The organism is Ruegeria sp. E8 (genome assembly GCF_056533985.1).
In genome coordinates, this window is record NZ_JBQFOY010000005.1 from 1 (window position 1) to 230,686 (window position 230,686).

Below are 230,686 nucleotides of genomic sequence, written 5' to 3' on the forward strand. Positions count from 1 at the left end.
TTCGGAACGCCCCTCCCTGCCCCTCCTTCTTTTGGGAAATCCTCGGGGGAGCGCGGGGGGCTGCCCCCTCGCACCCCAGCCACTCATCTGTTCATCGCCGCCCAGACGCGCGACGGGCTCACGGGCATGTCGATGTGATCGACAGCCTTGCCACCCGAATTCAGCGCATCCAGAACCGCGTTGACCACCGCAGGTGGCGAGCCAATCGCACCAGCCTCGCCGCAGCCTTTCACACCCAGCGGGTTGTGCGTGCACGGAGTCTGGCTGGAATGATCGACCCCATAAAAGGGCACATCATCTGCACGCGGCATCGCGTAATCCATGAAGGACGCGCTCAGCAACTGGCCATTCTCGTCATAGGCACAGTTCTCAAGCAGCGCCTGCCCGATACCCTGACCAATGCCGCCGTGGACCTGACCATCCACGATCATCGGATTGACGATGTTGCCAAAGTCATCGGCGGCGGTGAAGGCCTCGATGGTGACCTGACCGGTCTCCGGGTCGACCTCGACCTCACAGGCGTAAGCTCCGGATGGGAAGGTGAAATTGGCCGGATCGTAGAACGCGGTCTCTTCCAGCCCGGGCTCCACCTCCAGCGGATAGTTGTGCGGGACATAAGCCGTCAGGGTCACATCGCCCCAAGCCACCGACTTGTCGGTGCCTGCGACGCTGAATTGACCGTCCTTCAGCTCAATATCGGCCTCGGACGCTTCCAGCAGGTGAGCGGCGATCTTTTTGGCCTTCTCGATCACTTTCTCGGTCGCCTTGACCATGGCCGAGCCACAGACCGCCAGCGAACGCGAGCCATAGGTGCCCATGCCAAACGGGATCTTCGAGGTGTCACCATGCACGATCTCGACCATCGACTCGTCGATACCGATCATGTCGGCCACAACCTGCGGGAAGGCAGTCTCATGCCCTTGCCCATGGCTGTGCGCACCGACCATGACGCTGATCGAACCGGTGGCGTTCACCCGAACGGTCGCGGCATCATAGAGACCCGCCCGAGCCCCCAACATGCCCACGATGTTCGAGGGCGCTATGCCGCAGGCCTCGATATAGCAGTTGATGCCCAGACCGCGTAGCTTGCCTTTGGCCTCACTCGCCGACCGACGCGCAGCAAAGCCTGCCAGATCGGCAGCGGCCTCGAGCTTGTCCATCGTCCCATTATAGTTTCCGGTGTCATAAGTCAGCGCCACCGGCGTGTCATATGGGAACTGGGTGATAAAGTTCTGACGCCGCAGGGCAATCGGATCGACCCCCAGTTCACGCGCAGCCTTGTCCACCACTCGCTCCAACTGGAACGTTGCCTCGGGGCGGCCTGCACCACGATAGGCGTCAACCGGCACCGTATTGGTAAACATCGCCTTCACATTCACCTGAATGACCGGAGTCTTGTAGTTGCCCGCCATCAGCGTGCCGTGCAACCAGGTTGGAACCGAGCTGGAGAAGGTCGACAGATACGCGCCCAGGTTGGCATAGGTGTTGGTGCGCAGGCCGATGAAGTTGTTATCCGCATCCAGCGCCAGTTCGATCTTGCTGACATGGTCGCGACCGTGGGCATCCGACATGAATGCCTCGGACCGGCTGGACGTCCATTTGACCGGACGGCCACAGGCCTTGGCGGCAAAGGTACAAAACGCCTCTTCCGCATAGTGGAAGATCTTGGTGCCAAAGCCGCCGCCCACATCCGGGGCCACCACGCGGACCTTGTGCTCAGGCAGGCCCAGAACAAAGGCGCACATCAGCAGGCGGATCACATGCGGGTTTTGTGAGGTGGTATAGAGAGTATACTCATCCGTCCCGCGCTTGTACTCGCCCACCGCCACGCGAGGCTCCATCGGGTTGGCGACCAGGCGGTTGTTCACCAGATCCAGCGTCGTCACATGGGCTGCATTGGCGAAGACCTCGTTGACCTTTGCGTCGTCAGCCTCGCCCAACTGCCAGTCATAGCAGATGTTGTTCTTCAGATCGTCATGGACCAGCGTCGCGCCATCCTGCGCTGCGGCTTTCATGTCGATTACGGCGGGCAGTTCCTCGATGTCGACGTCAATCGCCTCGGCCGCGTCGCGCGCCTGTTCGAGGCTGTCGGCCACAACGGCGGCAATCGGATCACCTACATGGCGCACTTTGCCTTGCGCCAGAATGGGGTGCGGGGGCTCCTGCATCGGCGCGCCGTGCTTGTCGGTTACTTCCCAGCCGCAGGGCATCCCGCCCACGCCTTCGAAATCCTTGCCGGTGAATACCTTGACCACCCCTGGCATACCCTCGGCTGCCGATGTATCGACGGATTTGATCCGGCCATGCGCGATGTCAGACCGCAGAAAATGGACATAGGCTTGTCCATGTACATTAATATCGTCGGTGTAATTGCCTGCTCCGGTCAGAAAGCGTACGTCCTCGCGCCGCTTGGAACTGGCTCCGATGCCACTGTCTTTGGGCATTGCTTGTTCTCCTCCCATAAACGGATGCTGGTGCATCCTTCACTCATCCCACGGGCGTATTCACGACGCCCGCAGCGGCATCATTCTGCAGCGATGCTGCCCACGTCCTGACCGGATGCGGCCATGATCGCTTTGACGATGTTGTGATACCCGGTGCAGCGGCACAGGTTGCCTTCCAGATACTTCCGGATTTCGGCCTCGGTCGGGCGCGGGTTCTCTTTCAGCAAGGCTGCCGCACTCATCACCATCCCCGGAGTGCAAAACCCGCATTGAAGGCCATGGTGATCCTGAAACGCCTGCTGGATCACGTTCAGTGAACCATCCGCAGTCGCCTGGCCCTCGATTGTACCAACGTCGGCCCCGTCGGCTTCGGCGGCCAACATGTTGCAGGACTTCACGGCTTCACCGTTCACGTGCACCACACATGCCCCACACTGGGCTGTGTCACAGCCCACATGCGTCCCCGTCAACGACAGATGATCACGCAGAAAACCGGACAGCAATGTCCGGCCCTCGACGTCTCCGCTCACAGCTTTGCCGTTCACGGTCATGGAAATTTTCATGACTTTCTCCTCCCTTAATTCCAAAGGTTCAACCGCCTAAAACGCGCTTGAACCAACCTTTCTTTTCTTCCCCGGCCTCGCCATCGTCCGAGGTTTCGGGCTCGGGTGTGTCCTGAGGTTCGACAGCGTTCTGAAAGTTCTCAAAGAACTGGTCGGCCATTTTTCTGGCAACCCCATCAATGACTCGCCCCCCCAATTGAGCCAGTTTGCCGCCGACTCGTGCATCGACCTTGTAGGTCAGCATCGTACCTTCTGGAGCATCCGACAAAGTAACGTCTGCCGCGCCCTTGGCAAAACCAGCAGCCCCGCCCTTACCTTCACCCGATAACTTCACGCTTTCAAGCGTCACGATATTTGAAAGAGTTACGGCACCTTTGAAGGTTGCTTTTACGGGGCCGACTTTTTGTACCACAGTGGCTTCGAACCCGTCTTCGACCGAGCCGGTCATCTCCTGACATCCCGGCACGCATTCTTTCAGAACCTCTGCCGACAAAAGCGAATCCCAGACCTTGGATCGCGGCGCGGCGATAACGCGGCTGTCACTGAGTTCCATTTCACTTCTCCAAGATTTTTCGTTACGCTACGCGGTGTTCGCCGACCTGACTATAAGACCTTGGGTGTAGTCATCGCAAAGCAGGCGGTGAATGTGTAAGGCCATGGCGGTCAAAGATTGCCGCTATGCGCCCGTCTTGCAGCGCGGCAAAAATGGCGTCATCGACGGCGTAGCTTAGGCCGCGATATGCAAAATGCACTGCAACGCCACTGGTCCATGAGCTCACGGCAAAACCGGGCAGGGGCGGGGTATGGATGTCAAGCTCGGGCGTCAGCCCGGCCTCAAGCTGAGCACGCGGACCCATGGCCGCCATCGTCTCGCCATCGGCCAGTGCTTGCATCGCCTCCGCAGCCGTAGGATAGCGGCGCATGTTTCCGGCCAGTTGCCCGCCCGGAAAAGCCGACAGATAGAAATCGGCAATCGAATCATTTTCGACCGCGACGGTATCGAAGCGGAAATAGGCAGGGACCGGCGGATCATCGGGGTAGGAATCGCGCCGAAAAGCGATGGCAATTTCCTCATCATGGTATTGCCCGGTGAAAACGACCTGCTCGACCCGGCAGGCAAACTCGCTGTCATAAGGAACGTGCAACATGACATTGGCGACCCGGCCATTGATCAGAGGGCCTTTCCAGATCCAGTTCCGCAGATCGGCCTCAAGATTTTCTCCGGCAGCAACCAGATTGAAACGCGCCTCGACGCCCAGTTCCTTGGCGATCAGCTTTCCAATGTCGATATCGACGCCCTGTATCTTGCCGTCTTTCTCATAGGACCAGGGTTCGAAATCCTCATAGGCTGCGAATTCGATGTAACCCCGCTCGACAATGGTATCGAGATCGGCGCCCACAATATCCCGGCTGGCGTTTTGTGGTTTGGGTTGAGGCACATGATCTTCGCATCTGGCCATCGCCATTCCGGTTGAAAAGGTGGCAGCCAACAGGGAGAAAAAAAATGAGCGTCCGATCATGTGCCCCAGTCTGCCGCCCTATTGCGCGGCAGACAATCCAATTGTCAGTTGTTCGGCCGCTTCCGCGAAATTCGGATTATCGCCCGAGATCAGGACGGCCGCACGCAAGGCCACACTGTCAGCGACGGGCGCACCGGATCCTGTCTCGATTGTTCCGGCTATTTCGCTCAGCTCAGATTGCAGGGCTGCAGTGTCGCCTTCACCACCTTCGGCCATGGCGGTCAGCTGGTCCCGAACTTCTTTCAATCGATCCGTGTGATCGTCCAGCGCCCCATCATCGGGACGGGTTTCAATATAAGTGCGAATGGCCCAGGCCGCCTTCTGGCCCAGCAACTCTCCGAAAGCTGGCATCTTGGTGATACCGTTCTGAGTATAGCCTTCGCGGAACCGTTCCATGTACCACTCGTCGCCATATTCTTCGGCCTCGAGATAGCGCAGATCAGGTGCCAGGCCGCCCGAAACCACACCCAGACCATGACAGCGTGCGCAGTTCTGATTGTAGCCTGAGTCGCCGATTTCAATGGCAGTTTTCCAAACCTCTTCGCCCTGATCGCGATAGGGGTTCTCGATCAACCATTCCTCGCCTACATCCGGCAGGGCATCTGTATTCACAGGCTGCGGGGCGACATCTCCGTGCGCAAGTGCCATGCTACCTGCAGTCAGGGCTGCCAGCGCTGTGCCATAAAAACCAAGACGCATCGTCTCCTCCTTCTGATGCTTGCCTTGGTCATAACTCAGGCAGAATCGCTGTGAAATTCGACCTTGGTTGCAAATATGTTCATGCGTGCGACTAAGGTCGGATGGTTTTGCCGAAATCCGCGCGTTTTACTTTAAATGCCTGGGAGGAGGCGTGCACATGACGATGTTATTAAGCGCCTTGGCAGCATTTATCCTGATACCAGCAGTGGCATTGGCTGAGGTTGTCATACCCGTCACCTACCTTCAGCTACAGGTGGACCGACCACCAGTATTGTCAAACCTCGATCCAGAACCAGAAGATCTGGGCATTGCCGGAGCCGAGCTTGGGCTGGCGGACAATCTGACTACGGCCAAGTTCCTGGGGCACCGGTATGACCTGACGGTGAGAACCGTACCTGAAGACGGTGATTGGCTGGCCGCGGCCCAACAAGCGCTGACCGAAACCCCATTCCTGATCCTTGACGCCCCGGCGCAAGCGCAACTGCAAGTCGCCGATCTGCCCGAGGCCGCAGGGGCCATTCTGTTCAATGCATCCGCGCCCGATCTGGAAATCCGGGACGAAGCCTGCCGAGCCAACCTGCTGCACACCTTGCCATCGGACGCGATGCGCACCGACGCTCTGGCGCAGTTTCTCGTCAAACGACGTTGGGATGATCTGGTGCTGATTTCCGGAGAACACACCGGAGATCTGGCCTTCGCCGACGCGATAAAACGGTCACTGACCAAGTTTGGATTGAATCTGCAGGCGGAAAAGACCTGGCGCTTTGATGCCGATCTGAGGCGGAACGCAGCGCAGGAAGTGCCACTGTTCACTCAGGAATTCGGAGACTATGACGTTTTGCTTGTTGCCGACGAACTGGATGATTTTGCCCGCTACATCTCGTTCAACACATGGGAAGCCCGCCCGGTCGCCGGCTCAGAAGGGCTGCAACCGGTGACGTGGTCGCGTGTGGTGGAACAGTGGGGTGCAGCGCAAATGCAAAACCGGTTTTTTGACCAAAGCGGTCGATCCATGCGGTCGAAGGACTATGCCGCCTGGGCTGCTTATCGAATACTGGGCGAGGCCGTAACCCGAACGCAGTCAAGCGATCCGTCTGTCTTACGGGACTACATTCTGTCGGACGACTTCGAACTGGCAGGTTTCAAAGGCAGGGCGATGAACTTCCGGGCGTGGAATGGTCAGTTACGTCAGCCAATCCCGCTGGTGACGGATCGGGCTGTCGTGGCCATGGCCCCACTCGAGGGCTTCCTGCACCAGCGAACGGAACTGGACACGTTGGGCATTGACGAAGCCGAAAGCCGGTGCACGGCCTTGAAGGAGGAATGAAGATGAGGTTAGCCACTTTCTTGGCGGCAACGGCCCTTTGCACACAGGCGGCTGCGGATGAGATTTGGATAAGCAACGAAAAAGACGACACACTCAGCGTGATCGACATCGAAACGCTGGAAGTGATCCGGACCCTTGAAACCGGTGAACGTCCACGCGGGATTACTTTTTCCAAGGACTATTCGGTTCTCTACATTTGCGCGTCAGACAGCGACTCGGTTCAGGTTATGGACCCCGAAACCGGGGAAATCCTGCACGATCTGCCATCGGGCGAAGACCCGGAACAATTCGTGCTGCATCCCAATGATCGGCATCTTTACATCGCCAACGAAGACGATGCGATCACTACCGTCGTTGATACCGAGACGCGCACCGTAATCGCCCAGATAGACGTAGGCATTGAACCGGAAGGCATGGCAGTTTCACCCGACGGCAAAATCGCGATCACCACGTCCGAGACCACCAACATGGCCCATTGGATTGATACTGAGACGCAGGATTTGTTCGCTAATACTCTGGTCGATTCCCGACCCCGTCACGCTGAGTTCGTCAAGGATGGAACCGAACTTTGGGTCAGTTCTGAAATTGGTGGCACGATCACCGTTTTTGACGTCGCAACACAGACCGAGAAAGCCAAAATCGAGTTCGAGGTGGACGGCGTCCACCCTGATCGGGTTCAACCCGTCGGTTTCGAGTTATCGAACGGGGATGAAACCGCCTTTGTCGCTCTGGGTCCGTCGAACCATGTCGCGGCCGTGAATGCAGAAACCTACGAGGTCGAAGACTACATCCTGGTTGGTCGTCGCGTCTGGCACATGGATTTCAACGCGGACAAGTCTTTGCTGTTCACCACGAACGGTGTGTCCGGTGACGTCACCGTTATTGATGTCGGCAAACGCGAACCCATCAAAACGATCAAGGTTGGGCGCTTTCCCTGGGGCGCAGCTTTCCGCCCGACGAATTAAAGCACAGTGAGGAGTCTTCGAAATGAACCGTCCAACCCGATTGATCGCCATGCTGGCCGTGGCGCTTTCACCGACCGCATCGGCAGCAGATGACGATAACGGATTTGGCTTAGCCGGGTTGCTATCCGCCAAGAACAAAGAAGATTTGCCGCCTATCACTCTGTCTGCCGGCGTTCCTTTGGCCGAAACGCCTTGGGAATTGAAATCAGGCACCTATTACGAATTCGAAATTCAGGGCGACGGCAGTCAGGAACTGGCGATCATCGGGCCCGAGTTCTTCCGCGCCATCTGGGTGGATGAGATCGTGGTGGAAGGTTTGGAGATTCGGCCCCTTGGCGTGGATTCCATCGAGTTTGATGAAGCGGGTGAGATGGAAATAGGCTTTGTCGCAATTAAACCGGGCAGCTACTATCTGAAAGTGCCGGGTAGCACCGGGGAAACACAGCGGTTGGAGATTACCATTAAGTGACAGGGCTTTCCGTCCGAAACGTCAGCTACACCTATGGTGAAAAACGCGCCCTTGACGATGTGAGCTTTCACGTCCCGCAAGGCGCGTTTTGCGCGCTTTTGGGTCCTAACGGTGCGGGTAAGTCGACACTGTTTTCTCTGCTCACACGGCTGTTCACCACAGCGCAGGGAACAATCGAAGTCGCTGGCTTTGATATCTCAAAACAGCCGCGTCAGGCACTGGCAAAAATTGGGGTGGTCTTTCAACAGCCGACGTTGGATCTGGATCTGACCGTACACCGAAACCTCAGTTACTTTGCGGCGCTGCATGGGCTGTCAGGCGAAAAGGCCGAAACCCGGATCACCGCAGCGTTGGAAAGATTGGACATGGCTGACCGTGCGCAGGAACGTGCGCGAGATTTAAACGGCGGCCACAGGCGGAGGTTGGAGATCGCACGGTGTCTTATCCATGCACCCTCTGTCCTGCTGCTGGACGAACCTACCGTCGGCCTGGATGCCGCGTCGCGCAGTGCAATTACCAAACACGTCCATGATTTGTCCGCTCAGGATGGATTGACTGTTCTCTGGGCCACACATTTGACGGACGAAATCGAGCCTGAAGATCAGGTCGCAATCCTGCATCATGGCCGCCTTCTGCAACAGGGCACCTGTGTCGAGATCACAAAAGGCCAGCCCTTGCAGCAAGTGTTCCTTGCAATGACCGGAGCACCCGCATGAGCGCCGGATTAACCGCTCTGCGCGCCATCCTGATCCGTGAGGCTTTGCGTTTCATCCGACAACGCAGCCGGTTTATTGCGGCGCTGGTGCGCCCGCTGGTTTGGTTAATCGTTTTCGCCGCCGGGTTTCGAGCTGCACTGGGGCTGTCGATTACGCCGCCGTATCAAACTTACATCACTTACGAGATCTATATCGTACCCGGCCTCTGTGGCATGATCATGTTGTTCAACGGGATGCAAAGCTCTCTCAGCCTTGTGTATGACCGCGAAATGGGCTCAATGCGGCTGCTGCTGACCAGCCCTATGCCACGTTGGTGGCTGCTGTTTTGTCGGTTGCTGGCCAGCACCACGATTTCAATCCTGCAGGTCTATACCTTTTTGGCAGTAGCCGCGGTCTATGGAATAGACATGCCGTGGGCCGGTTACCTGTTCGTATTCCCCGCACTGATCGTCAGCGGGTTGATGCTGGGCGCGCTCGGGCTTGCGCTTTCATCCGCCATCAAACAGCTCGAGAATTTTGCAGGCGTGATGAACTTCGTCATCTTCCCGATGTTTTTTCTGTCCTCTGCCCTGTATCCGCTTTGGAAAATGGCCGAAAGCTCGGCTTTGTTGCGTGACATCTGCGCAATCAATCCATTCACCCATGCGATCGAGTTGATCCGGTTCGCCCTCTACGGGCAACTCAACGCCGCGGCGTTAGGATGGACGATCCTTGCCGGAGTTGTGTTTCTGGGCGCGGCGCTCTGGGGGTACGATCCATCGCGCGGTATGAAACGCCCTAAAGCGTGATCGCCTCTACGACCATGGCAGGCGTGAATTTTCGGGACCGATAGGTTATTGTGCCCCCAAGACGGAGGATCTTTACATGTTCCGCATTGCCGCAATTGCACTACTATTCTCCACAGCCGCTGCGGCCCAGACGGTCGAAGACGAGTACGGCACGCTAAACCCGCAGGACACTGGGTGGGGCAAAGTGATGAGCAATATCGAGAACGGTGTCACCGATATGACAACCTGCGCGTCAGGTTACTACATGACGAAGTCAGGCCGTCACGACATGGCGCGTACACTGTTCAGAACCTGTGCAGAAGCCGGTTATACCGGCGCGATGACCTGGATGGGGCAACTGGATAACAACGGGCTGGGCGGCCCCTACGATCCTGACGCCGCTGCGGCATGGGACAAACGTGCGGCTGACCTTGGGGATCCGGTGGGCAAGTTCAACTATGGCCTCAATTTGCTGCGGGGGCATGGCGTTGCGAAAGACGAAAAACTTGGGCGTGCCTATGTTGACGAAGCAGCTCAGGACGGGTTGAAAATCGCAAAGCGGCTACAGGACTCGGGGTACGATCCGGATGAAGTAACACCTGATGCGGACGAGTGGAAATACGCACCACTGTTCTGAAACCCGTTTTCTCAAATATCTACGACCAAAGGATGAGGCTTGGCGCCGATTATCTTGTTGTGCGTCGAATCCACCCTGGATGTGCGGCGGGTGCGTCATCGGCAAACACCTGACGTAGCAGCAAGTACGGATAGGGAGCATGGCGCCAATGCTTGTCCGAACTTTCCAAGTATCGAAACGGTCGTATGGAACGGGAATGTTCAGTGAAAGGTCACTCTCTGAAGTAAATTTCATGAGCTAAAATATGGTGTTAAGAATCAAAGTTAATGTGATCTGCCTGAATTCTTTCATAATCAACAAGGAATACCTGCTTTTACCCAGCTAGGGGATCAGCACCGGCGGGCTGGCCGACGGGCTCCGCCAATACAGTTCTCGTGAAGCCTTTTCGCATCTTTTCCTCCGGGCAAAAAAGATGCGCCATGCTGGTTGAAATTCATGAACTGCGCCCTACGACCATTGTGCAATTTCGCCGAAAGACCCTCCTGCGAATAATACCCTCGCCAACAGCTCCGACCTGTCGGGGATTCGGCGTGGAGGGAAGACTCAAGTCTAGGGAGGACACCGATGAACCGGTTTATCACGGCGACGGTTGCAAGCGTGATCGCAGCGGGCACGGCCTATGCAGAGGTTACCGAAGACGATCTGGCCAACGACCAAACGATCACGACTCAGGTTGTGACGAACGGCATGGGGCGCCATTTGCAACGCTACAGCCCGCTGGACATGCTGAACAAGGACAACGTCAAGAACCTGTTGCCGGCCTGGGCGTTCAGCCTCGGTGGTGAAAAACAGCGCGGGCAGGAAACCCAGCCCCTGATTTACGATGGCATGATGTATATCACCGGATCTTATTCGCGCCTGTATGCAATTGATCTGGAGACTGGCAAAGAGGTTTGGCAATACGATGCGCGCCTGCCCGAAGGCATTCTGCCTTGCTGCGACGTGGTAAACCGGGGTGCAGCGATTTACGGAGACAAGGTGATCTTCGGTACCCTTGATGCCCGGATTGTGGCCCTGAACAAAGACACCGGCGACGTCGTATGGCGTGACAAGATCGCGGATTACAAGGCGGGATACTCTTACACAGCCGCTCCGCTGATCGTCGACGGGCTGGTGATCACAGGCAATTCCGGTGGTGAATTCGGGATTGTGGGTGCCGTGCAGGCTCGTGACGTCAACACCGGTGATCTGGTTTGGGAACGCCCGGTGATCGAAGGTCATATGGGTACACTGAACGGTGAAGAAAGCACAATGACCGGCGAGTTGAACGCGACCTGGCCAGGCGACATGTGGAAGACCGGCGGCGGCGCAACCTGGCTTGGTGGCTCATATGACGCGGACACGGATACACTGGTTTTCGGCGCAGGAAACCCGGCGCCCTGGAACTCGTGGCTGCGCAACGCGGGAACACCGACCGAAGGAAATGCAGGTGACAACCTCTATGCCGCCAGCCGGATTGGTATCGATCCGAAGACCGGTGACATCAAGTGGCATTTCCAAACCACACCACGCGAAGGATGGGATTATGACGGTGTGAACGAAGTCGTTGCCTATTCTGACCGTGAAGGCAACAAGCGTTTCGCGACTGCGGATCGCAATGGGTATTTCTATGTTCTGAACCGCGAAGACGGTGCCTTTGTTTCTGCCAATCCGTTCGTCAAGGACATCACATGGGCGTCCGGCGTGGATGAAACTGGACGCCCCATCTTTGTCGAAGACAACCGTCCCGGCGATCCCGCCGCAGCGGCTGATGGCAAAAAGGGTGAAGTGATCTTTGCGTCGCCCTCATTCCTTGGTGGCAAGAACTGGATGCCGATGTCCTTCTCTCAGCGGACCGGTAATTTCTATGTGCCCTCCAACGAATGGGGCATGGATATCTGGAATGAGCCGATAACCTACAAAAAAGGCGCCGCCTATCTGGGCGCTGGCTTTACCATCAAGCCGAACTACGAAGATCACATTGGTTCGCTCAAGGCCATCGACCCGGATACCGGTGAATGGAAATGGGAATACAAGAATGATGCGCCGCTTTGGTCGGGTGTGATGACAACGGCCGGGGGGCTGGTGTTCTTCGGCACACCCGAAGGCGAGTTCATTGCGTTGGACGACGAAACCGGTGAGAAACTATGGTCGTTCCAGACCGGTTCGGGCATCGTCGGGCAACCTGTGACCTGGGAACAGGATGGTGAACAATATGTCTCGGTCATTTCTGGCTGGGGTGGCGCGGTTCCGCTTTGGGGCGGTGAGGTGGCCAAGAAGGTCAACTACCTGAACCAGGGCGGCACATTGTGGACCTTCCGCCTGCCGAAAGAACTGGCTTCGGCAAACTGATCCCGAAGAGCTCAAGGCTATGGCGCGCGCCCCTGATCCGGGCGCGCGTATTTTATACGACCTTCCGCCAGTATGCTTGGTTTTCTTTGGTTGCTAGGATTGGTTAGGCTGGAGATAATTTGAACGCAAAAGGCTAAACTGAATGCTTGCTGAATCCGCCGCACGGAACGATTTCGAAAACGTGCTGATCGTAGATGACCATCCGTTGTTTTGCGACGCCCTGTCGATGACATTGCAAAGCGTGGCCCGGATCGGAGAAATCCACACGGCAGACCGGCTGGAAGGCGCGTTGGATCTGCTGGCGGGTGGGTTGAAGCCGGATGCGGTCATGCTGGACCTGAACCTGCCGGATGTAGACGGTCTGGAGGGCCTTGTCCGTCTGAAGGCTGCCGCCAATGCTCCGGTGATAGTGGTCTCATCGCTGACGGACAATCGCGTTGTCAGTCAGGTGATACAAGCAGGCGCATCCGGTTATGTTCCCAAACACAGCCAGCGTGATGTCTTCCGCGCCGCGTTCGAGACAGTTCATTCCGGTGATGTCTTCGTGCCCGAGGGGTGCGTTTTGATTGATGCCGAGGAAGAAGACGAGCACAGCGACGCGGTCAACAGGCTTGCGACGCTGACAAATCAGCAAGCGCGAATTCTGCAACTGATTTGCGAAGGCAAACTGAACAAGCAAATCGCTTACGACCTGTCGATTGCGGAAACTACGGTCAAGGCCCATGTCACCGCAATCATGCGAAAACTTGGGGTACAAAGCCGCACGCAGGCGGTTCTGATCGCCAAGAAAGCGTCCTTTGCCAGCGTCTTGCAAGATCAAGGTTAAGCGTCATACTCTCTCGGCATCGTCGCGCTTTTAGGGAGGACGCACGATGGACCAAGCAGTCGGGTGGGCGGCAGCCCAGGCCCGTTCGCCAGGCATCGTTAAAACGGCTTTTGCACAATACGATACCGGGCAAACAATCGAGATCCTCAAACGTCAGCTGGGCGACGATCCACTTGCGCTTGTTATCCTGTTTGTCTGCCCGAACGCGGATGCATCCGCCGTGATAGCCGAGGCCGCGGACATGTTTGCTCCAATCCCGGTTGTTGGCTGCACCACCGCCGGTGAGTTGGCGGATAGCGGGTATTGCGAGGATCAGATCGTCGCAATCGGCTTGCCGCAATCCCATTTCGAAACGCGGATAGTTCTTGTTCCGGACCTGAACGATTTTGACGCGAACAACATCATCAAGGAGATGATCCATAACCGAAACACGATGATGGGAACCTCGCCCGATTGGGGCCATGAATTCACGTTTCTGATGATTGATGGATTGTCGACGAAAGAAGATGCACTGACGTCGGAACTAGCAGTCGGTCTGGGACCGGTGCCTCTGTTCGGTGGATCGGCGGGCGATGGAACCCGGTTCGGACGCACCTATGTGCTGTATGAAGGGCAAGCGTTGAACAATGCTGCTATTCTGACTCAGGTCCGCACGCGGTGCCCGATCAAAGTGTTCAAAACCGATCACCTTGTTCCCGCCGCGCGGCGTATGGTTGTGACCAAGGCAGATCCAGCCAAACGCATCGTTCAGGAAATCAATGCCGAGCCTGCTGCCCGTGAGTACGCCCGTATTCTAGGCAAAGACCCCGAACAACTCACGACATTCACATTTGCGGCGCACCCGGTCGTTGTGCAAATCGGCGGGCAACACCATGTCCGCGCCATACAGCAGGTGGCGGGCAACGGCGATCTCGTGTTTTTCTCAGCTATTGACGAAGGCCTGGTTCTGACGCTGGCCGAACCTCGGGATATGGTCGAGCATCTGCAGGAGGAAATCAGCCTTTTGACCGAGAAACAGCAACCCGACACCATTCTGGGTTGCGACTGTATTCTTCGCAGGTTGGAGGCGCAGGAAAAGCAGAAGACGCGCGATGTCTCGGACATACTGTCCCGCAATCACGTCGTCGGCTTCTCGACCTATGGGGAACAATACAATTCGATCCATGTGAACCAGACCCTGACCGGCGTCGCGATTTATCCGCCCGAGAAAGAGTAAGGCATGATCGAGCATCTTACCGACCCTTCAGACTCGATTGATCGCCAGAATGAGAAGCTGAGGAAGATCGTCGAAGCGCTGATGCGGCGGGTCGAGGAATCTACCGATGCCTCGGGCGCGGCCTATGCGCAATTTCAACGCGCGGCGGTGCTTGAACAAGAGGTTCGCGCCCGTACAGATGACCTTGAACGCGCGCTCGAGCTTCTGAATGATTCCAATGCCAGATTGGCGCAGGCCAACAAGGAGACCGAAGCCGCACGGGCTGATTTGGCAAACGCCATCGAAACGGTGCAGGAAGGCTTCGCCCTGTTCAATCGCGACGAAGAACTGGTGCTGTGCAACAGTCGTTTTGGGCTGCACATGCCCGATATTCAAGAACGGCTGAGCCCCGGGTTACGCTTTACCGAATATGTTGAGCTGGTCAGCAAATCCGGATTCCTGTCCTTGCCCGAGGCAATGACCCCGCAGGACTGGGCCAAAAGCCGTCTGGATCGGCATGCAGATGACCATGTGGTGTTCAATGTACGTCTTGCTGGCAATCGATGGTCGCAAGTGTCCGAGCACCGCACACCGGACGGTGGCACCGTAATCCTGCAAACCGATGTGACCGACATCATGCGCATCGAACGGCAGGAGAGGGACCGTATTCTTGATGACAAGGCAAGACTGATCCGTGCCACGTTGGAACATATCGATCAGGGCGTCTGCATCTTTGACAACAAGCACCGTCTGATCGGATGGAACAACCGCGCCAGCGAACTTTTGGCCATTCCGATCAATCAGTTTCAGATGGGCACACGGTTTGAAACCCTGTCCACCCGGCTCAGCGCCAATATCAGTTTCCAGAAAGGGATAACCGAGGCGGATCTGCTGGATTGGGTCGGTCGGCAAACCTCGCGCCGTCCCCTTCAATTTCAGATGCACCGGGGGCGATCAAAAATCCTGACTGTCTACGCCCAGGAAATGCCTGACCGGGGCTTTGTGATTTCTTTTACCGATGTGACGGCGGAACGAAAATCGGCTCAGGCTTTGTACGAAGCCAAAGAGTTGCTGGAACAACGCGTAGCGTCGCGCACAATGGAACTGGCGGATGCACTGAACGAGGCTGAGCGGGCGAATGCATCAAAATCGCGTTTCGTGGCGGCCGCCAGCCACGATTTGCTGCAACCCCTGTCCGCCGCAAAACTTTATGTCGCGTCACTCGGCAGCGGTCTGGACAAAGGCGACGCCCAGTCCGTCGCTGCCAAAGCCGAAAGTGCGCTGAACAGTGTCGAACATATTCTGGAAGCGCTGCTCGACATCTCAAAGCTGGATTCCGGACGGGCCGCGGCGCATTTGTCCACGGTATCTGTAGGTGAACTTTTTTCTCAGATGGAAGATGCGTTTCGGCCTGTCGCCCTAGCCAAAGGTCTGGACCTGCGCTTTGTCGACACAAAGGTTCTGGTCACAAGCGATGCCAGCTACCTGCGGCGGATTTTGCAGAACCTGCTGTCAAACGCGATCCGATACACCGACACCGGCAAAGTTCTTGTTGGTGTCAGGCACCGCAAAAATGCGGTTGCCCTGGAAGTCTGGGACACCGGCATCGGTATCGCGCCGGACCAAAGAGATATTGTGTTTCAGGAGTTCCAGCGTCTGCATTCAGATGCAAGTGCGGCTGAGGGCATGGGGTTGGGTCTGGCGATTGTTGAACGGGCCTGTGGTCTGCTGCAACACCCGATCCATCTGCAATCAGAGGTCGGGAAGGGGACAGGCTTCTCGGTTGAGTTACCTCTGGCACAGGCGGAGCCGACCGTATCGCTCACCGCTTCGGAGGTGCAAAAACCAAACCCCAAAATGCTGGGGAATACCATCGCTTTGTTGATCGAAAACGATGAAAACCTCCGCGGTGCTTTGACCATGACGATCGAATCCTGGGGCGTTGAGGTTCTTGAATGCGAAAGCGAAGAAGAAGCAATCAATCTATTGCGTGAGATTGGCATTCTCCCGGATTTTGTGATCGCCGACTACCAGTTGAACAATTCGAAAACGGGGATCGATGCCATACACGCCTTGACCCGAGAGTTCGGACAACTGCCGGGCTGCATTGTTTCGGCCAACCGATCGCCTGAGCTTGTCGAGCAGTGCAAGCAGGCAAAACTGCCCCTGCTTTACAAACCGATTGACCCTCAATCGCTGAAGTCGGCGCTGGAAACGTCGATAGAGCATCCGAAATGAAAATTTGCTTACCAGTACCCAGCTGGTTTCAGACCGTCTCTGTCCGGGGATTGGCACCTGTTTGATGCAACATCGATAGCACTTCTTCCTTCCAGCCGGCCTTGATTTTCAATGCCAGTTGGGACGGAGGGCGGTGATCCGGAGACAGGATCGCATATTCGTATCTGAGCGGCTCTTTAAACGGCAGAAACAGAACCCGGTCATTTGAGATGTTCAGCTCCCGTTCAGTTGCAACGGTCAAAGGATCGACAATCGTACAACATTGGCCCGAGCCGACAAAGGGGATGAGAGGCAGGAAGTATTGGCAGGTCACGTTCGGGGTATAGGTTACTGAAGCCAGTTGAAACGCCCGCCTTACCTTCTTTTGAAAAGGATGTGTGTCGTGCATCCCGCCCATTGGAACACCGTCAAGATCGGCAATCGTTATCGCGGTTTTCTTTGCCAAGGGATTGTCCCGATCCAAGGCGCAAAAACAGTCACCACTGATAATCTCGGCCGAAAACTGCGGCTTCTTACCCGTCGGATGTTCAAAATCCGCAAACCCGAAATCAATATTCTGCGTACCTGCCAGTTCCATGATTTGTGGCGAACTGCGGGTGGAAAGTGTTATCTGAATGTCTGGGTTTCCCCCAACCGAGCGGCTGATGAAATTTGGAAATGCGAAAGTGGAAGGACCGGGCATGGCAGCAATGTTCAGACTGCCTGAATTTCCTTTAAGAAGACCGTGCATCGTGCTGGAAACAGTGGATAACCTGTCCAGTATCCCAGTGGTTTCTGCCAACAGATAATGTGCTTCGGGCACAGGTATCAGGCGTCGTCCTTTGCGCTCGAACAGCGTCAGCCCCAGACTTCCTTCTAGGTTCTTGATTGCAAGGCTGATAGCCGGTTGCGTCCGGTTAAGTTTCTTGGCGGTCTGAGAGATAGAGCCTGTCTCCATCACCTCACGAAAAACGGTCAATTGAGTAAGGTTCATATCAAAAATATAAACAAAACTTTAATTTTGTTAAATATAACAAATTTGTATTTATGGAAATTCTCCATAGGCTGATTGGATCAGAGTTCGGACGAACCGAATCCAATGATCCAAAACTGGGAGCTTACGATGAGACTGATGAAATGCCTGACAGGTCTGGCTTTGGCTGGTGCTTTGGCCGCGCCTGCGTTTGCACAGGACCCGACTTTCTTTCGCATTGGCACCGGCGGTGCGGGCGGCACATATTTCCCGATTGGCGGAACCATCGCAAATGGTATCTCTGCCCCTCCGGGCTCGCGTCCTTGCGAAGAGGGTGGCCAATGCGGCGTACCCGGGTTGATCGCGATCGCGCAATCGACAACCGCATCTGTCTTCAACAACGCCGCTGTACAAAACGGAGAGCTTGAGGCCGGTCTGGCCGCCGCTGACGTGACCCGCTCGATGTATCTGGGCGAGGGCAAGTTTGAAGGTAAACCACACCCGAAACTTCGCATCGTTGCGAACCTGTTTCCCGAAGACCTGCATCTGGTTCTGCCCGCGGGCCAGACCATCAACGACCTGAGCGATCTGGAAGGCAAGCGTGTGGGTATTGCTCAGGCAGGTTCCGGCACACAGGTGGCCGTGCTGCAGATGCTGGACGCCTGGGGCGTCAATCGTGACAACATGGACGAGGCCGAATTGAACAATAGCCAAAGCGCCGAGCGCCTAGCCGATGGTCAGCTTGATGCCTATTTCTATGCAGCAGGTTGGCCAGTTGCCGCGATGGTGCAGCTGTCCTCGACCAAGGGTATGAACCTGCATTCCTTCACCGACGAAGACATGGCGAAGATCAATGAGATCATCCCGGCCTATATTCCCTCGACCATTCCGGGTGGGGTTTATGAAGGCATCGACTCTGAGACCAAAACCCCGGCCGTCAGCGCGATGCTGGTTGTGTCCTCGGACCTGTCCGACGAGTTGGTCTATGGCCTGACCAAGGCGCTGTGGAACGACAACACCCGCAAGCTGCTGGACAACGGTCATGCCAAAGGCAAGCAGATCACGGCTGAAACGGCCTTGGACGGTGTCGAGGCTTTGGGTGTGCCACTGCATCCGGGTGCTGAGAAGTTCTACAAAGAAGCTGGTCTACTTCAGTAAACGCGACTGACTGAAACGTATCGCCGGTGCCCCATAAGGGGCACCGCACTCTGGAATTATGCGAAATCGGGGGGCCATCATGTCCGAGACCCAGAAACTTGATGACCACGAACTGACAGCCGAGGAACTGGCTGCCATCGAAGAACAATTCGACGAAGGCGCCGCCGTCCGACAGGTTACGCCGACAACCGGCAAGGTTCTCCGCGTTGTTGCCCTGATCCTTGCGTTCTACGAATTCTTCACCGCCGGGTTCGGTCTGCCGGCCGATCACTGGCATATGGGTATCTACCTGGCTCTGCTGTTCATTCTGGTTTACGCTACGATCCCTATTGTGGGGGCCAAGAGCCTTTATGCCCTGAAGGTCAGCCGGTTCCGCATCGGCAACATCCCCCTCTACGATCTCGTTTTCATGTCACTTGGCATCATCGCCGCGCTTTATGTGGGCGTTGCCTGGCGCGGCATCCCGTTTCTGGGGATCGAGGAACAGACGTTCCGGATGGGCAACCCCAACAGCTATGACGTGGTGCTTGGGGTTATCATCATCCTGCTGGTGCTGGACATCGCCCGCCGCACGCTGGGCTGGGTACTGCCTTTGATCATCTGTGTGTTCATCTCATACGCCCTGCTCGGGCCGTACTTCCCCGGCTTGCTGCAACATCCCGGCGTGAATTTCAAAACCTTCGTGTCGTCGATGTATTTCCCTCAGGAAGGTATCTACGGCGTCACGCTCTGGGTTGTCTCTACCATAGTGTTCCACTTCGTGTTGTTCGGCGTCATCGCGCAGCGCACTGGATTGGGGCAACTGTTCATCGACAACGCAACCATTTTGGCGGGTCGCTATACTGGCGGTCCGGCAAAAGTGTCGGTGGTATCCTCGGCCTTCTTCGGCACGATCTCGGGCTCTTCGGTGGCCAACACTGTTTCGACCGGCGCGCTGACAATTCCCAACATGAAGCGCCTTGGATACCCCGGCCATTTTGCTGGCGGCGTCGAGGCCGCATCCTCGGCTGGTGGGCAGATCACGCCGCCCATCATGGGCGCAGCGGCCTTCATCATGGCCGAATTCCTCGAGGTTCCCTACACCACCATCGTCATCGCCGCGATTTTCCCGGCGATCCTGCACTATGTCGGTGTTTTTGCCGTGGTGCATCTGATGGCGCGCAAGCTGAACCTGCAAGGTTTGGCGAAAGAGCAATTGCCGCAGCTCGAGGCAGTTTGGGCCGAGGGCTGGGCCAATATCGTTCCGCTGATCGGTCTGCTGGTCGTCCTGTTTACCGGCTACACACCGTTCATGTCGGCCTTCTGCGGTATTTCTCTGGCCGTCATCGCGGGCATGTCGCGTATCAAGCAACCTCCGACACTGATCTATGCCGCAGCTTTTTTGGCTTTCGTGCTGTGGAAATTCTCAGACGGCGGGTTCGACCTGACCATGACCGCGATCCTGTGCGGATTGTCGGTGATCGCCACACTGAACCCTCAGAAACGCATCGAAGTGCCTGAAATGCTGCAAGCGGTTGAATTGGGCGTAAAATACTCGCTGGCCGTCGGCGCCGCGGCCGCTGCGGTGGGCATCGTGGTTGGTGTAATCAACACCACTGGCATCGGCTTCCGCATCGGATTCATGGTCACGCAAGGCGCGGGTAACCTGGCGGCAGATCTCTACAACATGATCTCGTTCAGCAGCTTCCAGCTGTTTGCGATGGAAGATCTGCAACTGTTCATCTCGCTGGTCTTCATTGCCATCGTCTGCATTCTGATGGGGGCGGGCATACCAACGACCGCTCTTTACATCATGCTCGTCTCGGTAGCACAGCCCGCACTTGCACAGCTTGGTGTTCCGCCCATCGCCAGTCACCTGTTCGTTCTTTACTACGGCGTCGTGTCCGAGATCACGCCTCCGGTCTGTACCTCCGCCTATGCGGCGGCGGCGATTGCAAATTCCAACCCATTCCGTACCGGACTGTCCGCATTTACGCTCGGGCTGGGCAAGGTGATCGCGCCGATGGCCTTCGTATACGCGCCGGTTCTGCTGTTCGTGTCCTCCACCGGGTTTGATCTGTGGGAATTCACCTATACCGCAACCAGCTGTATCGCGGGGGTGATCGCGCTGTCGGCCGCAGTGGTGGGCTATTGGTTGCAGCCGCTCAACCTCGTGTCGCGCATCCTGATGGCCATCGCAGGGGTCATCTTCGTGGCACCCAGTTTGACGGCTGACCTGATCGCTTTGGCAGTGGCTTCACCCGTCATTGTCACCCAGTTGATCGCCCGCAGCCGAACTCAGGCAACGGCCTGACATGTCTGAACAGGTTACCATTATCGGCGCAGGGATCGTCGGCATCTGCTGCGCGCTGTCATTGCAGGACCGAGGCATAACCGTGCGGTTGATTGACCGAGGCGAACCGGGGCAGGAGACCTCATTCGGCAACGCCGGAGTTGTTTCACCCTGGTCGATAATCCCACAGGCCATGCCCGGTATCTGGAAATCGATCCCCCGGATGCTGCTGGACCCAAAAAGTGCGTTGTCCGTCAGGCCCTCGTTCTGGCCCAAAATGGTGCCCTGGGGCCTGCGGTTCCTGAAGCAGTCACATGAGAAATCCGTCCGCAGCAACTCGGACGCGATGGAGCTGCTCTGTCGACCATCGATAGAGCTTTACCGTCGGCACTTACAAAACACCGGGCATGAAAACCTGATCGTCGATTCCAACTATATCCATGCTTTTCGCCAACCAGATCAGGCTGACTTGGATGCGCTGGGGTACCTTATCCGGCAGGAAAAAGGCGGGCAACTTGAGCGGATCGACGGTGCGGAACTGCGCCGGATCGAGCCGGCTTTGTCCTCGGAGTTCAAAGCGGCGATCCTGATCAAAGGGCAGGCGCGGGTGATCTCACCCGGTCGGGTTGGTGCGGTACTGGCCGACAAAGCGCGCAAACAGGGCGCTGAATTCGTCCGAGCGGAAGTCAGTGGACTAAACCGAACCGAGGATGGGCAATGGCACGTGGCGACTTCGCGGGACACGCTTCACGCGGATTCCATCGTGTTGGCCGCCGGGGTCTGGTCTGCCGAGCTTTTGAAACCACTGGGCCTGTCCGCACCTTTGGTGGCCGAACGCGGATACCATGTTCAGTTTCCCGACCCAGAGGCGTCCCTCAAGAATTCAGTGATGGACGTAGACGCCAAAGTGGTCGCCAGTTCGATGCAGGACGGGTTGCGGGTGGCGGGTACGGCCGAATTCGGCAGCATCGATGCACCGCCAGACCCAAGCAAACAAGCGCTTCTGACTAAGCAGGCCCGGGCGATGATGCCGGATCTGAACACCAAGGATACGAAATTCTGGATGGGCCGCCGCCCGTCCTTCCCGGACAGCCTGCCTGCAATTGGTCCGGTCGAGGGCCACAAGGGCTTGTTCAGCGCCTTTGGCCATTCTCACTACGGTCTGATGATGGCCCCGAAGACCGGAGAGCTTGTCGCCGATCTGGTGTCAGGCCAACGCCTCAATATCGCATTGGACCCATTTGCCCTGTCGCGGTTCTAACACGCACAACGCATCGTTTCGAAGAAGGATCATCACACCATGCCGATCTACCAAGGCGGACAGAATATCTGCGGGGCCTCAATCGGGGTTTTGTGTCTGGAGAGCTATTTCCCCAAGCCTCCAGGTCATATCAAGAACCCGTCCAGCCTGCCGTTCCCGGTGCTGTACGAGATGATAGACGGTATTACCGTGCCGACGCTTCTGAACAACCCGACACCTGAGCTGCTGGACCCCTTTATCAAGGGGGCGCAACGGCTTGAGGCCGAGGGCGTGCGTGCCATCACGGGCAGTTGCGGGTTTCTTGCTCTGTTCCAGAAAGAACTTGCTGCTGCGGTATCGGTGCCTGTTTTTGCTTCAAGCCTTATTCAGGTGCCGCTTGCCTACCAGATGACCGGAGCCAGCGCGCCAGTTGGAGTGATGACCGCCGACGCGTCGGCATTGACTCAACGCCATTTCGAAGGGGTCGGGGCAGGGGGTGTTCCGGTGGCTGTACAAGGGCTGGAACACACCAGCGAGTTTGCCGAGGTGATCCTACGCAACACACGCACCCGCATGGACACCGATCTGATCGAGTCCGAAGTTTTGGACGCAGTGCAAAGGCTGAAACGCGACACGCCCGAGATTCGGTCTTTGGTTTTGGAGTGCACTGACCTGCCACCTTATGCAGCCCGGATTCAAGAGGAGTTGCAACTGCCGGTTTTCGACCTTACCACGCTGGCACAGATGGCGCATTCTGTAAGCACGCGCACAGGGTACAGCGGGCTCATGCCCTGGGGTTAACGCCCAGGTGCCCTTACCGCGCAGTTGTTTCGGGTACTTGATCCGATGAAAAAACCGCTTCGATATTCGCCGGGTGTCAATCCGACGATATTCTGAAACATGCGCCGGAAGGCCGATGCATCCATATCTGCTGATACTCAGAAGCACTCGGAGCAAGGGTCTTTCCCTTGCTGAAACGGCTGGTTAAGAAGTCCTTCCATCGTCGCTTCAGGAGGCCCCATTGAACCGTATCGCCCGCACCATCGCCACCGAGATTAACGCAGGTTCCGAGCAGGTCGGTGCAGCGATCAAACTACTGGACGATGGTGCTACGGTACCTTTCGTCGCCCGCTACCGGAAAGAAGCGACTGGTGGCCTGGACGATACCCAATTGCGCCTTCTGTCCGAGCGTCTCACTTATCTGCGAGAACTTGAGGCACGACGCGATACCATCCTGAATTCGATCACGGATCAGGGGAAGCTGACCGAGGATCTGAGCAAATCGATTGCTCGGGCGGAAACAAAGGCCCAACTCGAAGACATCTATCTGCCGTACAAGCCAAAGCGACGCACCAAGGCGATGATTGCGCGTGAAAACGGGTTGGAGCCTCTGGCCGATGCCATTCTGGCTGACCGTGATGCGGAACCTGAAGCCTTGGCCGAGGCCTATCTGACCGAGACTGTGCCCACGCATCGGGATGCATTGAACGGCGCGCGGGACATTCTGACCGAACGTTTGACGGAAAATGCAGCCCTTCTGGGCGAACTGCGGACGTTCATGCAGCGCGAGGCGTTGCTCAGTGCCAAGATCATCGAAGGGAAAGAGAAGGAAGGTTCGAAGTTCAGCGACTATTTCGACCATTCCGAGCTTTGGGCGGAGGTGCCGTCGCATAGGGCACTGGCGATGCTGCGCGCTTCGAAAGAGGGCATTGTTACACTCGACATCGCACCGGAACCGGAATTTGGCGCGGCGCGGGCCGAGACGATTGTTGCTGCGCATCTGCAAACGCGCGGCAAAGGACCGGGTGATGCCTGGCTGCGCAAAGTCGCGGGCTGGACATGGCGAGTCAAGCTTTCGCTGTCCATGATGGTCGAGCTTATGGCCGATCTTCGCAGCCGGGCACAGGATGAGGCGATTCAGGTCTTCTCGCGCAACCTCAAGGACTTGCTTTTTGCAGCGCCGGCGGGTGCCAAGGCCACTTTGGGCCTTGATCCGGGCATCCGCACCGGTGTGAAAGCGGCTGTGGTCGATGCCACTGGCAAGGTCGTGGCCACCGATACGCTATATCCGTTTCAGCCAAAGAACGACTTGCGTGGCGCGCAGGCAACCATCCTAAACCTGATATCGACCCACCAGATCGAATTGATCGCCATCGGAAACGGGACCGCAAGCCGTGAAACTGAACGGTTGGTTGCAGACACGCTGTCCCTGCTGCCGAAGATGGTTAAAGCACCGACAAAGGTGGTTGTCTCCGAAGCCGGGGCCTCGGTCTATTCCGCATCGGAACTGGCCGCGCGCGAGTTTCCTGATCTGGATGTGTCGCTGCGCGGGGCAGTGTCCATCGCACGTCGTTTGCAGGACCCTTTGGCAGAGCTGGTCAAGATCGAGCCCAAGTCCATCGGTGTTGGTCAATATCAACACGACGTGGATCAACATCGACTGTCACAGTCATTGGATTCCGCAATCGAAGATGTGGTGAACGCCGTTGGCGTCGATCTGAATACAGCCTCTGCACCCTTGCTATCGCGTGTTTCAGGATTAGGCCTGTCGCAAGCCGAAGCCATTGTCACCCATCGCGATCTGAACGGGCCGTTCCAATCACGTAAAGACTTGCTGTCGGTTGCGCGGCTGGGGCCACGTGCCTTCGAACAGTGCGCTGGTTTTTTACGTATCCGGGACGGCGCGGAGCCACTTGATGCGTCGTCCGTTCACCCGGAAGCCTATGACATCGCGCGCCGTGTCGTATCGGCCTGCGGGCGTGATATCCGACACATCATGGGCCATGGCGGCGCGTTGAAAGGGTTGCGCGCCGAACAGTTCGTAACCGAAGATTTCGGGTTGCCGACGGTGCGGGACATCTTTGCCGAGCTCGAAAAACCCGGGCGGGACCCTAGGCCCAGTTTTGTCACTGCCTCTTTTGCAGATGGTATCGAAGAGATCACTGACCTGAAGCCCGGCATGGTTCTGGAAGGCACTGTGACAAACGTGGCCGCCTTCGGGGCATTTGTAGATGTGGGCGTTCATCAGGATGGGTTGGTTCATGTCAGCCAACTGGCGGACCGCTTCGTCAAAGATCCACATGAGGTGGTGAAGGCTGGGCAGGTTGTAAAAGTCCGCGTTGTCGAGGTGGACGTGCCCAGAAAGCGTATCGGGCTTACGATGCGTAAACAGGGCGGTGGCGGGAAGCGGCGCAGCTGATCCGCGACATGCTCATGTTCCAAGCGCAACGACACAAAGGCGTTGCAAATCTGAAATAACGTGTCGACCAACTTGGGCGGCCATTTTGCATTGTTTCCATTGGTTGCCGAACTGAGTATCAGAAGGGGACTTCACTGCGCCCAACCCTTTACCGGAGCCCCTTGTATGACACATGTCGTGACACTGAACGCCGGATCATCTTCGATGAAATTTGGTCTGTTCAAGCTGACCGAAGACGACCCGATCATGGTTTGCACCGGGGTGGTGGAGCAAATTGGAGAACAGGAACCGCTTGTTAAAGCGAAGTCTTCGGACGGAAGTGTCCTTGCCGGTGGCACTGCAGGCGAAATACATGATCATGCTGCTGCTTTGGACTGGGTGTTGAACCTGCTGGCTCGTGCCTTCCCAAATAGCGAGGTGACCGCGGTAGGGCACCGTGTTGTCCACGGCGGGCCGGATATTGATGCGCCACTGCCGCTGACCAAGGCATCCATTGAAGCGCTGGACAAGCTGTCACCGTTCGCTCCTCTGCATCAGCCGCATAATCTGGCCGGAGCCAAGGCCGCGATGGAGCGGTTCCCGAACGCAGCTCAGATCGCCTGTTTCGATACAGCCTTTCACCGCAATCATCCTTGGGAGAATGATGTTTTCGCCCTGCCGCGCGAATACTATGACAAAGGCGTTCGGCGCTATGGCTTTCACGGGCTCAGCTATGAATACATTTCGGGGCATATGGCAAAGACAGCGCCGTTGCTGCACGAAGGGCGTGTGGTCGTGGCCCATCTGGGCAATGGCGCATCGATGTGTGCGATGATCGGTGGGCGATCCGTGGGTTCGACCATGGGGTTTTCGGCGCTGGACGGTCTGCCGATGGGCTCGCGCTGCGGCCAGCTTGATCCCGGCGTGGTGTTGTATCTGATGGATCAGGAAGGGCTGAACGCTGACGAAATCTCGGACCTTCTGTTTCGCAAATCAGGCTTGTTGGGCCTTTCCGGGCTTTCGAACGACATGCGCACTCTGGAAAAGGCCGATACGCCCGAAAGCCGTCAGGCCATCAGCTATTTCACCTTCCGTATTCGGCGTGAGCTTGGGGCGATGGCGGCTATTCTCGGTGGGATCGATGCCTTGGTGTTCACAGGCGGGATAGGTGAAAACTCGCGCCTGGTGCGTGACCGGGTGTGTTCCGGAATGGGGTGGCTGGGTATCGAGCTGAACCCCGATGCAAATGCGGATAACGACAGGATCATCTCAACCGATTTGTCCCGCGTGGTGGTCATGGCGATCCCGACGAATGAAGAGTTGATGATTGCCCGCGCCGCAGCTGGATTGCTGGCCAATCGACCGCACCTTAGAACCGCCTAAGGCGTGTCATGTCGGCTCATAGGTCCAGCGATAGGCGGGTGGGGTAGGTCCCTTGTTCCGGCCTCCCTGCTGCATCTGTTCCCACGCATGGGCCAGAATTCCAACAGATCGCGACAGACAGAAAAGCCCGCGTGCCAGCGGAGGCGCAAAGCCAAGCTCGGCATAGATAACGGCTGTGGCGCCATCTATGTTCATTGGAACAGGCTTGCCCTTGCGCTTCGCCAACTCCGTCTCAATAGCTTGCCCCGTCTGCATGAAATGACCTTCACAGGCACCGTTTTTGACGGCTTCTGAAACCAACGTCATCAGACGCGGGGCTCGAGGGTCTGTAGGAGTATGGAATCGGTGGCCAAAGCCCGGCAATATTTTCCCCTCGCTCTCAATCCAATCGTCCACGGCCTGTTCCAAGCGGCCGGGGCGTTCTGCCACGAAGTGGAAAAGCGTGACGGCCTGCTCGCCGGCACCGCCGTGAATGTCGCCCAGCATGTTTATGGCACTTGCCATTGCGTTGTTGAGAGGCAAGCCGCAGGTCACGGCCATGCGAGCCGTGGCGATTGAAGGGGCCTGAGGGCCATGGTCCACCGCAGCAACCAACGCAGCCTCGAACAACCGGGCCTGCGCATCCGAGGGGTGATCACCGCGCACCATGAACCAGATCATTTCGGCGAAGCTGAGATTTCCGATCAGGTTCTGGATCGGCTCACCGCGCAGGTCTATGCGGCCAGGCTCCATGTCGATGATGGATGTCGTCCACCAATCGGAAACATCGCTCATATGACCCCCTCCTTGCGCAACGCTGCAAATTCTGCGTCGGACAATCCGATTTCAGACCAGATCGCCTTGTTGTCAGCCCCAAGTTCAGGCGGCGCAGTTTGTGGCATTCGGCGCGCGCCGTCCATGACAATGGGGCTGCCTGCAAGTTTCATGTCTTCGCCTTGAACCTGCACAGACCCGATCAGCCCACGACCAGCGAGCTGTTCGTCGGCAAGCACTTCGGGCACGGTCAGAACCTGCCCGGTTGGCACGCCAATAGCATTGAGTTCCCGAACCCAATCTGCCGCCGGTCTGGTCCGCAAAGTTTGCTCCAGCGCTTCACGCAACGCATGGCGATTTCGTTTGCGATCTTCGCGGGTGGCATAGTTGGGGCTGTTCAATAACTCGCCCCGACCCAGATGGTTTGCCAACGCTTGCCACTGTTCATCGCGGTTGGCCGCAATATTGATCGGGCTGTCGAGTGTGGCAAAAGTACCCGAAGGCGCAGAGGTTGTGTTCTCATTCCCGTGCGCTCCGGGTGTGACGCCGCCGACCAGATAGTTTGACACCACCCACCCCATCGTCGAGATCACCGCTTCGGACATGGCAACATCCAGATAGGTTCCACGCGGGTTGGTGTTCAATGCGGCAGCCACTGCGAAGGCGGCTGTCATCCCCCCGACCGTGTCTGCCAAAGGATAGCCGACACGATAGGGTGCGGTGTCAGAAGCGCCGGTGATGGACATGACACCACTGATCCCCTGCACGATCTGGTCATAAGCCGGATCGCCCCGCCGCGGGCCATCCTGCCCGAACCCGCTGATGGCACAATAGATCAGGTCAGGGTTGACCTTGCGCAAGACGTTGTAGCCAAGACCAAGACGGTTCATCACTCCGGGTCGGAAATTCTCGACCAAAACGTCGGCTGTTTTGACAAGGCGTTTTAGCAACGCCTTGCCCTTTTCCGATTTCATGTCGAGCGTGACGGATTTCTTTTCGGCATTTTGCGCCAGAAAACTGATCCCCATGCCCGCTTTGTTTCTGTCGGGGTCAGCGCCCAGAACGCGGGCAAGGTCGCCGCCACCGGGGCGTTCGACCTTGATCACTTCGGCACCCATCAGCGCCAGTTGATAGCAGCAATACGGACCCGCAAGGACATTTGTCAGATCAAGGACCCGTATTCCTGCCAGCGGTTCAGTCACCTTCAGCAACCCCAGCCGCCCGAGCCTTTGCACGACGCGCGCGATAGCTGGGCAGAAGCACCAGCAACACCGCGATCACCAGCAGACCCAGTGTCATCGGGCGTTCCCAGATGAAGGCGATGCCATCATAAAGCTGCATCGACCGGGCAAAGTTGTCCTCCATCATGCCGCCGAGGATGAAGCCGATCAGCAACGGTGCCAGCGGGTAATCTGCAAACTTCAAGGCAGTTGCGCAGATGCCGAAGCCTACGAGTATCAACAGCTCGGTCGCATTGTTCTGTCCGATATAGGCCCCCATCAGAGTAAAGAACAAAATGAAGGGGATCAAATAGTTGCGCGGGACCGAGAGGACCTTGGCGATGTATGGGATCAGCGGCAGGTTCAGAACCAGCAGAACGAGGTTGCCAATGAACATTGACATGATCACGGCCCAGAAAATCTGCGGCTCATCCAACATCAGGCGCGGGCCGGGGGTCACGTTCAAAGCGATCAGAGCACCAAGCAGGATGGCCGTCGTACCAGAGCCGGGAATGCCCAGAGTCAGAAGTGGTACGAAAGAGCCGGTACAGGCCGCGTTGTTTGCCGTTTCGGGCGCGGCGAGACCTTTAATCGACCCTTTGCCAAACTCTTCCTGCTCCTCTTTCGGGGCGATATTGCGTTCGACCGCGTAGCCAAGGAAGCTGGCAATCGTTGCGCCAGCGCCGGGCAAGACGCCGATGAAAAACCCCTGCACAGATTGACGGCCGACCACAGGCGCGATGGCCTTGGCTTCGGCCTTGGTGATCCTGAGGTCCTTGATTTCGCCATCATCACCTTTCAGGTCCTTTGGCTTGAGGACCAGAAACAGAGCTTCGGGCAGGGCGAACATGGCCATAGCCAGTGTAATGAAACCGAAGCCCGATTGCAGGTCCATGATACCCATGGTGAAACGCGGCAGGTTGAACAGCGCTCCTTCACCGACAGTGGCCATGATCAAACCCAGCAGCGTCATGATGACTGCTTTGGCCACCTGACCCGTGCCAGCAAAAGCGGCAATGGCGGACAGGCCAACGACCATCAGAGCGAAGTATTCAGCCGAATGGAAAAGCAACGCCACGGATGACAGGGCAGGGGCGAAAACCATCAAAAGCACTGCACCCAGGGTGCCGCCTGCGAAACTCGCGATAGCGGCGACGGTCAGGGCTTTGCCCGCTTTGCCCTGACGGGCCATCGGGTAGCCGTCGAAGCTGGACGCAACAGTGCCCGCGACCCCCGGCGCGTTTAGCAGGATCGAAGAGGTCGAACCCCCGAAAATGGCACCATAGTACACCCCGGCTAGCAGGATAAGTGCTGCGGACGGATCGCCCATAGAGATCGCGACCGGGATCATGATGGCGATGATCGACATTGGTCCCAGGCCCGGCAACATGCCGATGAATGTGCCGATCAGACAGCCCGCGATGACCATCAGAAGGTTTTGTATTGAGAATGCCGTTTGCAGGCCGATCAGAAGTCCTTCGAGCATGTCAGCCTCCGAAAATGCCCGGCAAGGGGCGCATGTAGATGCCAAGAACTTCCTGCACCAGATACCAGACCGAACCGGTCGCGATCAGCGCGACGGGCAGCATGATGTGCCACTTGCGCTCGCCCAGAATGAACGATCCGAGAATCAGGAAGGCCGAGGTCGAGATCAGAAAACCGACGGGACGCAGGCACAGAGCGTAGATCACCATCAGAGCCAGCAGCATGAGCGCCTGATCGAGGTGGTATTCTCCCAAGCGCCGATAATCGATGTCGGCTTCCTTGGGTTCGGCCTTTTCAAAGCCCAGCAAAATGATCGTGGTGGTGACGATCCCCAATACCGACAGCACTTTGGGGAAGGTGCTTGGCCAGATGGGGTTTCGCTGCATGAAAGGGGGCAGGCTACCATCCATCGTGAACCAGGCAGCGTAGCCATATGTTAAACAGACACCCAGAAGAACGAGCGCGATCCAGCGATCCAGCGCCATGAGGCCCCCTCCTTTTTTCTTGTCGATGGGGAAGGCAGAGCGGCGACCCGCTCTGCCAATTTGATTTTAAAGGAAGCCCAGCTTTTTCATCAGGTCGCCGATCTGCTGTTCCTGCTGCTCCAGGAATGACTGGAAGTCGTCGCCTGAATTGTGGATGTTCACCCAACCGTTGCGTGCGCGAACTTCTTCCCATTCCGGAGTGTCGTACATCTTGGCAATCGCGGCCTGATAGGCAGCCAGTTTGTCCTCGGGCAGGCCGGGTGCCGCAAAGAAGCCGCGCCAGTTCACGAAGGTTGTATCGATGCCCTGCTCTTTCATGGTCATGGCATCAGGGGCCGCATCAACGCGGTCTTCCGACGTCACCCCAATGATCTTGACCTCGCCCGCGTTTGCCAGATCGACTGCTTCCGAGAAACCTGTCGACAGTGCTGCGATTTCGCCCGACAGAAGGGCTGCCATGGCTTTACCGCCCGCATCATATGGGATGTATTTCACGCCGAGCGCATCTTTGCCCGCCGCTTCCATCACCATTGCGGCCACCAGGTGATCCATGCCGCCGGGCACCGAACCGCCGCCAATTGCAGTTGCGCCGGGATCGGCGTCAAAGGCAGCAAGCAGGTCCTCCATCGAGTTGATGGGACTGTCTTTACCCACGACAATCGCTGCATAATCCCCGATCGTGCCCGACACCAGCGTCAGGTCGCGGAAGTTATGCGGAAATACGCCGGTCAACGAGCGGATCACGATCGGTGTAGAGTTCACCATCAGCGTTCCGTGATTACTGTCGGCGTTTTCGATCAGATACCCAATGGCTTTGCCGCCACCACCGCCCGACATGTTTTCGTAGGACGCAGTGCCCACAAGACCTGCGTTGGTCAGCGCTTCGCCGGTGCCACGTGCGGTCCCGTCCCAACCGCCGCCAGCACCGCCGGGGATCAGAAAGTGGATGCTGTCCACGACCTGATCTTCAGCCAGTGACGGCCCGGCCAGGCCAATTGCAGCCACAGCTGCGATCAGGGCGCGACGGCCCAGTGTGAATGTCGTCATGATGTCCTCCCATTTGACAACCGGCCGCATGGCGGCTCAGATTGGGTTGAAGAAAAACACATCAACCTGACATCAACCTGTCACGCGTGAAAATACTGCTGAAACTCCATGAAATTCCTGCTTGTGGAAGACAATCTTGATCTGGCGAATGCCATCTGTTCCCGCATGAGGTTGGATGGCCATGTGGTTGATCACGCAGCGAAATTGGACGATGCGGCCGCCTTTGTCGAAACTCAGGAATACGATCTGATCCTGTTGGACATCATGTTACCTGATGGGGATGGACGTGACTTTCTGAAACTGCATCGTGCAAGCCATTTTGATACCCCGGTCATCGTATTGACGGCCCGCAGTCAGGTCTCGGATCGAATCGGTTCGCTGGATCTGGGGGCCGACGATTATGTCACGAAACCTTTCGACCACGCTGAGCTTGAAGCCCGCTGCCGCGCCGTTTTGCGCCGCAAATCCGGGAATGCAAAAACCACGATCGAGGTAGGTGGCATCGTTTTCGACCCTTTGGCTGGCCACCTGACTGTCGGGGATGAGACCGTTTCATTGCGCAACCGCGAGCTGCGGCTTTTGGAGTTATTCATCAACGCGCCCGGTCAGGTTTTTTCGAAACAGAAACTGACGGATCGGCTGTTTTCCTATGACGACGATGTCTCGGACAATGCAATCGAGGTTTATGTCGGTCGCCTTCGTAAACATCTTGAACCCTCGGACCTGAAGATCACCACGCTTCGGGGCCTTGGATACAGGCTGGATCATGCCTCCTGATCCCAATGTGTCAGGATCACTGCGGAACCGATTGGTTCTGACGCTGATTGGGGGCGCTGCGATCCTTGCTTTCCTTTTGTTCATTGCGGTCCGAAACTACGCCGCACAGGTCGCGCAACAGGGGCAGGACAATATCCTTGAGGCATCGGTAACGTCGATTTTGGATGCAGCGGCTCTGCGAGAAGGCGAGTTGGAGGTCGATATCCCATACGCCGCCTTTGCCATGCTGAGCACGCCAGCCGACGACCGGGTGTTCTACGCGATCTTTCAGGACGGAGAGTTTCTGTCGGGGTACGAAGATCTTCCGCCGATCACAGAACAAAGTGACGGAAGGTGGAGCTTTCAGTCCAGCCAGATACGTGGCGAAGCTATCCGTCAGGTCAGCGCAAGCAGAACTCTTGTCGGTCTGAACAGGCAAACCGTCATTCAGGTCGCATTGGCGCAGACACAGGATGCGCTGGCCGAAACGCTGGACCAGATTTCGCGCAACGCCGCGATTTTGGGCGTTGGGTTCTTTGCCCTCGCGGCAGCACTGTCGTTCTGGGCAACATCCTCTACCATCGGACAGTTGAACAGGCTGACAACCTCTGTCACGCGCCGGGGTCCACAGGACCTGAGCCCATTCAAAAAACCTGTACCCCGCGAGATGGCACCCCTGGTAACATCGTTGAACTCTCTGATGGGCCGATTGGATCAATCCCTCAGCCAGTCAGAAGACTTCATAGCCGAGGCGGCCCATCGGGTACGGACCCCTCTTGCAACGGTCAGATCTTATGCTGATGCCACCCTGCAGAGGGTGGAAAAAGAAGAAAACCGCGAAGCTTTGCGTTCGATGGTGCGTGCGATTGACGAAAGCTCTCGGGCGGCAGGGCAGTTGCTGGATCACGCGATGATCACGTTTCGGGCCGATCATCTGGAACGGGAAGACATTGACCTGAACGCTTTGATCCATGATCTGGTGCAGCGTCTGACACCGATTGCCGAGATGAAGGACCTGTCGCTGTCTCTGAGTGGCGATCCACAGGTTTCCTATTCCGGAGACCCCATTCTGATTCAAAACGCCGTGCGCAACATGATTGACAACGCTTTGAAATACGCACCGGCAGACAGTTCCGTCCGTATCGAGGTTACGTCGGATCCACATGTTCAAATCCGTGTCAAAGACCGAGGCCCCGGGTTTCCCCCGAACGAAATCGACACGCTGACGCGCCGATTTGAACGCGGCAAGAACGCAAGCGGGACCATCGGGTCCGGATTGGGTCTTACCATCGTTCAGGACGTTGCAACGGCCCACGGTGGCGCACTGGAATTGGCCAATAGGCAAGGGGGCGGCGCGTGCGTTACCTTATCGCTCTGATTTTGTTTACTTTTCCTTTCAGTGCCGCCGCCCAGACATGGGAGGATCGGCAGGTTTTCAACGCTTCGGCGGATGAAGCGCATATCCGCGTCATCTCAAGCACGGACACCTTTCTGTTTGAGCCTCTGATAGCGGAATTCATTAGGGAAAATCCGGGTATCACTGTCGAATACATGGTGACCGGAACTGCAGATATCGACCGCATTGTCCGCGCCGCGCCTGAAGATTTCGATGTTGTTATCTCCAGCGCCATGGACCTGCAATTGAAGTTGGCGAACGATGGCTTCGGACGCATCATCGACGACATTTCGTTGCCATCCTGGGCGCAATGGCATCAAAGCCTTTTCGCCTTCACGTCAGAACCCGCAACAATTGTGATAAACCGAGCGGCCTTTGCCGGTGACCTTGTTCCGGAAACCCGGCAGCAGTTGATTGAAATCCTGCGTATGCGGCCAGAAGACTTTCGGGGGCGGGTTGGCACTTATGACATACGCCAGTCCGGCCTTGGCTATCTGTTCGCAACACAGGATGCCCGCGCGTCTGAGACGTATTGGCGGCTTATGGAAGTCATGGGTGGGCTTGATGTGCGTCTCTATTGCTGTTCAGCCGATATGATCGATGATCTCGTCAGCGGTGAGATTGCCGTGGCCTACAACGTGTTGGGCAGCTATGCCAACGCCCGCGCCGGAAGCAAAGATACATTGGAAATCATCCTGCCGTCGGACTTTCAAACGACCATGATGCGTACAGCAATGGTGCTGGCTGACACCCCCGATCCTGATGCCGCGGCTTCATTCCTCCGCCATTTGGTTTCGAACCAATCCAGGCGGGCAGGGGATGCGTCTACCCTCCCACCTTTGGCACCTTACGACACGGCGGCCGAACGGGAAACGATCGGACTGGACCCAGCCCTAATGACGTTTCTGGACAGGCTCAAACGCCGCCGCTTTCTTGCTGAATGGGAAAATGCGGTTATCCAAAGATAACCGCCGCCGTATCACTCACGAAACGCGCGATTGAAGTAATCCGCCATCGGTTTGACAAGGTAGGACAACGGGGTTCGCTCGTCGGTCTTGATCAAGGTTTCAACCGGCATACCCGGCAAAAGCTCCTGACCATTGAGGCGTTCCATTTCACCTTCATTCAGAACCACTTCGGCACGGTAGAAGGTGAAGCCGGACTGCTCATCCGTGAATGTATCGGCCGATACGTTGTTGACCTGTCCGTCCAACTCTGGCGTTTCGCGCTGATTGAATGCCGGGAAGCGCAGAGCGACGGGTTGACCGACATGCAACTGATCCACATGGATCGCATCCACGCGCGCGGCAACCAGTAGGGGGGTATCCTGCGGAACCACATACATCATGGGCTCACCCGGCTGGATGACCGATTGCAGGGCAAAAACCTGGCTGTCGTAAACAGTGCCACTAACCGGAGCGCGGATATCCAGCCTTGTCAGCCGCTCTGACAGGGACAGCCTGCGTTCCCACAGCTCAGCTACCTGTGCCTGCACGTCCCGCAAAGTGGTAATCGCTTCTTCCCGCCGGGTCGCTGTCAATTCAACGATCTGAATCTCGGTAGACGCGATCTGCCCCTTCAAGCGGGCGACGGATGCTTCCAGCCTGCCGATTTCCCCTGTCAGACTTGCCTCTTCACGCTGCAGAGCAAGAACTCGGCTGGTTTGGGTCAGACCACGATTCAACAAGCTTTGCTGATCTTCCAGTTCCGCTTCGATCAACTCGACCTGACGGCGCAGCGAAACCAATTGCGCTTCGGTGCCATTGATTTCACTTTCGATCTGAACCAACTGTTTGCTGAGTTGCTCGTCCTGCTTGGACAGCGTTTCCAGCCGGGCATCGAACAGGTTTTGCTGTCCTTCGATCAGATCCGGATCAATGTTGTATTCTTTCTGAACCTCACCCAGCCGTGCCGCCAGCTCCTTGGATGATTGTCCATCTCGTTCAGCCTCAAGCCGGGCGCGGCGAGCCAGAAGATCGAATAGTTGGGACTCTACAATCGTCTGTTCCGAAGACAAAAACGTGTCATCCAATTGCAATAGCAAGTCACCCGACGCAACCACATCGCCGTCGCGCACGAAAATCTCACCGACCACGCCTCCGTCAGGATGCTCGACAACCTGACGGTTGCTCTGAACCTCGATCACACCCGAAGACACAATAGCTCCGGCCAACCGCGTTTTCACAGCCCACAGACCCAACCCGCCAACCAGAATGCCGAGGGCAAGAAATCCGACCATCGCAGGCAGTTTGATACCCCAGGCGGGCACCGGTTTCTTAGTCATCTTCTTTGCCATTATTCACCTACGGAGCTGAGCTTGCGCTTAATCGCGCCCGCGTTCTGCACCATCGCGTTCAGAACCTCGTCACGGCTACCGGTCCGCACCACTTGTCCTTTTTCGACAACAGCCAGATCGTCACATTCCGAAATGGCCTGAGGACGGTGCGTCATGATGATGGCTGCCTTGCCGGCCGCCTTGAGGCCGCGTACTGCCGCATTCAGGGCTTCTGTCCCATCTGCGTCCAATGCCGAGTTCGGCTCATCCAGAATAAGCAACACGGGGTCGCCGTACAGCGCACGCGCCAAGGCGATGCGCTGTTTCTGGCCGCCCGACAACTGACTGTCATTGCCTTCGAGGAATGTGCCATAACCTTTTTCCAGAGACAGGATCAGTTCATGCGCATTGGCCTTTTTGGCCGCGGCAACCACGGCTTCAGAATCCGGGTTTTCGGACATCCTTGCAATGTTCTCGGCAACGGTTCCATTAAACAGTGTCACCTGCTGCGGCAGGTACCCAATATGGCTGCCTAGATCGTTGGGGTCATATTGGTCCAACGTGGCACCGCCCAACCGGATCTCGCCCGCTGCCGGTCGCCAAAGCCCAAGCAGTGCCTTGGCCAAAGTCGTTTTGCCCGATCCGCTTTTCCCGATAACACCAAGCGCTTTGCCCGGTTGCAGTTGCAAGTTCACATTCCGCAACGTTGGCGTCGAAGCGCCCGGCGGGATCACGGTCAGGGATTTGGCTTCCAGTTGCGATTTCGGAATGGGCAGGCGAATCTTCTGCTCCTCGGGTGGGGTCTGATCCAAAAACCGGCTCAGCGAACTCCAGGCCGTACGGGCACGTTCGATCATACCCCATTGGCCAACCGCCTGTTCGACCGGAGCCAAAGCCCTGCCCAAAAGGATCGAGCCCGCAATCATCGCGCCCGGCGTCATTTGATTCTGCAGCACCAGCCACGCGCCCAATGCCAGCATGGCAGATTGAAGAAACAGCCGCAGAGCCTTGGTCAGTGACGTGAAACTGCCGGTCCAGTCGCTGGCGGAAATGTTCTGTTGCAGGGCATCTGACCGCTGCTTCAGCCACCGTTTCGTAACATCCGCCTGCATACCCTGTGAACGTACAACTTCAGCCGCTTGGCGCGCGTGTTCGGAAAACGCATTTGCCCGTGCCGCTGCTGATTGCGCTTCGGCCACCTTGCGTCTGGTCAGGGCCTGGTTGAGCAGCGCGATCAAGACGAGAAGAACACCACTTGCCACTGCCAACCAGCCAAGCAGCGGGTGGAACAGAAAAATTGCGCCCAAAAAGACTGGTGTCCAGGGAACATCCATCACCGCCAGTAACACAGGTGACGAGCACAGGTTCCGAATGGATTCCAGATCGCGCAAAGCCGTCGCAGGAGCTGAGCGAACCTGTGGCACCAGAGATCGACGTAGCGTCGCTTCGAAAACCCGCTCGTCCAGTTGCGACTGAAACCGGGCACCAAACCGGGCAACGATACGCCCGCGCGCAAAATCGAGCATGGCCATCAGCGCGTAGAGCAACGCGACAAGCAAAAACAGCGCGGTCAGGGTCTCAACCGCGCGCGAGCTCAGAACCCGATCATAAACCTGCAACATGAACAGAGGACCCGTCAGCATAAGCAGGTTGACGAAGATGCTGAACAAAAATGCTAAGCCCAGAAACGCAATTCCCTGGTTGCGCACGTTTCGCAATTCATGGCGAGGAGCCGCTGTTCCGCGGTTTTGAGGTTTCACAGTTTTCAATCCACATCATTCGGAGAAGCATCGCCGCATTTAGAAATTTAGTTCAGCATTGCCAAGTTTGCACATGTTTTTTTGAGCAAGAAACCGCAGACCAGAGGCCTGTAAGAGCACTTTTTAGCCAACATCGTAAAGATAGTCTGAACGATTCAACTTTGCAGCCACGTCACTCCTAAAAACTTTTCCACCACTTGCGACACTCTTTGCTCAACTCCGGGGTTTGAACCAGCGCAACATAAGGTTTGCGGCGATAGGGGCGCCGATGATGACCAATACGATCCGCGTCAGGTGGTGGGTGATGACAAAACCCAGATCAGCGCCCGAAACAATCGCCAGAACGGTCATCTCGGCCTGCCCGCCGGGCGCGAAAGCAAGAAAGGCTTCAACAGGTCTGCCCAACCCAAGTGTTGTGACGACAGCGGTGAACCCAGCCGCCAGAATAGCCAGCACAAAAACATAAGCAACACCCGCAGAAACAACCCGGCGCAATTCGCCCCAAGTTACGCCAACGAACTGTACGCCGATCGCACATCCGATAAAAAACTGTGCCGCCAGCACCGCCTCTCGCGGCGGGCGGGTGTGGATGAAATCCCCAAGTGACAATGCTGCCGTCAGGATCATTGGCCCTAGGATGGAGGCCCCAAAAAGCCCAATTCTTTCTCCGCCTTTCCAGCCAATGAATGCCGCCAGAACCATAAGCACCAACTCGTGAACCGGTAGCTCACTTGCAGGTTGTCCGATTGGATTGGTGAGTTCGGCTTCGTAGAAAACTGTCAGAAACAGTGGGGCCAACGTCACAATGATCAACACGCGCGTTCCGTGGATCAAAGACAGCGTTCGCGGGTCGGCCCCGGCTTCTGTTCCGAAGATGATCATGTCCTGCAATCCGCCGGGCATAGCAGCGTAGAACGCGGTCTTGTCGTCAAAGCCCCAAACCTTGCGGAAGAACGGCACACCGACAAGCGCAATCAGGATAATGAAGAAGGGGATCAGCATGATCGACGCGGCCATCTTGGGCAATTCAGCAAACAACGCGGGGGTGATCGACGCCCCAACCGCGACGCCCAATATAGTTCGGGCGGCAATCGAGATCTGCCCGAACCCTTCCATAGGGGCATGAGCCAGAGCTGCAATCAGACACGCGCTCATTGGGCCGAACAAAAACGGCAGCGGCAGGTTTAGCGCCCAGAATAGCCCTGTGCCCAAAACCGCAAGACCGAACGTCACGGCCCGTTTGACCAGAAGAGAAGGTGGGTTTGTCTGGGTGGGCAAGACGCAGGTTCCGACATCGTTGACTCGATATGTATCCAAATGTATTCAATTGGACGCAAGAGAGCAAGTGAGCCCGCGATGACGATTCAAGACGCCTCCTTACAGCCTGGTCCACAAGGCAATTCCGCGTACCAGCGCCTTTTGGACGAGATACGCGACGGCACGCTTCTGCCCGGCGACCGCCTGCGCGAGATTGAGCTGTCCGAACGGCTGGGTGTCAGCCGAACCCCGGTGCGGGAGGCGATCCGACAGTTGGAGGCGGACGGGCTGGTCACGCATGTTCCCCGGCAGGGCGCGACTGTACGCAGCCTGGATTATGCCGAGGTTATGGAGCTTTATGAGATGCGCGCCGTGCTTGAAGGCACTGCGGCCCGTCTGGCGGCACGTGCAGCGTCAGATATCGAACTGGATGAGTTGGATATTTTGAATGACAGGCTTGCCGAGGCTGGTACCGGTCCTGACGCGGCCCAAATCAACAGGGTATTTCATGCAACGCTTCTGGATGCCGCCAAAAATCGGTTTCTGGCCAAATCCATGCTGTCCCTTCGAAAAGCGTTGCTGATCCTCGGCCCGTCGCAATTGCTGGATAGTGAACGTTCCGAGGCGGCAGTTGCTGAGCATCGGGGCATCATGGCTGCGTTGAAAGTGCGGGATGGTGCGGCTGCAGAGGCGGAAATGCGCGCGCATATTCAAGCCGCGCAACGGATGCGTATCCGCGCGTTGCAGGAACGCGACCGCACAATCGACGAAAATCTGTAGGTGAACGGAACATGGCCATCCAAAAGGAAGCTTACGATATCGCTGTGATTGGAGGTGGCAACGCGGCCCTTTGCGCTGCGATGACCGCCGCCGAGGCCGGTGCGCGCGTACTGATCCTCGAAACGGCACCGAAACCCTATCGCGGAGGAAACTCACGCCACACGCGCAACTTTCGCTGCATGCACAAATCTCCGCTGGGTCCGTTGGTCGAGGAATACAGCGAAGACGAATATCTGTCTGACCTGCTAAAAGTCACCGATGGAAGAACCGACGAGCATCTGGCCCGTCTGGTGATCCGCACTTCGGAAGAATGCCTGCCGTGGATGGAGGAGCGCGGGGTTCGGTTTCAGCCGTCGCTATCGGGAACCTTGTCGCTGGCGCGGACCAATGCGTTTTTCATGGGGGGCGGCAAATCTCTGGTCAACGCTTACTACCGGACAGCGGCTGGGCTGGGCGTGGATGTGCTGTATGAGGCCGCAGTCACGCATCTGGCACTGAACGGGGACCGGATCGAATGGGTGGATTACACCCACGAAGGCCAGTCTCATCGCATAACGCCAAAAGCGGTCATCGTCGCCTCGGGCGGGTTTCAGGCTGACACGGATTGGCTGACCCGCGCATGGGGAGAGCCCGCGAAAAACTTCCTGATCCGCGGCACGCCCTATAACCGGGGCGTTGTTCTGGCCGATCTTCTGGATCAGGGTGTTGAGAGCGTCGGCGATCCGACCCAGTGCCACGCCGTGGCCATTGATGGGCGCGCGCCGAAATTCGACGGGGGCATCGTCACACGTCTGGATTGCGTGCCGTTTTCAATCGTCGTGAACAAAGACGCCCAACGGTTCTATGACGAAGGCGAAGACGTTTGGCCCAAGCGGTATGCGATCTGGGGGCGGCTTGTGGCAGCCCAGCCGGATCAGGTGGGTTACGTGATCATTGATGCCAAATCGCTGAACCTGTTCATGCCATCGGTTTTTCCTCCTTTGAAAGCGGACACATTGGAAGAGTTGGCAGGAATGATGGACTTGCCAGCAGACAAGCTGACGGCAACGGTCGCAGAGTTCAACGCGGCCTGCGGCGACACCAGCGCCTTTCACCCGACCGAATTGGATGGGGTCACAACCTCGGGTCTGACCCCGCCCAAGACCAACTGGGCCCGCCCGATTACCGAGCTGCCGTTCTATGGCTACTCGCTGAGGACCGGCGTGACCTTCACCTATCTGGGCCTGAAGGTCGATGACAGGGCGCAGTGCTCGATCCCCGAGGGCAAAATCAGAAACCTATGGGCGGCCGGCGAGACCATGGCCGGGTCGATATTGGGGCAGGGGTATCTCGCCGGGTTCGGCATGACCATCGGAACCGTTTTTGGACGCATCGCAGGACGTGAGGCCGCCGTCTATGCAAACTGACCTTGTTCAGGAAGCCCGCCGCCAGGCCGAGATTTGCAATGCCTGCCGGTATTGTGAAGGCTATTGCTCGGTCTTCCCGTCACTACATTCGGAACGCGCGTTTTCGGACGGTGACATCACGCAGCTGGCCAATCTGTGCCACAACTGCCGAGGGTGCTACTACGCCTGTCAGTACACGGCACCGCACGAGTTTGACCTGAACCTGCCCAAAGCTTTGGCCGAAGTGCGGCGAGACAGTTGGGAAAGCTTCGCCTGGCCGCAACCGCTGGCGCGCCGGTTCCACACCCATGGCGGTGCCATAGCCCTGGCGCTTGTGATCGGATTCGCCCTGTTATTCTGGGTAATCCGCGCCATTGGCTCCAGCGGAGGGGAGGGGTTCTACGCCGTCCTGTCCCACAACGCGATGGTCGCGATCTTTGCGCCCGCGTTCCTGTTGCCGCTGTTTAGCATAGCCGTCAGCCTCAGGCACTACTGGACCGAAGTCGGCGGCAAACCCATCCATTTGGCAGACGTAACCGCCGCCTTCAAACGTGCCGGCAGGATGCAGGATTTGGCCGCCGGGCATGGTGAGGGCTGTAACTTTGAGGACGAAGACCGGTTCAGTCAGGCTCGACGTCACGTTCACCACGCCATCATGTACGGGTTCCTGCTGTGTTTTGCGTCAACTTCGGTGGCGACGGTTATGCATTACGGTTTCGGAATGCACGCACCTTACGGGTTTTGGTCTTTGCCTAAGTTGTTCGGAATATCCGGCGGTGTGTTGCTGACAGTGGGTTGCGGCGCGATGACACTCCTCAAACAAAAGTCCGATCACGAACTTGGCGACCCTACGGCGTGGGGCGGCGATATCGGTTTCATCTTGTTGCTTGGCTTTGTTGGGTTGAGCGGGCTTGTTCTTTACGCCCTTGGCTCAACGGTTCTGATGCCTGCGCTGCTTGCCATCCACCTTGGGGCGGTCCTGGCATTCTTTCTGCTGACGCCATACACCAAAATGGCTCATGGATTTTATCGGCTCGCCGCGCTGGTCCGGGATGCGCAGAGGAAAAGAGGCACCCGTTAGTAACGAGGCACGAGTTCATCACATGATCCACCAACAGACCAGCGATGCACTGATCTGAGAACACAGGCATTTTCTCACAAATGCGGATCGGCGCCTCGACTTGTTCCATCCCAAATCCGCAACTTGAGCCAAACCGTCTATAAGCGACGGGATCAGAAATCGGCTTCAAGGTGCGACAGGGCAGGGGCCAAGGTCGCTGTTCAGCAACACGCAGCCACGCGATTAAAAGCCCATCCGGGAAGTGAGTTGCGCCAGAAACAGGACTTTCAGCCCAATTGAATATCCCGTTTCCAGCGCAAGAGGTTTGTTAAATCAGAAAGCCGTCTTCTTCCCACAGGAAGGCAGGTGCCGAATCGCTCTCTTCATCTTCGGAGTCCGGTTTTTCGTTCAAAACGGTACCCTCCGGGTTTTCAGATGCAGGATCCACTGGGTCTTGAGCATCAAGCAAGCTGACAAGTGCGTAATCATCTTCAGCGTCCACTTGTGCGCCAAGGTCAGGAATGAACTCCAATTGATCGACTGTTTCGATCCAATCGGGTGATTCATAAACGTTTTCCGTTTTTGCCGTGCTCTGGTCAGTGGCTAATCGATTAGCGAGTTTTGGCTCTGCACGCCCTACGGTCCCGCTGCCGTCGATATCGTAGCTATAGAAGTCTTCGACATCTATCACATCGGGGATTCTCACGCTGCTTTGAAACTTACCAGTCCCGTCTGTGGTCCATTCACTGTAAGACCCATCTGTATGACGCCACAGCACCCTGAAGCCGCTACCCGACGCCTCGGCATGAATGGCCTGCCAACCTGGGAAACTATCCGATCTGGCATTGGCTCCGTTGAAAGACAGCTGAATGGTGCCATTAATCTTATACCCATCTTGGGTTGACAATGAGAGTGACGTCGAACCGTTGTTCTCAATGACGGTTGTGACGTGACCGATCTGTCCGTCACTGTTCAAGTCAACGTTGTAAGCGGTCTCAACGTCCACAACATTTTCGATAATGCTGCTGCTGTAAGTTTTAGTCGTCGAATTCCAGACCCACTCTCCAAAACGGCCATCCGTATGCTGCCACAGCAAGCGGTAATTGCCGCTGCCCACTGCTTCAGCTTGTACGGCCTGCCACCCGGCAAAACTGTTTGGCCCCACATTCGTTCCGTTGACCACCAAATTGATGCTGCCGTCAAGGACGTATACGCCATGGGTTGACGACCCGAGCGTCGTGGAGCCGTTGCTCTCAATGCTGGTTGTGAAATGACCGGTCCGCCCGTCATTGTTCAGATCGACGCCATAAAAGTCCTCGACATCTACGACATTGCCGACATTGCTGCTGCTCAGGAACTGCCCGTTGGCGTTAGTGGTCCATTCGCTGTAAGACCCATTCGAGTGTTTCCACAGCACTTTATAGCCGCTGCCCGATGCCTCGGCCTGAATGGCCTGCCAGCCAAGGAAACTATCTGATCTGGCATTGGCTCCGTTGTATGACAGCTGAATACTGCCATTAATTTTATACCCATCTTGGGTTGACAATGAGAGTGACGTTGAACCGTTGCTCTCGACGCTCGTGGTCCTGTGACCGATATGCCCATCGTTGTTCAGATCGGCACCATAAAAGTTCTCTCGGTCCACGACGTTACCGACATTGCTGCTGCTCAGGAAATGGCCGTTGGCGTTAGTGGTCCATTCGCTGTAGGATCCATCTATATTTTTCCACAGCACTTTGTAGCCGCCGCCCGACGCTTGGGCCTGCAGGGCTTGCCAGCCTGAAAGCGAATTTTGACCAATGCCCTGACCATTGTAAACCAGAGCGGCATTTGTACCACCCGCGTCAACAACGTAAACACCCTGACTCGCGTGTTTCAGCGTCGTCCCGGTCGTATCGATATCCGAAAGCTGCATCGCGCCTTCGATATTTCCCTGGGTGTATTGCTGTGATCCATTCAGGAATTGAATCAGCTCAACATCATTGGCGATTGTAAACTTGACACGCGCGACGACATTAAGAAACTCGTACATCGTGCCGTTTTTAAAGAACAAGTAGTTGCTGATGGCACTGACAAACCGAACGGTGTCGTTTTCCGAGCCACCGGAGAACGACCCGCCATTGTAAGTGACAATCGCCAAATCGTTGCCTTGATTTCCGAAGATCTGGTCCGCTCCGGATCCGTTCGCCACGTGGATCGTATCGTTCCCGTGACCGCCATAAATCGTGTTGTTATTCGTTCCGTTAGACAACGAGTGAATTGTGTCGTTCCCGTGGTTCCCCCGCAAGATATTCTGTGCGGTGTTGCCAATCAGAAGATCGTCCCCCGAACCACCAGTGGCATTTTCAATCACAACCCCATGCGCGATTGTGAAGCCACCTTTCACACCGGAAACTGCAGCCACAGCCCCACCACCAGAAGCGGAATAGTCTAAGGTCGCGGCTCTGAGATCGATCCACGAATTTGAACTGCCAACATGTTGGATCGTATCATTTCCGCCTGTGTCCCACAGCGCCTGATAACCGGTTCCAGCAACGTTTGCGGATGGAAGCGTGTATACATTGTTGCCAGAATTATACGTCGTGTTCGCACCGTACATCGCCTGCAGCGCAGCTATGTCCAGAGCGCCAAGCCCAGTCGAACCACCATAGGTCGCATTAACAGAAAGAATGCCGTTCTGCGAAGTCCAGCCATCATTGTAGGACATCACGGTGTAAACACCCTGATTGAGGTTCCCGGTCCCGAATGAGTTGAAGGGCGATGTAACACCATTCATAACGGTTGTTAGCAGCCCGGTATCATGCGGGTGACCCAATCCCAAGGCGTGGCCAAGCTCGTGGATCAGTGTCGTAAAGAAGTACCCGCCCGGATCCCCGTTGCCGCCAGGACCGGAATTGGCAGTCCAATAAGCGGTGTTGTAAGCGCCGCGAGATGGGCCGCTTGACGGCGTGTAGTGGTAGCCCAGAGTTCTCGGGTTATCGAAGAACGACGAGGGCGCAATGTACTCGACAAGATCTGCGGAACTACTGGCGGATTCGACAAATTTTATGTTTGCAACTGCTTCTATCGCCGAAAGGGCCGCACGAAATTCTGCTTTGTATTCCGGGCTCCAAGCTTGGGTGCCAGCACGGGTACCAAAGTGATAAGTTAGCGTGGTAGTAGTCGCAGGGTTACCATCACCATATGCAACCCAACCCTGTATCGAACTGACAGGAGAAGATGAGGGAGGTCTGCTTATTATAGTCGTATTAGCCATTGCTCTGCCTTAAATTTCAGAGTGTTAATTCGCGCCCCAATGCATGTTTAAGTTGTTCTTTTTATGGCAAACACTAAAGCGTCAAACACTTGGAAACAGTATTTTTCACCATCTTTCAAGTCGTGCCATTTTTCAACGCCTGAGTTGTAGCATTTGGGCAAGGGCCGCTTTTGCCAGCCCGGTTATTTCGTAGAGCTAAAAATCCAAAATCGACAATAATCGGATGGATTATCTTTCTATTTCCGTTAGTTGAAGGCTTCCACTTGGTTGGTTAGACTGATCTTTTCCGGTGTCCAACCTCCAACGCACTTACGTTTCGTCAGGTCCGTTGATCCAGCGAGATTTCTGCGCAGCTTACTGTTGGCGATCTCGAAGGGACCACTTTATCAGGGGCGTGCGGTTCCCCTTTCAAATGATTGAAGAAACGCGCGTAATCATGATTATGGTAAATTTAAAATGGTGCGGGTGGAGGGACTTGAACCCCCACGCCTTGCGGCGCCAGAACCTAAATCTGGTGCGTCTACCAATTTCGCCACACCCGCAACCCGACGCTTTCGCGCTGGAATGAAGCGTTCAATAACAAAGCTTGTTGCCGAGTGCGAGAGGTAAAATTCGCGGAAAACGAAGTTTGTTGCTCATAATGAATATACCTTACGCGAGGATGTAAATCGAAGGCATCAACCCGTTGAGGAGTTGGTTGTCGAAAGCAAGGCGAAGGTTGCGGTGACTTCTCTACAGTTCCGGCCCACCAGCTTTTAGAAGGCGCTGGTCTGCAGCAGTTTCCTGAAGTTCCTTTGCAGGGATTAACCAGATCTGAATTGAACATTCTTAGTCGCGCTTACGTTGAGCAATCATCGAATCTGAAACCCGATTTGCAATTGACTAGACAATAAAAAGGCAGCGGTAAGCGCGGACAAAACCAGTGAGGGCTCGCTGCATAAGTCGATCCTCGCGGCACTTCGTTATACTTGGCTGGTGAGTAGACACAGCGCAAGGAACGTTCTGATCCAGGCTCTTAAATACCTGAAATTAAAATCTAATGGAGGATAACAGCGCCTTACCACCGATCTCAACTCTTGGACCGCGTTTCCTTGGGAACAGTGAGGTTTTTCGCGGGAATTTCACTAAAAGAGACAAGAACAACAGGCCCTCAACGTGCCTCCTCAACTTACGCGCCCCTCTAAGATACCCGCACAGGTTGAGACATTCTTATGCACGCGCCATCACAAAGCTGCCACAATTCAACCGCCAAAAAATCTTATTCGCGTCAAAATAACACCGCCTTGAAGGTCCTTGTTGTTTGACAGGAGTTAATGAGTCTTTTTCGCCACTTTGGCACCCGTACGAGTTCCCTGCTCAACTCCAGTACAAGGCTTTCTGCTGTGACCGATCTGAATCCCTCCGCTGCCGCCGAGCAAGAAGCTGTCTTCTTCGCTCGTGAGAGCTTCCTTGGTGAGCTCAAGACTCTGAATCGCGACCATCCGAACACCGGCTTTGGCATCTCGCTCCGCACGCATTCTGGTGAACATTACCTGCTGGCGAACGCGCGAATGCCGTTACCAGCTGCTAAATCCGAAGGCTTCCCAACCGGGCGCCGCGTTGCGTGTCTGGAAAATGGTGACCGCTTCAGCTCAATCGAAGTGTTGGCCGACTGCGAGGCTTACGAAGCCATTTCACCCCGGGCCGAGGCTGAGATTCTGGGCAATGCTCTCGATCTGATCGCGCGTATCGACACATTGACCAGCCTTCCTGCGGGTCGCGCTTCGCATGAGCCCCGAATTGCTGCTACCGGAACCGGAGGTTAAGAATGGCGCGCAACGATCACCTTTTGTCAGTTGGCAACGAAGCGCTTGCGCCAATGACATCTGCCATGTCTTCGTTGACGACTCAGATCGATCAACTGACTGAGGTTGCTGATGCGCGCTCCTCGGCACGGTTGGCCACGTTAAAGACACGGATGGAGAACTTCACCGCCAGCATCACGATGGTTGGTCAGGTCAAGGCCGGAAAATCCTCGATCGTCAACATCCTTGCCGGGCGCCCTGCCCTGTTGCCCTCGGACGTCAACCCCTGGACTTCGGTGGTGACAACCCTGAACATCAACACGCGCCCGCCGGGCGATACCAAAGCAAAGTTCACCTTCTTTGAGCAGGAAGAATGGGACAACCTGATGGTCGGCGGCGGTCGCCTGGGTGAATTGGCCAACCGCGCCGGTGCCGATGACGAGATAGAAGACATCCGTCGTCAGATCGGTCAAATGAAAGCCAAGTCCGAAGAACGCCTTGGCAAGCATTTCGACCTGATCCTGGGTCAAAGCCATCAGTATGATCATTTCGACGAAGAACTGATTCAGCGCTACGTCTGCCTGGGCGATGAGGACGATCCGGATATCGACCCGAAAACAGGCCGCTTTGCCGATGTCACGAAATCGGCTGAGTTGTTCATGGATATTCCGCAATATCCTATCGCGCTGAAACTCTGTGACACCCCTGGTGTCAACGATACCTTCATGGTGCGCGAACAAATCACACTGCGCAGCCTGCGTGGGTCCGAAGTCTGCGTCGTGGTGTTGGCGGCAAGTCAGGCCCTGACAACCATGGACATGGCTCTGATGCGCATCATCGCGCAATTCGAGAATCGACAGATCATCCTGTTCGTCAACCGGATTGACGAACTGTCCGATCCTGTGAATCAGGTTCCGGAAATCCGCGACCGAATTCAGGACACGCTGAAACAGAACAATATAGACACGAACACCAGCGTCGTTTTTGGCAGTGCCCTTTGGGCCGAAGCGGCGTTGACCGGTAATCCGGATATCCTGACCGAAGAATCACGTCAGGCACTGAATACCTTTTACCTTGCCGCCGGATTCGGTGATCAGGCGGCCTCGCTCGACAAGATCTGGGCGCTGTCAGGCCTGCCTGATCTGTTGTTGGCTATGAACGAGCGTATCGCAGAAGGTGCCGGAGCACGCCTTATGGACCGCGTGCGCCATCGGGCCCGAAACATTGCCAGCCAGATTCGTGCGACCGCAGTGGCCAAGAACCTGTCAGACGGCGAAGGTGTTGCCCGGGATCTTGATGGAGTGTCGCCCGAAGAGGCGATCAACACGGTATCGGCAGAATACGAGAAGAAAGCGGCTGAGCTGACGAATGCTCTGCGTGACAAGGTGCTGGAACGCCTGAAGTCTGCAGAAGCCAGCTTTGTCAAGCGGGCGACGGATTCCCTGATCGCGCATCTTGAGAAAAATGGTGAACAGGGCACCTGGCAGTATGATCCGGCGGGCTTGCGGACGTTGCAGAAGGCTGCGTATTTCAGCTTTGCCCGCGCCATGCGCAAGGACGCCGGGGCGTTGTACTCGACCGCCGCCGCAGATGTCGAAGCACTTTATCACAAGATACTTGGCAATCACCTGGGCGAATTCAGTATTGAAGCACCCATTGTTCCCCGCGTGCCACCGCCCCTTGGCATAGGACGAACAATCGCACTGGACCTGCAAAGCACTTGGTGGCGACGTTGGTGGCAACGGCGAAAGGGCTTTGAAGCCTATGCGGCCGACTACACACGCCTGATCGCGTCCGAGGCAAACTCGATCACCAAGGATATCGAGGAAAACCAGATCGCGGCAGTGCTGGAAAATGTTCGCGCGGTCCTGACGGACTTCATGCGCGAGCAGAAGGAAACTCTGCTGAGCATCTCGTCCTCTACCGACCAAAGCGCCAGTCAGACGGCGGCGGCGATGGCCGGTTTGCAGCCTCAGAAATCCAAGGATGAGATTCTGGGTGACATCCTAAAAGACCTAAGCAACGAAGCGGCATAAGTAGAAAAATGGCAAAAGATACACAAACACGCTTTGTTTCTCCGAAGGCATGGGAACGCATCGAGCAGTGGTCCCGTCGCAAGCCGGTTTTCGCCCTGATGGGTGAATTCAGCGCTGGCAAGTCTACGTTGATGAACTTTCTACTGCGAACGCAGACCTTGCCGACGCAGGTGACGGCAACTCAGTTGCCGCCGGTATGGTTCAGCTGGGGCGATCGATCGCCCTATATCAAACGCCATGACGGAAGCGTTGAGCTCATCGAGCTGGATCAGCTTGAATCTGTAGGTGTCAATGACGCGCAGTTCATTCGGATCTTCCTGGAAGCTGACATTCTGGAAGCGGTCGATCTGATCGACACGCCCGGTATCTCGGACCCCAAAATCTCGACAGATGTCTGGCAACGCGCTGTGGGTCAGGCAAACGGCGTCTTGTGGTGTACCCATGCGACGCAGGCCTGGCGCGAAACCGAACGTGCGACGTGGGTTTCCTTGCCCGAACGGCTGCAGAACAACTCTCTACTGTTGGTGACGCGGGCGGATGCTCTGAACCTAAAAGACCGTCAAAAAGTACTGCGTCGCGTGAACCGCGAAGCCGGCCATCTGTTTAACCGGTCCATCTTGTTCTCTGCCCGGGACGCGATCACGGCACGGGACGAGTCTGGCGATGCCGAAATGTGGTCGCGCAGCGGCGGCGGCAAGATGATCGACAGCTTCTTGGAGATCACGGAACAGATAATGGACAACCGCGCCGATCAACTGGCCCGGTATCAAATCGACAAAAGCCAAAGCGATGCACCCAAGGTTAAACCGCTGCGCCCTGCCCGCTCTTCTGACGAGCCACTCGCAGGAAAAGATCGACCTGAAGCCGCCCCATTGAGATTGGTGAATCCAGTGGAGGCCGGAGGGCAATCGAACTCAGAAGACGCGGCCGTGGTGACCAGCTTCCCAGTTCGACCTGCCCGTGTCGAGCGACGCTCTGATGAGGCTGAACGGCAGCGGATCAACGCGGGAGAAGCCGAGCGGTTGCGCGCAGAAATGACTCCGGAACCGGACTCCACTGCTGAGGAGTCCGATACCAGCGATGATCTGCGCGCGTTCTTCAAAGACACTTCGAATGATCCTTTGGAGCTGACCAATATCGCTGGCCTGGAAGAAGACGAAGATGAGTTCGACTTGTTAGGCGATGCAGACCTAGACGATGACGATGCGCCGAGTGAGTTGGAAGATGCCAAAATCGACCGGCCACCTCTTGCCGCTGTAGACAGCTCTGATGATGTGCTCGCCTCACTAAACACGTCGCTGCAAGAGGCCCCGATTGAACTGGACGCAACAGACGAACCAGTCGAACAAGGTGATGAGGCCGAAGATCGAGGCATCGAAGTCTCGGTATCCTCGATTACCGCTCTGATGGCCGCTCAACCTGGCAACAGTGCCGAGGATTATGAACCGGAACCCGAGACCAGCGGTCTGATCGAAGCCGCCACCTCAGAGCAGGTCGAAGCTGTTGAAATCAATCTCGAGGCGCTTGGCGACGTGTCTGAAGTCTCTGTTGGGTCACCGCTCAGCGCGTCAGACATGTGGCAAGAGGTTTCGAAAAACGAAGACCTGCCTCAGGACGCAGACCAGCTCAAGACAGTGTTCATGGCCTTTCTGGCCGAGTTCGACCAGATTGCCATCGAACACAGCGCAAAAATGACCAAGGAAGTCCTTCAATCCATTCCGAAGGCCAAAGAAAACAGCGGCGCGGAATGGCATGTGTTGTAGGGCTTTGCGAATCGAGATATTGAGAAAAATAAAAGGGAAAACAAAGGTTTAAATGTCCATACAGGAAGCATTGAACACAGCCATCGAAACGATACCCGACTGTATTGCAGCCGGGTATGTCGACATGGAAACAGGAATGCTTTTGGGCAGCATTTCCTCTGATCCTGATTGCGCAGAGTCATTGGATACTTTGGCGATTGCCGTGGCCAATCTGTTTCAGGGGCGTGGCGTCGCTGCTTTTGAGGCACTCTTGCGCCAGGCCGGGGATGCAGACGAAGAAAATGCCGGGTTTGGGGAAATCGCGGTGTTTTCGAAGGATAGGCTGAACATATTTTTGCGGACCAAGGAATACCCTGACCATGTGGTCTGCTTTATCTGTCGCAACAGCGCGAATGTCGGGCTGGCGCTTACAAAATCACATCTCAGTCTGGGGTCGGTCGCGGCTGCAGTTTGAACGGGACCAGAGGGGGTCACGGCATGATGGACACAGACATTCTCGACATGCTCGAAAACATCGGGCGGTCTTCGGTCGCCCGGCTGTCTCCGGCGGTGACGATCGCAGGCGAAACGGCAGCAACGCGTCGGGCTTCGGTTTTGCACGCCATTCGAGGCACGGTATTGCCGCGTCGCCTTGAGTTTACCGCGGCAAACGGGGATTGTTTGGCGATTGAGGTAAACAATTCTCGGATCACGGATGTGTTCAAGGTCCCCGCAGGGCAGATCCCGGATTTTGAAACGCAGTCGCGTGGCGAACTGGTTGAAAAGCTGGCCGGTTTGGTTTCTGACATATCCACCGCCCCTGCCCCGCTTGAACTGCTGTCGGGAAAACCGGACTCAGGGCTTGAAGCGGACGATGTGGGCATCACGTTCAGCGAAATCGAGAGCGCCTGCACCGAAATAGAGCTTACGTCCGAGCCGATCGTTTCCGTTGTCCCAACTGCTCCGGATCTTTCAGAAGACGATCCTGCTCCAAAGCAAGCATCCGGTGAAGCCACATCCCTGACACGACGGTTTTTTGATGGGGCCAGCCGTTTTGCTACGGGCCGAATATTGGCGGGCGGTTCGGAACGCACCGAACCAACGTATGAAGGGGCATGCAAGCCGTCTGAAGAGATGCACCCCGATCCGGACGTTATGACACGTTTCGCCGCAGATCTTGCGGGCTGGGACAATGACATTGGGGATGAGTTCGAAGGCCCGCAATTGATCGTCATGAGACCGTCCGGAGGTAAAGGCGCGGGGCTGGCTGTCTTTAATGACGGTGGGCAAATTGCGATTGCCATCCATGACGCCCGCAAACTGGGCGCGGTTGTCAACCTGTGGACGTCTTTGCAGGAGGCTACGGAATGATTGCCTCTATAGCATTCAAATTTTCGACTAATTCAATGTGTTTGGAATTGTAGCTAGGGTAGTGAGTAATGAGTGAAACACATCGCCGCGATCTTATTCGCATCGCAGAAGACATGAACGAAACAAGCAATGGTGAGACGCATCAGTTCATATCCCGCATCATAGGTGACCTGAGCGATCTGAAACCTTCGATTGCCTTTGTGGGGCAAATCAAGGCGGGCAAGTCGCGTCTGATCAATGGGTTTACCGGTCAGGCAGAATATCTGCCTTCAGATGTGAACCCTTGGACAACGGTCATCACCGATATGCATTTCGGGCATCCTTCGGGGCGCAAGGAAGGTGCCGAGTTTCACTTCTTCGACAATTACCAATGGCAATCCTTGATTGCCGAGGGTGAAGAGCTGCGCAACATGTTCCCGGATGAGGAGGACAGTTACAAGCGCGAGATGATCGAAGAACAGGTCGAGGCCATGAAAGTCCGGGCGCGTCGGCGTCTGGGCGACAGCTATGAACAGTTGTTGGGTCAACACCATGATCTGGACGAGCTGACATCGGATGATCTGGCCCGCTACGTTTGCGCCGGGGATGACCCTGCCGAAGACGGGACAATGGATCCCGGCAGTGATCGGGGGCTATACAGCGACATCACCCGCAAAGCCGAAGTCTATTTTGACATCGGCCATTTCCCATTCCCACTGACGGTGACGGACACGCCCGGAGTAAACGACCCGCTGCTGATCCGCGAAGAGATTTCGCGCCAGTACCTGAAGGAATCCGATTTCTTTGTGGTGGTCCTGTCCGCCCATCAGGCTCTGTCGCGCGCGGATCTGAAACTGTTCCGATTGATGCAGGCACTGGAGCTTGGCCAGATCGTTGTGTTTATCAACCGTGTGGACGAACTGGGCGGTGGGGCTGAAGATGCAGCCAAGGTTCGCGCGGACGTTCTGGACGGACTTGAGAAGGCATTGGGCAACTCGAACATCGATGTTCTGATGGGCAGCGCGCAATGGGCGCACTATGCGCTTACTGGCGATGAAACCGGTGTGAACCACGATCATGTTCTGGCATGGCTTCGTGCCCATCCGGAACAAATGCAGCAATATCTGAATGGCGTTGCTGAGATCAAACAAGGCCCAGGACCGATCAGCCGCGAAGCGGTTTTGCGATTTGCTGCAATGATTGCATCCGGCCTGCCCGATCTGCGCCGCCATGTCACTCAGGCCTTAACGGACGGGCCGATAAACGAACAGCTGCGTATGGCTTGGCAGCATCTCGACAGCTTTGCCAGGGGCGAGCTTGAGCGGTCTCAGGTTCATTTGCGTGCGCTGAAAGATGAAGGCAGCGCAGACGCTCGCAATGCCGATGAAAGCGACAAGACGCTTGGCGAATTGCGCAAGCTGATTGCTGACAAGACCCAAGAAATCACTCGCGACATGGATGACGTCCTGTCAAACCTGCGGGGTGTCATGGATGACACGGTCGCTGAATCTGTCTCAGTCGTGGTGCGCGGGCCGGATGGTCACTCACCTTTGCTGGCAAAAGGTGGAGAGACCGAGCTGAACTTCACCCCACTGCGTGAACGTATGCGTGAGTTGGTGCAAGGGGCATCGCAAGTAGTTCGGCAGCGCATGCTCAGCGAACTGTACGCGATCGACATGCAATGCAACGCCGCTTTGCGGGCCTTGCCGGGTTGGCAGGAACCGGTCGACAATCGCATGAACACTAGCGCCGTGCGCTGGTTCCGGCCAGACACCACCGCCTTGACCCGTGGCATTACGGTTGAGTTGCGTGTAAACTGGCTTTCGCGTCTGATCTCGCGCAATAGCGTTGTGGCGCGTGCTGAACGGATGATCGTGCAGGAATTCGAACTGATTGGCGACGACCTGATCGACACCACACGCGACAACCTGTTGGAACGGCTGAGCACAGTACTGGATCACTATGTGGCGCTGCTGGCAGGTCACCTCGAGCATCGGTCGGGCGCAGGTGAAGTGAACGCCCAGGCCGAAGCCCAAGGCGCCTTTGACCGGGCCCGCCGAATTGCGGATGAGCTTGAGACGGTCTTTGGAACAAGCAATGCGGATGAAAGACAAGCAGAGGCTGCGGAATGATTGAATTTCCCGGAACCGAACAGGAAGTGCGCCAGTTGGAGCGTTTCCTGACCGCGACTGAAAACCTGCCGTCAGATGCGGCGCTGGAAGACATGCGCGCACGTGCTCTGGCCCATGCCGAACGTCTGTCGAACGCGGTCAATATTGGTTTCGCCGGAGAATTTGGCGCAGGAAAGTCGAGCCTGGCAAACATGCTGGCTGGCGCGGATATTCTGCCAACCGGTCCACAGCATCTGAAACTGCCGCTGGTGATCGTCGCATATGCGGACACACCCGAAACTACTGTTGGTTGGTGGGATAAGGAGCCAAAAACCTACTCGGGTATTGCGCTTGAAAAGGCAGCCGCAGATGAACCGGAATTCATCTCGATTGGGATCAATACACCCGCGTTGAAGGAAATCTCGCTGTTTGACCTGCCTGGATCGGGTGCTCTGGATGACACGTATAAGCCCACCCTGGATCTTTTGAAGTACGTCGATTGTGCCATCTGGTGCACCAACGGCACCAATGCCTGGCGCGAAACAGAGCGCCATCTGTGGTCTAAGGTTCCGTCAGAGTTAAGAGCGAACAGCTTGCTGGCCGTCACACATGCTGACTTGCCACCGGTGCAGGGGGCCTTGGATCGCGTTCTTGCACGCCTGAACAAGGAAAAAGAAGGTATGTTCCGCGCAATTGTGCCAATTGGCACTCCGGTCGCGGTACGCGCAATGGCTCAGGAGCCCGAACCCGACTTTGCGCTTTGGGAAACCTGCGGCGGCCAGAACCTTGCCGAGCAAGTCCTGGATGCAGCGTCCAACAGGCGTCGCAGCGACCTCGACGCCGCTCAGAAAGACTTGCAGCGGGAGTTCCTGCCTTACCTTGAGGAACTGCAAGGCCCCGAGCCAGAGCCTGTTGTAAATGACACTGCGTCGATGCAGTCAACTCTGGGGTCCGCCCTACCCCCGCTGAACAATCCCATTCTCGAGGACTGGCTGGCCGCGATTGCAAGCATCTACGAAGACTTGCGCGAAACTTCTGACATCGAACCCGCAGCCTTTTTGAACAGCTGTCAGGAGATTGTCGAAGATTTCGCAGAACGGTTGGAACAGGGCGGTGAAATCGATCCAGATGCTGATTGGATTCCTGCCGAATTTGAAAAGGCGACCGACTTGCTGTTGCTACTGCAATTCGAAAGCGGCGATGCGCCTTTGAAGGACGCAATCAGCATTCTGGCACAGCTGGGTGACAACCTTGCTTGGGCCGGTAGCACCGTTGCCGCAGCGCAACCCAAAACCGGAACATAAGGCTTTCCCGTCAAAATTGAGCTGCATTGCAGCGATTCGAAGGGCCGAGGAATCGGCCCTTTATTGTTTCGAATTCGTAGACCAAGCTACCCGTTTCGGGTTTTCCGTTTTCAAACCTCCCACACCGCTCAACTACATGTAGCAGTGTTACGCACAAAAACACTACATTTAGTCATCGCGAAAAAACGATCCATAGTGAAGCCATCAGGCGGCCCCATTAAAGTCAAATTTGAAACGTCTAACCGTTCTTAAGTGTCCTGCGGTTGTTTTTTGGTTGTGAGTTCGTGGGCTGTCGGCCCGATTTTTCTAAACCGCAAATTGAATAGAACGGGCGGAGTGAAATGAGCCACAACCAGGCTGTCGGTGCAGCGCACGACGAACCAAAAATCGAGGGATTACAGCCAGGCGCAAAACTGTTGCGCGGGCAATACGAAATCCTCCGCTTTCTCAGCAACGGTGGATTTGGGATCACCTATCTGGCGCGCGACAGCCTAGAGCGTGATGTTGTGATCAAAGAGTGTTTCCCAGGCGCTCTATGTCGTCGCAACGGAGACCTGGTCGAGCCGAACGACCCTTCCTACAAGGACGATCTGCGGGCCATCATCGACCTGTTCATTCAGGAAGCCCGCAATCACGCACGTCTGGTACATCCTAACATTGTAGACGTGCATCAGGTGTTCGAAGACAATGACACCGCATATATCGCAATGGATCTAATCCGTGGTTGCGATCTGCTGGACTATGTCGAAAACCCGGATAACGACGGGGGGCCTGATTTCATTGTTCAGGTCACCGAAAAGATGCTGTCTGCGGTGTCCTTCATCCACCAAAGCGGCATGTTGCACCGGGATATTTCGCCCGACAACATTCTGATTGATGAAAATGGCGATCCGGTTCTGATCGATTTCGGAGCGGCGCGCGAGCAAGCTGCAAACAAGTCGGCGGCGCTGCTTACCCTGCGTGTCATCAAGGATGGCTACTCACCACACGAATTCTATGTCCGGGGTGCCGATCAAGGGCCCAGCAGCGACCTCTATGTTCTGGCTGCCACTCTCTATCACGCGATCAGTGGCGAACGCCCTACCGACGGTCAAAGCCGCCTGAACGCGTTCAACAACGGGCAGGACGACCCCTATGTACCGCTGGCAGGTCGGTTCGAAGGATACCCCGAAGGGTTCCTGGAAGCGATCGACAAGGCGATGGAAGTGCACGCGACCGATCGTCTGCAATCTGCACTGGATTGGCTGCGCATGTTCCGCGGTCCCGGTGTCATGTTTGATACCTTCGCCTATCGCCCGGTGTCCGTGATTGTCGGCATGGACCGGAAAGACAAAGACGAAGAAAAAGCCCGAATCAAAGCCGAAAGCGAAAACGCTGAAGCCGTCGTAACCGCCCTGCTGGCTGGAAACGCGGATATCGTCCTCGGCAACGACGACAAAAAAGACGAGGACCTGGCCAAGATCTCTGCGAAAGAGGAAACTCCGGTCGCGGTAGATACCGTGGTTCAGAGCGGATCCGGTGGCAACGGCAAGCTGATTGCAGGTGCGGCCGTTGTTGCTGTTGCTCTGGCCGCCGGGGGTTTCTTTGTGATGTCCGGCGACAAGGCGGAAAACCAGGCCGATACGCCCGTCGCGCAGCCTACAGCAGAAGTGCAAACCGCCGAAGCTGAGGCGCCCGTTGCGGAACCTGCTGCCACCGATACGGCCGAACCAGAGCCGGAAGTGGCTGCTGCGCTTGAGACTAAGCCAGAAGTGACTGCTGCGCCTGAAACTAAGCCGGAAGAGCCTGTCGAGCAGGCACAACCAGTATCTGCGGAACCAACTGCCACAGAAACAGCCTCCGCAGACACCAATTCCTCTGAGGCTCAATCACAAACAACAGAAGTTTCGGCTGATGCAGCGGAAGCTGAGGCAACGGAACCCGCACCTGAGGCGATTGCCGACGCCGGCGTTCCGGCGGAGCAGCAGATATCCTTTGCCCATTGGGATGTTGAAATCCCCTTCCAGACCTCCCGCCGCCGCGGTTCGACCGGAGCCACCATCGCGATTACCGGAGTGGATGCCGGTCAGGACATGAGCACGATCGGCGAATGGGTGCAGCGTGGCGCGGTCATCTTTACCCTGAATGGTCAGCCGGTACGCGGTGATACTCCGTTTGCCGCGCAGGTTCTGGACAACCTGAACGTTGATGCCGACGGCTACACCCGGGTTGCAGCCCGCTATCGCCCGCTGGGCGAGACCCGGGCACAGAACGGATTGCTCGCCCTTCCCGTCATGCAGTCGCTTGGATTGGAGAACGGCTATACCTTCACAATCAGCAGCGATGGCGATGGAGGCTGGCAGACGAAAGTGAACACCGTTCCGGCCGATGCGACAGGAAGCCTGCTAAAAGGCGACGTCCTGGTCAGCGAAAGCCATACCGGTGCAACTCTGAATGGCTCGGAAAGTCTTGATGAAATGCTCGCGGCGCTCGTTGCAGACGATCAGCCCGCGGCCAATCTGACAGTGCTGCGCGACGGGTCCGAAACGGCTGCGACCATGCAGCTTGCAAAGGAGTAATCAGACCGGTTCGTATGTGATCTGCCAGTGTGTGTTTGCTGAGGGTGGCGCCCAGATTTTGCCACCCGGCGGAGACCGGTCCGCCGCAGAATGTACCAGTTCCCATGGGTTTCCTTGAATGTCTTTGTGCAGCCCTGTGCAGGGATGAGTAGCAGCTTATGGCGCAGCATATCAGCGTCAATAATTCGAAGGTGTCGACACCATGTTCAAATACAAAAGCCCTCTGAGCCGGCTTCTCGAAGGTGCCGGTAAAACCAAAGAAGAAGACGTTGCTGAAAAAACACCGGCTGTAGATGGTCCTGCACCCGAAGAGGAAAAGCAGGAGCCGATTGCCGATTTCAACGCGCTGCGCGCCGCGCTGGCTGGCGGAAACATGACGTCCGACTCCTATGAGGAAACGGATGAGTTGATCCCCGAAGAGAAAATGCCGGAATTCGACGAAACGACTGCAGCAGATGCGGACGAACCAGTCGAAGAATCCATCTTCGCCGAAGACTGCGCTGAAGAAGAGACGCCCGCAGAGGTTTTGACCGAAGAACCTGTCGAAGAACCGGTTGAAGCTGAACAGGTTGTCACCCTGCACGTGACTGAAACACCCGTTGAAACGCCCGAGGAACTGGCACCGGAACAGGCCGTTTCCGAACCGACCGAACCGGAAGTCAGTGAAGTTGAGGTTGCAGAGACCCCGGCGCAGGAACCGGCACGGATCGAAGTCGTTGAGCCCGCAGCGGAACAGGTTCAACCTGCCCCTGCCCCTGCCCCTGCTCCTGCGCCAGCTCCGACTGAAGATCGCCGCTCGCGAGTCAAAACGACCTTCCTGGGATTTGAACGCGCTGACACACACGTACAGGATCTGATTGAAACATCAGAACCCGTCGCAAAAACGGAAGCAGCGCAGGAAACCTACCCCGTAGGCTGGCTGGTTGTCACGTCAGGTCCGGGTCGCGGTGCCAGCATCACCCTGACCGAAGGCCTGATGCAGATCGGCCGTAACGATGACCAAGCCATCCAGCTGGACTTTGGCGACACGGGTATTTCGCGCGAGAACCACGCTGTGATCGCATATGATCCGGAAGATCGTAAGTGCTATCTGGGCCATGGCGGCAAAGCCAACCTTGTGCGTCTCAACGGCAAACCCGTACTGAGCACGGTGGCCCTGTCCAGCGGAGATCTGATCCGTATCAGCGAAACTTCCATCCGGTTTATGGCCTTCTGCGACGACGGTTTTGATTGGCGGGATTCCTGATTGATGCTGGCAACTCCGGCATATGATGTTGCGCTGATCCTGAACCAGGGTCAGCGGGAAACGCAGGAAGACGCGATTGCGGCTCGCATGTTCGACGCGTCGGACGCGGGTTACGTAGTGATCGCCGACGGAATGGGCGGTCACGACGCCGGCGAAGTGGCCTCGGAAATGGTTGTTGCCGCGTGGCGCGACGCGTTGGATGCTGAGCTTGAGGCTGAGACCTTAAGCGAAGGATCGGTAATTGACGCGCTTCCATTGGCAGCAATGCAAGCCAATGCCACGATCGCCAGCCATAACGAGGCGCAAGGCAAGGGTTTCAACATGGGCTCGACCATGTTGGGTATCCTTCTGCTTGGCCAGCGCGTGTTCTGGATTTCGATCGGCGACAGCCCACTGTACCTGTTTCGCGATGGCGCGTTGACTCAGGTTAACGAAGATCACTCGATGGCACCTGTCATCGACGCAAAAGTGGCGTCAGGCGAGATCACTGACGCCGAAGCGCAGGATATGGATCGCAATCAACTGACCTCGGTGATCATGGGTGGCGCAATTCCAATGGTAGATTGTCCGGAAGACCCGCTGATCGTGACACCCGCTGATATCCTGATCCTTGGAAGTGACGGGTTGCAGTACATCAGCGACGCCGAAATTCAATCCATTCTACGTGAACATCAGCAGGGGCTGGCTCAGGATATAGCCGAAGCATTGCATCAGGCTGTGCAATCCAAAAACGACCCGGATCAAGACAATCTGTCGATCGCGGTCGCGAAACTGACAAGAACCTAAAAAGGCAAAGCAACAGGACCCATGAAAAAGCACCTATTCATATCAAGCCTAGCACTTGCTGCCGCCACAGGCGCGGCGTCTGCGCAAGAGGCATGTTCAAGCTATGAAATTCAGCGCGGCGACAGCCTGCGGGAATTGGCAATCGAGGTTTATGCGACCGAGGATTTTCGGATCATCTTCGATGCGAACCGGGATGTCATCGGCTCTAACCCCAACATCATCCGTGTCGGCGATGTTCTGGAACTGCCCTGCCTTGAGGATGTCGGCCGTGCGCCGGTGCTTGCTGATACCGAAGCCGAACGGCTGGCAGCCGAAATGGCAGCCGAGCTTGTAAAGGCCGCTGAAGAGCGCGCTGAGAAAGCCGTGGCCGAAGCAGAAGCCCGTGTTGCAGCCGCCGAAGCCGAAGCAAAGAAAGCGAGTGAAGAAGCAGTCGTTGCAGCACGGGCGGCAGCGGAAAAAGAAATTGAAGCTGCACGTTCTGAAGGCGCTGCTTTGATCCGGAACGCGGGAACGGGTGAAAGGCCTGAAATTCGTGACCGTCAGTTGCTGCTGATCACCGGAGGCAACTACCCGCCGTTCACGGACGAAGCACTGCCCAATCGCGGCCTTTACACCAACCTTGTCGAAACCGCGATGCTGCGCGCCGCACCTGAACAAGGTTACAAGATTCAGTTCGTGAATGACTGGTCATCGCATTTGGATCTGTTGATGCCAACCCTAGCATTTGACGCCACCTTCCCATGGTCGCGCCCCAATTGCGAGGAAGCGGAAGCGCTGTCCGAAAATGATCGCAACCGCTGCGAAACCTACAACTTCTCGAACCCGTTCTATGAGGTCGTGGACACGTTCTTTGCCCGCGAAGGTTCAGGATACGAGCAAACTCTGAGCTATGTCGACTTTGCCGGAACGACGATCTGCCGTCCGGAAGGTTGGTCTCTGTCACATTTGGACGCAGTCAGCCTGTACGAGCCCGTTATTAAACTTATGCGTCCGACTTCGCCGGATGATTGCTTCCATGCCCTTATGGAAGGAACCACAGATATTGTCGCAATCGAAGCGCATCTGGCGGTCGAGGCAATCGATCGGCTTGGGTACAAGCACCGGATTATCGAGAACCCCAATCTGGCGGCTATCAAGTCACTTAACGTCATGACCCACAAGGATAATCCTGATGGAGAAGCGATCCTTGAGACGCTGAATCAAGGTCTGGCAATCATGCAGCAATCGGGCGAATGGCGCGACATCGTGTCGACCGCCCTGCGTCATCAAATGGAAAATGGATAAGGCCGCGAATTGGCCTGACAAACTAAAGTCTGGAGGAAGTGGACATGTTTAACGAGAAGATGAAGAAGGTAGCGCTTTCGGCAACCGCGATCACCGCTCTGAGCGCGGGTGCCGCAGCCGCACAGGAAGCCTGTACCAACTATACCGTGCAAGACGGTGACACCATGGCGACCATTGCCATCGCAGCCTACGGCACGTCGAACTATCAGCCGATCTTCAACGCGAACCGGAACGAAATTACAAACCCCAACGATCTGGGCCCCGGTCTTGTGCTGGCCCTGCCCTGTGAGGATGGCAGCCTTCCGAACGGTCAGAGTGCTCAGGAAATCATCGCGGCTGAAGAAGAGCGTGCGGCCAGCATCAAGCGTTCCAACGTCTATGCTCCGCCGATCAAAATGGTTGCCGGTAATGGCTGGGAACCGTTTACAACCGAGAATCTTAGCGGTGGTGGCATCATGACTCGTCTGGCGACCACAAGCCTTCAACGCGCTGGTAACCAACGCGATTATTCGGTCAGTTTCGTTGATGACTGGAGCTCGCACCTTGATACCTTGTTGCCACTTGGTGCGTTTGACATCTCTATCGCTTGGACTGTCCCGGATTGCACAAACCGCACATACGAATGGTCAGCTGAAACAACTGCGCGCTGCACCCAGTTTGTTGCATCAGTTCCAGTCTACGACGTTGTCGGCGGCTTCTTCACTCTGCCGGAAAGCCAGTATGCAAACGCTACGGATTTCGGCGATCTTGAAGGTTCCACCATCTGCCGGATGGCAGGTTGGAGCATGGTCGTTCTGGAAGAGGTCGGCTTAAACCGTGATAATACAACTGTTGTCCAACCGAATTCCGCTCGTGAATGCCTGGATGCAGTCTTGACCGGCACGGCGGATGTGGCCGCGTTCGAGGTTGATCTATTCGCATCCACAATGAACGACATGGGCTTGACCTCGTCTGACATCATCGAAAATCCTTATGTTTCGACGCTGTCATCGATGAGCTTCCTGGCGCATCGTACAAACCCGTTCGCACGTGAATACATCGCAATGATGAACAAAGGGTTGAACGAAATGCGCGAGTCTGGCGAATGGTATGCGATTATCTCGGACTCGCTGCGCGAGCAAAATGCAAAACTGAACGCAGCTTCGAACTGATCCCTCGGTTCAGCTGAAACTATGGGGCCGATCCTTCAATCGGCCCCTTTTTTTGCTTGCTGGAAACAGACGCATTCTTGAGATGACAAAATTTGGCCTCTAATCTGCTTCACAAGGGCCCCATATACCCGGCATTTTGGCCCTAAACACAACCATCTTTGAATTGATGCGGCTGACAGAGCGTGAGTTACACATGATACAGGGTGCAATCGATCTTCAAAAAGGTCCGCTGACGCCGGTCAAAAGATCGGGTTTGGACATTGCCGTAATATTGCCCTGTTACAACGAGGCAATCGCGATTGGCGAAACAGTTCGTCAGTTCCGTGCTGCGCTGCCAGATGCTGAAATCTACGTGTTCGACAACAATTCCTCTGATGACTCCGTCAGAATTGCGCAGGAAGCAGGGGCAATTGTCTATTCCGAAACATATCAGGGCAAAGGCAACGTTGTCCGCAGGATGTTCGCTGACGTCGATGCGGATATCTACGTTATGGCTGACGGGGATGCGACCTACGACAGTACCGCAGCACCCGAATTGATCGACCTGCTCGTTTCGCAGAATTTGGATATGGTTAATGGCGCGCGAGTGAATGAAGAAACCGAGGCCTATCGGCGCGGCCACAAGCTCGGAAACGCCTTGTTCAGCGGGCTTGTGAAGTTCTTCTTCAAAAGCAAAATTAACGACTTGCTATCCGGGTACCGTGTTTTCAGCCGGCGATTTGTCAAAAGCTTCCCTGCGGTTTCAAACGGTTTCGAAATTGAAACGGAACTGACGGTACATGCAATGCAAATGCGTATGCCGATCGATGAGGTGCAGACGAAATACTCTTCACGTTTGCCGAACTCGAACTCCAAACTGGCCACATTCTCTGACGGATGGCGAATTCTTAAAATGATCGGCCTGCTGATCAAAGATGAAAAACCAATTGCGTTTTTCCTGTCTTTGGCCCTGTTGATCTTTTTGCCGTCGCTTTTCGTTTTTGTTTCAGTCTTCAGAGAGTTTTTGGCAACGGGACTTGTAGATAGAATTCCATCTCTCGTCGTGGCGGTATCCGGATTTGTCGCAACTATGCTCGCAATCGTATGCGCGCTGATTCTGGAATCACTGGCTTTGGCGCGTCGGGAAGCGCGGCGTCTTTCCTATCTGCGGCACACAGGTGTTGCTGCATCAGCGGCTAACCAAATGCAGCCATCGCTTGTAAAAGCCGAAACCCGCCGAGTTGGCTGAGCCACGCAGATTTCTCAAAAGTAAAAAACGCACTCTGATGATACCAGTTTTCAGGGAATGAACACGCTGGCTGGTAAGAAGGTTTCTCTGTACCGAAAATGCAAATGACCAGCACCCCAAATGCTGGTCATTTTCTGAGTGAGTGATATAGCCCGAAGGCCTCACCAGTGAAATTCTTTGTCTCCTCATATCTAAGCCAGACAGAATTTTCGCGCTATTAGGGGAATCCCGTAAATTGCAGAATTTTCAACTAAGGTGTCGAAAAATATTGTTTATTTCTCCTAACAATTTAACTATCCGCTGTTTCAGCATTTGTTTGACTGCACGACCTAGCATCGCAGAACATGCGCGGCGAACCTCAGACTGCCGAACTCTCTGCTCGCATCAAAACCTACGTGTTTCTCATGAAAAAAGGACCGCACAGAGGCGGTCCTTTGATACGTTGTTCAGCGAGCGAATTTCGCCCGTTTGCTTTTTTCCGATTAACCGATAATCGCGTTCAGCGTGGCGCTGGGGCGCATTACGGCTGCAGTTTTAGCTGGATCGGTATGATAATAACCACCCAGGTCAGCAGCAGGCCCCTGAGCGGCGGCCAGTTCCGACAAGATCTGCTCTTCCTTGTTTGCCAACTCGGTTGCCAGCGGTGCAAATTCGGCGGCCAGATCGGCATCATCAGATTGTGCAGCCAGAGCTTCGGCCCAGTACCGTGCAAACCAGTAGTGGCTGTCGCGATTGTCAGGCTGACCCACCTTGCGGCTGGGGGAACGGTTGTTGTCCAGAATGCCCTGCGTTGCAGCCTCGGCTGCGGCACCCAGAACACCTGCCTTGGCGTTACCTTTGCTGTCGGCCAAGAAGTTCAGCGATTCACCCAAAGCACAGAACTCACCCATCGAATCCCAGCGCAGGTGATTTTCCTCAACCAACTGTTGCACGTGCTTCGGAGCCGAGCCCCCTGCCCCGGTTTCGAACAGGCCGCCGCCATTCATCAGCTTGACGATCGACAGCATCTTGGCAGAGGTACCCAGTTCGAGGATCGGGAACAGGTCGGTCAGGTAATCCCGTAGCACGTTTCCGGTGATGGCAATCGAGTCATTTCCGACCGTGATGGTCTCCAACGACTGGCGGGTTGCTTCGCGCGGGGCCATGATCTGGAACTTGTCAGCCACACCAGCTGCCTCAAGCGCCGGTTTGACGTATTTGATCAGCTCGGCATCGTGGGCACGATTTGCGTCCAGCCAGAAAATCGCCTCGGACCCGGTCAGGCGCTGACGGTCCATCGCCAATTGAATCCAGTTCTCGATCGGCGCTGTCTTGACAGTGCAAGACCGCCAGATGTCGCCCTGTTCAACGTCGTGGGAATGTAGCGTCTCACCATTAGCCAGAACAATGCGGATCGTGCCATCGGCAGGGGCTTGGAACGTGGTTGGGTGCGAGCCGTATTCTTCAGCCTTCTGGGCCATCAGGCCAACGTTTGCGACGGCACCAGCGGTGGCCGGGTTCAGCGCACCATTGGTTTTGAAGAAATTGATGGTCTCGTCATAGACAGGAGCATAGCACCGGTCGGGGATCACACAGTTGGTGTCGCCCTTGGCACCGGTCTCATCCCATCCCTTGCCACCCGCGCGGATCACAGCGGGCATCGAGGCGTCGATGATCACGTCAGAAGGAACATGCAGGTTGGTGATGCCACGATCCGAGTCCACCATATACATAGACGGACGATCCGCCTTGAGGGCATCAATAGCCGCCATTATGTCGGCATTGCCCTGAACGCGCTCCAGCAGATCGCCCAGACCTGAGTTCGGGTTCACACCCAACGCATCCAGTTCAGAACCGAACTTCTCGAACACCGGGGCCAGCCACGCCTTGACCGCATAGCCAAAGATGATCGGGTCGCTGACCTTCATCATCGTGGCTTTCATGTGCAGCGAGAACATGGTCCCGTCTTTTTTGGTGTCCTCAATGGCGTCCGCCAGGAACGACGAAAGCGCTTTGACAGACATAAATGTCGCGTCAGCTACAGTGCCCTCGGCCAGCGGCCAGGCGTCTTTCAGCACGGTGACATTGCCGTCTTTACCGACGAATTCGATCTTCGCATCGCCTGCCTGAGCGGCGGTGATGGTGGCCGATTTCTCGTTGGCGTAGAAATCATTGCCGGGCATGGACGACACTTTGGTTTTGCTGTCCGATGACCACTCGCCCATCGAATGCGGGTTCTTCTGGGCATAGTTTTTCACAGCACGCGCCGCGCGGCGGTCGCTGTTGCCCTCGCGAAGCACCGGGTTCACGGCCGAGCCCTTGATGGCGTCATACCGCGCGCGGATCGCCTTTTCCTCGTCGGTCGAAGGCTCTTCAGGGTAGCTTGGAATATCATAACCCTGCGACTGAAGCTCTTCTATCGCTGCCACCAACTGCGGAACCGAGGCCGAAATGTTCGGCAGCTTGATCACATTGGCGTCGGGCGTTTTCACCAACTCACCCAGAGCGGCCAGATCGTCTGTGATCCGTTGTTCGTCTGTAAGCTTCTCAGGGAAGGTGGCAAGGATGCGCCCGGCAAGAGAAATATCCTTGGTGCCAACACTGACGCCCGCAGCAGACGCGAACTTGCGAATGATGGGTAGAAACGACGCGCTGGCCAGCTCAGGCGCTTCGTCTACAATGGTATACAATATGTCGAAGTTCGATTTATCTGCCATATTCTTTTACCTTTTTTAAGCCTTTCAGGGGCGTGCGATCCAAGAGTTGAGGCCACATCAAAGCGGCGCGGGAGGGGCGCGATCGTGATACGGCCCCTGGGTGACTCTGTTTTGACAGGGCTTCCCTTAAATTACGTTGGGCTGGGAATCAATCATCTATGGCTGCGCGTTTTGCCACGGTCGGATTGAAAAGCCGATGAATTGAAACAACCAAGCCCAATGTGCCGTCACTTCAAGCCTGGGCCAATCAGTGAAATGATCGAAAGAACTAAAGTCTATCAAGCTCGACCTGGCACACTCATCTATTGTTTTCGATGATCAGCGGAAGCGCTTGCCAGTCTCAGGATCAAATACCATGGCACGCTCGGGCTGGATTGAGATGCCGATCCGGTCGCCAATTGCACTGCGTTGATCGTCCCGTTCCTCGACAATCAGTTTGTCGCCGTTGGGCGTCAAAAGATAAGAATAGGACACGCCTCCCAACGCTTCGGTCAGGTCAACGGTGCAGGTTTCGGCCGTGCGGTCTATCTGAATGTGTTCCGGGCGCATCCCCAAGGTCACTTTGGTCAAACCCGAAGGAACAGCGGCGGACACCTGCAGAGGTTGAGTCAACGCGGGGTGGCTAACATGGCCGTCGGCATAGTCACACTCCAGAAAGTTCATCGCGGGCGAGCCAATGAAGCCAGCAACAAAACGATTGTCGGGATCGCGGTACAGGTCCATTGGCGCGCCGACCTGTTCAATACGACCGTCACGCAGCACCACGATCTTGTCGGCCATGGTCATGGCTTCGACCTGATCATGGGTCACGTAGATCATGGTCGCCCCGATTTCCTGATGAAGGCGAGCGATCTCGACCCGCATCTCTACACGCAGCTCGGCATCCAGGTTGGACAAGGGTTCGTCGAACAGAAAAACCTCTGGGCCACGAACAATTGCACGGCCAATCGCGACGCGTTGCCGTTGGCCGCCCGACAGGGCCTTGGGTTTACGTTTAAGGTAGGGGTCAAGCTTCAGGATGTTCGAAGCCTCCTGAACTTTTTGATCTATCTCAGCCTTTGCGACACCGTTCATGCGCAGGCCAAATCCCATGTTTTCGGCGACCGTCATATGGGGATAGAGCGCATAGGTCTGGAACACCATCGCCACGCCGCGCTTGGCCGGGTCCACATGAGTCACGTCGCGTGCGCCTATGTGAATTTCGCCTTCCGAGGTTTCTTCCAACCCCGCGATCATCCGCAGCAAAGTGGATTTGCCGCATCCTGAGGGGCCAACAAAAACGCAGAACTCGCCATCTTCAATCTGCAGGTCGATCCCATGAATGACCTGAGTCTGACCGTACCGCTTGATCGCCTGGTTCAGAATTACACCTGTCATGTCACTTGCATCCTGTCTTTTTTGGAATCTGGGCGCATTTCGGGAAACCGCCAGGCTTGTGCCTCGGCCGCAATTTGTTCGGCCACACGCCGGACACGTGGCACCCAGGCTTCGAGTTGATTGAAATCCATTCGTTCGGTAGATCCGGTCACAGAAATCGCTCCTAGCATCCGGCTATTCGAAGTCAGAATCGGGGCTGCCACGCAAATGATGCCGGGCTCGTGTTCTTCGTCATCGATGGCAAAGCCACGGTCGCGAATTTGGTCAAGATCAGCGCGCAGCAACTGCTCTGAAGTCAGTGTTTTGTCGGTAAAGCGGTGAAAACTTTGCCGGGAAATCGCACTTTTCAGCGCTTCTTCTTCCAGAAACGCCAGCATCGCCTTGCCGACCCCGGTGCAATATGCCGGGCCAACTTTGCCGGCTTGTGAATACATCTCGACAGGCTGCGCTGCATTGCGTTTGTCGACGTAAAGGACCTGGCCGGAATCGAGCTGCGCCAAATGCACGGTTTCCCCGGTCTCTTGACTAAGGCCATCCAGAAACGGGCGCGCAATCGGCGCCAGAGAGCTTTGCGTCCAGGCCGCGTGGGCCAACCGCACCAACCGCATTCCGGGCGCATAGGTCTGTCGGTCGCGATCATAGGACAGCATCCCCTGGTTGGTCAGGGATTGCAGGAATCGGTACAGGGTCGCCTTAGGAAAATCGCTGCTATCCAACAGCTCACCGAACCTTACCGGGCGCTCGAACGACGCCACATGATCCAGCACATCACATGCCTTGCCTATTGTTCCATCACCTGCCACGGGCGCCAGTTCTCCTCCGCTTGCTCCTCGGGCCAAAGCACGAGGGTCTTGACAAGACTAACCGAGTCGATGTGTAGTTTTCAATATATAAAACTAAGTTTCATTATTTGGAACCAGAATGGAAGCTAAGGGAGGAAACCATGCATTCCATCTACAAGCGCACAACAGCCGCTCTGGCTATGAGCGTTGCACTTGCTTTTCCGGCAGCAGCTGAACTGACGGGCGAACTGCGCATCTTCTTGGACACATCCAACCCGGCGCCGCGCGCGACGATGGAGGCGATGATCGAAAGGTTTGCGGCAGAACATCCCGGCCTTGAAATCGAAACCACCGTGATCGACCGCGAGGCGTACAAGACGCAGATTCGAAATTTCCTGACGGCTGACACACCGGACGTCGCCAACTGGTATGCGGCGAACCGTATGAAACCCTATGTCGAGGCAGGCCTGTTCGAGGATGTGTCGGATCTTTGGGAAGAACCCGAGATTGCCGAAAACCTCGCCTCGACCAAAGGCGCGATGACCATCGACGGCAAGCAGTGGGGCGTGCCCTATACCTACTACCAGTGGGGCGTTTACTACCGCAAAGACATCTTTGATGAGCTGGGCCTGTCTGAACCGACCACTTGGGAAGAAGAACTGGCCAACTGCCAGAAGATCGTCGATTCCGGGCGCATCTGCTACACGATTGGCACGCGGAATTATTGGACCGCCGGAGGCTGGTTCGACTATCTGAACATGCGCACCAACGGGTTTGATTTCCACAATCAACTGGCAAATGGCGAAGCAAGCTGGGAAGATGACCGGGTCAAGCAGACATTCGCCAACTGGAAACAACTCATCGACATGGGCGCGTTCCCCGACGACCACACGGCGCGTAGCTGGCAAGAATCCCTTCCTCTCATAGTTCAGGGCGACGCCGCAGCTATCTTGTTGGGCAACTTTGCTGTGGCACCTCTTCGTGAGGCAGGACTGACCGACGATCAGCTGGACTTCTACCAGTTCGTCGCGATCAACCCGGATGTTGAGTTGGCCGAAGACGCGCCGACCGACACGTTCCACATCCCGGCCAATGCCTCGAACAAAGAAGCTGCTCGCGAATTCTTGCGCCATGTGGTTTCTGCCGAGGAACAGACCGAGATCAACAACGGCGCGAACCTTGGTCAGCTACCGGTGAACGCTCAATCGTCGGTGGATAACGACAAATTCCTGCAGCAGGGCTTTGAAATGCTGTCCACCAACAGCCCTGGCGGAATTGCACAGTTCTGGGATCGTGATGCACCTGCGGAAATGGCCAAAGTCTCAATGGAAGGCTTCCAGGAATTCATGGTCAAACCTGACGAACTGGACCGGATTCTGGCCAAACTTGAACGCGCTCGCGGGCGTATCTACGAAAACTGACCCGGCATGGGCCGGGCTGAGGCCCGGCCTGCGTCGCCCTCAACAGTAAGGCGGACCTCGGCCCGCCTTAACCCCACCAAATCCGAGATATCCTATGACCGTTGCCGTTGACTCATTACAACAGGAAAGTTGGTTCCACAGGAACCAACAACGCATCGCCCCTTGGCTGTTTCTGGCCCCTGGCCTTCTGTTCTTTTCTGTTTATGTGATCATCCCGTTGTTCGAGTCGATAAACCTGTCGCTATACGAATGGGACGGACTGGGCGCGGCGGAATATGTAGGTTTTCGCAACTACGAAGACCTCTATTGGGAATGGGTGGACCGGGATGCGTTCTACATCTCTCTCAAGAACAATCTGATCTGGCTGGTGCTATACCTTTTGGCGATCCCGGCGGGCCTGTTCATCGCCCTGTTCCTGAACCAGACCGTCTGGGGCATTCGCCTTTACAAATCACTATTTTTCTTTCCTTTCGTGATTTCTCAGGTGGTCGTGGGCCTTGTGTTCACGTGGTTTTACGATCCGACCTTCGGCTTGCTGAACGAGTTCCTAGGCCTCTTCGGCCTCGGCCCGTTGAACGTACTGGGTGACGAACGTTTCGTGACCTATGGTATCATCTTTGCCGGTCTATGGCCGCAAACCGCTTACTGCATGATCCTGTACCTGACCGGCCTGAACGCCGTGGACCCCGAACAGATCGAGGCCGGGCGTCTGGATGGTGCCAAAGGCTTACGAATGCTGTGGCACATCATCCTGCCGCAACTGCGCCCCGCGACCTTCATCGCCTTTGTCGTCACCATCATCGGCGCATTGCGCAGCTTCGACCTGATCTCGATTATGACACAGGGCGGCCCTTTCGGATCGTCCCGCGTGCTGGCCTATTATATGTTCGAGGTCGCATTGTCCGAATACGGTTTCCGCATGGGATACGGTGCCGCTATTGCTGTGGTGCTGTTCCTCATCATGCTGTGCTTCATCGCCTATTTCCTTTGGTCGATGTACCGCGAAGAGAAGGGGCACTGAGATGTTTCCCAAACCTATCGAAAAACAACCCCGCGCGGCGCAGATCACCTATCAGGCCATGCTGCCTCTTGCTCTGCTATTGTGGTTGGGTCCACTGCTGGCGGTGGCCCTGTTCTCAGTCAAACCGGCGGCGGATTTCACCAATGCCAACTATTGGGGGATGCCGTCCAGCTTTGAGGGCGCTTACAACTACGGTCAGGTCTTCTTCAACTCTGACATGCCGCGTTATCTGTTGAACTCGTTCCTGATCACCATCCCAACGGTGATCGGCGCCGTCGCGCTCAGCTGCATGACTGGATTTGCGCTTGGGATCTACAAATTCAGATCGAACCTCTGGATCTTTTTCATGTTTGTGGCGGGCAACTTCGTGCCCTTCCAGATCCTGATGGTGCCGGTCCGCGACCTGACATTGCAACTGGGCCTCTACAATACCAAAACCGGCCTTGTTCTCTTCCACATCGCCTTCCAGACCGGGTTCTGCACCCTGTTCATGCGCAATTTCATCCGTGCCCTGCCCTTTGAGCTGATCGAAGCCGCGCGTGTCGAGGGCATCAGTGAATGGCGCATCTTCTGGTACGTGGTGCTGCCGCTCATGAAGCCCGCGATTGCTGCGCTCAGCGTTCTGATCTTCACCTTCATCTGGAACGATTATTTCTGGGCCGTCGTCCTGACCCAAGGCGCCGAAAGCCAGCCCGTCACTGCAGGTATCACCAGTTTCAACGCGCAATTCCGCGCCGCCTATCAGTTGATGAGCGCAGGCTCCATCGTTGCGGCGCTACCACCGGTGGCCATGTTCTTCCTGATGCAGAAACACTTCATCGCGGGCCTGACCCTCGGAGCTGTAAAATGACCAAAATTACATTTATCGGTGCCGGGTCCACGATTTTCATGCAAAACATCGTGGGCGACGCGCTGCTGACCCCTGCGCTGGCCGATAGTCACTTCGCACTGATGGATATCGATGGTCAGCGTCTGGCCGAAAGCGAAGCCGTCGCCCGGGCGATGATCCGGTCCGTTGGCACCGGCGCAACTGTGTCCACCCATACAGACCGCCGCGCGGCTCTGGACGGCGCAGATTTTGTCATCACCGCCTTCCAGATCGGTGGATACAAGCCCTGCACGGTGACGGATTTCGAAATCCCCAAGCAATACGGTTTGCGACAAACGATTGCCGACACGCTGGGCGTCGGGGGCATCATGCGTGGGCTGCGCACGGTTCCGGTCTTGTGGGACGTCGCGAGGGACATGATGCAGCTCTGCCCGAACGCGACGCTGCTGCAATATGTAAACCCGATGGCGATCAACACATGGGCCCTGGCCGAGCGTTTCCCGACCCTGAGACATGTGGGGCTGTGCCATTCAGTACAGAACACGGTCGAGGAACTGGCACACGATCTGGACCTGCCAAAAGAAGAAATCCGCTACAAGGTGGCGGGCGTCAACCACGTGGCATTCTTTCTGCGGCTCGATCATCGGGGCCACGATCTCTACCCGGCGCTACGCCAAGGCTACGCGAGCGGTCGCCTGCCCAAACCTCCGCTGCTGATGCCGCGCTGCCCCAACAAAGTGCGCTACGAAGTGATGGATCATCTGGGCTATTTCTGCACCGAAAGCTCCGAGCATCTTGCAGAATATGTCCCCTGGTTCATCAAGGACGGACGCAACGACCTGATCGACCAGTTCTCGATCCCGCTGGACGAATACCCCACCCGTTGCGAAGAACAGGTTGCCAGTTGGAAAGAACAGGCCAAAACCCTGACAGATGGGCGCGAAATCGAAGTCATCCGAAGCCATGAATTCGCCGCCGATCTGATGAACGCAATCGTCACTGACACTCCTTATGCGGCATACGGAAATCTGCCGAATACAGGCCAAATCCCGCAACTGCCGCTGGGTGCTGCGGTCGAAACCCCTTGTCTGATAGACGCCAATGGCGTGCAACCCTCTGTGGTGGCGGATATTCCGCCGCAGTTGATCGCCCTGATGCGCACCCAGATCAATGTTCAGGAATTGACTGTCCGCGCTCTGATCGACCAAAATCCCGAGCACATCTATCATGCCGCCATAATGGACCCGCATACAGCTGCCGAACTGGACCTGCGGCAAATCCGCAACCTTGTTACGGACCTGTTGACCGCCCATGCCGACTGGCTGCCTGACTGGTGCCGTCCAGCCCGAGCCGCCTGATCTTCATCTTTTCACAAATACTCATATCCAACCCCTGCCAGAAAAAGCTCCGACAAAATGACAAAACGCCGCTCACAGCATTGGTATGGAAAACTCGACAAGGATGGCTTCATCCATCGATCATGGATGAAGAACCAGGGCTTCCCCGATCATGCTTTTGATGGCCGTCCCATCATCGGAATCTGCAATACCTGGTCCGAACTGACTCCCTGCAACTCGGGCCTGCGCGATCTGGCCCAGGGCGTCAAACGTGGCGTTTGGGAGGCCGGGGGTTTCCCGGTCGAGTTCCCGGTGATGAGCTTGGGCGAAACCCAGATGAAACCAACAGCCATGCTGTTCCGCAATCTGCTGGCGATGGATGTCGAAGAGTCGATCCGTGCCTATGGCATCGACGGCGTTGTCCTGCTGGGCGGCTGCGACAAGACCACGCCGGGTCAACTGATGGGTGCCGCCTCGGTCGATCTACCGTCAATCGTCGTCAGCTCCGGCCCGATGCTGAACGGCAAGTACCGCGGGCAGGACATCGGGTCGGGCACCGATGTGTGGAAATTTTCTGAGGCCGTTCGGGCCGGAGAGATGACTCTCCAGGACTTCATGAACGCCGAATCCGGCATGTCCCGCAGCGCTGGTGTCTGCATGACTATGGGCACGGCCAGTACCATGGCCTCGCTGGTCGAGGCGATGGGCATGTCCCTGCCCACCAATGCCGCCCTACCCGCCGTTGACGCTCGCCGGATGGCACTGGCGCATCTGACCGGCAAACGGATTGTCGAAATGGTGGATGAAGACCTCAAACCCTCGGATATCCTGACCAAAGAGGCATTTGAGAACGCCATTCTGGCCAACGCCGCTGTCGGCGGCTCGACCAACGCTGTGGTGCATCTGTTGGCGCTGGCGGGTCGTGTTGGGGTTGACCTGACCTTGAAGGACTTTGAGATCGGGTCCGAAATCCCGCTACTGGTCAACTGCATGCCCTCCGGCAAATACCTGATGGAGGATTTCTGCTACGCAGGCGGCGTCCCGGTCGTTCTGAACGAACTCAAACCCTTCCTGCGCCCGGCAAAGACGGTTCTGAACAAGGATATCTCAGCCCATTACGAAGGGGCCGAGTGTTTCAACGCAGATGTCATCCGCCCTTTCGACGATCCCGTGAAACCCGCCGCGGGTCTGCGCGTTCTGCGCGGCAACCTGGCGCCGAACGGGGCCATCGTTAAGCCTTCTGCGGCGACGGATGCGCTTCTGGAAACCGAAGCCGAAGCTTATGTGTTCGAAAGTATTGAAGACCTGAAAACCAATATCGACCGCGACGACCTGCCTGTCACGCCCGACACCATTCTGGTGCTCAAAGGGTGCGGCCCCAAAGGCTATCCGGGGATGCCCGAGGTCGGCAACATGCCCATCCCGGCCAAGCTGGTGAAAGAGGGCGTGCGCGACATGATCCGTATCTCGGACGCGCGCATGTCCGGCACCGCCTATGGCACCGTTATCCTGCATGTCAGCCCAGAGGCGCAGGCGGGTGGCACGCTGGCACTGGTGAAAACCGGTGACCGTATCCGCGTCTCAGCCAGCTCAGGCGAACTGATGCTGCTTGTGGACGAAAACGAACTGGACGCCCGCCGCGCCGCATGGCAACCGGATGATCCGCACTACACCCGCGGCTATGCGAAACTTTATATCGACCACGTGTTGCAGGCGGATCAGGGGGCCGATCTGGATTTCCTTGTCGGCAAAGACACCCGCCTTGTGACCAGAGAGAGCCACTGATGACTCAACCAGCAACTTTCCACGATTTGAACGGGGCATCCGTCTATATCACCGGCGGCGGTTCGGGTGTTGGCGCGGCGCTCACGGACGGGTTCATGGCTCAGGGGGCCAATGTGGCCTTCATCGGCCGCTCGGATGCCAGCGGGTTTGTCCAAGAGATGAGAGACAAACACAGCCGCGCACCGCTGTTTCTGCAAGGCGACATGACGGACACGGAACTGCTGCACGCGACAATGGCCAAAGCCGCCGAAGCTCATGGCCCTCTGAACGTGCTGGTAAACAACGCAGCTAATGACCAACGACACTCACTGCAAGAAACCACGACCGAGTTCTGGGACTGGATGATCGAGGTGAACCTGAAAGCCTACTATTTCGCGTGTCAGGAAGCTGCGCGGCAAATGAAAGACGGTGGGGCAATCATCAATTTCAGTTCAATCAGCTATATGATGGGCAATGCAGGCTATCCGATTTACACGACGTCGAATGCCGGAATTACTGGGATGACGCGATCATTGGCGCGCGAGTTGGGGCCGAAGAAAATCCGAGTAAACGCGCTGGCACCTGGTTGGGTTTTGACTCAAAAACAGCTGGATATGTGGGCCACTCCGGAAGATTTAGCCGCACATCTGGACCGGCAATGCCTGAAAGAACATCTGACGCCCGAGGACATGATCGCACCGACACTGTTTCTGGCGTCCGAGGCCAGCCGCGGGATGACCGGGCAGTGTATGGCCGTTGATGGCGGCGTTGTGGTTTCGGGGTGACGCGATGAATACAGACTGGATCGCCGTCGATTGGGGAACATCTCACCTGCGGGCCTGGGCCATGCAGGGAGCTACGGCGCTGGACCATGCACAATCCGACAAAGGTATGGCGCGTGTTGGCACCGACGGGTTCCAAGCCGCTCTTCTGGAATTGATCGAAGGCTGGTTGACTGTCGCGCCTGTGGATGTGATCGCTTGCGGAATGGTCGGTGCACGGCAAGGCTGGGTCGAAGCGCCCTATTCCACCATCCCGTCAGAACCTCTGCCGGATGCTCCGATCCGCGTTCCCGGTTCTGACCCGCGGATCAGGGCTTTTGTCGTTCCCGGCCTGAAACAGATGACACCGCCGGATGTGATGCGGGGCGAAGAGACGCAGATCGCTGGATTTCTAGGTGCCCGTCAGAACTGGGATGGCGTCATCTGCCTGCCCGGAACCCATACGAAATGGGTACAGGTCAGCGCCGGTGAAGTTGTGAGCTTTCGCACCTTCATGACAGGTGAATTGTTCGATCTGCTAAGTGGACAGTCGGTGCTGCGGCATTCGGTAAGCCAGGGCTGGGACGAAAACGCCTTCGCAGAAGCGGTGGCAGATACGTTATCCAAGCCCGAGCAACTGGCCGCGCGCCTCTTTGGCCTTCGGGCCGCCGATCTATTGCACGGAGAGGACAAAGGCACCGCACGCGCTCGGCTTTCAGGCTTGTTGATCGGGGCCGAGCTGGCCGCGACACGCCCGTATTGGCTGGGGCAGCAGCTGGCCATCATTGGCGCAGAAGGCGTGTCACAGACTTATGCATCAGCACTGCAACAACAAGGCGCTTTTGTCGAAACCGCGAACGCCACCGATGCGACGCTGGCAGGGCTAGGGTTGGCGCGAAACATGACAAGGCAAACCGCATGAGCCGTCCTATCATCGCCATTCTGCGTGGCCTGAAACCGCAGGAAGCCAAAGCCGTTGGCCGCGCGATCATTGATGCAGGCATCGACCGGATCGAAGTGCCGCTCAACTCACCTGACCCGCTCGACAGTATCGGTATTTTGGTCGAAGCTTTTGGGGATCAGGCCCTGATCGGCGCGGGGACTGTTTTGTCGATCGATCAGGTAGACGCAGTTTCGGCTGCCGGTGGCAAACTGGTGGTGTCACCCAATTATGACGCAGAGGTCATCGAACGTTCAGTTGCGTTGGGTATGCAAAGCTGGCCGGGTGTTTACACCCCAACTGAAGCCTTTGCCGCCCTCAAGGCCGGGGCAACCGGGTTAAAGCTGTTTCCGGGTGTCATGGCTGGCCCGACGGGTTTGGCTGCCTTGCGTCCGGTTTTGCCCACAGGCACGCTTGTTTTTGCCGTTGGCGGTGCCGGGCCTGAGAATTTCGGGCAATGGATCAAAGCGGGTGCGGATGGGTTCGGAATCGGATCCGCCCTTTACAAACCCGGCATGGATGTTACCGAAATCGCGGACCGTGCCCGCCAGATCGTAGCCGCCTATGACGAGGCCGCTGGATGAGCACCATTTATGACGACCGCCCCTGCGAGTTGGGTGAAGGCCCGTTGTGGCATCCGGAACGACAACAGCTTTTCTGGTTTGATATCATAGGCAAACGCCTAATGACCCGCGACGGAGACGAGCCAAAAAGCTGGACCTTTGACGAGTATGTTTCGGCCGCAGGTTGGGTGGACCGCGATACGCTTTTCATGGCTTCCGAAACAGGTCTTTGGCGTTTTGATTTGCTGTCTGGCAACCGGATACTGATTGTACCGTTGGAAACGGATAACCCCGTCACCCGTTCCAATGATGGGCGCGCCGACCCCTGGGGCGGGTTTTGGATCGGAACGATGGGCAAGCAGGCGGAGTCCGGTGTCGGATCGATCTATCGATTTTGGAAAGGTGAGCTGAGGCGCCTGGTTGCGAATGTGACAATTTCAAACGCGATCTGTTTCGCCCATGATCGTTCGGGTGCCTATTTCTGCGACACGGTAACGGGGCAAGTCAGGCGCTGGCGTCTGAACTCGGAAACCGGGTGGCCGGACGGGGACAGCGCAGTTTTTCTGGATTTGCGCAAAGATGGCCTGAACCCGGATGGGGCAGTTGTTGATTCCGACGGAAACATCTGGATTGCCCAATGGGGCGCAGCCCGGGTTGCGGTGTATTCTTCTGACGGTCAGTTTCTGAGTGCCGTTTCCTTTGACGCCTCGCACACATCCTGCCCCGCTTTCGGCGGCACCGATCTGAGCACGCTTTTCTGCACGACCGCCCGTCAAGGATTAAGTGCGGACGACATCAAAGCTCAACCGTCCAATGGCATGACCTTTGCATCGCGAAATGCAGGACAAGGCCAAGCAGAACACAAGGTCATCTTATGAAGCCGGAACTTGGCGTTTGTTACTACCCCGAACACTGGCCAGAGGCGATGTGGGCGGAAGATGCCGCACGTATGGTCGAAACAGGCCTGACGTGGGTCCGCTTAGGTGAATTCGCGTGGAGCCGTATGGAGCCACAACCGGGCAATTTGCAATTCGAGTGGCTGGATCGCGCGATTGAGACGCTCGGGGCAGCTGGTTTGAAAGTTGTGCTTGGCACCCCGACGGCCACGCCGCCACGCTGGATGTTACACAAACACCCGGACATGCTAGCGTTGGATGAAAGCCAGAACCCGCGCAAATTCGGATCTCGGCGGCATTATTGTTTTAGCCATCAAGGCTATATCGAGGAATGCGCACGCATCGCCCGGATCATAGGTGAACGTTACGGTCAAAATCCGCATGTGGCCGCGTGGCAGATAGACAATGAATACGGGTGCCATGACACCACGCTCAGCTACAGCGCCGCTGCCCTTCATGCCTTCCGGCATTGGCTCGCCGCGCAATACGGAACCATAGACGCGCTGAACGAGGCATGGGGCAACGTGTTCTGGTCGATGGAGTACAGCGACTTCGAAGAGATCGACTTGCCCAATCAAACCGTGACCGAACCGAACCCGTCGCATGTTTTGGCCTTTCGCCGTTTCAGCTCGGATCAGGTTGTGACATTCAACAAGGCGCAGGTGGATGTTCTGAGGTCGTTGACCGACGCGCCGCTGCTGCACAACTACATGGGCCGCATCCTGGACTTTGACCATTTCGAGGTCGGTGCGGATCTCGATATTGCCACCTGGGACAGCTATCCGATCGGATTTCTGTCGGATCGGTTGGAAGATCACGATGCACACAAGACCGCTTTTCTGCAGCAAGGTGATCCGGATATGCAGGCGTTTCACCACGATCTCTATCGGGCCGTCGGGCGTGGCCGCTGGTGGGTGATGGAACAACAACCCGGACCTGTGAACTGGGCACCGTACAACCCTGCACCACGTCCCGGAATGGTACGGCTGTGGTCTCTTGAGGCCGTGGCACACGGCGCTGAAGTGGTGAGTTATTTTCGCTGGCGGCAAGCTCCCTTCGCACAGGAGCAAATGCACGCAGGATTGCTGACGCCGAACAATCGCCCTGCACCTGCCCTGGCCGAAGCCCGTCAAACTGCGGGTGATTTGGCCAGGTTGGGCGTAGTGCGTCAGGAACAGGCAAAAGTCGCAATTCTGTTCGATTATGCATCGGACTGGGCGTGGTCCACTCAGCCACAAGGCGCAGGTTTTGAGTATTTCCGGCTGGTATTTTCTGCATATCGCGCGTTGCGTCGCGCCGGCTTGTCCTTGGATTTTGTTTCGGCAAACGACATTTCGGCTCATTACGATCTGATCCTGGCTCCGGGCTTGGCGACAATCGATCCTGATTTGGAACGCCGCCTGGAAAACAACTGCGAACTGGCAATCCTGGGACCGCGCAGCGGTGCGATCACCCGAGATTTTCAAATACCCAACGCGGGCCGCCCTGGTCTGAGCGGTTTTAATTGCGATGTTGAATTGGTCGAAACGCTGCCACCCACCTCTAAACGTGCGGTTCAAGGGGGTGGCGCTGCGCAACATTGGATCGACCTGTTGTCTGGACAAGCCGCAGACCTGCTGAGCTTTGAAGACGGGTCGCCTGCACTCAAGGCCAACGATGGCATTTGGTATCTGGCAGGCTTTCCGGATGAGACCCTTTGGGACCGTGTGATCGCTATGGCTGCTAAAAAAACCGGTCTAAATCTAAGGAAAATGCCGCAGGGTCTGCGACTGCGTGAAACGGCCGATCATACATTCCTGATCAACTACAACGCTGAAGCGGTGGTTTGGAACGGGCATAGCGTCCAAGGCTGTGACGTCGAAATCCTGAAACGCAATCCGCCCGAACAGACCTGAGTCCGGATCGGGCGGATTCTGAGCTTATAGTCCTGCGCCGCTATTCGTCGCTTTGCAGGCTGTTGGGGTCAAACACCCCTCCAAAACCGCTGTTGTTGGATGGAGCGCTTTCAGTTTCAGAAGCACCATCTTCTCCTTGGGTTTCATCGCCACCCAGCGAGTTCGGCGCGAACACATTACCAAAGCCGCTGTTGTTAGACGGTTTTGGAGTGGATTGAGCGCCACCTTGCTCCGCTTCTTCAGCTTCACGTTGCTTGCGGCGTTCTTCACGTTGCTTACGCAACTCCTGAATACGCTGTTCCGCTTCCAACTGCTTCTGTTCGCGAACATCGGCAATACACTGCGCCGGATTGTAGGTTGCTGCAGTGCCAACAACGGTGATCGTTGCGACGGCAAAAACAACCAACAGAACAGCTGCCATGTTACCGGAAAAGAAGCTGGGCAGTTTGATCTTGCCTGCCAGCTCCTCAACCGTCGCGTTTTTGCGCGCGGCTGCAACCAGCTCCTGTCGCTTCAACTTGGCTTCGTTCAACAGAGCGAAGAACACCGTCAGCGCCACGATGATAAACGCCAGCGCCGAGATCGCGGGCGTGATGCCGTAACGGACCTTTTGGGCCAGCTCGATCGTCAGCGTCGGGTATTCTCCGAAGGTGAAGGTGGTGGTGTTATAGTTCTCGAACGAAGCCAGGAACGCCAGCACCGCCGCCGAGGCAATCGCCGGGCGCATGAACGGAAGCAGGATCTTGCGGAAGGCCTGCGCGTGGCTGGCACCGAGGTCCAGTGCTGCTTCGGTCAAGGCAACATCGTAACGCTGCAACCGCGCCACCAGCACCAGCATGCAATAGCTGGCAATAAAGGTGGATTGGCCGATCACCGTCAGGAAGATGCCGTTCGACAGGAAACTGTCCGCGCCCAGCCCCAACATCCGGTTGATCCGATCCCAGAACACCAGCGTCGAGATACCCAAAACAACACCCGGGATCAGGATCGGTGCGATGATGATCGTATAGTAGGTCGCGCGCAGCTTGGGCCAGATCTGCGTCAGCATCAACGCGCCTGCCAGACCCATCGCCACAGACAGAACAACTGTTCCGAGACCGATGATCAACGAGTTCTTGATCCCGTTCAGGATACGCTGATCCTGAAACAGCTCACCAAACCACTGGAAGGTCAGGCATTCCCACGGGCTCATTCGTGGGAAGCCGGACGAGTTGAAAGCGGTGATCGACATGATCACCAGCGGGCCCAGCAGATACAAGAAGAAGATCGCCAGATAGACCCAGATGCTTATACGGAGGAAGGAATTGTTCATTTCCCGATATCCCCCATGTTCACTTTGAACAGGCGCATCATGGCCAGCACGAACAGGATACAGGTGACCAGCAGGACGATCGCATAGGCGGCACCTTGTGGCCAGTCATTGTTATCGTTGAACTGCTGATAGATCAGTTGTGTGAACCACAAGCTCGATGGGCCACCCAGAATCTGCGGCGCAGCCAGCGCACCGGCGGACAGCATAAACACCATCGTACAACCCGAACTGATCCCGGGCTTGGCATAAGGAATGACGACCCGCCAGTGTATCCGCCACCAGGGCGCACCAAGGTCACGTGCTGCTTCGATCTGATTTTTGTCCAGACTTTCAATGACGTTATACATTGGAAAGATCATCAGCAGGATGTATGCATAACCAAGACCTGCATAAAGCGCGATGTCATTGCGGATGAAATCGAACGGCGTATCCCAAATACCCAATCCCATGAACAAAGTGTTTAGCACCCCAGTCTCACCGAAGATAATGCGCAACGCGAAAGCACGCAGGATTTCGTTGATCCAGTAAGGGATGATCAACATGATCGCGAAAATGCGGATATGGCTGCCTTCGGCTTGCCCCAGGTAATAGGCGATCGGATAGCAGATGATCAGGTTGAAGATCGTCACACAAACCGCAGCCACCAGGGTTCGGAAGAACACCCTCAGATCGACTGTGTTATAGTCCTGACTGCCACCTTCGGGGCCATAGATCAGGTATTTGTAGTTCTCGAGCGTATAAACGTCCTTGGGACCTCCAATCTCTGGCGGCGGTAGGTTCGGACGGAACGAGAAGTCCAGCATCGACAGCTGCGGCAGGATAATCAGGCCGACAGTCCAGAACAGGACCAAACCCAAAATTCCCAACCCCATTCCAGTGCCGTTGCGGTTGAAGAAATCTTTCAGAAACTGGGGCATGCGTTCTTCCCCTTATTCCGCGGCCAGCTCACCCGCCGGGACGATGACAGCATTGTGCGTCTCGTATTCCAACGTGATGTTCTGTCCGGTGTGATCCTCGAAAGACTGCCCGTGGTTGGGGATCGACACTTTGATCTCTTTCCCACCTTCACCTTCGGTAAAGATGTTGAAGACATTGCCTTCGAACTCTTCGTGGTTGACCCGTGCGGTAACGAAATGATCGCCAGTCGCCCCGTCAGCTGCAATGGCGAAGGCCTCGGGGCGGATGAACATCATCGCCTCGTCGCCTTCCTTCATCTTACCCTGATTGGCAGTCGAAATACGTGCCACAAGATCGCCCGAGCGGTTGGTCGAGATCAGAGCCTCATTGCCCATGACCTGTTTAATCTTGCCGCGGAACACATTGTTTTCGCCAACAAAAGAGGCCGCAAATGCTGTGTTGGGATCGTTGTAGATGGTTTTCCCATCGGCAATCTGATCAATCACGCCAGCACGCATGACAGCGATATTGTCCGACATGGTCAGCGCTTCGCCCTGGTCATGGGTTATGTAGATAAAGGTAATACCGACACGTTGCTGAATTTCACGCAGCTCGGTGCGCATATGCTGGCGCAGTTTCAGGTCCAGCGCTGACAACGGTTCGTCCAGCAGCAGAACATCCGGCTCGGCGCACAGGGCTCGGGCGATGGCCACACGCTGACGCTGACCGCCCGACAACTCGCTGGGCAGTTTGTCCCCTTGCCCCGGCAACGCGATCATGTCGAGCAGTTCGTCGGCACGCTTGCGGCGCTCCGCGGCACTGGCCCCCTTGATTTCCATCGAAAACGTGATGTTTTCCCAGACCTTCATCAGTGGGAAAAGCGCGAGGTTTTGAAAAATCAGCGCAGTTGGGCGCTTGTTCGGCCCAATGCCGCGCATATTGTTGCCGCCGATCAGAACGTTGCCTTCGCTGGGCTCAAGGAAGCCCGAAACAGCCCTTAGTATCGTTGTTTTCCCGCAGCCCGAAGGCCCGAGGAACGAAAAGAAGTCGCCCCCGTTGATGTTGACGTTGGCATCGCGCACGGCGACGAAGTCACCGAAACGGATCCACAGGTTTTCCAGATCGACTCCGACCCCTGCACTCATTTTTGGTATCTCCCTGAGGTGTGCACTGTCACCACACCACATAGCTGTCCGTTACGCCGGAGCGGCGCACGGATGATTGCCCCCCGCAAATCGCGAGGGGCCAGGTTTCGGAACGCTTAAGCGCTTTTGAACTTGTTGACGAACTCGGTCCGCGTTTCCGCGTACCAAGGCGCTTCGGCTGGCCACGGGTTGAGGTTGGCCAGCGAGTCGCCCGGATAGGCCTCGGCAAAGTTCTTCTTGTAGGTGTCGCCCGAATACTGGTCGGCACCCAGAACAGGCGAGTTATAGCCGTGGCTGTCGATTGCGACACCGGCCGGTTTGGCCTGATAGGCGAAATCGATGAACGCGTAGACCTGATCGATATTCGCCGCGCCTGTTGGCATCGACATGCCGTCAACCCATGCCATCGCACCTTCGACAGGTGCCTGATAATGCACAGGCTCACCGGCGGATTTCAGCGCCAGCGGCGGGCCGTCCCAGGTTTGTCCAACAACAACGCCTTCGTTCAGAAGACCGTTCTTCTGTGTGTCAGCGTCGTTCCAAATCAGCTTGATGCGATCCTTGCGGGCGATACACCAATCGGTGATCTGACCCCAGACCTTGCGCATGGTGTCTTCGTCACCATAAGCGGCCCAGACCGAGCCCGGCTCCATCTCTCCGGCACGCTCCATGTAAAGACCTGCACCCAGCATCATGGAATGCGCGCGGCCCATGGTCTTGCCCGCATTTTCTTCCGACCAAACATCGCCATAAGACGGCGCGTCACCTTCCGGCAGCCACAGATCAGTGCGGTATGCAATACCTTCGGTGCCCCAGATATGCGGCAGCCAATGCGCACCCGAACCACCGAAGTCCCACGCATCGGTGCCGATCTTGGCCATGGCAGGGTTCACCAGATCAATCGGAACCTTGTTCATGTCAAATGGCTGCAACAGTTCCAGCGGCTCCCACTGAAGCGAACGGTTGTTGGTAGGCGAGACGATGTCAAAACCCTGACCTTTGGTCGCCTTCATCTTGTTGATGATTTCTTCGTTGGACCCGATGCCGGTGTAGTTCACCTTGATACCGGTCAGAGTTTCGAATTCCTGAATAAAGCTGGGCGGCAGATAGTCCGACCACATCAGGATGTTGATTTCCCCGGATGAGGCCAGAGCGCTTTTGCTGTAGAGAGGTGCCGCGAGTGCTGCAGCACCTGCACCCTTCAGCACAGTGCGTCTGGAAAGTGTCGAGTTTTTAGCCATTAGTGTTCTCCCATTGTTAGACTAGTTGGTTTTTTGTTTTTTATTCATAGGACTTTCTGTGCCCGTTCGTCAGTCCAAAAGTGACAGTTTCCGAAATTCTTATGTCCAGTTTCGGTTGTTGACGCGTTTTGGCTGCATTTCAGGGCGTTAGTTATCCTGCCAGACAGTGAAATCGCGCGCTTTGACTGGATCGGAACCAATCAAAATTCGCCGCGGTCCACCAACAGGCAGAGGCTTGGGTATGTGACCAAAATTAAAAGCAAATTGCAACGTTCCGCGTCGGGTTATGCGCATGTCAGGATCGCAGTCTAGAGACTTCTGTCCGACCCACTCCAAGACGTCGCGCATAATGGCCTGCAACAGCGCTCCGCGCGGCACCATAGCCAGATAGGTTGCGCGGTCCGACCGGATGACCGCCGGGCTAGCGTTGCAATAGGCGCTGTTGAAATGGGCCAGAACATGTGCTTCGGTCTCGACGATTTCGCGCCAGCTGGTGAATTCAAACTGTTGACCATCCGCCAACTGAACATATTCCCGCGCAAGATCCGGGAGCGATTCGACACGGGCAACGCGAACCCCGGTCAAATCGGCAAGCGCGCCCGGGGCCAGATTAGGCGGGGTATGCATCTGGGACGTCTTGCTGCCGGAACGCGCCCCAATCATGAGCTTTGCCCCAGAGGCGTCGAGTTTAGCGGCCAAGTCCATGGTCACAATCATGCTTTGCGGTAGAACGATCAGGTTGTAGCCGTCCAGATCATCCTCTGGACCCACAAAATCGACATCGGCACCCAGCCCACGCAGGGCGGTGTACCATTCTCGGAAGATATGAGCATTGGGGAAATCATCGTCGTGCGGCAGAATATCTGCCGCCCAGATCGAAGCATAATCCAGCAGCATCGCCACCGGTGCTTTCTCGCGTACCGCTGAAGGCAGTACTGCGCGATCTTTCACGATCTCAGCCAGTTCTTCTGCCGCCTGATCCAGGCTGTCATCCGGGCGCAACAAGGCCGTATGGTATTGTTCTTGAGCGAATTTTGCCTGCCGCCAGCGAAAGAACATCACTGCTTGGGCACCATGCGCATAGGCTGACCAAGTCCAAAGCCGAACCATCCCGTCTGCCGGAGAAGGATTCTTGGGCGCCCAGTCCACCGGCCCGGGCTGCTGTTCCAACACCCACATCCGCCCGCGTCCCTGACCGCGATACAGGTCGCAGTGAAACCCTTGATAATCCGGCGCGCCAGTCCGCAGATAGCGGTGTCTTTCTTCATCCGTCAGGGTCGAGCCCAGCAGGTTGCCAAGCGGGTAACTGTCGAAGCCGACAATATCCAGATCGGCAGCCACTGCATGATGGTCGAACTCGAAACTGCCTGCCATGAAGTTGTGCGTGATATCCCGGCCCGGCGCATATTCTCGCAGCACATCCACCTGAGCCTTGTTGAAAAGGCGCACGCGGTCCGAGGAATAATGCATGAAGTCCAACGCGTGAGTCGGATTTGGCGTGGCGACCAATCCGTTGGGTAGCTCGATCTGGTCAAAGTCAGAATAGAGTGCGCCCCAGAATACGGTTCCCCAGGCCTCGTTCAGTTCATCAATTGTACCATATCTTTGTTCCAGCCAACGCCGGAAACCTGCGCGCGCGGCCTCGGAATAGCTGAGAACGGTGTCGTGGTCGTTGTATTCGTTATCGATTTGCCAGGCGTGGACATGTCGGTTCTGACCATATCGGCGCGCATATTCCTTTGCGATCCTTTGCGCCTCGGCCAGGTAAACCTCACTGGAAAAACAATAATGCCTGCGTGAACCATAGGCTCTGATCCGACCGTCCGACCCGATCGGCAGGATTTCGGGATGCTCGTCAATCAGCCACTTAGGCGGGGCCGCCGTTGGGGTCGACATCATGACCCGCAGACCGGCCTGACCCAGAATCTCGATCACTTCGTCCAGCCAGTCCCAGCGAAACTGACCGCGCGCGGGTTCGATCAGGCCCCAGGTAAATTCGGCGATCCGAACCCAATCCAACCCCATCTCGACCATCTGCGCAGCATCATCGCGCCATTTCGACGGGTCCCATTGTTCGGGATAGTAGCAAACCCCAAGCTCCAGCTTGCTCATCGGTTGTCCTTTGCCGTGCGCCGTTCGATCCATTTCAGGAAGCTGGCGCAGCCGAGAGTTAAAACGACGTACAAAATTGCCGCCGTGTTGAACGGGGCAAAGGGCAGAAAACTGGCAGCCTGAAATTCTCGCATCCTCTGGGTCATGTCACGGACTGACAGGATCGACAGCAACGAGGTATCCTTGATCATCGCAATGAACTCGTTGCCCAAAGGCGGGGTGACGATCCGCAAAGCCTGAGGCAACACAATCAGCCGCGCCGTCTGCCATCTGGACAGGCCCAAAGAACTACCCGCTTCCAATTGCCCCTTCGGGATAGCCTCAATCCCGGACCGGAAGATTTCGGCCATATAGGCCGAGTACCCGACCGAGATTGCGATGATGCCCCGGGTCATATTGGTCATGTCGATACCGCCACCGGTGGCGTCCTTGACCGCACCTGCTAAAGGCAGGCCGATATACAGAATGATCACAAGCATCGGGATGCCGCGTATCGTGTCGACAAAGAACTCGGCCCCGACCGCCAGAGGGTGCAGTTTGTGCTGCGCGCCGCCAATGGTCAGCGTCAGCAGCAGAAACCCGAACACGGCAAAGGCCAGTGCGGGATTTCGGTATTTGTCAGGTAAGAAACTTGTTCGCCACAGAACCGGATAGCCTTGTGTGTGAGCCTCGACCGGCACAAAAGCTCCGGAAACGCTGTCGACGGTTTCAATCTGCTCCAGCGCTGCCGTGGCGTCGGTGGCGCTGCGGATGCGGAACTGCTGGTCACCTGCGCCTTCGAACTCGCCGAACCGGATGATATCGGCCTGTGCTTGCGGGGTGCCGCGCACAATAGCGATACGCCCCTCGGTGCTGCCGACCAGAACATAGCTGACCTGCGGTTGCATGAAGAAAAAGGCCGATATTGCCAACAGAGTCAGGCTGATCGAGCCATAAAGGATCGTGGTGCGCGCCTTCGGCTTGAAAGATTGCAGCCCGACCCAGATCAGGCCCAGAATGGCCGAAAAGATATAGGCAAAGATTGCTGCGCGGAATGTAATGGCTACACCGGTGGCAAACTGCCAATGAGCCATGAACATGAGGTAAAACAGAACCGCACCGGTAAGACATTCCAGCCCGAGCAGAACACGCCCGCGCCAAGGCGGTTGCAGCCGTGTCGAAAAAAGACACAAGGCGACGACGACTGCATTGGCTGCCAGAAGGAATTGCAAGCCTGTCTGAACCTGATCGATCACTTCCGGGAACAGCACCCAGATTTGGCTGGACCTGTCGATAAGGGTCGATGTGTTCTCGCTGAGCGCATGAAAGAATACGGACTCGGCAAAGGGCATCAAAAGCTGTGGTGAAACAACGCTGATCCCCAGGAGAGCAATCGTTGCCGGGAACGCGGAAAAGGCACAAATCCGCAACCATCCCGGGGCGTGATTTGAAAAACGTGCGTAACGCGCGCAGAGATATCCAAGAATTGCAACCGTCACGATCAACAGGAACCCGACGAAAATCGGCCCCGCATTGTTACCGATGCCCAAAATGGCGACCAGAGATCGCAGATATTTCGAAGACGTGGCAAACAGGTAGATGATGAAAGGTGCGGCTGCGAGCAACACAAGATTGCTCGGGCGGATTGTGCTGAGGCGCGACATGGAACTTCTCCGCTATGACAAGGCCCGGCGACATTGGCCGCCGGGACCAGAGAGGTGCAAAAGGATCAGTTCGTGCCCCAGTATTTGGCTTTCAGTTCGTCCAGCGTGCCGTCTTCCTGAATAGCCGCCAGGCCAGTGTTGATGGCGTCCACCGTTGGGTCACCTTCCTGAAACACGATGCCCAGAGGGTCTGATTGCAGGCCTGTGATGCCAACAGTCAGTTCTCCTGCAAACTCCTGTTCGTAGGCAGCTGCGGACGTGCCATCGATGATCACACCTTGTACGTCTGCGTTCTGTAGCGCCAGAATTGCAGCCGAGAAGTTGTCGTAGAGGCTTACGTTCTCACGCCCCACAAGCTCTTCCGCCAGTTGGGCATTTGTTGTCGCGGTTTGCGCCGCCAGTTTCTGACCGCCCGCCTTGAAGTCTTCAAGCGTCATATCCGCGTTGTCGACTTGCAGCAAAATGGCCTGGCTGACGACGATGTAAGGTTCGGAAAAATCCATGGTCTCTTCACGCTCTGGCGTGATTGAAACGCCCGAGATGACCAGATCGAATTCCCCCTGCTGAAGAGCCGCAAAAATACCGTCCCAAGCGGTGTTTACAAAGTTTGGAACGCAATTGACCTTTGCACAAATCGCATTCATCACGTCGACATCAAAGCCCACGATCTTACCGGTGGCTTCGTCTACGGTTTCCATTGGTGGATAGGTCGCATCGGTTCCGATCTTGAGAACGCGACCTTCCAGATCGGCGGCGAAAGCCGCCGGAACGGCGAGTGTCGCCAGCGTTACGGCGGCAAGTAGGTTCTTAAACATGTTCGGTTTCTCCTCTGTTGGCTTAGTTGGTCTGCGCCATGCCCGGCGCCGGGGTGTCAGGTTGCCGCTCGACCAATGTGGCCCTGATCTTTTTTTGAATTTGTGACGGATCTACCCCGTCCAATGCTTTCAGCATGAACTCACCCAGCAGACGGCTGGTTTCGCCAATCGGCAAGTAATAGGCACTGGGCGGTGGCACGAAATACTGGCTGAGTTTCAGGTCATCGTTCGAAATGACGACAACATCTCTGCCGACCCGAACGCCCGCTTTGGCAGCGGCAGACAAAGCGCCAAGGGTTATCGCCTCGTTGGCGCAAATAATGGCGCTCGGACGGTTTGGCATCTGCATGAATGTCGCAAAGGCCTGTTGCCCAGTCTCTGCGGTCGTCGGACCGGTCAACACAAGTGCAGGATCAAATCTCACACCACCCGCCAATAGCGCATCCGAATATCCTTGGCGGCGTTGCTGCGCGTAAATCAGGTCTTCCGGTGGGTTGATCAGAGCAATCCGAAGGTGCCCCAGATCAAGTAGCCGAGCCGTGGCATCAAATGCCGCAATCTGACTATCGAGATCCACATAAGCGTGGGGCTGGGCACTGTCGCTCATGCCGTAAGTGACAAATGGAAAACCTTTGTCCTGAAGATATACTATGCGCGGGTCATTCACTCGGGTGCCAGAGAAGATAACTCCGTCCGCCAACCCTTCTTGCACGATGGAGTGCAGGGTTTTGAGCGCGGCTTCTCCATCCCGAACACTAAAGACGCTCAACTGATACCGTGACCCTTGAACCGCGTCGGAGATCCCAGCCAGAATCCGTGTAAACTCGACCCCCTCCCATTCCTCAGCGGCGCAATCTGAAACTCCGACCAAAACCGCGATCCGGTAGGATTTATTGGTGCGCAGCTTCAGGCCATCCAGGTTTACCCGATACCCAAGCTCAGCAGCGGTTTTTTGAATCTCTTCCCGTGTTTCCCGCTTTACCGACGGGGTTCCGCGCAGGGCGTTTGACACCGTGCCCACTGAATAGCCGGTCTTTTTGGCAATCGATTTGATCGTCGCCCGCGCCATCAGCCGATCCCTGCCAGCTGTTCAGCTAAAAAAGACCGACCAGTTTGCAAGGTGCGTCTGTGATCCTCGGTTTCATCATGTTCGACAAAAAGATCAATGCATTCAGTGTTTGCGAGGGCGCGCAACGTAGTATCCCAATCGATGGCACCTTCACCCAGATTGCACCATCGCGCGACACCAGTACCCCCGGTCAGATCCAAATCCTTTGCGTGGACGGACAGGATGCGGTCAGTATGGCGCGCGATCATATCCGCGGGGTTCAGACCACACGCGGCCAGCCAGCCGATATCAGGCTGCCAATAGATATTTCCTTGCGCGAAAATCAGATCAAGAGGCATTTCACCTGGCTCACCTACCAGATCAAAGTCGTGATTGTGGTACGAAAGACGGATGCCGTGATCTTTTAGGCGAGATGCCCATTCGGATAACTGGCCCGACACTGCATTCCATCCCCGGGCAGTGTCGGGCCGCACCTGGGGCGCCAGCCAAGGCATGACGGCCACCTGGCATTCCAAAAGGTTCAGAACCTCGACGAGGTCGTCGAAACGCTCGTCGAATTCTTCCCAGTCGAAATGTGCAGAACGAAGGTTAAGACCTGATTGATGAACGATACGCGCCATCTGGGCTGGGCTCAGATCATACAGTCCGGTGGTTTCAATGTCCGAGAACCCGCAAGCGGCAACCAAACACAGTTGATCCGCCAGATCACCGCATTGACGCACCGTGTAGAGCTGCGCAGATATCCGCATTTTTCACCATTGAAACGTTTCAATTATGGTGAAACACATAACGCAGATCTGTCAAGAACTGCGTTCGCGCGCTATTTGCGCATGGTTAGCCCGTCGTAGAACAGATGAACTTTTTCCGGAGTGGCGGACACCGAGACTGTTTGGCCACGAAGATTTCTCTGAACACCTGGCAGCTTGGCAATCACTGCATCCGCGCCGTCGGTTTTTTCGAAATACAACAGGGTGACTTCGCCCAGAGCTTCTGTGAAATCCACCATCCCTGTCAGGATTGCATCCTCAGTGGTTGCGACAAAATCTTCAGGACGCACCCCGATATTGACACGCTTTCCCTGATCGCTTTCGTCGGTCGCAATAGCCGAAACCGCAACGCCGCCCGCATCCAGCGAAACTGTTGTCGCGGCTCCTGTTCCGGTGATCGTTCCGGGCAAAAGGTTCATGGACGGCGATCCGATAAACTGTGCAACGAACTCATTGTCGGGCGTTTCATAGAGCTCAAGCGGAGTGCCAACCTGCGCAATGCCCTTGTTTGCCAGCACAACGATCCGGCTGGCCAGAGTCATGGCTTCGATCTGATCATGAGTCACATAGATCATGGTGCTGTCAGGCATGGCTTCTTTCAACCGCGCAATCTCGATCCGTGTCGCGACGCGCAGCGCGGCGTCAAGATTCGAAAGAGGTTCGTCAAACAAATATACTTTGGGATCGCGCACAATGGCGCGCCCGATCGCCACCCGCTGACGCTGACCACCAGACAGAGCCTTAGGCAAACGATCCAAAAACGGTTCAAGTTGCAGAATACGCGCAGCGCGCTCAACGGCTGCGTCAATCTCAGCCGCTGGCATCTTGGCGATCTTCAGTGCGAACGCCATATTCTCCCGCACGGTCATGTGCGGATACAAAGCGTAACTTTGGAAAACCATCGCAATGCCGCGCTGTGCAGGCGGGACATCGTTCATGACCTGCCCTTCGATTTCCAGCGTGCCGCCTGTGATCTTTTCAAGACCCGCGATCATCCGCAGCAGCGTCGACTTTCCGCAGCCTGATGGGCCGACAAAGACGATCAATTCGCCCTGCTCGATATCAAGGTTGATGTTTTTCAGAACATCGACGGGGCCATAGGATTTGGCGACTTCGGTAAGATTGAGTTCAGACATGCCTTATCCCTTTTTTCTGGCCATCAGGCAGAACTGCGATGCGTTCAGGGTGACGTTACCGCGACCCTCAACACTGCCCACGTTCTGCCCAGTTACCTGCCAGTTGCCCTCGGGCAGTTTGATCTGGGTCGCGTCGTTACCCAGATTGAAGGCGCAGAAGACCTGCTCGCTAGAATCCTCACGGATGAAAGACAAAACCGAGCCGGTTTCTGCCATGCCGGTCTGCTCCCCCGATGCCAAAGCGGGATGGGCGTTGCGCAAGGCAATTGCGCGACGGTAGTGGTTCAGCATCGACCGCGAATCCTCCTCCAGCCTGTCTACGGCGCGCGCGGCCTGCTGAGTGCTTACCGGCAGCCAGGGTTCCGCGGTGCTAAAGCCCGATTGCTCATCTTGAGCAGCCCAAACCATCGGTGTGCGACAGCCGTCGCGGCCTTTGAATTCCGGCCAGAACTCAATGCCGTAAGGGTCTTGCAGTTTCTCGAACGGCACTTCTGCTTCGTGCAGGCCCAATTCCTCGCCCTGATACAGGCAGGCAGAGCCGCGCAGACACATCATCATAACCACATGCTGACGGGCCGCATCGTCGCTCAGATTCCAGCGTGAGGCGTGGCGTTGCACGTCATGATTGGAAAACGCCCAACAAGGCCACGCGTCACCCGCCTTGTCCTGCAACTGGTCAAAGACATGTTTGGTGTAACTGGCTGTCAACGCACGTTTTTCCAGGAATTCGAAAGCATAGCACATGTGCATCCGCTTATCGCCCGACGTATATTCCCCCATGATCTCAAGCCCGCGTTGCGCATCTCCGACCTCACCCAGACACGCCCGGCCTTCGTAATTGTCCGTCAGCGCCCGCAGTCGTTCAAGAAAGGCGATGTTTTCAGGCTGGCTTTTTGAGTACAGGTGATCCTGGTGGTTGTAAGGGTTCACCGCCGGCGCGATCGAAGCATTGCGCTGATCCATCGGCAGCGCAGGGTTATCGCGCAGTTCTTTGTCGTGGAAATAGAAGTTGATTGTGTCCAACCGAAAACCATCCACACCCAGATCCAGCCAGAACCGGGCGACGTTCAGCAACGCGTCCTGAACATCCGGGCAGTGGAAGTTCAGATCAGGCTGTGATGACAGGAAATTGTGCAGATAGTATTGCAGGCGGCGAGAGTCCCATTGCCATGCCGAGCCGCCAAAGATCGAAAGCCAGTTGTTAGGTGGCGTACCATCCGGCTTGGGATCTGCCCATACGTACCAGTCGGATTTCGGGTGTTCGCGGCTGCTGCGGCTTTCGCTGAACCACGGGTGCTGATCCGATGTGTGCGACAGAACCAGATCGATCATGACCTTCAGGCCTTTGGCGTGTGCTTGATCGAGAAGCTCTGTGAAATCATCCAGCGTCCCGAACATGGGATCGACATCGCGATAATCGCTGACATCGTATCCAAAGTCCTTCATGGGCGACTTGAAGAAAGGCGAAATCCAGATCGCATTAACGCCCAGAGATGCGATGTAGTCCAGTCGCGACGTGATGCCCTTCAGATCACCGATCCCGTCCCCGTTACTGTCCTGAAAACTACGCGGATAGATCTGATAAATTATGCCGCCATGCCACCAGTCCGATGACAGTTTGGTTGCTTTGTTTTGTTCAATGGGGTTCTGCACGTTCATCAGACGCCTCTATTTGACGGATCCGGCCAGCAGGCCCCGGACCAGGTATTTTTGCATTGCGAAAAAGACGACCAGCGGCACAAAGATCGATACAAACGCAGCCGTCGCGAGGATTTCCCAATTGCCGCCACGCGTGCCCAAAAGCTCGACGATGCGGTTGGTCATCACAGTCGTCTGGCCGGTTGCGTCGATCAGGAACACCTTCGCAACAAGCAGATCGTTCCATGTCCAAAGGAACTGGAAGATCGCGAACGACGCCAGCGCCGGGAAGCTGAGTGGCAGGATCAGTTTGGTGAATATCTGGAACTCGGTCGCGCCGTCGACGCGGGCGTTTTCGATCAGATCACGCGGCAATCCGGCCATGTAGTTGCGGAGAAGGTAAATCGCCAAAGGCATCCCGAACCCGGTATGCGCCAGCCAGACGCCCAGATAGCCTTTGCCGATCCCGATATTCAGGTGAAACTTAAGCAAGGGGATCAGGGCAAGCTGAAGCGGAACCACCAACAGGCCAACAACAGCCGCGATCAGCAGTGCGCGGCCGGGAAAATCCATCCATGCCAGAGCATAGGCCGCGAAGGCAGCGACCAGAATGGGAATGATCGTCGCCGGGATAGTCACGGTCAGAGTGTTGAAGAACGCCTTGGCCATACTGTCCGTACTGCTTTGGTCCAGCAGAACTTTTTGATAATTACCCAAAGTGAACTCAGGCGGCAATTCAGCCGTCACGAAGATGCGCGCGCCACGCTTGCCAGAGAACTCTTCGGTGTTTTCCATCCGGTAGTTGCCGTTTGCATCAACCGTGATCGTGCCACCCCGGCGCAATTCTGCCGTTTGGCCGGGTTCAAACGCGTCCACGTCACGCGAACTGATACCCCATCTGGAGATCTTGGCCTGCTTATCCTCACCAAACAACTCGCCTTGGATCACGTAAACGCCGTTTTCCAACACCTGCGTTTCGGGTGCTGCGCTGCGCAAGGTCAGGTTCTGCTCGGACGGAAACAGCGACCGCCACCAACCGCTGGACGAGATCTGGTCCGCTGTCCGAAAGGACGAAACCAACAAGCCCAACGTCGGGATGACCCACAGCACCACCAGAAAGATGACCGAAGCATGAACGACCCATCTGAGTGCTGGCTTGGTTCCTGCAATATCGCTCATGGCTTACTCCATCTCCTTGCGTGCGTTGCGCACGTTCCAGACAAGGATCGGAGCAACCAGCAGCATGATCACCATGGCCGAGGCCGACCCGACGCCCCAGTCGTTGGCGCGGAACAGTTTGTCGTACATGTAGTTCGCCAGCACCTGTGTCTCCCACTGGCCGTTGGTCATCGCAAAAACGATGTCGAAGACCTTGAGAACAGTGATCGTGATCGTCGTCCAAACGACGAGAATTGTGGTCTTGATCTGGGGTACTTTGATCTTGAAGAAGATTTGGAAAGGGTTTGCGCCATCCAGAATGGCTGCTTCGATTGTCTCCTCGGGAATCCCGCGAAGGGCCGCTGACAGGATCACCATGGCGAACCCCGTCTGAATCCAGATCAGGACGATCATCAGGAAGAAGCTGTTCCAGAACGGGACGGTCAGCCACGTCTGCGGTTCTGTCCCTCCGAAAAATATGTAGACCGCGTTCAGAATACCGATCTGATCCTGTTCTGCGGGGCGCGCATCATAGACAAGTTTCCAGATCACCGAGGCACCAACAAATGAAATTGCCATCGGCATGAAGATCAGCGACTTGGCGAGGTTGCCCCAGCGGATACGGTCGGTCAGCTGCGCAACCAACAGGCCGAAAGCGGTGGACATGGCGGGCACAACGATCAGCCAGAACATGTTGTTGCGCATGGCTTCCCAAAACTTCGGCTCGGCCGCCATTTGAGTATAGTTGTCCAGACCAACCCACCGGTACCCGCCGCCGGGCACACGTTCCGTGAGTGAAAGGCGCAAGGTTTCAACGACCGGGTAGGCAAGATATAGCCCCAGCGCCGCCAGCGCCGGGAACAGGAACAGCCATGGCCTGATCACATTGGCCCTATTGATATTGCGCCCTGCATTCGGCCCACGTGGCGGGAACAGGACTTTGTCCAGAAATTGGTTGGACAGGTAGAAATAGCCCACGCAACCCGACACGCCGATGGCGATCGTCAGCAGGCCTTGAAGTGCCGGTGTCATGGTGTGCTCATCCGTTTGGCAAACGGGGCGATCCTAAAACCGCCCCGTGCGTTGATCACTTGGCTGCGTCCCAGGAGGACTGGATTTCGCTCGCTACAGTGCCCGCGTCTTTTGCACCCGACGAATAATCCACCATGCCAGTCCAGAAAGTTCCGGCCCCTACAGCACCCGGCATCAGGTCAGATCCGTCAAAGCGGAACGTCGTTGCGTTGGTCAGAATTTCACCCTGCCCGCGCTGTGTATCATTCGAATAGTTGTCAGGGTTTGCCCCAAGGTGAGGCGTCAGGAAGCCGTCCTGAGACATCATGATCTCATGCGCGAATGGGGTCTTGAGGAACTCCATGAACGCATCGGCCGCCGGGTTAGGGTTCGTTACCGTGAACAGCGTTCCCGCCCCAAGCACTGGTGTGCCAAGATCTTTCTCGGCGTAGGCTGGGAAGTAAAAGAAATCAGCATCCACACCCAACTCGGTTCCCTCAGGGAAGTACGCAGGTATGAACGATGCTTGACGATGCATCATGCAAGCCGGCGGGCTGTCGAACAGACCTTTGGGGCTGTCGCGAAAGTCAATCGCCGCAGTGTCGTCAGCATCGCCCACGACATAATCGTCGTTCCGCGTGAAGCTGCCATATTCTTCGATCGTCGCGATCACACGGGGATCGTCGAACCTCATCTCATTCGACACCCATTGGTCATAGACTTCCGGCGGCTGAGTGCGCAGCATCAGGTCCTCAACCCAGTCGGTTGCGGGCCAGCCGGTTGCGCCACCCGAGGCCAACCCAACGCACAAAGGCGTTTCGCCATCTTCGACCATCTGGTCCATCAGAGCTTTGAACTCTTCCATGGTCTTGGGCACTTCATAGCCGAAGTCTTCGAAATTCTCGGGGATGTACCAGACCAGAGACTTCACGTTCACATTGAAGAAAAAGCCATAGAAATCGTCAGCCCCTTCGGCGTTCGCAAACGTCCCCAGATCAACCCAGGACTGTCCGGCCGCGAAGTTCTCTTTGATCCAGTCAGCCGTGTCTTCTGCCAGAGGTGTCAAATACCCTTGCTTGGCGAGGTTGGCCGCAAGGCCTGGCTGTGGGAAAACAGTCAGGTTCGGCGCGGAGCCTGCCGCTGCATCAATCAGGATTTGTTGCTCCAGCGAATCCGAACCGACGTAGCTGGAATTCGCACCTGTTGCTTCGTCGAAATAGGCGACAAGATTCTCAAAAGACTTGCCCTCACCCGCCAGCCAGGGGCCAAAAATCGTCAGGCTTTCGCCGGACAGATCATTCGCCTCGGCAAAGGCTTGAAATCCGTCCCAGTCGAAACTGCCCTCACCTACGGCGTGGATCAATTCTCCTTCCGCCTGAACTGAACCGGCCATCAGGGCGAACACGGCCGCACCTGCGTAAAGCGAGTGTTTCATCAAATCCTCCTCCCAATCTTTCACACGCTCAAAGACTCACTTTCAAAGCGCTTTGGATGCGACGTGTTATCCGCTAACATTTCCCCTCTGTCAACAAATTGCTTTCCCAGCCTTTAAATATTAATATTTTCTACCCCTGCTGCAAAACCAGTTGACGGATGTTTCAATTGCCCACAAAACAAGGAAGTCCGCAAAATTGAAGGCGCTTTGAAACGCAAATGAACCTTAAGCAGCTCTCGGAAATCCTGGGCCTTTCTCAAACAACCGTCAGTCGGGCGCTGAACGGCTACCCAGAAGTGAGCGAGGATACGCGCGTGCGCGTGCAAGCAGCAGCGCAGAAACATGGGTACCGTCCGAACAGTCGCGCCAAAGGGCTGGCAACCGGTCGGTCCATGGTGATCGGCCATGTGATCCCCAGTTCGTCCCGGCACGAAATGGTAAACCCCATTTTCGGAGACTTCGTTGCGGGCGCTGCGAGGAAATACGCGGAGCATGGCTATGACATGATGTTCACCAACGCCGATGATACCTCGATCGAAGAAGCGTATCGGAGCCTTTTTCAGCGAGGAGCGGTGGACGGCGTTGTCCTGCAGGGTCCAAAAGTGAACGAACGACGGATCGAAGTTCTGACCCGTATGGGCGTTCCGTTCATAGTTCACGGACGCTCGACCGGCGTCGACGCGTCGTATGACTGGATCGACGTGAACAACAAAAGCTCGTTCATGCGGGCCACGCGCTTTTTGATTGACCTTGGTCATCAGCGCATCGCCTTGATCAACGGTCTGGAAGATATGGATTTCGCACAGCGCCGCCGTGACGGTTACTTGGAAGCGCTTTATCAAGCAGGGCTTGCGCCAGATCCGAACCTGATGCGAAGCGCCGAAATGACCGAGGTTTACGGCCACCATGAAACGCAGAATATGCTGCGTTTGGAGGACCCTCCGACTGCTATCTTATGTTCATCGATGATCTCGGCCATCGGCGTGCGACGGGCTCTGTCCGAAAACGGGTTGAAGATGGGGGCGGACGTATCCGTGATCGCCCATGATGATGACCTGTCCTATCTGAAAAACGGACAGGATGTTCCGATCTTCACCGCAACACGTTCATCGGTCCGTCAGGCCGGAGAAATGGCAGCGGAAATGTTGATTGAACGGATCAAGTCCCCGAGCGACCCGGTCAAAACTAGATTGTTAGAGGCCGAGCTGGTAGTTGGCAGATCAACCGGCCCTGCCCCCAACAGGTTGTGATCATGAAACACTCACGCGCTGATTTCCCGAAAGATTTCCTCTTTGGCGTCGCAACCTCTGCATACCAGATTGAAGGCCACGCACAGGGGGGTGCCGGGCAAACTCATTGGGACACATTTGCAGCGTCGCCGGGCAATGTCATGCGCCAGGAAAACGGAGACATCGCCTGCGACCACCTGAATCGATTTGAGCAAGACTTCGATCTCGTGCGCGACGCCGGGTTCGACTGCTATCGCTTTTCGACGAGTTGGGCACGCGTGTTGCCAGAAGGTCGAGGTCAGGTCAATCAGGCCGGGCTGGATTACTACGACAGATTGGCGGACGCTCTGCTGGAACGCGGTATCCGACCCTGTGTAACGCTCTATCATTGGGAACTGCCCTCCGTTCTTGCTGATCAAGGGGGGTGGTGCAATCGCGATATCGCTGGGTGGTTCGCGGATTACACTCAGATCATCATGGGTCGGATCGGTGACAGGATGTATAGCGCCGCGCCGATCAATGAACCGTGGTGCGTCAGTTGGCTGAGTCATTTCGAAGGCCACCATGCGCCCGGACTGCGCGATATCCGGGCCGCTGCCCGTGCGATGCATCATGTATTGCTGGCCCATGGAACGGCTATTCAGGTCATGCGCAGTCTCGGCATGAACAATCTGGGCGCGGTGTTCAACCTCGAATGGTCCGAGCCTGCCGACGACAGCACCGAAGCGCGACGTGCCGCGGATCGGTACGACGCAATCTACAACCGGTTCTTTCTTGGAGGTGTATTCAAAAAAGCTTACCCTAAGATCGCGCTCGAGGGTTTGGAACAACACTTACCTTCGGGTTGGCAGGACGATTTTGACACAATTGGCACACCGGTCGACTGGTGCGGGCTGAACTACTATACCCGCAAGCTGATCGCCTCGGCAGACACCGCCTGGCCCAGCCTACAGGAAGTATCAGGCCCCCTGCCCAAAACGCAGATGGGGTGGGAAATCGAGCCCTCAGCGCTCACTCGTTTCTTGATCCGGACAAGGAAAGACTATACGGGAGCGCTACCAATCTATATCACCGAAAACGGTATGGCGAGCGCTGAGCGCCGGCAAGACGATGATCGCATTGATTATCTCGACCGGCACCTTGCCGCCGTGCAGGACGCTTTAGCACAAGGCGTTCCGGTGAATGGCTATTTTGTCTGGTCGCTGTTGGACAATTACGAATGGGCCTTCGGGTACGAAAAGAGGTTTGGACTGGTGGACGTGGATTTCGAAACGCTTGCGAGAACACCCAAGGCGTCATTCATGGCGCTTAAATCCGCCCTGTCCGAGGGTCAGAATGTCTCTCAGCCGTTAGCGCAACCATTCGGTGCGGTGCATGAGCATTGGAATTTGGTTGCGGACATTGGCGGCACAAACACGCGACTGGGTATCGTAACGAATGGAGAATTGACGGATCTTCGCAAACATCCGACGGGAACATTGAAAGATCTGCAAGAGGCGCTTCATGCTCTAAGGGATGAAATCGGAACAAACCCGCAGGCCGTCGTTGCTGCGGGGGCTGGCCCCGTAAGGGACGGCACCATCCAGCTGACGAATGCGAACCTGGATTTGTCAGAAACAGAGTTGGCGAAGGCCACCGGGGCGCAGCGGACCTTCGTTATCAATGATTTTACAGCCGCAGCATGGTCGGTAGCCGAAGTGACCCAGTCGGATGTTGTGGTTTTGCAGGGTGAGGCGACCCCTCCGGTCGGCACACGGTTGGTGGTCGGGCCCGGCACCGGGCTGGGTGTTGGTGCATTGCTGTATTCAGAAGGCCGCTACCACACGGTTTCCGGCGAAGGCGGGCATGTGGGCCTGTACCCGCGCCATCGCGAGGAGGTCGATATTTTCGAGGCAGCCAGACGTATTGCACCCGGCTGTTTCTTTGGAGACAGTCTGGCATTGGAAGCTGAGATGTTTCTGAGCGGTACCGGCCTGCCTATTCTTTATCAGGCGGTCGGTTTGGCAGCTGGAGATGCCAGGGCACCGGCGCGTTCCGCGAAAAACATATTGAACGATGCCCGCGACGGAACGGATATCATTGCAGAAAAAACGGCCCGGATATTCACCACCCATCTGGGCGCGTTAATGGGCGATTTGGCGGTCACGCTGATGCCGGCAGGCGGGATATTTCTTGTGGGTGGCGTCGCAGAGAAAAACCGCTGGCTTTTCAGTGATGACTTCAAGGATGCGTTTAACGGCGGCGGTCGGTTCAGCGATTTGCGCCGTTCCCTGAACCTGTACGTGTCTGAACAAGCAGAGTTCGGAATCGTCGGCGCAAACAACTTCTGCAAGAACGCGCTCAGGAAGTAAGCAAACAAACCAAATTCTCTGTGCAGAAAAGGACCAAGACATGATCCTGTGCTGTGGTGAAGCGCTGATTGACATGATCTCAGAACCAACCGTATCGGGCGCACAAGGTTTTGTGCCGCATACCGGCGGTGCGGTCTTGAACACAGCCGTTGCGATGGGGCGCCTGGGTGTGCCGGTCGGGATGCTGACAGGCTTGTCGTCGGACATGTTCGGCCAGCAACTGATCGAAGCGCTGCAAGCAAGCCATGTGGACACATCGCATGTGATCACCTCGGATCGGCCCACCACTCTTGCCTTTGTACAGCTTTCAAATGGTCACGCATCTTACAGTTTTGTCGACGAAAACACTGCGGGCCGGATGTTGCGGCCCGAAGATTTGCCTGAACAGCTTCCAGCGATTTCAGCCTTGTATCTGGGGGGGATCAGCCTTGCGTGCGAGCCCTGCGCCGATGCCTATGCTGCTCTTTTGGATCGCCACGGGTCCGACCGGGCGGTTATGCTGGATCCGAATATCCGCCCAGCTTTCATCAAGGACCAGACCCGGTTTCGAACGCGCCTGAATCGGATGATCGCGCAAGCAGATATCGTCAAAGTTTCCGACGAAGATCTGGATTGGATCATTCCCGGTGATGAACCCGAGGCCGCAAAGGCATCCCTGTTGTTGCAGGCGGGTCCTACTGTGGTCATTGTGACGCGCGGCGGTGACGGGGCGAACGGGTATCTGGCAGATGGTTCAGAAGTCTCGGTACCGGTAAAGCCCGTCAAAGTCGTCGATACAATCGGCGCAGGCGACACGTTCAACGCCGGTGTCCTGACCGAGCTCAACCGCGCAGGGCACCTGACAAAGTCAGGACTGCGCAACTTGACTTCGGACAACCTGAAAGCTGCCATGGCGCTGGGTTCCGATGTAGCCGCTGTCACCGTATCCCGTGCCGGGGCAGAACCACCCTGGGCGCATGAGCTTTAATCCGTGAGTGGACATCATGAAACGATCTGAAATCAACCGTATCAAATCCGACGCACAGGCGTTCATCCGGTCCTTCGGTGCCGTTTTACCACCCTTCGCGGATTGGTCGCCGGAACAGATACGCAGCCCGTTGGCCGAAACGATCCGCAGTCGCGGGTTGGGGTGGGATATTACCGATTACGCCCAAGGCAAGTTCGATGAACTAGGCCTGCTTCTGTTCACTCTTCGCAACGGTGAGGTGAGTGACCTGAACTCCGGTCGCGGCATGCTCTATGCGGAAAAGCTGTTGATCTCGAAGGACAAACAGCTCTCACCGATGCATCGGCATATCGTCAAGGCAGAGGATATTATCAACAGGGGCGGCGGTGATCTGGTTATGGAAATCTATGCGTCGGACCCAGATGGCGGGATCGACCGTGATAACCCGGTTACTGTTCCAAGCGACGCCTGCCCTGTTACCTTGCAGCCCGGAGAGCATCTGCGACTGAAACCAGGGCAAAGCGTGACTTTGATGCCCGGTATCTGGCACGCCTTCTGGGCAGAGCACGGCGATTGCCTCATTGGTGAGGTTTCAACCGTGAATGACGATCGCACCGACAACGTGTTCGAGGACCCGATCCCTCGGTTTTCGAAAATCGAGGAAGATACAGCGCCGGATTTCCTGCTGGTATCTGACTATTGACGCCAACCGGTCAGGACCTGTTCTGAAAAAAGCCTGACCAGTTTTCGCCATACGTTCTAGCGCCCCGTTTCTTCTGCCGCTTGACAAGTCTGGCTTTGCCGGACTAGCTGGGCTGGATGGTTCCGTAAGGGATGAAAATGGGAATACGGTGCGGCGCCGAAATGCGCCAAGTCCGTGACTGCCCCCGCAACTGTAAGCGGAGAGCGACGCCACTGCACCACTGACCCGCAAAGGGTTGGGAAGGTGGGCCGAGCCAAGACCCGCAAGTCAGGAGACCTGCCATCGAATTTTGAACCAACCCGGGGCGGGGCGTCCCGGAAGGAGGCTTGATGGCGCGGTTGCGTAAAAATTCGGTATGTGCCCTCTGTCTGCGTCCGGCAAGAGACGGAGAAGGCAATGACCGGCTATTCTGATCACTACGTTCTGATCTGTTCGACATGTCAGGGACCGTTGCCAGCGGAAGCTGCGCAAGAAGCTCTGGATGCGCGGTTGCCAAACGGTTTCGAAACCCGAATGATCGCTTGCATGGCTGGGTGTGAACGGGCCATGACCGTTGGCTTCCAGGCTGCTGGCAAAGCTCAGTACCTTTTTGGCGATATTGAAACGGAAAACGATCTGTCTGCTCTGATCGACTTTGCAACGCAGTTTGGCGACAGTGAAGATGGCTGGACAAGCGCCTCGGACCGCCCCCCTGCCCTGCTCACCAAGACCCTGTCGCGGATACCTGCCTTGCCACCTCGAGGTCGGGCATGAGTTTTCTTGTTGCCGAAGATCTGGAGTATTATGCCCTCAATGGCGATGTCCTGTTACAGGGGGTTTCCTTTGATCTGAAAGAAGGGTCGATACTGGCGATTGCCGGGCCAAATGGCGCAGGCAAAACCACCCTTCTGAACCTGCTGTGCGGGATCGAACGGCTGGCCTTGGGTGATGTGCACATTCGGGGTCAAAGTCTGCGCACACTATCTGCCCAGCAACGTGCCAGAACCATCGCCGTGGTGGGTCAGCAAGAAATGCCGGACGGTCGTTTGCGCCTGCGCGACTATGTTGCTTTGGGTCAAATTCCGATTCAAGCCGACCGATCAGCAGCCCAGCACAAGGAAGACCTTGATCGGGTTTTAGAAACTACCGAGCTTTTGCACTTGGCCAACAAACCGATGAGCCAATTGTCGGGCGGTGAACGTCAACGCGCTCATATCGCGCGCGCATTGGCACAAAATCCGTCTCTGCTGTTTCTGGATGAACCAACCAACCATCTGGATCCGGATGCCAAGGGGCACATGCTGTCTCTGGTCGCGGATTTGGGGGTCACGGTTGTCATGATCGTCCATGATCTGGTCATGATCCCCGAATTCGCCACGCATGTCGCGTTGATGAAGTCCACGCGCCTGACGGGGTTCGGACCTGTCAGCGAAGTGCTGACCCCGGATCGTGTGCGTGACACCTTTGGCGTGGATTACCTGTGCTTTCAGCATGAAGGCCGCATGATCCCCGCGCTTGATATCCGAAAACGAAAACTGTCATCATAACAGGAGCTTACAATGATGCAGAAACTCTGGACCGTGGCTCTGTTCACTGGTCTGGCAAGCGGCGCCGCCGCAGAGGCCATAACAGTGGACAACTGCGGTGAACCGCTGGTTTTTGAAACCGCGCCCGAACGTTTGGTCGTGCACGACATGAACATGACCGACATGGCCTTTGCCCTCGGCCTTCAGGACAAGATCGTGGGCCTGACGGGTATTACAGGCTGGTACAAGACAAGCCCCGACTTTGACGCGCAACGCGGCGACATTCCCGAGCTTGCCCCAAAATACCCAACGATCGAGAACCTTGTGGCGGTTGAGCCAGATCTTTTCTTTGCCGGTTGGTACTATGGCATGAAGCCCGGTGGCGACGTCACACCTGACACGCTGGAACCTTTTGGCATCAAAACCATGGTTCTGACCGAAAGCTGTGTACATCTGGACAAGGACCGCCCCGAAGCCAACATGGATTTGTTGTTCAACGACGTCCTACGTCTGGGTCAGGTGATGCAGGTTGAAGACAAGGCCGAGGCACTTGTTTCTGGTTGGAAAGACCAACTGACCGCCATTCAGTCAAAAACGTCAGATCTGGCGAAACCCCGTGTCTTCCTGTTGGACGGACCAGCAGATGCACCGTTCACTGCAGGTAAATTCGCCATTCCAGACGCAATGATTACCGCCGCAGGTGGCGAGAACGTGACCCATGATCTGGATACAAGCTGGGGTCGCACATCTTGGGAAGCCGTGGCCGCTTCGAATCCTGAGTTTCTGGTGCTGCTCGACTACCAGTCCGGCAATGGTGCAGAAGATACCTTCCAGTTTCTGAAGGATCACCCGGTGATGTCGCAAACCGACGCGGTCAAGAATGAGCGTTGGATTGGCCTGCGCTACGAAGAACTGACGCCCGGACCGGCAAATATCGAAGCTATTGAGAAGATGGCAAAGGCCATGCATCCGGAGACCAACTGATATGGTCCATTTGGGCCGTTTGATCCTGCTGGGGGCGGTTGTTCTGACCGCCCTTTTGCTGTTGTCCATCGTCCATGGGACCACGCAAATCCCAGTCCGCGAAGTCTTTTCAGCAATCGGTCTCGGTACTGGTCTGACCGAAGGCGACATGTCGCCACTGCACCGGATCGTCTTTGACCTTCGCTTGCCCCGGGCTTTGTTTGCTGCAGTAATCGGCGCAGGTCTGGGCGTAGTCGGCGTTGTCCTTCAAACCACAACCCGCAACGATCTGGCCGATCCGTTTCTGTTCGGCTTGTCCTCTGGGGCGGCTGCTGGGGCGGTTCTGGTGATCACCGTCACGGGTGACGTGCTGGGTATATGGACCTTGCCGCTTGCTGCGTTTTGTGGCGGGCTTATTGCCTCTGCAATTGTACTGGCGCTGGTTCAGGGCTTGCGGACAAGTGCGCCGGAAAAGCTGATTTTGGCCGGTTTGGCCGTATCCTTTCTGTTTTCTGCCATCACCAATTATCTGATCTTCTCTGGTGACAATCGCGCGGCGCATTCGGTGATATTCTGGATGCTGGGCGGCTTGGGCCTTGCCCGATGGGAGACCTTCCCGCTTGTCCTGATCGGCTTGGGCCTGATCCTGAGCTATTCGCTTTATCGCAGCCGGTGGCTTGATGCCTTGCTGACCGGGGATTTCACCGCCTCGTCGCTGGGTATTCCCGTACAGGGCCTGCGGTTCCGCATGTTCTTTGTCGCTGCTTTGGCGACGGCCAGTTTCGTTTCCGTTGCCGGTGTCATCGGCTTCGTCGGGCTGATGGTTCCTCATATTGCACGCGGTATCGCCGGGACATTGCACCGAAACCTGCTGATTGTTTCAGCCATCGTAGGAGCGATCCTACTGACGCTGTCAGACATTCTGTCACGCCTTCTGCTGGCCCCGCAGGAACTGCCCGTCGGTATCGTCACAACATCCATCGGGTCGCTCTTTGTTTTCCTCTATCTGTTCAAATCGGATCGTGGGAATTAATCCTTCGAAGAAAACTCTTTCTCGGCAGGACGAGGAACCGCGATTTTCTAAGCGTTGATGAATTCAAGCAGTTCAGCGTGCAACTCCGGTGTCGCGGCAGACACAACCGCGCCATCTGACCCGAGTGTCAACGCGTGCCCCTGCCAATCGGTCATCACTCCGCCCGCCGCCGTGACAAGGGGTGAAAGCGCCAGATAATCATAGGGCTGCAAATCGTAGTCGACGACCGCGTCCACGTGGCCAGCCGCAAGCAAAGCATGTGGATAACAGTCATAGGCAAAGCGACGGGTTTGCCCTGCCTGCATCAGTCGGTTGAACAGGCCAGAATGGTCGCGGTAAATCTTGTCCCCTTCATTCACATACAAAACTGATTGATCCAGGCGGGTCGTTTGCGAAACCTGTATCGGTCGACCGTTCTGGCTGGCCCCGTCACCGATAATCCCCAGGTAAGTCTCATTTAAGGCCGGCATTCCGACCAATCCCATTTGCGGTTGACCGTCCACCAGATGAGCCAACAGAAACCCGAAAAGAGGATGTCCCGACAGAAACGAACGTGTTCCGTCGATCGGATCAACAACCCACATGTGACGCCCGTCGCCAGCCTCCTGCCCGTGCTCTTCACCAAAGATACCGTGGTCCGGAAAATGTCGGTTCAGGTAGGCGCGAACTTCTGTTTCGACGGCTTTATCGGCCTGGGTCACTGGGCTTTCGTCCTGCTTGAACTCTATGCCCAATGATCCCCGGAAAAACCGCATCGCGGACTTGGTCGCGATGTCCGCGATCTTCAGCGCGTGCTCAGACACGTCTTGTGGAGTTGTCATTTCCGGTCCTTTCGGTTGCGGTCATCCGAGTAGCAAAGGGTGATGGTTTTCGCACCCCGAAAACTGAACGAGCGGCCATGCATGTCCGTATTCAAATAGACGTATGGTGCAATGGTCAGGACTTCACCTTATGCATCAACGGGTCATAAAGCGGTTGCAGCGTCACCTTACATGCAACCCTCTGAGTCGCGACTTCCAACTCATATGTCCCCGACGTGACATAATCCGCGTCGACACCGTCAGGATTGCGGATGTACCCGTACCCAATCGATTTTCCGACAGTATAGCCGTACCCTCCCGACGTCAGCCACCCGACTCTTTCGCCATTCCGATAGATGGTTTCGCGACCCAGAAGGACAGTTTCCGGATCGACCGTGAAACACGCCAACAGCTTTTTGACCCCATCGGCTTTTTGCGCTTCAGAGGCAGCGCGCCCTTTGAAATCAATACTCTTCCGCAGCTTAACAGCCCAGCCCAGCCCACTTTCGAACGGGGTATGATCGGGCCCAATATCCGACCCCCAGGCGCGATAGCCTTTTTCAAGGCGCAGAGATTCAATGGCCCTGTAGCCTGCATTGACCAACCCAAGCGGGCGTCCGGCTTTCATCAGCGCTTCATAGACGGTTTGGGCATATTCAACAGGTAGGTGCAGCTCCCATCCTAGCTCACCAACATAGGTCACGCGCAGCGCCCTAACTGGGCACCCAGCGATGCCGATGGTGCGGATCGAGCCGAACTTAAACCCGTCATTCGAAACGTCATCGCGGGTCACCGCGGCCAGAATATCCCGCGCCTTCGGCCCCATCAGCGACAGCACCGCGTTGGACGAGGTGATGTCGAACAGCTGGCAGTTCATTCCTTCCGGAATATTGCGATTGATCCAGTCGAAATCATGGGTGGCAAAACCGGTGCCGGTGACGATGTAGAATTCGTCATGGGCTACGCGTCCGACGGTCAGATCGCATTCGATTCCGCCCTTGTCGTTCAGCATCTGGGTGTAGGTCAGCGCACCCACCGGCTTGTCCACGTCATTGGCGCAGACCCAGTTCATCGCGGCCAGCGCATCCGGGCCTTTCAGGGCGAATTTGGCGAACGACGTCTGATCGAACAGCACCGCAGCCTCTCGCGCAGCTTTGTGCTCGCGGCCAACGGCATCGAACCAGTTCTGGCGACCAAAGCTGTATTCGTCCTTAGGCGTCTCACCCAGCGCCGCATTGGCGTACCAGTTCGGACGCTCCCAACCCAGCTTCTCTCCAAAACACGCGCCCTGCGATTTCAACGTGTCATAAAGCGGCGACTTGCGGCAGGGGCGACCCGAGTCGTGCTCCTCATGGGGCCAGCCCATTGTGTAGTGCTTGCCATAGGCTTCCACGGTCCGGGTACGCACCCAATCGGTGTCGAAATGCGGACGACCAAAGCGACGGATATCGGCTGACCAAAGGTCGAAGGGCGGCTCGCCCTTGTGCACCCATTCGGCCAGCGCCATTCCCGCGCCTCCACCAGCCGCAATCCCAAAAGCGTTAAAGCCCGCGCCGACGAAGAAATTGTTCAGCTCGGGTGCTTCACCGATGATAAAGTTGCCGTCGGGCGTAAAACTCTCTGGCCCGTTGGTCAAAGTCTTAACGCCCGCGTTTTCCAGCGCAGGCACTCGACCCAGCGCCAATTCCATCAACTGTTCAAAATGGTCGAAATTGCTGTCGAGCAGAGTGTAGTGGAAGCCCTGCGGAATGCCTTTGGTCGCCCATGGAATCGGGTTCGGCTCATAGCCGCCCATGACCAGCCCGCCGACCTCTTCCTTGTAATAGGTCAACCGGTCCGGATCGCGCAGGGTCGGCAGGTTGGAAGGGACGTCGAAGGGTTCAGTCACCATGTACTGATGCTCCATCGGCACCAGCGGCACGTTGACCCCAAACTGCCCGGCAAAGGTACGGGTCCACTGCCCGGCGCAGCAGATCACCTTTTCGCACTCAATGCGGCCATGTTCGGTGATCACTGCCCGGATATTGCCGTTTTCGATCTCGATATCGGTGACTTTGGTGTCCTCGAAAATCTGCGCCCCGGCCATGCGCGCGCCCTTGGCCAGCGCCTGGGTGATGTCCGACGGGTTCGCCTGTCCATCGGTCGGCAGATAGGCCGCGCCGATCACGTCCGAGACATCCATCAGCGGCCACAGATCCTGCGCCTCGGAGGGTGTCAGAAGCTGCATGTCCAGCCCAAATGAATGCGCGGTGGTGGCCTGGCGTTTCACTTCGGTCCAGCGTTCCTCGTTGCAGGCCAGACGTAGCCCGCCATTCATTTTCCAGCCGGTGCCCAGCCCGGTTTCCTCTTCGATCTTGTTGTACAGATCGACGGAATATCCCAGCAATTGCGTAATGTTAGCGTTTGATCGCAACTGCCCCACCAGACCGGCAGCATGGAAGGTCGTGCCCGAGGTCAGTTTCTTGCGCTCCAGCAGCACCGTGTCGGTCCAGCCCAGCTTGGCCAGATGATAAGCGGTCGAGCAGCCGATGATCCCGCCGCCGATAATGACGGCTTTGGCTGTTTTCGGAAGGTCGGTCATGTCTGTCCTCAGGTATTTTTGAAATCGAGCAGGGACGCGCGGAACCGCGCGAGGTTTTCGGCTGTGTAGGCTGCATAGTCAAAGTCGATATCCGAGGTGATCTCGGACACCATGCTCCACATGGTTTCCCGCAGCAGCGAAGCGCATTTCATCGCCGTATAGCGATGGCGCAGGTCGTCGGTGACGGGGGTTTCGAAGTAGGTCTCAAGCACCCAGTCTTCCTGTTCGGGCGATAAGCCGTTGTTTGAGGCCAACCCACCCAGATCGAACAGCGGCGAGTTGAACCCGGCATAATCAAAGTCAATCAGCCAGAGGCGGCTGCCATCATCCAGAAAATTACCGCAGAGAAGGTCATTATGGCCGAACACCATGTCATAAGGCCCTGCCTCGCGTTCCAACAGTGTGCCTGCATCGACCAGATCGCGGATCAACGCTGAATGCGGGCTGCCGTTCTCGGTCAGCGTCGCCGCATAATCGCGGATGACGTGGAACACCCAGAACACCAGCGACGGGCCGCGCAGGTGTTTGGGCGCTTCGGTGTGGCAAGCCTTCACCAAATCCAACACGCGGGGCAGAATGTTGGGATTTCGGATGTCTTCTTCGGTGAGAGTACAGCTTTCGATGAATTCCAACACTGTCAGATCGCCCGAGGAGTGTACCACTGCAGGCGACAAACCCGCCGCATGGGCCGCCTTGCTGGCGGCCAACTCGTTGAACCTCATCACCTGATGCAATGGGATGTCGTCGCCAACCCGGACAACATAGGACCCGCTATCATCTGTAACCTTGTAGTTTACATTGGTAATGCCGCCGGTCAGAGGCGTGGCCTCAATCTCTCCCTGCCAGATCGGCAGAGCGCGGATACGGGTCATCAAGTCGGATTGGTTCATCTCAACTCTCCAGTCCAAAGCGGATGCGGGCCTGACGGGCGCTGGCATTGATCAACCGGTCGGCGATGATGGCGATGAAGGCGATGGACAGGCCAGCCACCAGACCCCGGCCCGTGTCAGCCTTAGTCAAGGCGATATAGACCTCCTGCCCCAGATCCCGGGTGCCGACGAGCGCCGTGATAACCAGCATTGACAGCGCCAGCACGATCGTCTGATTGATACCCAACAGGATCTCCGGCAGGGCCATCGGCAATCGGATGTGGCGCAGCAATTGTGTGCGGGTACAGCCCGAGACCAGACCGGCCTCAATCAGTTCCTCACTGACAGACCGCACGCCATGGGCCGCATAACGCACCGCCGGAGCCAGCGCATAGAGCACGATGGCGATCAGGGCGGTGAAGTCTCCAACCCGGAACAGCATCACGACCGGGATCAAATAGACAAAGCTGGGCAGGGTTTGCAGCGTGTCGATCAGAAGGTTGATGGCCGTTCCTGCACGCTTGTTCAACGCGGCCAGCACGCCCAGAGGCACCCCGATCAGCGTGGCCAGAATGACCGATGCACCGCAGAGATACACCGTCACCATCGCCTTGGACCACAGGCCCGAGACCAGGATCAGCGAGGCCATACCACCGCACAACAACCCCAGCCGCCAACCACCCGCGTGCCAACCCAGCAAGGTCAGCATCGCGATGGCCCACGGCCACGGAATACCCAGCAGGACCGTTTTGATCGGGATCATGAACCACGTGAGAAAGAAGACCTTGATCGCCTCGAACGTGTCGAAATAGTTGACGTTCAGGTACTCGACTGTGTTGTCCCAGAAAGCACCTGTGGTGATGGTCTGATTGTCCGGATACTCCAGCAGCAGCGGAGAGAACTGGCCCAGCACCCATGTGACAACCAGCAGGATCAGCACCAGAACCGTCCGACGATGGCGAGTGACCCATGAGCCCGGCTGTTCATGATGCACCTGCCCCATCCGCTCGGCGAAAGCCTGGCTTAGCCGATCGACCGCGATAGCCAAAACCACGATAGCAATGCCAGCTTCGAACCCTGCGCCAATGTCCAGACGGCGCAACGCGGCAAGGACGTCAAAGCCCAGGCCCCCTGCCCCGATCATCGAGGCAATGATGACCATGTTCAGCGTCAGCATAATCACCTGATTGACGCCCACCATCAGGCTGTGACTGGCTGAGGGCACCAGCACGCGCCACATCAACTGCCGCTGGGTCGTACCCGCCATGCGCCCGAAATCGAGGATCTCAGGGTCTACCCCTTTCAGCGCGAGCGTCGTTATCCGTACCATCGGAGGCGTGGCATAGATGATCGTCGCGACCAGAGCCGAGATCGGGCCAAAGCCGAACATGAACAGGATCGGCACCAAATAGGCAAAGATCGGGATCGTCTGCATCAGATCCAGAATGGGCGAGATGATCTTTTCGAAAAGCGGATGGCGATAGGCGAGGATGCCCAGCAGCAACCCTCCGCCCGCGCCAATCGGCACAGCGATCAGGACCGAGGCAAGTGTCACCATCGCGCTGTCCCATTGCCCGAAGACCGCAAGATAGATGAAGCATCCGCCAACCAGCGCCGCCAACGCCCAATCCCGGCAATACTGCCCCAAGACGATCACCGCGGTAATCACCACGATCCAGCTGATAGCGGGCAATATGACCTGAGCGTCGTTACCCTGACCGCTGACAAACCCGTCCGCCAGCAGGGCTAGCACCAGATTATAGGGCTGCTCGATCAACCAGGCGATGGCGCGGGTGATGTCGGTGAACGATACCGGCCCGATGGCCGCATCCTCGATCAGCCATGTCATTGCCGACGAAATATAGGTCTTGAACGGGATCACCCAAGCCGAGGGGAATTTGGTTAGCCAGCGCATATCCAAAGCTTTGCTCAGATCACGACCATAATATCCGATTATGATCGTCATCAGAACAAGCACCAGAATGGTGATCTGACTGCGGTTCAGGCGTGTCATGCCACGTCCCCATGGCCGAAAAGCACGCGCGCAACAGCTTTGCGATCAATAGACCCGACGATCTGCCCATTGCCGTCGGAAACAGGTATTGGCGCGTCTGCAGCAATGATCCGCTCAGCCACATCGGATACGCGGGTTGACCGTGCAATTGGCTCCCCTTCGCCCGCAGCCCCGGCCGTCATGACGCCGCCGACGGTCAGAACTTTGGATCGTGGGATATGTCGTGTAAATTCGGCGACATAATCCGTGGCAGGACGCATCACTAGTTCTTCCGGTGTGGCGATCTGGATCACCTCGCCATCCTTCATGATGGCAATTCGGTCGGCCAGACGGACAGCTTCTTCGAAGTCATGAGTAATGAACACAATCGTCTTGTGCAGACGTTCTTGCAAACGCAGGAACTCGTCCTGCATCTCGCGCCGGATCAATGGATCGAGTGCCGAGAACGGTTCATCCAGAAACCACAAGTCGGGTTCAGTCACCAGGGATCGGGCGATCCCAACGCGTTGTTGCTGTCCACCTGAAAGTTCGCGCGGGTAATAGTCTTCACGACCTTTCAGTCCGACCAGTTCCACTACCTCTCGCGCCTTGGCATCGGCCTCAGGTTTGGGTATGGCCTGAATGGTCAAAGGGAACATCACATTCTGCAAAACAGTCAGATGTGGCAGCAACGCGAAATGCTGAAACACCATGCCCATCTTGTGTCGCCTGATTTCGATCAGCTCTTTCTCGCTGGCGCGCAAGAGGTCTATGTCGTCAAACAAGACTTCTCCGCCGGTTGGTTCGATCAAGCGGGACAGGCACCGAACCAGAGTTGACTTGCCGGACCCTGACAGGCCCATGATGACAAAAATCTCACCTTCTGAGATCTCGATATTGGCGTTGCGCACTGCACCGATCACGCCAGCTTTGCGAATACCATCTGCCGTAGGATCAGGTGTCGTCCGCAGCAGTCGTTCTGCGTTCGGGCCGTACAGTTTCCAAACGTTTCGGCATGACAGTTTCGTCTTGGATGGCATCAGGGGGGTCCGGTCAATACGCGAGAGGAGGCCAGAGCAGTCCGAGAGAGCGAAAGGCCCGCTCTGGCCAGTGGGTTATTTTGAGATCCAGCCAGACCAACGGTCTTTGTTGGTCTCCATCCACTCTGCAACAACGCTGTCGATTTCCACACCTTCCAGATCGGCCTTACCGACCATGGCGCTCATTTCATCATTGTTGATATTGTAGGCTTCGATGATGTCATACGCACCCGGCCATTTTTCCTGTAATCCGGACCAGGCCGCTTTCCAGATCGGACCGCGCGGCTTACCGCAATCATAGGCCATGTCCGGGTTCACGCCGACCGAAGGATCGCTGTAGCATTCCGCAGAAAAAGGCGGAAATTCAACGAACTCGCCGTCATACTTCGCCGGTGCCCAATGTGGGACATAAACCCACAGAACAATCGGATCCTGCCGCTGATAGGCGGATTCCAACTCGGCAAACAGGGCCGCGTCGGTGCCCGCGTGGACGACTTCGAAATCAAGCTCAAGCGCCTCGACGCGCTCATCGTCAAAGCCCCCCCAGGTCACCGGCCCGCCGACGTACCGCCCGTTCGGAGCGGTTTCAGCTGTTGCGAATTCCTCGGCGCAATCTTTCAAAGCTTCCCAGTTCGGCAATCCCGGGCACCGTTCTTTCATGTAGCTGGGATACCACCACTCTTCGATCGCCATCAGGCCAGTCTCGCCGACATTTACGACCTTGCCAGTGCCGGTCGCCTCGTCCAGCGCTTCGCGTCCGGTGGTTTCCCAAATCTCCATCGCCAGATGCAGATCACCCGTTTTCAGCCCGGCGAATTGAGCAATGTAATCCGCCTGAACGTATTCTACGTTGTATCCGGCTTCTTCCAGAATCGAGCCCATGATCTTGGTGTTGATCAACTGCCCCGACCAGTCATGCAGCGTCAGTTTGATCGGATCGGAGGATTCAGCAGCCCAAGCAGTTGTTGCAGCCCCAGCCGCCAATAAGGCCAGCGTGGAAAGTTCCAGTTTGCACTTCATAACACCTTCTCCCTGTCGTGATTATTTTTGATGAATCGGTGGTATTGGTTACAGACCATCACATCGTGGGGTTTTGTGTCAATAAAAACCACGTTAAACCACATTTTACTCAATTTTTCATACGCCGGCTCCCGATTTTCGTTACATAATGTTGCTTTATGTGGGTATTGTGATATGGCTTAACGTCCCGTATGACCGTGACATCAGAGCGCGAAACATGAACCTCAAGACCACCAACCAACGAGAAGAAGAAATCCTGCGCGCGCTTTTTCGCGCCAGCGGATCATGCCGCGTGAGTGTTCTGGCAAATGACCTCGGTGTCAGCCTCGAAACCATTCGGCGAAACGTGCGCAACCTGGAAGAACGCGGCATTGTGCGTAAGGTCCATGGCGGAGTTCATCTGCTTGAAGACATTCTGGAGCCCTCTCTGCAAAGTCGGCTGGACAAAGAAGTCGACGCCAAAGAAAAGCTGGCCAAAGCGGTTGCCGAAATTATCAGTGACGGAGACTCGGTCTTCCTCGATATCGGTTCGACAACCGCCTATGTGGCGCAGGCGCTCAGCGACCATAGCGATCTGTTTGTCGTGACCAATTCAGTATTTGTCGCCCAGACTTTGGCGTCCAGAAACAACAACAGGGTGTTCATGGCCGGTGGCGAATTGCGCCCGCATGATGGTGGTGCCTTTGGCGTGGAAGCGCAAGACCTCATCAAACGCCTGAACGTCCGTTTCGCAATTTTGTCGGTTGGAGCGGTCAATGCGGACCCGGGCTTCATGCTGCACGACCTGCAAGAGGCTAATCTGGCCCGCGTTGCTATTCAGAATGCCCAGGTGCGCATCGTTGTGGCGGATGGTGAGAAGCTGGGAAAACGAGCCCCAGTGACACTGGAGCCTGCCAGCAAGATCAATCTGTTCTTCACGGATGTACACCCATCCGAGGACATCCTGCAGATGCTTTCCACAAATGAAATTGATCTTGTTGTAGCGGAATAAGCGTCTAGCGCTTTTGGGCAATGACCCAAACAGGATGATAGGTCAGAGACACGCCTTTGGACGTTCCGAAACTCTGCACATAATCGGCCTCGAACCGGGCCAGAGTCGATCGTGTCCATGAGCCTTGAGCCCGACCATTTACCCCAGTTCGGCGCAGATACTTCAAAACATCTCGGGGGGTGTCGAAATAAGACGGTCTGACGCTTTCACCGACAGCCAGAACTTTAAGCGATCCATCGAAGGCGGTGGCAAGGGTACCAGGTGTGCAAAGTCCCGGTGCGTGTGCGGTCGAACCGATTTGTGTAAGCTCTTGATACTGTCGCGGGCCAAACCCGGAAACAGCCAGCCACCCGCCGGGCTCAAGCGCATCGGCTGCCTGTTGCAGCAGATGGGCCGGGTCTTCCATCCATTGGATCATCGAGGCCGAAGCGACCAGATCAAGCTTGGCAGGCCATTCAACCAGACGAACGTCGCCTCCGATGAAATCAGCCTTTTCCGCATCCGCCGTCGCCTGAGCTTGTGGCGCTATGTCGTTCACGCAAAGTTTGGGCAAATCAAAGTTCTGCCGCAACAACCGGGTCAGATGGCCAGTGCCACATCCCAGTTCGAACGTCGTATCAAAGCCGTCAGGCGCCCCAACGCGGCGTAACTCCGAAACCAGTTTGCGCGCGATCCAAGCCTGCTGGCTCGCTGTGTCGTTGTAGGTTTCAAAGCTTCGACTGAAGCTCCGCTGCACTTTATCCGCGAGTTGCGCCGTCATGACAGCCACTCCGCCCAGCTTTGGCCCGGTTGGAACGGCACGTGCGGTCCGTCAACGTGTTGGATCACGTCTGGGGTCGATGCCCAGGCTCTATCTTGCGCCTTGGTTGGAATGATGCGGTCCCACTCGGGTATCCAGACCCGATCAAAACCGGGATCAGGGGCCGAACCGCGTTGGATTACCGCGTGAAGCTCTTTCTGCGCCTGCTCAAGATCCGGTTCGGGGATTTCTGTGGACAAACCCGCCCGTCGGCAAAACTTGGCAAAACTGGCCGGAGAGAGCTGATCCGCAGTTGCTCGGATCGTATCGGGCGCGATGCCCCTGTCCGCGCAGGCCGGGTGCAATGTGCCACTGACTGCAACCAACCGATCAGGTCGAACCTGCGTTGCTGCCAGCCAATGCGCTGCCGAGGCGACACCAAATGAAAACGCAAGCAGTTCAATGCGATCAAATCGGGCCAGGTCAGGCAGAGGATCGTCAAGGCTGGTGAAGTCATCCACCAGCAGAACGCTCCCACCCCCTGCGAGGCCACAAAAAGGGGCTGCGCCCAAAGCCCAGCCACCAAACACAAGCGTCAGGTTGCTTTCGTCGGATTGCGCCAGCCACGTGCTTTTCATTTCCGCCCCCCGGCCAAGGCGACCATGGCTGCGGTGACACGGCTCAGCTCGTCAGGTGAGATAATGAAAGGAGGCATACAATAGATGTTACGGGCAAACGGGCGCAGCCAGACCCCGGTTTCCGCAGCCAGCCCGTGCGCAATGGCCGGATCGACCCTGTCGTGCATTTCGATGACACCAATCGCGCCAAGCACACGCACGTCTGCAACTCCGGGCAGAGAGCGGGCCGGAGCAAGTTCGGTCTCCATTTGCTGCGCGATACCAGCCACTTCCTGGCGCCAGTTCCGCTGTTGCAACTGATCCAGGCTGGCCACCCCGGCGGAGCAAGCCAAGGGATTGGCCATATAGGTTGGGCCATGCATCAATACGCCCGCTTCGCTCTCTCCGATACCTCGCGCGACAGCTTCGGTTGCAACCGTCGCGGCAAGAGTAATATGACCGCCGGTCAGCGCCTTGCCTAGGCACAGGATATCGGGAACAACTCCGGCGTGATCCATCGCGAACATTTCGCCGCTGCGCCCGAAGCCGGTGGCGATCTCGTCAAAAATCAACAGGATGTCATGGGCGTCACACAGCGCGCGCGCTCCGCGCAGCCAGGCAGGATGATAGAAATACATTCCGCCGGCGCCCTGCACCACAGGCTCAAGGATCACTGCCGCGATTTTATCGCCCTTGCTTTCCAACAGAGCTTCCAGAGCGTCCAAACCGTTTTCGGTTGGATCATCGGACCAGTCCTGCCCGAACCGGACCTGAGGGCGCGGCAAAAAATGCTGGATCGACAATGCGCCGCGAAACAGTCCGTGCATCCCGTTTACAGGATCACAAACACTCATCGCCTTCCATGTGTCGCCGTGATAGCCGCCCCGGATCGTAGCAAATTCGCACCGTTCGCTTCGACCTTTGGCAATCTGGTACTGAACAGCCATCTTCAACGCGACTTCGATCGCGACCGAACCGCTGTCGCTGTAGAAGATGCGATCCAAACCATCGGGCAAAAGGTTGATCAGGCTGCGGCCAAGCTCCACCGCGGGCTCATGGGTCAGCCCGCCAAACATGACATGCGGCAAGGTCCCCAGTTGCTTTTGCATCGCCTCGATGATGGCCGGGTGCCGATGACCATGTACTGTGCACCACCAGGACGACATCGCGTCGATCATTTTCACACCGTCATCGCGGGTCAACCAGACGCCCTCTGCCCCGGTAATCAGGTGCATCGGACCGGGTTCCAGCACATGCGTATAAGGATGCCACAGATGGCGGGCGTCAAATTCCAGCGGGGTCACAGGAACCTCCGAATGGTGGCCATGTCTATGGCTGAAAATGCGTCCGTCAGGCTTTGCTGTGTCAATTCGCTGAGCAAGGGCAGACGACCGAGATGGTGAACGTTACTCATCTCGACAATGGTTTGTTCGACGTCCAGCTCGGGTTCGCCGACGAAAGCAACGCCCACAACCTCGCAACCCGCGCCACGCAGGGCCATCAGGGACAGCGTGGTGTGGTTGATCGTTCCCAGCGCCGTGCGGGCAACCAGAACAACAGGGGCCTGCCACTGGGCGATCAGATCCAGATAGTAGAATTGACGGTTCAGCGGCACCATTAGCCCCCCTGCCCCTTCAACGACCAGAGGCCCGTCAACCTTCGGCAGCGCAAGTTGCGACAAGTCGATCTCGACACCCATGTCTTCAGCCGACAGATGTGGCGAAGCAGGCATATTCAGGCGATATGCCTCTGGCAGCACTTCTGCACCGGACAAGGTAAGAACGGTTTCGGTATCGGTCGCATCCTCCAGACCCGACTGCACGGGCTTCCAGTAACGGGCGCCCAACGCGGCCGTCAGGCCAGCTGAAAAAACGGTTTTCCCGACACCCGTGTCGGTTCCGGCAACGATCAGCGCGCTCATGCGGCCTCCGATTGATGGCTGGCAATGGTCGAGAACAGGGCCGAGATGTCCGCATGGCTGACATTGCCGGTGATCGAAACACGCAAGCGGGACGTGCCTTTTGGAACGGTGGGCGGGCGGATGCCGCGAATGTCGAAACCCTGCTGTTGCAGAGCTGCGGCCATCGCCATCGTTCGAGCCTCGTCACCCAGGATAACGGGAATAATCTGACTTTTTTGGGCCGTGTCAGGCAGCCCCGTTTGTCGAGCCGTTTCATGAGCATAGCGCAAGCGTTCTTGCGCAGCCGCGACCCATTTTTCATTAACAGACAGTTCTCGAAGGGTCGCCCGCACCAGTGCCGCGTTCAAAGGCGACGGAGCGGTCGCAAAAATAAACGGACGCGCGCGATTGATCAGTGTGTCGATCATCACACGCGGGCCGCAGATCAGCCCACCCGCAACACCCAGCCCTTTGCCACATGTGTGCAAAGTCAGAAGCTCCGCGTTCACGTCATGGGCCAAACCTTGACCCTTCGCTCCGAAAACGCCGGTAGCATGCGCCTCGTCGACGACCAGAACGGCATCTGTTTCGCGCGCTAGGGACGCGAGGTCTTCCAGTGGGGCCAGATCGCCTTCCATGGAATAAACGCTTTCCACGGCAAGCCAGACTTGGCCCGAACCACCCGACGACCGCCACTCGGTCAAAACCTTGCGTGCGTCTTCGACGTCGTTGTGACGAAAAGAATGCAGATCCGCGCGGCTGGCACGCATCCCCTCATGGGCGCTTGCATGGACCAGCGCGTCATAAAGAACCAGATCATCAGCGGCTGGCAGGGTTGAAAAAATCGCCTGATTGGCCTGAAACCCTCCGCCCATGAACAACGCGGCATCGGCCCCAAAGAACGCGGCCGCTTCTTGCTCCAGAGCTTCATGCTCGGGGTGGTTTCCACGCAGCAGACGTGAACCGCCCGAACCCACCGGCACGCCGCGCGCCAAAGCCGCTTGCGCGGCCTCCTGCAACAGGGCCGACCCGGCCAAACCCAAATAGTCGTTCGACGCGAAATCCAACCCGCGCGCGGGGATCAAAGCCCGGCGACGGTGCCGGGCTTCAAGCGCATCGAGCATGGATTCCAGTCGTTCGACTGCTTTCATTCGGCAGCTTCCGCGCGGTTATGCTCCTGGGCCGTTTCAGCCTGCAGGCCAAGCTTCGCAAACAGGATCGAGTCAGTGTCTTCTTCGGGGTTTTCTGCCGTCAGAAGGGTCTCGCCCACAAAGATCGAGTTCGCACCGGCGAAGAAACACATCGCCTGCATCTCGTCGCTCATGTCACTGCGTCCTGCAGAAAGGCGGACATAGGATTTGGGCATCAGAATACGGGCTGTCGCGATGATCCGTACAAAATCGATGGGATCGATCGGTTCCGCATCGGCCAGCGGTGTATCGGCCTGCGGCATCAGCATGTTGATCGGCACCGAATCCGGCGGGGGGGTCATATTCGCCAAAGTCAGCAGCATATCGATACGGTCGCCGGTATGTTCACCCATCCCCAAGATACCGCCCGAGCAAACCTTGATCCCGGCTTCCTGCACCCGGTTCATCGTGTCGATCCGGTCCGAGAAGGTTCGGGTGGTGATCACTTCGGAATAATAGCGTTCAGAAGTGTCGATGTTGTGGTTGTAGTAATCCAGTCCGGCATCGCGTAGCTGAACCACCTGAGTGTCATCCAGCATACCCAGCGTCATGCAGGTTTCCATGCCCATCGCTTTGACGCCTTCAACCATGGCAACCAGGGCAGGCATGTCGCGCGGCTTGGGCTCGCGCCACGCAGCACCCATACAGAACCGGGTTGCGCCACCATCTTTGGCTTTCTTGGCCTCGGCCAGAACACGCTGAACCTCAATCAGTTTCGACGCTGGCAGGGTCGATCCGTTGCGTGCCGATTGCGAGCAATAAGCGCAATCCTCGGCACAACCGCCGGTCTTGATCGACAACAGCTTCGAGGTCTGGACCTTGTTGGGATCAAAGTTCTCGCGGTGCACTGTTTGTGCCCGGAACAGAAGGTCCATCAAGGGAAGATCATGGACAGCTTGCGCAGACTTTCGGGTCCAGCCGGAATGAGGGATGATCATTTTATCTATAAAACTTCCTGCAGCTTGCGTTGCCGCAGATTTATTATCGATAAAATTTGATTGCGCAACCGTGTTGGCGCAAACGAACCCAAATCAAGCGGAAATGCCGCGTCGTCAGAAGTCGAGACCCAGATCGACAGTGCGCGCGGAATGTGTCAGCGCACCGGATGAGATGTAATCCACACCGGTTTCAGCGATGGACGTTACGCGCTCCAACGTCACATTACCGCTGGCTTCGGTTTTCATCTGACCATTCACTATGGAAACGGCTTCGCGCAGCATGTCGTTGTCCATGTTGTCGAGCAACACGACAGACGCGCCACCGACCTTCAGAACCTCGGCCAGTTGGTCCAGGCGATCGACTTCGATCTCAACAGCCATCATGTGGCTTGCCTGGGCTTTGGCGGCTTCAAGAACCTGACGGATGCCGCCGGCAGCTGCGATGTGGTTGTCCTTGATCAGAATCGCATCAGACAAGGAATAGCGGTGATTGAAGCCACCCCCATGCAATACGGCCTGCTTTTCCACAATGCGCAAGCCGGGCGTTGTCTTTCGTGTGCAGGTCATGCGGGCTTTGGTGCCTTTGGTCCGCTCAACAAACGCCGCCGTCTTGGTTGCTATGCCCGTCAAGCGACCTGCAAAGTTCAGCGCGACACGCTCACCCGACAGGATCGACGCAGCAGACCCCTTGATGGTCATCAGCGTATCGCCACGTTGACAACGCGCGCCGTCCTTGACCAGCACCTCAACCTCAAGCGTCGGGTCGACCAGCCGGAACGCAATTGTCGCCACCTGAATTCCCGAAACCACAGCGTCTTCGCGCGCATTCAACCGGGCTGTATAGGTCGTGTCTTGCGGGATCACGGTACGCGTCGTCACATCGCCATAGCTCCCCAGATCTTCCATCAGCGCCGCGCGGATCACAGGTTCGAGGATTAGATCTGGCAGGGTTGCAAAAGTCATGAGAGTTCCTTGCAGGCTTCGGCCCGAATGGTCAGGGCTTCGGAGTGAGTCATCCGGGATCGCTCGCCGGGGCCATCGGCAATGTCCGGAAAATCGGATCGCTCATGTGCACCGCGGCTTTCTTCGCGTTGCAGCGCTGCGGCAGCGATCAAAGTGGCTGTTGCACACATGTTTCTGAAGGACGGGCAGTCGCCGTGTCGGGCCTCAAGCTCCGCAATTGTCCGCAATGCACGGCTCAACCCAACACGCTCACGGACGACACCGACATCGCGGGTCATAGTGTTGCGGAGGTCCTGAACCGCCTGCGCCGTATCAGGCAAGTTACTTGGGGCAAAACGCAATTCAATTGGATCAGCATTCGCACCGTCAGGTAATGCCTCTGCAATGTTTTCGGCGCAGATACGCGCAAAGACCAGCGCTTCGAGCAACCCGTTTGAGGCCAGACGATTGGCGCCGTGAAGGCCGGTGGAAGAGGCCTCGCCACAAACCCACAGCCCATCCAGACTTGCGCGCCCGCCCGTGTCAGTGGCAATGCCACCCATGTGATAATGCGCCGCCGGGGCGACCGGAATCGGATCGCTGGCCGGATCAATCCCGTTGCGCGTGCACGAGGCTGCGACCGCCGGAAACAACTGTTTGATCCGTGCACCCAAAGCGGCGCGCGTATCCAGCATTGGTCTGTTACCCGCCTGCACCTGAGCAAAGATCGCGCGGGCCACGACGTCGCGCGGGGCCAGTTCGGCATCCGGGTGAACGGCCTGCATAAACCGCTCTCCCAGTTTGTTGATCAGGATCGCCCCTTCCCCTCGCAGCGCTTCGGTGGCCAACGGCGCGGGATCTTCGCCTACGTCTATTGCCGTGGGATGGAACTGGACAAATTCAGCATCCGCAATCAACGCCCCTGCGCGTGCAGCCATGCCGATGACTTGCCCCCGGATTCGTGCAGGGTTGGTCGTCAGCGCATATAGCCCGCCAGAGCCACCCCCGGCCAACAACACCGCAGGTCCGCGCAGGGCGACTGGTGCAGAACCTGTGGAAGCCTCCTGTACCAAAACCCCCGCCACACGGTCTTCGTCCATGTCCAAAGCCACGGCGAGAACGCCCTCCAACACCTGAACCGAAGGGGTTTCACGTACACGCTCGATCAGAGCGGCCATGATTTCACTGCCTGCCTGATCTCCTTTCACGCGAACCACCCGAGCAAAACTGTGCGCGGCCTCTCGCGACAGGACGTACCCGCCGTCTTCGGTGCGATCGAACGGCGTGCCGATCTCGGTCAGGTCGAGAATATACTCGCGGGCTTCGCGGGTCACCAGATCGGCCACATCCGACTCGACTGTGCCCGCGCCTGCATTAACCGTATCTGCGGCATGGCTTTCCGGACTGTCGGCCAGATCCATGGCTGCCGCTACTCCGCCCTGCGCCCAGGCCGAACTTGCGCCTTGACCCAAAGGATCAGGTGAGATGACCACCACTGGTCGCGGTGCCAGTTTCAGTGCGGCGTAAAGCGCACCAATTCCGGCCCCGACAATTATGACGCGATCCGTGGTGACGTCTGGCATTTCCGATCAGATGCCGAGTTTGCGGGACAGATCAATCATCGCCTGAACGGATTTGCGCGCCTTCTCAGCCACATCTTCAGCGACCTCGACCTGACCTTCCATTGTGTGCAAGGCATAGAGGATCTTTTCCAGCGTGATCTTTTTCATGTACGGGCACATGTTGCACGGGCCCACGAAATCGACCTCTGGCAGTTCATCCGCGATATTCGACGCCATCGAGCACTCGGTGATCAACATCGCCTTTTCGGGCTTCTCATCATGTACATATTTGATGATACCGCTGGTTGAACCGGAATAATCCGCCTCGTTCACCACATCCGGCGGGCATTCCGGATGCGCGATCAACCGCGTGCCCGGGTTCCATTCACGGAAGTCGCGCAAATCCTGCGCGGTGTATTGTTCGTGCACGATACAGGACCCGGGCCAGTACACCACGTTCTTGTGGCTTTGGTTGGCGACGTTCTGGGCCAGATACTGATCCGGCGTCATGATGATCGTGTCGCTTTCCATCGCGTTCACAATCTGAAGAGCGTTCGATGATGTGCAGCAAATGTCCGAGGCAGCTTTGACCTCGGCAGTGGTGTTCACATAAGACACGACCGGTGCGCCAGGATATTTGGCGCGCATTTCTTCGATCCCCTCGGCGGTAATCGATTCTGCCAACGAACAACCTGCCTCCATATCGGGCATCAGTACGGTCTTTTGCGGGCTCAGGATTTTCGATGTCTCGGCCATGAAATGAACACCGGCCTGAACAATCACATCCTCTTCGACTTCACTGGCCTTGATGGCCAGTTGCAGGCTGTCCCCGACAAAATCGGACACGCCATGATAGATTTCGGGCGTCATGTAATTATGCCCAAGGATCACGGCGTTACGCTCTTTCTTGAGTGCGTTGATAGCCCGTACATAAGGCGCATAGATCGCCCAGTCCGGTGGGCTGACCACACGGTCCATGCGGGCAAACGTGTCTTTCATCTCATTGGCCAGCGTGGCCGATGGGGCGAGGTCATAGACGTCCGAGAGGACCGAGCGGACATGTGTAATATCGAGCAACGGGCGAGCCACCTTTGTCAGTTGTCGTTAGCCTGGCGGGCTGCATAACGGCCTAGCCCTAGCCCAAACCACCCCGGATCGAAACCGGAAAATTCGGCGTTAGCGCTAAGCCATGCAGACAAATTCAAAGGTAAATGCGCAAATCAGCCCAAAATACCCGGCAAACGCAGCCCGTGTTCGCGTGCGCAGGCCTTGGCATCCTCGTATCCGGCATCTGCGTGTCGCCACACGCCCGAAGCCGGATCGTTCCAGAGAACGCGTTCTAGCCGCTTGGCGGCTTCGTCCGTTCCGTCCGCACAAATAACGACGCCTGCGTGCTGAGAGAACCCCATGCCAACGCCGCCACCGTGATGCAGCGAAACCCATGTTGCGCCCGAGGCGGTGTTGACCAGAGCGTTTAGCAATGGCCAATCGCTGACCGCGTCCGAGCCGTCTTTCATCGCCTCGGTTTCACGGTTGGGCGAGGCAACCGAACCGCTGTCCAGATGGTCCCGACCGATAACAACCGGGGCTTTCAACTCGCCATTGCGAACCATTTCATTAAAGGCCAGCCCGGCCTTGTGACGGTCGCCCAGCCCGATCCAACAGATGCGCGCGGGCAGGCCCTGAAAGGCGATGCGCTCCTGCGCCATATCCAGCCAATTGTGCAGATGCGTGTTCTCGGGGAACAACTCCTTCATCTTGGCGTCAGTTTTGTGGATATCCTCGGGGTCGCCGGACAGGGCGCACCAACGGAACGGGCCGATGCCCCGGCAGAACAGAGGACGGATATAGGCAGGCACGAAGCCGGGGAAGGCAAAGGCGTTCTCCAGCCCTTCATCCTGCGCCACCTGCCGAATGTTGTTGCCGTAGTCCAGCGTCGGAACGCCTGCATTCCAGAAGTCGACCATCGCGGCAACATGCTGCTTCATCGACGCGCGCGCCGCCTGTTCCACCGACTTGGGATCACTTTCCCGCTTGTCCTTCCATTGCGCCATGGTCCAGCCCAGAGGCAGATAGCCGTTGACCGGGTCATGCGCGCTGGTCTGGTCGGTGACAATGTCCGGGCGCATTCCGCCCGCCTGCATTCGGGCGTAGATTTCGGGGAAGATTTCTGCCGCATTGCCCAGCAGGCCCACCGATTTCGCCTCACCCGCTTTGGTCCAGCGGTCGATCATCTCAAGCGCTTCGTCCAGCGTCTCGGCTTTCTCATCCAGATACTTGGTACGCAGGCGGAAATCGATGCTGTCCGGGTTGCATTCCACCGCCAGACAGCAGGCCCCGGCAAAGACCGCCGCCAAAGGCTGCGCGCCGCCCATACCGCCCAGACCACCGGTCAGAATCCATTTACCTGTCAGATCGCCGCCATAGTGCTGACGCCCGGCCTCGGCAAAGGTTTCATAGGTTCCCTGCACGATGCCCTGCGTGCCGATATAGATCCACGAACCAGCGGTCATCTGGCCGTACATCATCAGGCCCTTCTTATCGAGCTCGTTGAAATGATCCCAATTCGCCCAATGCGGAACAAGGTTCGAGTTCGCGATCAGCACACGCGGCGCATCCGAATGGGTGCGCACGATGGCCACCGGCTTGCCGGACTGCACCACCAGCGTCTCATCCTCTTCCAGATCCTTGAGGCTGGCAACGATGGTATCAAAATCGTTCCATGTGCGCGCCGCGCGCCCGATGCCGCCGTAAACCACCAGCTCATGCGGGTTTTCGGCCACGTCCGGGTGTAGGTTGTTCATCAGCATCCGCATCGGCGCCTCGGTCATCCAGCTTTTGGCGTTCAGCTCGGGCCCGGTGGGCGGAAAGATATCACGGGTGTTTTTGCGAGGGTCGGTCATCGGGCAAGCTCCAATGCAGTGTTGTGGATCGCGTCGAGAATGTCTTTGAGCCAACGGCGAAGGCGGTCGGCTTTTTGGGGGTCGTAGGTCCAAGGCGCAGCTTCAGCGTTCAGGTAGGTCGACTGGGCCAATTCCATCTGAATCGCGTGAATCGCTGAGGACGGCTGGCCATAATGACGGGTTGTCCATCCACCTTTGAACCGCTCGTTCAGAACGGTGCTGTAAGGAGATGAGGCAGCAAACTCATGTGCGATGGCCTCGATTTCCGGCGCGCAGGTCACCCCGTTATTAGTACCGATGTTCATATCGGGCAGAGTACCTTCGAACAAAAACGGAATGTGGCTGCGGATCGAATGACAATCATAAAGCACAGCAAACCCGTGGATCGCCTTGACCCGCTCCAGCTCAGCCTGCAGCGCTGCGTGATAGGGCGAATGAAACACCTCGCGCCGTTCGACGATGTCCTGTTCGGTGGGCAGTTCATTCCAAATTTCCTGTCCATCGAAATCGGTTAACGGCACAAGGGTTGTTGTGTTCTGACCGGGATAGAGCGACACGCCCGACGGATCGCGATTGGCGTCGATCACATAACGATGAAAGGTGGCACGAACGGTGGTGGCACCGGGCAATAGCCCTTCGTACAGCCTGTGGATGTGCCAGTCTGTGTCAGCCAGCTCCTGACCCCGCGCATTCAGTTTGGCCGCGATAGCGGCGGGCACGTGCGTACCCGTATGCGGCAAGCCCAAAACGACAGGGCCGTCACCGCGTGCGACCTCGACAGGGCCAGTCATGCACCCAACTCCGGCATGGCTATTCCCGCGCCATGCGCGATCTCGCCACTGGCGATCAGGGCCGAGGCTGCTTCGATCTCGGTCGCGATGTACCGGTCGTCGCCCAAGGCAGGCACCACCGCGCGCAGCCGTGCCATTACAGCTTGCAGCGTTTCGCTGGTGGGCAGCGGTGCGCGGAATTCGACCCCTTGTGTGGCACAAAGCAGTTCGACTCCCAGAATGCGTTCCAGATTTGTCACCATCTGCCCAAGACGCCGCGCGCCATGTGCAGCCATCGAGACGTGATCTTCCTGATTGGCCGACGTGGGCGTCGAGTCGGTGACGCAGGGATTGGCCAGATGCTTGTTTTCGCTCATCAGCGCAGCCGTTGTCACTTCGGCGATCATATAGCCCGAGTTCAGGCCCGGGTTGGGCGTCAGAAAGGGAGGCAAATCAAAGCTGAGCACCGGATCGACAATCAGTGCGATGCGGCGCTGCGCAATGGCTCCGATCTCGGCCACGGCCAGTGCGATCATGTCGGCGGCGAATCCGACAGGTTCGGCATGGAAATTCCCGCCCGAGACAATAAGCCCGGATTCAGACAGAACCAGAGGATTGTCCGTCGCCGCATTCGCCTCGATCTCCAAGGTGGTAGCAGCCTGCCGGAGCACGTCCATTGCCGCGCCAACGACCTGCGGCTGGCAACGAATGCAATACGGGTCTTGTACGCGCGTATCGCCATCCCGATGGCTTTCCCGAATGACGGACCCGGCCAAAAGGGCGCGCATGGTCACACCCGCCTCGATCTGTCCGCGATGACCACGCAACGTGTGGATCTCGGGCTGCAAAGGCGCTGTCGATCCCATGATCGCATCCGTCGTCAGCGCCGAGGTCACCAGCGCGCTTTGCGCTGCCTGCCACGCGCCAAACAGACCCGCCAGAGCGAAGGCGGTCGAGAACTGGGTGCCGTTGATCAGCGCCAGACCTTCCTTGGGGCCGAGTTCCACCGGGACCAGACTCGCCGCGGCCAACGCGTCGCCACCTGTCATGACAGTGCCGCCGAATTCGGCCTCACCTGCGCCCATCATGACCGCCGCCATATGGGAAAGCGGGGCCAGATCCCCGGACGCCCCGACCGAGCCCTGCGCCGGGATCACCGGAGTGACACCCTTGTCCAGCATAGCCTCCAGCAGATCTATCAGTTCCAACCGCACACCCGATGCGCCACGCCCAAGGCTGAGCAGCTTGAGCACCATCATCAACCGCGCATGAGCGCGCGGGATCGCAGGACCCACGCCGCAGCAATGGGACAGGATCAGGTTGCGTTGCAAGGTCGCCGTGTCTTCGGCCGCGATCTTGACGCTGGCCAATTTGCCGAACCCGGTATTTACTCCATAAACGGCGGCTTCGCCTGCTGCCACGCCAGCGATACGTTTATGAGCCTCTTCAATTGCTGGGCGGCAGGATGCATCCAACTGCACCGCGCATTCTTCTCGAAAAACTCGTTCAAGTTGCGGCAGGGTAACAGTTCCCGGAGTGAGAGTTAGGGTCGTCACAGTGAGCCTCCGAAAATGCGGGCATGAAGTGGGTTGAAACCGATGCGATAGGCCAGCTCGGCAGGGTGTTCGACATCCCAGACCGCCAGATCGGCGCGCTGCCCGGCTGAGATTTGACCACACTCGGTCATACCGAGGGCGCGGGCTGCCTGCGTCGTCACGCCCTTTAGGGCTTCTTCGGGCGTCAAGCGAAACAGGGTGCAACCCATATTCATCGTCAGCAGCAAAGAGGTCATCGGCGCCGAACCCGGGTTGCAATCCGTGGCCAGCGCCATGGGCACCCCATGTTGGCGCATCAGATCAATCGGCGGCATTTGCGTTTCACGCAAAGTATAGAACGCGCCGGGCAGAATAACGCCGACCGTTCCGGCCTGGGCCATGGCCCGCACACCTTCCTCATCTAGGTATTCGATGTGATCCGCCGATATCGCACCATATCCGGCCGCCAGTTTCGCACCGCCCAGATTCGACAACTGTTCAGCATGGATTTTGATCGGCAGGCCAAGCTGCCTTGCAACATCAAACAGAGGAATCAGCTCGTTCGGCTGAAAGGCGATACCTTCGCTGAAGGCATCCACCGCATCGACCAGACCTTCGTCGTGAGCTGCGCGAAGGGTGGGAATGCAAACCTCGCTGATGTAGTCCGCTGCCCGCCCTGAATAGGTTTCGGGCACCGCATGTGCCCCAAGAAAGCTGGTCACGACGCGCACAGGGCGGTGATCCGGTAACGCGCGGGCAGCACGCAGCATGTTTAATTCAGTATCGCGATCAAGCCCATAGCCGGACTTGACCTCGATAACCGACACGCCCTCGGCCAACATCGCATCCACACGCGGCAGAGCCTGAGCGATCAGGTCCTCGACGCTGGCGGCGCGTGTAGCCTTGACGGTCGAAATGATCCCACCCCCGGCGCGCGCGACCTCTTCATAACTCGCCCCGTTCAGGCGCATCTCAAACTCCGCCGCACGATGGCCGCCGTGAACCACATGGGTGTGGCAATCAATCAGAGCAGGCGTGACCAGACGCCCGCCAAGATTTTTGCGAGGCAAATCGGAAAATTCTGACGGCAGATCAGCCTCAGTCCCGACCCAGGCAATAACCCCATCCTGCATCGCAATGGCCGCATTGGTGATTAGACCGTAAGGTGCACCCCCTTCGGTCATGGTCGCGGCGTCAAGGTCTATTAGTACCTGCCCCTGCATTTGCATGTGACTCGCAGCCTCCGTGCATTTTCATCTTTTCTGGTACATTTCTATCATTTATATGTCTATCCATAAAATGAGGTGAAAAATGGCTGTCTTTGCAAATCGCGCCCTTCTCGGCGCGGGATGGGCTAGAAATCTGAGGGTCGAAATCAGAGAGGGTCGGATCGCGTCGCTGCAACACGATGCGACGGCACAAGATGGGGATGCAGTCGTTGACACTCTGCTACCCGCACTATCCAACCTGCATAGCCACGCGTTTCAGCGCGCCATGGCGGGAATGACCGAATACCGGATGGCGGGCCGTGACAGCTTCTGGACGTGGCGCGATCTGATGTATCGCTTCACCAAGCATCTGAACCCGGATCAGGTACAGGCCATCGCCGCACTGGTTTATATGGAGATGCAGGAAGCCGGATATGCCGCTGTTGGCGAGTTCCATTATCTGCATCATCAGGCAGACGGAACACCTTACACGAATCTTGCGGAACTGTCTGATCGGATCATGGCCGCATCCGTCGAAACAGGCATCGGGCTGACACATCTGCCCGTACTCTATTCCTATGCCGGGGTCGGCGAGCAGCCATTGGAAGCGGGGCAATTACAGTTTGGCAATGATGTGGATCGCTATCTGGCGTTGGTCGAGAGGGCGCAGTCTGCACTGCGCGATCTGCCAAATGACAGTCAACTCGGCATCGCCCCCCATTCTCTGCGCGCGACGTCTCCGCGCGATCTGGCACAGGTTCTCAGCGCAAGAACAACCGGTCCCGTTCATATTCACATAGCTGAACAACCCAAAGAGGTTTCTCAGGTTCAGGAGGGTCTGGGTGCGCGCCCGGTTGAGTGGTTGTTGGACAATGCTGCGATAGATCAGCGTTGGTGCCTTATCCACGCCACCCACATGACGGAACAGGAAACCCGCAGCATGGCTTTGACCGGCGCCGTTGCAGGGCTGTGCCCAATCACCGAAGCCAATTTGGGCGACGGACCCTTCAATGGCGCGACCTATCTTAAGGCAGGAGGGCGCTTCGGGGTCGGGTCGGACTCAAACGTTTTGATCTCGATGACCGAAGAGTTGCGAACACTGGAATATTCCCAACGCCTTAGGGATCTGTCGCGCAATGTTCTGGTCAAGGGGGAAGGATCGGTTGGACAAACACTCTATTGCGGTGCCGCTGTAGGCGGGGCACAGGCGTTGGGGCGCGAAGCCGGGCAGATTGCCGAAGGGATGCTGGCTGACCTGGTCGCAATTGACAGCCAAAGTCCGGCGCTTTTCGCGCTGCGACCAGAACAGCTGCTTGATGGGTTGGTTTTTGCCGCGAAAGACCACGTCGTCACAGACCTTTGGTCAGCCGGTCGTCATCAGGTGCAAGAGGGTCGCCATATTGCGCGGAACCAGATCGTATCCAACTATCGGAAGGCTATGTCCGATCTACTTACCAAGCTGTGAGTTTCGCCCTGCCCTTTACGGGCCAAAAATAACCTCATAATACCATTATGCTTATACCTAACTGGGTGAACACCACGTGACCGACCAAAAACATATCGGCTTTCAGGATATCCGGGACGAAGTCGTCAACCGTATTCAAACCCGCGTCTGGCCGCAGGGCTGCCTGCTGCCGACAGAGTTGGAACTGGCAGCCGAATTCGGTGTTGCGCGGGCGACGGTCAACCGGGCGCTGCGCGAATTGGCGGAACAGGGAATCGTCACGCGCAAACGCAAGGGCGGCACCCGTGTTGTTACTACACCGGTGAAACAGGCCAAGCTGCCGATCACTGTGGTGCGGCAGACCATCGAAGAGATGAATGCCGAGTATCGCTACGCTCTGGTCAGTCGAACCACGATCACTTGCCCGGCGTGGTTACAGGCTAAGTTGAACATCCCCGAAGGTACAAAGGTTGTGCACTTGCAATGTATGCACCACGCTGACAATCGCCCGTTTCAGTTCGAAGAACGCTGGATCAATGTCAGTGCCGTGCCTCAGGTACTGGATGAAGACTTTCTGACAACCGGACCAAATGAATGGCTTCTTTCAGAAGTCCCTTTTTCAAACGCCGAAATTGCTTTTTCGGCTGTTCCCGCCACAGGACAATTGCAGGAATTCCTGTCTATACCGTCCGGCACGCCTTTGTTCCAGCTGGAGCGCACGACATGGTTCCGCAGCAACCCGGTTACCTTCGTGCGCATGACGTTCCATCAGGGATACCAGATGCGCACCACTTACTGAGGCCACGGTAGCGAATAGGTTTTGACGTTGGTGAAGAATTTCATCGCTTCGATCACGCCTTCCTTGACACCGTTGCCGCTGTCCTTGATTCCGCCGAAGGGTGACATCTCGATCCGGTAGCCCGGCTGTTCCCAGATATTGCAAGTGCCCACATCAAGACCATTGATATAGGCGATGGCCCGGTTCAGATCGTTGGTGCAAACACCTGAGGACAATCCAAACGCGGTGCTGTTCGACATCTGCATCACTGCCTCGTCGTCGTCCGGCACGCGAACGATGGGTATAATTGGCCCGAAGGTCTCCTCCATGACCAACTCGCTATCATGCGGCACCTTGTCGACGACAATCGGCGGCAGCAACGCCCCCTGCCGACCCGGATGATAGAGGATGTCCGCCCCCCGCTCAGCCGCTTGCAATACGCGGTTCTCGAACAGCTCTGCGGCTTCGGCATGGATCACACAGCCCAGCTCTGTCTCGGGGTCCTGAGGGTCGCCGAACCGGATGGCCTTTGCCTTTTCCAACACCATAGGGACAAAGCGATCCGCCACACTTTGCTGCACCAGAATACGTTTGATGGCCGTGCAGCGCTGGCCGGAGTTTCCGGTAGCCCCTGCAACCGCAATCGTTGCCGCGCGGTCCAGATCAATATCGTTCAGATCGTTCAGCACAATCAAGGGATCATTCCCGCCCAGCTCAAGCGCCTGACGTTTGTACCCGGCTTTCGAGGCGATCAGCTTGCCGACCGGCACGCCGCCGGTGAAGGTGATGATGTCGATATTGGCATTGGTGATCATCTCATCCCCAATGTCCTGCGGCCACCCGGTGACGACCTGAAACATCTCGGGCGGCAGACCAGCTTCATAAAGAATGTCGGCCAGTGTCAACGCCGTCAGAGGCGTTAGTTCAGTCGGTTTGCAGACCATGCAATTGTTCGTTGCTATCGAGGGCGCGATCTTGTGGCTGACCATGTTCAAAGGGTGGTTGAAGGGCGTGATCGCGCTGATCGCTTTGACGGGTTCGCGCTTGGTAAATATCTTCCGCGCCTTGCCGTTTTGGGTCAGGTCACAAGAAAAAACCTCGCCATCATCTTTCAGCGCTTCGGCGGCAGCAAACTGAAATACATCCTGCGCGCGTTTGGTTTCATAGATCGAATGCTGTTGGCAAATGCCCAACTCCAGCGTCAGCCACTTGGCCAGAAAGACGCGTTTTTCTCCGATCAACTCGCCCGCTCGCCGAAGGATCTGGCCCCGCTCGTATCGGGTCAGGGTTGGCGTATAGTTTGCCGCGATCTCGAATGCTTGTCGCGCGTGCTGGGCCGTTCCCGCCGGAACAGTCCCTACGATGGCGTTGGTGTAGGGGTAATGTACAGGAACGGTTTCTTGCGTGAACACAACCTGTCCACCGATGCGCATTCCCTCGTGTCGGATTTCGGTTTCGGTCATGACCCTGTCCCAATTTTAGGCGACCGCAGCTCAGCGCGGACGGACATCCGGATTTCAATGAAACCACCGATAGTGCCGCCCTTTGCCATGCGTCAATAGAATGTGTGGGAGCGTCGCAAAATTCGGGAAAGCGAACCTGAATGCTTCGAACGGCTATACTTTCTCCGGCACAGGTTCAGGGTTGCTGTCTTTGCGCGAAACGTCGGTATCCGGCTTGTAGGTTGGAATGACACCAACCGGCGGGTTTTCCAGGATGTATGCCCCAATGCGCGCCAACATTGGTTTTCTGGGGCAGTTCGGACGCGTCGCCGCCCCTAGATCCCGCAAGTTCCCGGGGGCATCAAATGGAATGAAACACAATGGCCAGTTATCCCGCTTGAACTGTTCCGCCGCCAAAGCCGAGACAATTGTGCAGTCGTCAGAATGGCAGAGATGGCGGCAGATCGTTTCAAACCGCAACGCGGTCAGATCGAAACGCTTGCTGATCCGGGTTGTTCCATCTTGCTGGGGAAGCCTGTCCTCAAGATCGTATCCGAAACTATGCGGAAGCCGGATGAAGTCATGCGACGGTACATCTTCAGGGGCGATGGACGGGAGCGTGCAGAGAGGGTGCCCCTCGCGCAGGGCCAGAAACAAGGGCTCGGACCAGATCGAAGTGAAGTCTAGCGAGGCGCTATTGTTGATCTTCGCCACCAACGCCATGTCCAAAGTGTGATCTTCAACCATGCGCAGCATGTTTTGCGGCAGGTCCTCAACCAGCGTGACGCGCATCCGTGGGAACAGAGTGTTGAAGAGCTCGGAAAAGTACCCGGTCAGATAGGGAGCCAGCGTCGGGGTCATGCCGATTGTCAGCGGTACTGCCTCAGGGTCGCGAAACTCGGTCGCGGTGTCGCGGATTTTCTGGGCGTCGTTCAGAATGCGCTGAGCGATTTCGACGACGCGGGAGCCATATAGGGTCGGGCGCACCTCATTGTTGAGACGCAGGAACAAATCAGTGCCCAATTCCTGCTCAAGCTTTTTGATCTGGTTCGACAATGCAGGCTGGGACACGTTGCACGCCGCCGCCGCCTGACTGAACTGGCCGTGTTTTGCGATGGCAAGGACATATTCCAGATCTCTGAGGTTCACTGAACATCCATTCCTGAAGCTAATTCTTCGCGCTAATCGCCATACAAAATATGGCCTGACAACAAAATTCAGAAGGCCGTCGGGGCAAATCCGATCGGATTGACGCTCACATCCTCTAACAAATCTGTCAGAATTCGAAATCGAATAGATCTCCGTACATGTCGCAATGGGCGAAAAAGGCGTTTTTGCTGCGACTTTGGTGTTTCACCCCTCACGAAAACCGTGAGTATTTGCGGCGGTTATACATCCGATTTGGACCATGAATTTCATCTGCCGCGCGGGACGACCTAGTCCTTTGTTGCGTCGGCTGCCCGAACTGACGGGCCGCTAGCACGAACGCAACCAATTGACGGAGTAATCCATGCTGTCCCAATTTGCAGAAAGCCTGCGCGCCCGTCTCTTGACCACGTCGACACTGGCGCAAGAGACATCCCGCGATGGCCAAACCCTCATTAACAACTTCTTTCAGTCCACGGTGGTTGACGACACACCGGCCTTTGTTCTGGCGAATGATTTTTCGCGCCTGTTGAACTTCGGCGAGATTGTCACCAACAACGCCGTTGCAGCCGTTCAGGCGCAGGGCGAGGATGTGGATCTCTTCAACTTCCGCTCGGGCCGGATTGAAGCGAACAATGGCCCCGATGCGCTGGCAACAGGCGTTCAAGTCACCGGCAGCGCTGCTGTGCGCAACTTTGGTGCGATCACGGGCGAGTTCAACGGCGTGCAGTTTGCAGGTGCTGAAAGCTCCGGCTCTCTCGACAACTTCCGCGGCGCTGTCATTTCGTCGGATAGCCGCGCAGTAGACATTCAGGGCCAGGGCATCGATGTGCGCAACTTCGGCGACATCATCGGCACCGGCGATCAGCGCAACGGCACGATCTACACCAACAGCACGGCCGAGGACGTTTCGATCTCGAACTTCACCGGCGGCACGATTGACGCAGGTGAGGGTAATCAGGGTGCTGGTATCTCGCTGCAGATCGGCGATGAACTTGGCGACCGCGTGGAGACCGACGTTTTCAACGGCTTCGGCGCGACCATTCAGGGTCGTGGTCAGGCCGCCGCGAACACCGGACTGGCCGGAGACGGCATCCGTATCGACGACGGCGCCGAAGGCACAATTCTTGAAACCGAGATCATCAACAGCGGCCTGATCTCGACCGAGAGCAATCAGGGCACCGCAGCCGGTATCCGCATCGCTGACGGCGCAAACACCGAAGGCGAGATTCTGAACACCTCGACCGGGGTGATCGAAGGCCCGCGCAACGGCCTGTATATCGGCAATGGTGAGCACGATCTGGATGTGCTGAACTTTGGCACCATCCAGTCGGGCAGCCGTGCGGTCAATATCGACGGTTCGGGTGTCGATCTGATCAACGGCGGTGACATCCTGGGCACCGGCGATCAGCGTAACGGCACCGTCTATGCCGATGACACAGCGTCTGATTATTCGATCAACAACCTCGCCAGCGGAACCATCGACGCGGGTGAGCATAATGACGGCGCGGGTATCTCTCTGTCACTTGCCGCCGATGGCAATGGCGAGGTCGAAATCACCAACGCCGGCACCATCGCCGGTCGCGGCAATGCAGGGGCCGGTCTGGGCACTGCGGGTGACGGCATCCGTCTGGAAGGTGCGCGTCTGGAAGGTGGCGGCTTTGGCCCGGCCCTGTTTGACGGCACGATTTTGAACACCGGTTCGGTCACGTCCGAGGGTGCGAACGGCACGGTCGGTGCCTTCCGCGCGGTGAACAACGTCAACTTCCAGGGCCAGTTGGTCAACGAGGAAACCGGCGTCTTTGCCGGTGGTCAGAACGGTGTGTATTTCGGCACCGGCGACCACACAGGCGGGTCGTTCGTCAACCGCGGCACCGTGACCTCGGACAGCCGCGCGCTGAACATCGACGGCGACGGGCTGGAGGTTGTCAACGCAGGCGACATCCTCGGCACCGGCAATCAGCGCAACGGCACGGTCTATGCCGATGGCACCGCCGACAACTATACCTTCACCAACACCGGTCTGGTTGACGCGGGCGAAGGCAACAACGGCTCGGCCGTCTCACTGCAAACCGGTGATGTGTCAGGCGATGTGGTCTCGGCCGCCATCCTGAACGAAGGCACGCTGCAAGGTCGCGGCGATGCGGTCGAGGGCAATCAGGTCGGCGACGGTCTGCGCCTGTTCACCAGCCAGGACGACGCGTCCTTTGCCGGAGTTGTCGTCAACGAGGGGCTGATCGCGGGCTCCGAAGCTTCGGACGCCGCAGCGGGTATCCGCATCGATGGCGGTCTGAACCTGCTGGGTGCGGTTCTGAACGAAGGCGAAATCCGTGGCACGGTCAACGCCATCGACGCCTTGGATGCGGGTGATGTCACCATCGTCAACGACGACGAAGGCGTCATCAACGGCAACGTCCTGCTGGGCGCGGGTGACGACATCTTTGTCGATCTGGGCACCACCAACGGCGATATCGACGGTGGCGCGGGCGATGATGTGCTGATCGCGGGCGATGCGGACAATGTTCTGACCGGTGGTCTGGGCAATGACTTCATCGACGGGGGCGACGGTATCGACACCGCCGATTTCTCGGATCTGGATGTCGCGGTCGAGGTGCGTCTGGACGCCAACGGCAACGGCACCGCAACCCGCGACACCGGCTTCAATGTCTCGATTGTGGATGCGGTTGTCACTGCTCCGGATCAGTTCGGAGCGAACATTCCGGACGGCGCCTGGTTTGTGGAAGAAGCGGTCCAGGGTAACCTGTACTACAACATTCACACGGCTGACTTCCCTGCCGGTGAAATCCGCGGACAGTTGCTGGTCGACAGCGATGTGACTGAAGGCGGCATTCGCACCGTAACTCTGAGCGGCGGGCTGGATGCGGCACAGGAACCCGGGCCGACCTCGGACAGCGAAGCCACGGGCGACGCCACCGTTGTCATCACCCAGAACCTGACCACTGGAGAGGTGACCTATTCCAGCGAACTGAGCGTTGTGGGCCTGAACGAGGCCGACCTGAACACGCCGATCCCCGGCGTCGTATCAGCCATCCACCTGCACAACGCACCGGCGGGTGTGAACGGCCCGGTCGTACAGGACACGCTGGTCGATGCGGGTGCCACGCTGGATGTGGATGCCGAGGGTGGAACCGGTGTCGTCGGACAGGACGTCATCGACAACCAGATCGAGACCGATGTTCTGATCTCGATCGAAAACGTTATCGGCTCGGATGATGGTGACGAGATTGTTGGCAGCGGTCTGGCCAATGTCCTGAACGGGGCCGGGGGCGATGACCTGCTCTCCGGTGAAGGCGGCGACGATGTTCTGATCGGTGGCGAAGGCGCGGATACTTTCACTTTCGGCTCGAACTTCGGCGACGACGTTATCGAAGATTTCGAGATTGGTCTCGACCAGCTTCAGTTCGGTAACTTCGGACCCGATTTCGGCAACGCCCTGAATATCGCGCAGGACGGCAACGATGCGGTGATCAGCTTCGGCAATGAGGGCTCGGTCCGGCTGGCCGGTGTTAACAGCGCCGATCTGAGCGAAGACGATTTCGTCGCGTAAGAAATCCTTTGGCGGGGCGGCTTCGGTCGCCCCGCTTTGCAAACCGGAAAGGATCAACACGATGTTGCAGAAAACCAACCCCGTCAAAGCCGCCTGGGGGTCGCTGCGCAAAGGTTTCGTCGCGGTCGCCTTCTTTAGCCTGTTTCTGAACCTGCTGATGCTGGCCGGTCCAATCTATATGCTACAGGTTTATGACCGCGTCTTAACCAGCCAGAATGCCGACACGCTGATCGCCCTTTCGCTGCTGCTGGTGGGTGTCTTCGTGGTTATCGCCTGCCTAGATCTGATACGGATGCGCATCCTTGGCCGCCTTGCTGCCCGGTTCGAGATGAGCGTCGGCGCCCCCGTACTTGGCGCAGCCATGCAACGGCGCGTACAGGGCGAAGCCACCGCAGGTGAAAACCTGGTCGAGGACGTGAACGGGTTTCGCGAATTCATCTCGGGCACAACCCTGACCGCCTTTTTCGATGCCCCGTGGATACCGATCTATTTGCTGGTGCTTTATGTTTTGCATCCGCTGCTTGGTCTGCTCGGGCTGGCAGGAGCCCTGCTTTTGACAACGATGGCGTTGATCAACAACGCCCGCGCGCATCAACCGATGCAACAAGCTGTGCAAGCCCGTGGGCGTTCAGATGCACTGTTCAGAACCAGTGACACCAATGCTGAGCTGATCCATGCGCTGGGCATGAAATCCGATCTGGTGCGCCGTTGGACCGCTTTGCAGGTGGATGCCCACCGCCACAAGACCCGTGCCGCAGACCGGATCGCCAGTTTCTCGGTCATGTCCAAGACCGTGCGTATGGGGCTGCAATCCGCAACGCTTGGATTGGGTGCAGCGCTTGCCATCACGGGCGAGACCACTGCCGGCGTCATGATTGCCGCGACAATCGTTCTGGCCCGCGCCCTTGCCCCAATCGATCAGCTGATCGGACAATGGCGCACATTTCTGGCCGCGCGTGGTTCATATTCCAAGATCAGGTCACTGACCGAGGAATATGCCGAAGCGCCGCAGAACCTTCACCTTCCCCGAGCCTTCAAGTCGCTGGATGTGAAGATCGCGCAAGCGGGCCCTCCCCGAGCGGTCAACGCCACCCTGCGCGGCATCGATTTGAGCCTGACCGCTGGCGACGTTCTGGCGATCATCGGCCAAAGCGGATCGGGCAAGACAACTCTGAGCAAGATGCTGGCCGGAATCTGGCATCCCCAGCGGGGCGAGGTTCTGCTGGATGGCAGCCCGATGTCGAAATGGAACCACGAGGATCTGGGCAAGCAGATCGGCTATCTGCCGCAGGATGTAGAGCTGTTTGACGGCACGATCCGCGAGAACATTGGCCGCTTTGCCATTGCCATCGACGATACCGAAGTGCTGCGCGCCGCACGCGAAGCCGGTGTGCATGAACTGATCAGCGGCCTGCCCGACGGGTATGAAACGCGCATCGGTCAGGGGTTCTTCCTGTCCGGCGGTCAACGTCAACGTCTTGCCCTGGCCCGCGCGCTTTACAGCGATCCGTTCGTGCTGGTGCTGGATGAACCAAACTCGGATCTGGATGCCGAGGGTGAGAAAGCCCTGCGCGATGCAATTCTTACAGCAAAGGCGCGTGGATCGATAACAGTTGTCATGACCCACCGCCCTGCCACGCTGCAGGCTGCCAACAAAGTCATGGTCCTACGCAACGGATCGCAGGCCCAGTTTGGCGACAAGGAAGACGTGCTGAAGGTCAACAACCGCAACGTGCTGAACGTATCGTCGCGCGCCACCGCAGCCGGGAAACCCGCCCTGCGCCTTTCAGAAGACAATCGCATCACAGGAGCCGCCCAATGACCCGGATCGTTCCCTATAACCCGAATACCAATGCGCTGGCCGTCAGTGACGTACAGGTGATTGATGTAACCGAAGCCTCGCCCGGCATAAGGATGTACGTTCTGTTCGGCCTGTTCACACTATTGGCCTTTGTTGGCGGCAGTGTTTACTGGGCTTTCGCCTCGAAACTGGACGGGGCCGTTGTAGCCCCTGCCTCTTTCGTGGTCGAAGGCGACCGGAAGACGGTTGAGCATCTCGACGGTGGCATTGTCCGGTCCATTCTGGTTGCAGACGGTGAATTCGTCGAACAAGGGCAATCATTGATCCGTCTGGACAGCACCGATATTGACGTCGACCTAAACGTGCTCGGCAGCCAGATCGGAGAGCTTTCGGTGCGCCGCGCGCGTCTGCTTGCGCAAAGACAGGGACAGAGACAATTTGTCGAAGCCACCGCGTTCCAAAGCTTCCGGGAAGGAATGAACCGGTCGCACTGGTATTCTGCCTATCTGACCCAAAAACAGTTATTCGATGCCGAATATCGTGCCCGCGCGACTGAAGTTGAAATCAACGCGCAACGTATTGCTGCCCTGCAAGATCAGATCGAAGGATTGAATGAGCAGCGGATCAGCACGCAAAACCAAAAGGACATCACAGAAGAAGAACTGAACAACCTGCAAAGCTTGCTGGAAAAGGGTCTTGTCGCCGTTACTCGCGTGAGTTCCCGGCAGATCGAGGTCGAGCGGCTTTCAGGCCTTGATGCCTCACTTCGAACGCAGATTGCGCAGGCGGAAAATCAGATCAGCGAGCTGAAACTGACCCTGATCAGCCAGCAAAAACTGCGGGACGAAGTGCTTGCCGGAGAGTTGGCCGTTGTTGACGCGCAGCTTGATCTGATCCGACCGCAATATGCAGGGGCTGCGGAACGTCGCAAACGGATCGAGATTCTGGCTCCGGCCAGCGGCCGGGTTGTCAATCTGGCCGCGTCGACCACAGGCGGGGTGATCAGGCCCGGGGAACACATCATGGAAATCGTGCCTGCCGATCAAGGGTTGATTGTCGAAGCCCGGGTCAAACCCGGTGACATCGACAAGCTGAAAATCGGTCAGACCACACGTATCCGTCTGTCCGCTTTCGCCCAGGCCGATGTGCCCGAAGCCAAAGGGGCAATCTTCGATATCTCCGCGGATGCGTTGGAGGACGAACGCACCGGCGAGCCCTATTACAAGGCGCGGGTCAAACTGGACGATCAGCAATCCGATGAGGTGACGTCTTTGGTACTTGTCCCCGGGATGCCAGCAGATCTGTTTGTCAGCACCGGCAAGCGTGCAGTGATTGCCTATCTGGCACAGCCCATAAGCGAGCGCCTTGCTAGGACCTTCATCGAGTAAACGGGTCACAACGCTCAAGATTGTTATCGAGTGATTTGGTGGGTGAGTGATGGTCCGCGTTCCTGTTCTGGGCGCGGGCCTTCATTGTTGCGGGTCACACCCCATACCGTGCAAGGAACATGTCAACAGCCTGAGCAGCCACTTGTTCGATTTCGTCCTGAGTGAACGAATTCTGAATACCAAACGCTGCACGTGTCCAGATCCGAACCTTGCACAGCTCAGAGAACTGTTCTGCCGCGATCTGTACATCTTCTATGACCAGTTCGCCCTTGGCCACCGCTTTTTCCAGGTATTCGGCCATGTGCCGCTGGCCGTTTTGCGGCCCGGCTTCATAAAATGCCCGGCCAAGTTCAGGGAACCTATCCCGTTCTGCGACACAAATCCGAAAGACCTGCTGCGCGAAGTCTGAGACAAGGAAAGTGGTCAACTGCGTAGCTGTGATATGAAGCACTTCACGCGCAGGCTTACTCTCGTCGATCATCGAGATAACCCGCTCAGCCATTAAGCAGCATTCCGTCTGCGCAACTTCCATGAACAAAAGTCGTTTGTCCGGGAAATAGCTGTACAGGGTTGCCTTTGATACGCCAGCTGCGCGGGCAATGTCATCAACACTTGCACCCTCGAACCCATCCGCCATGAAAACCTCTCGGGCCCCGCGCAAAACCTGGTCGAATTTTCGGCCGGTGCGAAGGATAGTGGCGGTCTGGGTCATGTCGTCTCCTAGATCGATAACTGCGCCAGCTTATAAACCGTTCGGTTTAGATACAACGATTCTCGGACTTTTCAGCCCGTTTGCTTTGGTGCTGAGCACTTGCGGCGGGTTCAAACCGTGCTAGGACTTGGCCCATGGTCGAAATCTTTCTGCGCACGCTTCCCTTTTTCGCGATCATCGGCCTGGGCTTTTGGGCGGGGCGCACGCGGTTTTTTTCCGCCGAAGCCACGGCATATCTCACCAAGTTCGTCTTTTACTTCGCGCTGTCGGCGATGCTGTTTCGCTTTGCGGCCACACTGCCCTTTGCCGAGATTTTCAACGCCCGGCTGATCCTTGGGTACCTGCTGGGAACCGCGACGGTTTACGCGCTGGCGACCTGCGTCGCCTGGTTGCGCGGGCTGGATATTCCAACCGCAGCCGTCGAGGCACAATGCGCGGCCATCGGCAATGTCGGGTTCCTGGGGCTTCCCATGCTGGCGCTTTTGTTCACCGAGGCTGCGATCGGACCGGTCATGTTGGTTTTGACTGTCGATCTGGTGGTTTTTTCCTCCTTGATCGTGATCCTGATCAATGGCGGTCGCGACGGCAAACTGACCCGTGCCACTTTTCGGTTGATTGGCCTGGGTTTGATCAAGAATCCGATGATTATCTCCATCTCAGCCGGGCTTATCTGGTCGTCTTTGCAGATACCAGTACCAGAACCCTTCTTTGATTTTCTGACCATTCTCGGCGGCGCGGCCACACCTGGCGCCCTGTTTGCCATTGGCGCGTCATTGGCCGGGAAATCCGCAGAACGTCTTCAAGTCGCCGCGTGGCTCAGTTTTTGCAAGCTGGTGGTCCACCCGGCCTGTGTCGCAATCGCGCTGATCTTGCTGGTTCCGATTGACACCTTTCCCGCCACTGTAGCGATTGCAGCCGCCGCCCTGCCCGTTGCTGGCAATGTTTACATGCTGGCCGCCCACTACGGAATCGCCCCACAACGCGCGTCGGCGGCCATTCTTCTGTCCACCGTCGTCAGCATTCTGACCTTGCCAATGGTCATCGCCTGGGTGGGCGTACTCTGATCTTCACCTTTTCAAAAAATACTCTCGCCGAAGGCGCACGGACTTTACGCCGGGTCCGTGGATCGTTAGCCATGTTGCGACTCAAAATTAAGGACGGTGCGTGATGGAAACCCTTTCAGAAAATGCCTGTTTTGGCGGAGTGCAGGGCGTGTACCGCCATGCCTCTTCGGTGTGCCAATGTGACATGACTTTTGGCCTGTTTCTTCCGGCCGAAGCCAAGGATGGACCGGTTCCGGTCCTTTGGTACCTTTCAGGCCTGACCTGCACCCATGAGAATGCGATGACCAAAGCCGGTGCACAGGCATGGGCGGCAGAACAAGGGATCGCGATTGTATTCCCGGATACATCTCCGCGCGGCGAAGGCGTGGCGGATCACGAGGACTACGACCTGGGACAGGGCGCGGGGTTCTATGTGAACGCGACGCAGGAACCCTGGGCACCGCATTTCCAGATGTGGGACTACATTGCCGAAGAACTGCCCGCCCTGCTGTTCGAGAACTTTGCCATCGACAGCGAACGTCAGGCCATCACCGGCCATTCCATGGGCGGGCACGGCGCGCTTACACTGGCGATGAACCTGCCCGGACGATTCCGATCCGTTTCTGCCTTCGCGCCGATCTCGAACCCGACCGGATCGGATTGGGGCCGCAAACAGCTCAGCGCTTACCTGGGCGAGGATGAAGCTTTGTGGGTCAAACACGACGCCTCACTGCTGATGAAGGAAACTGGTTTCGACGGTCCGATCCTGATCGACACCGGCTCTGACGATCAGTTCATGGATCTGTTGCGCCCCGAAGCGCTGGCCCAGGCCATCGCCGAACGTCGTCAGCAGGCAACATATCGGTTCCAGCCGGGATATGACCATTCGTATTTCTTCGTGTCCACCTTCATGGAGGATCACATCGTCTTCCATGCCGAGGCGCTATATGGAGACTGAGGGATGAGCAAGTACGATTACGACCTGATCATCATCGGGTCCGGTCCCTCGGGACGTTCAGCAGCCATTCAGGCGGGCAAGCTGAAACGGCGTGTTCTGGTGATCGACCGCAAAGATCGTTTCGGCGGCGTGTCTGTTCACACGGGCACTATCCCGTCCAAGACTCTGCGTGAAACAGTGTTGAACCTGTCAGGCTGGCGCGAGCGCAGCTTTTATGGCCGTTCATACCGGGTCAAGGATCAGATCCGCGCCGAAGATCTGAAAGCCCGCCTGCATATGACCCTCGACCACGAGGTCGACGTGTTGGAGCATCAGTTCAACCGAAACCACGTCGATACCCTTGACGGCTTGGCTAAATTCGTTGGGCCGCATGAAGTTGAGGTAGCGACCGACGCCGGAGAGACCACGCGCGTAACGGCTGCCAAATTCCTGATTGCGACGGGCACCAAGACCTATCGCCCAGACTATGTTCCGTTCAACGGCAAGACCGTGGTGGATGGTGACGAGTTTCTGGAAATGGCGGAGATACCGCGTTCGCTGGTCGTTATCGGTGCGGGCGTGATCGGTGTCGAATACGCCACGATGTTTTCGGCATTGGACGTACGCGTGACGCTGATTGAACCCCGCGATACGTTCCTGGATTTTATTGACAGCCGTTTGATCCACGACTTCACCCACCAAATCCGGGAAAACGGTGTTGACCTGCGTTTGGGCTCGGCCGTTGAGAAGATCGAAGATGCTGGCGAACATGTAGAGGTGACCCTTGAAAACGGGCGTCACGTGCGGTCGGAAATGCTGCTGTTTGCAGCCGGTCGTATGGGCGCGACATCGAAGCTTAATCTGGACGCCGTGGGGCTGGAGACCGATCACCGCAATCGGATAAGTGTCGATCGCAAGACATATCAGACGTCTGTGCCGCATATTTATGCAACCGGTGACGTCATCGGGCACCCGTCGCTGGCTTCGACCTCGTTGCAACAGGGCCGTGTTGCCGCATGTCACGCGTTGGAAACACCTACCCTGCCCGAAAGCCCATGGTATCCGTATGGCATCTATTCCGTGCCCGAGATTTCGACCTGCGGAATGTCCGAGGAAGAACTGCAGGAACGCGGCATCCCCTATGAGGTCGGTGTCGCCCGGTTCCGAGAAACCTCACGCGGTCATATCATGGGGCTGGAACACGGCATGTTGAAGATGCTGTTCTCGCTGAAAACCCGCCGCGTCCTTGGCGTACAGATCGTCGGTGAGGGTGCGACCGAGCTGATCCACATCGCGCAGGCGGTTCTGAATCTGAAAGGTACGGTGGATTACTTCGTACAGAACACGTTCAACTATCCAACTCTGGCCGAAGCCTACAAGATCGCCGGGCTGGACGCGTTTAACCGGATGCCGATCCCTCAAGAGTTCAAGGTGCGCAAGAAACCCGCTGAACCGGCCAAGAAAGAGGCAAAGAAAGCGTGACCACGCTTTACGTCGACGGTGATGCCTGTCCTGTAAAGGCCGAGGCCGAACGGGTCGCGACACGACACAAGGTGCCCATGGCGCTTGTGTCCAATGGCGGCCTTCGACCTTCCGCCAACCCTTTGGTGCAGGTTGTCATAGTCGCCGAAGGCGCTGATGAGGCGGACAAGTGGATTGCCGAACGCTGTGGTGCAGGGGATGTCGTGATTACATCAGACATCCCTTTGGCCGCAAAATGCGTTGAAGCGGGTGCACGTGTTTTGCGCCCGAACGGTGAAGCCTTCACGGCGGCCAATATCGGCCAGCAACTGGCGATGCGCGATTTGATGGCTGATCTGCGCGCGGCCAACCCGCTGGGTGCCGGCGGCGGCGGTCGTCCTTTCAGTAAAGCGGACCGCTCGCGGTTTCTGGACGCTTTGGAGCGGGAAATTCGTGCAGCCCGGCGGGGCTAACCGGACCGACATTCAGTCCAAAATACTGACGAGAAATCAGAAACGCCGTTTACAACTCTGTCGTAAGAACGCACCCTGTATTGGAATTCTGATCAGGCCTTTCGAACACGGAGACTGCGTTATGAAAGTACAGGGCACACACTACCGGTCGATCTGGTGGGACCAACCCGCAGGCGAGGTTCGGATCATCGATCAACGATGGCTGCCACATGATTTTCGGGTTGTGACCCTGAAAACGTTGGATGAGTTCGCTGTCGCGATACGCGATATGTGGGTCAGGGGCGCCCCCCTGATTGGCGCAACCGCAGCGTTTGGAATGGCCGAGCAGATGTCGCGTGACAGTTCCGAAGCTTCGTTTGACGCTGCCTACGATGTTCTGCACGCAACCCGGCCCACAGCAATCAACCTGCGTTGGGCATTGGACAGATGCCGTGAAGCACTGATGCCACTGTCCCCAGGCGATCGCGCCGAACGCGCCTGGGCACTTGCGCAAGAAATTGCAGATGAAGATGTCGAGATCAACGCATCCATTGGGCGCCACGGGCTGGAACTGATCAAAGACATTGCGGCCCGCAAACCGGCTGGTGAGCCGGTGCGTTTATTGACCCATTGCAACGCGGGCTGGTTGGCGACGGTGGATTGGGGCACGGCCACGAGCCCGATGTACCATGCCCACGATGCAGGCATTCCGCTGCATGTATGGGTGGATGAAACCAGACCGCGTAATCAGGGCGCGCTGACATCCTGGGAACTAGGCGAGCACGGAATTCCCCATCGATATATCGTGGATAATGCCGGTGGCCATCTGATGCAGCACGGGTTGGTGGATATGGTCATCACTGGCACGGACCGCACGACGGCACAAGGCGATGTTTGCAACAAAATCGGCACTTATCTGAAGGCTTTGGCCGCGCGGGACAATGACGTCCCATTTTATGTCGCCCTACCCTCGCCCACGATTGACTGGACGGTGCGCGACGGGGTGGCGGAAATCCCGATCGAGGAACGTGATGCACAGGAAGTGACGCATGTCATGGGTGTTGATGGGCAGGGAAATATCTTGGATGTTCGCGTGACACCCAATGGAACGGAAGGTGGCAATCCCGCCTTTGATGTTACTCCGAACCGGCTGGTGACGGGGCTTATTACCGAACGCGGTGTCTGCGAGGCGTCTGCCGAAGGCCTTGCCGGCTTGTTCCCGGATCGGGTTGGTTAATACTTTGTTTAGCACCATCCACGATTGTGCGACCGGACTTTCGGGCCATGCACGCGCTTAACTGCTGAGAATGAACGATGATTGAAAACTGGTACAAGGCCGATGAGGCACGGAATTGGCGCGATCAGGCCGGGGCTGACCCGGCGGATCAGGAGTTGGGCGAGCGTGTCTATACTTCGCGCCTGATCGGTCAAAACCCGGATCTTTTGATGCATGGAGGGGGCAACACCTCGGTCAAGCTGGAACGCCCTGATCTGTTCGGCGATTCACAACGCGTTCTGCATGTCAAAGGATCGGGATGGGATCTGGACAGCATCGAGGCACCGGGCCTGCCGGGCGTGTGGCTTGATCCATTGATGAAACTGCGGACGCTGGATCACCTGACGGATTTTCAGATGGTCAATGTTCAGCGTGCCAATTTGCTGGACTCGGGTTCTCCGAATCCTTCAGTGGAAACGCTTCTGCACGCGTTTTTGCCGCATAAATATGTTGACCACACCCATGCGACCCCGTTTCTGGTACTGGCCAACCTGCCCAATGCCGAGGATGTCTGCCGCGAGATTTTTGGCAACCGGCTGGGTATTGTGCCCTATATCATGCCGGGTTTCGGATTGGCCAAAAAAGCGGCAGAAGTGTTTGACGAAAACCCGGATGTCGAAGGGCTTCTGCTGCTTCAGCACGGGCATTTTACCTTCGGCGCTACGGCGCAGGAAAGCTATGACCGGATCGTTGCGCATACCAACGAAGTTGCCGCTTATTTCGGCATGACTGACCTGACGACGATCGGGCGCCGCGATCAAGCAGAAAACCTTGACGCCTTACCTATCCTGCGCGGGGTCATTGCCGAGGTTGCGGCCCAGCAGGACGACCCGATGCCTGTTTTTGACCTTCGCAACGGGCCGGATGTCATGCGGTTTTTTGGTCGGTCAGACATTGATGCCTTGTCCCAGCGGGGTATGGCATCGCCTGACCACGTTCTAAGGACAAAGGGATGCCCACTTGTTTTGCGGTCATCGGACCTGTCCGGGGGACGGTCTCAACTCAAAGCCAAAGTTGAACAATTTGCCCAGGACTACCGCGCGTACTTTGAACGGCAGGCCCCGCAGGCTGATGCGCCCAAGAAACTGCTGTCCCAAGACCCCAAACACGCTTGGGTCGAAGGCGTTGGGATCGTTGGGATAGGCCCAAACGCAAAGGCTGCCTCGATAGCCGCGGACCTGGCAGAGCAAAACCTGCGGGTTCGATCGGTTGGCGAAGATGCCGGAGGCTTTTTCCCGACCAGCGAAAAAGACCGCTTCGATTGCGAATATTGGTCGCTTGAACAGGCCAAGCTGGGCAAAAGCTCGCCACCACCGCTTCAGGGTAAGATCGTGATGGTCACTGGCGGTGCTGGTGCGATTGGTTTGGCGACCGCCAAGGCCTTTGCAGATGCCGGAGCAAACATCGTGCTGGTTGACCGGGATGAGGCCGCATTGGCCGAAGCCAAATCCAAACTTGGAACATGGCATTCGACATTTGCCTGCGACGTGACCGAGAGTGGCGCCGCAGACGCGGCGGTTGCTGCCGCGATACACCGGTTCGGCGGCCTCGATATTCTGGTATCCAACGCCGGGTCAGCGACCTCTGGTGCGTTGCTGGATCTTGAGGATGAAGAGTTCCGCTCGGCATTCGAGTTGAACTTCTTTGCGCATAAGGCGTTTGCAACCCGTGCCGCGCAGGTGATTCAGGCGCAGGGCCGTGGTGGCCAGATCCTGTTCAATATTTCCAAACAGGCGATAAACCCCGGTCGTAACATGGGTGCATATGGCACGCCAAAAGCCGCAACCCTGTTCCTGCTACGTCAATTGACACTGGAACTGGCCGAACAGGGTATCCGCGTGAATGGCGTGAACGCAGACCGCATCCGTTCCGGCCTTTTGACTGATGGGTTCATTCAGGAACGGGCCGCTGCGCGTGGCGTTACTGAGGAAACCTATATGTCAGGTAACTTGTTGGGTCGCGAAGTCGAAGCAAAACATGTTGCAAATGCCTTTGTTGCGTTGGCGTTGATGGAACGCACCACAGGGCATGTCGTAACCGTGGATGGCGGAAACACCGAAGCCGAATTGCGGTAACTTTTTTCTACATTGACACCTCGCCTGGGGCGCAGTGACACGCCTCAGACGGGAACCGCTGCGCGGTTCTCACGGATCGGCAAATGAACGATGGCACTGAAGGCTCCTATTGCGACCCCAATCCACCAGACCATGTTGTAGTCGCCGAATTGGTCATACATGCGCCCCCCAAGCCAAACGCCCAGAAAACTGCCGGCCTGATGACTGAGGAAGATGATGCCATAGAGCGTTCCCATATAGCGCAGCCCGTATAGGTGCGCGACAAGGCCCGAGGTCAATGGAACAGTGGCCAACCAAAGCGATCCCATCACCAGCGAAAACACGATGACCGAAAGAGGTGTGATCGGGAAAATGATGAACAAAGCGGCCGCAAGCGTCCTGCCCGTATAAACTGCGGCCAGCAGATACTTTTTGGGAAAATGGTTGCCCGCCCAGCCCGCCAGAAGCGTGCCGCCTATGTTGGCCAGACCGATCAGGGAAATAGATACGGCACCAAGCGCTGAGGTCGAGGTGATCCCGATGGAGTGCAGAACACCTCCGGGCTGGATCGGCCCGCACATCTCGGTCACGAACGCCGGGAAATGCGCCGTTACAAAGCCCAGTTGATATCCGCAGCTGAAGAAGCCCAGAAAAATCAAAGCGTAGGACGGATCGCGGAGCGCCTTTCCCACAATCTCGCTCATGCTTTCTTCCAGTTCCGCCTTCGAAATGGGCTGCGGCGCACGCATGAAAGGCAAAGTCAACACAAGCGCAAGAATCGCGGCGGCGAACACGATGAAGACTTGCTGCCAAGGCAGGAACGACAGCAACCACTCGGCCGTGGGCGCGCCCAGAACTTGCCCGAAACTGCCCGCAGCCGTAACGATGGCAAGCGACATGGACCGGTTTTTGTCGGACGACGCGCGTCCAACCACTGCCAGAACAACGCCGAACCCGGTTCCTGCAATGCCGAAACCCACCAGCCACGCATACATCTGATGCTCGAAAGGTGTGACGGACCAAGCCGACAACACCATACCTGCGGCGTAGGTCAGAGCGCCGAGTATGATGGCCCGGCGGTCACCCACCTTCTCGGCAATAGCAGCAAAGATCGGTTGCCCGATGCCCCAGGCCAGATTTTGAATGGCAATTGCCAACGAGAAATCGGTGCGCAGCCAGCCGAACTCATCCGCAATCGGGATCTGAAACACACCAAATGAGGCGCGCACGGCGAAGCTGACCGTGATGATGATGCATCCGACGATCAGGATCGGATTCAACAGGCGGGCGGATTGGGGCATTGAAACCTCGAGTATTTCGTCGGACGGAACGTATCGCTTTTGCGAGTGGCGTCAATTCAGCAGATTTGCGGTCACGGATAAGCAAATTTGATGTGTCGCCAAAAATGGCTTCTTTTCAACGGGCGAGACGACGGGTAAGGCTCAAATGTATGACGGATCTTATTTCGCACTACGAGGCCCGCGTCGCGGATGGCACCCTGACCCGCGACGATGCGCAAGAGGCCGTTCTGCCCCATTTCGAACGTATCCGTGCAGCGCTGGCGGAACCGGTTAAACGCGGGTTCTTCCGCAAGGCACCTCCACCGCCTAAAGGGTTGTATCTATGGGGTGGTGTCGGGCGTGGAAAATCAATGCTGATGGATTTGTTCGTCGATACGCTGGGCGATATTCCCGCCAGGCGGGTTCATTTTCATGCCTTCATGCAGGAAATCCATGCAGGTATGCACAAAGCGCGACAAGAGAATGTCGAGGATGCTCTGGCGCCAGTTGCGAAACACGTGGTCGATTCAGTTCGCCTGCTGGCCTTTGATGAGATGCAGATCACCGATATCACTGATGCGATGATCGTCGGGCGTCTGTTCGACCTGCTGCACGAGGGTGGCGTGGTCATCGTGACCACGTCAAACAGACATCCCGATGATCTGTATAAGGACGGGCTGAACAGGCAATTGTTCCTACCGTTTATTGCGCATATCAAGGAACAATTGCAGGTATGGGAACTGGTGTCGCCAACCGATTACCGGCAGAACCGGCTGGAGGGCGCACCGGTTTATTTCACTCCGATTGGCCCGGAAGCCCGGCAAAAGATTCGGGAGGTTTGGGTTGATCTCGCAGGTGGCCCTGCCGATCCGCTGGTGTTGCAGGTCAAAGGGCGCGCAGTTGAATTGCCCGCCTTTCGCAACGGGGTGGCGCGGGCCTCGTTCTATGACCTGTGCGGTCGTATGCTGGGTCCCGGGGATTACTTGGCGATTGCAGAAGAAGTGAAGGTACTGGTGCTTGAGGACATTCCACGCCTCTCGCGCAACAACTTCAATGAAGCCAAGCGGTTTGTGACCCTGATCGACGCGCTTTATGAGGCTAAAGTGCGGTTGATCTGTTCAGCGGCGGCCGAGCCCGAGATGCTGTATGTCGAAGGCGAGGGGACGTTCGAGTTTGAACGCACCGCGTCGCGCCTGCGGGAAATGCAGGATCAGGACTGGGGGAAATAGGGGGCATTGCGCCCGCTGTGCTGCTTGCTGCCCTGGGATGTTTTCAGCGAGGCCGAGGCACGGGGCGCACCTAGGCGTTTTCCCTCAGAATATTCCCGGCCAGATAGAGCGAGCCGCAGATCAGGACGCGCGCTTGCGGGTCTTTTTCCGTGATCACATTTAACGCATCCGCGACACTGTCAGCGGTGGATGCAGAAAGGTTTACCTTGGCGGCTGCGGCGGCGGTCTCTTCCGCGCTGAGCGTCGCAGATTCCCCCGGGATCGAGACCGCAGTAAGGCTTGCGGCCTTCTCGGCCAATGGGGCGAGGTACCCGGTGACATCTTTGGTATTGAGCATTCCACAGATCATGTGGGTGTTTTTTTGCGGCAGCTTTGCCAGCACATCCGCCAGAGCAATACCTGCGGCGGCATTATGGCCACCGTCCAACCACAGCTCAACCTCAGGGGCCTGATCGATAAGCGGGCCGGATTTCAGACGCTGCATACGCGCAGGCCATTCGGCCCCGGTCACGGCGGCTTCATAAGCAGTGTCGCCCATGTCCAGATGGCGCAGAACGGCCAAGGCCGCCCCTGCGTTCTGATACTGATGTGCACCAAGCAAGTTGGGCAAGGGCAGATCACGCAGGCCGGTTTCGTCCAGATAGATCAGGCGCCCGTTTTCTTCATGCACATGCCAGTGCTGTCCGTGGACCAGCAATGGCGCGCCCAATCGGGCGGCTGTGTACTCAATGACCTCTAGCGCTTCGTCCTGCTGCGGGCCAACAACGCAAGGGACGCCGGGCTTGATGATACCGGCCTTTTCAGCCGCGATCTTGCCCAAGGTATCCCCCAGAAATTGTTCGTGATCGATGGAAACCGGCGTAATCACTGTCACTACCGGGCGTTCGATGACGTTTGTAGCGTCCAGACGCCCACCGAGGCCGACTTCGAGCAGTGTGTAATCTGCCTTGGCTCGCGCGAAAGCAAGCAGGGCGGCGCATGTGGTGATTTCGAAATAGGTGATGTTTTCACCACCATTGGCGGCGTAGCATTCATCCAGAACCGCAGACAGATCAGGTTCCGAAATCAGCTCTCCGGCAAGACGGATCCGTTCATGAAACCGCGCCAAATGAGGCGACGTATACGCGTGCACCGCGTGCCCTGCCCCCTCGAGCCCCGCTCGGATCATGGCTTGGGTCGAGCCTTTGCCATTGGTTCCGGCAATATGAATGACCGGCGGCATTTTAAGCTGAGGATTATCCAGTGCGGCCAGCAAACGCCAGACGCGGTCCAAGGTCAGATCGATGATCTTGGGATGCAGCGCCATCATTCGGTCGAGGATGGCGTCAGATGTCGGGGCGGTCATTGCTGACTTGTCTCTTCAACAGCGGCTTCTTCTGCGTCTACTGGTTCTGGCGCGGGCAGATCGCCCATGATCGCCGGGGGCTGGTTCATCAGCATCCGCGTGATTGTAATCAGTTCATCCCGCATTTTCGTACGCTTCGTGACCCGGTCCAGCATACCGTGATCCAGCAGATATTCGGCACGTTGGAACCCTTCGGGCAGCTTTTCTCGAATCGTCTGTTCGATCACACGGGGACCGGCAAAGCAGATCAGCGCGTTGGGTTCCGAGATGTGGACGTCGCCCAGCATCGCGTATGACGCCGTTACGCCGCCGGTGGTCGGGTGCGTCAACACGACGATGTAGGGCAGGTTCGCTTCTTTCAGCATCTCGACGGCTACGGTCGTACGCGGCATCTGCATCAGGCTAAGGATGCCTTCCTGCATCCGGGCGCCACCGGCAGCGGAAAACAGGATCAGCGGGCGCTTGAGCTTTACCGCCTCTTGCGCAGCCGCGATGATCGCGTTGCCCACATACATCCCCATCGAACCGCCCATAAAGGAAAAGTCCTGCGCAGCAGCAACAATCGGGGTGCGACCGATTTCGCCCTGTACAACTAGCATCGCTTCTTTTTCGCCGGTTTTTTTCTGCGCGGCTTTCATGCGGTCAGGGTATTTCTTCTGATCGCGGAAATGCAGCGGATCGTCTTTGGGGGACGGGACTTCGACCTCGGTGAAAATACCGCCGTCGAACAGGTGTTTGAACCTCTCGCGCGGAGTTATCGCCATATGGTGGTCGCATTGGGTGCAGACATTCTGGTTCTCTGCCAACTCGCGGTGGAACAGCATCGTTCCGCACTCGTCACATTTGTGCCAGAGGTTTTCAGGCACTTCGCGGCGCGAGAAGATCGAGTTGATCCGGGGGCGGACGTAGTTTGTGATCCAGTTCATGTCGGAACCTTGCTTGAGCGGTGTTGACGTCAAATAAGACGCCACGGAAGGAAATGCAATCAACGCCTGAGCGCAAGCCGCGCAGCCAGCCAGCAAACAAACATTACCGCCAAATCGACGATCAGCCAGGGACGAAGCTGTTCGGTATCGGACGTATCGAACGGCAGGGTAAAAAGGGCCAGTCCATCCAGGTTGTCAGGTAGCGACAAGAACAGCAAAGCGATTAAGTTATTGAAGAAATGCAAGGCGATAGCAGGGCCCAAAGTCCCCGCCCTCGCCGTCAGATCTGATGTCAGCAGGCCGAATACGCAGGCCCAAAGCGCGATCAGAAGTGCATTTTCCCCCGCCATTTCGGGCGTGTAATGACCGGCGGCAAACAGGATGGACGGCACACCCATCCAAATGACAGGAGATTGGAACCGGGCCGCAAGGGTTTGCTGAATGTATCCGCGAAACAACACTTCTTCGGCGCTGGTCTGCACCAGAACCGCCAAAGCCGAAACCGGCAACAGAAGCAGCCACATCGACAATGGCAGGTTCTGTGTCAGTGACCCACCCAAGCCATATGGTGGCAACAAGGCTCCAACTGCGCCCAAAATCAGCAATGCTTTCAACACCTTCAGGAATTGAGCCACGGCCAATCTGCGTTCACCTATGATGGATCGCAAAGACCGGTGCTGAACCTGCCGCGCCGAGACCGCGACACCAAGAGTGATGAATGCGAAACTGGCCAACAGCAGCAGTAGCGCCAGAGGTGTGCTGCCCGTCATTAGGTTCTGAGCCCAGCTTTCGGGGCCCAAACCTGCAATCACGGCAAAAAACACCATATTCAGAATGCTGACCAACACGGCGATCAAAAGCAGCCCAAGCAACAAACGCCAGATTTCGGGTCTGGCACGCGCGCTTTCGACCAGAAGCAAATGGGCGGAATAGGCTTTAGGCATTTCTGTCCTGACCTTCCGGATTCAACTCATCCGCTATAGATGGCAACATTTCCTCAGGGTTCTGTGCCACGTTGATTCTGCCGGCAAGCGTCGTCAGATACCCAGCAACCGTCCGCAGCAATTGTGTTGCAACAGTCGCATCGCTTTCGACAACCGCGCGCAGCTCTTCCGCGCCGATGCGCAGAAAACTGCAGTTTTCGGTTGCAACCAGATCCAATTGCCTTGTTTCTCCGGTGATGATGGACAAGTCTCCGATGAGCCGCCCGGGCTCAATGATTGAAATGGGGCGCTTTGTTCCATCTTCGTTGGACCAGTCCAATCTGGCTTGGCCCGAGATGCACAGATAGGCCGCGTCCGGTGCCTGCCCCCGCGAAAAAATGACCTGCCCCGCCGCCACTTCGTACCATTGCGCCGAAAAGGCAAGCAGTCGCTGGTTTCGGCCATCCAGCCCCGAGAACAGCTCGGTTGTAGACAAAATCTCAAGCTTGCGGCTCAGGTCATCCGGCGCGCTGTCCTCTTGTTCGGGTTTGCTGCGCGAGACGCCATCGATGCGACCGTCCTTGATTTCCACGAACAGGTCGTAGGCTTCTGGGTGGGCAAAGTGATCCTCCATGAAGATCATGATGGAGTCTGGCAGCAGTTCACGCAGTTTCAAACGGGTTCGCAACCGGCTTTCGGAATCATGGCTGGCCAAAGCCTTGTCCAGAATCAGGACGTCAGGGCGTTTGATCCCGGCCCGAGAGAACGCGGCACGCTCCTGAAAGACGGTGGGCAGATTGTTCCCGCCCAGACCCGATGGCAGATCATAAATAATGGCGGCGGCCCGGCGGCGCAAACCGGCCTCGTTCATGGCTTCGGCGACAACGTTTTCGATGTCGTCCGCATGTGCACCCGCCATCAACGACACCCGGCCATAGATCGCATTTTCGATCACGGTCAGGCGCGGTACATAGACATCCGGAGCCACCGACATGAACATACCGCCCATCGCACCACGCAGCCGCTCGGCTTGGGTTTTGCGGATGGACAGGATTTTGTCCTTGTGTTCTTCCGGGAAGTCAGGGCCGATCTGTTCTGCAGTCAGTAGGAACGGCACCGTCAGCAGCATGGCACGTTCCTGATCGCTAAGCGCTGCCTCGCCTTTGGCCTTGCGACGCTCTTCAATGTCCAGAAGCTGGTGATACATGTCCTTCGACATCCCAAGCCTCAGGAAAAGGGGGTGATCTGCACCGTCCCGCCCGAAGGTTTTACTGAGCGTATCGATAACGGCGTTGGAGATACCGATCACATCATCCACCAGATCGTGAGCGCTGAGCAACCGCACGAACCGTTTGTCACCCGCTAATATGTCAGGAGAGATGTCCCGCGACGGTGCAGCAAACAACAGGTTGCCACCTAACGGGACTGCCGGGTTAAAGCGGTCAGGATCGAACCGGTAGACATAGCGATCTAGACCCTTTTCTTTCAAACGCTCCGCTATGACCTCTCGTAGATTTACAACCTCCTGAGCCAAGACCGGGTGAATCTCGGGGTTGAACTGCGTCCGCAAAGTGCGACGGAACATAAACTCGTCGATGCCCATCGCCTCGACAAGTTGGAACCACCAGTCACGTATGTCTTCGATATCATCCAGACCGGCAAGACCCGGATCAATCCATTCATCTTCCAGAGAATCCGGAGAATTTCCGGAACGCACGGCTTCGATTTGTCTTCGGGTAGGCACTTTGGCTGTGTCTGCCGGATGCATCGGGTGGGTACGCAAAGGCATCATGAGGTTGTCGCCCAGCGTCCCGTCAAACAGGTAAGGGCGCGAGTAGGCATAGCCAATTCTGGCCGCAATAACGGATTGGTGCAGGTCATGCAGATTATGTCCGGCCATGATCACGTCACCTTGAACCGGCAGCACTTCGCGGGTCAAAAGCTGACCCAATGCGCTGCGCTCCGACGCGTGAGTTGATTGAATTGCAACGCGCGCGCCACGGGGAATGGTCAGATCGATATCTTCCAGAATGGTTTTGCCCTCACCGTCGCGAACCGTCACATTGCGCAGCTCAATGTTACCGTTCAAACGCGGAATGGATTCAGGTTCACCAACGAAAAGTTCTTCCGGTATCATGCTGTCCGGGGCGAACCTTTCGGTGACAATCTCCCACCGCAGGGACATGTCCTGCACCTGGTTGTAATAGGTCAACAAATCCTTCCACGGGCCGCTCAGATCCTTGTATGCGCCCAAAGCAGCGACCAGAGCACCCACAGTCACCTCACCCGTGATCGCCAGATACCCGCCTACCGAATAAAACAGAAAGGGTGTCATCTGAGTGATCAGATTGTTGAGGAACTTCATAAAGAACTTCTTGTTGTAGATCTTGAAACGGATCTCGAACAGGGTTCCCAGCCGATGGCTGAATTGCGCCAGACGGTAGCGCCAGCCGCCATTGGTACGCAGATCGCTTATGCCCGCCGCACTTTCACCGATTTCCGAACTCAGGCGGCGGACTTCCTGAATACGGTCTTTGTTCAACAGGTTGATTTGCCGCTGAAGTTTGGGGATCAACCAGGCCTGAAGCGGGATCAGCGCGATGCTTGCCAAGCCAAACCAAACGCTCTGCATGAACAAAAAGGTGACAATGGTCATCATCTGGCCGAACTGGAATACCGGCTGTGCGATGGCATCGCCCATCAATCCGCCCATCGGCTCGGCCTCGGACGTGATCATCGACACCAGCTCACCCTGGCTGGTGGTCGCAAAATAGGACTTGGGAAAGCGCATCGACCGATGGATCAGCGTAAATCGCAGGCGTCGCAGCATACGTTCGGCAAGAACACCTTTCATCGTATTGATGCGCATCTTCATCAGGCCGCTGGCGATCACGGTGGCCAGGAAGGCAAAGCACAATATCATCAGATACTGCACCTGCGTTACAGTGATTCCCCAGATCGTCACCGTGTCGCCCGGTGCACCGATGGCATCGTTGATGATCTGTTTGGGCAGTTCCAGCGAGGCGTATAGAAACGGGAATGACAAGACCGTCAGAACCAACAAAACAAGCTGCTGTTTTTTTGAGTACTTCCAAATGAAGGAAAATAGAGTGGGCTCCATAACCTGGCCTTATCATTAGCTAAACTGTTGTGTGGCTGTTTTGGGGTGACCCACTTTGCAGGTACCGGACGGTAAGCACTGACCCGAAACATTGCAAGAATAGTCAGGTTCAGTCCCGCATCGCGCGCCTAAATGATTTAGGTTCGGAACCCAACAATAAAACACTCGCCTTTGATAGCAATTTCGTTATTGCGGGTTTGTTCATGTTCTTAACTTTGACTAAAGAAGAACATCATCGGACGAAGAGGCCATGGGCAGGATTCTGGATCGCTATATTCATCGCAAGACTCTGGGGCGTTGGCGTCGGGCCGCGCAGCAGGCTCCGAATGCTGCGCAATCAGACTTGCGGCTGCAACGTGATCAGGCACGCAGTTTGCGCAGACATCTGGATCGTGTGATCCAGCAGGCGGACACCCGCCTTGCCCGTCCGCAAATCGGATCCATGCAGTTTTCCAAACCTGTTGGAACGGACTGGAGCTGGCGGCCTGACCTGTGGCGTGGACCTCTGACACTACCCGGCGTAGCCTCGGCCCCGCGCAAGACTGTCATGGATGGCCAAGTCAGTCTGTTTCACGACTGTCCACTGTCGGAGATTGCCGTGCGGCAAATCCGGAATCGGGGCGCGAGCGATCTGGCACCTTTCAGCCTGCTGGTCGAGGTTTTCAGTTTCGCAGGTTCTTTTCTGTCGGTGTCGGTCGAATTGCCGGAAAGCACGGCACTAAACCTGACACGCGAGCATCTCATACGCGTGGAAACTCTGATCGAATGCGAAAGGCCATCGGGCGTGTTCGCACGCCTCAACATTCAGCATGGCCCAAATATGGAGCACGTGTTGCGAAGTCTTGACCCTTCTGAGGGTACAAGCGCTGTTGACTTTGACCTCGCACATCTTCCCCTGAATGAGCGCAGGATCGAAAAAATCTGGCTGGACCTGATTTTTGAAACGCCACAGATGAACCGAATGGTCGTGCGGGATCTAACGTTTTGTCGTTTCCACCGTGCCGATTTGTGAGAAGACCAAACATGACACAAACCGCGTTAACCTTCATTCGGTTCGAAAACGGATTTTGGCACGGCTACATTCAGGCCGATAGCGAGCCAAAGCTGGACGTAAGGTATCTAGGTGAAACCCTGGGCAGTGTTAAACTGACTCCTGCGGAAAACGGGTGGGATTTGAGCGTTCAGGTGCCCATCGCCGCCTTGTCAGAAGGTGTGCATACAATTGTCATTGCTGATGCCGCTACGACCGAAAAACTGGGAAGCTTCACCATCATCGCTGGCGAACCGGCGGCAGATGATCTCAGGGCCGAAGTGGATTTATTGCGTGCAGAGCTTGATATGCTGAAACGCGCGTTCCGTCGGATTTGCCGAGACGACACCTGATCCGTACGGATTGGTTTTCCTGTCTTTTTCACCGATTTCGTGCATCATGGGCGTATTCAATACGGATCGCGCCCTGTCATGGATCGCAGCAGTATCGTCAAAGTCATCGCGTTGATGGTGACAGGATTTGGCATCGGGATCGACTTTACCGGTGCCCTGATGCTGGTGCCTGCAATCGAAAACAGCTTTGACGCAGATATCACCAGCACCCAATGGGTTCTGAATATCTATGCGTTGTTTTTTGCCATGACCATGGTCGCCGGAGGGCGACTTGGCGACATGTACGGCCATCGCAGGATGATGATCTTTGGCCTGTCGATCTTCTTGTTTTCCTCGGTCATGTGTTTTGTTTCACCCAGCCTAGACTTCCTGATCATAGCGCGCGCCCTGCAGGGCATTGGCGCAGGCTGCGTCTGGCCCTGCACCCTGGCCTTCGGGGCAACAAAAGTGTCGAAACCTGAACATCGGGCCCTGGTGATGGGGCTTATTCTGGCAGGAGTAACAACGGGTAATGTGTTTGGCCCATTGATCAGTGGACTGGCTGTAAATTTGGGAGAATGGCGATACTTCTTCCTGGCCAATGTTGTTTTCTCCTGCATTTCGATGGCCACCGCGTTGATCCTGATGGAACGTGAAACCCAGCACAAGCAGGACGAACATCTGGATCTTGCGGGAATGGGTGTTCTGTCATTCGCCGTTTTGTTGCTGCTCTACGGTCTGGACGTCGGCGCGGATTGGGGATGGACATCCGTACCGTTGTTGATGCTGTTTTTCGTCAGCGCAGCGCTTTTCATTCTGTTCCCCAAAGTCGAGAAACGAGTGACCGAGCCGCTGCTGTTACCGCAGATGATGCAGAACCGCGAGTTTCGCATAACCCTTGGCCTGAACATGTTCAACGTCTCCGCAGCCTTTGTAGGGTTGCTTTATTTTCCTCAGTACATGCAGAAAGTTCTGGGCTGGTCTACTTTTGAATCAGCTTTGGGATTGGCCCCCCTGACAGGGTTGCTGGCGGTGGGGTCGATCGTTTCAGGCACGCTCTACAACGATTTCGGCCCCAAACGTTTGTTGTTCTGGGGCTACCTGATCGCCACGATTGGGGCTGCAACCATTGTCGTGATGCCAAGTGATCTGGGGTACTTCCGTATTCTGCCCGGTATGGCGATGATCGGGCTGGGTGCGACTCTGACCGTAGGGCCATCCGGCACTGCTGCTGTGTGTGCGGTAAAACCTGAAAGGGCCGGTCTTGTCGGCGGCCTGAGTTTCATGGTTCATTTGGTGTATGGCGCAATCTCCGTCGCATGTGCTACGGCCATCATGTATGTCGTCAGCCTGTCCAAGTTGCGCGAGGGTCTGATCGCTGCGGGCGTCAAACTGACGGAAACAGAGCTGAGGGCGATCAATGGCGGAACGCTTGACACTCAGTCCGCACAATCCGTTATCAGCCGCCTGCCATCGGGTGAGTTGGACAAGGTTCAACAGGCGTTATCAGCGGCGTTTGACAGCGGCATGAGCATGGCTTTCGTCTTTTCGACCATCTCGGTCTCGGTTGGTGTCGTTCTTGCATTGCTCCTGAATGAGCAAAAGCTGCACAAGATCGAAAGCTGACGCCCAAAGAAAAAGGGCCGCGTGTTTCGCGGCCCTGATTTTGTTATTGCGACGGCCCGTTCGGACTAAAGGCAGACAGACCCTTCAGGATGTCTATGGCATAAGCCAATTGATAATCCTCTTCCCGCAGCTCTGCAGTGGCCTCGGCCTTGGCGCGATCTTCCTCGATTTGACGGATCTCGTCTTCGCTCAGGCTGTCATTGTTCAGGCTGCCGCGCAGATCGGCCTCGGACCGTGTACGGGCGTTGGTTTCGTCCTCTTCCGGTTCCGGCGCCGGGCGTGGTTGCTCGACAATAATGTCAGGGCTGACACCAAGCGCCTGGATCGACCGTCCAGACGGGGTGTAGTAACGCGACGTGGTCAGGCGCATGGCCCCGTCACCGCGCAGCGGCATGACCGTCTGAACAGAGCCCTTACCAAAGCTCTTGGTTCCGACGACGATTGCCCGACGGTGATCCTGCAACGCGCCAGCAACGATTTCGGACGCCGAGGCCGAACCGCCATTGATCAACACGACAATCGGCTTGCCTTCGGCCAGATCGCCGGGGGTGGCGTTGAACCGCTCACCCTCTTCCGGGTCGCGCCCACGGGTCGAGACGATTTCGCCTTCGTTCAAAAACGCATCCGAAACTTTGATGGCCTGTGTCAGCAAACCGCCCGGGTTGTTGCGCAGATCAAGAACGACACCATTGACCTTTTCGATGCCTCCAACTTCTTCGATCTGTTCCTGCAGCCCTTCCTGAAGGTTGGGGAAGGTCTGATCGTTGAAGGTGGTCACGCGCAGTACGACGCTAGTGCCTTCAGTGCGTGCGCGGACAGCGGTCAGCTTGATCGTGTCGCGGACAATGGTGACATCGAAGGGATCAGGCTCGCCTTCACGTACGACGGTAATGACAATCTCAGAGCCTACGGGACCGCGCATCAGATCGACCGCCTTGTCCAGTGTCAGGCCCAGAATGCTTTCGCCGTCCACGTGAGTGATGAAGTCCCCGGCTTCGATCCCGGCTGCGTCGGCGGGGGTATCGTCGATGGGTGAGACGACTTTGACAAAGCCTTCTTCCTGCGTGACCTCAATGCCCAAACCGCCGAACTCACCCCGGGTCTGCACACGCATCTGTTCGGCATCGTCCGGCGAAAGATAGCTGGAATGCGGATCAAGCGAGGTCAACATGCCGTCGATGGCCGCTTCGATCAGTTCTTCGGGCTCAACCTCTTCAACATATTGGGCACGGATGCGCTCGAAAATGTCACCGAACAGATCAAGCTGCTCATAGACGCTGGCCTTGCTTACGGCCTCCTGCGCCAGCAGGGGACCTGCGATCTGAGTTGTTGCAAGAATACCTGCCACAGTTCCGGCCAGACCGGCCATCACAAATTTCTTCATACTCGTTTATCCATCCTTGTCGGTCCGAAACCATGATTCCGGGTCCACGGGGCTGTTATCTTCTCTTACCTCTATATAGAGCGTTTCTGGGCGATCAGTTCCAGTGCCATCACCGCTTGTTGACAATATTGCGCCAATTTCCGGCGTTTCGCCGGGCATCAGGCCAACAGGGGTGCCTTGGGGGATCACCTGACCGGGTTGACCATAGACCTCTTGCAGGCCTGAAAACACGAACAAAAGGCCTGGTTGCGGTTCCAGAATGACCAGATTCCCCAGTTCTAGCAATGGCCCTCGATAACGGATCGTTGCTGCGGTGGGGGAAGTTACCAGCGCGCGCGGACGAGTGGCCAAAACCAGACCGGCACGGGTCACCCCGGCGGCATCCGCTTCACCCGCCTTGTGCAGCAGGACGCCCTGAACCGGCAAAGCGATCTGCCCTTTCTGGTCCGAAACGCTGGCATCGGTTTCAATGATCTCGCCTTCCGAAATCTCGGACAAGCCGCTGGCGAACCCGTCCAGTGTTTCGGTCGAAGATATCAGAATTGCCGTGCGCACGGGATCTTCAACAAAGCGGCGGGGTAAATCCGTGCGATCGGCGATCGCTTCGCTAAGCCGGGTTCGGGCGTTTTGCACACCGCTCAGGCCTTCGGTCAGAGTTTCCGAAGCGCTTTGCTGCAAAATACGAAGTGTCTGAACCTCTTGCAGGTCCTGTGCCAGCGCTTGCGCCTTGGCGTTTAGACCGGGTGTAACCTCGGACAACATCATTCCGGCCCGCGCCGCGCCCAACGGGCCCGAAGGATGCAATATCAGCACCGGCGGCGCGGTGGTCTCAATAGTCTGCAACACGCCCAACAACTGTGCCACATCCTTTTCGCGGGCGCGCAATTCGGCGGACAGTTGCGCCTCACGCGTGGCGGCCATGCGCAAACCGTAGCGCATGGCGGACAGTCCGGCCTCATAAGCCTGGATCGTTTGGGTCAGGGCTCGCACGCGATCCCGCGCGCTGTCGGCCTCGGTCAATGAAATCGAGGCCTGCTCCAGCATCTCCGCTGCTGCTAGCGCCGCCTCAGACGGATCGCTTTGCGCTGTTGCCGGGCCGGTAAGGGCCAGCGCGACTGCGGCGGCCAGACCCCTCATGACAGCAGGCTTTCCCCGGTCATTTCAGGGGGTTTGGGCAGGTCCATCAGATCCAGAAGTGTTGGCGCAAGATCCGACAATCGCCCGCTGCGCAACGCGGCACCTGCGGGGCCGCCGACCAGAGCAACCGGTACCGGGTTCAACGTGTGCGCCGTGTGCGGCCCGCCGGTTTCCGGATCGACCATCATCTCGCAATTGCCGTGGTCGGCGGTGACGATCATCGCACCGCCGGCGGTGTTCAACGCCTCGACGACCTGTGCCAGACCCTGATCGACCGCCTCGCAGGCTTTGATCGCGGCCTGCAAGTCACCTGTATGGCCAACCATATCCGGGTTGGCGTAGTTGGTGACGATCAAGTCATAACCCGCCTCAATCGCCTCAATGAACTTGGCGGTGACCTCGGCCGAAGACATCTCGGGCTGCAAGTCATAAGTCGCGACCTTGGGCGATTTGGGCATAAAGCGATCTTCACCCTGCTCCGGGGTTTCTTTACCCCCGTTCAGGAAGAAGGTGACGTGGGGGTACTTTTCGGTTTCGGCCAGCCGGAATTGACGCAAACCCTGTTTGGCAACCCATTCTCCCAACGTGTTCACAATCGCCCGTTTCGGAAAGACCGTGGTCATGTAAGCGTTGTGACCGTCCGAATACTCTACCATGCCCAACAACGCCGACAGCTTTGGGCGGTGGCCGGTTTCGAACTCAGCAAATCCCGGCTCACCTATGGCGCGCAGGATTTCGCGGGCACGATCGGCACGGAAATTGAGACAGAAGACTCCATCTCCATCAGCGGCACCTTCGTAACCGTTCAATACTGTCGGCGTGATGAACTCGTCGGATTCTGATTGGTTATAAGCGTGGTCCACGGCACCATGCGCGGTGCTGGCCGCCCTGCCCTGACCGTTAATCATCGCGTCATAGGCTTCCGAAACCCTTTCCCAACGATTGTCACGATCCATGGCGAAGTAACGACCGCTCACCGTGACAATGCGTGCACCTTCTGGCAAACGCTCCTCCAGCTCAGAGAAATAGGTCAGCGCGGATCTCGGGGCCACGTCACGACCATCGGTAACGGCATGAAGAGCAACCGGAACGCCAGCATCCGCAATGGCCTTGGTGGCCGCAATGATGTGGTTCAAATGCCCATGGACACCACCATCCGAGACCAGCCCCATAAGATGTGCGGTTCCGCCGGTGGATTTGACTTTGGAAATGAAGGCTTGCAGGGCCTCGTTGTCAAAAAATGAACCGTCTTCGATCGCCAGATCAATCTGGCCCAGATCCATGGCGACAACGCGGCCCGCGCCGATATTGGTATGGCCAACCTCGGAATTGCCCATCTGCCCGCTGGGCAAGCCAACATCGGGGCCGTGCGTTATCAGTGTTGAATGCGGGCAATCGGCCATGATTGCGTCAAAGGTTGGCGTATTTGCCAGATAGGGCGCATTCGCCTGCGTGTCGTCGGACAGGCCCCACCCATCAAGAATACACAGGACAACGGGCTTGGGGGTGGGCATTGATATTCTCCGATTGCTGCTCTTGGGTCACCTTCTATCGTCTGGCCGTCGGGGGGTGAACCGTCTTTGCGGCACAGGACGCAGAATTAATCCTTGAGGTAACTCTTGTATGGGTGTGCCTTGCGGTCGCGATACTTGACTGTCAGGTCCAGAGGAGCGTCGTTTTCATCGTAAACGCCCAAAACGATGCCCCTGCCCCGGCTCTTGGTGCGCATTTCGATCAATTGCTGCTCGGACCGGGTGGTTCGCTGCGATGCCCGGCGCGTCCATTTGAACAGATGTTCGTACATTTCAGCAATGACTTCAGCATGATCTGCGCTGTCACCCACATCGTTCAATTCTTCGGGGTCGTTTTCCAGATCGAACAGGATCGGCCGATGACCGCCCTCACAGTGGATCAGTTTCCATTTCTTGTTTGCAGCCATAAACATCACGGCATCCCGGACCGAAGCATCCAATATGTCGGCGATAGGCGAGGCTGAGTAGTCATATTCGCAGATTACCACGTCGCGGGGCAACTCATCTGTGGCGCCATGCAGGATAGGCAGCAGAGAATGACCTTCGAGGATGTGTGTCGCCACCTCGCCCCCGGCGGCGTCAACGAAAGTGGGAACCAGATCAATAGACTCCACCAACGCATTGCTCACTGTTCCACGCGTCGCATCGGCCTCGGGCGATGGGTCATAGATGATCAGTGGCATTTTGGTCGACGCATCGTGGAAGAAGGTCTTTTCTCCCATCCAGTGATCGCCAAGAAAGTCGCCATGGTCTGATGTCAGCACGATCATCGTGTCGTCCATCCGCCCGGTTTCATCCATCCAGTCGAACAGGCGGCCCATCTGGTCATCTGCTTGCTTGATCAGGCCCATATAGGCCGGGATGACCGCCTCACGAACATCCTGGCGGGAAAAGGTCTGACCGATTTTTGTGTCCATGAAAGCTTTGAGCACCGGGTGGGCATTCTGGCGTTCTTCATCAGATCGCACCACGGGCAGGACATGCTCCGGACCGTACATCGAGGCGTAAGGTTCGGGTACGATGTATGGCCAGTGCGGCTTGATAAAGCTTAAATGACAGCACCACGGACCATCATGCGTTTCCATGAATTCGATACCGCGACCGGTGAGGTACGGCGTTTCGCTGTCTTCCTCGGCAATGTTGGCGGCTTCGGGCGCGTTTTTCAGAAACCAGCCTGACAAAACGTTGCCATCAGCATCCAGCCCGGAATTGGCAAAGTCGTGCCACGGGTTGTCACTCTCATATCCCTTGGCATTCAGATACTTGTTGTATTCCTTCGCGCCGTCCGGGTCATAATACCCATCCGGCCCTTCGGGCAGCATTCCGTCATTCCGCTCAAATACATCAAAACCGCATTCGGCAACGCGCGCACCAATCAAACTGTCCGGTTCCAGACCCAACCGCGCCATCCCTTCAGCATCAGCGCGCATGTGGGTTTTGCCGACCAGCCAGCACTCCATCCCTGCCTTGCGCAGATGATCACCCATCGTGATCTCGCCGACCTTTAACGGAATGCCGTTCCACGATGCCCCATGCGAATGCACGTAGCGCCCGGTATATGTGGACATGCGCGAACTGCCGCAGATCGGGGATTGGATATAGGCGCGGTCAAACCGGACACCGCGCGCGGCCAGACGATCGATATTCGGGGTATGCAGGTGCGGATGCCCGTAACAGCTCAGATAATCCCAGCGAAGCTGGTCGAACATGATGAACAGGATATTCTTTGCCTTGGCCAACGCGCTGTCTCCCCAAATGTCATGGGGACTTAGTTAGCCATTTTCATCCGCAGAGCGAAGCAATACTTGCTTCAGGCTTCGCGCTCCATCTGTTCCAGCATCTTCCTGGCGCGTTTGCACTGCAACTGGTCGCGTAGCGGGCTGTCCGGATCGACGTCCTTTTGGCACACTACGCACTTGTCCGCGCCCGAAATCGCGTTCAGGCCACCGCAGCTGCCTTTGATGGTCTTACCCATCAGCATGACACCCAAGGACATGCCCACCATGACAAGGGCGAGAAGAATGAAGGCCAGAATAAAAGTACTCATCTCAACTCCACCTGTCAGTTTGATCCCAGCGCGTCTTTGAACGCCGAGCTGTGGGCAGTAATATAGGCATCTTCACCGCCTGTCACATCCCGCGAGATGAAATACACGGCAAGTTTATGCTTTTCGGCCAGATCCAGACCCTTTTCCCGACCCAGGGCCAGCATGGCCGTTGCCCAGGCATCTGCCATCATCGCATTTTCGGCCAGAACAGTCACAGACGTGGTTCGGTGCGTGATCGGGCGGCCTGTCGTCGGATCGATGATGTGTGAATAGCGCACACCATCCTGTTCGAAGAAATTCTTGTAGTCGCCCGAGCTGGCCATACCCCGATCATCCAAAGACACAATCAACTGGATGCTCTGCGTGCCCGTTTCAGGTTTTTCAATGCCAATGCGCCAGGCCTCGCCGTGCTCATTCTGCCCTTTGGTAACAAGATCACCACCGATTTCTACGAGATAATTTTCGACCCCGGCATCCTGCAAAGCTTCGGCAACGGCGTCGATGCCATAGCCTTTGGCAATCGCGGACAGATTGATGCCAACCTTAGAGTCCGATTTTGCAAGTGTTCCGGCGTCGGCATCAAGCGTCAGCAGACGGTTCTGCCCGACGCCGTTCAGCGCGGCCTCAATTTCGGCATCCGATGGCACCGGATCTTCTGGCTTGCGGGGGCCGAATCCCCACAGTTCGATCAGCGGCCCGAGGGTTACGTCGAATGTTCCGCCGGTTTTTTCGTGCACGTCATTCGCTGCAGAAATGACCAGCGCGAACTCGTCCGAGATGGGCATCGGATCAGTGCTGGTCGAAGCCGAAAAGACCGAAACCTCAGAGTTCGGATCCCAATTTGACATCTTGGCGTTGACTTCGGCCAGTGTCTCTTCGACCGCTGCAGTCAATGCGACCTCGTCAAGGTCCTCACCAATCGCCGTTATGTTGAAGGTCGTGCCCATGGTTTCGCCCGACAGACGCACCACCTCGGGTTCTTTGTCGAAAAGACAGCCGGCAAGAAGGGTGACGAAAGCCAGAACAGGCAAAAGACGCATGGGGCAATCTCCGGGAATTTCTGTGCCCGGCATATGCCAGTGCCCTGTGCCAGAGTCAAACCGCGATCAGATTTTGAGCGGCAGGAATCCAAGCATCAAAAGGCCGATCCCCGCCGGCACGCCGAACAACCAAGCACGTTTTTGCCAACCCTGCGGCTGATGTTTCCACGCCATGCGAAAATTGTGGCCACATACCACGACAAGAAAGAAGATAAACGCGGCCAATGGAGGGGTAAGATAGAGTTCACTCAAAAGCTTAATCTTCCTTTCCAGGCCCGAGAATTAGCCGAACCGCGCAATTGCACCCTATACAGGTCGTTTAGCTGCGCTAAGGTGAAAGGGAAAGACTTCGCAAGAACCAAAAGGAGATTGCCCATGGCTCCAACCTCTTACCAGTCGCCATCGCGCGGCGACAAGGCTGACAAGACGACTTACAGCCAGTCAGCGGAATCGAACCTGTCGCATTCGCAGACAACCGTGGCTAAGCTGCTTGAGGGTAAAGGGGATGCGGTATTTTCGGTGAGGCCAACCGATACCATCCATTCGGTGGTCAACACACTGAAAGAAAAACGGATTGGCGCTGTGCTGGTAACGGACCAGAACGGAGCGTTACAGGGGATTTTGTCGGAACGCGACATCGTGCGCCGCATGGCGGATACTCCCGGCCAGACTCTGCCGCAATCCGTCGAAGACCTGATGACCAAGGATGTAAAAACCTGCACCCCAAACGATCTGCTGAATAACGTACTCAAAACCATGACAGAGGGCCGTTTCCGCCATATGCCTGTTCTGCGCGACGGCAATCTGTGCGGTGTGATCACGATCGGCGACGTTGTCCATTTCCGCTTGAAGGAACTGGAATACGAAGCCCTTCGTATGAAGCAGATGATTGTGGGCTAAAGTCAGGCGGTCGATAGAAACCTGACACCTCCGTTTGTAATTTCGGCTGCCGTCAGCTGGCCTGATGCAAAGGCACCAGTATCAATGGAGACCACCCGATTTCTTACTTGGGGTTGGTCGAAAATTGTGTGGCCATGAACCACCCATTGGGCATCGCCGCGCGCAAGTCTGGGGAACATCGGATGTCCCCAGAGACAGATCTGACGTTCCTGGGAGTCAGCGGGTTGTCGTGGGTCCAGGGCCGCATGAACAAATGTGACATTGCCGCTGGTCCAGGTCAGTGGCCGGTTTGCTAGCCATCCAAGCAGGCCTTCCCCCATCGTTTCGCGCAAATCACGGGCCAGCATTCGAACATTCACGCCTTCTTCTGCGTCGCTTGGTAGTTTGAGACCAAATGACGCCAGCGTATGCACCCCACCGTTTCGAAACCAGAGTCGGGCATTCCGTTCCGGATCCTCCAAAAAGCGCAACAGCATCTCTTCGTGATTGCCAAGAAGACACTGAACACGGCCACCTGACGTTTCGCTCAGATGGCGCAGATGGTGCAACACCTGTGCGCTGTACGGGCCTCGGTCGATGTAGTCGCCGACAAAAACCAGATGGCATTGATCGCCCAGCCGCGGCAGCAGTGCATGCAGTAAGTCCAGACGGCCATGAATGTCGCCAACGGCCGTTACTGGCGCGGCGGGCGCGATGTCGCAGTGCACCGTATCGCCAGTTCGCCCCGCTGTGCGATGGAAGCGCCGTCTGATCCAATTCGTAATCATACGCCCTGATCCCTACCCTTCCCATCTGCTGTCGGCAATGGACAACTGTTTGCGCCAGCAAAGAGTTGACCAATGGTCCCGGGATGTCCGATATGACCTTTGAAGTGGTTGAAAGCGGTTGCTCCAATTCAGGGGGCAAAGTCATTCGACCAGAAGTTATTCGCAAGGCGGTCTGAGGTTTTATGAAACGGGTTTTGATTACAGGTTCGGCGGGGTTCATCGGTTTCCATCTGGCCAGGCTGCTATTGGCCGAAGGGTATCGCGTGCATGGCTATGACGGGATGACAGACTACTATGATGTAGCCCTGAAACAGCGACGCCATCAGATTCTGCTTCAAACCCCTGGATTTACGGCAACAGAAGATCAGTTGGAAAACTACGACCGACTGGTGCAGGTCGCCGCAGATTTCCAGCCCGAAATCATCGTTCACCTGGCGGCGCAAGCCGGAGTGCGGCACAGCCTCGAGCATCCTCGCAGCTATATTGAATCGAATGTCGTCGGCACGTTCAATGTGATGGAAATCGCCCGTCAGCATAAGGTGGACCATCTGCTGATGGCTTCGACCTCATCCATCTATGGTGCGAACGAAGAGATGCCTTTTACCGAGACGGAAAAAGCCGACACTCAGTTGACCATCTATTCCGCGACAAAGAAGGCGAATGAAGCGATGGGGCATTCTTATGCCCATCTTTGGGATTTGCCGACGACCATGTTCCGGTTCTTCACGGTCTATGGCACCTGGGGACGGCCGGATCTGGCCTATTTCAAGTTTGTCGCCGCGATCTTGGATGGCCGCCCGATCGATATCTACAATCACGGGGACATGTATCGCGATTTTACCCATGTGGAAGACCTCGTGCGCGGGATTAGGTTGCTGATTGATGTGCCCCCGGTACGACCAACCAGCCGCGAAGAAATCGAGGACGGAGACAGCCTGTCGCCCGTCGCGCCCTATCGCATCGTCAATATCGGCAACGGGGACAAGGTTCGCTTGATGGATTTCATCGCTGCCATCGAAGAGGCATTGGGGCAGAAAGCCATCAAAAACTTCATGCCGATGCAGATGGGGGACGTTCACGCCACCTGGGCCGATAACAGGCTGCTGCAACGTCTGACGAACTATCGCCCACAGACCGAGTTGAAAGACGGCATTGCCGAGTTCGTCGCGTGGTATCGGGATTATTACGGAAAATAGCGTTGACTAAACGCCAAACGAAAAAACCGGCGCTGGGTGCGCCGGTTTTTCTGTTTCTTATCCACCGAAATCGTCGAGCATGATGTCTTCTCGGTCCACGCCCAAATCCAGTAGCATGTTGATGACTGACTGGTTCATGATCGGCGGACCGCACATATAGAATTCGCAATCCTCAGGCGCGGGATGGTTCTTGAGGTATTCTTCGAACAGAACGTTGTGGATGAAGCCGGTATAGCCTTTCCAGTCATCCTCGGGCTGCGCATCGGACAGGGCCACGTGCCATTCGAAATTGTCGAACTCTTCGGCCAGCGTATCGAAATCCTCGACAAAGAACATTTCTTTCTTCGAACGGGCACCATACCAGAAGCTGATCTTGCGGTTGCGGTTCTCAAGCCGCTTGAGCTGATCGAAGATATGGCTGCGCATAGGTGCCATACCGGCACCACCACCGATGAAGACCATCTCTTTTTCCGTCTCGCGGGCGAAGAATTCGCCGAACGGACCCGAAATGGTGACCTTGTCGCCCGGTTTCAAGTTGAAGATATACGACGACATCTGACCCGCAGGGATACCTTCGGACCCCGGAGGGGGCGAGGCAACCCGGACGTTGAGCATGATCATACCCTTCTCATCGGGATAGTTGGCCATCGAATAGGCGCGTTCGATCGGTTCGTTCACCACCGATTCATATTGCCACAGATTGAACCGGTCCCAATCTTCGCGGTACTCTTCCTCAATATCGAAATCGGTGTATTTCAGCGCATGCGCGGGGGCCTCGATCTGGATGTAGCCACCGGCGCGGAAATTCACGTCCTCACCTTCCGGCAGGTCCAGTGTCAGCGCCTTGATGAAGGTTGCCACGTTTTCGTTCGACCGGACGGTGCATTCCCATTTCTTGACGCCAAAGACCTCTTCGGGGACTTCGATATTCATGTCCTGCTTGACCGCAACCTGACAGGAAAGACGGTCGCCACAGGATGCCTCGCGCTTGGTGATGTGGCTTTCTTCGGTGGGCAGGATCGAGCCGCCACCGGAATGCACCCGCACCCGGCATTGTGCACAGGTGCCGCCGCCACCACAGGCTGACGGGACGAACAGTTTTTCGGCCGCCAGCGTTTGCAGCAGTTTGCCACCGGCGGGGACCGAGATTGTTTTCTCACCGTTGATGGTGATGTTGACGTTGCCTGTTGACACCAACTTAGACCGCGCGGCCATGATGATGGCCACCAAAGCGATTACGATCAGGGTGAAGAGGATGACGCCTAAGCTAAAGGTTTCCATGCGCCCCTCCTTACAGTTTCACGCCAGAGAAGGACATGAAGGCCAAAGCCATCAGACCCGCGGTGATGAAAGTGATGCCAAGCCCTTGCAGGCCATCCGGAATGTCTGAATACTTCAGCTTTTCCCGAACGCCTGCCATGGCGGTGATTGCCAGCGCCCAACCAAAGCCGGAAGACAGGCCATAGGTTGCCGCCTCGGCAAAGTTGTAATCACGTTCGACCATGAACAGCGAACCACCCAGAATGGCGCAGTTTACCGTGATCAGTGGCAGGAAAATCCCCAGCGCGTTGTAGAGCGGCGGGAAGTACTTATCCAGGATCATCTCTAGGATCTGCACCATCGCCGCGATCACGCCGATATATGAGATCAGGCCAAGGAAGGTCAGGTCAACATCCGGGAACCCCGCCCAGGACAGCGCGCCTGGTTTCAGCAGATAGTTCAGCAGCAGGTTGTTGGTTGGCACGGTGATTGCCTGCACCACCATAACCGAAATCCCCAGACCCAGCGCGGTCGAGATCTTCTTGGACACGGCGATAAAGGTACACATGCCAAGAAAAAAGCTGAGCGCGAGGTTTTCAACAAAGATGGCCTTTACGGCCAGTGAAATCAGACCTTCCATCAGTGGGCCTCTACCTGCTGAATTTTGTATTCACGCTCTTCCACCTGGTTCGGCTTCCATGTGCGGAAGGCCCAGATGATCAGACCGATGATGAAGAACGCCGAGGGCGGCAGCAGCAACATGCCGTTGGGCACGTACCAGCCACCATTGTTGACGGTCTGCAGGATGGTGACACCGAACAGCGACCCCGCGCCAAACAACTCGCGAATGAAGCCCACCAGCAGCAGGATCAGGCCGTAGCCCATGCCGTTGCCCATGCCGTCGATGAAAGACGCGACCGGAGGGTTCTTCATTGCAAACGCCTCGGCGCGGCCCATCACGATACAGTTGGTGATGATCAGGCCGACGAAGACCGACAGGGTTTTTGATATCTCGAAGGCGTAGGCCTTGAGGACCTGATCCACCAGGATCACCAGCGAGGCGATGATCACCATCTGAACGATGATCCGGATCGAGCCCGGGATCTGATTGCGAAGGCATGAGATGAAGAAGGACGAAAACGAGGTCACGAAGGTCACCGCCAGCGCCATCACGAACGACACCTGCAGCGACGAAGTCACTGCCAGCGCCGAACAGATACCCAGAACCTGCAGCGTGATTGGGTTGTTGTCGACAAGCGGGTCGACCAGCATCTCTTTCTTGGTCTGGGACATCAAATCTCTCCTGCTTGCAGTTTGGCCAGGAACGGGGCGTAGCCTGCATCACCCATCCAGAATTTCACCAGGTTGTCGACACCAACCGAGGTCAGCGTGGCACCGGCCAGCGCATCGACATGGAAATCAGGTCCGGCAGGAGATTGCGATTTTGCCACCGTGATCTGAAGATCACCCGCATCGTCGCGCAGTCTCTTACCGCTCCACAGCGCTTTCCAGCGCGGGTTGTCCACCTCGGCACCGAGACCCGGGGTTTCACCATGCTGATAGAACTGCAAGCCGTAGATATCGTTGCCGTTGTTTTCCAGCGCGATAAAGCCATAGAGCGTGGACCACAGGCCATAGCCGTGTAGCGGCAGGATGACCTTGTCCAGATCGCCTGCGTCGTCGCGCAACAGATAGATCACGCGATACTTGGACTTGCGCCCAATACCTGCCGGGTCGCTGTCCAAAGCGACGCTCAGTTCGGGATCGCTGGCGGCTGCGATATCGTCAAATGTGGTCGGGTCAAACTGGTCGTCGACAAACTCTCCGGTGGCCAGTTCCAGCACGTGCGGTTCGAACGCCGCAAACGCTTCGGTCACGTCGATGCCGGGTTCGTAAACACCTGCGACCTGAAGAACGTTAACCTGTTTGTCCTTAAGACGGTTGGCATCCTGCACCGGGCGCAGACTGACGGCTGCGGCCGACACGACCATCGAGGCAACCAGACAAACGGCGACGGCGATGAAGATCGTCTTGCCAACCGAATCCGGCGAGGCCGCCAGGAACCGGGCAATTGCCCCTTTGGGTTCTTGGGGTTGCGTATCAGACATGGCGACGCGCCCTCCGTTTGATATTGGCCTGAACGACGAAATAGTCGATCAGCGGTGCAAAGACGTTACCGAACAGGATTGCCAGCATCATGCCTTCAGGGAAAGCCGGATTGATCACGCGGATCATCACAACCATGACACCGATCAGCGCACCATAAATGTAACGGCCCAGATTGGTGTGGCTGGCCGAAACGGGCTCGGTCACCATAAAGGCCAGACCAAAGGCGTAGCCGCCCAGTACGATGTGCCAGTACCAGGGCATGGCGAACATCGGATTGGTGTCAGATCCGATCAGGTTCAGCAGCAGGGTAAAGCCGATAGTACCCGCCAGACAGCCCACAATCAGCCGGTAGTTGGCAATCTTGGTCATCAGCAGGAAGGCCAGACCGATCATGCAGGCCAGTGTAGAGGTCTCGCCAAAGCTGCCCTGAATGGTGCCGTAAAACGCGCTCCACCAGGTGATGCCCTCGGCGGCCAGCGCCTGTACGCCCTCAGCGGCAGATACACCCAATGCTGTTGCGCCCGAGAACCCGTCAACCGGTGTCCAGACCGCATCGCCAGACATCTGCGCGGGATAAGCGAAATACAGAAACGCCCGGCCTACAAGCGCAGGGTTGAGGAAGTTCTTGCCGGTGCCGCCAAACACTTCCTTACCGATCACGACGCCGAAGATGATGCCCAAAGCGACCTGCCACAGGGGCGTCGTTGCGGGCATGATCAGCGTGTAAAGCATTGAGGTGACAAGGAAACCTTCGTTCACCTCGTGGCCACGTACGGTGGCGAAGATGACCTCGAAGATACCGCCTGCGACCAGCGTGACGATGTAGATCGGCAGGAAGTACAGCAGCCCGTGCATCACGTTGGCAAAGATGCTGGACGGGTCCAGAGAAATCCCGAACATCTGCAACAGCGCGATCCGCCAGCCGGTGGCCGAGTCCGGCCCCAGCGTGGCAATCGCGGAATTCGCCTGGTATCCCGTGTTCCACATGCCCCAAAGGATGCATGGGATAGTCGCGATCACGACGTAGGTCATGATCCGCTTCATATCCACGTACGACCGAGCGTGCGGCGCAACGGTGGTTACAGTTTTCGGAGTGTAGATGAAACTTTCCACCATCTCGTAGATGGGAAAGTACTTCTCGTACTTGCCGCCCTTGGTAAAGTTCGGCTCGAACCGGTCAAAGAAGCTGCGCAAACCCATTCGGCTCAGCCCTCCTTTTCAATTTTGGTCAGGCAGTCGCGCAGCGCCAGCCCGTATTCATATTTCGCCGGACAGGCAAAGCCCACAAGGCCAAGATCCTCTTCGTCCAGCTCCAACGCTCCCAGAGCCTGTGCTGTGTCCGTATCCATCACCAGCAAAGCACGCAGCAGCTGAGTGGGCAGGTAATCCTGCGGCATCAACTCTTCGAACACGCCTGTCGGAACCATCGCGCGACGACCGCCGTTCAGGTTGGAAGTGAAGGCATACAGCTTCTTGGCGAATGCCGAACCCAAAACCGGCTGAACCGAATATTTCGATGGCATCGGTCGAATCCAACCCATCGGAATTTGATCGTGATCTTCACGGATGATGCTGATCTGCCGTGCAAACCGGCCCAGAAAGGCGGTCGGACCGTCTGCTTGCTGCCCTGACAGGATCGAACCCGAAATGATACGGGGTGTGCCGTCCACATTAACCTCGTCACGGGTCAGGTCGTCAGTCGATGCGCCCATGACCGTGCGGATCAAACGCGGCTGACGCGCGCCGGGCCCCGACAAAGCAATCACGATATTCGGGTCCAGATACCCGGTCTGCATCAGACGACCAATTGCAATGACGTCCTGATACCCGATGGTCCAGACCTGCTTGTCGCCTGCAAGCGGCTCGAGAAAGTGAATATGCGTTCCGGCCAGGCCCGACGGGTGCGGACCGGCAAAAGCCGCCGCTTCAACTCCGGCTACATCTGTACCGGGAACCGAGTCACCTTCTTTTTGGCAAAGATAGGTTTTGCCGTCGGTCAGTTTGCTGATCGCTGACAGCCCGGCAGCAAAAGCCTCAGGCGCTTCGGCGATGATCGCTGCGGCATCGGCCGCAAGCGGGTCACTGTCCATGGCGGTGACAAAAATCGCAGCCGGCTTAACGCCGGGTTCCGGCATTTTCGAATAGGGCCGCGTGCGGAACGAGGTCCACAGGCCAGCGGCACATAACTTGGCGGTCACACCTTCTGCGCTGTCCGCGTTACCTACACCCGAGAAGTCCACTCCGGTGTCATTGGTATCGGACACCTCGATCACCACACTTTGCAGCACCCGACGGGCACCGCGGTTGATGGCAACAACCTTGCCGCCGACTGGTGCAACCATCATCGCGTCAGGAGCGTCCTTGTGACAGAACAGCGGCGCACCGCGTTGAACACTGTCGCCTTCCTGCACCAGCATCTTGGGCTTCAGGCCGATGTAATCACCACCCAGCACGCCAACGGTCGTATATTCCGGACCCGGGTGAATGGTCTGGTCCGGAGCACCTTCCACCGGCAGATCCAGCCCTTTTTTCAGTTTGAAAGTTTGCATGTCGCTACGTTCTTCCAAGCCTCTTTTCTGCGCCAGCACTGCCAACGCCCTTTCGGGGTCATGCAATAGCGCGGTTTTTTTAGGCCTCCGTCGCAAAAGCGTCGAAAACAGTCCAAAATCCGCAGGCGTAATTCCGATCACGGACCCTTTACGCGGGGATGGTCACAAACGCAAACCCGATACCGCTAAAAGTTAAGGATGAACCACACAATCCTGCGATTTATCGATCATATCCTCCGAATCCGTAGTTTAAAATTGCGTATCGCGCCTACCAAGCTTCCAGTGTAAGCAACCGAAATGGAAAAAGACACAGACTTGGAAATCTTTCTGGTAGCCACGCCGGGCCTTGAAGCACCCCTCTGCGCCGAGGCGGAGTCGAATGGATTCGCTCAGACCAAAGTGGTTCCGGGTGGCGTAACGTGCCGGGGATCCTGGCCCGAGGTATGGCGCGCCAACCTGACCCTTCGCGGTGCCAACAAGGTATTGGTCCGCTTGGGCAGTTTCCCGGCTGTACATCTGGCCCAACTGGACAAGCGCGCGCGCAAATTTCCCTGGGCTGATGTCTTGCGCTCCGATGTGCCGATCAAAGTCGAAGCCACCAGCCGAAAATCAAGAATTTACCATGCGGGTGCGGCGCGACAAAGGATCGAGCGTGCAATATCCGAGACACTGGGTGCTCCGATATCAACCGATGCCAGCCTGCGGGTCATGCTGCGAATCGAGAAGGACATTTGTACGATCTCTGTCGATAGCTCTGGTGAGCTTTTGCACAAGCGCGGCCACAAGGAAGCGATCGCCAAAGCGCCGATGCGCGAAACAATGGCCGCCATGTTCCTTCGGGACTGCGGTTATTCGGGCGACGAACCTGTTCTGGACCCGATGTGCGGCTCGGGTACGTTTGTGATCGAAGCCGCCGAGATCGCTTTGGGTCTGAACCCTGGTCGGTCCCGTGAGTTTGCGTTCGAACATCTGGCAGGCTTCGACCCCAACCAATGGCAAGCGATGCGCAGCGAAACGAGCACCGCTGAATGCCCCCATACTTTCCATGGCTCGGACCGCAACGCTGGTGCAATCGAAGCTGCGACGGCCAATGCCGAGCGGGCGCAAGTCAATCCGCTGACACGATTTCAACAGCGCTCCGTCAGTGACATCAAACCGCCGGAAGGTCCTGCGGGGTTGGTCATTGTGAACCCGCCCTATGGTGCGCGAATTGGTGACGAGAAACGTTTACGCTCTGTTTATGGCACGTTGGGCAAATCTTTGATGAGTCGGTTTCGGGGGTGGCGTATCGGGGTGATAACCAGCGCCCCTGCGCTGGCCCGAGCAACGCGCCTGCCGCTGTTACCACCAGGCCCGGTGGTGGACCATGGCGGAACCAAGATTCGCCTGTATAAAACGGATCCGTTACCCTGATTGAGAACATTACAGACACGCGAAACAATTTCGGATTCTGAGCTAAAGGAATAAGGCGGCCATTCTACAGAAACCTCTTGCGCATTGCACACACCGCGTATAGACGACCAGCCACGGTCGGAGTGTAGCTCAGCCTGGTAGAGCACTGTCTTCGGGAGGCAGGGGTCGGAGGTTCGAATCCTCTCACTCCGACCAGATAATCCATAATACCCAATTAGTTATGGCATTGTCACAGTGTCCGCTTTTTTGCTCCTCTAGCCGGGGCAGCACGGGGGCAGCACCAAGTCACAACGCTTTCACAGAGCATTTAGTTCTAAGAAGGCAAACGAATCCGTGCGATGCGATTGCACTTTCTTTGGTTAGGCGGCTTCGTTCGAGCCGTGGCACCCTGCGGAGGATGACCGATGAAAGACCAAGACGACCAATACTGCGCGTCGAACTAATGTCCGAAACGGTGCGCAACTCATACATCTCGCTCCACTCTCGCCGCCTCCGCAAGATCAACGGGATAGGGTGGTGCATGATCCCGGTGCAGGTGTCGACTCTCTTAGTAAGTTCAGGATTCTGTGCTACGCGGATATTCTCGGTACATCGGTATAGATTCGATCATTCTTTCACATATTGGAAACATCTTTTCTCATTTGACGAAGCCGTTTCGGCTGGGATGTGTGCAACCGAACCAGGTTCAGCACAATTGACAAACCTTCGGCCGGTTGGAGCTTGAGGTGCCCACTCACAACGCCAGTTTCCTGCCTCGTCAAGGTAAACTCCCCTGTCCAGCCCATTTGGAAAAATAGCTTCAAAACCGAGGAGTAACCTTGGTTTCTTAATACAGGAAAGTGCTACTGGCTGTTCCAACTCGCCAGTGTCATTTGAAGAATAATTTGTAGGCATAAATGTACCAGAATCACCGAAAACATTTACAATATGCTGTGGAAGGGCACATGAAATATCGCCGCCGTAAGCTGTGACGTTTTTTAACTCAGAAAGGTAGCAGCCAATTGCTTCAATACTTGTGGCATTCATATTGGTGTCTAAAAATAGTACACCGTGAATATTAGCGTTTCTTAGGTCTACATTGGTAAATACCGACCTTTCAATTGTCGTCTGAGGGCACACAATGTCGCTCAAACTACCAAGGCAACCGATCTCCGCGCCAGCTAAGTTGGCGAAACTCAAGTCAACTCCAACAATGCGTGCGAATTGAAGTTGGGCACGTATCATTTTCGCGTGCGACAGCGACGCCCTGTACAAGTTGGCCTCGGAAAAGTTCACCTCGGTGAGTTGGGCTCGGCTCAAGAAGACCCCTTGTAGGTTTGCTGATGAAAAATTGGCTCTCGATAGATTTGCCGGCTGACATCCCTCTCGACTCGCCTCATCAGAAATAAGGCCATCACAACCAAACCGAGCGCCCGGCAAAAACGCCTCGGTCAAATCTGCGCCCCGCAAATCTACTCCGGTGAGGTCAGGTGCATTCAAAGAGGCAAGGTAGCGATCATACGCGGCCCAAGCTGCGCGCTCGACGGCCTGTTCCACGGCGAGCGCGTATTCCGGTCGATCGCCATCTAAGTCTCTGGCGTCGGGGTTGTCTCTCAACCACTCCACGCGCAGCATCGGCTCCATGTTCTGATACCATTGCGCCCTGTACTCAGCGATCCAATCTTCGGTTGGTTGCCAATCGTCGGGTCGCTCCGTCAGCTCTGCACTAGCGAGATCGGCGCGCGCGAAGAGCCAGTGGTCGACCGGCCCGAGCGTGCGGACAAAGCTGAGTGTCACGGCAAGCACGAGTCCGATTGTGAGTGCCAGCCTTGACCAAGTTGACTGCAAAAGCCGCATCGGCGCCGCGGCGGGCCCCGGGTTTACGAGCCGGACATGCGCGCGCCTCACGCTCTCCAAGCCAAATGCAGTCGCCGCAACGAGACACAGGGCCATAAACAACGTCAGATAAACGTCATGCGTCACTGCGATCCGCCACCAGATTGTGAAGAGTATGGTAAGCGGGAAGAGCCAGATCATTATGAGACTGATGAAGATGCTAAGGAGCCCGATGTGGTCACCCGAATGACAAGCCTCCGCGCGGCCGTCGCCATGATGATTCTGGCGCCACTGGCGATACCACAACCCGCCTTGCGCGAGCATTGTTGGCATAATGCGCTCAGAGAGCAGGCCGCCCTTGATCCGCGCAGGTGCCTTCGCGAGCACATCCCAGAGATGGAATAGATTGAGCTGCAGATAGCAGAACAGGCTGGCAACGAAGATTTGCGATACAAGAAAAAAATCGATTGCTTTTACCGGGACCTGGATCAAAGGAAGCTCGGTTTGGAAGCGATCGACGAAGAAATTCGCATCCTGATGCGCGCTCAGGCCAATAGCGACGAAAACGAGAACTGCCGTCAGGCCAAACCAGCCGGTTCGGATGTTCTTAGAGATGTCGTTGATGTACGTGACGACGAAGTCCTCGTAATCGTCGCCGGAATCAACGTTCAACGGCAACTTCTCTGTTTGTTCATCGTTCAAGCGCGGTCTCCAAGTCGACGTGTCTTAGTTTGGAATCCATTCACTGATCTTGCCGCAGTGGTGTTGGCCGATCAACGACGAAGCCGTTTGTTAGGCAGTAGCGCCCTACCCTCTCAATCGCCGCGGTTAATTCGGTCGGCTTTCGTTCCATACAGAAAGTGGCAGCCAGCATCTCAATAGGTGATTACGCACCGTTAACATAATCAACCCTTGGACGGTCGGACGCATCAAAATGACCAGCAGCAGCCGTTGGCGCAACTGCAGCGAAAGCGCGGTTTGTCTGCGCAGCCGACATCAATCGGCTCCTTAAAGTGAACTATGTCGCAGCCACACAGCCGCAGCAAAAATCGCAGCGATGAATGCTAACACGCTAGCCATAACCAAGAAGACGCGAAGAATCTGATACGATGCACCCCAAAATCGGGAATCGTATCCCGTCAACAAGACTAGAGCCCTTCGTACTCGCTCGGCCAATCCCATTTCATGCTGCTCCTTATTGTGGACTTCGAATGTCCGCTGCGAGCCCTTACTTGACCTTGGACAACACCCAAAGTCTCGCTCGTGCAGCAAGTCGCGAACCGCACAAACCGGACATTCCCACGCGCTTCTCAGATGGCAAGGCAGCGGACTTTGCCGTCATTCGATCTGGAGCCTTCGCTGAAGCAGCATTTGCTCGCGGTCGCGGCATACTTATTGTTGCGGCGCGGCGAGTGTCACCAATCAGGTCATTCGCAGGCGTTGTATTTGCGTTAACGGAAACTGTACCCTCGCCGCAGCTCGGTCGGACAATCAGGACGCAGGATATGGCAGGCATTGAAACATTGATTCTCGTTTCGTGTTTGAATTGATCAGGAACGAGGCACCAAAAGTGTTTCTGTTTGCAATTTTGCTTTTTTTGACGAGCATAATCTTGTTTTTCCGATGCGGGACTTAACGCTACTGCCGAACCCGATAGCCGGAAGCAATGATCTGGTTTATCAGAGCAGCGGCGGCCTGGTGCATTACCTTTTCATCACTGTTGCCGACCGCTGCTTCGTGGGCAGCGGCTGCGTCACGCAGAACTCCCACAATCTCATGTTCGGGCAGGAGCTCACGATCTTTAATTGCAAGCAAAAGCGCTTCACAGATTGAGAGTGCGGCCATTCCTGAGTGGTCTTGCCGGTCGGCCATGGTAGACGTCCTTTTGTAACAGGCGTCCAAGCAAGGAAGCGCCACGATGAATTGCATCATTCTGGCAAAGATTGCTGTATACTTAACTGATCGAAAGCAGTCTTGGCGTCGGATAGTTTCGCGGGCTGCTCATCGATGAAGGAAGAAATTTGCCCGCTATCAAGAACAGTCCGCTCACCCGAAAACTCTCAAACTTCGTCGCTCTGACTGAGGTTGAACTTGCGGTGTTAGCACGCTTGCACAAACGCCGCAGAACCTTTGAAGCCGGACGTGACCTTGTGCATCAAGGGCAATCAGAGCAGGCTGCCTACATTCTGGCCTCGGGCTGGGTTTGTTCCTACAAAACCCAGACTGACGGGTCGCGTCAGATCGTCGATTTCCAAATACCGGGTGACTTTCTGGGTTTGCGAAGCGTTCTGCTGCACACCTCGGATCACAGCATAGAACCAATCATGGAAATCCAAGCTATTGAGGTAGTAGTGGATGATCTCCTGGAAGCATTTGCGCAAACGCCCCGGCTGGCGACAGCAATTCTTTGGGCGGTATCTCGAGATGAAGCGATGGTGGTTGAGCACCTGGTCAACATAGGACGGCGAGATGCGGGTGAGCGCATGGCGCATTTTCTTTTGGAACTTGGTGTGAGGCTGACTCAGGTCGGGATGGCAAACAAGACGGGATACACTTGCCCCCTGACACAATACCACCTTGCCGATGCGCTGGGACTGAGTGCCGTGCATGTTAATCGTGTCCTACGGCAACTGCGGGAGAAGGGGTTGGTTACTTTTCAATCCGGGCAAGTGGCATTTGATGATTATGACGGACTGGTGACGTTGGCCGGTTTTGACCCCAATTATCTGGATCAGGCCGGGCCACTGTTGAAGCAATAGGTTCACCCCTCGGGCGATGCCGGGGTTTTGATGATGGTTGCCTGGTTAGAGACGCCATTCTCTTCGGCAGATTTGGGATTTCACTGAAAAAGAAGCGCAAGATAAATACAGTCCGATTGCGGTACTGGATTTCCTGCGCTTCTCAATTACTCGTTAAGAACACGCCAGCAAATATCCCGCCAACACAAATCAGGTTGCCGGAAACCAAACATCGTTGCACTGACTCAGGTTAGTCAATTTTCTGGCAGTATCTGATCCTCAGATGCCAAATGCATTTGAGATTCCAATAGAATCTCAAGTCATTGGCCGCCGACTAACATCGATCAGCGCACGTCTGCCATTTGCACATTATTCTAATTTACAACGCCAGTACTTCCGCGGCGCTTAAGAGCGTGTTCAGCGGCAGACTGTGCGGGGAAGATCCAACAAACTATTTGGAGGGCTAAGGTGAGCACGAGATCGTCCAGTTCTTTGGTGACGTTTTCAAATCCGTTCTCTTTGTGCGGCTACCCGGATGAACTTCCTGCAGGCGAGTATGAAGTAATTGTTGAAGAAGAACTATTACAGGGCCTGAGTTTCGAAGCATATCGAAGAACCGGAACCTACCTGACGGTTCAGAGCAAAGGCAGCAAGCCAGGCCGCACAGAAATGCGCCCCATCGACCCAAAAGATCTCGAACTGGCACTTAAGCACGACCAGACCTTGGCCACATCTAACAATGACAGCGATGCGGCGCTTTCCCCGCAGGAGGAATAGATTATGAACACGCCCGAATGGCTTAAACCCGGAATCTACGGCGCCCTGATCGGAGGGGTTTTCGTCGGCGTCGTTGGATTTTCTTGGGGTGGATGGATGACCGGCAGTAACGCGGACAAGATGGCCAACGCCATGTCCCGCGACAATGTAATCGCTGCGTTGGTTCCGATCTGCATCGACATGGCTAGAACTGACGCCCAACGCGCCGAAAAAATAACGACGATCAAAGAAGCTTCTTCTTTCAAGCGAAAGGATGCCGTTATGGCAGCCGGCTGGGCAACGGTACCGGGATCCCAAACCCCCAACAAAGATCTGGCACAGGCCTGCATTGAGGGGCTGAACCTGGATGGATCGTAACTCAATCACTCAACATTCGGACAACGCCGTTTGCACCAGGACAGTTCGAAAAAATCAGTACTGGTTTTACTCTCACTTCATGACGGCGCTGTTTGTTGGCGTTTTCAGCTGCTTGACGGGCTCCTTTATCTCATCAAGTCCCGCATCGGCCGAAACAAACTCTATCCCGGACAACGCGCATCCCAAAAAGTATGGCGACGGTTGGGAATGCGATTTGTCCTATCGGTTGGAAGGCGAAGAATGCGTGGCCATTGCCGTCCCAGAAAATGCCTACCCGACAAACAGAACCTATGGTTCGGGCTGGGCATGTACACATGGCTTTGTTGAAGTTGGTGGCACCTCATGCGTTGAAGTAATTGTGCCTGAGGGCGGATATCTCGATCCATCAGGTGAGAGGTGGCGGTGCCTGCGTGGGTACACAAGGGTAGACGATAGCTGCCAAAAAATCGTGGTGCCGGACAACGCCTACCTGACGAACAGTACCTACGGATCTGTATGGCTTTGCAATCGTGGCTACGAGACAGATGGTGAAGCGTGCGTTGCAATAGCAGTGCCGGATAATGCCTTCCTGAACGCATCAACCCACGGGCGTCCCTGGACATGCGAGCGCGGATATTTTGAGCGAGACGGAAGGTGCGATGCAGTCATCGTGCCTGAAAACGCTTTCTACGATGACGCGATCCACGGAGTTGGATGGAAATGCGAACGTGGCTACGAGGCGTCCGGTGATCACTGCGATGCAATCGATCTACCCGCAAATGCCCATATCGACCGATCCGGCAATGGGTGGCAATGCCACAGAAATTTTCATCGGTCGGAAGGGCTGTGTGTTCTGAACGAATGAGGTTTCAGTCAGAGAGCCCACTTTTCCAAACTTCACATTTTGTGCCCGTTCTTACCTAGGACGGCGTGTTTCACACTCCAAAAAAGAACAGATATGAAACCCGTACCCATTGCGTCGGATGCCAAGCAGTTCATTGCCAGCGATGCGCAAGAGCTGCCGCCTGAACAAGCCGTTTTTTCGGAGCTTCACCGCAAGACACTTGTGACAGACATACCGACTGCGATTGTGTATTGCGAAGGAAACTTCGCAAAGATCGATGGCAAGACGGCTAATGGTCTCGTTCGACATTCACAGGCCTATCGCGTTCTTTCGGTGATCGACAGCACGTTTGCCGGCTGTGACAGTGGCAAAGTGCTTGATGATGTCGCCAATCAGGTTCCCATCTTCGATGATCTTGATGCCGCCGTCGCTAATGAAGCTACGATCCCCGACACGTTTATTTACGGAATGGCGCCGGCCAGCGGCAGAATGTCCCTTGAGGATCGCGAAGTTGTTGTGGATGCGATTACGCTTGGAATGAACATCGTCAGTGGGCTGCATGAATTTCTTAGCGATGACAAAGAGCTCGTCGGATTTGCCAAAATTCACGATGTCACGATACGCGACATTCGCAAGCCGCGGCCCAATCCCGACCTGCGCCTGTTAGATGGCAGTATTGGAGACGTCCAGGCGATCCGCATCGCGGTGTTCGGCACCGATTGTGCAATTGGAAAGCGTACAACCGCGACAATCCTGACAGGCGCACTTAACGCGCATGGGATCAAAACAGTTTTGGTCGGCACCGGCCAGACAGGTTTGATGCAGGGCGCCAAGTATGGCGTTGCGATGGATTCGGTGCCGCCGCAATTTTGTTGTGGCGAACTTGAGCGTGCTGTTGTTGAAGCATCTGAAGGTGAGCGCCCCGATGTCATAGTGATCGAGGGCCAGGGCGCGCTCAGCCATCCGGCCTTTTGTACATCAGCCTTTATTCTGCGAGGCAGTCAGCCACATGCAGTTATTCTTCAACACGCGCCTAAACGAAAACGTCGATGTGATTTCCCCAACATGACTATGCCCGACCCTTGCGATGAAATCACCCTGATCGAGGCTTTTGCGAACACAGAGGTAATTGGCATGACGATCAACCATGAAGGAATGAATGATGTTGAGATTTCAAAGGTCATCACAGACTACAACTGCAAATTGTATCTCCCGGTCACTGACGCATTGAACCGCCCTCCAAAAAACTTGGTGAATATGGTTCTATCTGCCTTTCCGCGCTTGCAACCCGTACGTGCTACGACGATTGAATGAGCAAGCTGCGTATCGACGTTGATCTGGACAAAATTCGGTACAACACACGGTTCCTCGTCGACCACCTTAGACCCCGCGGAATTACAGTGACAGGCGTGACCAAAGCCGTGTGCGGTCATCCGTCGATTGCGAATGCTATGATTGAAGGTGGCGCGACAGGGCTGGCGGACGCCCGGATCAGCAATGTCATGCGTATGCGCAATGCTGGAATCTCGTGTCCCATATCCTTGATCCGAACGCCCATGTTGAGCCAGGTCGAGCAAGTCGTTGATAACTGCGATGTCAGCTACAACACAGAGATGGACATTATCGCCTGCCTGGCCATCAATGCGCTGGGAAAGAACATTACTCACAACATTATCCTGATGGTGGAAATGGGGGATATGCGGGAAGGCATCTTGCCTGAACACCTTGAAAGCACTGTGTCTCAAATTCTAAGAATGGAAGGGATTTCTCTGAAGGGGATTGGCGCAAATTTTGCCTGTCTTGGTCATGTGGCACCCTCTGCAGAAGCAATAGCATTGCTTTCATCGCTTGCCATCGACACCGAGCGCGCGTTTGGACCCGCTCTTGAAACAGTGTCAGGCGGCGGCTCTGCCAGTTTGCCATGGGCGCTTGGCAAGGGTGCGACCGGAAAGATCAGCAACCTGCGTCTGGGTGATGCTATCCTGTTGGGTACCGATCCTGTATCCGGGCACGCGATCGGCGGGCTTTATACAGATGCTTTCACTCTTTGGGCGGAAGTGATCGAAACAAAAGCCAAATCAAACCCAAATCCCGTGCGAATGAATTACCCTATACCTTCAATGCAGTGTGTGACTTTAGACGGTCCTTCGAATACTCGGTCGATCCTTGCGATCGGACTCCAGGACACCGATGCGGCGGGTCTTGTATTCCCTGCGGGCGTCACGTTCGTCGGAGCCACCAGCGATCATATCATTGTTGAAACCACTGATTGTCCGGCTCGCGCTGGTGGCGAGATGAAGCTAAGAATGAAGTATAGCGCGCTTTCGCGAAGCATGGCAGCACCTGATGTTGCAAAGGTCTTCCGTGGTGCTAGCGCATTGGCAGAAATCACCGCTGCGAACAATGATCGCCCATATTCGAAGTGAATGTAGCGCACTACGATTGTCGCCGTTTAGGTTCAACTTCAGCGAACCGTCTTATTCTGCGGCTTTACGTAGTAAATGAGGCCTCCAATCCCTATATTGGTGGTATCCACATTCACTTTTCACACCCCATCTGGGCGTGTGGGTGGTGCGGACAATCAAAGGATCAAAATGATGTCTTTCAAGGACCTGACGACCAGAGCGGCCGCCGCACTGAAAAAAAACGATGCGGACGCGCCAAAAAAAGAAGCGACGTCTAAAAGACCTGACGTCGTCCCCGAAAAACCAAAGGCCAAGCGTCAAGGTTAATAATACCCTGCCGGGATCGGGTGGCTTGTTCTTGGTTACAGCTCCGAACGGGCGGTATCTGCAAAGGAGAACTACCCAAATGGACCAGATAGTCAGCAAGACAATCGCAGTCTTTTCCAAGCCGTTTACTTTCCCTGGATTTGACGAATTACTCCCGGCGGGCGAATACGAAATAGAAACAGAGCTTTCCGCACCGCCTGACTATTTGAACCCGGAAGCCTGGAAAGCATCCGTGCTAATCTGCCTGCATCCAAGGGAATCTCACCCCGGTCTGGCGCGAACGCTGACCGTTTCTCTTGCTGATTTGGACAGAGCACGCGCAAAGGACAAGTTGTCTTCAAAGGAGTTGTCGCAGTTCCTGCTCGACCAATTATTGGCCGATCCCATGGTGCAATTGATTATGAGGGCAGATGGCGTTTCAGAGACACAACTTCGACACCTCTACTCGGACTCGCTCATTTCTGAAGCAGACGACAGATCATCAGATCAAAGTGCCCTACGGCGAGGATGCGGAAGCGGCGCTCAGTACGCCTTCGCGGTCCAAGCTGCCGAGAATGAAGGAATGCCGGTTCGTCCCTTAATAACCCCTCGGACTGCAGGCCGCCCCATAGGGCAGTCTGAACCAGGCAGTTCCTTCAACCCCAAGGCATAGTGCTCGGAACTTTCTTTTCCAACCGCGGAGTAAACCAAAACAGAAATCGAGGCTAAGAACTGATGGAAGACTTGGACGAAACAGATGCAATCATGGCTCGCGCTCAAAATGACGTGCCGCAAGAACGCCCGTGCCTACGTTGCAGAACTCCATTCTGGAGCGAGGGGTTCGGAGAGCGGATTTGTCGACGCTGCAAGGGGTTGAGCGCCTGGCGAAATGGCGTATCGGTAAGCCCCGGGCTAGCTCGGCGTCGCTGATAAACTGACGACAGTCTTACCAGCTTTTCTGATCATATCTCATTTTATCTTATTGGTGCTGACCCAGCCCGCTGATCCGGGCCTTTTAACGTGGAACCCGATCGGTAATCGGGGCTGAAGACGAAGCGTACGCGCAGTTTGGATTCGAACCGTTCTTCTGCGTAGCGATATGGGCTCAAGCCGCCAAATGCACACGCTGAGACCATGCCACTATTCATAATCGGGCAGCAGGCATTCACGCCGCTTGTACTATTTGATTGTCAGCGCGGTGCTGTCGCTTGGGTGCGGGGGGTGGAACGGAGTGCATGATATGCCAAGAGTCCAACTACCCGCAGTCACCCCAAAACCCAGAGCTTGGAACAAGGGGCGGATCATCGGTCAGAAACGACCGCTACTCCCAAAACAGGTCTGGGCGATCCGTGCACGGCTCGAACTTGCTGGAAATCTTCGTGATCTCACAATTTTCAACGTCGCGATTGATAGCAAGCTACGCGGCTGCGATCTGGTCAAACTCGCTGTGACCGATCTTGTCAAAGACGATCGCGTCCGTGAACGTGTTTCGGTGATCCAGAGCAAAACCAAGCGACCTGTTCAATTCGAACTGACGGAAAACACGCGAGAAACTGTATTGGTATGGGTAAAATCACCGGAAATGTTTGCTAGCCGGTTCATGTTTCCAAGCCGATTCCATGATCGACCACACATCTCGACGCGCCAGTATGGCAGGCTGGTTCGAGACTGGGTGACCGCAATCGGATTGGAACCGAGCGGATATGGCACGCATTCGCTTCGCCGAACCAAAGTAGCTGAGATCTACCGCAAGACAGGAAATCTCCGCGCGGTCCAACTTCTGCTTGGGCACACAAAGGTCGATAGCACCGTGCGATACCTGGGCGTTGAATTGGAAGACGCGCTAAGCATTGCAGAGCGCATAGACATCTGAGACAGTTTGGCGAGCGGCGCTGTCGGTCGCCAATCCATAGTGGTTCTAGTTCTTTTACGCAGGGGGGGACGTAGCGTGCCCTGAGCGGAAGTGTCAAAATCTTGTTGCGTACGCTCGCAGCACAGTTTTCTCGGCTCAGGCGCAATTTACAGGGTACGGGACGGAGCGGCCATTTGATCGCACCGCGGGTACTTGTGCAGAAGCGGCGCGAAAATCGCTGCGTTGCAGCCAATGTCATCAGGCCAGTCATTCATAGTCACGGGGAAGCCTTGATCACATACTCCTCTTTCGCCGCACTCAGGCCAGACAATTTCTTTCGGTAGTTTACTAAGGATCTTGGTCACCGGCAGTTTCAAAAACTACCTGCCCTGGCGGTACTTGCATTGCGACAAGGGAAACTTCCTTGACTCTATTCTGGCTAAGGACCACAAAAGTGCATTGGTGAAAATTACTCGTCGCCGCGATGCTGCCGGCTTCGATGATCCAATGGCCTTCAGAATAACTGTAGCATGTGCCCCAGCATAGGAACGGGTTTCGCTGGGGTCTTCGTGATGAGCTAGTTCCTCGCAAGCATACACAACTGTCACCTGACAAGTCCCAGTCGTCGCGTGACTCATGAAAGAAGGCGCCGTATGAACAACACATGGCTAATAATTAGCGTGCTTGATGCCCGATAGATCAGGCCCCAGGCTTCGCCTCAATCTGTCATTCATCGTGTTTTCGAACCGCGTTCTGTGTTTGATCCCGACACTCTTGTTGTTGCTCACAGGGACGCAGCTTCCTGCCCAAGTCACAGGCAATGCCGACGGAATGGTTTGTGAGGAAGGTTTCGAAAACAAAAACGGATCGTGTCAAAGAACAGACCTACCTGAAAACGCATATTTGACGGGCAGTTCCTATGGCAGTGGCTGGGAATGCAAACATGGTTTCCAGCATGTCGGAGAGTTTTGCGAGGAAATCAATGTTCCTGAGAATGCCTACCTTGCATCGACCGGAGATCGATGGGAGTGCAATCGGCTCTTCCGGCAAGTCGGAGAAAAATGCGAAGAAATGACTGCGCCTCAAAATGGGTACGTTGAAACCCGGTTTGGCGCACAGGAAATACACTGCAACTGGGGATTTCGTAAGGAAAGCCAGGATTGTGTTGCGATTAGTGTCCCAAGCAACGGCCGTCTGACTGACAAAAACAGCGCGGATGGTTGGGTATGCCTCAGAGGTTACAGGGCAGCGGAGAGCGGCTGTGAGCCTGTGGCCGTTCCACTGCATGCATACCTTGCGTCTGAAACCTACTCTGGATGGAAATGCGAACGTGGCTTTCGCGCAAACCAGGACAAGTGCGTTGCGATCCTTGTCCCTTCAAACGCTCATTTGAATCGAAGAGGTGATGGTTGGGAATGCAATCGGCCGTTCACACGACAGAATGATAAGTGCATCGAAAATGTGCCGCGAAAATAGGTTGGTGGAAATCAATATCGCCTGACAAATCCGGAAGGACCAAGCCGTGAACCATAACTCGATTGACGAAAAACTGGGCAAAATGCTCAAAGCCGAAAGGGCGCATCGCTGGTCCTACAGAGTAAAGATGTTTATCGCGATAGCGGTGTTTGTTGCGGCGATAATTGTAGTGGTGTTTCTATGATGCGTAAAAATGCTCCTCAAGTAACCCTTCCGGACTCAAAGATGTCAGCTCGTGGTCTGGAACAAAGAGCATTTCAGGACCGCAGTGTTCGTAAGGCGCGGAACGCTGACGTATCTGGAGTGATTGAGGAAGAATTTGGAAAGTACTTGATTAAGGCTGGCATTCTGAGCGGTAACAGCGTTGCGCGCGCATTCCCCAAGCCACCAGCCAAAACGCAGGCAATGATTGCTGATGCAGTCGGCGAAACACCAGCATTGGCTATTGAAGCCTTAAAAGAAATTCTCGAAGAACGAGACAGGAAGCGTAGCAGTCAACGCCGTTTGGAGGGAAACTCCGGCACCCTCGTTCCCAGTGAAAGAGAATATGCCGAGGCATTGCGCCAGATCAGGCTGACCGCTGCGCAGGTTACAATGCTCAAAGCACTTACAATCGCAGGCAAGGAAGGCCTGACCATTGGTCACTTGTCTCAGGCGGCCGGTTACAAATCGCGCGAGGCGTCCGTCAAGGTCTTCAAGAAAATCGGGCTATTGATCGCAGAATATCTGGAACTCGAGCTTCCCGAAGCCGGATCGGCACAGAATGATGGCGCCGCACAGGTTCTGGCATTTTCTCACATCAAAAGTGACGATGAACCAGCGACTTGGATCATGCATCAGGAACTGCGCGATGCTGTTCGTTCGGTTCTATGACGCACGTTCCAGCCCCAGCTTTTGCAACGAACTCTGAACCGGAACAATTGCACGAAAGGTTGCTCACGTAGCTTATGTTGGAGAAAAGACCATATCCGCTCGACCTGATCTATGTACCTGTGAAACGGGCGAAAACGCTTGATCAACAAAAAGTTCTGACGCTGGCCGAAGATATCCTGAAGAACGGCCAGAAGACCCCGATCCAGATACGCGCGGACAACAAGAGGTTCGTGCTGATCGAAGGCCTTCACCGACTGGAGGCCATTCGCGCCCTAGGCGGTGACACTGTCGAGGCATATCTGGTGCGCGCCAGACTACACTGAGTTGTTATTGGTGTTCGACAAAGCCTCGGAAAATGTCAGCAAGCGCTGACTTTTTTCGTCCCAAAGGTGCAATCGCGCACAATGAAAGCTCTCATATAAAGTAATACGCTGGCAATCTTCCAACTCGGAATGGTCACGCAAAACCTCGTTTAACCGATAAAACGGTATGCGGCTGGCAAGGTGGTGAACATGGTGCACACCAATATTGGCAGAGAACCAACGCAGGATGCCTGGTAGGGCATAGTGAGAACTTCCAAAGAAAGCGGCGTTCTGAAGATTCCACCCCTCTTCCCGTTCCCAGGTCGTGTGTTCAAACTGGTGCTGAATATAGAAAAGCCAAATACCAATCGACGCGGCGACGATCATGGTTGGCAGGAATACATAAACCAATACATCCAGGCCTCCGATCCAAAAAATCAGAGCCAGGACCACCGCAATCGCGGCGTTTGTTCCCATTGCACTTGCCCAATACAGCCAGCCTGACCGCATGAACCCAAAAGGCAAGCGATTTTGAAGAAAGAACGTGTAGACCGGTACGATACAGAACAGGAAGAAGGGGTTCCGGATTAACCTGTAAGCGGCACGACCGGCCCACTTGCGCTTCAGGTATTCCTCTACAGTCAACGTAGGGATATCGCCCATCCCGCGCCGATCAAGGTTGCCGGTTGAGGCGTGGTGAATCGCATGGCTTTGCCGCCAGACGTCATAAGGTGTGAGGGCGAGAACACCCAGGACCCGGCCTGTCCAATTGCAAACGGTACGGTTTCTAAAGAATGATCCGTGACCACAATCATGCATGATGATGAAGATACGCACCAGAAATGCGGCGTTCAGGATGGCCAGTAGAACAGCGACCCAGATACTAAGGGATAGTGCAAACCACGCTGCGCCCCATAGCGCGAAAAAGGGGATGACAGTGATTGTCAGTTCAAAAACGCTACGCTTCGTATCGGGCACACGGTATTGCGCGAGCGCCCGGGTCAATTCCTGCTGTTGCAACTGACTTGTTCTCCAACGGCTCTTAGGAGCCCTCTGAGCAAACGGGCACCCCAGAAGGGTGCCCCTAGCAGGCTATGCAAGTGCCAGGTTGGCGGCGCTGTCGCGTCCGTCACGGCCAGCCTCGACGTCGAAGGTAACCTTCTGGCCGTCCTTCAATTCGCTAATGCCGGAACGTTCGAGTGCTGAAATATGCACGAACACGTCGCGCTTGCCATCTTCAGGTTCGATAAAGCCAAAACCTTTGGTCGAGTTGAACCATTTTACTGTGCCATTTGCCATGGTCGAAGTCTCCTAATACTTGCCGCCCGCATTATTGCGGCGACTCGGCGTGGTCGGTCTGAATCGAAAGACTGAGCGCCGAATTTGGGAGACAGCAGGTCGAAAAAGAAAAACGTTAGCCTTGTGTATATGGACTTCGAGTACGCACGATACAAGCCTTGATACAATAGAAAGCAACAGAAGATCTGAGTCTGCCTAGCCCAATTTAGGACAAGGATAAGCAGAACCATTGCTCTGCGATTCGGAAATCAGAGGTCGGCTTCATGATAAAAACCTGCCGAGTGCGTATGCAGCAAATTGATTGCTCAGGCACGGTAGGTAGGGCTCACTGTCCGAAATCGCAGTGTGCTTCAAGAACACCGCGGCGAGGCAAAAATGTTCATTGATTGATGGAAACATTGCTAAATCAACGAGTTGACTTCTCTAACGAACGGTAGATTCTGCGCGGCCCGAATCTTGGGTCATGCTGCGTTGGCATAGGGCGACTGCGAGCCTCAAAGTGCCATTAGTAGGTCCGTATCTGCGCAAGCATCGGGCAAAAAACGTTCCCGATGTTACAGTTGGCCGTAAGTTCATTCAGGGCGGCCTCCAATCGCTTAAGTTCGATTATCTTCATACGCACATTGGAGATATGAAGCTCGGCCAGTTCCTTAACGGATTGGCAATCCTCGCTATCGCCTTCGGACAGGTTGAGAAGCACCTTTGCATCGGCAAGCGAAAAACCCAAGTCTCGGCACTTCCTTAGAAAACGAAGCCGTCCAACATCGTGCGCGGAGTACATGCGTCAATTATTCGATGCCCTTTCTGGTTTCGGCACGATCCCTTCGCGTTCGTAATAGCGGATAGTTTCAATTCCGACTCCGCTCTGCCGGGATGCTTCCCCAATCGCAAACATGTGAGATTTCCTGCCTTGATCCTGAAGTGGCTACAGACGTTATACGAGAAGTTGCTGTCTCTACAACTCCGCGCGTCATGGCTCATGAGGGAAACAGAATGCAGAAATACCTTAGCCTCAACTATTTGGGATCGCTATCAGCGCTTGGCGTCGCGACTTGCTGCGTTTTGCCCATGACAATGATGTTACTGGGGCTGGGCGGCAGTTGGTTGGCAATCTTTGGGAAGGTTGCGGCAGCGAGTTACTATGTGCTGACGATTTCAACGGCGCTCGTCGCGATATCTTGGCTGGTATCTTATCGGCGCGGTTCCTTACCGACGTTGAAATGGCGGCTTGCAGGAACGACTCTAATCAACGGCGTGGCTTGGGTCGTTGTGTTTAACGAGGCACGGATTAACGATTACCTGATCATGCAGATGTGAGACTATGACAAAACAAACTGTAGTCCTAGAAAGCACCCTGACTTGCCCGAAGTGTGGCCACAGCGAAACCGAGCAAATGCCAACGGATGCTTGCCAGTGGTTCTATGAATGCAAGTCGTGCAAAACAATTTTGAAGCCGTTGGAAGGCGACTGTTGTGTTTACTGTTCATATGCCACGGTCCCGTGTCCACCAATTCAGCTAGGCGATAGCTGTTGCGGATGAAGTGAAGGACGGCTTTGTCGGGCGAACTGTGAGCTGCCGCCGCGAGCATCGCTGCAATTTGCATGAGTGACCGGTTTTTCCGCTGCTTGGCGGCACTAGATATTCGGCAATCGCAGCGTTTTGCTGCTGCAAGCGCATGCAGCAATAAAACCCAGGGTACAGATTGGGCTCGCTGCTGCCATTCTCTGCGGTGGGCATCGATAGGAGGTAAGAGCCCTTACCAGACATAGCCGAGTGATCTGGTAGCTGCGAGTGCACAAGGCTGCTTACAACACTTTGCCGACCTTGACCCCTACGTGTCCGTCAATAGTCTGAGTTAAATGACCGAATGTCGGTTGCGAGCCCAAAGCGGAAGTTCACTTGCCTAAGGCAAGACGAGTGGTTTTGGACGATTTACCACCCGGCTCGCTTTTCGAGCTGGATGGCAACCAATCAGAAACTGTGCGAGTTCTGTGCGGGATGGTCAGTCAAACTGCGTCTGGATGCTAACAGCGGATGCTGACCGGTCGGATTTGTTCGGATGTGTTTCTCCTTTTTCTGTTTCGTTGGCGGTCGAGCTTTAGTCGTTCCAGTCTTCGTGTTCTTCCTTGAAGTCGTCGCGACGCTCTTGGGCTTCGTCCTGCGCGTCTTCGAAGTTGTCCTTCTGGATTGCGCCGCCCACGGCACCAACTGCAGCACCCGCTGCAGCACCACCCACGATGCTTTCGCCAGCGATACCTGCAACAGTGGCGCCGACAACTGCGCCTTTGATCGCTTTGTCGGTGACGTAGTTAGCATGAGCCGTAGCAGCCATGGTGATCAGAAGGGCGCCTGAGATCGGGGCGATAAAGAAAATTTTCGAGGTCTTCATAGGGTTCATCCTTGTTCTGGGTCAGCAACCACCGCGGCTGCTGTGTGCCATTTAACTAGGTGACCCGACGGCCTGCTTTCTTTTGGAGGCGGGACAAGGTTTTGTGGGTTTTGGACATCTTTCGCCCCCTAACGCTAAGCCCTTTATCGACCAGCTTTACGGAACCTGGCAGGTGTTTCACCTGTCCAGCGCTTGAACGCCACCGAAAAGGCGGCCTGATCCGCAAATCCAAGCATAAAGGCAACCCGGGCAACACCTTCCCCACTACGAAGCATCCGCTTGGACAGGTCGCACAACACCCCTTCTAAGAGTGCTTTAAAGCTTGTTCCTTCGGCCGACAGGTGCCGGGTCATAGTGCGCCGCGTCAGTCCAAGCTCTCCGGCTATATCGTCGCCGTTTGGTATCGGCCCGGGAAGACGTTCCCCGAGCATGTCCACAATGCGGTCGGACAGACTGCGGACTACATCAGGCCGCGCCTTCAGTTGGTCTTCTCCGTGCCTTCGTAGATGCCCCAATAGGGTGGGATCCGCCGTAGGTATCCGAAAGCTCATGCCGTTTGTGGGCAGAGCCAAAGCGTATCCGGATTTGAAGCCTGAAACTTCACATCCCGCCAAATCCGCCAGCAGTCGGCAGTGCTCGGCATCGTCCGTTTCTAACTCAATAGAGATCGGGGCGAGCCCGCTAGCGGTGATTTGTTGAACTCGCTTGTAAAGACCGAATATCAGCATCTCGCGATGGCGAGGATATTGATGCGCCGGGATAACACTGCTCTCCAGAGTGATCTTTGGCCCGTCAGGTGCGCCCACGACGTCCAAGCGCAGGTCCGGGTCTTGCATTGCATAAAAGCGCCGCGTCAAAGCCAGCGCGTCTTCCACCGTTTCGGCTGCCCGCAAGATGTAAGCTAGAAGCGTTCCGGGACCTTGCGCCGAAAGCCCCACACGCGCTGCAAAGGTTTTGTCTTCCAGAACCCGGCACGCGGTTTCAACTGTACCCGCCTCATGAAGCAGCTCGATGGTGGCGTCGGGGCTGCTGCCGATATCAACGGGCACCCCAGCCATCTCCAAGACCTCAGGAAACGGAATGCGCGCTCCGGGTTCTTGCGAATAACGCAGCCCAACGTTTTGCAGTCTGTAAGCGCTGATGCGTGGCATTCGTGCGTCCTCCCCTGACTTGCACGCAACTCCCTGCAGGTACTGCAATTGTCCAGAAGCCAATAACAAATGTCCAGAACCCTCAGGATCGCAGGTGCGATGACGGTTAGGTCCGGGTCATCAGAAAGGAAACGACCATGATCTACTTCGCAAGGTACTACCGTGTACTACGGGCAATCCAAAACTCCGCCAAGCAAGAGTGGTCCGGGGGGAACACCCAGGGTCTGCACAGTTCGCCACTTGGCGAGAAAATACCGAACGGACGTCGTTGGGATCCACCTTACGCCCCTCAAGAACAGCCGTCCGAACCCGCAAAACAACCAACCGAGAATTGAGGTTCTCAAGACACCGAAAATCAACACGCGCAGCTTGGCCGTGCAGCAAAAGGACCTGAAATATGAAACCACCCGCGTTCCTAATGGCGCCTATACTTGGCCTCATCTCAACTCCTGCCTTCGCCGCTGGCGGTGATCCCAGATGGTGGGTCGAGCCAAATCAAACCGACACCTACGCATGGGTCGGCTTGGTCGTTATCGCCCTTGCGATCCTGCTGGTCGTACACCTCTACGCGCGCTTTGAACGTTACACCGAACACAAGTCAATCGGCACTCCGCTGCGCACAACTATTCCGACGATGCTCACTGTCGCCTTGGCATATGAGCTGATGCCTGCCCTGAGCCACTTCAGCAGTCTACTGCCGGGCGCCCTAATCCTGACCGCAATCGCCCGCGACTTCATGTTGTGGTGGCGTCCGTCGAAAGAGGAGTTGGTAAAATGATTGAGCTTCTCATCACGTCTTTTCCGTTCGTCCTGCGCGTGGTCTACCTGAAGTGGTGCAGGCTACCGGTCACCCTGTACAACGTTCACCGAGCGCTCTTCATGTGGTTCGTTTTGGCCCTGATCGTGTTCTTTGCCGTGTTCTACTACTACCCCAAGTCCTACACTGGCCTTGTGCCATTCAGAACGGTTCCGGTCGTTGCCGAGAACGGTGGAACAGTCACAGATATCTACGTGAAGGGCGGTGATCATGTGGAGCCAGGCGATCCGCTGTTTGCCGTCGAGAGCTCTTCTGAACAAGCCGCCGTAGAACTCGCGATGCGCAAAGTTGAGGAAATTGAAAGCGCGAAACTGGCTGCCGAGTTGCAAGTCCTGACCGCGCAGGCCGTTCTGGATGCAGCGATCACCGCCAGGGATCAAGCCAAATTGGTGCTGATGGATCATGAAGCACTATCAAGCAAAAGGCTCAGCGGCATTTCAAGTGAGCCAATTGGAACGTGCCCAGGCTACTTTGAGCACTCGGGAAGCTGAGGTTGAGGCTGCTGAAACGCAACTTGGTGTGGCACAAGTTCAGGCAAAGGCCGTTCTGCCCGCCCAACTTGCATCAGCGCGTGCATCGTTGAAGCAGGCTCAAGTGGAGCTATCAAAAACTCTGACTCTCAGCTCAGTCGACGGTGTAGTTGAACAAGTCACCCTGAATGTTGGTTCACGCGCGGCACAAGCCGCAATGAGCCCGGCCATGCTGATCGTGCCCGACCGCAAAGATGCAGAGAAAGGACGCATCGTTGCTGGTTTCTCGCAGGTGTCTCGCACTGAACTGTACGAAGGTATGGCCGCAGAGGTGGCTTGCGAAAGCAACTTCAACATCTCGATGCGCAACACCGTTCTTCCTGCAAGGATCGTACGTATTCAGGAACAGATTTCTTCAGGCCAGCTAGCGCCTAGCGGTCGTCTGATTGAGCCCAGCGAAAAGGCGAAACGGGGTCAGATCGTTGTACATCTCGATCTGGTGCACCCAGAACACCGCGATCTTCTGGTGCCAGGTAGCGGTTGCATCGTCCAATCCTACACCACCAATTTTGCAGGTGACATGGAAGGAACAATTGTCGCTCACGGGATTCAGGCAATGGGTATCATCAAAGCCGTTGGTCTACGGGTGAAAGCTTGGTTCGGTCTGACCTCGGGTATCGGCTTGATCGGCGGTGGGCACGCCTGATTTTCCGAAGATCCTACTGTTCAGTAAATGCGGCTCCCAAGAAACGTTGGGAGCCGTTTCTACTATTTGCGAACAGATCGCATGCCAAAAAATGCGATTTCTTTCACGGCTTTCTATTACTTGGCAAACGGTTGGAAGGGCCGCTCAGGCAGTTTTTTTGCAAGGAAATGACGACCATGCGCGGTGGCGCGGAATGTCAGCTTTGGTCCGCTCACCAGCCATTTACAGTCCGGCGCTGTACGTCCGGTTGCCTCTCCCTTCACTGCAGGCACTTAGGCGGTGGAAAATGTGAGTAAATTGGCGGCGGTGGACGCAATTGTCCCAGCAACCTATCAAAATCCAGCAAGCCGTAAGTACGCCCGATGTAAAAACTGTGAAGAGCATTCTGAAAGAAATGCGTGATTGCTAGCGCTTCCCGAAGTTCGTTTGAACGTGAGTTAGCCCTATCCTTGTTCGGATCAGGTGCATGGTTGAAAAGGGGTTCCAGGGCCGAAAACGAGCGATCAACCAAACCTGCGTTTAGCAGATTAGGGAAGCGCCTTAGAACGTCCACCCGAGCAAGGGCGAAACCTGTTTCTAGTTCGTTTTTTAACGGCACTTCACCAGCGTTCTTAGCAAGCAAAGTGCGCGCCTCAAAGAAAGCCCATCCCAGATTGTAGAGATCAACGCAGAAGTCCTTTGGCGCAGACCATTCGTCGCTTTCACTACCGTTGAACATTTCGAGCCACATTCTGACGCTTTCAGCGCGTTTCTCATCTGATTTTAAGAACTCTTCCTTTGACGCAAAATACACCTGCTCGTCCTTTCGCCTGTTAGGTCTTGGCGAATCATTCACAGATGAAAACTTGGAGAAAAATACCCCTTTTGGAGAGGGTTTCTCGAACTTGAGCTTTGGGCAATTTATTCTGTCCGCAGTTAGGCACCGGCAGTCAAAAGTGACCAAACCGAACGGAGTTGTTTCACTGCCGTAAACAGAAAGTTCCGCGCCACCGCAAATTTGGATGAGGGGTCGATGCAGGCTTTCGGCGTAATTTTGGTCTATGGGCCAGGGGGCGGGGTCCGGATTCGACGGGCCCCGCATGTTGCGGCAATTGTGGTGACGTATCAGTCCTGTAGCGTTGCCATGGCGAGCTTAACCGCCATGCCAGCTTTTGTGTTGATTTCCACATTGGGCGATTTTGCCAACCTATGCAGTTCCCTTAGTGCGTCTATGGAACACTGGTGGCTTCCGTGGATTGCAATTCCTTCAAGGTCGTCAATCCATTCCAAAGAAGTGCCGGTGTCGCCAGTTCTCTTAAACTCTCGCGCTCCAACCACTGCCTTTTGCAGGTAAGTGTCTTCGGTTTCTGTCATTCCTATCTCCATTTTACGTTGCGTGCTAACGCTAGTGGCTGGCGAACCTGTATGTCATGAAGTTTGTTCTCTGGAGACAATGGGTTACATCACCAAACAACCAGACAGTTTAAGGCAAGAGCGCCGGACACCCATCGATAGGCCATTGAAATTTCTACTGCCTTTCGGCCGGCGCGACAGACATTGGCATACACGCCGACGGACAACCCCAACCGGTTCCCTTACTTCGTAACTTCAAAAATCCGCTCGGGTCGGTCTTATTTGGGTACACCCCACCAAAACGAGGCGATGAGACATCAATATTGTCTCATATAAATGTCTTGTAATTGCTCAGGTGATTCTTACATCGAGTCCAGAGTCAAACGAGACACGGTGCAGGAAATGAAAATCGGATATCGCAGAGTCAGCACGACAGATCAGAATTTAGACCGACAAGAGCTGAACGGTTGCGAGAAGTTCTTTGAAGAGAAGCTGAGCGGTGCGAACAGGGATCGGCCGGCGCTGCGTGACTTGATCGACTTTGCCCGGGAAGGCGACGAAGTGATCGTTCACAGCCTCGATCGCTTGGCCCGAGACCTGCGCGACCTAAAGAGCATCGTGGACGAACTGAACGACAAAGGCGTGACTGTCGAATTCCAACAGGAGCGGTTGCGCTTTTCGCCTGATGCAGAAGATCCCTTGTCGAAACTGCAACTGCACCTGATGGGTGCCTTCGCTGAATTCGAACGATCCATGATCCGTAAGCGACAGGCTGAAGGAATCGCCCGAGCGAAAGCGAAAGGCGTCTATAAGGGGAGGAAAGCGACTATAGATCGCGAGCAGGTCTCAGAATTGCAAGCTCAAGGGATGGGCGCAACGGAGATAGCTAAGACGCTCGGGATTGGGCGGGCGTCGGTTTATCGGGTTTTGCAAGGCGAATGATTGGTAGTTTAGAGGCTATGGCCACCTAGCAGACATTCGCTGCGGGCGCGACACCGGGAGCCACTAACGGCCGCAATGCGCAATTTTTGCACCCGTCGCCATCGGACGCAAAAACTGGATGTTTGCCGGACGGACACGCTCTTTCTGGATTCATAGCAGCGCCACTGCGTCATTTCGGAAATTGTACAATGTCGAAGGAACTGTTTCACGAAACTTACCGCAGATGTGTTGGGCTTTGCGGCACTACTCTGATGTGGATCTTGCCAAGATCTATGGCGACAACAAGTTGCGTGTCTACACGCAGGTCTAGGACGGCAAACCCCCACAGCAGTTTCTTGAAGAATACCTGGAACGTTTGCGGATGCGCGAAGAGTTCATGCAGCTCTTTCGGTCCCGCTGAGCATGATCTGCAACGGGTGACGGAAACTCTGAAAAAACAATCAGAACCGCCTTTCCAGTCCGATTTCAAAGTTCGTCTCAGAAAAGCTATAGGCTGGAATGTCGGAATCCGTGCGGCTGTATTCAATCAGTCCGAACGGGGAAAACCCGTTGCCGATGAACAGGTCGTTCTTCTCGATTCGAAGGCTTGAGCCCCATGAGTTTTCGTCCGGGTTCGCAGTAAGCAGCGGGCTGGGCGTCTTGAAGGACTTGCTTTCCAGATAGACCGAAGGCCGGAACGTAAAGCCGCCGCGCGCGTCGTATTGACCGAACAGGGTCACTCTTTTGCGGGTATAGTTCTCAAGGACGTCATCAACCGATTTGTCCTGATAGAACGCGCTGACGCCGATCAAACCGCGACCACCCACAGATCGCCGAAGGCCCAGCTCGCCCTCAAAGGAATGACCGTCAAGCGCGCTGGACCTGGGGTTATGAAGCTTTGATCCGTTCAAAGCGCCAAACACCGAACCGCCCAGCAGGTTGCGCCGTTCGAAGGCGGCTTCCAGCGAGATTCGGTTTTCATATGTCCGACCACCGATCAACCGGGTTCCGACCGCGGGCCCGAATGAGACGGTAGTGTATTGCGACAAGGTGCGGAGGCCTAACCGACCAACAAAGATGTAGTCGTCATAGCGCGAGGTCCGCGCTTCGGTTATGTCGAAGTTGAACGACGCGAAGGCAACCGTTTGCAGATCGGTAAAGCCAAGGTTGACTGGCCGCCGGAAGTTCGCTGCGCCAGTCGCCCGAACTCCGATCTCGGTCGACGTATCCCGGTTCAGCGTGAAGGGCAGGTCGAAGCCAAGGAAACGGAGCGTGATTTCGTCGGTATCGTATTTCCGAGGGTTACCTACGGTCGTGAACCTGAAGCTGAGATCCCAATCAAAGCCCCGGCGAGCATCGATTTCGCGAATGAATGCCAATACGCGCGTCCTGACCGGGTCGGGCAAATCACCGGACAAGACAGTGAAGAATTCATTGCGTGCGCGATTCCACTGGCGGGCCATGAAGTAGGCGCGCGCCAGTTCGAGTCGTACCCGGACCAAGTTCGGATTCTCGGCCAGAATCGATGAGAATTTTTCAATTGCTGCCTCTGGGCGGCCATTTTCCAGATCGGCTAGCCCGCTCAGAAACAGGGCTTCGATTTCGAACTGATCTGCCGTTTGTGAAACGTGCTGGGCTGTGTCAGCGTTGGCCTGAAGTGCAGGACCGAGCCCGGTCAGGAAAAAAACACAGATAGAAAATAGTAATGTCCTGATCACTCTGGAACCCCTCATAAATACCCTCAAAGTTGTTGCGGTACAGATCGTGAGATGTAAGAAACGCAGAACTGGACATTGTCATACGATCTTGATTTTGCTTCTTAAAAATGTGCCATTCGGATTTATGGCAACACCATGAAATTCCTTTGGGTTGAACTTGCAACTCGGCTTGCGCTGCATGGGTGAACATCTAATGTGCCGCCATTAAATTGACTATGGAGCTGTTATGAAAACGAAGATTAGTTGCCGGATTGCAGCATTTATTCCTATAGCCCTGTTGAGCGCCTGTGGGGGCATCGCTGGGCTGGATGCCGACCGAGGCGACAGTAGTAGTGGTTCGTCTTCGAGCGGATCCGGAGTTCAAGGGCCGATTTCGACAACACCCGCACAGAAGATCAATCTACCTCAAAATGGTACGGCAACACTGAACGGCCGGGCGGTTGTCCAGTCTTTCACGAAAAACCAGACAACACAGCAAGTGGCTGTTCAAAGCCAGTCCCAACCCGCAGATTCGAACGTGACCTTGACAACAAGCGGGGGCAACATCGTCGCTCTGACGGGTGCTGCGGCTGGGTCGAATGTGATTGTTGACAGCCGAACTGGTGATATTGTTCAGCAAGGGACGGTGACGACGGTCTTCAATTCCTCTAACCGGGACAAAGGGGTCCTGTTTGTTGATCCCTCGCGCACACGTTTTGAGTATCAGACGTTTGGTACTTGGATTGTCGGGCGCAACCAAACGGCCGGGACGGCGACTGCGGGATCTTATGGATCGGTTACGCCGACCGCAGATATGCCAAGCGGACGAACTGCTACGTATAGCGGTGCGAGCTCGGGTGTCGCCCGTCTGAGCGATGGTCTACAGTATCAGACAACTTCAGTCGTCAATGTGACCACTGACTTTTCGAGCGCAACGATTTCAAGCACGGGAACAAATGCGGGAAGTCTGGTGGTGGGTGTGCCGGATCGCGCAGCTCCGGAATTGGACTTCAGCGGTTCGGGCCCAATTTCGAACTCCGGATTTACCGCGACGGTTGCCGGGTCCGGCACAAGCGGCGAGGCTTACGGGGTGTTTTATGGTCCAAACGCCGATGAAGTCGGTGGCACATTCCAGCTGTCCGGAGCTGGTGGAGTGTCACATATCGGCGCGTTTGGCGCTGACTGACTTTTTGACAGAGCCCTTTTCTTAAAAGGGCTCTGTTCTATGCGGGTAACGGGTTAAGCGTATTTTCGGTTTCTGAGGTACCGACTTCACGACAATGCCGTTTCCGCAACTGTACGAACAGCGCGGATGTTGTCTCCGTAGACGTCCGGGGCTGAAACCGACCCGCCTTTGAAAACCGCGGACCCTGCGACCAGAACATCCGCGCCTGCGGCCGCCACTAAAGGCGCGGTTTGCGGATCAACACCGCCGTCGTTTTCGATATGCACCGGGCGGTTACCAAAGTTCGGCGGCGGCTCAAGAATGAAGCCGGTCGTGTGGCAATTGGCTTTCATCTCTACATCAACGACCGCTTTCATAACTTATCGACATGCCGCAACTGCTGTGTGGGCTAATCTCGGCAAAGGCGGCAATGGGCTCAATTGGTTTGTTCAGTCTCACTGCAGAGAAAGTCGGCGGCGAAAAACTGACTTAGATAGCTCCGGCGCGTAGCCCCGCCGCGGATTGGTTAATTCTGCCCCGCATCGAGCGCGTCTGTCGCACCTTCGACCTCGGCGAGAGCGGGCTTCCATTCGCACCCTGGATCGGGGGCAATGGGTTCGACATCGCTCCATTCATCAGGAAGAACGTGACGTGCAACAAAAAATTCATTCGCATCAACTGGTTTCGCTATTATCCAGCCGAGCCAACGACCGTAGAATTCGATGTCTGACAGCACAACGCCCAGCCGCGATTGGCATTGATCACCTAGTTTCATGCGGAGCGCATCTGTCATGGCTACGGATCCATCCAAAAAGGCATTTTGAAAATCTGTACGCCTATCGAAAACGACTTCTGTCATTTCCACAAACCTCAGCGCGCCGCCTTTGTTTGTGCTCGCGCTGAGGTTTGTATAGTCTAAAATGCTCTTTCGGTCTTCTGTTCCTGCCAAATGGGAGTAGCTAAGGTCTGCCCCCTGCAACTGCGCTCTGCCAAGATCTGCCCCCTGCAACTGCGCTCTGCCAAGATTTGCCCCTTGCAACTGCGCCCTGAAAAGGCTTGCCCCCTCCATCTGCGCCCCGCTAAGGTCTACCCCCTCCAACTGCGCGTAGCGAAAGTCTGCCCCCTGCAACTGCGCAGCGCTAAGGTCTGCCCCCTCCAACTGCGCGAAGCTAAGGTCTGCCCCATCCAACTGCGCGAAGCTAAGGTCTGCCCCCTCCAAATGCGCACCTCTAAGTTTTACGCCATCCATCTGCGCCAAGGCCAGATGGGAACCGCTCAGGAACGCGCTGTACATGGTGGCGTCGCGCAGGTCGGGTTTGTTGGTGTTCACATCGTTCCAGTTGGGCTTTTGCAAGTCGCCGCGGGCAGCGGAGCGGCGGACGTTCCATTCTTGGGTGAATGCGCGTTCCTGTTTTTCGTCAAGGTCGTCGAGTTTGCAGGGCGCGGCTTCGCGTTTGCACCAGGACGCGAAATAGTCCTTTTGCGCCTCTGCATATGGCAGCCAGCCTTGGGGGCGCTGGACGAGCTGCTCTCCGGTCAGGTTGAGGGGGGCGAGAGCCAGGATGCGGCCGGTTGGATCGAGGGCGGCAAGGCGCGCATCAATTGCGGCGATGCGGTCCTTGTGAGCTTCGAGGATTGGGAAAACGTACGTCAGGCGGGTAAGTTCGCCTTCGGTGCGGATGTAGCTGACAAGGACAAGCGGAAAGCAAAGGAAAATGAGGCCAAGAAGGCCCGGGGCGACGCGGAATATGTGGCCGGAGTTTCGGATGTCGTTGCTTTTCATTCGACGTCGGAGCATGAGAAAACTGGTGATGCCGGTGAAGCCCATGGTGAACAGGCTGAGGGCGGCTGACAGCGTAAGCCCAAAGGTGCGTGCCGGCATGGAGAGCCACCAGAGGAGGCCAATGACGATTAAGCCAAAGGCCCAGGCGATGGCGAAGTTGAGCCACATTGCAGTGCTTTCCAGCACTCGGTGGGTTGTAGGGGGCCAGAACTCTTTGCGGCGGCGGGCGCGCATGTGGAGGGCCGCGTCGGTGACAAGCCAGGGGCTGATGATGTCTCCGAGTGGGCGATTGTCAATCCGAGCTGGGGCGGTTGAAAGAGCATCCCAGAGGCGCACGAGGTAGAGGTGGAAGTAGATGTAGATGGCGGCGATGAGGAGCGGTGCGGCGATGAAGAAGGCGCGGGTGGGGACCTCAACATTGACCAATGGCAGTGTTGTGGCGCGGTCGACGCCGTAGAAGTCGACGTGTTCAGTGCTCATCAGGGTGATGCCGACGAAGACGAGGGCGGCGAGGAGGACGAACCAAGTGTTCCGGGCGTTGGTTGTCAGGGCGTTTATGCGCTCGATATCGGTCAAGTTTGAATGCCTTGGGTTTAAATGCATCCACCTTCGCGTGTGTCGGTTCGCTTGGCAAGGTTTGTGCTACAAACAAAAAGGACCGATTTTTCCCAGCAAACAGAAAGCCGACATTTGAATAGCAGAAGCAAACGGCCGTAGAATCCGCTAACCCGCCGTTCACAAATGCTCGTTTGATGTTCCAGTTTTGTGGAACTGTATTTGCTGCACAGGTAAAGCCACCAACGGCAATTGACGGCAGCTACACTAACTTGTTGCTGCGCATAAACTACGAAAACACCCCATTATCATCTGCCCCCATCGCCGCGGTTCGCATTGACCGCTCCAGCTTGCGGATCTCCCGGCCAAGCTGCTCTGGCGTCATCTCGTGAAGCTCCGGCTGTGTATCATCCTCTGTACGGCCGAAGAGGCCCGATGCGCGGTATATGGCGTTGATCGTGGCGCTCTTGGCCTGTGCGGGCGCTTTCGGGTCTCTCAGAAGATGCAGTGCGGCGTCAGTAGCCGCTTGCAGCCCTTCAGTCTTGATCCTCACCTGAGTGCGTGAGAGGGCTTCCTCGGGCGTAATATCGTCTCTTTCGATCATTTGAATACCTCGGGTAGGTCGTCTTCCTCTAATTGGTCGAGTTGCAACTTCACAGCTCGGCCTTTGAGCGTTCGGATTTGCATCTCCAGGGCGTTGATCTCGTCACTGACGGGCATTTCGCCTGACCGAAGCCCCTCAATCATTTTTTTGGCTTTCCGGCTGTCACGGGCGCTCTGACGCTCCGCTGGTGTGCCCGGGCGCAATGCTTTGCGTCGCGCTTCATGCTGGCTCAACTCTTCGGGGGTCATCGCAGCCCGGCGCGCTTCGGCTTTCCGATCCCGGGTTTTCAGTTCGCGAAGTTTCTTTTCAAGTTTCGCGATTGGTGCGCCTTTCTTAGGAAACTGCCTGCGATGCCAATCTTTGCCCTTAGGCGTCGCGCCACCATGAAGACGACACCGCCGACCCTCATCGGTCACAGGGTTTCGGCAGGGGTTGCCGTCGGACCGGTTCTTCGCTCCGCACTTTGGGCCGTTCGCCTGTTTCGTCCAAGCGTTCCTCAAACCCCGCATTCGGGCTTCCTTGAAGTATACGCTGTTCAGAAACTCTATCTGTTTTTTGGAACGCGACATTATTTGCACCCCCGCATGAAGTAGATCCCTAACGGACATTTTGTCTTTTCGTTCACGACCCGCCTACCGGCGGGAGCGCGGCCTTGGACGGCCAGAGCCTCCCCGTAGGGGTCCAAGACCGTCCAACGTCCAAGCGTTGATTTTAAACGATTTTTTCGGGTCCTGGACATTGGACGCTCGTCCAAGCGTCCAAGCACACTGTTAGAAGCATGCAAGCCGTTGGAATCACAATCAAAAACCCTTGGACAGTCCAAGCTTCGTCCAACCTCGTCCAACAAAACGGCCATTACTTAGGCTCCTGCAGTTCGTCCCGGGAATTGATCTCAAACACCCACGGAGCGCCCCGAACCGAGCCGTTTTTCCTGAAGGTCAAATTGACATTTTGTCCGTCTATCGCGAGATCGACGCCAAGCCCGGAAAGCCGTTTTGCTACTTCTTCCCGAACTCGTTTATCGGAATCAACTACGACCAGCCCCGAGTCGCGCAGCCGCTCTCCGACGGGCACACAGACATCCGTCCATTTCACACGCTCCCGACCACCCAGAAGAGGCAAAACAACTTTTGCGAACTGTTCGGCTTCTTTGGCTGTCTTCTGGTCAATCACGAGCGAGTTCACGCGTTTTACAACGAGCGAGGACAACTCCTTTCCATCCTTCGGATCGGTCCCCAACACCACCGATCGCAATGCATAGGATTCTGACCAACCATCAGGGCCGTCTTTCTGTTTTTCGCAGATTAGCCTTTTGAAAGTGCCATCCTTCTGCTTCTCCAGTTTGAAGACAAAGTCGCCAGCGCCCCTAAGAACCGACGAGCCACGCATGTCGCCAGATTTGGCGGAATGGTGTACCCCAAGCACGATGCAGCCGTATTTGTCTTTCAGGCGATCACAGGCGCTCACAAAGCGCGTCATTTCCTTCTGAAGATTTTCGTCCGCACCGGGCATCACGCGCGAAACAGTATCCACGACGACCAGGTCAATTGGCCTACCGTTTGCGGCGCCTTCAACTGATCTCTCCAGCTTGCCGACATCGCCATCATGCAAAAAGTCGATACCCTGACGGATGAACGTGAAACGCGGTTCGCGGCCCGTTGGCAATAAGTGTGTTTTCCGCCAAGCATTAATCCGCGCCTTGAAACCGGATGAGCCTTCGCGCGCAAGGTAGACCACCTGCGCATTCGGACGGGTTATGATTTTGTCACCATTCCACTCAGGCAGCCCGTAGGCCATGTGCAGGGCCCAATCCAATGCAACAAAGCTCTTTCCGCATCCGGGCTCACCGTAGAGAAAACCCATAGAGGCTTGCGGCAGATGTCGATCAACAGCGTATTCAGGATCGGGCAGTTCCAGAATGTCGTCGATAGTAAGACACTCGAACGTATCTTCGGGTGCGTGGTCACCGGAAAACATCTCCCGGATCGTTTCATCGTTTGTGAGCTGCTCGATCGGAACCTGTTCAACCGGTTTGAAGAAATCATGCTCTGTTAGGACAAGTCGATAATCAACACCGCCGTGAGCGTGGCTCCAAACGCGTGCAGGGTGATCCGTATAGAGGACGGCAAGATTGTTTCCTCCACCGTATTCGGGCTCCAGAGGATCAGCACAAGTTCTACGATGGAACGCCTTCCTGTTCGCCAATATTTCCGAAACGGTCGCGCATGTTCCATCGTCGAATTGAATTTCAAACTCCCCGGACAGCTCTTCACGTTCTACCGCACGCTCGATGTCATCGGCCGCTAACAGTGTATCCCGCCCGCTTTGCTCAGCAGCACGAAGGCGTTCATCTTTCCAATTCTGCCGAACAGCAGCCGCCTCTTCTTTCTTGCTATTTCGGATTTCCGCTTTTGTTTCTTCAAATGCAGAGTTTTCTAATTCGTTGAGAGCCGCCAGTGCGGCCGTATTCAAAACGCCCCCTTCGGAGATCGAAACGAGCCGTGGTCGCTTGTATTCAAGGACGCCACGAAGAATGGCATCGGCCTCATATACGACGCGGTAAGGAGCCGTCGCTGAGCGATCAATCAGCGTCCGTGTCATTACACGACCGGACTTGGAAACTTCGCCCCAACCCCAACCGTTTAGCACGAGACGGTCGTGCAGCCGTTGTGCAAACTTAGCAACATCAGTTCCGTCTACCGCAATGAAGTAGAGGTGTTCTCCCGCAGGTCCGGTTTCGTGCCCCGTGATAGGGTTCTCTATATCGGATGATGCGGGCGGGCGACGCAGACAGCCTGCATGCTGAAATTCCGGGAAAACGCTAATCAGCGCCTCGAGCACACCGCCACAATCCTGAATCTTCTGCCTGACCTCGTCCGGGTAGGTCTTCGTGTCCAGATCAAGGCACAGGAGCGAAGGGCCCTGTAGACCAACAAAACAATCAGAAGAACGAGAAATCTCTGCTTCCCCAGCCTCAACGTCATCTTTGGTCCCGAGAGTCCACTCGGCGCCCTCACTGATCGGAACACCCGTCAATAGCGCTTCACTGGAACGCAAACTGGTTAAAGAGCTTTCCAGGCGTTTGAGATGATCTCCGACCGTGCCAACGGAGCTATTGAGACGTGCCACACCACGAGATAGCGCTCCCCTGTGAACGGCCTTGGGAAATCCGGTTTCGTCAACGTCATAAGCCTTTGTTAGCGCACCACCGGCGTTCTCGACGATAGTGAAGCAGAGCGGGAAGGCGCTTGCCTCCAAGTCATCATTATTGTATTGTTCCTGCACGATAAAACCTTTCTGGCGTGCTTGCGGTGGCTTCGCGGCACGCCTTTTCTTTTGCCTTCTTAAGAATTGCTTACGACAAGCCGAAACGGGCGCGTCTTCGACTGACGTTTTGCCTCTTTTCGGGCTGTCAGTTGGATCGCTTCGGATCGCTCTATCAGTCGGAGGACGCTTTCGACCGAGATTACGATTTGCTGACCCCCGGGCAATCTTTTCGTTTCAAGCTCGCCCGCTCGAATCCGGTCATTGAGCGCCCCTTGTCGAAGCCCGAGAATGCGGCCTGCATTTCTTGGCGATACAAACTGGCACTCTTGCCAAGGGATAACTGCATTTCGCACCTCTGCCATTCGAATCTCCATTCATTGTTCCCACCACTGTTTTCGGCGTCCGGAGTTTCGACAAAAAGCACGATCTTCGCGGTATTTCTCGGAACTCTTGTGCGCGTTCCAGAAGTCGTCAAAAAACGTCTTTCTAAGATGGGCGAGCGCGAGAATTGAGGCTTCGTCATCGCGTCTGTAGAAGGCGGAGTAGACACGTAGGCCGCGCTTATACGCGCCCCGAATCGTATCCGGTTCGATCCCGGGGCCTAACAACTGCGCAAGGTTAGTGAAAACGCGATTGTCGCTGGCTTCTGGGTATAGTTTGCGTTCCTCAACGACCAAAAACACCACGAACAAACACAGCGCTATATCGATACCGCGTTTACGTTTCCGGCGCGGTTTCTGACTATCCAAGGCAAGCCGGAGGCATTCGCCGATGAATGCGACCAACGCCTCTTGGCCTAGCTTGTGCAAAGGGCCGATGTCTGCTGTCGGTTTCGCCCCAGACCTCTCTGTCTCACCCCTCAAAGCTATTTCAGCGAACCCGCGCCAAGTCTTGCTCTGAGACTCTTCATCATCCGGGCCAAGCTTAAAACGTTCGACAATCTCAGCCAGTGTCGAACCGCCAATAACCGGGTATTCCATGGGCGATATCGATAAATGTCCCATAGCCTTCCTTTTCAATCTGATACCTGTAGAGAGCTCAATTAGCGAAGATGTGATCGAGAAGTGTGTCGTCTTCCGACGGCACGCCCTGATCGTCGCCAAGTAGTTCAGCGATTGCCGAGGCGCGGTTCCCAAGCCAAAGTTTTGCGGATCGGTTCATCGCCGTCACGTTGGCCGGGTTGTGCTCACGAAGCAGCATTTCCGCGACTTCCGGTTCGAGCAAAGCCTTGTCCAGCAGTTCTTCGAATTCTGCGCTACGGCCCTTGAGCGTTGCGCGTCGAGCCATCGTCGAAACGAGGCGCAACCCGATAAAGGGCAATCCAATTTGGCCGCGGCGATAGGCAAAGGAATAAGCGCCAATAGTCTCAGCGGACGGCAGAATGTCATTTCCTTTGATTGCCTGCGGTGTCCCGCTACTGTTCGGTGCTTTGGCAGTAACTCGTAAATCAATGTCACGCAGTGCGTTCGCAATCTCGTCGATGCGTGTCATCTGCTGTGGATCATCCGAATAGAGGCGTTCCATCACAACGCGCTTCTTGGGATCTTGCAGGAAGTTGTACAGCGACTGAGGCCGCCATGCCTGCTCTCCGCCAGGTGTTCGTGTTGTCGCGCCGCTGGACTTGGCGTCCCGCTCCATAAGCTTCCAAAAAGCGGATTTTGCACCTTCTATCGCCTGCGGTTCACCACCGGTGAATTTCAGGATTTCGTCGGCTGCCTTGGCAGGATCTGGGGCGTTCACTACCCCAGCCATTGCATCTACTGCGCGCTCGTCGCCAAACCGGAGATACCGGCCAACGGCGTTACGCCCGGGCGTCGTATCGGTGCCGAGATCGCGTTCAACCCCCACGCGGGCCTTGGTCGCCTCATCTGCCGAACGCTTGAGAGAAACGGCCGTTCCGAACTCGTCGCGCAATTCAGGGAACTTCTCGAACACAGCCTCGTACTGGTTGAGATAGCTTTCGAGCTGATCGGGCTTGTTAAGATACTTCTCAGCGCCCGCTTTGATCTGGTCTTCAAGAGCGGCGCGAACATCGGCCGCTTCGTTGGTTTCTCGCAGCAGAGTGCTTATGTTCGACGCTTGGCCTTCGTCGGAATGTACGAACTTACCGGTGACTTCACTGTCCGGTACGCGCGGCCGCCCTTGATTGCGATCGAGCGTCTGCGCAATGGGGGTTGTAGGTCGGGTGAAACGGTCGTTGAGATCACGAGAAACGGCCCGTGCTGCCTCCATACGTTCAACGACTTCGGGGACCGCATTGTCGAGGAATCCGTCTATTGCTCCGACATACCGATCCAGCACTCGGGCCGTGTTGTAGTCGCCTGCAGATCGCGCAGCTCGTGTGCGATCCGTTAGCGTACTGCGCAGGGTCGTTACTTCCGCCAAGCGCACAGGTTCAGAAGGCACAACGCCGTCACCAAAGACATGTGCTAGAAGCGCTGCCTCTTCGTCCGGCTTGCCAGTCAGACGGCCGGGAATTTCGAGAATAGAGTTTTCACCAGAGACGACTTGACGCTCGGCAAGAGTCAGCCCGTTCGTAATGTCGTCGAAGGCTCTATCAAGGCCGGAGGGATTGACGGTTCCGTCTATACCTGACCACGCCGCGCGCTCGGCCTCTTTGGCCTTTGCAAGGGCTTCGTCCAGGGCCGCACGAACGGTCTGCCCTCGCGCTTCACCAGATTGGACCGCAGCGAGATTGTCGGCGGCCTTTTCGAATTCAGTCTGCGCGAGATACTGCCTCGTTTCGGCTTCAAGTAGCGCCATGTCGCGTTTGGCCGAGAGCGTCTCGCGGAGTGCCCCCGGTGTCGCACTAGGCGCTTGGGAGTCGATCGCATCGTTCACCGCCCTTGCGTTGTCGCTGCGGCGTTGAGCGTATTTACCGGCGCCGCTGCCGCTTTGGCGACTGTATTCTAAGGAGGTAATGCCCGGATTCTGCAAAACGTCGGCTGTAGTGTCCTGATAGCCGGGAAGGCGCGGAGACGTTGCTGAACCGCTGTGAAGGGCATTCGCAAGCCCTTCTGTGTCTGGTGCACCGGACGGAGATATCGGTGCCCCGGATGCCCTTGCGAGTTCATCTGTAACCGCGCCGCGCACAATTTCCGAACCCCCGCGGCCAGTAGCCGAGGTGACAATGTCACCTGCGGTTCGTCTCAACGCTCCAGCACCAGCCGTTACGCCAACTCCCGCAAGAGATCCTACCAAATCAGCTACGGCTTCGGGGGTTGTTGTTGTGGATGGATCGCCATCAGACACCAACTCGCGCACAGTTCCGGCACCAGCTCCAGCACCTGCTGCGTAAAGCGCTTCTTTCTTAGCGAACTTGGATGGGTTCGCTGCGGCACTTTCCAGGAGCGAACCAAGCATCCGTTCACCGCGACGTGGTGACGCCTGCATTGCCCGTGCACCCGTAGTCCCCACTTTGGAGGCACCGCGAAGGACCCCAGCTCCCGGAATAGATGCTGCAACGAGCTCGCCAATCACGCGCCCGCCGAATTCCTCTATGAAATTTTCGGGCGTGTCGTCTCCAACCCGCACCCCCATGGCTTCCTGTGCAGCGTCTCGGGGGGCCGCAAGAATTTCCCAGAGATGCTCGGACCCACCAATAGGGCGCTCCGAGAACGGTTTCATTCCTTGTTCACCGGGGAGAATGTTTAATGCCACCGGCGATGCGTTGATCAGGTCAACCGGTGCACCAGCGATTTCTGCCCCCATTTTTGCACCGGCCTCGGCCCAATACCCCGCCGTGTTTAGCGCTGTTTCGCCCTTGTCCATGATCCACGCGAGTAGGGTCTCTTCTTCGGTCTGTGTTGGCTGATCGACTATTGGCGCATCACGCCACGAACCACTGACAAGTGGCGCATCACGCCATGTTCCTTTCTGTTCTTGAGCGTACTTTTCCCACGGGCCAGTCGGTGGGTTTTGTTGCGCCGTCTGATACTTTTCCCAAGGACCGGCCATTATTTCCGCCCCTTTTCGATCCAAGAAAGGACGTCGGAAACTCGATAGCGTGGTCGGTTCTCTAGGTATGTGATGCGCGGTCCTTTCCCTTCGCTAGCCCATCGTTTCAAAGTTTGTAACGAGAAGCCGATCGCCGGCGCCAATTGAACGCGTGTCAAAAAGGCTGATGCGGGCAGCGAATTCAGGTCGACAATTTCAGGTTGAGTTGAGTTAACGGTGGTTCCATCGAGCATTCGGTCTATCCTCATCGCACGCACCTAGTGCGCTCGTTTCAGGTAAGACCTCGCTGCCGCATCCCATCCGTTACACCGTTTCGCCCGTTCCATTGCGGCGGGGCAAGGTTATTTCGAATGCAAGGGTACATTTTGTACCACACTGCGTCAAGCCGTACTTCAAAATTTATCCAATGTTTTCAAGTGTATGTCAGATGTATGGCAGATATAGGAGTTAATTTGCAGTAATCGCTCAACTCTTGTTGCAAACTCGGGCTATGTGATTTCCCCATTCTTGAAAAGCATCTCTCAGGGCCAATTCGCAGTCGTCCCGATTATATCGCGCTTCCAAATCTGAGCGTGCGTGGCCTAGTGCCAATTCGGCAATTTCGGTGTCTACGTTTAATCGGGACAATCCGGTCCGAAAAGTCCGGCGCAAGTCATGAAAAGTGAACTGCACGCCACAATGTTTCACAAACCCCGGCGTGCCCGGCTTTGCGCCACCTGCGGTTCGCTTGTCGCCCGGGTCCATAATTTTACTCCACCCAGACATTGGACCTCCAGTACGGTTTGAAGGGAAGACATTGTCAGATGCAAGTCTTTCCTCTTTCATCGGCTCCAACATCTGGGCCAACTCATCTGCAATGTAGACGGTGTGGCCTCTTGCCTGCTTTGTGAAGGTTGCTGGTAATTCTATCCGTTGAGCGTCGAGGTCCACCATTGGCCAAACGAGCTTTGCGCCCTCGTTCCGACGACACCCAGTAAGCATGAGAAACCGCAGAAGTCTTCCAAAAGACGTAGCTGAATCCGCGGCCAGCCAGACCTTTCTAAGTTCCTCATCTGTGAGGGCTTTGCCCATCTCAGACTTCTTCACGCGCTCGGATCGCGTGTCACGACGACGTCGATAACCAGCCAAAGGGTTTACTTCCAATACCCTCGCATCGAATGTGCACCAATTTAAGAATGTCGAGCAGCGAGTCCGAAACGTGCCGCCGGCCGTGCCTCCGCTTTTCTTGTCGAGGCGCTCGATGATCTCAGCGAATTCCCAAGGTTTAATCTCAGAAATCTCTCGACCGAACATGGGCCGCAACCGCCGTCGGAGTAAGCTGAGCACATCCGTCCTAGTCACGTAATCCCGACGCTCCAAATGCTCATCATAACGATCCAGCATCTCTTTTACAGTCGACCGGGACCGTCGTTTCTCTTCTTTTCGTTCGGCATTCGGATCCGCTCCGGAAGCAACACGACCCAAAACCGCCAGCGCCATCCTCCGTGCGTCCTTTACGTTGGCGATCGAGCCGGGCGAACCCAGTCTGAAGCGCTTTGCGTTGGCAGAGCGCCCCTGCCCCACAGGACGGTAAACGACCACATAAGACATGCTCTTGCCCCTCACACGGAGTCCAAATCCCGTGACGTCAGTATCCCAAATGACATACTCCGAAGGCCCTGCGAGCGGGTTGACCGAACGGACCAAAGCATCAGTCAATTTTCGTTTCTCAGTCTTCACACTCGTCTCCTCGGGCAGCACCGGGGCAGCACCGAACGTGACGCCCCCTGAAACCTCTTGAGACTTAAGAAACCGACTAATGTCAAGTAAAACAGGTAGTTACTGAACCGCCCGGAACTTAACGAGACTCACTGATACCTAAGAGCACTGTCTTCGGGAGGCAGGGGTCGGAGGTTCGAATCCTCTCACTCCGACCAATAGAACAAGTTGCCAAATTGTTGAATTGCAGGGAACTTGTCCTAGGGACCAAAATTTTTTCATCTATTTGGGCCCACTTTGTCCAACGCATTGAAAATAAAAGAACGCTTCACGGAGCATAGCTCGATGGCTCCATTGCTACTCACTAGGCGAGTGGGACGGAAAGCTGAATTTCGTTGCACCGTTCAACAAGGTCCTCAAAGAGGAGCTGAGCAGACGATTGTTTGTTCTTGAAGAGGGCGAATGAGTTACGCTGAGTGCGATATTTGTGACGTACGGGCTGACTCATTGAATTATAACCCAAACTTTCTGCATTGCTGTGTGTCAAGGGAGATAGAGTGAAGCTTCAAATAGTGTAGCTGTATTTGGGGGGATCGTGTTTTGAGCCTTGTCTACGCATGGGCATTTCTGGCCACGCTTGCCCAGATCACATTGGCTCTTGGCGTCACGGTGCACGCCGTTCTGAAAAAGCGAGATACTCGTGCCGCAATCGGCTGGTCAGCACTTGCTTGGCTTGCGCCGTTTGTGGGCTCGTTGGCCTATATTGTCCTGGGCGTTAATCGTATCAATCGGGCCGGAACGCGGATGGGCCTATCAGATACTATCCGTCAAATTCCCAGTTTCTCGCTCTCGGAAAGCGAGAGAGTGTTGTTTGAAGAGGCCAATGTTCAACTTCCTCACATTGCGGGATTGGCCCGCGCTGGGGAAGGTCTTAGCGCAAAGCCGCTCCTGCCAGGAAACACGGTTCATTGCCTGCGGGACGGTGACGAGGCCTATCCGGAAATGATTGCGGCTATTGATGCCGCCAAGTTTTCCGTTGGCTTTCTGAGCTATATTTTTGACAGCGACCGAGCGGGAGAAGAGTTCTTGAATGCTCTTGTTCGGGCCAAGGACCGCGGCGTGGAAGTGCGTGTTCTTATCGACTGCGTTGGCGCGCGCTACAGCAAGGAGAACATGGTCACTCGATTGAAAGATGTGGGGATTGAGGCAGCGAGCTTTCTTCCCACAAGCGGGTTCTCCTCGCGCCGCTTCTCAAACTTGAGAAACCACAGAAAAATCCTTGTTGTAGATGGCTGCATAGGCTTCACGGGCGGAACCAATATTCGCGAAGCTCATTGCCTGAACCTCAATCCCGAGGGACCAACACAATGCCTGCACTTCAAGTTTGAGGGGCCAGTGGTAAGCCACTTCAAGCAAGTATTCGTTACGGATTGGGCCTTTACCACCGGTGAGCAGTTGAGCGGTCCGGCCTGGTTTCCTGAGCTTACCCGCCACGGCTCAGTCTGGTCGCGGGGGATTTCGCACGGACCAGACGAAGACTTTGAGACGCTCAGTAAACTCATTTTCGCGGCGCTGTCGGCCGCGCGAGAACGCGTACGCATTGTTAGCCCTTACTTCTTGCCGGATTCTCGTCTTATAGAAGCGCTTTCAGTGGCGGCCCTCCGTGGCATCAAGGTTGAAATCTACCTCCCTTCCGACAACAACGTGAAGATTGTCGAGTGGGCGGCCATGGGTCAGATCGGGCAAATTATGGAACATGGTTGCCGTGTTTTCTTTACCAAGCCACCGTTCGATCACACGAAACTCATGCTCGTGGACGATGTTTGGGCTCTTGTTGGGAGCACAAATTGGGATCCCAGAAGCCTGCGATTGAATTTTGAGTTCAATGTTGAGTGCTATCATCAAGAGCTATCGGAAGAGCTCCATTCCATCCTTGACTCAAAAGCACTAGGCGCTCGGGAAATTAACCTCGAAGAGATCAATGATCTCCCACTTTGGGCCAAATTGCGCAACGGGCTGGCGCGGTTGCTCTCTCCTTACCTATAGCGGTCGGCAAGTGGTATGATCTGGTCGCAAACGCAAAGGAACGTTTTCCTTCCCTGATACTGCCGCTACCGGCAAGGCAAACGGTGGGGGCATGAAATTACTCTGTTCAACATTTGGTACGAGTTGCGGTGGGGGTTAACAGCCTGCGCGATACTGGCTGTGACACTGATCACCGTCATCTTCTACTTTCATCCATCGACACGCAACGTATCTGCGGCCTTCCGCACGGCGACTGTCCTCTCGGACCGCCCGGGCCGGGTTGACGAGGTCTATGTCGGCAACAATGCACGAGTGAAAGCGGGCGACCCCATTTCCGTCTCGACACGACCCGCCAAGAGGCCGCCGCGGACAAACGCAGACGCACGAGTTGGTTCGGCGATGGCGGTGCTGGATGACTACACATTCCAAGTTGCGGCACAGGTAAGCCATATGGGTGCCATCGGCGTCTGGCGGCGTTGGTATCGCAAAACCAGTTAGCGTCACCTGTCGTCCATTCAGATCGGGATTGCCCGGTTTTGCGGCACGCTCTCGATTTTCAGCCACAACAAAACGCTGCAAAACGTATCAGTCGATATCCACACCCGCCGCATCGAGAGAGGCTTCGGCCTCTGCCAAGCGCGATTTGGCCAGTTCCGGTTTTTCTGGGTCGGTTGCGCCATTCTTCAGTAGTTCCCGAACACGCACCACAACCTCCAGATTTATGAGATCAACGGCGCCAAGTTCCTTGAATGGGTCCTCAAAGGTCTGGGCAGATGTGTCGACCAGATCGCTCTAACTCACGACGCGTGGGTTGGCGGTCACGGAAGTTGCCACAAGCGAACCCAAAATTCCAACGACAAGCAGCCGCATGATGACGCTCATCAGTTCTCGAGCGTGTTTTTGTAGACCACGCCGTCCTTCATAATGATCAGAAAGTTAGCTTCGGGGTCGACCAGCAGATTGATATCCTCAACCGGATCTCCATCAACGAGGATCAAGTCGGCATATGCCCCTGCCTTGATCACCCCAAGCGGACCTTCTTGATAAGGGTTTCGCGGTCCTGACATCTCCACAAGTTTTGCAGTGTTATATGTGGCCTGTTGCAAGACTTCAGCCCCGGACCACCAACGACCACGGCGTTCGAACTCGAGGTTCTGCATTGCCATGAGCTCGGGCGCTCCGAAAAGGTCCACGCCAAAGGCAATGGGAAGGTCGTATTTTTTGATCAAGGCAACGTAGTTTTTGACATTGTCGCGCAGTGGCGCGCCCTTCTCAATGGTTGCGGGATCGCCTGCGGCCAACATGTTCTCATCCGGCGTGAATATGAGAAACTGTGGATTAAGAACAGCCCCCGCATCACGAATGGCGCGAATGGTCTCCTCCTCGAATATCATGTTGCCATGATCGATGCTCTTTACCCAGCCCTCAAGTGCGCGGATAACAGATTCATCCGTGTAAGCGTGAACGATCACATATGTGTTCCAGTCCTCAGCGGCTTCCACTGCGGCGCGGATTTCTTCGGGACTGTAGTGGGTTGTGTCCAATGGATCATATGGGGTTGAATTGCCACCACCCAGACTGATCTTAACCTGAGTGGCCCCAAGACGCAGCACCTCGCGGGTGGCTGCACGCACTTCAGATACGCCGTCGGCGATGAACGACCATTCGCGCTCGAAGACAGTACGTTCAATGCGCTGTCGATGGTGGGTGTCGTTGTACAAGCGGAAATCGAAGTGACCCGATGTCTGACCGATCCAATGTCCAGAACTAAATATACGGGGCCCGGGAACAATACCCTCGTCTATGGCCTTCGCTATACCGTAGGAGGGGCCACCCGCATCTCGAAGCGTTGTAAAGCCCCGCATCAGCATTCGTTCAGCTTCCCTCGTGACGAGAGCGCCAGTGTAGGACCAGTGAAGGTTATACGCCAAGGCCAAGGGAGAGGTCGGCAGCATGATGTGATTGTGGCCATCTATCAGCCCGGGGATCAAAGTCCGCCCTTGGCCGTCCACGACCACAGCACCATTCGGTTCAATCGGATTGGTCGAAACCTTGGCGATCAAATTGCCTTCGACAAGAACATTTGCGTTCTCGATGACCGTCGCATTTTCACTGTCAAAAACGTCGACATTGACAAACATCGTTCGCGGCAGGCTGTCCTGCGCGACCGCTCCGAAAGCCAATAGGAACGAAAATGTAGCGGATAGAACTGCCCGTATTGAGACCACAGTCATAATTTGAACCCATTCGAATATGTTTGGCCACAAACCAACATTGCTTGCGAGATTAATTGAGTCAACTTGGCCGCTTGCTTCGATACTTCCGTTCGAGTGTGCGTTTCGAATTTCGGAGCCCGTCTGATCTTCGACGACACTCATTGTCCGCAAGGGTCTCAAGCCGCTAGTCCGTGCAAGTCGCTGAGAAGGCTCGCATTGAGTTCATAAGGAATTCTTAACCACAAACAGTTCGACCTAGAAAACGACACTCATTTTATGTGAGTGTTCAACTAATGCCTAAGCGGGTGATGTAACTGGATGAAATTTCTCACGCTGGCGAACCATTATGGAACTGGAGGCTACAGTGAGTGGCGAAGAGCACAAACCCATCCCGGCACATGTGGAACTAGACCCCGATCACGAAGATGCCATCGTTCGTTGGTGTAACCGCATGATCCGCCACGGTGTCAGAGCCTTGTCGGTGCTCATGCTTGGTATCATTCTGCTGGCTATTATCGACGCCGGTTTCACAACGTATCTGAAGTTGATGGAACCGCCTGTTTATATCTTGGAAGTCAGTGACCTACTTGCGGTTTTCAGTGCTGTGTTGGTCGTTCTGATCGCCATAGAGATCTATACAAATATCACTCTTTATCTGACCGCTGACGTCATCCATATCAAGCTTGTCGTCGCGACAGCATTGATGGCGGTCGCTCGAAAAATCATCACGCTTGACGATAAAAATCTGGAGCCTCAATACTTTCTTGGTTACGCAGCAATCGGTTTAGCGCTGGGTGTAACCTATTGGCTTATTGACAGAAAACCGTAACCCATTCTGCACGCTCATTTCCAACCATCCTGCGAAACTGTTTACAGGACATGATGCAGTCGTCTGTCCTGTGCACGCGATCCTACTTAACTCCTACCTATCCTTCGGGAAAACCGAACGGTGTCGGAAGTTGCCCTTGTGCCCGACACCATGAACGGCGGCCTTGTACACACTTTATTAGTGAGGCCAGTTACGGGTTTTGTGATTGCAGCGAACGGCAGCTTTGGCGGGCCGCACCGCAGCGACGGTGACCGGGGTCGAGCGGCAGGTATTCACCGGGCCCAAGCAGCAGGTTGATCGCCGCGTCACTCCGCACGGCTTGTGCCTTTTGCGCCTCGGTCAGGCTGTCCAGCATGGCTTCATACAAATGGCGCTGGTGATGATCACCGGGCTGGTTCTTTTTTCGGTTTTGGTAACACTCTTTTGGAACCGCGTGTTCGATGCGCGCTTCAACGCGGCGGTGGATGATCTAACCGCCGATGTATCTGTGCTTCTGTTGCCCGAAGCCGATGCGCCCGGCACAAATCAAAAAGCCGCCATCCGCCGGATCGCAGAAGGCCTTTCAATAGACCTGACAGTCTACGCTCAAGATGGTCGCCTCATCGGGTCCAGCGGAACACCTGTTGCACTAACGTTGAAACCGACATCACCGGGTCAGTGGGTGGAACTGGTCGACGGCACACATTGGATTAGCCAATTGGGGGATGGACGTTTTGTCATCGCTGATCTTTCTTTTCTTGGGCTTGCTGATGACGGTGTCGCGGTCACTTTAGTATTTGGCCTTTTGATCCTGCTTGTCTTTTCGCTGATGTATCATTTGATCCGGCGCATTACCCGTCGACTGGAACACTTGCAAAGGGACGTCGAGGCCATTGGCGCCGGTGATCTATCCAGGCGCGTCGCAGTGGATGGCAACGACGAAATTGCAAGGCTGGCGGCCAGTTTCAACGCCTCGACTAAGACCATAGAAGAGCTACTCGACCGCCAGCGTATGTTGCTGGCCAACGCGTCACACGAATTGCGCACACCGCTGGCGCGTATTCGGGTGGGGATCGAGTTGTTGGACACGAAAGACACCCCGGAAAGGCGCGCGGGCCTTCGGCAGGACATTGCCGAACTGAACGACCTGATCGACGACGTGATTGCGATGACCCGCTTCGATTCAGGTGTGGCCGAAGTCCGTTTTGAATCTGTGGATTTGTTTTTGCTTGCTACCGAAGAGGCCGGTCGGGTGGAGGGGATCACAGTCACGGGAGAACGTGTGGAGGTACAAGGCGACCACAGGATGCTTCAACATCTCCTGCGCAATTTAATCGACAACGCGCAAAAATACGGCGCGTCTCCAGTAGAAGTTTCTGTCCGAAGTGATGAAAACGGGGTGCAACTCAAGGTTACGGATCATGGAACTGGCATTCCGCTGGATGAGCAGAAACGGGTTTTTGAACCTTTTTTTAGAGGCTCCAGGCAGCTGATCACCCAAGGCTCCGGGCTGGGCTTGTCCCTGGTGGCCCGGATTGCCAAGGTTCATGATGCGCAGATAACGATTGAAAACTCGCCGGGGTTTTCAGTTGCAATGAATTCCCTGACCGGTGACAGGAACGACACGAAATTTGCCAGAAAGTCATAACCAGACATTTGAGACGTGGGCAACACTTATAGATTTTGGGCTCATCGCGGACTTCAGAAGCAGCGCAGCCTGTTATGATAAAATGTTCCGGTCAAAATCGGGTTGTCGCTTTGGGAGGGCATGGCGGATCGAAGGATCAGTCATGGAGACACCAAATTTACCCGCCATTCGCGCTCTTCGCCCAGCTTGGAACAAGAGCCGGATCGTCGGCCAGAAGCGACCATTGAAACCAAAGCACGTCTGGGCGATCCGAGCGCGGCTTGAATTGGCCTAAAACCATCGCGACCTAGCGCTGTTCAACATGGCAATCGATAGCAAGTTGCGCGGCTGTGATCTGGTGAAGATGAAGGCCATAGATGTCATGGCGTCCGGTCAAGTCAAGGAACGGGCTTCGGTCCTTCAGAGCAAGACGCAGAAACCTGTGCGCTTTGAGATTTCCGAAGACAGACGCGCCTCTGTTGAAAAGGGGATGGAAAACGAGGTGATGATCGGTTCAAGTACCTGTGGCCAGGCCGATTTCATGAACGCCTGCACATCTCGACACGCCGATAACCGCAACGCAAAAAATTGCCCAGTGCTCGAGCCATCAATTCGCAAGACGCAGTGGTCGTTCGATCATTCGTGGCGAATTTTCAGTGTCACGGTGTGTAAACACATTGCAGCGACAATAAGTTAAAATTTCCAGCAAGTCCTATCGGGTGTTGAAGAGGTATGGCCTCCAAGTCCTTCGATCGCCAGCCTATTCGGGATCGACCAGCGATCGAAAGCCGCCATCCCAATACGCCAATGGGTGTGCGTCAGAACATTCGGCTCGTTCAACTTTGCCTATAAGAATGCGATGCGTTCCGAATGAGACTGTTTGGATATGCAGGCAGGTGAATATAGCGGCGGCATTGGACAAGACCGGCAGGCTGGTCTGTTGGTCAATCGTCCAATGGTCAGACGCAAAGTTGCGCTGATCTGCAAAGTCGGAGACCCCAGCGAAGGCTAATGCCAGTTTATCATTCTGTTGTGCGATGTAATTGACGCAATAGACCCCGTGCTCTTCGATCATCCCCAGAATGCGGCTTTTCTTGTTGATGCAGATCAGCACTGCCGGAGGGGACGCCGACAGCGAACAGACCGCGCTTACAGTTGCACCATGGGGGCCGTGCTCGCCACTGGTGATCACAATCGAAACGGGCGTCACCGCCTTGCGCATCGCGGATGTGAATTCGGTGGGGTCCAGCATGTTGCCTCCATCGGTCATGTGTCTTTCTGAGGGGTTGTACGCCTTGATCACAAGAACGAATTGCTTAAGCTTTGCCCAACAAAAACTTATGCAGGCCTGAGATGCGACGCGCCCTTCGAAACAAGCTGGATCACCTTCGCCCCGGAGCTTTGTCGAAACTCGAACCGGTTGGATTTGACAGCAACCGCATGCGACGTCCGCTACCGCCGTTGCAGACCCTGATCGCTTTTGAAGCCGCCGCGCGGTTGCAGAGCTTTACACTGGCCGCTTCGGAGCTGAACCTGACGCAACCGGCGGTCAGCCAGCAGGTCAAGCTGCTGGAACACCGTTTGGGCGTCAAACTCTTCCGCCGTCGCAACAACATGATCCTGCTAACCGAACAAGGTGAACAATTTGCCGAAGACGTGGCTGAAATCCTCAACACACTGGGCGAAAGCGTACAGAACCTGGCCCCGGACGCCGGGCGGACGACGCTGACGGTCAGCTTGCTGCCCTCCTTTGCGCCGACATGGTTTGCCTCGCGGGCGCATCGGTTTGTGACGGCCAACCCCTCGGTTGATTTGATCGCTCTATCAACCGTGGCAAAGACAGGCTTTGGGCAAGAGGATGCGGATGTCGCCATTCGTTGGGGGCCGGGCGGGTACACGGACGGGTACGAGGAACACCTTTTTGGTGAGCAGCACATACTTGTGGCCTCGGCGCAAACGGCCGAAACATTGAGCGACATGTCGGACATCAATGCGCTGGCGGACCGCCCCTTTCTGCACGACACAAATTACAGCGAATGGCGCTCAGTGATCGAGATTAATGGCGGGGATCCGGCGGCATTCGAACACGGGGCCTATTTCGGCGACAGTAGCGCCACGGTGAACGCCATTCTCCACAGTCAGGGCATTGGCGTTGTGCGCGATGTGATTGCCCGGCATCTTCTGGCCTCGGGGGCTTTGGTGAAATTGCCGTTCGAACCGGTCAAAGGGCCGTTTACCTACTATTTTATCTGCCCCGAACGTCGGGTTGAACAGCCCCGCGTTCAGGCCTTTTTGACTTGGTTGCGGCAAGAGGCACGAAACCCATAAGAAATTCTTTGCCACTGGTAAAGGATTCACCATTTGGTGCTTTGGCAGCTTTCCATCAGACTGCGTGGGAAACGTGCAGCAGCCAGACCGGAGCCCCAAGGACATGGAATTTTCGTTGTTCAACCTGATGACCAAGCCTGTTGACGGGTCATCGCACGCGGATGTGTTCAACCAAATGCGCACCATGACGAAAATGGTGGATGAAGCGGGCTTTGACGCGGCGTGGTTCGCCGAACATCACCTGTCAAACTATTGCATCTCACCCTCGCCGTTGATGACAGCCGCAAGCATGGCCGCACATACCAAACGGATCAAGGTAGGCCCTGCGGTTGTGGTGATGCCCTTCTACGAACCCTTGCGTCTGGTCGAGGATATCTGCCTGACTGATCAGTTGACCGAAGGCCGTCTGGTGCTGGGTCTGGGCACCGGTTATCAACCGCGCGAATTCAAGAAGTTCGGGTTCGAGATCAATGACCGCCTGATGCGTGGGCTGGAGATTTGGGACTGCATTGAACAGGGCGTCTATGGCGGCATGATCGACTATCAAGGCGATCACATTCAGATCAGCGATGCGGCGCTGTCCATCGCGCCGGTTCAGGATCGTATCCGCACCTTCGCTGTCGGCAACGCGCCCGAGATGCGTCAGAAGATGATCGATTATGGGGCCGAAACGCTGACCACTCCGGCCCTGGGACCAAACGCAATCGTCGGTACTGCGCGGCGGCTCTACAAGGAAACGCGCACCGAGAACGGCTTGAAGGGGGATGATTTCCCATTCGCGGTTCAGCGTTATGTCTACATCGCCAAAGACAAGGACGATGCCCGTGCCGCAGCCGAGCAGGTGCTGATCCATGCGCGCATGGCCAACAACATGCGCCGCCCCGAGCCGCTGATGGAGGGCGCGGACCTCAAGATCGTGCCCTTCGACAATGAGCCCGACATCGACACGGTTCTGCAACGCGCTATCATCGGCGATGCAGAAGAGGTCACGCAACGCATCGTCGCCGAGGCGTGCGAGTTCGGCATCACTCATCTGAGCGTCTTCATGCAGATCGCCTCGATCCCCTTTGCCAACACCTTGCGGTCGCTGGAACTGTTCTGCGATCAGGTCATGCCTGCGGTGAATGCCGCACTTGCGGTGGAAAAGGCAGCCCTCGCCTCATGAGCGGGCCGAATTTCTCTCTGGCCGGAAAAACCGTTCTGATCACCGGGGCCGCGCGCGGATTGGGCGCAGCGATGGCGCGGTCCTGCGCTGCGCAGGGTGCGCGGCTGTGCCTGCAAGACATCAACGCCAAGGCCGTGGAGGCCACAGCAGACAGCTTACGCGCGGATGGAGCGACCGTGCGAACGGCGGCCTTTGACCTAACCGATTTCGACGCCTGCACCGAATGGGTGCAGGGTGTCGGCCCGATCTGGGGTCTGATCAACAATGCCGGGATCACCAATCACGGGCATGTGCTGGACCAGACCATCGACGACTACCGATCCATCTACGACCTGCACGTCTTTGCGCCTTTCGTGTTGGCGCGCGAGGCGGCCCGGGTAATGCGTACCAACCCAGGGCCACAGCGGGGGCGGATCGTTTCGGTGTCGTCCATCGCCGCCACGCATCCGCGACCGGGGATCGGCAATTATGCCTCGTCCAAGGCGGCCATCGCGGGTTTAACTCGATCTCTGGCGGCGGATTTCGGGGCGGACGGCATCTGCGCCAACGCCATCGCACCCGGATATGTCCTGACTGAAATGAACCGCAAAATCCTAGGCGACGAAAGTTTCGTGCGCCGAATTGAAAGCCGGACACCAGCAGCACGGTGGGCGGACCCAGTGGAAATCGCGGCGCCTGTAGCGTTTCTGATGTCCGAGGCCGCCTCGTACATCAACGGGCAGCTGATTGCCGTTGACGGCGGTATGAACGCCTTTTTGCAATCCAATGGGGGATGACCGATGAAACGGTTGGAAGGAAAAGTCGCCCTGGTGACAGGTGCGGGATCAATGAAGGGCGGCATGGGCAACGGAAAAGCCACCGCCCTTCGTCTGGCGCAGGAGGGCGCACGGATCTGTGCCCTGGATTTGCTTCTGGCCGCGGCTGAGGAAACCTGCGAACTGATCCGCGCCGAAGGGGGCAGCGCCGTTGCGCTGGCCGCCGATGTCACGCAGGAAGATCAGGTTCAAACAGCGGTTGCTCGATGCTTGTCAGAGTTCGGCCAGATCGACATTTTGCAAAACAATGTCGGAATTCTGAAAACCGGCGGCGCCATTGACAGTACAGTCGAGGATTGGGACCTGCTGGTGCATGTGAACATGAAGGCGGTCTTTCTTCCGACAAAGCATGTTCTGCCACATTTTGTAGATCGCAAAGGTGGAGTTATTACCAACATTTCCTCGATTGCCGGGCTGCGCTATCTCGGGACGCCTTATATCGGCTATAACGCCACCAAAGGGTCAATCATTTCCTTCACCCGCAATCTGGCAGCGGAAATGGCACCGCATGGGGTCCGCGCCAACGCGATTCTGCCGGGCTTTATCGATACACCGATGGCGCGCGATATCACCGAACAGAATGCGGAAGACCCGGAAGCAATTGACTGGGACGCGCTGGACAAACAACGCGCAGCGCGCATCCCGCTGGGCCGCGTGGGCACCCCGTGGGACGTGGCCAATGCCGCCGTATTTCTGGCCAGCGATGATGCGTCCTATATCACCGGCACCGAAATCACCGTCGACGGGGGCGTTTCATGCCGCGTGTAAAGGGACGCGCGGGACGCGCTGCGCGGATATTGAACCAGAAAGCGGTACGGACACGCCTTGCACCGGTGACCCGCAGGCTGAAACCACTGGCGGTGCTGGACGCGGACGCGATTGAACGTATCCACGATGCCTCACTTTCAATCCTCGAAGAGGTTGGGATCGATTTTCGTGATCCCGTCGCGCTGGACCATTGGCGGCAGGTCGGCGCGGATGTTTCCGGAGATCGGGTGCGGATAGACCGCGCCCTGATAATAGATCTGGTTGGCAAGGCGCCGTCCGAATTCCGTGTCCAGGGGCGTGGAGCGGCGACCGGTTTCACCATGGGCGGAGACACAAGCGTGTTCTGCCCCATGAAAGGCGCCCCCTTTACGCGCGATCTGGACGGAGTGCGCCGCTCGACCACCGAAGCAGACGTCATCAACTTCGCGCGCCTGACCCAAGCTTGTCCAAGCTTTCATATGGCCGGCGGCTTTACGTGCGAACCGATGGACATTCCCGTGGCCCATCGTCACCTGTTCATGATGCGCCACCATATGGTTGAAACCGAATTGCCGCTGTTCGGGATCGGCACCTCTCGCGAACGGGCCGAGGATTGTGTTGCCATGGCGCGTATCGTGGCAGGTAACGTGATGGAGAACGCAACCTCGATCTTCATGCATGCATCTGGCAACTCACCGCTTGTCTGGGACGAGGCGATGCTGGACGGCGCGCGCGTCTTTGCGGATGCGGGACAGGCTGTTCTGTGTTCGCCCTTCGTTTTGGCTGCCGCCAACACGCCAACCGATGTCGCCGCCACGATCGCGCAGGTCAACGCTGAGGCATTGGCGGCGATTGCCTATCTTCAGCTCTACCGCCCCGGAACCCCAGTGATGTACGGGCAATATACCGTCTCGATCTCGATGCAATCCGGTGCACCAATGGCAGGTACTCCCGAGGTCACTTTGATCACCACGGCAATCGGTCAGCTTGCACGCAAATACGGATTGCCTTGGCGAACCTCGGCAAACCATGCGTCCTCGAAATCCTTCGACGCGCAATCGGGCTATGAGGGGGCCACAACTCTTTTGACCGCGTTCAACGCGGGGGCAAACCTGATGCTGCATTCCGGGGGCTGGGATGAGGGCGGGCTGGCCATCTGCTATGGCAAGTTCATCGCCGATGACGAGCAAAACCAGTTGATGGCGCGCTATGCGGGCGGGATATCAATGGACCGGTTCGATGAGGCGCTTCAGGCGGTGCGGCGGATTGGACCGGCCGGCCATTATCTGGGCGACAGCTTTACACTGGATCATTTTCGCAGCGCCTTCGCCATGCCCGAAGTGATGGACTTCTCAAGTTTTGAGCAGTGGAGTTCGACCGGCAGTCACGACATGGCCGAGCGTTGCCGCACCAAAGCGCGAACGCTCCTTGAAGAGTTCGAAGCCCCTCATTTGGACAACGTCGTTCGTGAAGAACTGGATGCTTATGTTGCGCGTCGACAATCTGAAATTATCCCCAGTTTTTCGTGAGGGTGAATGAACTGAGTCCAAAAAATGAACCTCAACTTTATGGCGCTGGACCGAAATCACAAAATTCCATTGCTTAGATCTTTTCTTAGCAGCCGGATAAGGCTGCAGCCAATTCGCACTTATAGTGGACATTCAAACTTCGCGCAGCATCGGTCCAAACGGGCTCGGAGCCAGCGCAGCATAGGCCCCTGCCCAGTATTCCCGGCCCAATCCGGTCATTAAGCTTTCCCAACTGATGCTGCACCGCGGCCCGTCGAACCTGCAGTTCGCTGCAGGCGCAAAATTAGAGACTGGCTAAACTCACACCGCACGGACGAAATGGACTTTCGCTGCGCCTCCACCAAGGCCGGCCATCGCCTGCGCCGCTGATCAGTTGATCTGATAGAAGAATGAAAGCTTTCGGCTTACGCCGCCCGGCGGGCGCGGGAAGGGTGCCGCGCTCCGAACCTGTGCCTTGGCGGCGCGGTCGACATTCTGGGAACCTGAACTGTCGACGACGTCGACCCAAGCCAGCGTTCCATCCGGATTGATCTCGAAGAAAACCTGCGCGTACCCTCTGTCTTTGACATATACGACCGGGGATCGATTGAGATGGACCAGTACCTCACCGGCATAGTTTGTTGTGTCAGCGTTGCCCGGTCCGCGCCCACCTGACCGGCTTCCGCTGTTTCTTTGGCGGAAGGCATCGATACCATCGCGCTGATAGGTGCGTAGCGGCGACTCGACCAACTGCGTGGGATTGCGCAGGTCACTGAAATCGTTCAACCCGTCACGCAAACCCTTCAGCGTGGGTGTTGGCCGCTCTTCGCGTAGGCGCGGACGCGGAGAAGTGGCCACGGCCAGATCGGTCGCATCCGTTTCTTCATCGTTTGCTGCGG

191 protein-coding genes, 2 tRNA genes, 4 pseudogenes and 1 riboswitch (1 of these 198 cut by a window edge) are annotated in these 230,686 nt (G+C 56.3%); of the genes and pseudogenes, 102 read left to right on the forward strand and 95 right to left on the reverse strand.

From position 1 onward, the window contains the following. Positions 1-83: 83 nt before the first annotated feature. The 5 genes from ACR0LF_RS08395 to pedF all read right to left on the reverse strand — a co-directional run bounded on the left by ACR0LF_RS08395 (position 84) and on the right by pedF (position 5,226). On the reverse strand, positions 84-2,444 hold the full coding sequence (locus tag ACR0LF_RS08395) for a xanthine dehydrogenase family protein molybdopterin-binding subunit (RefSeq protein WP_480576942.1): 2,361 nt from the start codon (positions 2,442-2,444) through the stop codon (positions 84-86). Positions 2,445-2,524: 80 nt separating this feature from the next. Continuing rightward, complete coding sequence (locus tag ACR0LF_RS08400; protein WP_152460328.1) at positions 2,525-3,007, reverse strand: (2Fe-2S)-binding protein; 483 nt, start codon at positions 3,005-3,007, stop codon at positions 2,525-2,527. A gap of 28 nt (positions 3,008-3,035) precedes the next feature. After that, positions 3,036-3,560: an SRPBCC family protein gene (locus ACR0LF_RS08405; RefSeq protein ID WP_480576939.1), complete on the reverse strand. Its 525-nt coding sequence runs from the start codon at positions 3,558-3,560 to the stop codon at positions 3,036-3,038. 70 nt (positions 3,561-3,630) lie between these two features. Beyond that, a complete protein-coding gene (locus ACR0LF_RS08410) occupies positions 3,631-4,527 on the reverse strand; it encodes a substrate-binding periplasmic protein (protein WP_480576936.1) in 897 nt (298 codons plus the stop codon). A gap of 18 nt (positions 4,528-4,545) precedes the next feature. Continuing rightward, positions 4,546-5,226, reverse strand: coding sequence for a cytochrome c-550 PedF (gene pedF, locus ACR0LF_RS08415; RefSeq protein ID WP_480576933.1), 681 nt, complete (start codon positions 5,224-5,226; stop codon positions 4,546-4,548). A gap of 157 nt (positions 5,227-5,383) precedes the next feature. On the opposite strand from pedF, the gene ACR0LF_RS08420 reads away from it, so the two are divergent. The 10 genes from ACR0LF_RS08420 (at position 5,384) to ACR0LF_RS08465 (ending at position 16,697) form a co-directional block, all read left to right on the forward strand. Then, positions 5,384-6,553 (forward strand): ABC transporter substrate-binding protein, encoded by a 1,170-nt coding sequence (locus tag ACR0LF_RS08420; protein WP_480576930.1) that lies wholly within the window; start codon positions 5,384-5,386, stop codon positions 6,551-6,553. A gap of 2 nt (positions 6,554-6,555) precedes the next feature. Continuing rightward, entirely contained in the window at positions 6,556-7,518 is a 963-nt protein-coding gene (locus ACR0LF_RS08425) for a YVTN family beta-propeller repeat protein (protein WP_480576928.1), read from the forward strand. Positions 7,519-7,540: 22 nt separating this feature from the next. Next, positions 7,541-7,987, forward strand: a complete 447-nt coding sequence (locus ACR0LF_RS08430) for a cupredoxin domain-containing protein (RefSeq protein ID WP_480576925.1) — start codon at positions 7,541-7,543, stop codon at positions 7,985-7,987. Next, positions 7,984-8,703, forward strand: a complete 720-nt coding sequence (locus tag ACR0LF_RS08435) for an ABC transporter ATP-binding protein (protein WP_480576922.1) — start codon at positions 7,984-7,986, stop codon at positions 8,701-8,703. Before ACR0LF_RS08430 ends, ACR0LF_RS08435 begins: the two co-directional genes overlap by 4 nt. Continuing rightward, positions 8,700-9,491, forward strand: a complete 792-nt coding sequence (locus ACR0LF_RS08440; protein ID WP_480576919.1) for an ABC transporter permease — start codon at positions 8,700-8,702, stop codon at positions 9,489-9,491. The genes ACR0LF_RS08435 and ACR0LF_RS08440 overlap by 4 nt, the downstream gene beginning before the upstream one ends. A gap of 76 nt (positions 9,492-9,567) precedes the next feature. Then, the gene (locus ACR0LF_RS08445) at positions 9,568-10,107 is read left to right on the forward strand and encodes a sel1 repeat family protein (protein ID WP_480576916.1); all 540 of its coding nucleotides are present in this window, start codon (positions 9,568-9,570) and stop codon (positions 10,105-10,107) included. 564 nt (positions 10,108-10,671) lie between these two features. Further along, a complete protein-coding gene (locus ACR0LF_RS08450) occupies positions 10,672-12,438 on the forward strand; it encodes a PQQ-dependent methanol/ethanol family dehydrogenase (protein ID WP_480576913.1) in 1,767 nt (588 codons plus the stop codon). Between the two features lie 142 nt (positions 12,439-12,580). Next, positions 12,581-13,264, forward strand: a complete 684-nt coding sequence (locus ACR0LF_RS08455) for a response regulator (protein WP_480576910.1) — start codon at positions 12,581-12,583, stop codon at positions 13,262-13,264. Positions 13,265-13,310: 46 nt separating this feature from the next. Next, positions 13,311-14,480 (forward strand): FIST N-terminal domain-containing protein, encoded by a 1,170-nt coding sequence (locus tag ACR0LF_RS08460; RefSeq protein WP_480576907.1) that lies wholly within the window; start codon positions 13,311-13,313, stop codon positions 14,478-14,480. 3 nt (positions 14,481-14,483) lie between these two features. Continuing rightward, on the forward strand, positions 14,484-16,697 hold the full coding sequence (locus ACR0LF_RS08465; protein WP_480576904.1) for a hybrid sensor histidine kinase/response regulator: 2,214 nt from the start codon (positions 14,484-14,486) through the stop codon (positions 16,695-16,697). Between the two features lie 28 nt (positions 16,698-16,725). Here the strand turns inward: ACR0LF_RS08465 and ACR0LF_RS08470 are convergent, their stop codons facing one another. Further along, positions 16,726-17,655 carry a LysR family transcriptional regulator gene (locus tag ACR0LF_RS08470; protein ID WP_480856221.1) on the reverse strand — a complete coding sequence of 310 codons (930 nt, stop codon included), beginning with the start codon at positions 17,653-17,655 and terminating at the stop codon, positions 16,726-16,728. Between the two features lie 144 nt (positions 17,656-17,799). On the opposite strand from ACR0LF_RS08470, the gene ACR0LF_RS08475 reads away from it, so the two are divergent. The 6 genes from ACR0LF_RS08475 (at position 17,800) to ACR0LF_RS08500 (ending at position 26,880) form a co-directional block, all read left to right on the forward strand. Next, on the forward strand, positions 17,800-18,807 hold the full coding sequence (locus ACR0LF_RS08475; RefSeq protein WP_480576898.1) for a TAXI family TRAP transporter solute-binding subunit: 1,008 nt from the start codon (positions 17,800-17,802) through the stop codon (positions 18,805-18,807). Positions 18,808-18,886: 79 nt separating this feature from the next. After that, positions 18,887-21,100 (forward strand): TRAP transporter permease, encoded by a 2,214-nt coding sequence (locus ACR0LF_RS08480; RefSeq protein ID WP_480576895.1) that lies wholly within the window; start codon positions 18,887-18,889, stop codon positions 21,098-21,100. Position 21,101: 1 nt separating this feature from the next. Beyond that, positions 21,102-22,340 carry an NAD(P)/FAD-dependent oxidoreductase gene (locus ACR0LF_RS08485; RefSeq protein ID WP_480576892.1) on the forward strand — a complete coding sequence of 413 codons (1,239 nt, stop codon included), beginning with the start codon at positions 21,102-21,104 and terminating at the stop codon, positions 22,338-22,340. Positions 22,341-22,379: 39 nt separating this feature from the next. Next, on the forward strand, positions 22,380-23,120 hold the full coding sequence (locus ACR0LF_RS08490) for an aspartate/glutamate racemase family protein (protein WP_480576889.1): 741 nt from the start codon (positions 22,380-22,382) through the stop codon (positions 23,118-23,120). A gap of 220 nt (positions 23,121-23,340) precedes the next feature. Beyond that, the gene (locus ACR0LF_RS08495; RefSeq protein WP_480576886.1) at positions 23,341-25,518 is read left to right on the forward strand and encodes a Tex family protein; all 2,178 of its coding nucleotides are present in this window, start codon (positions 23,341-23,343) and stop codon (positions 25,516-25,518) included. Between the two features lie 165 nt (positions 25,519-25,683). Then, complete coding sequence (locus ACR0LF_RS08500) at positions 25,684-26,880, forward strand: acetate/propionate family kinase (RefSeq protein WP_480576883.1); 1,197 nt, start codon at positions 25,684-25,686, stop codon at positions 26,878-26,880. 6 nt (positions 26,881-26,886) lie between these two features. Here ACR0LF_RS08500 and ACR0LF_RS08505 read toward each other — a convergent pair whose 3' ends face one another. From ACR0LF_RS08505 to ACR0LF_RS08525, 5 genes are all read right to left on the reverse strand, one after another. Further along, entirely contained in the window at positions 26,887-27,654 is a 768-nt protein-coding gene (locus ACR0LF_RS08505) for a citryl-CoA lyase (RefSeq protein WP_480576879.1), read from the reverse strand. Further along, entirely contained in the window at positions 27,651-28,835 is a 1,185-nt protein-coding gene (locus ACR0LF_RS08510; protein ID WP_480576876.1) for a CaiB/BaiF CoA transferase family protein, read from the reverse strand. The genes ACR0LF_RS08505 and ACR0LF_RS08510 overlap by 4 nt, the downstream gene beginning before the upstream one ends. Further along, entirely contained in the window at positions 28,828-30,339 is a 1,512-nt protein-coding gene (locus tag ACR0LF_RS08515; protein ID WP_480576873.1) for a tripartite tricarboxylate transporter permease, read from the reverse strand. Before ACR0LF_RS08515 ends, ACR0LF_RS08510 begins: the two co-directional genes overlap by 8 nt. Before the next feature lies 1 nt (position 30,340). Continuing rightward, positions 30,341-30,823 carry a tripartite tricarboxylate transporter TctB family protein gene (locus ACR0LF_RS08520; protein WP_480576870.1) on the reverse strand — a complete coding sequence of 161 codons (483 nt, stop codon included), beginning with the start codon at positions 30,821-30,823 and terminating at the stop codon, positions 30,341-30,343. 66 nt (positions 30,824-30,889) lie between these two features. After that, complete coding sequence (locus ACR0LF_RS08525) at positions 30,890-31,870, reverse strand: Bug family tripartite tricarboxylate transporter substrate binding protein (protein WP_480576867.1); 981 nt, start codon at positions 31,868-31,870, stop codon at positions 30,890-30,892. 108 nt (positions 31,871-31,978) lie between these two features. Between ACR0LF_RS08525 and ACR0LF_RS08530 the strand changes: the two genes are divergently transcribed. The 3 genes from ACR0LF_RS08530 to ACR0LF_RS08540 are packed head-to-tail and all read left to right on the forward strand — an operon-like array spanning position 31,979 to position 34,990. Further along, positions 31,979-32,647, forward strand: a complete 669-nt coding sequence (locus ACR0LF_RS08530; protein ID WP_480576864.1) for a response regulator transcription factor — start codon at positions 31,979-31,981, stop codon at positions 32,645-32,647. Beyond that, positions 32,637-34,004 (forward strand): sensor histidine kinase, encoded by a 1,368-nt coding sequence (locus ACR0LF_RS08535; RefSeq protein WP_480576861.1) that lies wholly within the window; start codon positions 32,637-32,639, stop codon positions 34,002-34,004. Before ACR0LF_RS08530 ends, ACR0LF_RS08535 begins: the two co-directional genes overlap by 11 nt. Beyond that, on the forward strand, positions 33,983-34,990 hold the full coding sequence (locus ACR0LF_RS08540) for an ABC transporter substrate-binding protein (protein ID WP_480576858.1): 1,008 nt from the start codon (positions 33,983-33,985) through the stop codon (positions 34,988-34,990). The genes ACR0LF_RS08535 and ACR0LF_RS08540 overlap by 22 nt, the downstream gene beginning before the upstream one ends. Before the next feature lie 11 nt (positions 34,991-35,001). Here ACR0LF_RS08540 and ACR0LF_RS08545 read toward each other — a convergent pair whose 3' ends face one another. The 3 genes from ACR0LF_RS08545 to ACR0LF_RS08555 form a co-directional block, all read right to left on the reverse strand. Continuing rightward, complete coding sequence (locus ACR0LF_RS08545; protein ID WP_480576855.1) at positions 35,002-36,306, reverse strand: HlyD family type I secretion periplasmic adaptor subunit; 1,305 nt, start codon at positions 36,304-36,306, stop codon at positions 35,002-35,004. An 11-nt stretch (positions 36,307-36,317) separates the two neighbouring features. Continuing rightward, on the reverse strand, positions 36,318-38,057 hold the full coding sequence (locus tag ACR0LF_RS08550; RefSeq protein ID WP_480627491.1) for a type I secretion system permease/ATPase: 1,740 nt from the start codon (positions 38,055-38,057) through the stop codon (positions 36,318-36,320). A gap of 213 nt (positions 38,058-38,270) precedes the next feature. Next, positions 38,271-39,335, reverse strand: a complete 1,065-nt coding sequence (locus tag ACR0LF_RS08555; RefSeq protein ID WP_480577258.1) for an AbrB family transcriptional regulator — start codon at positions 39,333-39,335, stop codon at positions 38,271-38,273. A gap of 78 nt (positions 39,336-39,413) precedes the next feature. Between ACR0LF_RS08555 and ACR0LF_RS08560 the strand changes: the two genes are divergently transcribed. The 3 genes from ACR0LF_RS08560 to tcuB are packed head-to-tail and all read left to right on the forward strand — an operon-like array spanning position 39,414 to position 42,560. Then, positions 39,414-40,094 (forward strand): GntR family transcriptional regulator, encoded by a 681-nt coding sequence (locus ACR0LF_RS08560; RefSeq protein WP_480576852.1) that lies wholly within the window; start codon positions 39,414-39,416, stop codon positions 40,092-40,094. A gap of 11 nt (positions 40,095-40,105) precedes the next feature. Then, the gene (gene tcuA / locus ACR0LF_RS08565) at positions 40,106-41,500 is read left to right on the forward strand and encodes an FAD-dependent tricarballylate dehydrogenase TcuA (protein ID WP_480576849.1); all 1,395 of its coding nucleotides are present in this window, start codon (positions 40,106-40,108) and stop codon (positions 41,498-41,500) included. Further along, positions 41,490-42,560 (forward strand): tricarballylate utilization 4Fe-4S protein TcuB, encoded by a 1,071-nt coding sequence (gene tcuB, locus ACR0LF_RS08570; protein ID WP_480576846.1) that lies wholly within the window; start codon positions 41,490-41,492, stop codon positions 42,558-42,560. Before tcuA ends, tcuB begins: the two co-directional genes overlap by 11 nt. Positions 42,561-42,867: 307 nt before the next feature. Here the strand turns inward: tcuB and ACR0LF_RS08575 are convergent, their stop codons facing one another. Further along, positions 42,868-45,795 carry a M10 family metallopeptidase C-terminal domain-containing protein gene (locus ACR0LF_RS08575; protein WP_480576842.1) on the reverse strand — a complete coding sequence of 976 codons (2,928 nt, stop codon included), beginning with the start codon at positions 45,793-45,795 and terminating at the stop codon, positions 42,868-42,870. A gap of 457 nt (positions 45,796-46,252) precedes the next feature. After that, positions 46,253-46,337 (reverse strand) — tRNA-Leu (locus ACR0LF_RS08580). 840 nt (positions 46,338-47,177) lie between these two features. Between ACR0LF_RS08580 and ACR0LF_RS08585 the strand changes: the two genes are divergently transcribed. The 13 genes from ACR0LF_RS08585 (at position 47,178) to ACR0LF_RS08645 (ending at position 64,375) form a co-directional block, all read left to right on the forward strand. Continuing rightward, entirely contained in the window at positions 47,178-47,600 is a 423-nt protein-coding gene (locus ACR0LF_RS08585) for a hypothetical protein (RefSeq protein WP_480576840.1), read from the forward strand. Between the two features lie 2 nt (positions 47,601-47,602). After that, complete coding sequence (locus ACR0LF_RS08590; protein WP_480576837.1) at positions 47,603-49,615, forward strand: dynamin family protein; 2,013 nt, start codon at positions 47,603-47,605, stop codon at positions 49,613-49,615. A gap of 8 nt (positions 49,616-49,623) precedes the next feature. Next, complete coding sequence (locus ACR0LF_RS08595; RefSeq protein ID WP_480576834.1) at positions 49,624-51,378, forward strand: dynamin family protein; 1,755 nt, start codon at positions 49,624-49,626, stop codon at positions 51,376-51,378. 52 nt (positions 51,379-51,430) lie between these two features. Further along, positions 51,431-51,832, forward strand: a complete 402-nt coding sequence (locus ACR0LF_RS08600; RefSeq protein ID WP_480576831.1) for a hypothetical protein — start codon at positions 51,431-51,433, stop codon at positions 51,830-51,832. Between the two features lie 23 nt (positions 51,833-51,855). After that, on the forward strand, positions 51,856-52,728 hold the full coding sequence (locus ACR0LF_RS08605) for a hypothetical protein (RefSeq protein ID WP_480576828.1): 873 nt from the start codon (positions 51,856-51,858) through the stop codon (positions 52,726-52,728). 68 nt (positions 52,729-52,796) lie between these two features. Next, complete coding sequence (locus tag ACR0LF_RS08610) at positions 52,797-54,839, forward strand: dynamin family protein (RefSeq protein WP_480576825.1); 2,043 nt, start codon at positions 52,797-52,799, stop codon at positions 54,837-54,839. After that, a complete protein-coding gene (locus tag ACR0LF_RS08615) occupies positions 54,836-56,122 on the forward strand; it encodes a dynamin family protein (RefSeq protein ID WP_480576822.1) in 1,287 nt (428 codons plus the stop codon). The genes ACR0LF_RS08610 and ACR0LF_RS08615 overlap by 4 nt, the downstream gene beginning before the upstream one ends. Positions 56,123-56,463: 341 nt before the next feature. Continuing rightward, positions 56,464-58,680 carry a serine/threonine-protein kinase gene (locus ACR0LF_RS08620; RefSeq protein ID WP_480576819.1) on the forward strand — a complete coding sequence of 739 codons (2,217 nt, stop codon included), beginning with the start codon at positions 56,464-56,466 and terminating at the stop codon, positions 58,678-58,680. A 202-nt stretch (positions 58,681-58,882) separates the two neighbouring features. Beyond that, the gene (locus ACR0LF_RS08625) at positions 58,883-59,926 is read left to right on the forward strand and encodes an FHA domain-containing protein (RefSeq protein ID WP_480576816.1); all 1,044 of its coding nucleotides are present in this window, start codon (positions 58,883-58,885) and stop codon (positions 59,924-59,926) included. Between the two features lie 3 nt (positions 59,927-59,929). Beyond that, complete coding sequence (locus ACR0LF_RS08630; RefSeq protein WP_480576813.1) at positions 59,930-60,712, forward strand: PP2C family protein-serine/threonine phosphatase; 783 nt, start codon at positions 59,930-59,932, stop codon at positions 60,710-60,712. A gap of 21 nt (positions 60,713-60,733) precedes the next feature. After that, positions 60,734-61,996 (forward strand): substrate-binding periplasmic protein, encoded by a 1,263-nt coding sequence (locus ACR0LF_RS08635; protein WP_480576810.1) that lies wholly within the window; start codon positions 60,734-60,736, stop codon positions 61,994-61,996. 44 nt (positions 61,997-62,040) lie between these two features. Further along, a complete protein-coding gene (locus tag ACR0LF_RS08640) occupies positions 62,041-63,147 on the forward strand; it encodes a peptidoglycan-binding protein LysM (RefSeq protein ID WP_480576807.1) in 1,107 nt (368 codons plus the stop codon). Positions 63,148-63,313: 166 nt separating this feature from the next. After that, a complete protein-coding gene (locus tag ACR0LF_RS08645) occupies positions 63,314-64,375 on the forward strand; it encodes a glycosyltransferase family 2 protein (protein WP_480576804.1) in 1,062 nt (353 codons plus the stop codon). Between the two features lie 482 nt (positions 64,376-64,857). Here the strand turns inward: ACR0LF_RS08645 and ACR0LF_RS08650 are convergent, their stop codons facing one another. From ACR0LF_RS08650 to ACR0LF_RS08660, 3 genes are all read right to left on the reverse strand, one after another. Then, complete coding sequence (locus ACR0LF_RS08650; RefSeq protein ID WP_480576801.1) at positions 64,858-67,071, reverse strand: NADP-dependent isocitrate dehydrogenase; 2,214 nt, start codon at positions 67,069-67,071, stop codon at positions 64,858-64,860. Between the two features lie 318 nt (positions 67,072-67,389). Further along, positions 67,390-68,448 carry an ABC transporter ATP-binding protein gene (locus ACR0LF_RS08655; RefSeq protein ID WP_480576798.1) on the reverse strand — a complete coding sequence of 353 codons (1,059 nt, stop codon included), beginning with the start codon at positions 68,446-68,448 and terminating at the stop codon, positions 67,390-67,392. Continuing rightward, a complete protein-coding gene (locus ACR0LF_RS08660) occupies positions 68,445-69,251 on the reverse strand; it encodes an IclR family transcriptional regulator (protein ID WP_480576795.1) in 807 nt (268 codons plus the stop codon). The genes ACR0LF_RS08655 and ACR0LF_RS08660 overlap by 4 nt, the downstream gene beginning before the upstream one ends. Before the next feature lie 140 nt (positions 69,252-69,391). On the opposite strand from ACR0LF_RS08660, the gene ACR0LF_RS08665 reads away from it, so the two are divergent. From ACR0LF_RS08665 to ACR0LF_RS08710, 10 genes are all read left to right on the forward strand, one after another. Next, on the forward strand, positions 69,392-70,651 hold the full coding sequence (locus ACR0LF_RS08665) for an ABC transporter substrate-binding protein (RefSeq protein WP_480576793.1): 1,260 nt from the start codon (positions 69,392-69,394) through the stop codon (positions 70,649-70,651). Positions 70,652-70,745: 94 nt separating this feature from the next. Further along, positions 70,746-71,672, forward strand: a complete 927-nt coding sequence (locus ACR0LF_RS08670) for a carbohydrate ABC transporter permease (protein WP_480576791.1) — start codon at positions 70,746-70,748, stop codon at positions 71,670-71,672. 1 nt (position 71,673) lies between these two features. Then, entirely contained in the window at positions 71,674-72,522 is an 849-nt protein-coding gene (locus tag ACR0LF_RS08675; RefSeq protein ID WP_480576788.1) for a carbohydrate ABC transporter permease, read from the forward strand. After that, complete coding sequence (gene melA / locus ACR0LF_RS08680) at positions 72,519-73,859, forward strand: alpha-galactosidase (protein ID WP_480576785.1); 1,341 nt, start codon at positions 72,519-72,521, stop codon at positions 73,857-73,859. The genes ACR0LF_RS08675 and melA overlap by 4 nt, the downstream gene beginning before the upstream one ends. A 57-nt stretch (positions 73,860-73,916) precedes the next feature. Continuing rightward, positions 73,917-75,623 (forward strand): IlvD/Edd family dehydratase, encoded by a 1,707-nt coding sequence (locus ACR0LF_RS08685; protein WP_480576783.1) that lies wholly within the window; start codon positions 73,917-73,919, stop codon positions 75,621-75,623. Then, complete coding sequence (locus ACR0LF_RS08690; RefSeq protein WP_480576780.1) at positions 75,623-76,387, forward strand: SDR family NAD(P)-dependent oxidoreductase; 765 nt, start codon at positions 75,623-75,625, stop codon at positions 76,385-76,387. The genes ACR0LF_RS08685 and ACR0LF_RS08690 overlap by 1 nt, the downstream gene beginning before the upstream one ends. A gap of 4 nt (positions 76,388-76,391) precedes the next feature. Then, on the forward strand, positions 76,392-77,285 hold the full coding sequence (locus ACR0LF_RS08695) for a 2-dehydro-3-deoxygalactonokinase (protein WP_480576778.1): 894 nt from the start codon (positions 76,392-76,394) through the stop codon (positions 77,283-77,285). Further along, positions 77,282-77,887, forward strand: coding sequence for a 2-dehydro-3-deoxy-6-phosphogalactonate aldolase (locus tag ACR0LF_RS08700; RefSeq protein ID WP_480576775.1), 606 nt, complete (start codon positions 77,282-77,284; stop codon positions 77,885-77,887). Before ACR0LF_RS08695 ends, ACR0LF_RS08700 begins: the two co-directional genes overlap by 4 nt. Continuing rightward, positions 77,884-78,744: an SMP-30/gluconolactonase/LRE family protein gene (locus ACR0LF_RS08705; protein WP_480576772.1), complete on the forward strand. Its 861-nt coding sequence runs from the start codon at positions 77,884-77,886 to the stop codon at positions 78,742-78,744. The genes ACR0LF_RS08700 and ACR0LF_RS08705 overlap by 4 nt, the downstream gene beginning before the upstream one ends. Further along, complete coding sequence (locus ACR0LF_RS08710) at positions 78,741-80,657, forward strand: beta-galactosidase (protein WP_480576769.1); 1,917 nt, start codon at positions 78,741-78,743, stop codon at positions 80,655-80,657. The genes ACR0LF_RS08705 and ACR0LF_RS08710 overlap by 4 nt, the downstream gene beginning before the upstream one ends. Before the next feature lie 40 nt (positions 80,658-80,697). Here ACR0LF_RS08710 and ACR0LF_RS08715 read toward each other — a convergent pair whose 3' ends face one another. The 14 genes from ACR0LF_RS08715 to ACR0LF_RS08780 form a co-directional block, all read right to left on the reverse strand. Further along, positions 80,698-81,969 (reverse strand): ABC transporter permease, encoded by a 1,272-nt coding sequence (locus tag ACR0LF_RS08715; RefSeq protein ID WP_480576766.1) that lies wholly within the window; start codon positions 81,967-81,969, stop codon positions 80,698-80,700. Then, the gene (locus tag ACR0LF_RS08720) at positions 81,966-82,886 is read right to left on the reverse strand and encodes an ABC transporter permease (protein ID WP_480576763.1); all 921 of its coding nucleotides are present in this window, start codon (positions 82,884-82,886) and stop codon (positions 81,966-81,968) included. The genes ACR0LF_RS08715 and ACR0LF_RS08720 overlap by 4 nt, the downstream gene beginning before the upstream one ends. A gap of 12 nt (positions 82,887-82,898) precedes the next feature. Next, complete coding sequence (locus tag ACR0LF_RS08725) at positions 82,899-84,011, reverse strand: ABC transporter ATP-binding protein (RefSeq protein WP_480576760.1); 1,113 nt, start codon at positions 84,009-84,011, stop codon at positions 82,899-82,901. 116 nt (positions 84,012-84,127) lie between these two features. Beyond that, the gene (locus ACR0LF_RS08730; RefSeq protein WP_480576757.1) at positions 84,128-85,252 is read right to left on the reverse strand and encodes an extracellular solute-binding protein; all 1,125 of its coding nucleotides are present in this window, start codon (positions 85,250-85,252) and stop codon (positions 84,128-84,130) included. Between the two features lie 147 nt (positions 85,253-85,399). Further along, on the reverse strand, positions 85,400-87,364 hold the full coding sequence (locus tag ACR0LF_RS08735) for a beta-galactosidase (RefSeq protein ID WP_480576754.1): 1,965 nt from the start codon (positions 87,362-87,364) through the stop codon (positions 85,400-85,402). Then, on the reverse strand, positions 87,361-89,007 hold the full coding sequence (locus tag ACR0LF_RS08740; protein ID WP_480576751.1) for an amino acid ABC transporter permease: 1,647 nt from the start codon (positions 89,005-89,007) through the stop codon (positions 87,361-87,363). Before ACR0LF_RS08740 ends, ACR0LF_RS08735 begins: the two co-directional genes overlap by 4 nt. Positions 89,008-89,072: 65 nt before the next feature. Continuing rightward, a complete protein-coding gene (locus tag ACR0LF_RS08745; RefSeq protein WP_480576748.1) occupies positions 89,073-89,822 on the reverse strand; it encodes a basic amino acid ABC transporter substrate-binding protein in 750 nt (249 codons plus the stop codon). Between the two features lie 22 nt (positions 89,823-89,844). Further along, entirely contained in the window at positions 89,845-90,891 is a 1,047-nt protein-coding gene (locus ACR0LF_RS08750; RefSeq protein WP_480576745.1) for a LacI family DNA-binding transcriptional regulator, read from the reverse strand. Beyond that, positions 90,891-91,640 (reverse strand): sugar phosphate isomerase/epimerase family protein, encoded by a 750-nt coding sequence (locus tag ACR0LF_RS08755; protein WP_480576742.1) that lies wholly within the window; start codon positions 91,638-91,640, stop codon positions 90,891-90,893. The genes ACR0LF_RS08750 and ACR0LF_RS08755 overlap by 1 nt, the downstream gene beginning before the upstream one ends. Positions 91,641-91,711: 71 nt before the next feature. Continuing rightward, on the reverse strand, positions 91,712-92,794 hold the full coding sequence (locus tag ACR0LF_RS08760; RefSeq protein WP_480576739.1) for an ABC transporter ATP-binding protein: 1,083 nt from the start codon (positions 92,792-92,794) through the stop codon (positions 91,712-91,714). A gap of 3 nt (positions 92,795-92,797) precedes the next feature. Beyond that, positions 92,798-94,453: an alpha-amylase family glycosyl hydrolase gene (locus ACR0LF_RS08765; protein ID WP_480576737.1), complete on the reverse strand. Its 1,656-nt coding sequence runs from the start codon at positions 94,451-94,453 to the stop codon at positions 92,798-92,800. Between the two features lie 9 nt (positions 94,454-94,462). Continuing rightward, a complete protein-coding gene (locus ACR0LF_RS08770; RefSeq protein WP_480576734.1) occupies positions 94,463-95,611 on the reverse strand; it encodes a carbohydrate ABC transporter permease in 1,149 nt (382 codons plus the stop codon). A 3-nt stretch (positions 95,612-95,614) separates the two neighbouring features. Next, positions 95,615-96,622, reverse strand: a complete 1,008-nt coding sequence (locus tag ACR0LF_RS08775) for a carbohydrate ABC transporter permease (RefSeq protein WP_480576731.1) — start codon at positions 96,620-96,622, stop codon at positions 95,615-95,617. A gap of 55 nt (positions 96,623-96,677) precedes the next feature. Further along, positions 96,678-98,036 (reverse strand): ABC transporter substrate-binding protein, encoded by a 1,359-nt coding sequence (locus tag ACR0LF_RS08780; RefSeq protein ID WP_480576728.1) that lies wholly within the window; start codon positions 98,034-98,036, stop codon positions 96,678-96,680. A 218-nt stretch (positions 98,037-98,254) separates the two neighbouring features. On the opposite strand from ACR0LF_RS08780, the gene ACR0LF_RS08785 reads away from it, so the two are divergent. The 9 genes and pseudogenes from ACR0LF_RS08785 to ACR0LF_RS08825 all read left to right on the forward strand — a co-directional run bounded on the left by ACR0LF_RS08785 (position 98,255) and on the right by ACR0LF_RS08825 (position 106,766). Next, positions 98,255-99,286, forward strand: a complete 1,032-nt coding sequence (locus ACR0LF_RS08785; RefSeq protein WP_480576725.1) for a LacI family DNA-binding transcriptional regulator — start codon at positions 98,255-98,257, stop codon at positions 99,284-99,286. Between the two features lie 2 nt (positions 99,287-99,288). Next, positions 99,289-100,590 (forward strand): annotated as a pseudogene (locus ACR0LF_RS08790) (GH1 family beta-glucosidase); the annotation flags it as partial. Beyond that, entirely contained in the window at positions 100,567-101,616 is a 1,050-nt protein-coding gene (locus ACR0LF_RS08795) for a glucokinase (protein WP_480577255.1), read from the forward strand. The pseudogene ACR0LF_RS08790 and the gene ACR0LF_RS08795, both read left to right, overlap by 24 nt. A 40-nt stretch (positions 101,617-101,656) precedes the next feature. Continuing rightward, complete coding sequence (locus ACR0LF_RS08800) at positions 101,657-102,583, forward strand: carbohydrate kinase family protein (RefSeq protein ID WP_480576722.1); 927 nt, start codon at positions 101,657-101,659, stop codon at positions 102,581-102,583. 16 nt (positions 102,584-102,599) lie between these two features. After that, positions 102,600-103,265, forward strand: a complete 666-nt coding sequence (locus ACR0LF_RS08805) for a D-lyxose/D-mannose family sugar isomerase (RefSeq protein WP_480576720.1) — start codon at positions 102,600-102,602, stop codon at positions 103,263-103,265. 100 nt (positions 103,266-103,365) lie between these two features. Continuing rightward, positions 103,366-103,563: riboswitch (cobalamin riboswitch) on the forward strand. Between the two features lie 98 nt (positions 103,564-103,661). Then, entirely contained in the window at positions 103,662-104,018 is a 357-nt protein-coding gene (locus ACR0LF_RS08810; RefSeq protein WP_480576717.1) for a DUF1636 family protein, read from the forward strand. Further along, positions 104,015-104,791 (forward strand): ABC transporter ATP-binding protein, encoded by a 777-nt coding sequence (locus tag ACR0LF_RS08815; RefSeq protein WP_480576714.1) that lies wholly within the window; start codon positions 104,015-104,017, stop codon positions 104,789-104,791. The genes ACR0LF_RS08810 and ACR0LF_RS08815 overlap by 4 nt, the downstream gene beginning before the upstream one ends. Positions 104,792-104,803: 12 nt before the next feature. After that, complete coding sequence (locus ACR0LF_RS08820) at positions 104,804-105,754, forward strand: ABC transporter substrate-binding protein (RefSeq protein ID WP_480576711.1); 951 nt, start codon at positions 104,804-104,806, stop codon at positions 105,752-105,754. A gap of 1 nt (position 105,755) precedes the next feature. Then, on the forward strand, positions 105,756-106,766 hold the full coding sequence (locus ACR0LF_RS08825) for a FecCD family ABC transporter permease (protein WP_480576707.1): 1,011 nt from the start codon (positions 105,756-105,758) through the stop codon (positions 106,764-106,766). A 47-nt stretch (positions 106,767-106,813) separates the two neighbouring features. Here the strand turns inward: ACR0LF_RS08825 and ACR0LF_RS08830 are convergent, their stop codons facing one another. The 6 genes from ACR0LF_RS08830 to ACR0LF_RS08855 all read right to left on the reverse strand — a co-directional run bounded on the left by ACR0LF_RS08830 (position 106,814) and on the right by ACR0LF_RS08855 (position 115,069). Further along, positions 106,814-107,587, reverse strand: a complete 774-nt coding sequence (locus ACR0LF_RS08830) for an inositol monophosphatase family protein (RefSeq protein WP_480576704.1) — start codon at positions 107,585-107,587, stop codon at positions 106,814-106,816. A gap of 115 nt (positions 107,588-107,702) precedes the next feature. After that, positions 107,703-110,147 carry a GcvT family protein gene (locus ACR0LF_RS08835; protein ID WP_480576701.1) on the reverse strand — a complete coding sequence of 815 codons (2,445 nt, stop codon included), beginning with the start codon at positions 110,145-110,147 and terminating at the stop codon, positions 107,703-107,705. An 8-nt stretch (positions 110,148-110,155) separates the two neighbouring features. Continuing rightward, complete coding sequence (locus tag ACR0LF_RS08840; protein WP_480576698.1) at positions 110,156-111,037, reverse strand: phosphotransferase; 882 nt, start codon at positions 111,035-111,037, stop codon at positions 110,156-110,158. Between the two features lies 1 nt (position 111,038). Then, positions 111,039-113,030: an ABC transporter permease gene (locus tag ACR0LF_RS08845; RefSeq protein ID WP_480576695.1), complete on the reverse strand. Its 1,992-nt coding sequence runs from the start codon at positions 113,028-113,030 to the stop codon at positions 111,039-111,041. Beyond that, the gene (locus tag ACR0LF_RS08850; RefSeq protein ID WP_480576692.1) at positions 113,027-114,049 is read right to left on the reverse strand and encodes a quaternary amine ABC transporter ATP-binding protein; all 1,023 of its coding nucleotides are present in this window, start codon (positions 114,047-114,049) and stop codon (positions 113,027-113,029) included. Before ACR0LF_RS08850 ends, ACR0LF_RS08845 begins: the two co-directional genes overlap by 4 nt. 75 nt (positions 114,050-114,124) lie before the next feature. Then, the gene (locus ACR0LF_RS08855) at positions 114,125-115,069 is read right to left on the reverse strand and encodes an ABC transporter substrate-binding protein (protein ID WP_480576689.1); all 945 of its coding nucleotides are present in this window, start codon (positions 115,067-115,069) and stop codon (positions 114,125-114,127) included. Positions 115,070-115,286: 217 nt separating this feature from the next. Here ACR0LF_RS08855 and ACR0LF_RS08860 point away from each other — a divergent pair, with 217 nt between their 5' ends. Continuing rightward, the gene (locus ACR0LF_RS08860) at positions 115,287-116,060 is read left to right on the forward strand and encodes a DeoR/GlpR family DNA-binding transcription regulator (protein WP_480576686.1); all 774 of its coding nucleotides are present in this window, start codon (positions 115,287-115,289) and stop codon (positions 116,058-116,060) included. Between the two features lie 4 nt (positions 116,061-116,064). On the opposite strand, the gene ACR0LF_RS08865 is transcribed toward ACR0LF_RS08860, so the two are convergent. From ACR0LF_RS08865 to hutI, 13 genes are all read right to left on the reverse strand, one after another. Beyond that, positions 116,065-116,820 carry a methyltransferase domain-containing protein gene (locus ACR0LF_RS08865; RefSeq protein WP_480576683.1) on the reverse strand — a complete coding sequence of 252 codons (756 nt, stop codon included), beginning with the start codon at positions 116,818-116,820 and terminating at the stop codon, positions 116,065-116,067. Then, positions 116,817-117,437 carry a pimeloyl-ACP methyl esterase BioG family protein gene (locus ACR0LF_RS08870; protein ID WP_480576680.1) on the reverse strand — a complete coding sequence of 207 codons (621 nt, stop codon included), beginning with the start codon at positions 117,435-117,437 and terminating at the stop codon, positions 116,817-116,819. Before ACR0LF_RS08870 ends, ACR0LF_RS08865 begins: the two co-directional genes overlap by 4 nt. Next, the gene (gene bioA, locus ACR0LF_RS08875) at positions 117,434-118,720 is read right to left on the reverse strand and encodes an adenosylmethionine--8-amino-7-oxononanoate transaminase (protein WP_480576677.1); all 1,287 of its coding nucleotides are present in this window, start codon (positions 118,718-118,720) and stop codon (positions 117,434-117,436) included. Before bioA ends, ACR0LF_RS08870 begins: the two co-directional genes overlap by 4 nt. After that, positions 118,717-119,337, reverse strand: a complete 621-nt coding sequence (gene bioD, locus ACR0LF_RS08880; RefSeq protein WP_480576674.1) for a dethiobiotin synthase — start codon at positions 119,335-119,337, stop codon at positions 118,717-118,719. The genes bioA and bioD overlap by 4 nt, the downstream gene beginning before the upstream one ends. Then, positions 119,334-120,467 (reverse strand): 8-amino-7-oxononanoate synthase, encoded by a 1,134-nt coding sequence (locus ACR0LF_RS08885; RefSeq protein WP_480576671.1) that lies wholly within the window; start codon positions 120,465-120,467, stop codon positions 119,334-119,336. Before ACR0LF_RS08885 ends, bioD begins: the two co-directional genes overlap by 4 nt. Continuing rightward, a complete protein-coding gene (gene bioB, locus ACR0LF_RS08890) occupies positions 120,464-121,444 on the reverse strand; it encodes a biotin synthase BioB (protein ID WP_480576668.1) in 981 nt (326 codons plus the stop codon). Before bioB ends, ACR0LF_RS08885 begins: the two co-directional genes overlap by 4 nt. Positions 121,445-121,558: 114 nt before the next feature. Then, complete coding sequence (nadC, locus tag ACR0LF_RS08895) at positions 121,559-122,407, reverse strand: carboxylating nicotinate-nucleotide diphosphorylase (protein WP_480576665.1); 849 nt, start codon at positions 122,405-122,407, stop codon at positions 121,559-121,561. After that, positions 122,404-123,969, reverse strand: a complete 1,566-nt coding sequence (locus tag ACR0LF_RS08900; RefSeq protein ID WP_480576662.1) for an L-aspartate oxidase — start codon at positions 123,967-123,969, stop codon at positions 122,404-122,406. Before ACR0LF_RS08900 ends, nadC begins: the two co-directional genes overlap by 4 nt. Before the next feature lie 6 nt (positions 123,970-123,975). Then, positions 123,976-125,025: a quinolinate synthase NadA gene (gene nadA, locus ACR0LF_RS08905; RefSeq protein WP_480856237.1), complete on the reverse strand. Its 1,050-nt coding sequence runs from the start codon at positions 125,023-125,025 to the stop codon at positions 123,976-123,978. Between the two features lie 143 nt (positions 125,026-125,168). Continuing rightward, positions 125,169-126,851 (reverse strand): urocanate hydratase, encoded by a 1,683-nt coding sequence (hutU, locus tag ACR0LF_RS08910; protein WP_480576656.1) that lies wholly within the window; start codon positions 126,849-126,851, stop codon positions 125,169-125,171. Further along, on the reverse strand, positions 126,848-127,642 hold the full coding sequence (hutG, locus tag ACR0LF_RS08915; protein ID WP_480576653.1) for an N-formylglutamate deformylase: 795 nt from the start codon (positions 127,640-127,642) through the stop codon (positions 126,848-126,850). Before hutG ends, hutU begins: the two co-directional genes overlap by 4 nt. Beyond that, on the reverse strand, positions 127,639-129,177 hold the full coding sequence (gene hutH / locus ACR0LF_RS08920; protein WP_480576650.1) for a histidine ammonia-lyase: 1,539 nt from the start codon (positions 129,175-129,177) through the stop codon (positions 127,639-127,641). Before hutH ends, hutG begins: the two co-directional genes overlap by 4 nt. Next, positions 129,174-130,379, reverse strand: coding sequence for an imidazolonepropionase (hutI, locus tag ACR0LF_RS08925; RefSeq protein ID WP_480577252.1), 1,206 nt, complete (start codon positions 130,377-130,379; stop codon positions 129,174-129,176). Before hutI ends, hutH begins: the two co-directional genes overlap by 4 nt. 88 nt (positions 130,380-130,467) lie before the next feature. On the opposite strand from hutI, the gene ACR0LF_RS08930 reads away from it, so the two are divergent. Both ACR0LF_RS08930 and ACR0LF_RS08935 read left to right on the forward strand, forming a co-directional pair. Next, on the forward strand, positions 130,468-131,829 hold the full coding sequence (locus ACR0LF_RS08930) for a formimidoylglutamate deiminase (RefSeq protein ID WP_480576647.1): 1,362 nt from the start codon (positions 130,468-130,470) through the stop codon (positions 131,827-131,829). Positions 131,830-131,905: 76 nt separating this feature from the next. Next, positions 131,906-132,607, forward strand: coding sequence for a GntR family transcriptional regulator (locus ACR0LF_RS08935; protein ID WP_480576644.1), 702 nt, complete (start codon positions 131,906-131,908; stop codon positions 132,605-132,607). Here the strand turns inward: ACR0LF_RS08935 and phnY are convergent. Next, positions 132,601-134,049, reverse strand: a complete 1,449-nt coding sequence (gene phnY, locus ACR0LF_RS08940) for a phosphonoacetaldehyde dehydrogenase (RefSeq protein ID WP_480576641.1) — start codon at positions 134,047-134,049, stop codon at positions 132,601-132,603. The genes ACR0LF_RS08935 and phnY overlap by 7 nt on opposite strands. Before the next feature lie 153 nt (positions 134,050-134,202). Then, positions 134,203-135,177 carry a LysR family transcriptional regulator gene (locus tag ACR0LF_RS08945; protein WP_480576638.1) on the reverse strand — a complete coding sequence of 325 codons (975 nt, stop codon included), beginning with the start codon at positions 135,175-135,177 and terminating at the stop codon, positions 134,203-134,205. Between the two features lie 361 nt (positions 135,178-135,538). On the opposite strand from ACR0LF_RS08945, the gene ACR0LF_RS08950 reads away from it, so the two are divergent. The 3 genes from ACR0LF_RS08950 to ACR0LF_RS08960 all read left to right on the forward strand — a co-directional run bounded on the left by ACR0LF_RS08950 (position 135,539) and on the right by ACR0LF_RS08960 (position 141,931). After that, positions 135,539-138,742 (forward strand): beta strand repeat-containing protein, encoded by a 3,204-nt coding sequence (locus tag ACR0LF_RS08950; RefSeq protein ID WP_480576635.1) that lies wholly within the window; start codon positions 135,539-135,541, stop codon positions 138,740-138,742. Positions 138,743-138,803: 61 nt separating this feature from the next. Then, a complete protein-coding gene (locus ACR0LF_RS08955; RefSeq protein WP_480576632.1) occupies positions 138,804-140,564 on the forward strand; it encodes a type I secretion system permease/ATPase in 1,761 nt (586 codons plus the stop codon). Beyond that, the gene (locus ACR0LF_RS08960; RefSeq protein WP_480576629.1) at positions 140,561-141,931 is read left to right on the forward strand and encodes an HlyD family type I secretion periplasmic adaptor subunit; all 1,371 of its coding nucleotides are present in this window, start codon (positions 140,561-140,563) and stop codon (positions 141,929-141,931) included. Before ACR0LF_RS08955 ends, ACR0LF_RS08960 begins: the two co-directional genes overlap by 4 nt. A 94-nt stretch (positions 141,932-142,025) precedes the next feature. Here the strand turns inward: ACR0LF_RS08960 and ACR0LF_RS08965 are convergent, their stop codons facing one another. Further along, positions 142,026-142,643, reverse strand: a complete 618-nt coding sequence (locus ACR0LF_RS08965; protein WP_480576626.1) for a TetR/AcrR family transcriptional regulator — start codon at positions 142,641-142,643, stop codon at positions 142,026-142,028. Positions 142,644-142,777: 134 nt separating this feature from the next. Between ACR0LF_RS08965 and ACR0LF_RS08970 the strand changes: the two genes are divergently transcribed. The 6 genes from ACR0LF_RS08970 (at position 142,778) to ACR0LF_RS08995 (ending at position 149,887) form a co-directional block, all read left to right on the forward strand. Then, positions 142,778-143,707, forward strand: coding sequence for an AEC family transporter (locus tag ACR0LF_RS08970; RefSeq protein ID WP_480576623.1), 930 nt, complete (start codon positions 142,778-142,780; stop codon positions 143,705-143,707). A gap of 103 nt (positions 143,708-143,810) precedes the next feature. Further along, entirely contained in the window at positions 143,811-144,644 is an 834-nt protein-coding gene (gene fghA, locus ACR0LF_RS08975; RefSeq protein WP_480576620.1) for an S-formylglutathione hydrolase, read from the forward strand. A 3-nt stretch (positions 144,645-144,647) separates the two neighbouring features. Continuing rightward, positions 144,648-146,105 carry a Si-specific NAD(P)(+) transhydrogenase gene (sthA, locus tag ACR0LF_RS08980; protein WP_480576618.1) on the forward strand — a complete coding sequence of 486 codons (1,458 nt, stop codon included), beginning with the start codon at positions 144,648-144,650 and terminating at the stop codon, positions 146,103-146,105. Then, the gene (locus tag ACR0LF_RS08985) at positions 146,102-146,557 is read left to right on the forward strand and encodes a YaiI/YqxD family protein (RefSeq protein WP_480576616.1); all 456 of its coding nucleotides are present in this window, start codon (positions 146,102-146,104) and stop codon (positions 146,555-146,557) included. The genes sthA and ACR0LF_RS08985 overlap by 4 nt, the downstream gene beginning before the upstream one ends. 121 nt (positions 146,558-146,678) lie before the next feature. Further along, positions 146,679-147,773, forward strand: coding sequence for an S-methyl-5-thioribose-1-phosphate isomerase (mtnA, locus tag ACR0LF_RS08990; RefSeq protein WP_480576613.1), 1,095 nt, complete (start codon positions 146,679-146,681; stop codon positions 147,771-147,773). 77 nt (positions 147,774-147,850) lie between these two features. Continuing rightward, positions 147,851-149,887, forward strand: a complete 2,037-nt coding sequence (locus tag ACR0LF_RS08995) for a bifunctional aldolase/short-chain dehydrogenase (protein ID WP_480576610.1) — start codon at positions 147,851-147,853, stop codon at positions 149,885-149,887. Positions 149,888-149,931: 44 nt separating this feature from the next. Here the strand turns inward: ACR0LF_RS08995 and ACR0LF_RS09000 are convergent, their stop codons facing one another. Then, complete coding sequence (locus tag ACR0LF_RS09000; protein ID WP_480576607.1) at positions 149,932-151,167, reverse strand: MFS transporter; 1,236 nt, start codon at positions 151,165-151,167, stop codon at positions 149,932-149,934. A 149-nt stretch (positions 151,168-151,316) separates the two neighbouring features. On the opposite strand from ACR0LF_RS09000, the gene zapE reads away from it, so the two are divergent. Continuing rightward, entirely contained in the window at positions 151,317-152,375 is a 1,059-nt protein-coding gene (zapE, locus tag ACR0LF_RS09005) for a cell division protein ZapE (RefSeq protein ID WP_480576604.1), read from the forward strand. Positions 152,376-152,445: 70 nt separating this feature from the next. Here zapE and ACR0LF_RS09010 read toward each other — a convergent pair whose 3' ends face one another. Genes ACR0LF_RS09010 through ACR0LF_RS09025 form a run of 4 tightly spaced genes read right to left on the reverse strand, consistent with a single transcriptional unit; the run spans position 152,446 to position 158,690 of the window. After that, a complete protein-coding gene (locus tag ACR0LF_RS09010; RefSeq protein WP_480576602.1) occupies positions 152,446-153,720 on the reverse strand; it encodes a bifunctional folylpolyglutamate synthase/dihydrofolate synthase in 1,275 nt (424 codons plus the stop codon). Further along, on the reverse strand, positions 153,717-154,646 hold the full coding sequence (accD, locus tag ACR0LF_RS09015) for an acetyl-CoA carboxylase, carboxyltransferase subunit beta (RefSeq protein WP_480576598.1): 930 nt from the start codon (positions 154,644-154,646) through the stop codon (positions 153,717-153,719). Before accD ends, ACR0LF_RS09010 begins: the two co-directional genes overlap by 4 nt. A 59-nt stretch (positions 154,647-154,705) precedes the next feature. Further along, positions 154,706-155,590, reverse strand: a complete 885-nt coding sequence (locus ACR0LF_RS09020) for a CPBP family intramembrane glutamic endopeptidase (RefSeq protein ID WP_480576595.1) — start codon at positions 155,588-155,590, stop codon at positions 154,706-154,708. Further along, positions 155,583-158,690, reverse strand: a complete 3,108-nt coding sequence (locus ACR0LF_RS09025) for an ABC transporter transmembrane domain-containing protein (RefSeq protein WP_480576592.1) — start codon at positions 158,688-158,690, stop codon at positions 155,583-155,585. Before ACR0LF_RS09025 ends, ACR0LF_RS09020 begins: the two co-directional genes overlap by 8 nt. 250 nt (positions 158,691-158,940) lie before the next feature. On the opposite strand from ACR0LF_RS09025, the gene ACR0LF_RS09030 reads away from it, so the two are divergent. The 3 genes from ACR0LF_RS09030 (at position 158,941) to ACR0LF_RS09040 (ending at position 161,678) form a co-directional block, all read left to right on the forward strand. After that, positions 158,941-159,702, forward strand: a complete 762-nt coding sequence (locus ACR0LF_RS09030; RefSeq protein WP_480576589.1) for a DUF6478 family protein — start codon at positions 158,941-158,943, stop codon at positions 159,700-159,702. Positions 159,703-159,713: 11 nt separating this feature from the next. After that, positions 159,714-160,073: a hypothetical protein gene (locus ACR0LF_RS09035; RefSeq protein WP_480576586.1), complete on the forward strand. Its 360-nt coding sequence runs from the start codon at positions 159,714-159,716 to the stop codon at positions 160,071-160,073. A gap of 78 nt (positions 160,074-160,151) precedes the next feature. Beyond that, entirely contained in the window at positions 160,152-161,678 is a 1,527-nt protein-coding gene (locus ACR0LF_RS09040; RefSeq protein WP_480576583.1) for an MFS transporter, read from the forward strand. Positions 161,679-161,721: 43 nt separating this feature from the next. Here the strand turns inward: ACR0LF_RS09040 and ACR0LF_RS09045 are convergent, their stop codons facing one another. The 7 genes from ACR0LF_RS09045 to ACR0LF_RS09075 form a co-directional block, all read right to left on the reverse strand. Further along, the gene (locus tag ACR0LF_RS09045; RefSeq protein WP_480576580.1) at positions 161,722-163,062 is read right to left on the reverse strand and encodes a S41 family peptidase; all 1,341 of its coding nucleotides are present in this window, start codon (positions 163,060-163,062) and stop codon (positions 161,722-161,724) included. Positions 163,063-163,068: 6 nt separating this feature from the next. After that, on the reverse strand, positions 163,069-164,199 hold the full coding sequence (locus ACR0LF_RS09050) for a murein hydrolase activator EnvC family protein (RefSeq protein ID WP_480576576.1): 1,131 nt from the start codon (positions 164,197-164,199) through the stop codon (positions 163,069-163,071). Then, the gene (gpmI, locus tag ACR0LF_RS09055) at positions 164,196-165,713 is read right to left on the reverse strand and encodes a 2,3-bisphosphoglycerate-independent phosphoglycerate mutase (protein ID WP_480576573.1); all 1,518 of its coding nucleotides are present in this window, start codon (positions 165,711-165,713) and stop codon (positions 164,196-164,198) included. The genes ACR0LF_RS09050 and gpmI overlap by 4 nt, the downstream gene beginning before the upstream one ends. Before the next feature lie 86 nt (positions 165,714-165,799). After that, entirely contained in the window at positions 165,800-167,470 is a 1,671-nt protein-coding gene (locus ACR0LF_RS09060) for a sulfatase-like hydrolase/transferase (protein WP_480576569.1), read from the reverse strand. A 71-nt stretch (positions 167,471-167,541) separates the two neighbouring features. Then, complete coding sequence (gene nqrM, locus ACR0LF_RS09065; RefSeq protein ID WP_480576566.1) at positions 167,542-167,778, reverse strand: (Na+)-NQR maturation NqrM; 237 nt, start codon at positions 167,776-167,778, stop codon at positions 167,542-167,544. A 14-nt stretch (positions 167,779-167,792) separates the two neighbouring features. Next, entirely contained in the window at positions 167,793-168,818 is a 1,026-nt protein-coding gene (locus ACR0LF_RS09070; RefSeq protein WP_480576563.1) for an FAD:protein FMN transferase, read from the reverse strand. Between the two features lie 66 nt (positions 168,819-168,884). Continuing rightward, positions 168,885-169,070: a hypothetical protein gene (locus tag ACR0LF_RS09075; protein WP_480576560.1), complete on the reverse strand. Its 186-nt coding sequence runs from the start codon at positions 169,068-169,070 to the stop codon at positions 168,885-168,887. Between the two features lie 123 nt (positions 169,071-169,193). Between ACR0LF_RS09075 and ACR0LF_RS09080 the strand changes: the two genes are divergently transcribed. Further along, positions 169,194-169,718, forward strand: coding sequence for a CBS domain-containing protein (locus ACR0LF_RS09080; RefSeq protein WP_480576557.1), 525 nt, complete (start codon positions 169,194-169,196; stop codon positions 169,716-169,718). 2 nt (positions 169,719-169,720) lie between these two features. On the opposite strand, the gene ACR0LF_RS09085 is transcribed toward ACR0LF_RS09080, so the two are convergent. Then, positions 169,721-170,485 (reverse strand): metallophosphoesterase, encoded by a 765-nt coding sequence (locus tag ACR0LF_RS09085; RefSeq protein ID WP_480576554.1) that lies wholly within the window; start codon positions 170,483-170,485, stop codon positions 169,721-169,723. 182 nt (positions 170,486-170,667) lie between these two features. Between ACR0LF_RS09085 and ACR0LF_RS09090 the strand changes: the two genes are divergently transcribed. Beyond that, the gene (locus ACR0LF_RS09090) at positions 170,668-171,681 is read left to right on the forward strand and encodes an NAD-dependent epimerase/dehydratase family protein (RefSeq protein ID WP_480576551.1); all 1,014 of its coding nucleotides are present in this window, start codon (positions 170,668-170,670) and stop codon (positions 171,679-171,681) included. A gap of 57 nt (positions 171,682-171,738) precedes the next feature. On the opposite strand, the gene nqrF is transcribed toward ACR0LF_RS09090, so the two are convergent. Genes nqrF through ACR0LF_RS09120 form a run of 6 tightly spaced genes read right to left on the reverse strand, consistent with a single transcriptional unit; the run spans position 171,739 to position 177,599 of the window. Continuing rightward, complete coding sequence (nqrF, locus tag ACR0LF_RS09095) at positions 171,739-172,962, reverse strand: NADH:ubiquinone reductase (Na(+)-transporting) subunit F (RefSeq protein WP_480576548.1); 1,224 nt, start codon at positions 172,960-172,962, stop codon at positions 171,739-171,741. Between the two features lie 10 nt (positions 172,963-172,972). Then, positions 172,973-173,581 carry an NADH:ubiquinone reductase (Na(+)-transporting) subunit E gene (gene nqrE, locus ACR0LF_RS09100; protein WP_480576545.1) on the reverse strand — a complete coding sequence of 203 codons (609 nt, stop codon included), beginning with the start codon at positions 173,579-173,581 and terminating at the stop codon, positions 172,973-172,975. Continuing rightward, positions 173,581-174,234, reverse strand: coding sequence for an NADH:ubiquinone reductase (Na(+)-transporting) subunit D (locus tag ACR0LF_RS09105; RefSeq protein WP_480576543.1), 654 nt, complete (start codon positions 174,232-174,234; stop codon positions 173,581-173,583). The genes nqrE and ACR0LF_RS09105 overlap by 1 nt, the downstream gene beginning before the upstream one ends. After that, positions 174,234-175,049 (reverse strand): Na(+)-translocating NADH-quinone reductase subunit C, encoded by an 816-nt coding sequence (locus tag ACR0LF_RS09110; protein ID WP_480576540.1) that lies wholly within the window; start codon positions 175,047-175,049, stop codon positions 174,234-174,236. The genes ACR0LF_RS09105 and ACR0LF_RS09110 overlap by 1 nt, the downstream gene beginning before the upstream one ends. Then, positions 175,042-176,250: an NADH:ubiquinone reductase (Na(+)-transporting) subunit B gene (locus tag ACR0LF_RS09115; RefSeq protein WP_480576537.1), complete on the reverse strand. Its 1,209-nt coding sequence runs from the start codon at positions 176,248-176,250 to the stop codon at positions 175,042-175,044. Before ACR0LF_RS09115 ends, ACR0LF_RS09110 begins: the two co-directional genes overlap by 8 nt. A gap of 5 nt (positions 176,251-176,255) precedes the next feature. After that, on the reverse strand, positions 176,256-177,599 hold the full coding sequence (locus tag ACR0LF_RS09120) for a Na(+)-translocating NADH-quinone reductase subunit A (RefSeq protein WP_480576534.1): 1,344 nt from the start codon (positions 177,597-177,599) through the stop codon (positions 176,256-176,258). 297 nt (positions 177,600-177,896) lie between these two features. Here ACR0LF_RS09120 and ACR0LF_RS09125 point away from each other — a divergent pair, with 297 nt between their 5' ends. Both ACR0LF_RS09125 and ACR0LF_RS09130 read left to right on the forward strand, forming a co-directional pair. Then, positions 177,897-179,012 (forward strand): THUMP domain-containing class I SAM-dependent RNA methyltransferase, encoded by a 1,116-nt coding sequence (locus ACR0LF_RS09125; RefSeq protein WP_480576531.1) that lies wholly within the window; start codon positions 177,897-177,899, stop codon positions 179,010-179,012. Positions 179,013-179,130: 118 nt separating this feature from the next. Beyond that, positions 179,131-179,207: transfer RNA gene (locus tag ACR0LF_RS09130), tRNA-Pro, on the forward strand. Between the two features lie 411 nt (positions 179,208-179,618). On the opposite strand, the gene ACR0LF_RS09135 is transcribed toward ACR0LF_RS09130, so the two are convergent. Beyond that, the gene (locus ACR0LF_RS09135) at positions 179,619-181,529 is read right to left on the reverse strand and encodes a pentapeptide repeat-containing protein (protein WP_480576528.1); all 1,911 of its coding nucleotides are present in this window, start codon (positions 181,527-181,529) and stop codon (positions 179,619-179,621) included. A 936-nt stretch (positions 181,530-182,465) separates the two neighbouring features. After that, positions 182,466-182,699 carry a hypothetical protein gene (locus ACR0LF_RS09140; RefSeq protein WP_171722474.1) on the reverse strand — a complete coding sequence of 78 codons (234 nt, stop codon included), beginning with the start codon at positions 182,697-182,699 and terminating at the stop codon, positions 182,466-182,468. 149 nt (positions 182,700-182,848) lie between these two features. Between ACR0LF_RS09140 and ACR0LF_RS09145 the strand changes: the two genes are divergently transcribed. The 11 genes from ACR0LF_RS09145 (at position 182,849) to ACR0LF_RS09195 (ending at position 192,757) form a co-directional block, all read left to right on the forward strand. Next, positions 182,849-183,586: a Crp/Fnr family transcriptional regulator gene (locus tag ACR0LF_RS09145; protein WP_480576525.1), complete on the forward strand. Its 738-nt coding sequence runs from the start codon at positions 182,849-182,851 to the stop codon at positions 183,584-183,586. Between the two features lie 447 nt (positions 183,587-184,033). After that, the gene (locus ACR0LF_RS09150) at positions 184,034-184,342 is read left to right on the forward strand and encodes a hypothetical protein (RefSeq protein WP_171722472.1); all 309 of its coding nucleotides are present in this window, start codon (positions 184,034-184,036) and stop codon (positions 184,340-184,342) included. A 3-nt stretch (positions 184,343-184,345) separates the two neighbouring features. Next, complete coding sequence (locus tag ACR0LF_RS09155) at positions 184,346-184,699, forward strand: hypothetical protein (RefSeq protein WP_171722471.1); 354 nt, start codon at positions 184,346-184,348, stop codon at positions 184,697-184,699. After that, positions 184,689-185,543 carry a hypothetical protein gene (locus ACR0LF_RS09160; RefSeq protein ID WP_480627490.1) on the forward strand — a complete coding sequence of 285 codons (855 nt, stop codon included), beginning with the start codon at positions 184,689-184,691 and terminating at the stop codon, positions 185,541-185,543. The genes ACR0LF_RS09155 and ACR0LF_RS09160 overlap by 11 nt, the downstream gene beginning before the upstream one ends. Positions 185,544-185,636: 93 nt before the next feature. Then, positions 185,637-186,836, forward strand: a complete 1,200-nt coding sequence (locus ACR0LF_RS09165; RefSeq protein WP_480576518.1) for an N-acetyltransferase DgcN family protein — start codon at positions 185,637-185,639, stop codon at positions 186,834-186,836. Continuing rightward, on the forward strand, positions 186,833-187,948 hold the full coding sequence (locus ACR0LF_RS09170) for an alanine/ornithine racemase family PLP-dependent enzyme (RefSeq protein ID WP_480576515.1): 1,116 nt from the start codon (positions 186,833-186,835) through the stop codon (positions 187,946-187,948). The genes ACR0LF_RS09165 and ACR0LF_RS09170 overlap by 4 nt, the downstream gene beginning before the upstream one ends. 171 nt (positions 187,949-188,119) lie before the next feature. Continuing rightward, positions 188,120-188,254 (forward strand): hypothetical protein, encoded by a 135-nt coding sequence (locus tag ACR0LF_RS09175; RefSeq protein WP_256368739.1) that lies wholly within the window; start codon positions 188,120-188,122, stop codon positions 188,252-188,254. A 79-nt stretch (positions 188,255-188,333) separates the two neighbouring features. Continuing rightward, on the forward strand, positions 188,334-188,906 hold the full coding sequence (locus ACR0LF_RS09180; protein ID WP_171722469.1) for a hypothetical protein: 573 nt from the start codon (positions 188,334-188,336) through the stop codon (positions 188,904-188,906). 567 nt (positions 188,907-189,473) lie between these two features. Beyond that, entirely contained in the window at positions 189,474-190,106 is a 633-nt protein-coding gene (locus ACR0LF_RS09185) for a tyrosine-type recombinase/integrase (protein WP_480577249.1), read from the forward strand. Positions 190,107-191,741: 1,635 nt separating this feature from the next. Continuing rightward, positions 191,742-192,434, forward strand: coding sequence for a hypothetical protein (locus ACR0LF_RS09190; RefSeq protein ID WP_480856251.1), 693 nt, complete (start codon positions 191,742-191,744; stop codon positions 192,432-192,434). Positions 192,435-192,508: 74 nt separating this feature from the next. Beyond that, positions 192,509-192,757: a ParB N-terminal domain-containing protein gene (locus ACR0LF_RS09195; protein WP_170357377.1), complete on the forward strand. Its 249-nt coding sequence runs from the start codon at positions 192,509-192,511 to the stop codon at positions 192,755-192,757. On the opposite strand, the gene ACR0LF_RS09200 is transcribed toward ACR0LF_RS09195, so the two are convergent. From ACR0LF_RS09200 to ACR0LF_RS09210, 3 genes and pseudogenes are all read right to left on the reverse strand, one after another. Continuing rightward, positions 192,749-193,756 carry a fatty acid desaturase gene (locus ACR0LF_RS09200; protein WP_480856253.1) on the reverse strand — a complete coding sequence of 336 codons (1,008 nt, stop codon included), beginning with the start codon at positions 193,754-193,756 and terminating at the stop codon, positions 192,749-192,751. The two genes, ACR0LF_RS09195 and ACR0LF_RS09200, sit on opposite strands and share 9 nt — an antisense overlap. Before the next feature lie 72 nt (positions 193,757-193,828). Then, entirely contained in the window at positions 193,829-194,035 is a 207-nt protein-coding gene (locus tag ACR0LF_RS09205; protein WP_170430361.1) for a cold-shock protein, read from the reverse strand. Positions 194,036-194,540: 505 nt separating this feature from the next. After that, positions 194,541-194,930: pseudogene (locus ACR0LF_RS09210) on the reverse strand (MerR family transcriptional regulator). Positions 194,931-195,028: 98 nt separating this feature from the next. Between ACR0LF_RS09210 and ACR0LF_RS09215 the strand changes: the two are divergent. Together ACR0LF_RS09215 and ACR0LF_RS09220 are read left to right on the forward strand one after the other, a co-directional pair. Next, positions 195,029-195,352: a hypothetical protein gene (locus ACR0LF_RS09215; RefSeq protein WP_171238901.1), complete on the forward strand. Its 324-nt coding sequence runs from the start codon at positions 195,029-195,031 to the stop codon at positions 195,350-195,352. 4 nt (positions 195,353-195,356) lie between these two features. Next, positions 195,357-195,575 (forward strand): GDCCVxC domain-containing (seleno)protein, encoded by a 219-nt coding sequence (locus ACR0LF_RS09220; protein ID WP_253284533.1) that lies wholly within the window; start codon positions 195,357-195,359, stop codon positions 195,573-195,575. A 559-nt stretch (positions 195,576-196,134) separates the two neighbouring features. On the opposite strand, the gene ACR0LF_RS09225 is transcribed toward ACR0LF_RS09220, so the two are convergent. Together ACR0LF_RS09225 and ACR0LF_RS09230 are read right to left on the reverse strand one after the other, a co-directional pair. After that, entirely contained in the window at positions 196,135-196,425 is a 291-nt protein-coding gene (locus ACR0LF_RS09225) for a hypothetical protein (RefSeq protein WP_480576507.1), read from the reverse strand. 143 nt (positions 196,426-196,568) lie between these two features. Then, positions 196,569-197,576 (reverse strand): helix-turn-helix domain-containing protein, encoded by a 1,008-nt coding sequence (locus ACR0LF_RS09230; RefSeq protein ID WP_480576504.1) that lies wholly within the window; start codon positions 197,574-197,576, stop codon positions 196,569-196,571. 397 nt (positions 197,577-197,973) lie between these two features. On the opposite strand from ACR0LF_RS09230, the gene ACR0LF_RS09235 reads away from it, so the two are divergent. From ACR0LF_RS09235 to ACR0LF_RS09245, 3 genes are all read left to right on the forward strand, one after another. After that, positions 197,974-198,354: a hypothetical protein gene (locus tag ACR0LF_RS09235; protein WP_480856255.1), complete on the forward strand. Its 381-nt coding sequence runs from the start codon at positions 197,974-197,976 to the stop codon at positions 198,352-198,354. Beyond that, positions 198,351-198,884 carry an HlyD family secretion protein gene (locus ACR0LF_RS09240; protein ID WP_480576498.1) on the forward strand — a complete coding sequence of 178 codons (534 nt, stop codon included), beginning with the start codon at positions 198,351-198,353 and terminating at the stop codon, positions 198,882-198,884. The genes ACR0LF_RS09235 and ACR0LF_RS09240 overlap by 4 nt, the downstream gene beginning before the upstream one ends. 103 nt (positions 198,885-198,987) lie before the next feature. Next, entirely contained in the window at positions 198,988-199,569 is a 582-nt protein-coding gene (locus ACR0LF_RS09245; RefSeq protein WP_480856256.1) for an HlyD family secretion protein, read from the forward strand. A 259-nt stretch (positions 199,570-199,828) separates the two neighbouring features. On the opposite strand, the gene ACR0LF_RS09250 is transcribed toward ACR0LF_RS09245, so the two are convergent. Both ACR0LF_RS09250 and ACR0LF_RS09255 read right to left on the reverse strand, forming a co-directional pair. Continuing rightward, positions 199,829-200,362, reverse strand: coding sequence for a hypothetical protein (locus ACR0LF_RS09250; protein WP_480576492.1), 534 nt, complete (start codon positions 200,360-200,362; stop codon positions 199,829-199,831). 311 nt (positions 200,363-200,673) lie between these two features. Beyond that, entirely contained in the window at positions 200,674-200,922 is a 249-nt protein-coding gene (locus ACR0LF_RS09255; protein ID WP_480576489.1) for a hypothetical protein, read from the reverse strand. Between the two features lie 381 nt (positions 200,923-201,303). On the opposite strand from ACR0LF_RS09255, the gene ACR0LF_RS09260 reads away from it, so the two are divergent. Further along, a complete protein-coding gene (locus ACR0LF_RS09260) occupies positions 201,304-201,843 on the forward strand; it encodes a recombinase family protein (RefSeq protein ID WP_480576486.1) in 540 nt (179 codons plus the stop codon). A 440-nt stretch (positions 201,844-202,283) separates the two neighbouring features. On the opposite strand, the gene ACR0LF_RS09265 is transcribed toward ACR0LF_RS09260, so the two are convergent. Next, the gene (locus tag ACR0LF_RS09265) at positions 202,284-203,540 is read right to left on the reverse strand and encodes a surface lipoprotein assembly modifier (protein ID WP_480576483.1); all 1,257 of its coding nucleotides are present in this window, start codon (positions 203,538-203,540) and stop codon (positions 202,284-202,286) included. A gap of 517 nt (positions 203,541-204,057) precedes the next feature. Between ACR0LF_RS09265 and ACR0LF_RS09270 the strand changes: the two genes are divergently transcribed. Then, positions 204,058-204,705: a transferrin-binding protein-like solute binding protein gene (locus ACR0LF_RS09270; protein WP_480576480.1), complete on the forward strand. Its 648-nt coding sequence runs from the start codon at positions 204,058-204,060 to the stop codon at positions 204,703-204,705. Positions 204,706-204,791: 86 nt separating this feature from the next. On the opposite strand, the pseudogene ACR0LF_RS09275 reads toward ACR0LF_RS09270, so the two are convergent. From ACR0LF_RS09275 to ACR0LF_RS09310, 8 genes and pseudogenes are all read right to left on the reverse strand, one after another. Further along, positions 204,792-204,983, reverse strand: a pseudogene (locus ACR0LF_RS09275) (ribulose-phosphate 3-epimerase); the annotation flags it as partial. Between the two features lie 227 nt (positions 204,984-205,210). Beyond that, positions 205,211-207,043, reverse strand: a complete 1,833-nt coding sequence (locus tag ACR0LF_RS09280; protein WP_480856257.1) for a pentapeptide repeat-containing protein — start codon at positions 207,041-207,043, stop codon at positions 205,211-205,213. Positions 207,044-207,311: 268 nt separating this feature from the next. Continuing rightward, positions 207,312-207,626 carry a hypothetical protein gene (locus ACR0LF_RS09285; protein ID WP_480576474.1) on the reverse strand — a complete coding sequence of 105 codons (315 nt, stop codon included), beginning with the start codon at positions 207,624-207,626 and terminating at the stop codon, positions 207,312-207,314. Continuing rightward, positions 207,623-207,874: a hypothetical protein gene (locus ACR0LF_RS09290; RefSeq protein WP_480576472.1), complete on the reverse strand. Its 252-nt coding sequence runs from the start codon at positions 207,872-207,874 to the stop codon at positions 207,623-207,625. Before ACR0LF_RS09290 ends, ACR0LF_RS09285 begins: the two co-directional genes overlap by 4 nt. Positions 207,875-208,481: 607 nt before the next feature. Continuing rightward, positions 208,482-210,911 carry an AAA family ATPase gene (locus ACR0LF_RS09295; RefSeq protein WP_480576469.1) on the reverse strand — a complete coding sequence of 810 codons (2,430 nt, stop codon included), beginning with the start codon at positions 210,909-210,911 and terminating at the stop codon, positions 208,482-208,484. 356 nt (positions 210,912-211,267) lie between these two features. Beyond that, positions 211,268-211,873 carry a hypothetical protein gene (locus tag ACR0LF_RS09300; protein WP_480856258.1) on the reverse strand — a complete coding sequence of 202 codons (606 nt, stop codon included), beginning with the start codon at positions 211,871-211,873 and terminating at the stop codon, positions 211,268-211,270. A 58-nt stretch (positions 211,874-211,931) separates the two neighbouring features. After that, positions 211,932-214,850, reverse strand: a complete 2,919-nt coding sequence (locus ACR0LF_RS09305; RefSeq protein WP_480576463.1) for a hypothetical protein — start codon at positions 214,848-214,850, stop codon at positions 211,932-211,934. A 465-nt stretch (positions 214,851-215,315) separates the two neighbouring features. Continuing rightward, complete coding sequence (locus ACR0LF_RS09310; protein WP_480576460.1) at positions 215,316-216,569, reverse strand: tyrosine-type recombinase/integrase; 1,254 nt, start codon at positions 216,567-216,569, stop codon at positions 215,316-215,318. Between the two features lie 579 nt (positions 216,570-217,148). On the opposite strand from ACR0LF_RS09310, the gene ACR0LF_RS09315 reads away from it, so the two are divergent. Together ACR0LF_RS09315 and ACR0LF_RS09320 are read left to right on the forward strand one after the other, a co-directional pair. Further along, on the forward strand, positions 217,149-218,594 hold the full coding sequence (locus ACR0LF_RS09315) for a phospholipase D-like domain-containing protein (RefSeq protein ID WP_480576457.1): 1,446 nt from the start codon (positions 217,149-217,151) through the stop codon (positions 218,592-218,594). A 159-nt stretch (positions 218,595-218,753) separates the two neighbouring features. Further along, positions 218,754-219,071, forward strand: a complete 318-nt coding sequence (locus ACR0LF_RS09320) for a hypothetical protein (protein WP_480576454.1) — start codon at positions 218,754-218,756, stop codon at positions 219,069-219,071. A 383-nt stretch (positions 219,072-219,454) separates the two neighbouring features. Here the strand turns inward: ACR0LF_RS09320 and ACR0LF_RS09325 are convergent, their stop codons facing one another. Further along, positions 219,455-220,951, reverse strand: a complete 1,497-nt coding sequence (locus tag ACR0LF_RS09325) for a metal-dependent hydrolase family protein (RefSeq protein ID WP_480576451.1) — start codon at positions 220,949-220,951, stop codon at positions 219,455-219,457. Positions 220,952-221,135: 184 nt separating this feature from the next. On the opposite strand from ACR0LF_RS09325, the gene ACR0LF_RS09330 reads away from it, so the two are divergent. From ACR0LF_RS09330 to ACR0LF_RS09340, 3 genes and pseudogenes are all read left to right on the forward strand, one after another. After that, complete coding sequence (locus ACR0LF_RS09330; protein ID WP_480576448.1) at positions 221,136-221,618, forward strand: phosphate-starvation-inducible PsiE family protein; 483 nt, start codon at positions 221,136-221,138, stop codon at positions 221,616-221,618. A 223-nt stretch (positions 221,619-221,841) separates the two neighbouring features. Further along, positions 221,842-223,245, forward strand: a complete 1,404-nt coding sequence (locus tag ACR0LF_RS09335) for a sensor histidine kinase (RefSeq protein ID WP_480856260.1) — start codon at positions 221,842-221,844, stop codon at positions 223,243-223,245. A 142-nt stretch (positions 223,246-223,387) separates the two neighbouring features. Then, positions 223,388-223,794 (forward strand): annotated as a pseudogene (locus ACR0LF_RS09340) (site-specific integrase); the annotation flags it as partial. 190 nt (positions 223,795-223,984) lie between these two features. On the opposite strand, the gene ACR0LF_RS09345 reads toward ACR0LF_RS09340, so the two are convergent. Beyond that, positions 223,985-224,476, reverse strand: a complete 492-nt coding sequence (locus ACR0LF_RS09345) for a flavin reductase family protein (protein WP_480856261.1) — start codon at positions 224,474-224,476, stop codon at positions 223,985-223,987. A 101-nt stretch (positions 224,477-224,577) separates the two neighbouring features. Between ACR0LF_RS09345 and ACR0LF_RS09350 the strand changes: the two genes are divergently transcribed. The 5 genes from ACR0LF_RS09350 (at position 224,578) to ACR0LF_RS09370 (ending at position 229,808) form a co-directional block, all read left to right on the forward strand. Then, positions 224,578-225,552, forward strand: a complete 975-nt coding sequence (locus ACR0LF_RS09350) for a LysR substrate-binding domain-containing protein (RefSeq protein ID WP_480576436.1) — start codon at positions 224,578-224,580, stop codon at positions 225,550-225,552. A 103-nt stretch (positions 225,553-225,655) separates the two neighbouring features. After that, a complete protein-coding gene (locus tag ACR0LF_RS09355; RefSeq protein ID WP_480576433.1) occupies positions 225,656-226,717 on the forward strand; it encodes an LLM class flavin-dependent oxidoreductase in 1,062 nt (353 codons plus the stop codon). Continuing rightward, entirely contained in the window at positions 226,714-227,493 is a 780-nt protein-coding gene (locus ACR0LF_RS09360; RefSeq protein ID WP_480576430.1) for an SDR family NAD(P)-dependent oxidoreductase, read from the forward strand. Before ACR0LF_RS09355 ends, ACR0LF_RS09360 begins: the two co-directional genes overlap by 4 nt. A gap of 3 nt (positions 227,494-227,496) precedes the next feature. Beyond that, positions 227,497-228,300, forward strand: coding sequence for an SDR family NAD(P)-dependent oxidoreductase (locus tag ACR0LF_RS09365; protein ID WP_480576427.1), 804 nt, complete (start codon positions 227,497-227,499; stop codon positions 228,298-228,300). Further along, positions 228,288-229,808 carry a trimethylamine methyltransferase family protein gene (locus ACR0LF_RS09370; protein WP_480576424.1) on the forward strand — a complete coding sequence of 507 codons (1,521 nt, stop codon included), beginning with the start codon at positions 228,288-228,290 and terminating at the stop codon, positions 229,806-229,808. Before ACR0LF_RS09365 ends, ACR0LF_RS09370 begins: the two co-directional genes overlap by 13 nt. Before the next feature lie 369 nt (positions 229,809-230,177). Here ACR0LF_RS09370 and ACR0LF_RS09375 read toward each other — a convergent pair whose 3' ends face one another. Beyond that, positions 230,178-230,686: the end of an energy transducer TonB family protein gene (locus ACR0LF_RS09375; protein WP_480576421.1), read on the reverse strand. Its footprint extends 652 nt past the window's final position; 509 of the gene's 1,161 nt are visible here — the last part of the coding sequence; its start codon lies beyond the right edge, outside the window; its stop codon occupies positions 230,178-230,180.

Coding starts and splice junctions, on each gene's coding strand:
- ACR0LF_RS09205 (WP_170430361.1), bottom strand. CDS start 194,035: ATGGCAAATGGCACAGTAAAATGGTTCAACTCGACCAAAGGTTTTGGC.
- ACR0LF_RS08955 (WP_480576632.1), top strand. CDS start 138,804: ATGTTGCAGAAAACCAACCCCGTCAAAGCCGCCTGGGGGTCGCTGCGC.
- ACR0LF_RS09030 (WP_480576589.1), top strand. CDS start 158,941: ATGGGCAGGATTCTGGATCGCTATATTCATCGCAAGACTCTGGGGCGT.
- ACR0LF_RS09185 (WP_480577249.1), top strand. CDS start 189,474: ATGCCAAGAGTCCAACTACCCGCAGTCACCCCAAAACCCAGAGCTTGG.
- ACR0LF_RS08625 (WP_480576816.1), top strand. CDS start 58,883: ATGTTCAAATACAAAAGCCCTCTGAGCCGGCTTCTCGAAGGTGCCGGT.
- ACR0LF_RS09180 (WP_171722469.1), top strand. CDS start 188,334: ATGGACCAGATAGTCAGCAAGACAATCGCAGTCTTTTCCAAGCCGTTT.
- ACR0LF_RS08405 (WP_480576939.1), bottom strand. CDS start 3,560: ATGGAACTCAGTGACAGCCGCGTTATCGCCGCGCCGCGATCCAAGGTC.
- ACR0LF_RS09045 (WP_480576580.1), bottom strand. CDS start 163,062: ATGAAGAAATTTGTGATGGCCGGTCTGGCCGGAACTGTGGCAGGTATT.
- ACR0LF_RS08960 (WP_480576629.1), top strand. CDS start 140,561: ATGACCCGGATCGTTCCCTATAACCCGAATACCAATGCGCTGGCCGTC.
- ACR0LF_RS09010 (WP_480576602.1), bottom strand. CDS start 153,720: ATGACCGCCCCGACATCTGACGCCATCCTCGACCGAATGATGGCGCTG.
- ACR0LF_RS09215 (WP_171238901.1), top strand. CDS start 195,029: ATGCAGAAATACCTTAGCCTCAACTATTTGGGATCGCTATCAGCGCTT.
- ACR0LF_RS08465 (WP_480576904.1), top strand. CDS start 14,484: ATGATCGAGCATCTTACCGACCCTTCAGACTCGATTGATCGCCAGAAT.
- ACR0LF_RS08480 (WP_480576895.1), top strand. CDS start 18,887: ATGTCCGAGACCCAGAAACTTGATGACCACGAACTGACAGCCGAGGAA.
- ACR0LF_RS09355 (WP_480576433.1), top strand. CDS start 225,656: ATGGAATTTTCGTTGTTCAACCTGATGACCAAGCCTGTTGACGGGTCA.
- ACR0LF_RS08460 (WP_480576907.1), top strand. CDS start 13,311: ATGGACCAAGCAGTCGGGTGGGCGGCAGCCCAGGCCCGTTCGCCAGGC.
- mtnA (WP_480576613.1), top strand. CDS start 146,679: ATGAAAGTACAGGGCACACACTACCGGTCGATCTGGTGGGACCAACCC.
- ACR0LF_RS09365 (WP_480576427.1), top strand. CDS start 227,497: ATGAAACGGTTGGAAGGAAAAGTCGCCCTGGTGACAGGTGCGGGATCA.
- sthA (WP_480576618.1), top strand. CDS start 144,648: ATGAGCAAGTACGATTACGACCTGATCATCATCGGGTCCGGTCCCTCG.
- nqrM (WP_480576566.1), bottom strand. CDS start 167,778: ATGAGTACTTTTATTCTGGCCTTCATTCTTCTCGCCCTTGTCATGGTG.
- ACR0LF_RS08530 (WP_480576864.1), top strand. CDS start 31,979: ATGAAATTCCTGCTTGTGGAAGACAATCTTGATCTGGCGAATGCCATC.
- ACR0LF_RS08845 (WP_480576695.1), bottom strand. CDS start 113,030: ATGACACGCCTGAACCGCAGTCAGATCACCATTCTGGTGCTTGTTCTG.
- ACR0LF_RS08670 (WP_480576791.1), top strand. CDS start 70,746: ATGACCGTTGCCGTTGACTCATTACAACAGGAAAGTTGGTTCCACAGG.
- ACR0LF_RS08575 (WP_480576842.1), bottom strand. CDS start 45,795: ATGGCTAATACGACTATAATAAGCAGACCTCCCTCATCTTCTCCTGTC.
- ACR0LF_RS08745 (WP_480576748.1), bottom strand. CDS start 89,822: ATGTTTAAGAACCTACTTGCCGCCGTAACGCTGGCGACACTCGCCGTT.
- ACR0LF_RS08395 (WP_480576942.1), bottom strand. CDS start 2,444: ATGCCCAAAGACAGTGGCATCGGAGCCAGTTCCAAGCGGCGCGAGGAC.
- ACR0LF_RS09120 (WP_480576534.1), bottom strand. CDS start 177,599: ATGCAAACTTTCAAACTGAAAAAAGGGCTGGATCTGCCGGTGGAAGGT.
- ACR0LF_RS08770 (WP_480576734.1), bottom strand. CDS start 95,611: ATGAGCGATATTGCAGGAACCAAGCCAGCACTCAGATGGGTCGTTCAT.
- ACR0LF_RS08690 (WP_480576780.1), top strand. CDS start 75,623: ATGACTCAACCAGCAACTTTCCACGATTTGAACGGGGCATCCGTCTAT.
- ACR0LF_RS08860 (WP_480576686.1), top strand. CDS start 115,287: ATGAACCTCAAGACCACCAACCAACGAGAAGAAGAAATCCTGCGCGCG.
- ACR0LF_RS08500 (WP_480576883.1), top strand. CDS start 25,684: ATGACACATGTCGTGACACTGAACGCCGGATCATCTTCGATGAAATTT.
- ACR0LF_RS08800 (WP_480576722.1), top strand. CDS start 101,657: ATGATCCTGTGCTGTGGTGAAGCGCTGATTGACATGATCTCAGAACCA.
- ACR0LF_RS08820 (WP_480576711.1), top strand. CDS start 104,804: ATGATGCAGAAACTCTGGACCGTGGCTCTGTTCACTGGTCTGGCAAGC.
- ACR0LF_RS08855 (WP_480576689.1), bottom strand. CDS start 115,069: ATGAAGTGCAAACTGGAACTTTCCACGCTGGCCTTATTGGCGGCTGGG.
- ACR0LF_RS08475 (WP_480576898.1), top strand. CDS start 17,800: ATGAGACTGATGAAATGCCTGACAGGTCTGGCTTTGGCTGGTGCTTTG.
- bioD (WP_480576674.1), bottom strand. CDS start 119,337: ATGAGCGCGCTGATCGTTGCCGGAACCGACACGGGTGTCGGGAAAACC.
- ACR0LF_RS08650 (WP_480576801.1), bottom strand. CDS start 67,071: ATGGCAGATAAATCGAACTTCGACATATTGTATACCATTGTAGACGAA.
- ACR0LF_RS08600 (WP_480576831.1), top strand. CDS start 51,431: ATGTCCATACAGGAAGCATTGAACACAGCCATCGAAACGATACCCGAC.
- ACR0LF_RS08485 (WP_480576892.1), top strand. CDS start 21,102: ATGTCTGAACAGGTTACCATTATCGGCGCAGGGATCGTCGGCATCTGC.
- ACR0LF_RS08450 (WP_480576913.1), top strand. CDS start 10,672: ATGAACCGGTTTATCACGGCGACGGTTGCAAGCGTGATCGCAGCGGGC.
- ACR0LF_RS09090 (WP_480576551.1), top strand. CDS start 170,668: ATGAAACGGGTTTTGATTACAGGTTCGGCGGGGTTCATCGGTTTCCAT.
- ACR0LF_RS09025 (WP_480576592.1), bottom strand. CDS start 158,690: ATGGAGCCCACTCTATTTTCCTTCATTTGGAAGTACTCAAAAAAACAG.
- ACR0LF_RS08445 (WP_480576916.1), top strand. CDS start 9,568: ATGTTCCGCATTGCCGCAATTGCACTACTATTCTCCACAGCCGCTGCG.
- ACR0LF_RS08840 (WP_480576698.1), bottom strand. CDS start 111,037: ATGAACCAATCCGACTTGATGACCCGTATCCGCGCTCTGCCGATCTGG.
- ACR0LF_RS08865 (WP_480576683.1), bottom strand. CDS start 116,820: ATGACGGCGCAACTCGCGGATAAAGTGCAGCGGAGCTTCAGTCGAAGC.
- ACR0LF_RS09050 (WP_480576576.1), bottom strand. CDS start 164,199: ATGAGGGGTCTGGCCGCCGCAGTCGCGCTGGCCCTTACCGGCCCGGCA.
- ACR0LF_RS08785 (WP_480576725.1), top strand. CDS start 98,255: ATGAACCTTAAGCAGCTCTCGGAAATCCTGGGCCTTTCTCAAACAACC.
- ACR0LF_RS09160 (WP_480627490.1), top strand. CDS start 184,689: ATGGATCGTAACTCAATCACTCAACATTCGGACAACGCCGTTTGCACC.
- ACR0LF_RS09370 (WP_480576424.1), top strand. CDS start 228,288: ATGCCGCGTGTAAAGGGACGCGCGGGACGCGCTGCGCGGATATTGAAC.
- ACR0LF_RS09170 (WP_480576515.1), top strand. CDS start 186,833: ATGAGCAAGCTGCGTATCGACGTTGATCTGGACAAAATTCGGTACAAC.
- ACR0LF_RS08615 (WP_480576822.1), top strand. CDS start 54,836: ATGATTGAATTTCCCGGAACCGAACAGGAAGTGCGCCAGTTGGAGCGT.
- nadC (WP_480576665.1), bottom strand. CDS start 122,407: ATGACTTTTGCAACCCTGCCAGATCTAATCCTCGAACCTGTGATCCGC.
- ACR0LF_RS08705 (WP_480576772.1), top strand. CDS start 77,884: ATGAGCACCATTTATGACGACCGCCCCTGCGAGTTGGGTGAAGGCCCG.
- ACR0LF_RS08675 (WP_480576788.1), top strand. CDS start 71,674: ATGTTTCCCAAACCTATCGAAAAACAACCCCGCGCGGCGCAGATCACC.
- ACR0LF_RS08715 (WP_480576766.1), bottom strand. CDS start 81,969: ATGAACAATTCCTTCCTCCGTATAAGCATCTGGGTCTATCTGGCGATC.
- ACR0LF_RS08545 (WP_480576855.1), bottom strand. CDS start 36,306: ATGACTAAGAAACCGGTGCCCGCCTGGGGTATCAAACTGCCTGCGATG.
- ACR0LF_RS08620 (WP_480576819.1), top strand. CDS start 56,464: ATGAGCCACAACCAGGCTGTCGGTGCAGCGCACGACGAACCAAAAATC.
- ACR0LF_RS08605 (WP_480576828.1), top strand. CDS start 51,856: ATGATGGACACAGACATTCTCGACATGCTCGAAAACATCGGGCGGTCT.
- ACR0LF_RS09230 (WP_480576504.1), bottom strand. CDS start 197,576: ATGCCACGCATCAGCGCTTACAGACTGCAAAACGTTGGGCTGCGTTAT.
- ACR0LF_RS08455 (WP_480576910.1), top strand. CDS start 12,581: ATGCTTGCTGAATCCGCCGCACGGAACGATTTCGAAAACGTGCTGATC.
- ACR0LF_RS09165 (WP_480576518.1), top strand. CDS start 185,637: ATGAAACCCGTACCCATTGCGTCGGATGCCAAGCAGTTCATTGCCAGC.
- ACR0LF_RS08430 (WP_480576925.1), top strand. CDS start 7,541: ATGAACCGTCCAACCCGATTGATCGCCATGCTGGCCGTGGCGCTTTCA.
- ACR0LF_RS09105 (WP_480576543.1), bottom strand. CDS start 174,234: ATGTCCCAGACCAAGAAAGAGATGCTGGTCGACCCGCTTGTCGACAAC.
- hutU (WP_480576656.1), bottom strand. CDS start 126,851: ATGACCGACCCTCGCAAAAACACCCGTGATATCTTTCCGCCCACCGGG.
- ACR0LF_RS08515 (WP_480576873.1), bottom strand. CDS start 30,339: ATGCTCGAAGGACTTCTGATCGGCCTGCAAACGGCATTCTCAATACAA.
- ACR0LF_RS09195 (WP_170357377.1), top strand. CDS start 192,509: ATGTTGGAGAAAAGACCATATCCGCTCGACCTGATCTATGTACCTGTG.
- ACR0LF_RS08970 (WP_480576623.1), top strand. CDS start 142,778: ATGGTCGAAATCTTTCTGCGCACGCTTCCCTTTTTCGCGATCATCGGC.
- ACR0LF_RS09190 (WP_480856251.1), top strand. CDS start 191,742: ATGATGCGTAAAAATGCTCCTCAAGTAACCCTTCCGGACTCAAAGATG.
- ACR0LF_RS08810 (WP_480576717.1), top strand. CDS start 103,662: ATGACCGGCTATTCTGATCACTACGTTCTGATCTGTTCGACATGTCAG.
- ACR0LF_RS08645 (WP_480576804.1), top strand. CDS start 63,314: ATGCGGCTGACAGAGCGTGAGTTACACATGATACAGGGTGCAATCGAT.
- ACR0LF_RS08505 (WP_480576879.1), bottom strand. CDS start 27,654: ATGAGCGATGTTTCCGATTGGTGGACGACATCCATCATCGACATGGAG.
- ACR0LF_RS08775 (WP_480576731.1), bottom strand. CDS start 96,622: ATGACACCGGCACTTCAAGGCCTGCTGACGATCGCCATCGGCGTGTCG.
- ACR0LF_RS08410 (WP_480576936.1), bottom strand. CDS start 4,527: ATGATCGGACGCTCATTTTTTTTCTCCCTGTTGGCTGCCACCTTTTCA.
- ACR0LF_RS08420 (WP_480576930.1), top strand. CDS start 5,384: ATGACGATGTTATTAAGCGCCTTGGCAGCATTTATCCTGATACCAGCA.
- bioB (WP_480576668.1), bottom strand. CDS start 121,444: ATGATCATCCCTCATTCCGGCTGGACCCGAAAGTCTGCGCAAGCTGTC.
- fghA (WP_480576620.1), top strand. CDS start 143,811: ATGGAAACCCTTTCAGAAAATGCCTGTTTTGGCGGAGTGCAGGGCGTG.
- zapE (WP_480576604.1), top strand. CDS start 151,317: ATGACGGATCTTATTTCGCACTACGAGGCCCGCGTCGCGGATGGCACC.
- hutI (WP_480577252.1), bottom strand. CDS start 130,379: ATGCAGGGGCAGGTACTAATAGACCTTGACGCCGCGACCATGACCGAA.
- ACR0LF_RS08630 (WP_480576813.1), top strand. CDS start 59,930: ATGCTGGCAACTCCGGCATATGATGTTGCGCTGATCCTGAACCAGGGT.
- ACR0LF_RS09360 (WP_480576430.1), top strand. CDS start 226,714: ATGAGCGGGCCGAATTTCTCTCTGGCCGGAAAAACCGTTCTGATCACC.
- ACR0LF_RS09225 (WP_480576507.1), bottom strand. CDS start 196,425: ATGAAGACCTCGAAAATTTTCTTTATCGCCCCGATCTCAGGCGCCCTT.
- ACR0LF_RS08640 (WP_480576807.1), top strand. CDS start 62,041: ATGTTTAACGAGAAGATGAAGAAGGTAGCGCTTTCGGCAACCGCGATC.
- ACR0LF_RS08730 (WP_480576757.1), bottom strand. CDS start 85,252: ATGGCTAAAAACTCGACACTTTCCAGACGCACTGTGCTGAAGGGTGCA.
- ACR0LF_RS08520 (WP_480576870.1), bottom strand. CDS start 30,823: ATGGCGCTGGATCGCTGGATCGCGCTCGTTCTTCTGGGTGTCTGTTTA.
- ACR0LF_RS09035 (WP_480576586.1), top strand. CDS start 159,714: ATGACACAAACCGCGTTAACCTTCATTCGGTTCGAAAACGGATTTTGG.
- ACR0LF_RS09115 (WP_480576537.1), bottom strand. CDS start 176,250: ATGGGTTTGCGCAGCTTCTTTGACCGGTTCGAGCCGAACTTTACCAAG.
- gpmI (WP_480576573.1), bottom strand. CDS start 165,713: ATGCCCACCCCCAAGCCCGTTGTCCTGTGTATTCTTGATGGGTGGGGC.
- ACR0LF_RS08870 (WP_480576680.1), bottom strand. CDS start 117,437: ATGAAAAGCACGTGGCTGGCGCAATCCGACGAAAGCAACCTGACGCTT.
- ACR0LF_RS08695 (WP_480576778.1), top strand. CDS start 76,392: ATGAATACAGACTGGATCGCCGTCGATTGGGGAACATCTCACCTGCGG.
- tcuB (WP_480576846.1), top strand. CDS start 41,490: ATGCAAACTGACCTTGTTCAGGAAGCCCGCCGCCAGGCCGAGATTTGC.
- ACR0LF_RS09070 (WP_480576563.1), bottom strand. CDS start 168,818: ATGCGTCTTTTGCCTGTTCTGGCTTTCGTCACCCTTCTTGCCGGCTGT.
- phnY (WP_480576641.1), bottom strand. CDS start 134,049: ATGACCGAAACCGAAATCCGACACGAGGGAATGCGCATCGGTGGACAG.
- ACR0LF_RS08525 (WP_480576867.1), bottom strand. CDS start 31,870: ATGACGACATTCACACTGGGCCGTCGCGCCCTGATCGCAGCTGTGGCT.
- ACR0LF_RS08400 (WP_152460328.1), bottom strand. CDS start 3,007: ATGAAAATTTCCATGACCGTGAACGGCAAAGCTGTGAGCGGAGACGTC.
- tcuA (WP_480576849.1), top strand. CDS start 40,106: ATGGCCATCCAAAAGGAAGCTTACGATATCGCTGTGATTGGAGGTGGC.
- melA (WP_480576785.1), top strand. CDS start 72,519: ATGACCAAAATTACATTTATCGGTGCCGGGTCCACGATTTTCATGCAA.
- ACR0LF_RS08950 (WP_480576635.1), top strand. CDS start 135,539: ATGCTGTCCCAATTTGCAGAAAGCCTGCGCGCCCGTCTCTTGACCACG.
- ACR0LF_RS09330 (WP_480576448.1), top strand. CDS start 221,136: ATGGAACTGGAGGCTACAGTGAGTGGCGAAGAGCACAAACCCATCCCG.
- ACR0LF_RS09300 (WP_480856258.1), bottom strand. CDS start 211,873: ATGGAATACCCGGTTATTGGCGGTTCGACACTGGCTGAGATTGTCGAA.
- ACR0LF_RS09140 (WP_171722474.1), bottom strand. CDS start 182,699: ATGGCCGACCGGCAAGACCACTCAGGAATGGCCGCACTCTCAATCTGT.
- ACR0LF_RS09080 (WP_480576557.1), top strand. CDS start 169,194: ATGGCTCCAACCTCTTACCAGTCGCCATCGCGCGGCGACAAGGCTGAC.
- ACR0LF_RS09155 (WP_171722471.1), top strand. CDS start 184,346: ATGAACACGCCCGAATGGCTTAAACCCGGAATCTACGGCGCCCTGATC.
- ACR0LF_RS09110 (WP_480576540.1), bottom strand. CDS start 175,049: ATGTCTGATACGCAACCCCAAGAACCCAAAGGGGCAATTGCCCGGTTC.
- ACR0LF_RS09260 (WP_480576486.1), top strand. CDS start 201,304: ATGAAAATCGGATATCGCAGAGTCAGCACGACAGATCAGAATTTAGAC.
- ACR0LF_RS08830 (WP_480576704.1), bottom strand. CDS start 107,587: ATGACAACTCCACAAGACGTGTCTGAGCACGCGCTGAAGATCGCGGAC.
- ACR0LF_RS08900 (WP_480576662.1), bottom strand. CDS start 123,969: ATGCCAGACGTCACCACGGATCGCGTCATAATTGTCGGGGCCGGAATT.
- ACR0LF_RS08655 (WP_480576798.1), bottom strand. CDS start 68,448: ATGACAGGTGTAATTCTGAACCAGGCGATCAAGCGGTACGGTCAGACT.
- ACR0LF_RS08685 (WP_480576783.1), top strand. CDS start 73,917: ATGACAAAACGCCGCTCACAGCATTGGTATGGAAAACTCGACAAGGAT.
- ACR0LF_RS08850 (WP_480576692.1), bottom strand. CDS start 114,049: ATGCCATCCAAGACGAAACTGTCATGCCGAAACGTTTGGAAACTGTAC.
- ACR0LF_RS08635 (WP_480576810.1), top strand. CDS start 60,734: ATGAAAAAGCACCTATTCATATCAAGCCTAGCACTTGCTGCCGCCACA.
- hutG (WP_480576653.1), bottom strand. CDS start 127,642: ATGACTGGCCCTGTCGAGGTCGCACGCGGTGACGGCCCTGTCGTTTTG.
- ACR0LF_RS08755 (WP_480576742.1), bottom strand. CDS start 91,640: ATGCGGATATCTGCGCAGCTCTACACGGTGCGTCAATGCGGTGATCTG.
- ACR0LF_RS08595 (WP_480576834.1), top strand. CDS start 49,624: ATGGCAAAAGATACACAAACACGCTTTGTTTCTCCGAAGGCATGGGAA.
- ACR0LF_RS08765 (WP_480576737.1), bottom strand. CDS start 94,453: ATGAACGTGCAGAACCCCATTGAACAAAACAAAGCAACCAAACTGTCA.
- ACR0LF_RS09020 (WP_480576595.1), bottom strand. CDS start 155,590: ATGCCTAAAGCCTATTCCGCCCATTTGCTTCTGGTCGAAAGCGCGCGT.
- ACR0LF_RS08700 (WP_480576775.1), top strand. CDS start 77,282: ATGAGCCGTCCTATCATCGCCATTCTGCGTGGCCTGAAACCGCAGGAA.
- ACR0LF_RS08610 (WP_480576825.1), top strand. CDS start 52,797: ATGAGTGAAACACATCGCCGCGATCTTATTCGCATCGCAGAAGACATG.
- ACR0LF_RS08995 (WP_480576610.1), top strand. CDS start 147,851: ATGATTGAAAACTGGTACAAGGCCGATGAGGCACGGAATTGGCGCGAT.
- ACR0LF_RS08735 (WP_480576754.1), bottom strand. CDS start 87,364: ATGAGCAAGCTGGAGCTTGGGGTTTGCTACTATCCCGAACAATGGGAC.
- ACR0LF_RS09325 (WP_480576451.1), bottom strand. CDS start 220,951: ATGAGTGTCGTCGAAGATCAGACGGGCTCCGAAATTCGAAACGCACAC.
- ACR0LF_RS08440 (WP_480576919.1), top strand. CDS start 8,700: ATGAGCGCCGGATTAACCGCTCTGCGCGCCATCCTGATCCGTGAGGCT.
- ACR0LF_RS08710 (WP_480576769.1), top strand. CDS start 78,741: ATGAAGCCGGAACTTGGCGTTTGTTACTACCCCGAACACTGGCCAGAG.
- ACR0LF_RS08535 (WP_480576861.1), top strand. CDS start 32,637: ATGCCTCCTGATCCCAATGTGTCAGGATCACTGCGGAACCGATTGGTT.
- ACR0LF_RS08835 (WP_480576701.1), bottom strand. CDS start 110,147: ATGACCGACCTTCCGAAAACAGCCAAAGCCGTCATTATCGGCGGCGGG.
- pedF (WP_480576933.1), bottom strand. CDS start 5,226: ATGCGTCTTGGTTTTTATGGCACAGCGCTGGCAGCCCTGACTGCAGGT.
- ACR0LF_RS08795 (WP_480577255.1), top strand. CDS start 100,567: ATGGCGCTTAAATCCGCCCTGTCCGAGGGTCAGAATGTCTCTCAGCCG.
- ACR0LF_RS09240 (WP_480576498.1), top strand. CDS start 198,351: ATGATTGAGCTTCTCATCACGTCTTTTCCGTTCGTCCTGCGCGTGGTC.
- ACR0LF_RS08965 (WP_480576626.1), bottom strand. CDS start 142,643: ATGACCCAGACCGCCACTATCCTTCGCACCGGCCGAAAATTCGACCAG.
- ACR0LF_RS09285 (WP_480576474.1), bottom strand. CDS start 207,626: ATGATCGAAAGAGACGATATTACGCCCGAGGAAGCCCTCTCACGCACT.
- ACR0LF_RS09305 (WP_480576463.1), bottom strand. CDS start 214,850: ATGGCCGGTCCTTGGGAAAAGTATCAGACGGCGCAACAAAACCCACCG.
- ACR0LF_RS09350 (WP_480576436.1), top strand. CDS start 224,578: ATGCGACGCGCCCTTCGAAACAAGCTGGATCACCTTCGCCCCGGAGCT.
- ACR0LF_RS09000 (WP_480576607.1), bottom strand. CDS start 151,167: ATGCCCCAATCCGCCCGCCTGTTGAATCCGATCCTGATCGTCGGATGC.
- accD (WP_480576598.1), bottom strand. CDS start 154,646: ATGAACTGGATCACAAACTACGTCCGCCCCCGGATCAACTCGATCTTC.
- ACR0LF_RS09345 (WP_480856261.1), bottom strand. CDS start 224,476: ATGCTGGACCCCACCGAATTCACATCCGCGATGCGCAAGGCGGTGACG.
- ACR0LF_RS08725 (WP_480576760.1), bottom strand. CDS start 84,011: ATGAGTGCAGGGGTCGGAGTCGATCTGGAAAACCTGTGGATCCGTTTC.
- ACR0LF_RS08740 (WP_480576751.1), bottom strand. CDS start 89,007: ATGTCGCGCCTCAGCACAATCCGCCCGAGCAATCTTGTGTTGCTCGCA.
- ACR0LF_RS09255 (WP_480576489.1), bottom strand. CDS start 200,922: ATGACAGAAACCGAAGACACTTACCTGCAAAAGGCAGTGGTTGGAGCG.
- ACR0LF_RS09125 (WP_480576531.1), top strand. CDS start 177,897: ATGGAAAAAGACACAGACTTGGAAATCTTTCTGGTAGCCACGCCGGGC.
- ACR0LF_RS08720 (WP_480576763.1), bottom strand. CDS start 82,886: ATGCCCCAGTTTCTGAAAGATTTCTTCAACCGCAACGGCACTGGAATG.
- ACR0LF_RS08815 (WP_480576714.1), top strand. CDS start 104,015: ATGAGTTTTCTTGTTGCCGAAGATCTGGAGTATTATGCCCTCAATGGC.
- ACR0LF_RS08760 (WP_480576739.1), bottom strand. CDS start 92,794: ATGTCTGAACTCAATCTTACCGAAGTCGCCAAATCCTATGGCCCCGTC.
- ACR0LF_RS08930 (WP_480576647.1), top strand. CDS start 130,468: ATGGCTGTCTTTGCAAATCGCGCCCTTCTCGGCGCGGGATGGGCTAGA.
- ACR0LF_RS08750 (WP_480576745.1), bottom strand. CDS start 90,891: ATGGCGCGGGCGACGATCAAATCGATTGCCAAAAAGACCGGCTATTCA.
- ACR0LF_RS09220 (WP_253284533.1), top strand. CDS start 195,357: ATGACAAAACAAACTGTAGTCCTAGAAAGCACCCTGACTTGCCCGAAG.
- ACR0LF_RS08490 (WP_480576889.1), top strand. CDS start 22,380: ATGCCGATCTACCAAGGCGGACAGAATATCTGCGGGGCCTCAATCGGG.
- ACR0LF_RS08665 (WP_480576793.1), top strand. CDS start 69,392: ATGCATTCCATCTACAAGCGCACAACAGCCGCTCTGGCTATGAGCGTT.
- ACR0LF_RS09040 (WP_480576583.1), top strand. CDS start 160,152: ATGGATCGCAGCAGTATCGTCAAAGTCATCGCGTTGATGGTGACAGGA.
- ACR0LF_RS08780 (WP_480576728.1), bottom strand. CDS start 98,036: ATGAAACACTCGCTTTACGCAGGTGCGGCCGTGTTCGCCCTGATGGCC.
- ACR0LF_RS09175 (WP_256368739.1), top strand. CDS start 188,120: ATGTCTTTCAAGGACCTGACGACCAGAGCGGCCGCCGCACTGAAAAAA.
- ACR0LF_RS09085 (WP_480576554.1), bottom strand. CDS start 170,485: ATGATTACGAATTGGATCAGACGGCGCTTCCATCGCACAGCGGGGCGA.
- ACR0LF_RS09235 (WP_480856255.1), top strand. CDS start 197,974: ATGAAACCACCCGCGTTCCTAATGGCGCCTATACTTGGCCTCATCTCA.
- ACR0LF_RS08885 (WP_480576671.1), bottom strand. CDS start 120,467: ATGAAAGCAGTCGAACGACTGGAATCCATGCTCGATGCGCTTGAAGCC.
- nqrE (WP_480576545.1), bottom strand. CDS start 173,581: ATGGAAGGTCTGATTTCACTGGCCGTAAAGGCCATCTTTGTTGAAAAC.
- ACR0LF_RS08825 (WP_480576707.1), top strand. CDS start 105,756: ATGGTCCATTTGGGCCGTTTGATCCTGCTGGGGGCGGTTGTTCTGACC.
- ACR0LF_RS09290 (WP_480576472.1), bottom strand. CDS start 207,874: ATGACCCCCGAAGAGTTGAGCCAGCATGAAGCGCGACGCAAAGCATTG.
- ACR0LF_RS08560 (WP_480576852.1), top strand. CDS start 39,414: ATGACGATTCAAGACGCCTCCTTACAGCCTGGTCCACAAGGCAATTCC.
- ACR0LF_RS08425 (WP_480576928.1), top strand. CDS start 6,556: ATGAGGTTAGCCACTTTCTTGGCGGCAACGGCCCTTTGCACACAGGCG.
- nqrF (WP_480576548.1), bottom strand. CDS start 172,962: ATGGAAACCTTTAGCTTAGGCGTCATCCTCTTCACCCTGATCGTAATC.
- ACR0LF_RS08805 (WP_480576720.1), top strand. CDS start 102,600: ATGAAACGATCTGAAATCAACCGTATCAAATCCGACGCACAGGCGTTC.
- ACR0LF_RS08590 (WP_480576837.1), top strand. CDS start 47,603: ATGGCGCGCAACGATCACCTTTTGTCAGTTGGCAACGAAGCGCTTGCG.